The organism is Polynucleobacter sp. KF022 (assembly GCF_027924105.1).
Classification (GTDB): Bacteria; Pseudomonadota; Gammaproteobacteria; order Burkholderiales; family Burkholderiaceae; genus Polynucleobacter.
The window spans coordinates 112,170-341,940 of sequence record NZ_AP026972.1 but is presented as its reverse complement, the minus strand read 5'-3'; the positions used below and the strand labels follow the sequence as shown (position 1 = coordinate 341,940).

The 229,771-nt window shown below is 44.0% G+C and carries 237 protein-coding genes, 1 tRNA gene and 2 pseudogenes (2 of these 240 only partly in view); 79 read left to right on the top strand and 161 right to left on the bottom strand.

Features of this window, described 5'->3' with window-relative positions; all coding sequences use genetic code 11:
* The 15 genes from PKF022_RS01840 to PKF022_RS01770 all read right to left on the bottom strand — a co-directional run.
* Nucleotides 1-504, bottom strand: partial view of a glycosyltransferase family 2 protein gene (locus tag PKF022_RS01840; RefSeq protein WP_281776992.1) — the 5' portion only. Its footprint begins 414 nt before the window's first position; 504 of the gene's 918 nt are visible here — the first part of the coding sequence; the start codon lies at nucleotides 502-504; the stop codon falls past the left edge of the window.
* The gene (locus PKF022_RS01835; protein ID WP_281776991.1) at nucleotides 497-1,210 is read right to left on the bottom strand and encodes a nucleotidyltransferase family protein; all 714 of its coding nucleotides are present in this window, start codon (nucleotides 1,208-1,210) and stop codon (nucleotides 497-499) included. The genes PKF022_RS01840 and PKF022_RS01835 overlap by 8 nt, the downstream gene beginning before the upstream one ends.
* The gene (locus tag PKF022_RS01830; RefSeq protein WP_281776990.1) at nucleotides 1,210-2,193 is read right to left on the bottom strand and encodes a GHMP kinase; all 984 of its coding nucleotides are present in this window, start codon (nucleotides 2,191-2,193) and stop codon (nucleotides 1,210-1,212) included. Before PKF022_RS01830 ends, PKF022_RS01835 begins: the two co-directional genes overlap by 1 nt.
* Complete coding sequence (locus tag PKF022_RS01825; RefSeq protein ID WP_281776989.1) at nucleotides 2,177-3,187, bottom strand: Gfo/Idh/MocA family oxidoreductase; 1,011 nt, start codon at nucleotides 3,185-3,187, stop codon at nucleotides 2,177-2,179. The genes PKF022_RS01830 and PKF022_RS01825 overlap by 17 nt, the downstream gene beginning before the upstream one ends.
* Nucleotides 3,188-3,542: 355 nt before the next feature.
* Nucleotides 3,543-4,418: an SDR family oxidoreductase gene (locus tag PKF022_RS01820; protein ID WP_281776988.1), complete on the bottom strand. Its 876-nt coding sequence runs from the start codon at nucleotides 4,416-4,418 to the stop codon at nucleotides 3,543-3,545.
* Between the two features lie 7 nt (nucleotides 4,419-4,425).
* The gene (locus PKF022_RS01815) at nucleotides 4,426-5,724 is read right to left on the bottom strand and encodes a nucleotide sugar dehydrogenase (protein WP_281776987.1); all 1,299 of its coding nucleotides are present in this window, start codon (nucleotides 5,722-5,724) and stop codon (nucleotides 4,426-4,428) included.
* Complete coding sequence (locus PKF022_RS01810) at nucleotides 5,721-6,686, bottom strand: NAD-dependent epimerase/dehydratase family protein (protein ID WP_281776986.1); 966 nt, start codon at nucleotides 6,684-6,686, stop codon at nucleotides 5,721-5,723. Before PKF022_RS01810 ends, PKF022_RS01815 begins: the two co-directional genes overlap by 4 nt.
* 12 nt (nucleotides 6,687-6,698) lie before the next feature.
* Complete coding sequence (locus tag PKF022_RS01805) at nucleotides 6,699-7,466, bottom strand: glycosyltransferase (protein WP_281776985.1); 768 nt, start codon at nucleotides 7,464-7,466, stop codon at nucleotides 6,699-6,701.
* Nucleotides 7,467-7,507: 41 nt separating this feature from the next.
* Complete coding sequence (locus PKF022_RS01800; protein WP_281776984.1) at nucleotides 7,508-9,217, bottom strand: hypothetical protein; 1,710 nt, start codon at nucleotides 9,215-9,217, stop codon at nucleotides 7,508-7,510.
* A 7-nt stretch (nucleotides 9,218-9,224) separates the two neighbouring features.
* On the bottom strand, nucleotides 9,225-9,599 hold the full coding sequence (locus PKF022_RS01795; RefSeq protein WP_281776983.1) for a GtrA family protein: 375 nt from the start codon (nucleotides 9,597-9,599) through the stop codon (nucleotides 9,225-9,227).
* Between the two features lie 20 nt (nucleotides 9,600-9,619).
* A complete protein-coding gene (locus PKF022_RS01790; RefSeq protein WP_281776982.1) occupies nucleotides 9,620-10,192 on the bottom strand; it encodes an HAD family phosphatase in 573 nt (190 codons plus the stop codon).
* Nucleotides 10,179-12,089, bottom strand: coding sequence for a lysylphosphatidylglycerol synthase transmembrane domain-containing protein (locus PKF022_RS01785; protein WP_281776981.1), 1,911 nt, complete (start codon nucleotides 12,087-12,089; stop codon nucleotides 10,179-10,181). The genes PKF022_RS01790 and PKF022_RS01785 overlap by 14 nt, the downstream gene beginning before the upstream one ends.
* On the bottom strand, nucleotides 12,079-12,825 hold the full coding sequence (locus tag PKF022_RS01780; RefSeq protein WP_281776980.1) for a sugar phosphate nucleotidyltransferase: 747 nt from the start codon (nucleotides 12,823-12,825) through the stop codon (nucleotides 12,079-12,081). The genes PKF022_RS01785 and PKF022_RS01780 overlap by 11 nt, the downstream gene beginning before the upstream one ends.
* Nucleotides 12,822-13,841, bottom strand: a complete 1,020-nt coding sequence (locus tag PKF022_RS01775) for an NAD-dependent epimerase/dehydratase family protein (protein WP_281776979.1) — start codon at nucleotides 13,839-13,841, stop codon at nucleotides 12,822-12,824. The genes PKF022_RS01780 and PKF022_RS01775 overlap by 4 nt, the downstream gene beginning before the upstream one ends.
* On the bottom strand, nucleotides 13,832-14,635 hold the full coding sequence (locus PKF022_RS01770; RefSeq protein ID WP_281776978.1) for a glycosyltransferase family 2 protein: 804 nt from the start codon (nucleotides 14,633-14,635) through the stop codon (nucleotides 13,832-13,834). The genes PKF022_RS01775 and PKF022_RS01770 overlap by 10 nt, the downstream gene beginning before the upstream one ends.
* Before the next feature lie 134 nt (nucleotides 14,636-14,769).
* On the opposite strand from PKF022_RS01770, the gene PKF022_RS01765 reads away from it, so the two are divergent.
* Nucleotides 14,770-16,152, top strand: coding sequence for a hypothetical protein (locus tag PKF022_RS01765; protein ID WP_281776977.1), 1,383 nt, complete (start codon nucleotides 14,770-14,772; stop codon nucleotides 16,150-16,152).
* 141 nt (nucleotides 16,153-16,293) lie between these two features.
* On the opposite strand, the gene PKF022_RS01760 is transcribed toward PKF022_RS01765, so the two are convergent.
* The 11 genes from PKF022_RS01760 to PKF022_RS01710 all read right to left on the bottom strand — a co-directional run bounded on the left by PKF022_RS01760 (nucleotide 16,294) and on the right by PKF022_RS01710 (nucleotide 28,354).
* On the bottom strand, nucleotides 16,294-17,328 hold the full coding sequence (locus PKF022_RS01760; protein WP_281776976.1) for a class II aldolase/adducin family protein: 1,035 nt from the start codon (nucleotides 17,326-17,328) through the stop codon (nucleotides 16,294-16,296).
* 17 nt (nucleotides 17,329-17,345) lie between these two features.
* Nucleotides 17,346-18,101: an HAD family hydrolase gene (locus PKF022_RS01755; protein WP_281776975.1), complete on the bottom strand. Its 756-nt coding sequence runs from the start codon at nucleotides 18,099-18,101 to the stop codon at nucleotides 17,346-17,348.
* The gene (locus tag PKF022_RS01750; RefSeq protein WP_281776974.1) at nucleotides 18,098-20,152 is read right to left on the bottom strand and encodes a uridine kinase; all 2,055 of its coding nucleotides are present in this window, start codon (nucleotides 20,150-20,152) and stop codon (nucleotides 18,098-18,100) included. Before PKF022_RS01750 ends, PKF022_RS01755 begins: the two co-directional genes overlap by 4 nt.
* A 2-nt stretch (nucleotides 20,153-20,154) precedes the next feature.
* The gene (locus PKF022_RS01745; RefSeq protein ID WP_281776973.1) at nucleotides 20,155-20,778 is read right to left on the bottom strand and encodes a phosphatidylinositol-specific phospholipase C/glycerophosphodiester phosphodiesterase family protein; all 624 of its coding nucleotides are present in this window, start codon (nucleotides 20,776-20,778) and stop codon (nucleotides 20,155-20,157) included.
* Nucleotides 20,775-21,473, bottom strand: coding sequence for a glycosyltransferase family 2 protein (locus PKF022_RS01740; protein WP_281776972.1), 699 nt, complete (start codon nucleotides 21,471-21,473; stop codon nucleotides 20,775-20,777). Before PKF022_RS01740 ends, PKF022_RS01745 begins: the two co-directional genes overlap by 4 nt.
* Before the next feature lie 37 nt (nucleotides 21,474-21,510).
* Nucleotides 21,511-21,942, bottom strand: coding sequence for a GtrA family protein (locus PKF022_RS01735; protein ID WP_281776971.1), 432 nt, complete (start codon nucleotides 21,940-21,942; stop codon nucleotides 21,511-21,513).
* A complete protein-coding gene (locus PKF022_RS01730) occupies nucleotides 21,935-23,617 on the bottom strand; it encodes a hypothetical protein (RefSeq protein ID WP_281776970.1) in 1,683 nt (560 codons plus the stop codon). The genes PKF022_RS01735 and PKF022_RS01730 overlap by 8 nt, the downstream gene beginning before the upstream one ends.
* A 12-nt stretch (nucleotides 23,618-23,629) precedes the next feature.
* Nucleotides 23,630-25,057 carry a hypothetical protein gene (locus PKF022_RS01725; protein ID WP_281776969.1) on the bottom strand — a complete coding sequence of 476 codons (1,428 nt, stop codon included), beginning with the start codon at nucleotides 25,055-25,057 and terminating at the stop codon, nucleotides 23,630-23,632.
* Between the two features lie 129 nt (nucleotides 25,058-25,186).
* The gene (locus PKF022_RS01720) at nucleotides 25,187-26,374 is read right to left on the bottom strand and encodes a hypothetical protein (RefSeq protein WP_281776968.1); all 1,188 of its coding nucleotides are present in this window, start codon (nucleotides 26,372-26,374) and stop codon (nucleotides 25,187-25,189) included.
* Between the two features lie 7 nt (nucleotides 26,375-26,381).
* Nucleotides 26,382-27,437 (bottom strand): hypothetical protein, encoded by a 1,056-nt coding sequence (locus PKF022_RS01715; protein ID WP_281776967.1) that lies wholly within the window; start codon nucleotides 27,435-27,437, stop codon nucleotides 26,382-26,384.
* Nucleotides 27,434-28,354 (bottom strand): glycosyltransferase, encoded by a 921-nt coding sequence (locus tag PKF022_RS01710; RefSeq protein WP_281776966.1) that lies wholly within the window; start codon nucleotides 28,352-28,354, stop codon nucleotides 27,434-27,436. The genes PKF022_RS01715 and PKF022_RS01710 overlap by 4 nt, the downstream gene beginning before the upstream one ends.
* A 297-nt stretch (nucleotides 28,355-28,651) precedes the next feature.
* On the opposite strand from PKF022_RS01710, the gene PKF022_RS01705 reads away from it, so the two are divergent.
* A complete protein-coding gene (locus PKF022_RS01705) occupies nucleotides 28,652-29,470 on the top strand; it encodes a class I SAM-dependent methyltransferase (protein WP_281776965.1) in 819 nt (272 codons plus the stop codon).
* 142 nt (nucleotides 29,471-29,612) lie between these two features.
* Here PKF022_RS01705 and PKF022_RS01700 read toward each other — a convergent pair whose 3' ends face one another.
* The 14 genes from PKF022_RS01700 to PKF022_RS01635 all read right to left on the bottom strand — a co-directional run bounded on the left by PKF022_RS01700 (nucleotide 29,613) and on the right by PKF022_RS01635 (nucleotide 45,915).
* Nucleotides 29,613-29,747 carry a hypothetical protein gene (locus PKF022_RS01700; RefSeq protein ID WP_281776964.1) on the bottom strand — a complete coding sequence of 45 codons (135 nt, stop codon included), beginning with the start codon at nucleotides 29,745-29,747 and terminating at the stop codon, nucleotides 29,613-29,615.
* Between the two features lie 238 nt (nucleotides 29,748-29,985).
* The gene (locus PKF022_RS01695) at nucleotides 29,986-31,314 is read right to left on the bottom strand and encodes a flippase (RefSeq protein ID WP_281776963.1); all 1,329 of its coding nucleotides are present in this window, start codon (nucleotides 31,312-31,314) and stop codon (nucleotides 29,986-29,988) included.
* Between the two features lie 404 nt (nucleotides 31,315-31,718).
* Nucleotides 31,719-32,555: a hypothetical protein gene (locus tag PKF022_RS01690; RefSeq protein ID WP_281776962.1), complete on the bottom strand. Its 837-nt coding sequence runs from the start codon at nucleotides 32,553-32,555 to the stop codon at nucleotides 31,719-31,721.
* Nucleotides 32,556-33,908 carry a hypothetical protein gene (locus PKF022_RS01685; protein WP_281776961.1) on the bottom strand — a complete coding sequence of 451 codons (1,353 nt, stop codon included), beginning with the start codon at nucleotides 33,906-33,908 and terminating at the stop codon, nucleotides 32,556-32,558.
* Nucleotides 33,909-34,081: 173 nt separating this feature from the next.
* The gene (locus PKF022_RS01680) at nucleotides 34,082-35,170 is read right to left on the bottom strand and encodes a glycosyltransferase family 1 protein (RefSeq protein ID WP_281776960.1); all 1,089 of its coding nucleotides are present in this window, start codon (nucleotides 35,168-35,170) and stop codon (nucleotides 34,082-34,084) included.
* Complete coding sequence (locus tag PKF022_RS01675; RefSeq protein WP_281776959.1) at nucleotides 35,167-36,288, bottom strand: glycosyltransferase family 9 protein; 1,122 nt, start codon at nucleotides 36,286-36,288, stop codon at nucleotides 35,167-35,169. The genes PKF022_RS01680 and PKF022_RS01675 overlap by 4 nt, the downstream gene beginning before the upstream one ends.
* A complete protein-coding gene (locus PKF022_RS01670; protein WP_281776958.1) occupies nucleotides 36,285-37,481 on the bottom strand; it encodes a glycosyltransferase family 4 protein in 1,197 nt (398 codons plus the stop codon). Before PKF022_RS01670 ends, PKF022_RS01675 begins: the two co-directional genes overlap by 4 nt.
* Complete coding sequence (locus tag PKF022_RS01665; protein ID WP_281776957.1) at nucleotides 37,481-38,761, bottom strand: oligosaccharide flippase family protein; 1,281 nt, start codon at nucleotides 38,759-38,761, stop codon at nucleotides 37,481-37,483. Before PKF022_RS01665 ends, PKF022_RS01670 begins: the two co-directional genes overlap by 1 nt.
* Nucleotides 38,754-40,169, bottom strand: coding sequence for an O-antigen ligase family protein (locus PKF022_RS01660; RefSeq protein ID WP_281776956.1), 1,416 nt, complete (start codon nucleotides 40,167-40,169; stop codon nucleotides 38,754-38,756). Before PKF022_RS01660 ends, PKF022_RS01665 begins: the two co-directional genes overlap by 8 nt.
* Nucleotides 40,170-40,198: 29 nt before the next feature.
* Nucleotides 40,199-41,200, bottom strand: coding sequence for a UDP-glucose 4-epimerase GalE (gene galE / locus PKF022_RS01655; protein WP_281776955.1), 1,002 nt, complete (start codon nucleotides 41,198-41,200; stop codon nucleotides 40,199-40,201).
* Nucleotides 41,201-41,205: 5 nt separating this feature from the next.
* Nucleotides 41,206-42,264, bottom strand: a complete 1,059-nt coding sequence (locus PKF022_RS01650) for a hypothetical protein (RefSeq protein ID WP_281776954.1) — start codon at nucleotides 42,262-42,264, stop codon at nucleotides 41,206-41,208.
* Complete coding sequence (locus tag PKF022_RS01645) at nucleotides 42,261-43,259, bottom strand: GDP-L-fucose synthase (RefSeq protein WP_281776953.1); 999 nt, start codon at nucleotides 43,257-43,259, stop codon at nucleotides 42,261-42,263. Before PKF022_RS01645 ends, PKF022_RS01650 begins: the two co-directional genes overlap by 4 nt.
* Nucleotides 43,260-43,282: 23 nt before the next feature.
* A complete protein-coding gene (gmd, locus tag PKF022_RS01640; protein ID WP_281776952.1) occupies nucleotides 43,283-44,425 on the bottom strand; it encodes a GDP-mannose 4,6-dehydratase in 1,143 nt (380 codons plus the stop codon).
* Between the two features lie 5 nt (nucleotides 44,426-44,430).
* The gene (locus PKF022_RS01635) at nucleotides 44,431-45,915 is read right to left on the bottom strand and encodes a mannose-1-phosphate guanylyltransferase/mannose-6-phosphate isomerase (protein ID WP_281776951.1); all 1,485 of its coding nucleotides are present in this window, start codon (nucleotides 45,913-45,915) and stop codon (nucleotides 44,431-44,433) included.
* A 186-nt stretch (nucleotides 45,916-46,101) separates the two neighbouring features.
* Between PKF022_RS01635 and PKF022_RS01630 the strand changes: the two genes are divergently transcribed.
* The gene (locus PKF022_RS01630; protein ID WP_215360845.1) at nucleotides 46,102-46,242 is read left to right on the top strand and encodes a hypothetical protein; all 141 of its coding nucleotides are present in this window, start codon (nucleotides 46,102-46,104) and stop codon (nucleotides 46,240-46,242) included.
* 25 nt (nucleotides 46,243-46,267) lie between these two features.
* On the opposite strand, the gene PKF022_RS01625 is transcribed toward PKF022_RS01630, so the two are convergent.
* From PKF022_RS01625 to PKF022_RS01585, 9 genes are all read right to left on the bottom strand, one after another.
* On the bottom strand, nucleotides 46,268-46,810 hold the full coding sequence (locus tag PKF022_RS01625; protein ID WP_281776950.1) for an HPP family protein: 543 nt from the start codon (nucleotides 46,808-46,810) through the stop codon (nucleotides 46,268-46,270).
* Between the two features lie 115 nt (nucleotides 46,811-46,925).
* Nucleotides 46,926-47,234, bottom strand: a complete 309-nt coding sequence (locus tag PKF022_RS01620) for a high-potential iron-sulfur protein (RefSeq protein WP_281776949.1) — start codon at nucleotides 47,232-47,234, stop codon at nucleotides 46,926-46,928.
* A gap of 178 nt (nucleotides 47,235-47,412) precedes the next feature.
* Nucleotides 47,413-47,637: a hypothetical protein gene (locus tag PKF022_RS01615; protein WP_281776948.1), complete on the bottom strand. Its 225-nt coding sequence runs from the start codon at nucleotides 47,635-47,637 to the stop codon at nucleotides 47,413-47,415.
* Nucleotides 47,637-48,584: a hypothetical protein gene (locus tag PKF022_RS01610; protein ID WP_281776947.1), complete on the bottom strand. Its 948-nt coding sequence runs from the start codon at nucleotides 48,582-48,584 to the stop codon at nucleotides 47,637-47,639. Before PKF022_RS01610 ends, PKF022_RS01615 begins: the two co-directional genes overlap by 1 nt.
* A 4-nt stretch (nucleotides 48,585-48,588) precedes the next feature.
* Entirely contained in the window at nucleotides 48,589-49,353 is a 765-nt protein-coding gene (locus PKF022_RS01605) for a GTP cyclohydrolase I (RefSeq protein ID WP_281776946.1), read from the bottom strand.
* Nucleotides 49,354-49,419: 66 nt separating this feature from the next.
* A complete protein-coding gene (locus PKF022_RS01600; protein WP_281776945.1) occupies nucleotides 49,420-49,791 on the bottom strand; it encodes an MAPEG family protein in 372 nt (123 codons plus the stop codon).
* A gap of 21 nt (nucleotides 49,792-49,812) precedes the next feature.
* The gene (gene plsY / locus PKF022_RS01595; protein WP_281776944.1) at nucleotides 49,813-50,445 is read right to left on the bottom strand and encodes a glycerol-3-phosphate 1-O-acyltransferase PlsY; all 633 of its coding nucleotides are present in this window, start codon (nucleotides 50,443-50,445) and stop codon (nucleotides 49,813-49,815) included.
* A gap of 59 nt (nucleotides 50,446-50,504) precedes the next feature.
* Nucleotides 50,505-51,431, bottom strand: a complete 927-nt coding sequence (xerD, locus tag PKF022_RS01590; protein ID WP_281776943.1) for a site-specific tyrosine recombinase XerD — start codon at nucleotides 51,429-51,431, stop codon at nucleotides 50,505-50,507.
* Nucleotides 51,424-51,909, bottom strand: a complete 486-nt coding sequence (locus PKF022_RS01585) for a YajQ family cyclic di-GMP-binding protein (RefSeq protein WP_281776942.1) — start codon at nucleotides 51,907-51,909, stop codon at nucleotides 51,424-51,426. The genes xerD and PKF022_RS01585 overlap by 8 nt, the downstream gene beginning before the upstream one ends.
* Nucleotides 51,910-52,040: 131 nt before the next feature.
* On the opposite strand from PKF022_RS01585, the gene murB reads away from it, so the two are divergent.
* Nucleotides 52,041-53,078, top strand: a complete 1,038-nt coding sequence (gene murB, locus PKF022_RS01580; RefSeq protein WP_281776941.1) for a UDP-N-acetylmuramate dehydrogenase — start codon at nucleotides 52,041-52,043, stop codon at nucleotides 53,076-53,078.
* 4 nt (nucleotides 53,079-53,082) lie between these two features.
* Here the strand turns inward: murB and PKF022_RS01575 are convergent, their stop codons facing one another.
* From PKF022_RS01575 to xseA, 3 genes are read right to left on the bottom strand one after another with little or no spacing between them, the layout of a single operon-like run.
* A complete protein-coding gene (locus tag PKF022_RS01575; RefSeq protein WP_281776940.1) occupies nucleotides 53,083-53,346 on the bottom strand; it encodes a Txe/YoeB family addiction module toxin in 264 nt (87 codons plus the stop codon).
* On the bottom strand, nucleotides 53,343-53,585 hold the full coding sequence (locus PKF022_RS01570) for a type II toxin-antitoxin system Phd/YefM family antitoxin (protein WP_215360829.1): 243 nt from the start codon (nucleotides 53,583-53,585) through the stop codon (nucleotides 53,343-53,345). Before PKF022_RS01570 ends, PKF022_RS01575 begins: the two co-directional genes overlap by 4 nt.
* 59 nt (nucleotides 53,586-53,644) lie before the next feature.
* A complete protein-coding gene (xseA, locus tag PKF022_RS01565) occupies nucleotides 53,645-54,856 on the bottom strand; it encodes an exodeoxyribonuclease VII large subunit (RefSeq protein WP_281776939.1) in 1,212 nt (403 codons plus the stop codon).
* A gap of 313 nt (nucleotides 54,857-55,169) precedes the next feature.
* On the opposite strand from xseA, the gene PKF022_RS01560 reads away from it, so the two are divergent.
* The 8 genes from PKF022_RS01560 (at nucleotide 55,170) to PKF022_RS01525 (ending at nucleotide 60,010) form a co-directional block, all read left to right on the top strand.
* Nucleotides 55,170-55,817, top strand: a complete 648-nt coding sequence (locus PKF022_RS01560; protein WP_281776938.1) for a MotA/TolQ/ExbB proton channel family protein — start codon at nucleotides 55,170-55,172, stop codon at nucleotides 55,815-55,817.
* A complete protein-coding gene (locus PKF022_RS01555) occupies nucleotides 55,814-56,281 on the top strand; it encodes a biopolymer transporter ExbD (RefSeq protein WP_281776937.1) in 468 nt (155 codons plus the stop codon). Before PKF022_RS01560 ends, PKF022_RS01555 begins: the two co-directional genes overlap by 4 nt.
* A 24-nt stretch (nucleotides 56,282-56,305) precedes the next feature.
* The gene (gene lpxK / locus PKF022_RS01550) at nucleotides 56,306-57,397 is read left to right on the top strand and encodes a tetraacyldisaccharide 4'-kinase (protein WP_281776936.1); all 1,092 of its coding nucleotides are present in this window, start codon (nucleotides 56,306-56,308) and stop codon (nucleotides 57,395-57,397) included.
* Nucleotides 57,398-57,469: 72 nt separating this feature from the next.
* Nucleotides 57,470-57,649, top strand: a complete 180-nt coding sequence (locus PKF022_RS01545; protein WP_281776935.1) for a Trm112 family protein — start codon at nucleotides 57,470-57,472, stop codon at nucleotides 57,647-57,649.
* Between the two features lie 21 nt (nucleotides 57,650-57,670).
* Nucleotides 57,671-58,435 carry a 3-deoxy-manno-octulosonate cytidylyltransferase gene (gene kdsB, locus PKF022_RS01540; RefSeq protein WP_281776934.1) on the top strand — a complete coding sequence of 255 codons (765 nt, stop codon included), beginning with the start codon at nucleotides 57,671-57,673 and terminating at the stop codon, nucleotides 58,433-58,435.
* A 113-nt stretch (nucleotides 58,436-58,548) separates the two neighbouring features.
* The gene (gene adk, locus PKF022_RS01535; RefSeq protein WP_281776933.1) at nucleotides 58,549-59,214 is read left to right on the top strand and encodes an adenylate kinase; all 666 of its coding nucleotides are present in this window, start codon (nucleotides 58,549-58,551) and stop codon (nucleotides 59,212-59,214) included.
* A 102-nt stretch (nucleotides 59,215-59,316) separates the two neighbouring features.
* Nucleotides 59,317-59,703: a type II toxin-antitoxin system RelE/ParE family toxin gene (locus PKF022_RS01530; RefSeq protein ID WP_281776932.1), complete on the top strand. Its 387-nt coding sequence runs from the start codon at nucleotides 59,317-59,319 to the stop codon at nucleotides 59,701-59,703.
* The gene (locus tag PKF022_RS01525) at nucleotides 59,693-60,010 is read left to right on the top strand and encodes a helix-turn-helix domain-containing protein (protein ID WP_281776931.1); all 318 of its coding nucleotides are present in this window, start codon (nucleotides 59,693-59,695) and stop codon (nucleotides 60,008-60,010) included. Before PKF022_RS01530 ends, PKF022_RS01525 begins: the two co-directional genes overlap by 11 nt.
* A gap of 9 nt (nucleotides 60,011-60,019) precedes the next feature.
* Here the strand turns inward: PKF022_RS01525 and nrdR are convergent, their stop codons facing one another.
* Together nrdR and glyA are read right to left on the bottom strand one after the other, a co-directional pair.
* Nucleotides 60,020-60,466, bottom strand: coding sequence for a transcriptional regulator NrdR (gene nrdR / locus PKF022_RS01520; protein WP_068320514.1), 447 nt, complete (start codon nucleotides 60,464-60,466; stop codon nucleotides 60,020-60,022).
* Between the two features lie 27 nt (nucleotides 60,467-60,493).
* On the bottom strand, nucleotides 60,494-61,738 hold the full coding sequence (gene glyA, locus PKF022_RS01515; RefSeq protein WP_216231282.1) for a serine hydroxymethyltransferase: 1,245 nt from the start codon (nucleotides 61,736-61,738) through the stop codon (nucleotides 60,494-60,496).
* A gap of 76 nt (nucleotides 61,739-61,814) precedes the next feature.
* Here glyA and tolQ point away from each other — a divergent pair, with 76 nt between their 5' ends.
* From tolQ to queC, 7 genes are all read left to right on the top strand, one after another.
* The gene (gene tolQ / locus PKF022_RS01510) at nucleotides 61,815-62,471 is read left to right on the top strand and encodes a protein TolQ (protein WP_216231281.1); all 657 of its coding nucleotides are present in this window, start codon (nucleotides 61,815-61,817) and stop codon (nucleotides 62,469-62,471) included.
* A 13-nt stretch (nucleotides 62,472-62,484) separates the two neighbouring features.
* Nucleotides 62,485-62,904, top strand: a complete 420-nt coding sequence (gene tolR, locus PKF022_RS01505) for a protein TolR (protein ID WP_281776930.1) — start codon at nucleotides 62,485-62,487, stop codon at nucleotides 62,902-62,904.
* A gap of 26 nt (nucleotides 62,905-62,930) precedes the next feature.
* On the top strand, nucleotides 62,931-63,749 hold the full coding sequence (tolA, locus tag PKF022_RS01500) for a cell envelope integrity protein TolA (RefSeq protein ID WP_281776929.1): 819 nt from the start codon (nucleotides 62,931-62,933) through the stop codon (nucleotides 63,747-63,749).
* Between the two features lie 39 nt (nucleotides 63,750-63,788).
* On the top strand, nucleotides 63,789-65,063 hold the full coding sequence (tolB, locus tag PKF022_RS01495; protein ID WP_281776928.1) for a Tol-Pal system beta propeller repeat protein TolB: 1,275 nt from the start codon (nucleotides 63,789-63,791) through the stop codon (nucleotides 65,061-65,063).
* Between the two features lie 157 nt (nucleotides 65,064-65,220).
* Nucleotides 65,221-65,724: a peptidoglycan-associated lipoprotein Pal gene (gene pal, locus PKF022_RS01490; RefSeq protein ID WP_281776927.1), complete on the top strand. Its 504-nt coding sequence runs from the start codon at nucleotides 65,221-65,223 to the stop codon at nucleotides 65,722-65,724.
* Nucleotides 65,724-66,455: a tol-pal system protein YbgF gene (gene ybgF / locus PKF022_RS01485; protein ID WP_281776926.1), complete on the top strand. Its 732-nt coding sequence runs from the start codon at nucleotides 65,724-65,726 to the stop codon at nucleotides 66,453-66,455. Before pal ends, ybgF begins: the two co-directional genes overlap by 1 nt.
* A 14-nt stretch (nucleotides 66,456-66,469) precedes the next feature.
* Nucleotides 66,470-67,213 (top strand): 7-cyano-7-deazaguanine synthase QueC, encoded by a 744-nt coding sequence (queC, locus tag PKF022_RS01480; protein WP_281776925.1) that lies wholly within the window; start codon nucleotides 66,470-66,472, stop codon nucleotides 67,211-67,213.
* Here queC and PKF022_RS01475 read toward each other — a convergent pair whose 3' ends face one another.
* Genes PKF022_RS01475 through PKF022_RS01450 form a run of 6 tightly spaced genes read right to left on the bottom strand, consistent with a single transcriptional unit; the run spans nucleotide 67,214 to nucleotide 70,729 of the window.
* Nucleotides 67,214-67,831 (bottom strand): riboflavin synthase, encoded by a 618-nt coding sequence (locus tag PKF022_RS01475; RefSeq protein WP_281776924.1) that lies wholly within the window; start codon nucleotides 67,829-67,831, stop codon nucleotides 67,214-67,216.
* Between the two features lie 9 nt (nucleotides 67,832-67,840).
* Entirely contained in the window at nucleotides 67,841-68,956 is a 1,116-nt protein-coding gene (ribD, locus tag PKF022_RS01470) for a bifunctional diaminohydroxyphosphoribosylaminopyrimidine deaminase/5-amino-6-(5-phosphoribosylamino)uracil reductase RibD (protein ID WP_281776923.1), read from the bottom strand.
* Nucleotides 68,957-68,973: 17 nt separating this feature from the next.
* Complete coding sequence (locus PKF022_RS01465; protein ID WP_281776922.1) at nucleotides 68,974-69,576, bottom strand: GspH/FimT family pseudopilin; 603 nt, start codon at nucleotides 69,574-69,576, stop codon at nucleotides 68,974-68,976.
* Nucleotides 69,524-69,853, bottom strand: a complete 330-nt coding sequence (locus PKF022_RS01460) for a hypothetical protein (RefSeq protein ID WP_281776921.1) — start codon at nucleotides 69,851-69,853, stop codon at nucleotides 69,524-69,526. The genes PKF022_RS01465 and PKF022_RS01460 overlap by 53 nt, the downstream gene beginning before the upstream one ends.
* Nucleotides 69,850-70,398 carry a hypothetical protein gene (locus PKF022_RS01455; RefSeq protein ID WP_281776920.1) on the bottom strand — a complete coding sequence of 183 codons (549 nt, stop codon included), beginning with the start codon at nucleotides 70,396-70,398 and terminating at the stop codon, nucleotides 69,850-69,852. The genes PKF022_RS01460 and PKF022_RS01455 overlap by 4 nt, the downstream gene beginning before the upstream one ends.
* Entirely contained in the window at nucleotides 70,388-70,729 is a 342-nt protein-coding gene (locus PKF022_RS01450; protein ID WP_281776919.1) for a hypothetical protein, read from the bottom strand. Before PKF022_RS01450 ends, PKF022_RS01455 begins: the two co-directional genes overlap by 11 nt.
* A gap of 101 nt (nucleotides 70,730-70,830) precedes the next feature.
* Here PKF022_RS01450 and ribBA point away from each other — a divergent pair, with 101 nt between their 5' ends.
* From ribBA to PKF022_RS01430, 4 genes are all read left to right on the top strand, one after another.
* Nucleotides 70,831-71,979 carry a bifunctional 3,4-dihydroxy-2-butanone-4-phosphate synthase/GTP cyclohydrolase II gene (ribBA, locus tag PKF022_RS01445; RefSeq protein ID WP_281776918.1) on the top strand — a complete coding sequence of 383 codons (1,149 nt, stop codon included), beginning with the start codon at nucleotides 70,831-70,833 and terminating at the stop codon, nucleotides 71,977-71,979.
* Nucleotides 71,980-72,000: 21 nt separating this feature from the next.
* The gene (gene ribH, locus PKF022_RS01440; RefSeq protein ID WP_281776917.1) at nucleotides 72,001-72,513 is read left to right on the top strand and encodes a 6,7-dimethyl-8-ribityllumazine synthase; all 513 of its coding nucleotides are present in this window, start codon (nucleotides 72,001-72,003) and stop codon (nucleotides 72,511-72,513) included.
* An 8-nt stretch (nucleotides 72,514-72,521) separates the two neighbouring features.
* On the top strand, nucleotides 72,522-73,031 hold the full coding sequence (gene nusB, locus PKF022_RS01435) for a transcription antitermination factor NusB (protein WP_281776916.1): 510 nt from the start codon (nucleotides 72,522-72,524) through the stop codon (nucleotides 73,029-73,031).
* Between the two features lie 108 nt (nucleotides 73,032-73,139).
* Complete coding sequence (locus PKF022_RS01430; RefSeq protein WP_281776915.1) at nucleotides 73,140-74,612, top strand: NAD-dependent succinate-semialdehyde dehydrogenase; 1,473 nt, start codon at nucleotides 73,140-73,142, stop codon at nucleotides 74,610-74,612.
* Between the two features lie 9 nt (nucleotides 74,613-74,621).
* Here PKF022_RS01430 and trmB read toward each other — a convergent pair whose 3' ends face one another.
* The 4 genes from trmB to PKF022_RS01410 are packed head-to-tail and all read right to left on the bottom strand — an operon-like array spanning nucleotide 74,622 to nucleotide 77,762.
* Nucleotides 74,622-75,443 (bottom strand): tRNA (guanosine(46)-N7)-methyltransferase TrmB, encoded by an 822-nt coding sequence (gene trmB / locus PKF022_RS01425; RefSeq protein ID WP_281776914.1) that lies wholly within the window; start codon nucleotides 75,441-75,443, stop codon nucleotides 74,622-74,624.
* A 4-nt stretch (nucleotides 75,444-75,447) separates the two neighbouring features.
* Complete coding sequence (locus PKF022_RS01420; RefSeq protein ID WP_281776913.1) at nucleotides 75,448-76,383, bottom strand: UDP-glucuronic acid decarboxylase family protein; 936 nt, start codon at nucleotides 76,381-76,383, stop codon at nucleotides 75,448-75,450.
* A 47-nt stretch (nucleotides 76,384-76,430) separates the two neighbouring features.
* Nucleotides 76,431-76,883 carry a DUF2721 domain-containing protein gene (locus PKF022_RS01415; RefSeq protein WP_281776912.1) on the bottom strand — a complete coding sequence of 151 codons (453 nt, stop codon included), beginning with the start codon at nucleotides 76,881-76,883 and terminating at the stop codon, nucleotides 76,431-76,433.
* 36 nt (nucleotides 76,884-76,919) lie between these two features.
* A complete protein-coding gene (locus tag PKF022_RS01410; protein ID WP_281776911.1) occupies nucleotides 76,920-77,762 on the bottom strand; it encodes an undecaprenyl-diphosphate phosphatase in 843 nt (280 codons plus the stop codon).
* A 119-nt stretch (nucleotides 77,763-77,881) separates the two neighbouring features.
* On the opposite strand from PKF022_RS01410, the gene PKF022_RS01405 reads away from it, so the two are divergent.
* Nucleotides 77,882-79,507, top strand: a complete 1,626-nt coding sequence (locus PKF022_RS01405; protein WP_281776910.1) for a TolC family protein — start codon at nucleotides 77,882-77,884, stop codon at nucleotides 79,505-79,507.
* Nucleotides 79,508-79,524: 17 nt separating this feature from the next.
* Here PKF022_RS01405 and waaC read toward each other — a convergent pair whose 3' ends face one another.
* The 5 genes from waaC to rfbB are packed head-to-tail and all read right to left on the bottom strand — an operon-like array spanning nucleotide 79,525 to nucleotide 84,165.
* Nucleotides 79,525-80,577: a lipopolysaccharide heptosyltransferase I gene (waaC, locus tag PKF022_RS01400; protein ID WP_281776909.1), complete on the bottom strand. Its 1,053-nt coding sequence runs from the start codon at nucleotides 80,575-80,577 to the stop codon at nucleotides 79,525-79,527.
* Between the two features lie 43 nt (nucleotides 80,578-80,620).
* A complete protein-coding gene (gene rfbC / locus PKF022_RS01395; RefSeq protein WP_281776908.1) occupies nucleotides 80,621-81,187 on the bottom strand; it encodes a dTDP-4-dehydrorhamnose 3,5-epimerase in 567 nt (188 codons plus the stop codon).
* On the bottom strand, nucleotides 81,187-82,113 hold the full coding sequence (gene rfbA / locus PKF022_RS01390) for a glucose-1-phosphate thymidylyltransferase RfbA (protein WP_281776907.1): 927 nt from the start codon (nucleotides 82,111-82,113) through the stop codon (nucleotides 81,187-81,189). Before rfbA ends, rfbC begins: the two co-directional genes overlap by 1 nt.
* 26 nt (nucleotides 82,114-82,139) lie before the next feature.
* A complete protein-coding gene (gene rfbD / locus PKF022_RS01385) occupies nucleotides 82,140-83,105 on the bottom strand; it encodes a dTDP-4-dehydrorhamnose reductase (RefSeq protein WP_281776906.1) in 966 nt (321 codons plus the stop codon).
* 1 nt (nucleotide 83,106) lies between these two features.
* On the bottom strand, nucleotides 83,107-84,165 hold the full coding sequence (gene rfbB, locus PKF022_RS01380) for a dTDP-glucose 4,6-dehydratase (protein WP_281776905.1): 1,059 nt from the start codon (nucleotides 84,163-84,165) through the stop codon (nucleotides 83,107-83,109).
* A gap of 140 nt (nucleotides 84,166-84,305) precedes the next feature.
* Between rfbB and PKF022_RS01375 the strand changes: the two genes are divergently transcribed.
* The 3 genes from PKF022_RS01375 to PKF022_RS01365 are packed head-to-tail and all read left to right on the top strand — an operon-like array spanning nucleotide 84,306 to nucleotide 86,812.
* Nucleotides 84,306-85,091 (top strand): DUF6492 family protein, encoded by a 786-nt coding sequence (locus PKF022_RS01375; protein ID WP_281776904.1) that lies wholly within the window; start codon nucleotides 84,306-84,308, stop codon nucleotides 85,089-85,091.
* Nucleotides 85,078-85,839, top strand: a complete 762-nt coding sequence (locus PKF022_RS01370; protein WP_281776903.1) for a hypothetical protein — start codon at nucleotides 85,078-85,080, stop codon at nucleotides 85,837-85,839. Before PKF022_RS01375 ends, PKF022_RS01370 begins: the two co-directional genes overlap by 14 nt.
* 25 nt (nucleotides 85,840-85,864) lie before the next feature.
* Entirely contained in the window at nucleotides 85,865-86,812 is a 948-nt protein-coding gene (locus PKF022_RS01365; protein ID WP_281776902.1) for a hypothetical protein, read from the top strand.
* Here PKF022_RS01365 and PKF022_RS01360 read toward each other — a convergent pair.
* The gene (locus tag PKF022_RS01360) at nucleotides 86,809-87,303 is read right to left on the bottom strand and encodes a hypothetical protein (RefSeq protein ID WP_281776901.1); all 495 of its coding nucleotides are present in this window, start codon (nucleotides 87,301-87,303) and stop codon (nucleotides 86,809-86,811) included. The genes PKF022_RS01365 and PKF022_RS01360 overlap by 4 nt on opposite strands.
* A gap of 372 nt (nucleotides 87,304-87,675) precedes the next feature.
* On the opposite strand from PKF022_RS01360, the gene PKF022_RS01355 reads away from it, so the two are divergent.
* Entirely contained in the window at nucleotides 87,676-88,449 is a 774-nt protein-coding gene (locus PKF022_RS01355) for a glycosyltransferase family A protein (protein ID WP_281776900.1), read from the top strand.
* Between the two features lie 7 nt (nucleotides 88,450-88,456).
* Here PKF022_RS01355 and PKF022_RS01350 read toward each other — a convergent pair whose 3' ends face one another.
* From PKF022_RS01350 to PKF022_RS01315, 8 genes are all read right to left on the bottom strand, one after another.
* Nucleotides 88,457-89,188, bottom strand: a complete 732-nt coding sequence (locus PKF022_RS01350; RefSeq protein WP_281776899.1) for a glycosyltransferase family 25 protein — start codon at nucleotides 89,186-89,188, stop codon at nucleotides 88,457-88,459.
* Nucleotides 89,189-89,197: 9 nt separating this feature from the next.
* Entirely contained in the window at nucleotides 89,198-90,100 is a 903-nt protein-coding gene (locus tag PKF022_RS01345; protein WP_281776898.1) for a DUF6492 family protein, read from the bottom strand.
* Nucleotides 90,097-91,437: a hypothetical protein gene (locus PKF022_RS01340; RefSeq protein WP_281776897.1), complete on the bottom strand. Its 1,341-nt coding sequence runs from the start codon at nucleotides 91,435-91,437 to the stop codon at nucleotides 90,097-90,099. Before PKF022_RS01340 ends, PKF022_RS01345 begins: the two co-directional genes overlap by 4 nt.
* A gap of 40 nt (nucleotides 91,438-91,477) precedes the next feature.
* Nucleotides 91,478-92,425: an aspartate carbamoyltransferase catalytic subunit gene (locus tag PKF022_RS01335; protein ID WP_281776896.1), complete on the bottom strand. Its 948-nt coding sequence runs from the start codon at nucleotides 92,423-92,425 to the stop codon at nucleotides 91,478-91,480.
* Complete coding sequence (pyrR, locus tag PKF022_RS01330) at nucleotides 92,425-92,925, bottom strand: bifunctional pyr operon transcriptional regulator/uracil phosphoribosyltransferase PyrR (protein ID WP_281776895.1); 501 nt, start codon at nucleotides 92,923-92,925, stop codon at nucleotides 92,425-92,427. Before pyrR ends, PKF022_RS01335 begins: the two co-directional genes overlap by 1 nt.
* A 27-nt stretch (nucleotides 92,926-92,952) precedes the next feature.
* Nucleotides 92,953-93,369, bottom strand: coding sequence for a Holliday junction resolvase RuvX (gene ruvX / locus PKF022_RS01325; protein ID WP_281776894.1), 417 nt, complete (start codon nucleotides 93,367-93,369; stop codon nucleotides 92,953-92,955).
* Nucleotides 93,362-93,901: a YqgE/AlgH family protein gene (locus PKF022_RS01320; RefSeq protein WP_281777451.1), complete on the bottom strand. Its 540-nt coding sequence runs from the start codon at nucleotides 93,899-93,901 to the stop codon at nucleotides 93,362-93,364. The genes ruvX and PKF022_RS01320 overlap by 8 nt, the downstream gene beginning before the upstream one ends.
* A 127-nt stretch (nucleotides 93,902-94,028) precedes the next feature.
* Nucleotides 94,029-94,700, bottom strand: a complete 672-nt coding sequence (locus PKF022_RS01315) for a YdcF family protein (RefSeq protein WP_281776893.1) — start codon at nucleotides 94,698-94,700, stop codon at nucleotides 94,029-94,031.
* 214 nt (nucleotides 94,701-94,914) lie between these two features.
* Between PKF022_RS01315 and PKF022_RS01310 the strand changes: the two genes are divergently transcribed.
* The gene (locus tag PKF022_RS01310; protein ID WP_281776892.1) at nucleotides 94,915-96,387 is read left to right on the top strand and encodes a deoxyribodipyrimidine photo-lyase; all 1,473 of its coding nucleotides are present in this window, start codon (nucleotides 94,915-94,917) and stop codon (nucleotides 96,385-96,387) included.
* Nucleotides 96,388-96,425: 38 nt separating this feature from the next.
* Complete coding sequence (locus tag PKF022_RS01305) at nucleotides 96,426-97,265, top strand: symmetrical bis(5'-nucleosyl)-tetraphosphatase (RefSeq protein WP_281776891.1); 840 nt, start codon at nucleotides 96,426-96,428, stop codon at nucleotides 97,263-97,265.
* Between the two features lie 15 nt (nucleotides 97,266-97,280).
* Here the strand turns inward: PKF022_RS01305 and hemL are convergent, their stop codons facing one another.
* The 10 genes from hemL to PKF022_RS01255 form a co-directional block, all read right to left on the bottom strand.
* Nucleotides 97,281-98,582: a glutamate-1-semialdehyde 2,1-aminomutase gene (hemL, locus tag PKF022_RS01300; protein ID WP_281776890.1), complete on the bottom strand. Its 1,302-nt coding sequence runs from the start codon at nucleotides 98,580-98,582 to the stop codon at nucleotides 97,281-97,283.
* Between the two features lie 12 nt (nucleotides 98,583-98,594).
* Nucleotides 98,595-98,765 (bottom strand): rubredoxin, encoded by a 171-nt coding sequence (locus tag PKF022_RS01295; protein ID WP_071464595.1) that lies wholly within the window; start codon nucleotides 98,763-98,765, stop codon nucleotides 98,595-98,597.
* A gap of 66 nt (nucleotides 98,766-98,831) precedes the next feature.
* Nucleotides 98,832-100,274, bottom strand: a complete 1,443-nt coding sequence (locus tag PKF022_RS01290; protein ID WP_281776889.1) for a THUMP domain-containing protein — start codon at nucleotides 100,272-100,274, stop codon at nucleotides 98,832-98,834.
* 38 nt (nucleotides 100,275-100,312) lie between these two features.
* Nucleotides 100,313-100,738: a CopD family protein gene (locus tag PKF022_RS01285; protein ID WP_281776888.1), complete on the bottom strand. Its 426-nt coding sequence runs from the start codon at nucleotides 100,736-100,738 to the stop codon at nucleotides 100,313-100,315.
* A 21-nt stretch (nucleotides 100,739-100,759) separates the two neighbouring features.
* Nucleotides 100,760-102,037, bottom strand: a complete 1,278-nt coding sequence (locus PKF022_RS01280; RefSeq protein ID WP_281776887.1) for a glutamate-5-semialdehyde dehydrogenase — start codon at nucleotides 102,035-102,037, stop codon at nucleotides 100,760-100,762.
* A 64-nt stretch (nucleotides 102,038-102,101) separates the two neighbouring features.
* Nucleotides 102,102-103,163 (bottom strand): DNA polymerase III subunit delta, encoded by a 1,062-nt coding sequence (gene holA, locus PKF022_RS01275; RefSeq protein WP_281776886.1) that lies wholly within the window; start codon nucleotides 103,161-103,163, stop codon nucleotides 102,102-102,104.
* 15 nt (nucleotides 103,164-103,178) lie between these two features.
* On the bottom strand, nucleotides 103,179-103,706 hold the full coding sequence (gene lptE / locus PKF022_RS01270) for an LPS assembly lipoprotein LptE (RefSeq protein WP_281776885.1): 528 nt from the start codon (nucleotides 103,704-103,706) through the stop codon (nucleotides 103,179-103,181).
* A gap of 14 nt (nucleotides 103,707-103,720) precedes the next feature.
* On the bottom strand, nucleotides 103,721-106,393 hold the full coding sequence (gene leuS / locus PKF022_RS01265) for a leucine--tRNA ligase (RefSeq protein ID WP_281776884.1): 2,673 nt from the start codon (nucleotides 106,391-106,393) through the stop codon (nucleotides 103,721-103,723).
* A 42-nt stretch (nucleotides 106,394-106,435) separates the two neighbouring features.
* The gene (gene dapB / locus PKF022_RS01260; RefSeq protein WP_281777450.1) at nucleotides 106,436-107,236 is read right to left on the bottom strand and encodes a 4-hydroxy-tetrahydrodipicolinate reductase; all 801 of its coding nucleotides are present in this window, start codon (nucleotides 107,234-107,236) and stop codon (nucleotides 106,436-106,438) included.
* A gap of 70 nt (nucleotides 107,237-107,306) precedes the next feature.
* Nucleotides 107,307-107,939: an outer membrane protein assembly factor BamE gene (locus PKF022_RS01255; protein WP_281776883.1), complete on the bottom strand. Its 633-nt coding sequence runs from the start codon at nucleotides 107,937-107,939 to the stop codon at nucleotides 107,307-107,309.
* 145 nt (nucleotides 107,940-108,084) lie between these two features.
* Between PKF022_RS01255 and fur the strand changes: the two genes are divergently transcribed.
* The gene (gene fur / locus PKF022_RS01250; protein ID WP_216231930.1) at nucleotides 108,085-108,525 is read left to right on the top strand and encodes a ferric iron uptake transcriptional regulator; all 441 of its coding nucleotides are present in this window, start codon (nucleotides 108,085-108,087) and stop codon (nucleotides 108,523-108,525) included.
* 154 nt (nucleotides 108,526-108,679) lie between these two features.
* Here the strand turns inward: fur and gap are convergent, their stop codons facing one another.
* Nucleotides 108,680-109,708, bottom strand: coding sequence for a type I glyceraldehyde-3-phosphate dehydrogenase (gene gap / locus PKF022_RS01245; RefSeq protein ID WP_281776882.1), 1,029 nt, complete (start codon nucleotides 109,706-109,708; stop codon nucleotides 108,680-108,682).
* 35 nt (nucleotides 109,709-109,743) lie between these two features.
* Nucleotides 109,744-111,735: a transketolase gene (gene tkt / locus PKF022_RS01240; RefSeq protein ID WP_281777449.1), complete on the bottom strand. Its 1,992-nt coding sequence runs from the start codon at nucleotides 111,733-111,735 to the stop codon at nucleotides 109,744-109,746.
* 44 nt (nucleotides 111,736-111,779) lie between these two features.
* Here tkt and PKF022_RS01235 point away from each other — a divergent pair, with 44 nt between their 5' ends.
* A complete protein-coding gene (locus PKF022_RS01235; RefSeq protein WP_281776881.1) occupies nucleotides 111,780-112,541 on the top strand; it encodes a 16S rRNA (uracil(1498)-N(3))-methyltransferase in 762 nt (253 codons plus the stop codon).
* Between the two features lie 33 nt (nucleotides 112,542-112,574).
* Here the strand turns inward: PKF022_RS01235 and PKF022_RS01230 are convergent, their stop codons facing one another.
* Nucleotides 112,575-113,195 (bottom strand): barstar family protein, encoded by a 621-nt coding sequence (locus PKF022_RS01230; protein ID WP_281776880.1) that lies wholly within the window; start codon nucleotides 113,193-113,195, stop codon nucleotides 112,575-112,577.
* A gap of 137 nt (nucleotides 113,196-113,332) precedes the next feature.
* The gene (locus PKF022_RS01225; protein WP_216231238.1) at nucleotides 113,333-115,654 is read right to left on the bottom strand and encodes an NADP-dependent malic enzyme; all 2,322 of its coding nucleotides are present in this window, start codon (nucleotides 115,652-115,654) and stop codon (nucleotides 113,333-113,335) included.
* A gap of 106 nt (nucleotides 115,655-115,760) precedes the next feature.
* Here PKF022_RS01225 and thiL point away from each other — a divergent pair, with 106 nt between their 5' ends.
* Genes thiL through PKF022_RS01210 form a run of 3 tightly spaced genes read left to right on the top strand, consistent with a single transcriptional unit; the run spans nucleotide 115,761 to nucleotide 117,822 of the window.
* Nucleotides 115,761-116,786 carry a thiamine-phosphate kinase gene (thiL, locus tag PKF022_RS01220; protein ID WP_281776879.1) on the top strand — a complete coding sequence of 342 codons (1,026 nt, stop codon included), beginning with the start codon at nucleotides 115,761-115,763 and terminating at the stop codon, nucleotides 116,784-116,786.
* Nucleotides 116,783-117,343, top strand: a complete 561-nt coding sequence (locus PKF022_RS01215; RefSeq protein ID WP_281776878.1) for a phosphatidylglycerophosphatase A — start codon at nucleotides 116,783-116,785, stop codon at nucleotides 117,341-117,343. The genes thiL and PKF022_RS01215 overlap by 4 nt, the downstream gene beginning before the upstream one ends.
* The gene (locus PKF022_RS01210) at nucleotides 117,343-117,822 is read left to right on the top strand and encodes a CinA family protein (RefSeq protein WP_281776877.1); all 480 of its coding nucleotides are present in this window, start codon (nucleotides 117,343-117,345) and stop codon (nucleotides 117,820-117,822) included. The genes PKF022_RS01215 and PKF022_RS01210 overlap by 1 nt, the downstream gene beginning before the upstream one ends.
* A 17-nt stretch (nucleotides 117,823-117,839) precedes the next feature.
* Here PKF022_RS01210 and corA read toward each other — a convergent pair whose 3' ends face one another.
* Nucleotides 117,840-118,805, bottom strand: a complete 966-nt coding sequence (gene corA / locus PKF022_RS01205; RefSeq protein WP_068320396.1) for a magnesium/cobalt transporter CorA — start codon at nucleotides 118,803-118,805, stop codon at nucleotides 117,840-117,842.
* 73 nt (nucleotides 118,806-118,878) lie between these two features.
* Between corA and pyrF the strand changes: the two genes are divergently transcribed.
* On the top strand, nucleotides 118,879-119,724 hold the full coding sequence (gene pyrF, locus PKF022_RS01200) for an orotidine-5'-phosphate decarboxylase (RefSeq protein WP_281776876.1): 846 nt from the start codon (nucleotides 118,879-118,881) through the stop codon (nucleotides 119,722-119,724).
* A gap of 19 nt (nucleotides 119,725-119,743) precedes the next feature.
* Here pyrF and mtgA read toward each other — a convergent pair whose 3' ends face one another.
* The 6 genes from mtgA to mpl are packed head-to-tail and all read right to left on the bottom strand — an operon-like array spanning nucleotide 119,744 to nucleotide 126,521.
* Complete coding sequence (gene mtgA, locus PKF022_RS01195; RefSeq protein WP_281776875.1) at nucleotides 119,744-120,487, bottom strand: monofunctional biosynthetic peptidoglycan transglycosylase; 744 nt, start codon at nucleotides 120,485-120,487, stop codon at nucleotides 119,744-119,746.
* Nucleotides 120,488-120,496: 9 nt separating this feature from the next.
* The gene (gene aroE / locus PKF022_RS01190) at nucleotides 120,497-121,402 is read right to left on the bottom strand and encodes a shikimate dehydrogenase (protein WP_281776874.1); all 906 of its coding nucleotides are present in this window, start codon (nucleotides 121,400-121,402) and stop codon (nucleotides 120,497-120,499) included.
* Between the two features lie 44 nt (nucleotides 121,403-121,446).
* Nucleotides 121,447-122,334 carry a TonB family protein gene (locus PKF022_RS01185; RefSeq protein WP_281776873.1) on the bottom strand — a complete coding sequence of 296 codons (888 nt, stop codon included), beginning with the start codon at nucleotides 122,332-122,334 and terminating at the stop codon, nucleotides 121,447-121,449.
* Nucleotides 122,318-124,363 carry an RNB domain-containing ribonuclease gene (locus PKF022_RS01180; RefSeq protein WP_281776872.1) on the bottom strand — a complete coding sequence of 682 codons (2,046 nt, stop codon included), beginning with the start codon at nucleotides 124,361-124,363 and terminating at the stop codon, nucleotides 122,318-122,320. The genes PKF022_RS01185 and PKF022_RS01180 overlap by 17 nt, the downstream gene beginning before the upstream one ends.
* 2 nt (nucleotides 124,364-124,365) lie before the next feature.
* Nucleotides 124,366-125,100, bottom strand: coding sequence for a 3-oxoacyl-ACP reductase FabG (gene fabG, locus PKF022_RS01175; protein ID WP_281776871.1), 735 nt, complete (start codon nucleotides 125,098-125,100; stop codon nucleotides 124,366-124,368).
* A 20-nt stretch (nucleotides 125,101-125,120) separates the two neighbouring features.
* Entirely contained in the window at nucleotides 125,121-126,521 is a 1,401-nt protein-coding gene (mpl, locus tag PKF022_RS01170) for a UDP-N-acetylmuramate:L-alanyl-gamma-D-glutamyl-meso-diaminopimelate ligase (RefSeq protein WP_281776870.1), read from the bottom strand.
* 26 nt (nucleotides 126,522-126,547) lie between these two features.
* Between mpl and PKF022_RS01165 the strand changes: the two genes are divergently transcribed.
* The 7 genes and pseudogenes from PKF022_RS01165 to PKF022_RS01135 all read left to right on the top strand — a co-directional run bounded on the left by PKF022_RS01165 (nucleotide 126,548) and on the right by PKF022_RS01135 (nucleotide 132,250).
* Complete coding sequence (locus PKF022_RS01165; RefSeq protein WP_281776869.1) at nucleotides 126,548-127,075, top strand: TlpA disulfide reductase family protein; 528 nt, start codon at nucleotides 126,548-126,550, stop codon at nucleotides 127,073-127,075.
* A 250-nt stretch (nucleotides 127,076-127,325) separates the two neighbouring features.
* Nucleotides 127,326-127,775, top strand: a complete 450-nt coding sequence (aroQ, locus tag PKF022_RS01160; protein WP_281776868.1) for a type II 3-dehydroquinate dehydratase — start codon at nucleotides 127,326-127,328, stop codon at nucleotides 127,773-127,775.
* 36 nt (nucleotides 127,776-127,811) lie between these two features.
* On the top strand, nucleotides 127,812-128,276 hold the full coding sequence (gene accB, locus PKF022_RS01155) for an acetyl-CoA carboxylase biotin carboxyl carrier protein (RefSeq protein WP_216231225.1): 465 nt from the start codon (nucleotides 127,812-127,814) through the stop codon (nucleotides 128,274-128,276).
* Nucleotides 128,277-128,327: 51 nt separating this feature from the next.
* Nucleotides 128,328-129,692, top strand: a complete 1,365-nt coding sequence (accC, locus tag PKF022_RS01150) for an acetyl-CoA carboxylase biotin carboxylase subunit (protein WP_281776867.1) — start codon at nucleotides 128,328-128,330, stop codon at nucleotides 129,690-129,692.
* Between the two features lie 16 nt (nucleotides 129,693-129,708).
* Nucleotides 129,709-130,629, top strand: a pseudogene (prmA, locus tag PKF022_RS01145) (50S ribosomal protein L11 methyltransferase); the annotation flags it as partial.
* A 93-nt stretch (nucleotides 130,630-130,722) separates the two neighbouring features.
* On the top strand, nucleotides 130,723-131,238 hold the full coding sequence (locus PKF022_RS01140; protein ID WP_281777448.1) for a DUF3426 domain-containing protein: 516 nt from the start codon (nucleotides 130,723-130,725) through the stop codon (nucleotides 131,236-131,238).
* Between the two features lie 52 nt (nucleotides 131,239-131,290).
* Complete coding sequence (locus PKF022_RS01135) at nucleotides 131,291-132,250, top strand: carbohydrate kinase family protein (RefSeq protein ID WP_281776866.1); 960 nt, start codon at nucleotides 131,291-131,293, stop codon at nucleotides 132,248-132,250.
* Nucleotides 132,251-132,465: 215 nt separating this feature from the next.
* On the opposite strand, the gene PKF022_RS01130 is transcribed toward PKF022_RS01135, so the two are convergent.
* The 5 genes from PKF022_RS01130 to ccsA all read right to left on the bottom strand — a co-directional run bounded on the left by PKF022_RS01130 (nucleotide 132,466) and on the right by ccsA (nucleotide 139,259).
* Nucleotides 132,466-132,780 carry a hypothetical protein gene (locus tag PKF022_RS01130; RefSeq protein ID WP_255532790.1) on the bottom strand — a complete coding sequence of 105 codons (315 nt, stop codon included), beginning with the start codon at nucleotides 132,778-132,780 and terminating at the stop codon, nucleotides 132,466-132,468.
* Nucleotides 132,781-133,113: 333 nt separating this feature from the next.
* A complete protein-coding gene (locus tag PKF022_RS01125) occupies nucleotides 133,114-134,298 on the bottom strand; it encodes a ribonucleotide-diphosphate reductase subunit beta (RefSeq protein ID WP_281776865.1) in 1,185 nt (394 codons plus the stop codon).
* A gap of 44 nt (nucleotides 134,299-134,342) precedes the next feature.
* On the bottom strand, nucleotides 134,343-137,315 hold the full coding sequence (locus PKF022_RS01120) for a ribonucleoside-diphosphate reductase subunit alpha (protein WP_281776864.1): 2,973 nt from the start codon (nucleotides 137,313-137,315) through the stop codon (nucleotides 134,343-134,345).
* Nucleotides 137,316-137,588: 273 nt separating this feature from the next.
* Nucleotides 137,589-138,407: a 1,6-anhydro-N-acetylmuramyl-L-alanine amidase AmpD gene (gene ampD, locus PKF022_RS01115; RefSeq protein ID WP_281776863.1), complete on the bottom strand. Its 819-nt coding sequence runs from the start codon at nucleotides 138,405-138,407 to the stop codon at nucleotides 137,589-137,591.
* 3 nt (nucleotides 138,408-138,410) lie between these two features.
* The gene (gene ccsA, locus PKF022_RS01110) at nucleotides 138,411-139,259 is read right to left on the bottom strand and encodes a cytochrome c biogenesis protein CcsA (RefSeq protein ID WP_281776862.1); all 849 of its coding nucleotides are present in this window, start codon (nucleotides 139,257-139,259) and stop codon (nucleotides 138,411-138,413) included.
* A gap of 20 nt (nucleotides 139,260-139,279) precedes the next feature.
* On the opposite strand from ccsA, the gene ffh reads away from it, so the two are divergent.
* Entirely contained in the window at nucleotides 139,280-140,662 is a 1,383-nt protein-coding gene (gene ffh, locus PKF022_RS01105; protein ID WP_281776861.1) for a signal recognition particle protein, read from the top strand.
* Between the two features lie 19 nt (nucleotides 140,663-140,681).
* Here the strand turns inward: ffh and PKF022_RS01100 are convergent, their stop codons facing one another.
* Complete coding sequence (locus tag PKF022_RS01100; protein ID WP_281776860.1) at nucleotides 140,682-142,424, bottom strand: proline--tRNA ligase; 1,743 nt, start codon at nucleotides 142,422-142,424, stop codon at nucleotides 140,682-140,684.
* A gap of 48 nt (nucleotides 142,425-142,472) precedes the next feature.
* Here PKF022_RS01100 and PKF022_RS01095 point away from each other — a divergent pair, with 48 nt between their 5' ends.
* Together PKF022_RS01095 and PKF022_RS01090 are read left to right on the top strand one after the other, a co-directional pair.
* Nucleotides 142,473-143,072: an RNA pyrophosphohydrolase gene (locus tag PKF022_RS01095; RefSeq protein ID WP_281776859.1), complete on the top strand. Its 600-nt coding sequence runs from the start codon at nucleotides 142,473-142,475 to the stop codon at nucleotides 143,070-143,072.
* Entirely contained in the window at nucleotides 143,069-143,641 is a 573-nt protein-coding gene (locus tag PKF022_RS01090; RefSeq protein WP_216231215.1) for a CNP1-like family protein, read from the top strand. Before PKF022_RS01095 ends, PKF022_RS01090 begins: the two co-directional genes overlap by 4 nt.
* 2 nt (nucleotides 143,642-143,643) lie before the next feature.
* Here PKF022_RS01090 and proB read toward each other — a convergent pair.
* The 4 genes and pseudogenes from proB to rplU form a co-directional block, all read right to left on the bottom strand.
* Nucleotides 143,644-144,420 (bottom strand): annotated as a pseudogene (gene proB, locus PKF022_RS01085) (glutamate 5-kinase); the annotation flags it as partial.
* A gap of 21 nt (nucleotides 144,421-144,441) precedes the next feature.
* A complete protein-coding gene (gene obgE / locus PKF022_RS01080) occupies nucleotides 144,442-145,530 on the bottom strand; it encodes a GTPase ObgE (RefSeq protein WP_216231213.1) in 1,089 nt (362 codons plus the stop codon).
* A gap of 87 nt (nucleotides 145,531-145,617) precedes the next feature.
* Nucleotides 145,618-145,878, bottom strand: a complete 261-nt coding sequence (gene rpmA / locus PKF022_RS01075; RefSeq protein ID WP_011902041.1) for a 50S ribosomal protein L27 — start codon at nucleotides 145,876-145,878, stop codon at nucleotides 145,618-145,620.
* 18 nt (nucleotides 145,879-145,896) lie between these two features.
* On the bottom strand, nucleotides 145,897-146,208 hold the full coding sequence (gene rplU / locus PKF022_RS01070) for a 50S ribosomal protein L21 (protein ID WP_011902040.1): 312 nt from the start codon (nucleotides 146,206-146,208) through the stop codon (nucleotides 145,897-145,899).
* A 75-nt stretch (nucleotides 146,209-146,283) separates the two neighbouring features.
* Between rplU and PKF022_RS01065 the strand changes: the two genes are divergently transcribed.
* Entirely contained in the window at nucleotides 146,284-147,288 is a 1,005-nt protein-coding gene (locus PKF022_RS01065; protein WP_281776858.1) for a polyprenyl synthetase family protein, read from the top strand.
* Here the strand turns inward: PKF022_RS01065 and PKF022_RS01060 are convergent.
* A complete protein-coding gene (locus PKF022_RS01060) occupies nucleotides 147,285-148,220 on the bottom strand; it encodes a reductase (RefSeq protein WP_281776857.1) in 936 nt (311 codons plus the stop codon). The genes PKF022_RS01065 and PKF022_RS01060 overlap by 4 nt on opposite strands.
* A gap of 56 nt (nucleotides 148,221-148,276) precedes the next feature.
* On the opposite strand from PKF022_RS01060, the gene PKF022_RS01055 reads away from it, so the two are divergent.
* Entirely contained in the window at nucleotides 148,277-149,044 is a 768-nt protein-coding gene (locus tag PKF022_RS01055; RefSeq protein WP_216231210.1) for a fumarylacetoacetate hydrolase family protein, read from the top strand.
* A gap of 74 nt (nucleotides 149,045-149,118) precedes the next feature.
* Here PKF022_RS01055 and PKF022_RS01050 read toward each other — a convergent pair whose 3' ends face one another.
* Together PKF022_RS01050 and PKF022_RS01045 are read right to left on the bottom strand one after the other, a co-directional pair.
* On the bottom strand, nucleotides 149,119-150,138 hold the full coding sequence (locus tag PKF022_RS01050; RefSeq protein ID WP_216231209.1) for a 2-dehydropantoate 2-reductase: 1,020 nt from the start codon (nucleotides 150,136-150,138) through the stop codon (nucleotides 149,119-149,121).
* A 100-nt stretch (nucleotides 150,139-150,238) separates the two neighbouring features.
* Nucleotides 150,239-151,654, bottom strand: coding sequence for a sodium:solute symporter family protein (locus tag PKF022_RS01045; RefSeq protein WP_216231208.1), 1,416 nt, complete (start codon nucleotides 151,652-151,654; stop codon nucleotides 150,239-150,241).
* Nucleotides 151,655-151,772: 118 nt separating this feature from the next.
* Between PKF022_RS01045 and PKF022_RS01040 the strand changes: the two genes are divergently transcribed.
* A complete protein-coding gene (locus PKF022_RS01040; RefSeq protein ID WP_281776856.1) occupies nucleotides 151,773-152,747 on the top strand; it encodes a squalene/phytoene synthase family protein in 975 nt (324 codons plus the stop codon).
* A gap of 4 nt (nucleotides 152,748-152,751) precedes the next feature.
* On the opposite strand, the gene PKF022_RS01035 is transcribed toward PKF022_RS01040, so the two are convergent.
* Nucleotides 152,752-153,264, bottom strand: coding sequence for a methylated-DNA--[protein]-cysteine S-methyltransferase (locus PKF022_RS01035; protein ID WP_281776855.1), 513 nt, complete (start codon nucleotides 153,262-153,264; stop codon nucleotides 152,752-152,754).
* Nucleotides 153,265-153,381: 117 nt separating this feature from the next.
* Here PKF022_RS01035 and PKF022_RS01030 point away from each other — a divergent pair, with 117 nt between their 5' ends.
* From PKF022_RS01030 to zapD, 6 genes are read left to right on the top strand one after another with little or no spacing between them, the layout of a single operon-like run.
* Complete coding sequence (locus tag PKF022_RS01030; protein ID WP_216231205.1) at nucleotides 153,382-154,671, top strand: CNNM domain-containing protein; 1,290 nt, start codon at nucleotides 153,382-153,384, stop codon at nucleotides 154,669-154,671.
* Nucleotides 154,668-155,747 carry a GspE/PulE family protein gene (locus tag PKF022_RS01025; RefSeq protein WP_281776854.1) on the top strand — a complete coding sequence of 360 codons (1,080 nt, stop codon included), beginning with the start codon at nucleotides 154,668-154,670 and terminating at the stop codon, nucleotides 155,745-155,747. The genes PKF022_RS01030 and PKF022_RS01025 overlap by 4 nt, the downstream gene beginning before the upstream one ends.
* A complete protein-coding gene (locus PKF022_RS01020; RefSeq protein WP_281776853.1) occupies nucleotides 155,738-156,784 on the top strand; it encodes a type II secretion system F family protein in 1,047 nt (348 codons plus the stop codon). Before PKF022_RS01025 ends, PKF022_RS01020 begins: the two co-directional genes overlap by 10 nt.
* Nucleotides 156,784-157,284 carry an A24 family peptidase gene (locus PKF022_RS01015; protein WP_281776852.1) on the top strand — a complete coding sequence of 167 codons (501 nt, stop codon included), beginning with the start codon at nucleotides 156,784-156,786 and terminating at the stop codon, nucleotides 157,282-157,284. Before PKF022_RS01020 ends, PKF022_RS01015 begins: the two co-directional genes overlap by 1 nt.
* Nucleotides 157,239-157,925, top strand: a complete 687-nt coding sequence (gene coaE, locus PKF022_RS01010) for a dephospho-CoA kinase (RefSeq protein WP_281776851.1) — start codon at nucleotides 157,239-157,241, stop codon at nucleotides 157,923-157,925. Before PKF022_RS01015 ends, coaE begins: the two co-directional genes overlap by 46 nt.
* 11 nt (nucleotides 157,926-157,936) lie before the next feature.
* Nucleotides 157,937-158,689 (top strand): cell division protein ZapD, encoded by a 753-nt coding sequence (gene zapD / locus PKF022_RS01005; protein ID WP_281776850.1) that lies wholly within the window; start codon nucleotides 157,937-157,939, stop codon nucleotides 158,687-158,689.
* On the opposite strand, the gene mutT is transcribed toward zapD, so the two are convergent.
* From mutT to secA, 9 genes are all read right to left on the bottom strand, one after another.
* Complete coding sequence (gene mutT / locus PKF022_RS01000) at nucleotides 158,686-159,102, bottom strand: 8-oxo-dGTP diphosphatase MutT (protein ID WP_281776849.1); 417 nt, start codon at nucleotides 159,100-159,102, stop codon at nucleotides 158,686-158,688. The two genes, zapD and mutT, sit on opposite strands and share 4 nt — an antisense overlap.
* A 10-nt stretch (nucleotides 159,103-159,112) precedes the next feature.
* Nucleotides 159,113-159,985, bottom strand: coding sequence for an ATP-binding protein (locus tag PKF022_RS00995; RefSeq protein WP_281776848.1), 873 nt, complete (start codon nucleotides 159,983-159,985; stop codon nucleotides 159,113-159,115).
* Nucleotides 159,986-161,221, bottom strand: a complete 1,236-nt coding sequence (gene argJ / locus PKF022_RS00990) for a bifunctional glutamate N-acetyltransferase/amino-acid acetyltransferase ArgJ (protein WP_281776847.1) — start codon at nucleotides 161,219-161,221, stop codon at nucleotides 159,986-159,988.
* 38 nt (nucleotides 161,222-161,259) lie between these two features.
* Nucleotides 161,260-161,556 (bottom strand): hypothetical protein, encoded by a 297-nt coding sequence (locus PKF022_RS00985; RefSeq protein ID WP_281776846.1) that lies wholly within the window; start codon nucleotides 161,554-161,556, stop codon nucleotides 161,260-161,262.
* Between the two features lie 20 nt (nucleotides 161,557-161,576).
* Entirely contained in the window at nucleotides 161,577-161,831 is a 255-nt protein-coding gene (locus PKF022_RS00980; RefSeq protein WP_216231196.1) for a MoaD/ThiS family protein, read from the bottom strand.
* 9 nt (nucleotides 161,832-161,840) lie between these two features.
* Nucleotides 161,841-163,097: an FAD-dependent oxidoreductase gene (locus PKF022_RS00975; RefSeq protein ID WP_281776845.1), complete on the bottom strand. Its 1,257-nt coding sequence runs from the start codon at nucleotides 163,095-163,097 to the stop codon at nucleotides 161,841-161,843.
* Between the two features lie 10 nt (nucleotides 163,098-163,107).
* Nucleotides 163,108-164,955, bottom strand: coding sequence for an aldehyde ferredoxin oxidoreductase family protein (locus tag PKF022_RS00970; protein ID WP_281776844.1), 1,848 nt, complete (start codon nucleotides 164,953-164,955; stop codon nucleotides 163,108-163,110).
* Between the two features lie 20 nt (nucleotides 164,956-164,975).
* Complete coding sequence (locus PKF022_RS00965) at nucleotides 164,976-165,452, bottom strand: 4Fe-4S dicluster domain-containing protein (RefSeq protein ID WP_281776843.1); 477 nt, start codon at nucleotides 165,450-165,452, stop codon at nucleotides 164,976-164,978.
* A 166-nt stretch (nucleotides 165,453-165,618) separates the two neighbouring features.
* Nucleotides 165,619-168,384: a preprotein translocase subunit SecA gene (gene secA, locus PKF022_RS00960; RefSeq protein ID WP_216231192.1), complete on the bottom strand. Its 2,766-nt coding sequence runs from the start codon at nucleotides 168,382-168,384 to the stop codon at nucleotides 165,619-165,621.
* Between the two features lie 24 nt (nucleotides 168,385-168,408).
* On the opposite strand from secA, the gene PKF022_RS00955 reads away from it, so the two are divergent.
* Nucleotides 168,409-168,939: a hypothetical protein gene (locus tag PKF022_RS00955; protein ID WP_281776842.1), complete on the top strand. Its 531-nt coding sequence runs from the start codon at nucleotides 168,409-168,411 to the stop codon at nucleotides 168,937-168,939.
* Between the two features lie 23 nt (nucleotides 168,940-168,962).
* Here PKF022_RS00955 and lpxC read toward each other — a convergent pair whose 3' ends face one another.
* The 19 genes from lpxC to bioB form a co-directional block, all read right to left on the bottom strand.
* Nucleotides 168,963-169,877 (bottom strand): UDP-3-O-acyl-N-acetylglucosamine deacetylase, encoded by a 915-nt coding sequence (gene lpxC, locus PKF022_RS00950; protein WP_281776841.1) that lies wholly within the window; start codon nucleotides 169,875-169,877, stop codon nucleotides 168,963-168,965.
* A 44-nt stretch (nucleotides 169,878-169,921) separates the two neighbouring features.
* Entirely contained in the window at nucleotides 169,922-170,422 is a 501-nt protein-coding gene (locus PKF022_RS00945; protein WP_216231190.1) for a peroxiredoxin, read from the bottom strand.
* A 112-nt stretch (nucleotides 170,423-170,534) separates the two neighbouring features.
* Entirely contained in the window at nucleotides 170,535-171,875 is a 1,341-nt protein-coding gene (gene ftsZ, locus PKF022_RS00940; RefSeq protein WP_281776840.1) for a cell division protein FtsZ, read from the bottom strand.
* Between the two features lie 49 nt (nucleotides 171,876-171,924).
* A complete protein-coding gene (gene ftsA, locus PKF022_RS00935) occupies nucleotides 171,925-173,154 on the bottom strand; it encodes a cell division protein FtsA (protein ID WP_216231188.1) in 1,230 nt (409 codons plus the stop codon).
* Nucleotides 173,155-173,163: 9 nt separating this feature from the next.
* Nucleotides 173,164-174,021: a cell division protein FtsQ/DivIB gene (locus tag PKF022_RS00930; protein ID WP_281776839.1), complete on the bottom strand. Its 858-nt coding sequence runs from the start codon at nucleotides 174,019-174,021 to the stop codon at nucleotides 173,164-173,166.
* On the bottom strand, nucleotides 174,018-175,031 hold the full coding sequence (locus tag PKF022_RS00925) for a D-alanine--D-alanine ligase (RefSeq protein WP_281776838.1): 1,014 nt from the start codon (nucleotides 175,029-175,031) through the stop codon (nucleotides 174,018-174,020). Before PKF022_RS00925 ends, PKF022_RS00930 begins: the two co-directional genes overlap by 4 nt.
* A complete protein-coding gene (gene murC, locus PKF022_RS00920; RefSeq protein WP_281776837.1) occupies nucleotides 175,024-176,460 on the bottom strand; it encodes a UDP-N-acetylmuramate--L-alanine ligase in 1,437 nt (478 codons plus the stop codon). The genes PKF022_RS00925 and murC overlap by 8 nt, the downstream gene beginning before the upstream one ends.
* Complete coding sequence (gene murG, locus PKF022_RS00915; RefSeq protein WP_281776836.1) at nucleotides 176,457-177,530, bottom strand: undecaprenyldiphospho-muramoylpentapeptide beta-N-acetylglucosaminyltransferase; 1,074 nt, start codon at nucleotides 177,528-177,530, stop codon at nucleotides 176,457-176,459. The genes murC and murG overlap by 4 nt, the downstream gene beginning before the upstream one ends.
* On the bottom strand, nucleotides 177,527-178,798 hold the full coding sequence (ftsW, locus tag PKF022_RS00910) for a putative lipid II flippase FtsW (protein WP_281776835.1): 1,272 nt from the start codon (nucleotides 178,796-178,798) through the stop codon (nucleotides 177,527-177,529). The genes murG and ftsW overlap by 4 nt, the downstream gene beginning before the upstream one ends.
* Nucleotides 178,795-180,378 carry a UDP-N-acetylmuramoyl-L-alanine--D-glutamate ligase gene (murD, locus tag PKF022_RS00905; RefSeq protein WP_281777447.1) on the bottom strand — a complete coding sequence of 528 codons (1,584 nt, stop codon included), beginning with the start codon at nucleotides 180,376-180,378 and terminating at the stop codon, nucleotides 178,795-178,797. The genes ftsW and murD overlap by 4 nt, the downstream gene beginning before the upstream one ends.
* Before the next feature lie 52 nt (nucleotides 180,379-180,430).
* Nucleotides 180,431-181,600 (bottom strand): phospho-N-acetylmuramoyl-pentapeptide-transferase, encoded by a 1,170-nt coding sequence (gene mraY / locus PKF022_RS00900; protein ID WP_281776834.1) that lies wholly within the window; start codon nucleotides 181,598-181,600, stop codon nucleotides 180,431-180,433.
* Nucleotides 181,591-183,030, bottom strand: coding sequence for a UDP-N-acetylmuramoyl-tripeptide--D-alanyl-D-alanine ligase (gene murF / locus PKF022_RS00895; protein WP_281776833.1), 1,440 nt, complete (start codon nucleotides 183,028-183,030; stop codon nucleotides 181,591-181,593). The genes mraY and murF overlap by 10 nt, the downstream gene beginning before the upstream one ends.
* An 8-nt stretch (nucleotides 183,031-183,038) precedes the next feature.
* A complete protein-coding gene (locus PKF022_RS00890; RefSeq protein ID WP_281776832.1) occupies nucleotides 183,039-184,556 on the bottom strand; it encodes a UDP-N-acetylmuramoyl-L-alanyl-D-glutamate--2,6-diaminopimelate ligase in 1,518 nt (505 codons plus the stop codon).
* Between the two features lie 29 nt (nucleotides 184,557-184,585).
* Nucleotides 184,586-186,358, bottom strand: a complete 1,773-nt coding sequence (locus PKF022_RS00885) for a penicillin-binding protein 2 (protein WP_281776831.1) — start codon at nucleotides 186,356-186,358, stop codon at nucleotides 184,586-184,588.
* Nucleotides 186,355-186,621 carry a cell division protein FtsL gene (ftsL, locus tag PKF022_RS00880; protein WP_216184662.1) on the bottom strand — a complete coding sequence of 89 codons (267 nt, stop codon included), beginning with the start codon at nucleotides 186,619-186,621 and terminating at the stop codon, nucleotides 186,355-186,357. The genes PKF022_RS00885 and ftsL overlap by 4 nt, the downstream gene beginning before the upstream one ends.
* A complete protein-coding gene (gene rsmH, locus PKF022_RS00875) occupies nucleotides 186,618-187,568 on the bottom strand; it encodes a 16S rRNA (cytosine(1402)-N(4))-methyltransferase RsmH (RefSeq protein ID WP_281776830.1) in 951 nt (316 codons plus the stop codon). Before rsmH ends, ftsL begins: the two co-directional genes overlap by 4 nt.
* Nucleotides 187,569-187,580: 12 nt before the next feature.
* Nucleotides 187,581-188,009 carry a division/cell wall cluster transcriptional repressor MraZ gene (gene mraZ / locus PKF022_RS00870; RefSeq protein ID WP_068320686.1) on the bottom strand — a complete coding sequence of 143 codons (429 nt, stop codon included), beginning with the start codon at nucleotides 188,007-188,009 and terminating at the stop codon, nucleotides 187,581-187,583.
* Between the two features lie 302 nt (nucleotides 188,010-188,311).
* Complete coding sequence (coq7, locus tag PKF022_RS00865; RefSeq protein ID WP_281776829.1) at nucleotides 188,312-188,941, bottom strand: 2-polyprenyl-3-methyl-6-methoxy-1,4-benzoquinone monooxygenase; 630 nt, start codon at nucleotides 188,939-188,941, stop codon at nucleotides 188,312-188,314.
* A gap of 12 nt (nucleotides 188,942-188,953) precedes the next feature.
* Nucleotides 188,954-190,003 (bottom strand): biotin synthase BioB, encoded by a 1,050-nt coding sequence (gene bioB, locus PKF022_RS00860; protein ID WP_281776828.1) that lies wholly within the window; start codon nucleotides 190,001-190,003, stop codon nucleotides 188,954-188,956.
* A gap of 89 nt (nucleotides 190,004-190,092) precedes the next feature.
* Here bioB and bioA point away from each other — a divergent pair, with 89 nt between their 5' ends.
* From bioA to PKF022_RS00840, 4 genes are read left to right on the top strand one after another with little or no spacing between them, the layout of a single operon-like run.
* Nucleotides 190,093-191,439: an adenosylmethionine--8-amino-7-oxononanoate transaminase gene (bioA, locus tag PKF022_RS00855; protein ID WP_281776827.1), complete on the top strand. Its 1,347-nt coding sequence runs from the start codon at nucleotides 190,093-190,095 to the stop codon at nucleotides 191,437-191,439.
* A complete protein-coding gene (locus PKF022_RS00850; RefSeq protein WP_281776826.1) occupies nucleotides 191,436-192,674 on the top strand; it encodes an 8-amino-7-oxononanoate synthase in 1,239 nt (412 codons plus the stop codon). The genes bioA and PKF022_RS00850 overlap by 4 nt, the downstream gene beginning before the upstream one ends.
* Nucleotides 192,667-193,386, top strand: coding sequence for a dethiobiotin synthase (gene bioD / locus PKF022_RS00845; RefSeq protein WP_281776825.1), 720 nt, complete (start codon nucleotides 192,667-192,669; stop codon nucleotides 193,384-193,386). The genes PKF022_RS00850 and bioD overlap by 8 nt, the downstream gene beginning before the upstream one ends.
* Nucleotides 193,387-193,442: 56 nt before the next feature.
* Nucleotides 193,443-194,639: a M20 aminoacylase family protein gene (locus PKF022_RS00840; RefSeq protein WP_281776824.1), complete on the top strand. Its 1,197-nt coding sequence runs from the start codon at nucleotides 193,443-193,445 to the stop codon at nucleotides 194,637-194,639.
* A 10-nt stretch (nucleotides 194,640-194,649) separates the two neighbouring features.
* Here PKF022_RS00840 and PKF022_RS00835 read toward each other — a convergent pair whose 3' ends face one another.
* The 3 genes from PKF022_RS00835 to apaG form a co-directional block, all read right to left on the bottom strand.
* Nucleotides 194,650-195,426 (bottom strand): enoyl-CoA hydratase, encoded by a 777-nt coding sequence (locus PKF022_RS00835; RefSeq protein WP_216231173.1) that lies wholly within the window; start codon nucleotides 195,424-195,426, stop codon nucleotides 194,650-194,652.
* 27 nt (nucleotides 195,427-195,453) lie between these two features.
* On the bottom strand, nucleotides 195,454-196,563 hold the full coding sequence (locus PKF022_RS00830) for an MltA domain-containing protein (protein ID WP_281776823.1): 1,110 nt from the start codon (nucleotides 196,561-196,563) through the stop codon (nucleotides 195,454-195,456).
* A gap of 129 nt (nucleotides 196,564-196,692) precedes the next feature.
* Entirely contained in the window at nucleotides 196,693-197,067 is a 375-nt protein-coding gene (gene apaG, locus PKF022_RS00825; RefSeq protein ID WP_281776822.1) for a Co2+/Mg2+ efflux protein ApaG, read from the bottom strand.
* A gap of 49 nt (nucleotides 197,068-197,116) precedes the next feature.
* Here apaG and rpe point away from each other — a divergent pair, with 49 nt between their 5' ends.
* The 5 genes from rpe to trpC are packed head-to-tail and all read left to right on the top strand — an operon-like array spanning nucleotide 197,117 to nucleotide 201,757.
* A complete protein-coding gene (rpe, locus tag PKF022_RS00820) occupies nucleotides 197,117-197,842 on the top strand; it encodes a ribulose-phosphate 3-epimerase (RefSeq protein ID WP_281776821.1) in 726 nt (241 codons plus the stop codon).
* Entirely contained in the window at nucleotides 197,842-199,347 is a 1,506-nt protein-coding gene (trpE, locus tag PKF022_RS00815; RefSeq protein ID WP_281776820.1) for an anthranilate synthase component I, read from the top strand. Before rpe ends, trpE begins: the two co-directional genes overlap by 1 nt.
* The gene (locus tag PKF022_RS00810; RefSeq protein ID WP_281776819.1) at nucleotides 199,331-199,897 is read left to right on the top strand and encodes an aminodeoxychorismate/anthranilate synthase component II; all 567 of its coding nucleotides are present in this window, start codon (nucleotides 199,331-199,333) and stop codon (nucleotides 199,895-199,897) included. The genes trpE and PKF022_RS00810 overlap by 17 nt, the downstream gene beginning before the upstream one ends.
* 20 nt (nucleotides 199,898-199,917) lie before the next feature.
* Nucleotides 199,918-200,943, top strand: coding sequence for an anthranilate phosphoribosyltransferase (gene trpD, locus PKF022_RS00805; RefSeq protein ID WP_281776818.1), 1,026 nt, complete (start codon nucleotides 199,918-199,920; stop codon nucleotides 200,941-200,943).
* Nucleotides 200,944-200,953: 10 nt separating this feature from the next.
* Nucleotides 200,954-201,757 (top strand): indole-3-glycerol phosphate synthase TrpC, encoded by an 804-nt coding sequence (gene trpC / locus PKF022_RS00800; RefSeq protein ID WP_281776817.1) that lies wholly within the window; start codon nucleotides 200,954-200,956, stop codon nucleotides 201,755-201,757.
* Here the strand turns inward: trpC and PKF022_RS00795 are convergent.
* Nucleotides 201,738-202,307 carry a hypothetical protein gene (locus tag PKF022_RS00795; RefSeq protein ID WP_281776816.1) on the bottom strand — a complete coding sequence of 190 codons (570 nt, stop codon included), beginning with the start codon at nucleotides 202,305-202,307 and terminating at the stop codon, nucleotides 201,738-201,740. The two genes, trpC and PKF022_RS00795, sit on opposite strands and share 20 nt — an antisense overlap.
* 111 nt (nucleotides 202,308-202,418) lie before the next feature.
* On the opposite strand from PKF022_RS00795, the gene PKF022_RS00790 reads away from it, so the two are divergent.
* Nucleotides 202,419-202,769 (top strand): hypothetical protein, encoded by a 351-nt coding sequence (locus PKF022_RS00790; protein ID WP_281776815.1) that lies wholly within the window; start codon nucleotides 202,419-202,421, stop codon nucleotides 202,767-202,769.
* A 77-nt stretch (nucleotides 202,770-202,846) separates the two neighbouring features.
* On the opposite strand, the gene ychF is transcribed toward PKF022_RS00790, so the two are convergent.
* Entirely contained in the window at nucleotides 202,847-203,941 is a 1,095-nt protein-coding gene (gene ychF, locus PKF022_RS00785; RefSeq protein WP_281776814.1) for a redox-regulated ATPase YchF, read from the bottom strand.
* A 40-nt stretch (nucleotides 203,942-203,981) separates the two neighbouring features.
* Here ychF and PKF022_RS00780 point away from each other — a divergent pair, with 40 nt between their 5' ends.
* Genes PKF022_RS00780 through PKF022_RS00765 form a run of 4 tightly spaced genes read left to right on the top strand, consistent with a single transcriptional unit; the run spans nucleotide 203,982 to nucleotide 208,514 of the window.
* Nucleotides 203,982-205,256: an FAD-dependent monooxygenase gene (locus PKF022_RS00780; protein WP_281776813.1), complete on the top strand. Its 1,275-nt coding sequence runs from the start codon at nucleotides 203,982-203,984 to the stop codon at nucleotides 205,254-205,256.
* On the top strand, nucleotides 205,249-205,965 hold the full coding sequence (locus PKF022_RS00775; RefSeq protein ID WP_281776812.1) for a DsbC family protein: 717 nt from the start codon (nucleotides 205,249-205,251) through the stop codon (nucleotides 205,963-205,965). The genes PKF022_RS00780 and PKF022_RS00775 overlap by 8 nt, the downstream gene beginning before the upstream one ends.
* Nucleotides 205,966-205,970: 5 nt before the next feature.
* Nucleotides 205,971-207,752 carry a PDZ domain-containing protein gene (locus PKF022_RS00770; RefSeq protein WP_281776811.1) on the top strand — a complete coding sequence of 594 codons (1,782 nt, stop codon included), beginning with the start codon at nucleotides 205,971-205,973 and terminating at the stop codon, nucleotides 207,750-207,752.
* Nucleotides 207,753-207,758: 6 nt separating this feature from the next.
* Nucleotides 207,759-208,514, top strand: a complete 756-nt coding sequence (locus tag PKF022_RS00765; protein ID WP_281776810.1) for a uracil-DNA glycosylase — start codon at nucleotides 207,759-207,761, stop codon at nucleotides 208,512-208,514.
* Here the strand turns inward: PKF022_RS00765 and PKF022_RS00760 are convergent.
* The gene (locus PKF022_RS00760; RefSeq protein WP_281776809.1) at nucleotides 208,503-208,799 is read right to left on the bottom strand and encodes a hypothetical protein; all 297 of its coding nucleotides are present in this window, start codon (nucleotides 208,797-208,799) and stop codon (nucleotides 208,503-208,505) included. The genes PKF022_RS00765 and PKF022_RS00760 overlap by 12 nt on opposite strands.
* 1 nt (nucleotide 208,800) lies before the next feature.
* Between PKF022_RS00760 and hemA the strand changes: the two genes are divergently transcribed.
* From hemA to PKF022_RS00735, 5 genes are all read left to right on the top strand, one after another.
* A complete protein-coding gene (hemA, locus tag PKF022_RS00755) occupies nucleotides 208,801-210,117 on the top strand; it encodes a glutamyl-tRNA reductase (RefSeq protein WP_281776808.1) in 1,317 nt (438 codons plus the stop codon).
* Entirely contained in the window at nucleotides 210,118-211,197 is a 1,080-nt protein-coding gene (prfA, locus tag PKF022_RS00750) for a peptide chain release factor 1 (RefSeq protein WP_281776807.1), read from the top strand.
* 3 nt (nucleotides 211,198-211,200) lie between these two features.
* Nucleotides 211,201-212,043: a peptide chain release factor N(5)-glutamine methyltransferase gene (prmC, locus tag PKF022_RS00745; RefSeq protein WP_281776806.1), complete on the top strand. Its 843-nt coding sequence runs from the start codon at nucleotides 211,201-211,203 to the stop codon at nucleotides 212,041-212,043.
* A gap of 106 nt (nucleotides 212,044-212,149) precedes the next feature.
* Nucleotides 212,150-212,458 (top strand): Grx4 family monothiol glutaredoxin, encoded by a 309-nt coding sequence (gene grxD / locus PKF022_RS00740; protein ID WP_068320233.1) that lies wholly within the window; start codon nucleotides 212,150-212,152, stop codon nucleotides 212,456-212,458.
* Nucleotides 212,459-212,554: 96 nt separating this feature from the next.
* Nucleotides 212,555-213,748, top strand: a complete 1,194-nt coding sequence (locus PKF022_RS00735; RefSeq protein WP_281776805.1) for a DNA recombination protein RmuC — start codon at nucleotides 212,555-212,557, stop codon at nucleotides 213,746-213,748.
* Between the two features lie 88 nt (nucleotides 213,749-213,836).
* On the opposite strand, the gene PKF022_RS00730 is transcribed toward PKF022_RS00735, so the two are convergent.
* Nucleotides 213,837-214,421: a phasin family protein gene (locus PKF022_RS00730; protein ID WP_216231154.1), complete on the bottom strand. Its 585-nt coding sequence runs from the start codon at nucleotides 214,419-214,421 to the stop codon at nucleotides 213,837-213,839.
* Between the two features lie 187 nt (nucleotides 214,422-214,608).
* Here PKF022_RS00730 and PKF022_RS00725 point away from each other — a divergent pair, with 187 nt between their 5' ends.
* Nucleotides 214,609-215,937 carry an MFS transporter gene (locus PKF022_RS00725; protein WP_281776804.1) on the top strand — a complete coding sequence of 443 codons (1,329 nt, stop codon included), beginning with the start codon at nucleotides 214,609-214,611 and terminating at the stop codon, nucleotides 215,935-215,937.
* Nucleotides 215,938-215,947: 10 nt separating this feature from the next.
* On the opposite strand, the gene PKF022_RS00720 is transcribed toward PKF022_RS00725, so the two are convergent.
* The 8 genes from PKF022_RS00720 to petA form a co-directional block, all read right to left on the bottom strand.
* A complete protein-coding gene (locus PKF022_RS00720) occupies nucleotides 215,948-217,024 on the bottom strand; it encodes a hypothetical protein (protein WP_281776803.1) in 1,077 nt (358 codons plus the stop codon).
* An 8-nt stretch (nucleotides 217,025-217,032) separates the two neighbouring features.
* Nucleotides 217,033-217,908: a hypothetical protein gene (locus PKF022_RS00715; RefSeq protein ID WP_281776802.1), complete on the bottom strand. Its 876-nt coding sequence runs from the start codon at nucleotides 217,906-217,908 to the stop codon at nucleotides 217,033-217,035.
* Between the two features lie 100 nt (nucleotides 217,909-218,008).
* Nucleotides 218,009-218,084: transfer RNA gene (locus tag PKF022_RS00710), tRNA-Thr, on the bottom strand.
* Nucleotides 218,085-218,102: 18 nt separating this feature from the next.
* Nucleotides 218,103-218,510, bottom strand: coding sequence for a ClpXP protease specificity-enhancing factor (locus PKF022_RS00705; RefSeq protein ID WP_281776801.1), 408 nt, complete (start codon nucleotides 218,508-218,510; stop codon nucleotides 218,103-218,105).
* Nucleotides 218,511-218,539: 29 nt separating this feature from the next.
* Nucleotides 218,540-219,151 (bottom strand): glutathione S-transferase N-terminal domain-containing protein, encoded by a 612-nt coding sequence (locus PKF022_RS00700; RefSeq protein ID WP_068320223.1) that lies wholly within the window; start codon nucleotides 219,149-219,151, stop codon nucleotides 218,540-218,542.
* A gap of 99 nt (nucleotides 219,152-219,250) precedes the next feature.
* Nucleotides 219,251-220,000: a cytochrome c1 gene (locus tag PKF022_RS00695; protein ID WP_281777446.1), complete on the bottom strand. Its 750-nt coding sequence runs from the start codon at nucleotides 219,998-220,000 to the stop codon at nucleotides 219,251-219,253.
* A gap of 65 nt (nucleotides 220,001-220,065) precedes the next feature.
* Nucleotides 220,066-221,466: a cytochrome bc complex cytochrome b subunit gene (locus tag PKF022_RS00690; RefSeq protein ID WP_216231143.1), complete on the bottom strand. Its 1,401-nt coding sequence runs from the start codon at nucleotides 221,464-221,466 to the stop codon at nucleotides 220,066-220,068.
* A 10-nt stretch (nucleotides 221,467-221,476) separates the two neighbouring features.
* Entirely contained in the window at nucleotides 221,477-222,079 is a 603-nt protein-coding gene (petA, locus tag PKF022_RS00685; RefSeq protein ID WP_216231141.1) for a ubiquinol-cytochrome c reductase iron-sulfur subunit, read from the bottom strand.
* Between the two features lie 137 nt (nucleotides 222,080-222,216).
* On the opposite strand from petA, the gene mscL reads away from it, so the two are divergent.
* Nucleotides 222,217-222,639: a large conductance mechanosensitive channel protein MscL gene (mscL, locus tag PKF022_RS00680; protein ID WP_281776800.1), complete on the top strand. Its 423-nt coding sequence runs from the start codon at nucleotides 222,217-222,219 to the stop codon at nucleotides 222,637-222,639.
* A 21-nt stretch (nucleotides 222,640-222,660) separates the two neighbouring features.
* Nucleotides 222,661-223,839, top strand: coding sequence for a Do family serine endopeptidase (locus tag PKF022_RS00675; RefSeq protein ID WP_281776799.1), 1,179 nt, complete (start codon nucleotides 222,661-222,663; stop codon nucleotides 223,837-223,839).
* A gap of 23 nt (nucleotides 223,840-223,862) precedes the next feature.
* Here PKF022_RS00675 and PKF022_RS00670 read toward each other — a convergent pair whose 3' ends face one another.
* Genes PKF022_RS00670 through PKF022_RS00655 form a run of 4 tightly spaced genes read right to left on the bottom strand, consistent with a single transcriptional unit; the run spans nucleotide 223,863 to nucleotide 227,010 of the window.
* The gene (locus PKF022_RS00670; protein WP_216231138.1) at nucleotides 223,863-224,597 is read right to left on the bottom strand and encodes an amino acid ABC transporter ATP-binding protein; all 735 of its coding nucleotides are present in this window, start codon (nucleotides 224,595-224,597) and stop codon (nucleotides 223,863-223,865) included.
* A gap of 36 nt (nucleotides 224,598-224,633) precedes the next feature.
* The gene (locus PKF022_RS00665; RefSeq protein WP_216231137.1) at nucleotides 224,634-225,302 is read right to left on the bottom strand and encodes an amino acid ABC transporter permease; all 669 of its coding nucleotides are present in this window, start codon (nucleotides 225,300-225,302) and stop codon (nucleotides 224,634-224,636) included.
* An 11-nt stretch (nucleotides 225,303-225,313) separates the two neighbouring features.
* A complete protein-coding gene (locus tag PKF022_RS00660) occupies nucleotides 225,314-226,105 on the bottom strand; it encodes an amino acid ABC transporter permease (RefSeq protein WP_281776798.1) in 792 nt (263 codons plus the stop codon).
* 23 nt (nucleotides 226,106-226,128) lie between these two features.
* A complete protein-coding gene (locus PKF022_RS00655) occupies nucleotides 226,129-227,010 on the bottom strand; it encodes an amino acid ABC transporter substrate-binding protein (RefSeq protein ID WP_281777445.1) in 882 nt (293 codons plus the stop codon).
* Between the two features lie 232 nt (nucleotides 227,011-227,242).
* Between PKF022_RS00655 and PKF022_RS00650 the strand changes: the two genes are divergently transcribed.
* On the top strand, nucleotides 227,243-229,234 hold the full coding sequence (locus PKF022_RS00650; protein ID WP_281776797.1) for a tetratricopeptide repeat protein: 1,992 nt from the start codon (nucleotides 227,243-227,245) through the stop codon (nucleotides 229,232-229,234).
* On the opposite strand, the gene PKF022_RS00645 is transcribed toward PKF022_RS00650, so the two are convergent.
* On the bottom strand, nucleotides 229,231-229,771 hold the 3' portion of the coding sequence (locus PKF022_RS00645; protein ID WP_281776796.1) for a tetratricopeptide repeat protein. The gene runs 1,439 nt beyond the window's last position; 541 of the gene's 1,980 nt are visible here — the last part of the coding sequence; its start codon lies beyond the right edge, outside the window; it ends in the stop codon at nucleotides 229,231-229,233. The two genes, PKF022_RS00650 and PKF022_RS00645, sit on opposite strands and share 4 nt — an antisense overlap.

Here is a 229,771-nt window from a genome sequence, read left to right as displayed (position 1 = left end):
CTTAAAAGCATCGCGAAGCTCTGTCTTGAAGACCCTAAAAGCACTGACATGCCGAGCAGTCTGGGCTCCCATCGATTTTTGTAACGCAATTTTTGTGATTTGTGATGCTATGTTCCTAAAAAACCCATGCTGTTCCCTCTGAGGGAAGCCATAAACTACATCAAACCCTTTTTGAAGTTCTGTTAAGAGTCTGGGGATTTCTTCTGGGGGGTGCTGAAGGTCATCATCAACCGTAACTATCAAATTTCCACGTGCAGCCCTAATGCCAGCCAATAAAGCGTTATGTTGGCCATAATTTCGACTCATTCGCATTCCACAAACCCGAACGTCATCCGCAACAAGATCTTTGATGATATTCCACGAATTATCCCCGCCGCAGTCCTCAACAAAAACTATCTCAAATTCAATATAAATCTTATTTAATTGATCTACCAATCTTTGGTGAAGCTCTCTAATAGAATTTTCAGATCGGTATATAGGGATAACTATAGATAAATCAATCATTAGACGGCCTGCAATTAGAAATCAGATAGGATTGGGTGTCCTCAATACCTTGAAGAGAGCCAATTTCATAAAACCTTTCAAAAACTTCATAACCAGCTAATTCACCAGATAAGGATAGATCATTATAAACTTTCGAAAGATCAAATGACTGCAGTGTAGAATAAGCTGCAATCGTAGATCGCTGCAATAACCCCAACCCATAGTCGATGTAATGCATTTCAGGTCTAATCGTTGACTTGTTATATTCAATAATCTGACCGGCGCTAAATTCGACATTACTCTTATCCCATCGATTTTGATTCCTTAGTACAGTCATTAATCCTCTTTTGCCACTATTTTTATAGGTTTTTTCCACAGCAGAAAAATCAACAGGCAAATAGGAGTCGCCATATAGAATGAAAAAATGCTCCCCAAGCAATGGTAGTGCTTGCCTAATTGCGCCTCCCGTTCCAAGAAGAGATGGCCCATCTAGCGAGTAACTAATATTCATACCCCATCTAGATCCATCACCCACAAAATCCTCAATCATTTCACCCAAGAATCCAACACACAAAACAACTGATTTAATACCTTGCTTACGAAGATATTCCAGTTGGTGAAAGATAAATGGCTGTCCAGCCACCTCAATAAGCGACTTGGGAATCTGATTGGTTATAGGGCGTAGGCGCGTTGCCAAACCACCGGCCAATATTGCAACAGGGAACATCAGGAGGACATCATAACTTTGGCACCTTCAAAATCAAATTTGAAGCGCACTTCTTCTAGCCCGGCGGCAGCCATAGCCTTTCGCAATTGATTGCGGTCTTTTGCCATAAACATCAAAAATCCACCGCCTCCGGCACCAACCAACTTTCCACCAATCGCACCATTATTTATCGCCAATTGATACCAATCGTCTATCTGCGAATTACTCATACCACCTGATCGGCGTTTTTTATGCTCCCAATGCTCATGCATGAGCTCACCAAATAAATTAGTATCCCCATCCTCTAGCGCTGCTTTACTTCGGTGCCCCAAATCTTTTACATAATGAAGATTCGCAATCATATCCGCATCATTCTTCTGTGACCTTGCCTTTTGATCCCTTAAGATACCGCTCGCACTTCTAGAAAATCCAGTAAAAAAGAGTAGTAGATTATCTTCAAGATCAAACATAGTCTCCATGCTGATCATTAAGGGGGCAGCCGTAACTTTTCCATCTCTATGGAAAGTGAAACAAGTTAAACCTCCTACTGCCGCAATATATTGATCTTGCTTACCAATTGGCTCCCCAAGAAGTTCGATCTCAATATGACAGGCCAACTCAGCCAATTCTTCTTGATGAATATGCCGTTTTCGATGAGTGTAGAGCGCTTTAAGTAAGGCGGTAGTAAAGCTACCTGAGGAACCAAGGCCCGTTCCCGCAGGAATATCCGCAAGTGTCGTAATTTCTACTTGTGGAGTACGAAAACCCATCACACCTAAGGCCTCCCTAATAATAGGATGATGCACCTCCGCAATTTTCTCCACATGTTCTAACTGACTGTACTTAAGATAAATGCCTTCTGTAAAAGGACGTGTGACAGTTACATAAACATATTTATCAATTGCTGCCGCAATCAAGAAACCCTCATGCTCTTCATAGTAGGAAGCTAAATCGGTTCCACCACCTCCCAAAGTGATACGCAGGGGACTACGCGCGATGATCATATCCAGAATCCTTATAAATTTTCTCAATAATTTTTAGAGCATGATAAGCATCATTCAAACTTGCGGAAGGGGCGCGATCTAAGCGAATATCATCATAAAATTCAGCCATCTCAATAGCCCATGAATCATCTCCCATGGGGTACTCCCAGGATGTGGTCTCTGGCGGCCCCATTTGAGGAAGCATTTTGTAATATGTCAACCTCTCCAACCCATAGCTACCGCCCAATCCAGTTATATCTAATTTTCCACCCCTGCCATAGATCTCCATTGAAAAAAGATTTTTCCATTCAGTACAAGAGGCATGTAAAAAAGCCACTTGCTTTTTTGGCGTCTTTAACAACATAAATCCATTGTCATCAACTGGCATATCCCAATAAAAAGTATTAGCAAAACCATCAATTTCAGAAAAATCACCTAAAAACCAACGTGAGAGGTCGATTAAATGAGGGCCTTGGTCAATTAACTCTCCTCCACCCGATAACTTAGGATCGGCGCGCCACTCTTTTTCATACCCCAAACGTGCGCCATGTCCATAGCGTGCACGTATAAACATTAACTCACCCAAAGCACCAGAAAGAACAATCTCTTTGGATTTTCTTAGCGCCCGATGGTAGCGGTGATTAAATCCTACGTGAACCTTAGAATTACTTTTCTGCAATGCCAGAAGAATTGCCTCTAACTCAGCACTAGTTTTTGCGGCTGGCTTTTCCACTAATACATTTTTTCCAGCATTAACCGCTGCCAAAGTAATTTCTGCCAGAGAGTCATGCAGCGTAGAGACGATCACGATATCAATCTCATTAATAGAAATTAAATCCTTCCAATCGCTAAATGATCTGGCATCAAAACGATTAGCGAGTGCGACAGCCTTATCAATGGCAACATCGGCGCAAGCTATTAACTGACCGGCAGCACCCAATGCATTTGCTCTCTTTTGGCCTATTAGCCCACACCCAATAATGCCTACTTTAAATAAATGCGTATCTATAGTCATCTAACCCTATTCTTAAAAGGCGTTTTTATTTATATTCATGAAGCTTAAAATCTCATGCATTGCGGAATCGTAAATAGTATGTAAAGCATCTTCTAATACATCCTTATTTCGCATGTAATCTACGGCTTTGTGAAGAGTCATCATTGGAGGAATTGCTTCGAGCTAATACACGTCCCTAGGTGATATTTGCAGAATGATTCTAGGCAGACTTAGAGTTTTTAACTTCCTCAAAAATGATCCACAAGTCTTGAAAAGAAGGGGAAATTTTTCCTTAAGAATTTTCTTATATTTTTCGCTAGGCATTAATTATCTACTCCTCTTTATTATTCAATCAATTGTTGCTCATTGATATTGCTTAATTATCGCCCCAGCTTATATTTCGATCACGACCAATAATTCTTCGCAAAGTATAAACATCAGAACTTTCAAGTTCATTAATATGGTCAGGCCACTCTCTCCAATTATCCCAAGCAGCACTAATTAATTTTCCTGTAATACCATCACTGAGGGATGAACCCAGGAATAGCGCTAGCTCTGCCGCAAGATCTATTGAAGCACCTCCTGATTCTTGTTGCTTTAGAGATCTCTCATAAAAGTCTTGACCAACTACGTCTGGGCCAGCTAGTAAAATTTCTTGGAGCATACGGGTATTTAGCGCACCTGGAGCGAGTGAATTTATATCAATCCCAAATCCACTAACCTCCTCAGCAAGAGTTTCTGCAAATCGCACAATCGCTGCTTTTGATGCTGCATAAGCGCTAATTTTTGGCAATGGATTAGTTGCGCCACCGCCAGATAATTGAATTACTTTGCCATACCGCTGTTTTTTAAAGTGGGGTATCACTTTCCGGCACATTAATACAGATCCACAAATATTAATCTCAATAGCCCTCATCCAATCAACCCAATCCACTTCCTCAATGTTACCCTTAGGCCCATATATTCCTGCGTTGTTTACTAGGATATGACATGCCCCCAATTGCTTGAGTGTTGAGTCAACCACATCATTTACTTCTTTTTCACTTGAAACATCTGCCTGCCGAGCCAAAACAACTTGATCTTTTGCGGCATACTTTTTTACTTCCTCTAAAGCCTTATCTAGTAAAGCGCCATTGCGGGCACACAACATAAGATTTGATCCAGCAGCAGCATATTTCTTTGCAATTTCTAATCCAAGACCCTGGTTAGCTCCCGTAATGATAGCCACCTTATTTGTTAATATTCTTTTCATTTGAGCCTCAAATTAATTGCCGAGATCCAACCGATAAATAGGGAAAGTCGGCGTCCCCGAGACATCCCTGTAAATGGCGATTAGGGTCTATTATCAATAAATTAGATTGCGCAAACTCAGATATTATGCGCGCCTCATTTTTGAATTGGGGCCACTCTGTTCCAACTACTAATACCTGCATTTCCTCCAAATTCTCGTAAGCGCTAGCGCATTTTTTCACTCGATTAGCCCAGTTAACTGGTAATTCTTTAACGGCAGGGTCATAAACCTGCACATATACGCCTTGACCCAGCAGCCAATCGATTAGCTCAACACTAAGAGATCTTCGCAAAGTATCAGTGCCAGCTTTATAGGTGAGGCCCCACACCACAACCCGAAGGCCACTTAAATCTGGAAAACACCCAAGCAGCTTGCGCTGCACCCATTTTTTATGCGCATCATTGCTCAACCTCACAGAGGATAGCAAAGGTGTAGAGAGCAGCCTTTCTTGACTAATTTTTCCCAGGAATTCAATATCTCGAGCCAAGGTACCTCCAGCAAAAGGCCCCCCAGGTGATAAATAGGCCTTAGGCCCAATACGACTCTCTGTTTTAAGACCCAACTCAACCTCTTTAGCATCAGCTCCTACCAGCTCACAAATGGCTGCAATTTCATTCGCAAAAGTTACCGAGGTAGCGAGAAAGGAATTGATTGCATGCTTAGTCATTTCTGCAGACTCAACAGACATCCACTCTATTTGCTTAGTGACTGGAAATAGCAATTCTTCCAGGACAGTACGATCCTCAGGGGAGCGAACGCCCACGATAACTCTATCCGGATGAAGGAAAACCTTCAGAGCATTGCCAAGCCTTAGATTCTCAGGAGAGCTTGCAAATGAAATATGCTTATCAAGTATATGCTCTTTGGAAAATTTTTCTAGGGCTGCTATTGAGCCTACCGGTAGCTGCGAAGACACCAAAACTAATGCACCATCAGAAAGAAACATCACAGCAGATTTAATTTGATTTATTACAAAATCAACATCCGCAACATCATCCTCATTCACAGGGGTGTCAAAGGTAACCCAAAGAATCTCTGAACCTTCACATGCATTTTTCATATTGCCTGTAAATCGAAGTTTGCCGCTCTGTATACCCTCAGAAATAAGAGGATTCAGATCAGGCTCAAAGAGCGGAGCCTTACCTTCAATTAGAGAGGAAATTATGGCTTTATCTGGGTCAAATCCCACTACTTCATGCCCAACAGATGCTAAACATGCCGCCGTCACCGAACCTAGATGCCAAAGACCCTGCACGCACACTCTCACTCCCGGCCCCGCGCATCAAATACCCATTCATTATTCTTTAGATATTGAACAGTTCGTATTACCCCCTGCTTGATATCAAACCTTGGCTTCCAGCCTAGCGCTTGGATTTTATTTGTTTCCAAAAAAATGAATGGGTTGTCGCCTATCCAACCCCTATCCCCCCCAGAATAATCAAGCCTTGGGCTAACTCCTAATTCATTGCAAATCCAACCAATGGAATCATTAACCTCAACATAGCCGTCTACACCCAAATTGAAGATATTGACTTTTTCACCTGCTTTATCAATAGCCACCATAATGGCATCGATACAGTCCTGAACATAGAGGTAAGACTTTCGCTGTTTGCCGTTGCCCAAAACTGCCAAACAAGTCTGATCTTTTTTTAGCTTTTGGTAAAAATCGAAAATGTGTCCATGCGTATATCGCTCGCCCAAAATAGAGACAAATCTAAAAATCCAAGATTGAAATCCAAAACCCTCGCAGTAGGCAGAAATTAAACCCTCACACGCGGCCTTAGATGCCCCATAAAGGGATGTTTGGATGGGAAATGGACCATTTTCTGGAGTAGGAATCATAGGCGACTCACCATAGACTGAACCAGTTGAAGAAAAAGCAATTTTCTTAACACCATTAAAACGCATAGCCTCTAGAACATTGTATGTAGCAATAGTATTTTGCTCCAAATCCCTGCGAGGATGATTTGTCCCAAAACGTACATCAGCATTGGCAGCCAAATGAAATACAAAATCGCAACCTACAAAAGCAATCTTCAAGGCATCCAGATTCAACAAGTCGTCTTTTATTAGCCTGAATTGAGGATTTAATAAGGCGCCCTCTAAAAAATGGATTTGGCCAGTTGAAAAGTTATCCACCCCGACAACCTCATGGCCACTCTGCAGGAGCCTATCCACCAAGTTACTTCCAATAAAGCCCGCACACCCAGTAACAGCAAAAACCGACATAATTATTACTCTCTATTTATTGATGTTTTTTCTTAATTCAAGAGTTCTGGAGCCACAAAGCGGGAAAAACGCCTTAATAGAACATACTCCTAAGCTAAATAACATACCTGTTAACCTAAACAATAATGGTAGGCTTGAATTGTAAAAAGCCTTACAGCGGTATAACCAAATTTTTACCCTATCAGACCTAGTAAAGCTTGATGACTTCCCGTAAAGATTGTATTCAGCAAGGGGTGCATCAATTTTTAGGGGGCAAATTTTTTGAAAAGAATTAAGTAGATGGGCAAAATCCGCACACAGGCCATAATTTAAATCAAAGGAATCCAATATATCTCGCCTATAAACAATAGTTTGATGATTTATCATTCCGGTTAAAAGCATTCTAAGACTCAAATTTTGATCAACTTCATACCCAGAAACGGTCATAAAATTTCCGTACAGTAAATTAATGCTTTTATTGCCCGAGTCCAAGTAAGGCTTTAAACATCTTGCAGACTTTAAAGCTAAATCACCGCTGTTTAAGAACCAAATCCATTTCCCTCGAGAAAGCTTTATCCCTTTATTCATCGCATCATATATTCCGCCATCTACTTCAGAGATAGCTACATCAAATACAGTGTGGTCTATTAAGCGTGAATAGCTGTCATCATCTGACAAACCATCAATTAAAATATACTCTGCATTTAAGAAGCTAATTAGGGGAGAAATTGACTTAACAGTTTTTTCAAGATCGTCGCCAGAATTATAGTTCACAGTGATTATTGATAGATCTATATCCATATAGACTCAAATGATTTAACGAAAGTTAAAAACAGCATAAATTACTTGCCTATGTAAATTAGAATTTGACCGCCATTAGGCATAGTAGATGCACGATAAAAACACGGCTTTAGATTGCATGATGCCCCTCTTTCAAATACAACATGGTCTCTATAACCTTGCTGCTCATATAAATAGCTTTGATAAAGAGGGGAATCCACTGGAAATTTTGGACCTTGTGGCGTGCTATCACGATGCAAAAAAACCGCATCAAAAGGCTCACTCCACCTTGTATAGGGCCCCCAAAACTCTTCGGTAGTGTAATTAGCAGTTGACTCAACCCAAAATAGTGCAGGCGAATACATAACATTTATTGGGCGCCCCTTTTCGCGACTTAAATTTCCCAAAGTCTCAATGGCTTCCGCATAAGACAAGCTATCAAAAATATAGTCTTGATTCTTAGTTCTGGCACTCAAAACATAAAAGTTTTTTATAGTATTCGGCATCCAGTAAATAAAAATAATTTGCAAAAATAAACATAAAAAAATGATTGAGGCAGTAGAGCTAAGAAGTCTAATTCTATAAACCAAAAATTTATTTTCAATCGCCAATAAAACTCCAAATATTAAAATAACCATTCCGGGATATAAATAAAAGCCCCAAAGTCGATGTGAGAACAAAAAGATGCCTAAAATCGATGCGAAACCAGATAATATTATTGCAAAAGTAAATCTTGAAGTTCCCAAAAAAAGGAAAATAAATAATGATGAAATTAATGCAATGTTTATAGCAATTGGTGAAATAAACCACACATCAAGAAAGTAATTAATCCACTCGATAAAGCCAGTGCTCAATCTATCGGCGCCATGACTAGTATTGTAAAAAGTACCGTTTAACCAAGCATGAATACCATTATTATAGAAGATTAATATTAGAGCGATAGTTAATAATATTAAATATAAAAAATTTTGGGGTTTAATATCAACTTCTCTATTAATCTTTAAAGTAATAAAAAATCCGATAATAATAAATAGTATTGGCAGAATTAAAATAGGTACTGCAATTGCAAGGCCAATTAAAAAATATCCTGTAGTCACAAGATAAACTCTAAAATACCTGCTGCTAAATCTATATGTGTATAAGGAAAATACAATTATTGCAACCAATGGAAATAAGGTTGAAATTTTCGCTCCAAAAGCAAGTCCAGCAAATATGTAATGCCAACCAAAATTAAATTTATATTTAAATAAAAATAAAATAAATAAAGCCAAAAATAATGTCTGCAGGGGCTCCGGCTTTGGCATTGTTGCGTAGTAATCAACATATGGCAATGTATACAAAGAAAGCGCTAAGATTATCCTAAATAGCCAAGTCCTTAGCAGCCCAAACGAAAAAACTAGGCATGTTGATATTACCAAAAAAGTTTGAAGTATTCGCCCGGAAAATATTTGGCCTGAAGATCCAAAAATTAAATCTGGAATAAATGCAAAAAAAGCAATTGAATTCCAAAGAATCCTTCCATACCTTTGATCACCGCCGTTTAAGATTGACCATAAAAAGTTTTTAAAACTGATTGGATGGAGAATATTTTTTACGCCATCAAAGGTAATTCTTTCATCCACAAATAATTCATGTCTTCCACCCAAAAGATCGCTATTAGCTAAAATAGAAAGATAAAGAAAAATCAAGGTAATACTTAAATACAGCAAAGATAGCAATATATTTAATAAGTTGCTTTTATTTAAGTACCTTTCTTTTAAAGAATTAATCATAATTAAATTAGGCTTTATTTAAAATTAATTTCATAGCCATATAATTTAAAAGAAAACTAAAAGGTATGATAATCAGCTTTGAAATAATTGGATGTATACCTATATTAACTAAAATTGATATTATAAATGAAAATAAAATAATATTTACTAATTGATATAGTAACCAAAAAATATATTTAACCAATGTCAGTTTATTTTCTATAAAAATAAACCTCCCAGCAACTATATAAACAAAACTTACCGCCAAAGCAGAACTTAAAATATTTGCATTAAAAGGATCAAAATTTGCACTTAAAAAGAGAAAGTACGCCAATAAGTCACAAATAAAGCCTATTCCTGAAATCAAGCCAAATCTAATAAACTGTTTTATGAATAGAATCATTAACTATCGGATCTAATCCTCTAAAAGTTATAGCTGGAGAAATTTATACAGGGTATTCCAGCCGCATTAGCAGCTAAAAAACCAGTAGCACTGTCCTCAAAAGCCAGCGATCCTGACGCAGATACCCCCATTTGCTTAAGTGCAAATATGTACATATCTGGCTCGGGCTTTGGCCTACTGACATCATCTGCAGAAATTATTTGATCAAAAATATGTTCAATATCTAAATAATTGAGGATTTTCAAAATAGACTCTCGAGCGCTATTTGACACTATTGCAATTGGAATTGTTTTCTTCAATGTCTCCAGAAGACTTAATAGAGGAAGGTTTGGTGTTATTTCAGCATAAAAAGTTGGATAAATTTCTCTCTTCAATTCCGAAATATTTTTACCGATATCGATCGAATATTGCTTACCCATAATAATTGGCAAAAATTGACTCCAGTGTCTTCCAGCAATCACTCCGACAATCTCGCTAGCCCCCTTAAAAAAACCAAATTCCTCTAGTGCAGATGCGTAAGCACTGGCATTTGCCAACTCGCTATCCACCAAAGTCCCATCAAAATCCACAAGAACCGCCTCAAGTAATGGCATATGTGACCTTAAAATCTCTAATTAACTTGCATGTAACTGCAAAAAAAAGCATTCCACCTTCCTCGCTTTTTTTGAATTTATATGGAATCAATCTAAGGTAGTGAATTATTTCATGAAGCTTTGCTTCCCTCACACCGATATTGCCATATTCAAAATTTAATCGATCTAACAGAATATTGTGTAACTCATGATAAACATGTGATTTGTTGCTAATAAATTTAATAGATCGTGAATCAAAATCACAATTACTTTGTCTATTTAAAAATTCATAACCCATATTTAAGGACTGCAAAAGCTTCGCCCAATCCATCAGCGGGCTTTTGTACGAAGTAAGCGGGTTTGGATCGATCAGCATCCACGACTCATCAGGTCTCATAATAATATTTTCAATAGTGAGATCACCATGAATATCAGATTGCTGAGTATTCAAAAAAAATGTTTTTAGCCCATCAAAATCTAATAAAAAATCCCACTCTTCGAATGAATACTTATCTCCGTTGATAAAAAAACTTTCTAAATTAAAAAAGTTTTCAAGCATTGATTTTGTGTAAAAATAGTTTTTTCTTAACTTTTCATTCAAATATTCTTGCAATAAATTTTGGCTCGACTCATCCTGCTGCCTCAAATTATTTTTATGATAAGTTGATATCGAGTCAATAATTTGAATCAGAATACTCTTGCCCTTATTTATATGGGCTGTATGTAACCACTCATATAAATCTAAAGCTCCTGGCTCATATGGCATCATATATGAGGTGAAATTTTTTAAAACTTCAACTTTAAGAACATTTACTACCGGGAGATATGTTGCAGTAGATTTAAGCCACTCATATTCCGAGATAAGCTTTGGGGCCAACTCTCCTTCAGCCATTTTCATGATACTTAGATGTCCTTTAGCCTCTACAACTGCAGTTACAGCTCCGGACCCTCCGGAAAATAATCTGGTAATTGTCAAATTAGAATCAAAAGTCTTAGCCTCTCCTAATCTATTTATTGGAGTATTTTCGCCAGAGAAGTAGGCAATTAAAAACCTCTGGTAGGCCTGGGATCCCGAAAATGCCATTGGAACTCCGTCAGCAACCATTGTTGTAAAAGAAGAGGCAGCGTTAAGTAACTTCAAATTGCCAAGCCTGCGTCTTAACTCGATTCTGAGCATCAAAAATATACTCGTTAATAAAACCGGTAAAAGCAAATAAAGCATGAACAATGTGGTTACCAGGTCCCACTCCCAAAAAATGAGATTCGTCTTTAAGGTCTCACGTATTGGATCACCATGAAATAGATTCCATACTTCAATAAATGGTGAAATCTGAAGTGCCTTATAAAAATAGAAATATGAAGACACATATAAGGTCCACATTATTATTGTTAGTGAGATATATCTGATTGTCAAAAATCGAGCATGATTTATTTGATTGATAATTGTCCATAAAAAATCTAAAATTAAACTTTTAATCTGCTCATTCCAAATTGAGGAAAATAAATAGACAATTTTTCTGCAGCGTTTGCTAAAACTAATTGCAGCCCAGTAAAGCCCAAGCAAGATGGCCATTGCAATAAAAAAATCTCCGCCATTTAACACACCATTAAAAAAGATTTTATATAGGCCCACAATCACTAAAAGAGCGGCCAAATCCGTCATCCGCTCAATAAAGACGGAGGCCAAAGAGGATATGATCCGAACATTTTCAAATTTTGAAAGTAATGCTGCCCTAAGAAGATCACCAATCCGAAAGGGTAGAATTCCATTAACTAAACCACCTATTGAGCAATAGAGCACTAATCGACTTTTTATAAGGGCTCCATCTGCAGGCAGAAGTAATTGCCACCTAACCCCCCTAACGATAAGCCCCAGATAAAATAAGATTGCTCCGATGACAAAAAAATCAAGCTTCATAACTAAACCAAGCTGGCAGATTATTTGTATTATTTTCAGCAATCAGCAACTCCTCGGGAGTTCCTAATGAAACGTGTGTTAGCAGTGGGATCGTTTCAACCAACCCGCCGCGCGCTAAGATCTCGTTAAATACCCCACTCATGTATAACTCAGGGTAATGAGATTGACTGCAATACGAATTGTATGAGTCTAAAAAGCATCTAATACTTGAAAAAAAATATAGACCTGCAATTGCATACCTTGACACCACTTTTTTTTCAACCGTTCCAGTAATATTCCCCGAACCATCAAACTTAATATAGGAGTATGCAGGATTTTCGGATTCAAATACGCACAAATTTGCAGCGCAATTTTTAATTAAAGACGGGAATAGGGGTTGGAATTTTAAAAACGAAAAGGCGAGATCACAGTCAACAAATGCCACTGGGCTGTTGATGTTTTTAAAACTTTGAACAACCTGCGCCGCAGAACTTGCCGCACCATTTGTAAGTGAATCAATCACCTTAATATTGGCGCTTGGGTAGCATGCCAAGATTGCTTTATCTATCGCATGACTGATAACATGCTCGCGCAATACAGCAAAATGAAGACTTGCGAATGGGGCCCCTGTAAGCGCACTTTGGGTGGCCCACCAAAAAAGTGGCTTACCCAAAAACTTAACCATTGGCTTAGGCGTATAGATACCTCTATGCAAAAACCGGCTACCTCTACCAGCAGCCATTATTACAAGATTCATTTTGCCAAATTAGCCAAAGAGAATTCGTAAACTTTTTTAAGCCCCGCCTCTAAAGTTGTGGATGCTTTAAAACCAAAAAAATCATAAGTCTTTTGAATATCTCCAACCGAATTCTTATAAACCTCAGCTTCAATTCGTTCACTGCTTAGTTTCAAACCATCAGCAGCAAATAATGCTGGAAACTTATCCCAAAATTGATTTGCATCCTTGTAGAGTGGGATTATTTTTTTATTTGAAATTTTTGAGTACAAGGAAACAATCTGCGGCACTGAGTATGCAATTCCAGTGCAAACATTAAAAATATCACCCTTAAATTTAGAGCGCGCGCCCATCATACGCATTAGGCACTCCAAAACATCATCAACATATACATAATCTCTTGAGCTGCTTGAGTTATTAAAAAGGACTGGCTCTCTCCCAAAGTATGCCTCCTTTGCTAAATAAGATATAAAAGGTGGCATTGCTCTATGTATATCTTGATGCTCACCAAAAATATTAAAAAATCGCGCCACAATAACATCTAGACCGTAAGTTTCTGCAAAAGATTTACAGAGTTGCTCACCCGCTAATTTACTTGAAGCATAAATTAGATTTGGATTCACATGATCCATCTCGGAAAAAGGCATTTTTATATTATTTTCATAAACTGCGGAAGTTGATGAAAATATGACTCTTTTCACATTAGCTCTTCTTGAAATCTCCAATACATTTGCAAGGCCAGTAACATTGTTATCATATGCAAGGGCTGGATCAACTTGACATTGTGGTAACGATGAAGTGCCAGCAAGGTGAATTACAACGTCTGCGCCATTGATATCATCTGCTATTTCCCCACTTCTTACATCTTTTACTACCAAGGGACATATTAATCCTCTGCTATTAAGCAGATTATCAACGTGCCCATCGGCTAAGTTATCAATAATTACAACCTCATAACCACCTAAACCAACAAGCTTGGCAGCAAGCTGCGAGCCAACAAAACCAGCACCGCCGGTAATAACAATCTTTATTTGCATATCTCACCTAACATTGGAACTCTACTTGATGAATAAAACTTATTAGATGGATTCGAAAAATCAGTGCTCAACAAAAGCAATGGACTACGCAAATACAGGACGAGATATTTGAGCAATCTCAATGATTGACTCCACAACTTAGCATTCGATACCTGATCTTCTTCGCGCCAAGAAATGGGGAAAAATTTTATCTTTTGTTGGTTAGCTAAAAGCGCAAGCAGGAATGCATTATTAAACGTTAAATCATCTGGCATTTTTTTGTAGTCAAAACTAGAGATAACTTTCGAACTAAAAAAATTTAGGCCCGAGCCCATGTCATAGACCCTGGACCTTGTAACCATGGTGTATAAGATATTAAAAATAATATTCCCAATAGTTCGTATTTTTTTATATCCAGACACTCTAGAATTCGACATAAATCTTGCCCCCAATAAACACTGATCATCAGAGAATGACGGATCTAAAATATAAGGGATTATGTCCATCAATCTTCCCTGATCATCACCATGTAATATGACTATTCCATCATAGCCCATGGAAAGGCAGTAATTAAAAGCTACCTTATGAGAGCCCCCAAGACCAAAATTTTTATCATTTAAATAAATTGAGATCTTAGATTGTGCCAATCGCTCAATTGCTGCCTTTGAGACCTCAATGGTGCCATCCTCACTCCTATTGTCGATAATGATCATTTCCTTGAATACAGAGGCGCCACATAAAGCGAATTGCTCTACAACCCTAGAAATTTGTTTTTCACAATTAAAAGTTGGCACAACAAGAAGAAAATTTTCCATCGATGGTTTTATAAAAGTTTGCTTATGGCCCAGAAATCTAAGGCCCAAATGAATTCTTGCAATACAATCGCTTAAATTATTAAAAAATAGAGCATATTATATTTCAACATTCATTGATAAAATCAGTATTACAAATGATAAAAGATAAAATAAGTCTTTCAAAAAATATTTTTGATCAGTATTTTTTAATACTATTGATTATATATATCGCTTTTCAAGTATTTATTTTTGCAAATACTTTAAGTATGGTTCCAGATGAGCTTAATTATATTGGAGTCTCTCATGGATTTAGTCTTTTAGATAGGCAGCCCCCACCAATTGATTACGGCTCAATCTATTGGTTTTTACTAAAAATTTTACACTATAAAATTTTAATAAGATTAGTATTTTTATTATTCTTTATAACGCCAGTATTATTAATTCCTATATTAATTGAAGACAAAATTGGGAGATTAATATTTTTCTTACTGTATATTTCATTTCCATATGCATTTTGGACAGGAAAACTAGTTGGCCCTGAAATTTTAATTGTATTTATTTGCACGTTGTCTTTGATTTGCTTGAAATACAGAAAATTAAAATTATCTAACGTTCTTTTAGGGCTGGGTTTAGGAATTAAAATAACTATCGCCCCTTTTATTTTATTTTATTATTTATTACTCATATTGAAAGTCAAAGTTCCCGCAAAGAATTTTCCAATTTATATATTATATTTTGCCCTGGGATTATGGCTATCCAATCCATTAAATATCGATCTTTATTTAATGCACTTAACATCCTCAAGCAATGTAAGTGGTGATATTTCAAGCGGTATCCTCAATAAAATTTCCTTGGAAAAAATTGAAGCCAATTTATTTTCTTTGAACTGGGCCTGGGATAATGTAATGCTAGGCTCTTTTTCGCAAATGTTTTTAAATCCGCTGTTACTAGTAATACTTACATTTGTTTTATTTCAAAAAAACAATAGACTTAATATTATTATTTTTTATTCTTTTTTTGTTGTTTCAATAATCTTAACTTCTTCAACAAATACAATGTATGTTTGGTATTGGTTTCCCTTGATTCCAGCGCTGATAGCTTGTTTTTCTGATTATAAAATTAGCTCCATCAATTCAGGCAAGACTAGAGTTCTCATTTTTCTATTGATATTGATAGTAGGATTTAATTCATATAAAAATATTGTTTATACAAGTAGGCAAATTTCAGAGAAAATGAGTTCGATTGAATTTTATAGAGGTTTAAATGAAACTGAAGTCTGCCTGAACAAATCCATTCCAAATATTGAATCAAAAGTAATTATTAATAAACTTGATTTTGGTTATAGGGCAAAAAAATTATTTCCAACTCACACAGAAAAACTTCATTGGGGATCTGAGATTAGTGATGAACCAACGATAATATTGTTTTCAAGAAATAATATACAGAACCCATACAACTTTGAATCTTTGGGTAAAAAAGTAAAGCTTAGTTACTACGGATCCTGTGGCGATCAGGTGTTTATTTTCTACTCTGATTAATGTGGTTGAATACCAAATTCATCTATTAATAATTTTTTAATTGCTCATTAAGATGATTGGTTATCATGTAAATGAAGTTTTTAATTAAATAATCTTAACTTTGCGCTGAATATTTTTTGTGTATCTAACCTACTTTCACCCCTACTTTGACATTTTTTGCCTAAGTTTCTCAGCATCCCAAGTTAATAAAGCCTCTACTTCATTAGCATTTAATGGGCTCAAACTCGCATCGTTTTTTATATAACTCAATAGATCGTAATAGCATCGCAATTGAACTGATTTGGCCAAACTAAAGCCATTTTTTTTATTAAAAACTCCAATTTTTTTTATAAAAATCAGTTCTGGAGGCTGACGACATTCTTCTTGGGATTCCAAAAAATGATTCCAAGAAGAATATGTAAATGCTTTAGGGCCAAGAAATACAACGTGATCAGGAAAGAGCGCCCAATCTGTCTCTAATCTTTTGTAAAGATCTAAATTAATTGCGAGGGCCTGGACTTCAATATCTGCAAAAGATTCATACTCCCCTTTTAACTCATGCGGAACATTGGGTAATGTTTGCTCACTCAATTCTCTATTCTGAAACTCTTCTGGGGCGCATATTGCTAACAATGCATCAAGCAATTTTTTTATTTCACCGATTGAGTCAGCCCCAATGACAATTCCATGATTTTTTAAAAAGACGATGTTGGCATTCGGCTTGTTTATTAGCACTTCTTGTACCGCTCGCGCTAAATAGGGTCCCGGCTTGTGATACTGAACAAAAGCAATATGGAGCCTCTCATCTGTTATTTTTTCAAATAACTCACTAATAATTTTTTGACTATTTTTATGAACGAGATAAGTCAAAGCATGTATAGCATGCAGATGTATCACAATAGTATGGGGCATCAGGGCATGCAAGGTAGTCTCAATTGATGGTCGCAGAGTATGCTCGCAAATCAGCTGTGGGCATACATTAAAATCTTTAACCAATAAGGCGCAAGATAGCTCAGGTAAATTAACTGGGACAAAAATGTCGTCTTGTTCGGCGTTAGCCAACCAGGTGCCAGATCCCTTTATCCAGAGAATATCGCGCTCTTTCCATGACACATTACCGCCAGCCCCCTGAACCAGGAGAGGATCCCTACCAAGTGCTGCGCAGAATTTTTTGATATCTCGCTCAAGTATTGTCATAAACAGTCCGTCTATCTTTAAGCAGTTGCGCTAGCTATTTTGGTTAGTAAATGACGTAGATCTTTAAAATCAGTAAAGCTAGCATCAGGGGTATTAGGACCCCTACCTAACTCAACACCATCATGTATTTTTTGCAGAGTCACCGCATTAATTTTTTCTTTGGAACCCTGAATGTCATTAATTGGATTATCACCAATCATCCAAATACAACTACCTTTCGGCTGCATTTTCTCTAAAGCTATTTGAAAAGGGGCTTCATGGGGCTTATCAAACCCAGCTTCTTCACTCGTCACTATATAGTTGAAATAGCGATCTAAATCAAAATAAACCACTTTACGAAATTGTATTTGCGCAGTCAGATCAGTCACGATTGCAGTAGGAATTCCTAGTAGACGAAGATCATCCAGCACCTCTTTTACGTCATTAAAAAGAGTTGCATTGGCTAAAAAAGTGCGCCAATAGGTCTGCTCAAAATCAAGCGCCAGTAGTACTTGTGATCCTAATCCCATAATTTCTAACATACGCTGCAAATAAAGTAAGCGACTATGTGACGATGCAGTTAGACCCAGACGAGCTTTAATTTGTTTGCGTGCTTCACTAAAGGCCGTATCAAAATCTTTAGCGCTAATAGAAAAAGTATTCATTACTTTTTCCTTGATGGCTTGTTGCGCAGCTGTATGGGCTGGATCGTATGGATAAAGAGTATTGTCGGTATCAAACAAAACGGCATTAGGCAGTTGTGTAAAGCGATTTTGGGCATTGATATTAATCATATGAATCTTCTAGTAAGTGCTTGATTGATATGGGATAGAGTGATGAGCTGCATCAGGCCAAGAACCCCATTTTGCCATTGAGGCTCAAGATCTAAAAATTCGAAGATTCGAGGGCAAATAAGAGCAGCCGCCAATTTGATATCCTCCGCTGTTGATTCCCCTTCAACACTCAGTACGATCTCGGATGTTTCATGATGAGTGCTCATATCAACATGCAATCCACAAACACCTATCAACACGCGTTTTAGCGAGATCTCATTAAAGCCATGACGAGATTTAATCAAAAGCTTTAATCGCGGAGGTTTTTGCTTACTTGCCTGCAACAGAGTCGTAGAATGAATTGGGTGCAAACTAAAAACTAGATCTGCATAGGCTGCTTGTGGTTTGATGAATTTTTCAGAATCTGGTTTACGTTTGGCTAACGTCTCGAGAACACGCTCTATTGTGTAGCCACGCATGTTCACATCGCGCTGCACTTTGAAATAAGTACGTAACTCTTCATCGATATCTAAATAGATACTTAAATCATAGCATTCACGTAAAATCGGCTGATATAGGGCATGTAATCCACTGGCAATGATAATGTCGTTACTACGAACTGTGAATGGCCGACCCATCTTTCCAGTATTGTGATCATAGTGACTTGCCTGAATAGATCTGCCATCAGTCAACGAAATTAAATTTTTGGCAAAACTCTCTAGATCGTTAGCCATTGGATTAATATGTGTCATAACCTGCCACATAGGTTGATGACGATCCCATAAGTGGTAGTCATCACCAGAGATAGCAGCAACAGAATGCGAACCAAAAAGGTTGCTGATAGCATTTGAAAAGGTATCTTTGCCGGCACCCGAATCTCCCGCTATACCAATCACAAAAGGCTTGCGACTCAGTCTAAAAAAATCATTTCGACTGATAGTCTCGCGCCAAATGCGCACTGCTAAAACAATACCTGTAGCTACGAGAGCAGTATGAGTTAAGGAGGCTAGGCGAGTGTTTAGTAAAGAAAGGTTGGTTATCCCTAGTGCAGGTACGATAAAGTCAAGTTGATGTGCATCAGTAAAAAGTATTGCACTTAAAGCATAAAGAATTGAAAAAAGTGATGTGATATAAATCGCAGCTCGATCGCTAGAGACTTGATAGCCTACAAGTAACGGCAGTATCCAAATAAACCAGCCCGGTGATGCTGGTGTCAACAGGACCACCAATAAAAATGCTATCCCTAAAACGGCATTAAAGAGTTCAAAATTCATGCGCTTAACTCTCCAGGCCGCATAAAGCATAAGAAGATAAGATAGTGGCACCAAATATACTGCGGTATTGCGGACCAGGCTGATTGAAAGTTGGTAGATTTTTTCTAACTCAGGGTTACTTGCAAGCATGTATAAGCCAGCGTTAGACCATAAAAATGGTAAGAAAAAGAGGCAAAAACCTACTCCAATTCCAGAGAAAAAGCGACTAAAGATCTGACGTAAAGCACGATTGTGAAAAAGATAAATTAGAAAGAAAGGTAGACTTAAGACCATACTTAGCTTAGCGGAGATGGCAGCAAACAGTAAAAAGCCAGATAAGCCAAGGTGGCGCTCTTTAATGCAGTAAATAGCCCCCACCAATAAGAATACTGGCACGATATCGTTATAGCCAAGCCAATAGCTTGCAATCAAGCTAATGGGGGAGAGCCAGTAGATCGCTAGTAGCATTGTCTCTTTGGTATTGAGCAATTTACGCAGCAGTATGAGTAAACCAAAATCAGCAACAATTAGGCTAAGACCATAACCATAGATCACAGGAATTGATATCGCTTTGCAAAACAGACTTAAGGGGAGTAAAAATAGCCACATCGCATAGCCATATGGAAAAGCAATGGGGACTCCACCTTTAGCAAGCCATCCTTGCCATGGGTCCAAGGAAAAGTTGCCAATACTACTACTTAGAAATGGGACATACCAGTCACCAACAGGCGCAGGCAACACAAAAGCAATTAAAGAAAGCCTTAGCATCAGTCCGGCAATAAATAGCGGATTATTGAAGTAGCTCAGGATTAGTTTCATATTTACTGCCCACCTCTTACCGCTATTTTCTTAAGACACTCTTTCCATAATTCAGCTTGCTTCGTACAAATGGCATCCGCACAAATAGATCGCTCATGCAGCAAATTAACTAGTAACGGAATTTCCGTACTAAATGGTCTGCCTTGCAGCTCCGGCGAGACCAAGCAAAGCTTAAAGCCAGCGCTCTTCAATCGTCTAGCATCTTCGCTAGAAAGCGGAAAACGGGTAAAGCAGTCAACCCAAACCCAATCAATCTCGCCAGCCAATGCAAGCGCAGTTTCAATCGATTCAAATTCTGAAACGCGAACAGCGCATTGACGCTCCCCCAACTTAGACCACTTAACTAGAAAAGGGAAAGACTGATCTAAAAAGAAGTAGTCCGAAATAAGGTATTTCTGCATAAGCTCAATGAGGCGAGCTTCTAAACCCTCCTCCTTGACATTGAGGATTAGAGTTTGATGTTTATAGCATATAAGCCACTCTTCAAAATCGACCCCCTCCTTGAGTGGATCATGATGAATAATTAAGCGTCCATTATTCGAACGAATATCTACCTCAACACCAAATTCTAGTGGCGTAGCAATTAATTCCTCAATCGTGTTGCGCCGATGAGAGATAAACATCATTTGGACAGCCTCTTTTTTAACTCAAAACTGAATTCGATAGTTCTGCGAATAAATTTCATTTTTGATGCCCAATTAACATTCCAGTGGGAAACCCCATGAGCGCGCTCAACAAATTCTACGGGAAAACGATAAACTGTCAGACCTTGAGTGCGAGCTTTAAAGTAGACATATAAATCTAAAGAGAAATCATGTGGTGGATTCCGCCAGCTCTCAAAAAATTCTTTAGAGAACATATTGGGCTGAGCGTTGATGTCCCATAGCTTAGTTTGCAATAGGCAGGTTTCAAATACACTCATGCTCGCAGTAAAAAAAACATCCGCTAAAGGCCGTTTAATGCGCTGACCCTTGACATAAATATGATTGCCATGAAGCTTGAAAAATTCAAAAGCCCTCAGAACGTCTTTAGGATCTGCTTGCATATCTGCATGCGTCCAAGCCAATACGTCTCCCTTGGCGGCGTCGAGTCCCGACAAAATACCAAAACCATAGCCTTGATTCACTGGCACACGAACAGCACGGCAGTGCGGGTATATCGGCAGAAGCTTCTCAAGCACCTCAGGGCTATTATCAGTAGAGCCGTTATCTACTAAGATTACTTCAATATCAGATTTATCGGATAAAGTTGAGCAGCGCTCCAATAAGAGCGGCAAATTCTCTGCTTCGTTATAACAAGGAATGATGAGAGAAAGCTTCACAAGGGGAATTTAAAAGATTAACGAAAAAAAACAAGCATTAGGCCAGAAAAGAAGGTGAAGCCCTAGATCGACTCGAGAAGACGAAAAACTTCATTCCCAGAAAATTTAGGGCGGCAGATACCCCCGTTGCCAATACAAATGCACAGAAAATCACTCTTGAATAATCATTGTGGCTGGCGAAATGATTGAGCATGAAAATACTGAAATGATTGATTAAAACATTGGCACTCAAGCCAACGATATAAACTATGGCAAATCTAAGGATACTTCCGGAAGGAGCATCTTGGTCTTTGAACGTCCAAAAGCGATTAGCAAAATAAGCAAAAATGGAACCTCCGATAAAACCCATACCCTTGGAGATATTCACACTGTCTAATTCTAAGTAAATTAGGCTGTAATAGATCGAAAAATCAATGGCTACTGTAAGTAGCCCTACGACCAAAAAGATAGTTATCTCTCGTCTAATCATGTGATAGCGATGGCACTAGCGGTGCAAAACGCATAGCTAGCCCCTCAAGGGCAGATTGGCTTACCCTGGAATCAAGGTCAAGGCTATAGGGATGATGGGGCCATTTATGAAAACACGACTGCCAATATTCAAACGTTTTGAGATCATTGGGAGTCCCCCAAGAAATGAAGCTATCAACTTCAAACAGATAACAGCGTAGGCCCATGGCAATTGCATCATTAATGCAAGAATCTAAATAGAACTCGCCATTGATGCGTCCATCGCGGGCAATCAATCTGTTGATAGCGCCTCTTGCTTCATTCGCCTTTTTGAAGGTGAAAGTTCCAATTACAATTGGGTCCGTCGCCGGTGAAGCCAAAGGTGTTTTAACAGAGATAGCCTTGATATATCCATCTTCTTTTGCATCAATCCAACCAAACATAGTTGGCTTACGAATAGCATTGGTGTGGCCTCTAGCACCCCAAACGATGACATCAATATTTGAATTGTTAATAAGTGCCTGGTAAGCTTTGTGATTAAACAATACGCCGTTGTCGCAAGCACCAAAAGTAATGGGCGATAAATCACTAGCACCTATTTTCTCTAGAGCATCCAACCCAATGAGTGCTGTGCATGCTTGACCCTCAGTGATCTCAGGCACCATAGTTATAATTGCCTCAGGAAATTTCGCATTGAGAGATTCTTTAATGTCAGTGAGCCCCGGCATGTCAGCTCGCAATACAAGGGATTGGTATTTGGAGCGAGGTAAATCAGTGATTGCTTGTACTGCCATGGCTTTCCCAAAAACAGGGATCAGCGGTTTTGGGAGGTTGTAACCCTCATCAGCAAAACGCTTACCCATTCCTGCCATCGGAACAACCAATGAACCAGAGGGAGGAGACGCCTCTTGATGGGCTTGTAATTGCTTGAATGTAGCGGACCAAGCGTTATATTCCGAGAGATCATCTGGCGTTCCCCATTGCATGAAATGCTGCAAAGGATACACTGCGATTTTCTTGCCTTGAGCTAACATGGGCTTAAAGGCAAGGCTAACATAAAACTCGCCGCCTACACTGAGGTTTTGCGCCATAACCTCCCTAAATGACTCGCTCATGATTTTTGCGCTAGAAAAATAGTAAGTTCCACTAGAAGCAAACTCTTGCATACGATTATCAGTGAAGGGTTGCTTTTCTTGAATATCGGCGACCCACGACACAACATCCTGCCTGCCGGGCTCCTCCTTTATATATGCATAGTTTGTACTGCCTAATGTGTGCGGATGAAACCCTTTATACGCTGGGATTGCCCCAGCACAAGATGTTCGCAACACAAAAGATTTAAAATGGTTCCAATCCCAGTAGCAGGTAAAATCACAGTAATTCACCACCACGGGAAGATTTGGATCAAGCAAGTGCTCTACTTGACGCACCGCATTAATAGGCCCCAACTTATGGGAGGGAATCCCCACAATTCGACCCGAAGGGCAAAGTTTATTTAAGGTTTTAGCCATCTGATAATCATTATTATCTAGGTGCTCTTTGTTGCATATAAAAATAAAATCTGTTTCGCCCGGAAACAAATCAATTACATGCCCAATAAATGGCCTACCATCGACCTCAATAAGCGGTTTTGGAATCGTATAGCCAGCTCGGCGAAAGCGCTCGCCGAAACCAGACATGGGGATGACTATTTGCATAAAAGACAATATTTATTTTTTTATAGCAATATATAAAAAGCCAATATTACCGAACTGATGAGCCCCATCGTAAGGCTGAATAAACCATTTCTCAGAACTAAAATCTTTCACATAGGAGGCGATAAGAGATAGATCCAGCGGCAGCAGAGACCAAACAGCAATGCGATCAAGTGCCGGATCTAAAGTTTTAAAGATTTTAGGCCCACATCTATAGAGCGGATTGTATTTAACCCTAATTTCCGGATGGAGTATAGGCTCAAAATCGCATGGGGCCAATATCAACGACTGAACCCCTTGGGAGTAAAGCACACCCTCAAGAGAGTTCAATGAAGTACCTCTTGGCATTTTAATAATGTGGTCAATCTGGTATAAGGCACCAAATAAAAGAAATACAAAGGGAATTAATAAATTCATTTTATATGCACTAAAACCATCAAATATGCTTTGCAGTGCTATAGATATTAAAAGAATTATTGGCAAAAATAAAATTAATTGATGTCTAGTTGGCGATAGCGGAACAACACCGCTTAAATATAAAATATATTGGCCAATTATAAATAATATAGAAAACTTTATAATTAATTTATTTTTATTTGAAATATATGATTTTATGATTATTAATATTAAAAATATTGTGATTAATATTCCAAAAAATAAAGATAATCTTAATTCAAAAAAGTAATTAATAACATCAAAAAAACTTAAGATCAGAAAATCAAGAGCTTGGTTTACTCCAGAAATATGATTTAAAAAATTATAATCACCTTCAATTTTATCGGGGAGGGCAGCATATGCTGGTGAAGTATGTTTGCCAGAGATTACGCTACGAAGTAGTAAAAAAATCACGGAGGATAGGCAAAAAATAAAAGGCATGACCCAATTTTTATACCTCGATTTAGTAAAAAAATCTTTTGGATTTTCAATAAAATTACTAACTCCAAAAATAAAAACGATTACCAAATATTGATAATTAAACAACACAACCAATGAATTCGCTACCGATGAAAAATTGAAATACTTTCCGCATGCATTATTTTGGGTTTTTAGATAGGCATTTAAAAGTAGGCCGAAGCAAAATAAATGATAGGAATATGATGTAAAAGTTAATATCCAATGCGTAAATGGTAGTGATAATAAGATTAGGGCAACAAAGTAAAATGAGGCAGTCTTATTAGATCTAATAGACCTTTGAACAAGCACTAGACCCAAAATGGACAGCAACAGATATGGAAATAGTAAAAATACTCTTAGATATTCCCAATTAACAGCCGAGATTCTAGCAAAGTTAAGCCATGGACTTAGGCCTAGGGCATAGGTCCATCTCAGTGGAACTACGAATAAATAAAGAAAAAAATCTTTAAGCCAATCTAATTTATTCCCATTTTGAATTAAATGACTAAAGTACTCAGAATAGACTGCTTTAACTGCAGGATCATCCAATTCAATGTAAGTTATCACTGCTCCATATTCGTCATATCCCCAGTGAGGATTTATCAATAGTTTTATAAAAATTAATAGGGAAAACAATAAGATAGAAATTCTATTGTTAAGGTATGGCGATGTCCTCATTTAGAATTTATAAATCAATGGCAAGAATGGTGAATACGTGCTAAATAATCCGAAGTCACTATCTAGACTCATAAGATACCTATAATAGAATCTATATAGCATTACTAACATTACATATATTTGGACTAATAAAAAAATCATAATATAATTTTGATTGGATGCCAATTTAATTTTTTTAAAATCTATTATCGAAGCAATCAACATTGGTCCACTAAAAAAAATTATCAAATAGAGTCTTACAGCAAGGAGTGGAAAACTAAAGAGAAAAGTGTGGGATGCTGCCATCAAAATCCAAGCATGAGCAAATAATCCGCTTCTACTATACCAATAGCCTAGCAAATAAACTGGGAATGACGATAATATATCCTTACTTAAATCAATATTATCACCGTTAATATTCAACTTCAGAAAAATAGTTTTTGACTCTAATTCTTCAAGGAACTGAGGTATTAAATCTATGGATTTATATAATATTTGATTATCTAAATATATAATAATTAAAGCAGATAAACTTCCGAAAAATATTGCACGATATTTAACTGATAAAGCAATGATAAATGCCAACAAGGTGGTGGAGTGAGTAAATAAAGCAAGAGAAAATAATATTATTTTTTTATTGGCTAAAAAATAACATAGAAATAAGCATGCTAATGCGGCCCTAGTAAATTGAGTGGCCCAAAAAAAAGCCCCGCTTACTAAAAATATATTAAATAATATAAATAACAGATTTAAAGTTGTTTTATTTTCATTAATTCTAGATATAAAAATATAATATGTAGCCAAGCCAATAATTGTAGAATTAATAAATAACAACTGAATTGGCTGCAAACTCTCTGGCAGCATCCAGTATAAAAAATAAAGGATATACTCCGATCCTTTATTTTGCATACAAGCACTTAAAGTATTACTACATAATTCATAATTTTCATAATATCGAATAAAGTCATCGCCATTGGTTGCATATATTTTTCTTGAGGAATATGCCGAAATAAGAGTAGAAATCCCAAAAAATAAATAGGCAATACATGAAAATAAACCTCTCCTTAATATATAAATTAATCCAGAAATTAAAAAAGCTATATTTAAAAAAAAGGCTGGTAGCGCTAGACTGAAAATAGGTATTAACAATCCCAGTAAAGATATATTTATCCTTAGATTTTTTAATTTAATGGGATTTAGCAACAACATTCAATGATTATAAAGTCATGTAAAGTATGATTGATCTCAAACGCGTTAACTGGGCCTTTGTCCTTATTATCATTTTTTTAAAATTCCATGGAGACTCAGCCTCCTCTTCGATTGTCGCTTCCTCTTTATTAAATCGAATGTCCCGAACCAGCCTTATTGCTCTTCTCATTTCTGCAATATATGGCTTGTAGATTAATTGCTTTTGCCTGCCGCTAAGTACATAACTTGGGTTGGTTAGCTGAACCACATTTTTGCCAACCTCCCTAACCACCTTGAAAGAAAACTCTCCCTCCATCTGCAATGCATGAAAATGAAAGAAAATCAGTGGCTCATTATCAACATACACTCGGTTGATTTCATCTGCCGATACTAGGTAATCGCTTACGTTCCAGGGCGCAACATTTCCACCGAGTCTATTTAATGCTACAGCCCCTTGAAATAGCTCCGGCATACTTTCAAGATATTTCTGCTCTCCAAATTTACCGTCCTCATAAAAACGGCGACACCACTCTAGACACCGTTTTCGCCACCACAGCAAAGCCTCATGCCCTATTTTGTCATTTTTTACAGCAAGCCATCCAGCATTAAAAACTCCAGAAATCTTAGGGGTCATACCCAACCTAGTAGCTAGCTTTGAAAATCGATGCTCTGACAGTAATACAGAGCAATTATCAAGTTGATCGTATAGGTACTGGGGATCTGAAAAAAAGTACAGATCCGTATCCATATATGTCAGAAATTGAATTTCAGAGTTGCATGAGAGTAGGTAAAGCATCCAGCAAGGTCGAAGCGTGCAGTTGTATTCAAATACATCCCTATACCGCTTAACCGAATAAAGTTCAACATCAGTTTTTTCAAACTCTGTCAGTGGGACTAGTCGAACGTGCTCTAAATTTAGTTTGAATAAAAGCTGATAGACCTCGTCACCATCACACAGAACCCAAAAAACAAATGGATTTGCACTATGACGCAATAAGGACCAATAAAGAGCCAATAACTTAGGAAGGCTACTTACTCCGAGTGAAGTGCAAAAATGCAACTGAATGGGGTTATTTTTTTTCATGGAAGAGCTTTCGACGAATTACCACTAATAAAACTGGAATGATTGGGCGCTAGTCCAGATTTCTCATTAAATATATCAGACAATTGATTAATAACCGAATCAATTCTGTTATCAACAGTATGGTATTTTTTAACTTTTAACTGTCCTGATTTTGCTATTGCTTTTCGCTCATCCTCATGCTGTAGGTAATATTTTATTTTTTGACATAGGTCCTCATAAGTGTCATAAACAATGATGTCCTTTCCATCTTCAAATAAATCTAAAAGACCGTTACCAATCCGATCTGTTAAAAGTAGGGCGCCACATGCAAGCGCCTCAAAAACCCTATAATTTAAATCGCGATTCAGACTCAGATTAAAAACAATTTTGGTGGAGCTGTACTCAAAGGCCATATCATCCAAAAATAAATTATTTTTAATATTTATTTGTGGAAAATCCACTTTAAGCATATTTATGATTTCTACGCGCTTTGAATGGACTGAATCCATAGATCCGACAAAAGAAATATCATGAACTCGTGGCACATTGAAATCTAGTGCCACATCCAATGAAGCGCTCCCTGGAAGCCAGAAAGCATTTTTACCAAAGGCCTGAACATCATCCTTCATAGAAACAAAAACTCTATCGAAATATGGCGCCTTAGCAACCATTAAATCAAGAAATTGGTGACTATCGTTAACCCACCATAATTTAACAGCTGAAATTGGTGGGAAAGCTCTAATAAACTGGAACTCCTTGCTTACATGGCCGCTTTCAATCTCCCAAAATACATCCACCTTTAGCCGATTAGCTAGTTCAGCAATCTTTTTGTGCGATCTGGGCCCATCTGAAATATGAAATTCATTATTAGGCCCGCAACCAAAAACCTCAATATTTGGATAACGTTTCCGCAAAGCAATATTTACAAACTCAGCCATATGGTGTGATACACGGTTATAGCAAAGTAGTATTCGTATAGATCCATGCTTTGCCGAAACTTTATTGATAATACCCCGATATAAGAAGCGCTTTCGCCTAGATCTCTCAACCCAGGCTTTTAAGCGCATAATTACTAACCCAATTGAACGCCTGGGATTTTTAAAATGAAGTAAATAGGACATGTATTTTCTCTGGACTATGATCCACTTAATTTAATTAGCATAGATAAATGAAAGATTTAACATTCAACGTGCCCATACATTATAATCAAATGCTATTTTTAATAGAGGCAATAAATGCAATATCAGAAATGTCCAATATGTAGCTCCTCTTCCCAGTTTATTTTTAATTCCAAACATAAAAAGAGTATTTACGAATGTTCCAACATAATATGTGGCCACTTATTTACACCAATTGAAAAAGAAACTCAGGGCATTTGCGAACGCGCCACAAATATTGAGGACGAATCAGATGAGTTTCTACGTATTTATAACGAGAGAAATATTAGACTGCTTAAATTATTTAACAAGCGTTTAGCTAAAAATAGTTTACCAGTCAAACTTCTTGATTTTGGAGCTGGAAATGCTCACATCTCAAGATCTATTAAGAAAAAGTTGGGCGATAAGTGTGTTATTTACTGCATTGAATCCAACCCCATTTGCTTTGACCTTTATTCCAAATATCAATTAACTCAAATTAAAAGAATTGAAGATCTAAAGGAAAAAGTAGATCTAATTTATATGATCGAAGTCATAGAGCATCTCGAAGACCCAATAACAACACTTAAAAACTTAAGCAGCAAACTCACCCAGGGTGGCTTCATTTTTCTATCAACACCTCTTGGGAAATCCGAAGAGTCATCAACAATTGCATATGATACAAAGTCTCACTTACATTTTTTTACGGAAAGATCATTAAATCTTGCATTAAAAAAAGCCGGTCTTTTGGAAATTAAATATCAATTCTTTCCACAAATGTACCCTTTACCAGAAAAATGGCCGCTATTATTAAATTACGCAAGAATTACAAAATCATTTTTAAAGAAATTGCTGGGGAGTCTAGGCTCAAAGAATAGAGTTAGCCACCTGGTTGGATTTACAAAGAAAATTGATTAATTACTCTCTGGCAATTAATTTAATCTAAACAAACTTAAGTCAAGCTGTTATTTTTAATTTAAGCTTACTCAATGCACCTACGCACAACCTTCTTAAAGCAAGCAATCGTCTCTTTTAGGCCGTCCTCAAGATGGACCTTAGGCTACCAATCTAACTTTGCTTTTGCTAATTCGATATTTGGTTGACGCTGTTTTGGATCATCTGATGGCAGCGGCTGATGAATGATCTTGGATTTACTGCCCGAGAGCTTAAGAATCGTTTCAGCCAATTCCAGCATAGTGAACTCACCTGGATTGCCAATATTGACTGGGCTAGTAAAGACCTATTCAGAGTTCATCATTTGCTCTAAACGCGAATTGGAAAAAAATGAGTCAGTGAAGTAGTTATCCACTGCCAATAAATCATTACCATTTTAAGGGCCTTCTCAGTTAGGTGGGCGCCTAAAAAGCCTATGTCTGTGGCGATAAGTATTTTGCAAAATCAATAAACTTCGACTAATTTGATAGTCGTATTTTTTATTGCCTCTTTATCCCAAGCTGCATAAAAAATAATTCCTTTGAAAAAATAATATTCACAAGGACTGCCGAACATAATTGAGAAAATACTGCCGTAATTGCTGCTCCCTGCAACCCTAAAATTGGAATTAAAAATAAATTTCCCATGACAGATACTGCTGCACCAATAAAAGTCTGGAAAAGCATTACATGTGATTTTTTATAATTAAGTATCCAAATACCTTGAGCAAGTCCCAAGAAAATTGGAACATTGGTAAATACGTAAATACTTAAAATATTACCTGCTGCCTCAAACGAGGATCCGTAAAGAAAAACTAGTAACGGCTTTGCAATAATAGCAATCAGAATTGAAATTCCTACACTCATAGCTAAGAATAATCTGAACACCAGCAATAGAGAGGCATTAAAATATTTTTTGCCTTCGAGCTTTTTTCTCGCCATATATGGGCCGAGACTAATGCACACTAACATTGGAATTACATTCCATATACTGGATATCGGCAACATAGCAGCATAAAGACCTAAAGCAGAATCGTCCAAGATATTCTTGACCATAATTTGGTCTACTCTCATATAAACTATTATTGCTAGACTACTCAGAATGTATGGCCACGATTCATTGAGTAGAAAACCCCATCTTTGGAATTGATTTTTCCATCTATTATTCATCGGAAATCTGCGATAAGCGATAAATAAACCAAGCGCATTCAGTGCTGACTCTAAAGCAATTGCTATCGCGAAGGCAAATAATGGGGCGTCCATTAAAATCAGAAAAACTTTAAAAATATTTGAAGCCAAATATGCGCACGATTTTGTAATTACTGTTCGACGACTTTGGCTTTGACTTTGAAACCAGAGATCTACCGTATCTGATGCCTGAAAAATTAAGCTTGCGCCTAGTATCATTACGATGAGCAAGCTATTGCTAGAAAATCCATCCATCATGCCAAAGCCAAGTACAACAAAAAACCAACAAACTAAACCTGCCAGAATCCGCATACAAAACACTGTACCCAGTATTTCATTTTGGCTATCTTTATGGCTAGCCAGATCCCTTACAACTATCCCATCCAAACCAAGATTCACAATGGCCTGGAAGATAGCAATAAATGCAATGCAATACGATAAATTACCAAATTGACTTGGGCCAAGATATCTTGCGATCCATGCACCGACAATAATTCCCAAAGAAGCCCGTAACACTTTATCAAAGAACAGCCAACCAATATTGTGGATCACGGCATGTAAATTATTTCGCCCGACTAATAATTTTCGCAAAGACAGTGGCATTATTTTTAGCCACCAAGGATCCTGCGTTTTTAACATCATTCTATTTCCGCCAACAGTAATAATTTAATATTTTTTAGGAATGTCGAGAAAATCATGAAGTTAATAGACTTTATAAATTTATTAAATTATTAAATACTTTGTTGCGGCTTAAGAACTTTTGTACTTTATCGATACGGTAATGTATTGATAACTAAATACCTCTAAATATAGAACTTCTTATATTCTAGCAAGTACTCGGTCAAAATAAATTTTTAGACTTTGTACTAATGTAGGCAGTAAATTTTTTCATACAAAAGAACTCTAGCAAAAATTAGTTTCAGCGCAAGCCACCTTAACAAGCGCTTTTTAAATAGGTACTTGCAATTATTTTTAAGAATTTATTACACATGCACATTTTTGAATGCCTGCTGACTTATTACCCCTCTTCGAAGAGCCATGCGCTACTATCTAGTGCTACGCCCAGAGATACCAGCCGCTAACTGACGCGCCAAAGCAAGCAGCAAACCTAAACATAATCCACTAATTAGCCCACCTAAAAGAACCAACGACTTTTTTGGTGTAACTGGATTGTTGTCGGCATTAATCGGCGAAATCAGATAGGCTTCCTTATTTTGATAACTGGTTAAAATCTTTTTTAGCTGCTGTATTTCGTTGGTCAATACCCGCACTTGCTCTAGATTCAAACTCAAGCTAAAGATAGACGAGACATTAGACTGACTGTCTTTAGAAATTTCTGCTCGTAAATTTCTTAACAGAGCTTCCTTTTCCAACAACTCGATCTTAATAAAACCCAAATACTGATTGGCCATTTGCGATTGGCTAGACTTAATGAACTCAAAAATAGCTTGTGCACAAGAGCTGGCTAATTTAGGCGAACTGGCAGTAGCTTTAAGATCCACGATATTAGGCGTGCTCTTGATTGGCGCTATACTAAAATAAGAAAATGGGGTAACGACTTCATCTTTCTGAGCGCAAGCCTCGATTACTTCAATTGGATAGGATTTAGACATTTTTAGGCGAGCAATGAGGTTCGCTGGCTCTTCTACAGAAATTCCCTGAGGGCTATAAATATTACTTGTATTATTAGCAACTTGCGCCATGACAATAAACGCGTTTGCCTCGTACTGCTTTTGAGCTAAAACCAAATAGATGGTGGAGATAGCAAGACCAATCACACCTGCAAGAACAGCCTCTCGATACGCGCTCTTAAGAAACTGCAACACATCATTATTAGAGATTTCCATCTCATTTATTGTAGTTGTCTGAGGACCCTTGAACATTCAAAAATATAACGATTTAGTCTTAGAAGAGATAAATTCGTTGTTGCTTCCTATTTTATAGTGTAAATGTTTATGATTTACAGCGTTCGATATAAAAATTCCCATTAAAGTAATTGATAAATATTTATATGTTGTAAATTCTACCAACCCCTTGCATAAATAAAAACTTATAAAGCTAATTAATAGAATCCATACCCAAGATTTTATTTCCAGATTTTTATTGTTGATACCTACAAAAGACCAATAAATAATGCCAGCAGTCATCATAAACTGGGCAAAAATAGCGCATACACCCCCAAGAAACCCAGTAGCCAAAAACCAATTATGCGTACTACCGACATTTATCGCATTTGGGTAACTTTCAGAATATAAAGCGTAGGCCTCATTCCAGGCAGGCACACCAAAACCATACGCAAGAAGAGGTGCTTTGCTAATAAAGTAAATTCCCGGCATCCAAGTATGCTCAATTCGATCATAAATTTGTAGGCCACGGTCTATGGCCCCAGAATAGAGTTTTGGCGCTAAAAAACCTAAAATAAAATTTACGAGTAAATAAACAAATGTAATTACGATTAAAATTGAACTAGCTCGAGCAAGACCTAACTGACGACATTTAAAGTAAAAAAATATTGTTATTTGTAACAAGATTATGCCGTAAGTAGATCTTGCACCAGTTCCACCAGCTAAAAAAATGATCAGAATCAACAGTAAATAAAGCATTAATTGATAAAGCCCACCATGAGTGATCTGACTTTGATTTCTATTATCTTTTTCACTGGTAGCGTTTAATAAATGCCCCAATAAAAATGGGTATAAAAAAACATAGCCATCCCCAAACCAACGATGAGAAAAATCCTCGCCTATCTTGCTGAAATTAAGGTATTGCCAAATATAAAGTGCGATATCATTAAGCGCCAGAATGATAAGTGCTGCCAATAGGCAGTTAAAAATAAAACGTATTGATTCTTTATTTAGCGGAATTACCAGCAAAACAATTGCTGGTAAAGCTATATGAACACCATACTGCGCAAAAAAAGCAATCAGACCATTTGTTTGGGGCAATTGAAATAGAGTGGCCGTAAAAAAAAGTATGCTGATCACTAATATACTGAGGCAAATAACAATTGCACTTTTTGAGCCTGCAATAGAAGTAAAAATTAACTTAACGTTGGCACGATTAATTAAAGGAAGGCCAATAATGATTAATACTAGGGCATAAAAGTCTACTGGTTTGGCGAGAAATTCATTAAAAACGAAGATAACATAGATGCTAAAAAAATAAAGGTATAAAATTTTGCATGATCTTTCTGCAAATCCAGCTTTAGCCTGTTTCAATAATCGGTTTAAATTCATGAGCATATTCTATCAGGCGCCCTATAAGACCAAAAAAAGTTATCTAATTAGATGACTAGGATTACTTGAGCCTCAGAGTAAATTCTTTCCAATACGCCTGGAAACTTACTTTTTAGGGTTACAGGTGAATTTATTTTTTATTTTGGCCTATTTTCCTAATACAGGCGTGATTATTAATTTTGCGCCTCCTCGTCTAGTAATAGGGCGGTCTTTTCGATCGTTTTATCCCAGGTAAATTCTTTCGCCCTATCAAGACCTTTAGTATGTAACTCATTTTGCAAAAGTGGGTCAACAATTAATTGTTCAATTTTTTGAGCAACATCATTAACGCTGTAGGGATCGCAATATAGACTTGCATCGCCACATACTTCTGGCAAAGATGCTGAATGCGAAACAATAGTGGGAATACCTGCAGCCATAGCTTCAAGTGGTGGCAGTCCGAAACCCTCATAGATGGAAGGAAAAATAAATACGCTTGCGTGATCCATATATGACTTTAAGAGTGCCTCAGGCACAAAACCGGTAAAGTGAATTCGATCAGGATAAGCTTTTGCAATCTCATAAACTGTTTGATCAGGGGAATGAAAACCATCCTTTTTTCCAATGATCACTAAATCATGTGGGATTTTTAAAAGTAATTTTTGATAAGCGAGTACTAAATTACTCAGGTTTTTATTCGGCTTAACATTTCCAATAAATAAAAGGTATGGCCGCGGATGTGGATTCGGTAGGCTTGAAAGATTGAACCAGTCTTTATTAACCCCTAAAGGAATGGCGTGCACTTTATCCACATCAGAGTCAATGTATTTTGCAAACTCAGCCTTGCTAAATTCCGAGACAGTGATAATTACATCTGCCTTATGAGCAAGTCGATTAAGCATCCACTTAGCATAGGCTTTTTTATGAAGCCCTCTCACTAAATCAGGCATAGCTAAGTGAAAAAGATCGTGGACGGTGGCAACTAGCTTCCCGCGATAGCCTATAGGTGTTGGGTAGTGGGGAGAAAAATAAAGTCTGCTCTTGCTTGGAATTAACCTAGGGATTTCCCACTGTTCTTTTAGGGAATACATTTTTGATGATGCTGAGATAACCTTAATCTTGGCATCACTAGGCAACTTAAGCGAGGCAATTTCTTCAGGCTTGCCAAGCAATGCGAATTCATACTGCGGCAAACTGCGTATCACCCCCGGCACAAGCTCTTTAATGTAGGTACCAATTCCCGAAGCATTGATAAAGCGCACATCAATAGTCATCATTGTCATGATGCTTTAATACCTTCTTTTAGCGTGATATTTTTTTGATGTAGCAGCACTTCGAGGCGCTCAAAAAATAATTTTTCACTTTTTTTAGAGTCCTGTCGCATATCAATTAATTGCGTAAGGCCGCCAAGAGGTTGCCAGCGCTTAAGATTGGTTTTCCCAAAAGCAGCAATTAATGTTGGTACTTTGTAATTTGAAGCAATATGTGCGGCAACTGATTCAACGCTGATTAAAAGGCGTGCTCCAGCAATGGTTTGACAAAAGTCTTTAAACGATAATCGACCCACCCAATTTTCAACCACAATTCCATTAACCCCCTCCGCTAGAGCCTTAGCTATTTTTTGCTCACGCTCACCGTGCCCAGTAATAACTACACGCACATTTCGCATTTTTAGATGATTGAGCACCTTTTGCCACCCATCAATACTCCATTCCTTACTCGGCTCACCAGTGCCTGGGTGTAACACAACGTAGGGCATATCCCCTGTAATAGTGGGAATACCTTGTTCTAACCAAATTTGATAATCCTCTAGTGACTTAGGCTCTCCAAGAAAATCCTCCAGCACTTTCACCTGGTGTTGGACTTCATGCCAATCGAAATGCGCGGTATTAAATGATTTAGCAAGCAAAGGGCCATACCCAGCTGATGAGAATCCTACTATGGGAGCTTTCAATAGCCTATCCACTACCGGTATATAGCTAGGCTCGTAGGCATAAACGCTAGCAACTAAGTCGTAACGCTCTTTTTGTAGCTCAATTTTTAACTGTTGATACCCAAGATGATATTGGAGTTGCTTATCTTGGACTGAAATAGGACGACGATTGAGCATAGGTAAATCAAGCGTGTAAATCTTATGGACCGCTGGATGCGCCTCAAAAATTGGCGCACTCCAACTTCCGCACAGTACATCAATAATGAGATGTGGGTATTGTTTCTTGAGCTCCCTAAGTACTGCAGTGGTAATGACTGCATCACCTAAATGTGCTGGATTGGCAATTAAGATCCGCTGCAACTGCTGCGGCAGCGGTAAAGGCTGGCGCAAGACAGAGCACAATTGGCACCACCAATCAATTACCTGAAGTCGTATTTGAGCGATGGGATTACGACGAAAATATTTCATGAACGCACAGAAGGTAAAAGTTTCTGATAAAAATTGATAAAAGCCTGAGCAAATTGCTGTGCACTGCCCCTCCTGGCTCTTAGCTGGAGATGTTGACATTGATCTGGACTCATACTCAAAGCCACCTGAATTGCATTACAAATACCTTGATGATCACCCTCTTCAAAGGTTCGTAACTCGTCCCCGATGACATAAGGAATTGCCCCTGAGCGACTACCCACCACCGGAATACCGGCAGCCATTGCCTCTACCAAAACACGGCCATACTGCTCTTTCCAGAAAACTTCGGTATGCGAAGGCAAGGCCAACACATCAACCTCTTGTAGTTGTCGCGCCAAACGATCTAGCCCCATGGGAGGAAAAATTCTCACTCGGTCACTCAAGCTTAATTGAGCAGTCTTTTGTTTAATAAGCTCTTCCTCAGGCCCCGCCCCAATCAACAGCAAAATACAATGCTCTGGCAACAAAGTTAAAGCATTTAAAAGATCTAAAATTCCTTTTTCCGGAACAAAGCGCCCTACATAAGCTATTACACTTGACGTTTCAGTACTTTTTTGAGTTGTCACTTTTGAATGCGCATTAAATAAATCAACATCGACGCCGCACCACTGTTCTTGCATGGGTAATTTCCAACCGGTTTGTTCTATGACTTGAGCGCACTCTTGATAAGAAATAAGGGCTCCATGAATCAATTGAACTCTAATCGGTTGAAGCAATTTATCAACGAAGATATAGCGCAAAGTCTTTCGTATAAATGGTAAAAAGTGTTTTAATGGATCACGTAAAAACCATTTAAATGGAGGCGATTGATTGATATTTTCAAAGCCGTAACAAACAACTGGAATCCTCAAACCACTAACTTTGACAGCCAATCCAATCAGAAAGGCATTAATCGAATAAGCCTCATCTAAAACAATGACATAGTCAGGTTTTTGAGTAGCGATCACTTTTTGAAGGTCAAAGAAATTACCCCACTTGATACGTAAGCGACTGCTACGTACGCCAACCATTTCATATGCTTTTGGATACAGCAGTTCATCGGATTCACTGCTGACTGAGAAAATTGGATCTTGCCCGCGCCCTTCAGGATAGACGACGGTTAATTGACTAATACTGGAATTGTGTGCAAATGCCTTCAGTAAATACTGAGCGTGTGCCAGAGCCGCATCATGAAAGTAGATTAAGGTATGCATTAGAAGCGGTTAGTTACCAGTTTGGCAAAGTAATGCCATTCTTTGTAGCAAGTAAAAATAGCTATAACATTTTTACGGTTAAACAAAAGATCAGACAGAATTGTCAAGGCAAACATGCCTGACAAAGTAGTGGCTACCGCACCAAATAAACCATAAGCCGGTATTAATTTATACCCAATAATTAAGCTTGCTAATAAACCAAAACTGGAGCACATGGCTGGCAGCCAATAATTATTTTGCAAAATCAAAAACATGCCACGCACAGAATTGAGCATGCTAAAAAAGGGTCGGAGAAATAGCCAGGGTAATAAAACTGCTGCTTGAGCATACTGACTCCCATATGCATAGGGAAAGATAAGCGACAAGATAATCATTGCAGGTATAAGAGTTAAATACACCATTATTCCCAACAAATAGGTTCTGCGACTATATTGCAAAAGATTTTCCGCGCTTACTATCGAAGCTAATTTAGGCATCAGTACCGTTACTAATATCACGCAAACAACATCAATAACCTCAAAAATTTTCAACGCTGCAGAGTATTGCCCCAAGGACTCCCAACCCAAAAACTTCTCTACTAGAAAATATTCAATTCTTACTTGGCACATGATGATGGTGCCTGCCAAAATAATTTTCCAGGAACGTTGAATTAATGCTTTAGCATAGACTGGCTGGAATATGCCTTTAACGTAAGCTTTACCACGTACAAATAATTTGAATGCGCCAGCAGTAATGATGTATTCACTAGTCATTGCCGCTGCCAAAAAAGTAATGGGCAATCCTAAGAAAATGACTAAACACTTTAGAGCACTACCGGCTAATGAACCAAGACTCCTACTAAAAGCAATTTTTGAAAATTGATCTTCGACTCGTAAACGAAACTCATATATATCGGTTGCTTGAATTGGCAAGTAGGGCGCCAAAACCAAAGCAATCCAAAAAATTTGCGTGAACCCATACTCTTGATAAATTAAAAGCAACACTAAACTTAAAGCCAGCATACCCCCTAATAAACGCATGAGCAAAGCAGTCTTTTGCATATCTGCACGAGAAATATTTTCATGATCCAAAGCAGCCATGTCACGCGGGACAATATCATCAAAACCTAAAGATGAAAGACTGCCAAATAGGCTGGCTGTAGCTAAGACATAGTTGAGCTGACCAAATTGTTCTGGGCCATAAAAACGGGCAATAAAAATGCCGACTGCAAAACTAACTGCTAATCTCAAACCACGATCGAGCAATAAGAAAAATGAATTGGTAATAATCTTCTTATGCATGCTCTTTTTTTAGAGTTGCAGATGAAAAACCTAAGCTCGTGACAAGGGCAATCATAAATACAAGGGCATCTATGTAGACCTTGGAAGAGAGTTCGGTAGTGCAATACATTAAGAGCAAAATGCCCAAACACCAACGACTAAGGTCTCGCCAAGGTTGCGGAGTTTTTTTGGATTGGTGCCACGCCAAGAGACCAGCTCCCAATATCAATACAAGTCCTGGAATTCCCATTCCCAGAGTCCAATCTAGCCAACCACTGTGACATTGCTGAACCTTGCTCTCGGGCCACTTTTCTCTAGCTAGATGCCCAAATGATCTTTCGACTAATCCATAACCCAAGGGTCGCTCTTCAATCAATCTAATCGCCACCACTGCCCAAGCCAATCTTTCATAGTTAGAGCCAAATACCGGCTTTCCAAATTCATTGATCGGCTTTTCATTGTCGGGATCCTTCCATAAATCATAGCGATCAACATCTAGCGCTATCCGAGCATCAGAAGCCAATGAATTCCAATGATGATTGGTACGATATTGGTGAATTGCCAGAGAGAGGGGAATGGCTAAAATCATGATCGCAATAAATAGATTGCGCTTTGATACTGTTTTTGAGTTCAGTGCATGAATCAAAATAATACCTAATGAAATGAGTATTAGGATAAATCCGTAAAGCATACCATTTCGGATAACTAAGCTATAGAAGTTAAAGAAGACTGCCACAATGCTAATGCTATAAATCAGCGTTTCTATTTTCATTAACTTATCTTGTAAGGCCGCCTGAGTGATGCGCGCTATCGAAATAGCCAGAAGCGGTAAACAAAAGAATACATATGATGATTTGTGCACAAAATATCTTGCATGCTGCTGATCGTTATACAGCTTTAAAAAATCAGGGATTTGAATATCCCAATGGGTAAAGCTATAAAAAGCAAAATATTTCACTAAATAAATCAGTGTTGGTAGTGCAATACCTGCATAGACTATCCACCAAGAAATCCAGACAGCGCCAGAGCCCTCGTTGCTATTTTTATAAATAGTACTAGCCTGTTGAGACAAGCTAATGCCAAAACCAATGGCAAAAATAAACCCTATCAGGGTACGCTTCCAGATAGTCGAAAACTCATACCATTGAGCCTGATAGTCAGTGCTTAGTGTAAATAGGCGAATCACAACCCAAACAAAGAGTAGGAGCAATAATGCTAGCGGAACAGCATATTTACCAAGCAGTAAAGAGCGATTTTGATAAATGACGTAAACACTAATGAGCGCGCCTACAATTAGACAAATATGACGCACTAAAATTGTCTCGGGCAATATCCAAATCCCATTGAGAATGGCAAAAAGCGCGCACTGAAGATAAATGACCCAGTTAGGTAGAGTTTGATATCTTGATGTGCTAATAAGTGAACTCATTCTATATTTGATTAGTGATTTTCTAGGCTCTATTTACTTAAATTTTCCTGAAATTTCCAGGAGCTATCGCACATCGTTTGCAAGTCACGCTTAGCAGACCACCCTAATAATTGTTTTGCCTTATCTGCTTTAGCAAAATAGATTGGTAAGTCCCCACTACGACGAGGCTGAACTTTTTTAGCAATTGTGCGACGGGCAGATTTTTCAAAGGCTGCAATTACCTCATATACGCTGCAAGGAATACCCGTTCCTAAATTAATCACCTCAAAACCAGGACAGTGATTTACGTAATTGAGCGCTGCCAAGTGACCCTCTGCCAAATCCATCACGTGAATATAGTCGCGCTCACCAGTACCATCTTTAGTCTCGTAGTCATCTCCAAAGACATTGAGATGCGGAAGCTTGCCAATAGCAACCTGGCATACATAAGGCATTAGATTATTAGGCACGCCATTAGGCACTTCTCCGAGCAGACCAGATTCGTGAGCACCAATCGGATTGAAGTAACGCAAAGCAACTATGGACCAGGCTGGATCCGACACGACTAGATCCCGCATAATCTCTTCGGCTTGTAATTTAGTTTTGCCATAGGTATTTATAGGGGCCAGCGGATGATCTTCATCACAAGGTAAGTAATGAGGAATGCCATAGACTGTCGCACTCGAACTGAAAATCAGCTTGTTAATCTTCTGCACTTGCATTGCCTCAATTAACCCAATAGTACCGCCCACATTATTGTCGTAGTACTTCAGGGGGTCTTGCGCTGACTCGGAAACGGATTTAAGTCCCGCAAAATGAATCACGACCTCAATTTGATTTTCTGAAAGCACCTTACAGAGCATTTGGGTATCCCGTACATCTGCCTCGTAGAACGGTAATTTTTGGTTGGTAATTTTTTCCAGATTAGCTAGAACACCAATTTGGCTGTTACACAAATTATCTAGAATCGTGACTTGATGACCTTGCTGACTAAGCACTACAGCAGTATGGCTTCCAATAAATCCTAGACCACCCGTTAGAAGAATATTCATATGCTTTAGAGGTAAAGTTTCTTAGATAAATTTCTTAACTTACGGCTAAAGCGATAGCCCTCTAGCGCCAACTTATCTAAGGGGACTATTAATTTAGGATCAAAATCTGGTTCTTTAATGAAAATGCTATCAAACTTGGGCATGATCGCTTGAGGAGAGAATTCTTTGCTATAGGCATCCCAGTTTTTCTCATTCTGGATTTTTTGGTTAAAGCTTAGCAATAATTCTTCCAGATCTCTTCTGCCCTTGTAGAGGAGCGCCTTATCTCCCAAGATCTCAATGTGGCTTCGCTGAGGTGACATAGCATAGGTCATCACTGGCTTATTCTTAATAGAAAACTCGCCACAAGCCAACCCAAAACTCTCACCAATACCGCGCGCATGAATCATGCCATCAGCAGTATTAATAAACTGCATCTTGTAGTTAATATCGGAATTGCCTGGTAAAAAGATTAATCTCTCATGCTGCGCAAAGAGAGCAAAGTTCATAAAGATAAAATATAAATCCTTACGCTTTGAGAGCGCCTTGAGAATAGTCTCGTGCACAAAAGGAAGGTTGAAGCTATCGCCTCCTCCATAGCTTGCCAACACAGCGGCATCTTTAGGAATATTGAGTTCTGCACGCAGGTCACCACGCACCTCAGGCAAATCAATCATGTGGGGTACAAACGGAACTTTACAGTTGGAATACTCCTTTGCTAACCACTGAGATACAAAAGCTAACTTATCACCATAAAACTGCTCTACTTTAGTTGGAAAGACTGCGTGTACTGCACAAGGCACGTTACCAATAATATCGCCGTCACGCTCTCCAGATTTAATGAAGTATAGTAAATCGAGTTTTTTTTGATCTGCTAGGCGTGCTAGATGATCAGCATCCTGGTAGGCAAAGCTGTTGAAGTTTTTTTCAAACTTACTAACTACTGTGGGCTCGCTAGGTAATTTACTTTTGTAAAAAATGAAAGATTCATTGTGAAGTAATGGTTGATTGTGCAATGCGTTATCAAATACGGCAATTTCTGCGCCGCGGAATGAGAGATTATTGGTATGAAAGCCAATTCTCAAGATAAATTTCCTGTTTTAGCTTCTGAGTGTATTTTTAAAAAATCTTCATATGCTTTTTTGAGACCAGACTCCAAATCTACCTTAGCTTGCCATCCCAATCGATTTAAGCGGGATGAGTCCATCCATTTTCGAGGAGCACCATCAGGTTTAGAGGAATCAAAACTAATCTTTCCAGAATAATCAGTTGCTTTTGCAACTGCTGTTGCTAGCTCAGCAATCGTGACATCAGACCCAAAGCCTACATTAATATGACTTTGCATCGGTAAAGTATGTTGTTCATATGCACTCTTGGCCAAATCCATCACAAAGACCGAGGCAGCAGCCATATCATCCACATAAAGAAACTCACGCTTTGGAGTACCGGTTCCCCAAATCAATACTTCAGGAGCATTGACCGCCTTAGCCTCATGAAAGCGCCTAATTAATGCTGGGATAACGTGACTGTTCTCGGGATGATAGTTATCGCCTGGCCCATATAAATTAGTTGGCATGACTGAGCGATAGTCAATGCCATGGCTTTGTCCATATTGACGGTTGTAACTCTCGCATAATTTAATGCCAGCAATCTTGGCAATAGCATAAGGCTCATTAGTAGGCTCTAGCAGTCCAGTTAGCAAGGCATTTTCAGACATAGGCTGAGGAGCGAGCTTAGGGTAAATACAACTCGAACCTAAAAATAGCAGCTTCTTAACGCCACTCTCAAAAGCTTGATGAATGACGTTAGCCTCCATCATTAAGTTTTGATAAATGAAGTCCGCTGGAAAAGTATTGTTTGCATGAATACCACCCACCTTTGCAGCGGCTAAATAAACTTGAGCTGGTTTTTCTTGTTCAAAGAAAGTTCTTACAGCAGCTTGATTCGTTAGCTCCAATTCTGCGTGGGTTCTGGTCACAATATTGCTATAGCCTTGGATCTTAAGAATTCTCACAATAGCCGAACCCACCATACCGCGGTGACCAGCCACGTAAATCTTTTGATTAAACTCTTTGCTCATGTTTTTACTTTTGCCTGAATGATTTAATTTTCTTTACCCACTGAAACGCTATGCCCATGCTTTAGCAGTAAGGCATGCTGCTTGGCTTTATCGAGGTCATTGGCAACCATTTCAACAATCATTTGGTCCAGTGTGATTTCTGGAACCCAACCTAATTTTGCTTTCGCCTTAGCTGGATCACCCAATAGCGTCTCCACTTCAGTTGGACGGTAATAGCGCGGATCAATCTGCACAATCACATCGCCTACCTTTAAGGCGGGGGCTTTATCGCCCTCGATAGCAGCTACGATAGCCTTCTCATTTTCAGCAACACCTTCAAACTTAAGGGTAATGCCAAGTTGCTGGGCACTGCGGGTAATAAATTCGCGAACAGTAAACTGCACACCCGTTGCAATCACAAAATCTTCTGGAACTTCTTGCTGCAACATTAGCCATTGCATACGAACATAGTCCTTAGCATGACCCCAGTCTCTAAGGGCATCGATATTACCCATGAACAGGCACTTCTCTAAGCCTTGAGCAATGTTTGCCAAGCCACGGGTCACCTTGCGTGTAACAAAAGTTTCGCCACGGCGCTTAGACTCATGATTAAACAAAATGCCATTACAGGCATAAATACCATACGCTTCGCGATAGTTTACGGTGATCCAGTAGGCATACATCTTGGCTACGGCATATGGACTTCTTGGATAGAAAGGTGTAGTTTCTTTTTGAGGAATTTCCTGAACCAAGCCATAGAGCTCAGAAGTCGAGGCTTGATAAAAACGGGTTTTCTTTTCTAAACCCAAGATCCGAATCGCCTCTAACATACGTAACGGCCCAATTGCATCGACATCAGCCGTGTATTCCGGTGACTCAAAAGAAACAGCGACGTGAGACTGCGCGCCTAGATTATAAATCTCATCAGGCTGACACTCTTGAATAATGCGCACTAAGTTACTGGTATCGGTTAGGTCGCCGTAATGCAGAATCAAATCTTGATGATCGATATGTGGATCTTGATAAATATGATCAATACGCTCGGTGTTAAAAGAAGATGAGCGGCGCTTGATACCGTGAACGATATAACCCTTCTCCAATAGGAATTCAGCAAGGTAGGAGCCATCTTGCCCTGTAATGCCTGTAATGAGCGCTACTTTTTGTTTGCTATTGATTTGATTGGTCATATTGATTAACTTCTTCCGTATGTATCTTCGAAACGAACAATGTCGTCTTCACCTAAGTAACTACCTGACTGCACTTCAATAATCTCTAGGGGCTCAGTACCGCGATTAGCCAATCGATGTGTTTGCCCCTGCGGAATATAAGTGCTTTGATTTTCTTTGAGCGTGATGACTTGATCCCCATTCGTAATCTCTGCCACACCTTTGACAACAATCCAGTGCTCCGCGCGGTGATGATGCATTTGCAAAGATAGACTGGCGCCCGGCTTGACCTGAATACGCTTTACCTTGAAGCGCTCGCCTTCATCCACACTGTCATACCAGCCCCAAGGTCTAGCAACCTTGCGATGCAGACTTTTCTCTTCCCGCTTTTGTGACTCCAACTGGTTCACAATATTTTTGACATCTTGGCTATTTTTACGATCAGCTACCAATACTGCGTCTGCCGTTTCTACGATGATGAGATTTTCAACCCCAACCGCACTTACCAAACGACTATTAGCATGCACTAAAGAATTTTTCGAATTCGTCAGCAAAGTATCGCCACTAGTGACGTTGCCATCTTGATCTTGTTTGCCAACTTGCCACACTGCATCCCAAGCACCGAGATCATTCCAGCCGGCATCCAATTCCACCATCTTGATGTTGTATTGACTGCCTTGACTATTCGGGCACTTTTCAATCACCGCATAGTCGATGGATTCACTTGGAATCGCCATGAACTCGTCTTTGCCTGGGCGAATGAATTGCACTCCGTCCGCCTTGTCTTCAGATTTCGCTTGCCATGCTTTTTGTGAAGCCTCAAAAATATCGCCACGATACTCCTTGAGGGCTGCAAGCCATGTGCTAGCTTTGAGCACGAACATACCGCTGTTCCAAAGATAGCTGCCATTAGCCAAATAACTTTGTGCGGTCTGGCTGTCGGGCTTTTCTACAAAGCGATCGACTGCAAATGCGTTGTGCTGATCCTTTGCGCCAGAGCGCTGAATATATCCATAGCCTGTTTCAGGTGCAGTTGGTGTAATACCCAAGATAGCAATACTTGGTTCATTTACCTCAACTACTGAAATGCAATCTTGCAACGCTTTAGTAAAAGCTGCAGGATTTTGAATCGTTTGATCTGCTGGCGTAATCACCAAAATCGGGTCTTGATCTTGCGCTAACTGTTGCGCACAAAAGGCTGCCATACTGAGTGCAGGTGCCGTGTTACGACCTACTGGCTCTAGCAACAAAGTGGCGTGAACTGATTTCATTTCACGCAATTGATCCAACACTAAGAATCGATGGTCTTCATTAGTGACTACTAATGTATTGCCGAGTGTAATTTTTGCACTAGCGACAGAATTGATGCGCTCTACTGCTTGTTGAAAAAGGCTTTGAGATGATCCGTCCCCAGAGAGAACCAAAAATTGCTTTGGAAAGCCCGAGCGGGACAAAGGCCAAAGCCGAGTACCGGAGCCGCCGCAAAGAATGACTGGAATCACTAAAGCCATGAAATTGAAAGCAATGGATATGCTTTTTATAAATAAAAGTAGATTTTAAAGGGTTTATAGGCCCTCTTTAGCAAAGCTTAGGAATTTATTAAAATCCCAATAAGCGCCAGGCAAGAGCACAATGGCGCTGTATTACATATTGAATTTCAAACAATAACTAGAGAAATCACTACAGGAGCTATCACTATGAGCAATATCCCCAAAATTAATTTACGTAATTCCTTAACTGAATGCGGTCAATCCATCCGCAAGGAGAATGCCGGCAAGTTCCAAAACTACGCTATTTTGGACTGCAAAGCCTCTATTGCTGCAGGCAAAATCAAGTAAAAAAACAAAACCGCCGTCTAGAGCCTTATCTAGGCGGCCTATTGGGGTAAGGTTTACCGGTCAGATTGCTGTAAACCGCCCCAGCTAGAATCAACAGAACCGAGTCCACCATCACTGGGAAAAAAGCATAGCGATAGCTGCCAATATGCCCAAGCACCACAATTAAAGAGACAGCTGCAGCTGGTGGGTGTAGACACCGCAATACAAACATCCCGAGAATAGATAGTGCGGCTGCCGCAGGTAGCGCCAATAATGGTTCCTCAATGAGATGAAAACAGCTAATTCCGACCAGAGCTGATAAGGTATTTCCGGCAATCACAGCCCAGGGCTGAGCCATAGGGCTGCCCGGCAAAGCAAATACCAATAAAGCGCTTGCGCCCAGGGAAGCCATCAGCCATTCATCAATACCACCAAGTTCACCAAGGTATTTAGCGGTAGTGAACACTAACATAAGGCCAATAAAAGCCCCCAACACCGAACGAATTCTCTCTAACCAGCTCACAGGAGGTTGATCGCCACCCAAATAAAACAGAAGGTGCTTTAAAAATCGCTTATCGGAATGCTTCATTTAAATTCCTTGCTGTGCCCGGTAGTCGAGTGTAATAAAAAAGGCCGCAAAAGCAGCCTTTTAGGTAAGCCGAGCCTTTTAAAGACTCAGTATTCATGCGCTAGCAAAAGTTAAATTAAGCCTTCTTAGCGTAAGCAGAGCACCAGCCTGGACCAGCCACTTGCTTGCCAGCAAATAATGAGCAACCACCAGCTGGAGAGCCTGGTTTACCTTGATATAAAGCACAGTTATCGCACTTTTGACCAGCAGCATACTTTGGATATTTTGCTTTATCTACCTTAGATGCATCAGCCTTGTAACCCAATGCGGAAGCTTGGGGATCAGTTTCAGCAACCATTGCTTGCGCTTGAACTTTACCGTTCAATGCCAATGTACAGGCACCAGCAGCAGACAAAATCATAAATTGGCGACGACTATTTTTCATGGATTCTCCAAAAATAAATCAGTAATGAGTATGTAAACGCACTGAGCTGCAATGCGTAACTTTGAAAACTGAATTGATCATAGTGGAGAAGATTTAATCCAGCTACCAGTCACGTAAGTCTATGATTTATATAAGATTTTAGATGAGAATTGTTCTCAGAAAGAGATCAAATGAAAATCTACTTCCAACCCTTGAGTTTCATGCAACCAATCCACTGACGATAGTGAACACCAGACCCCTGCTCTGGATAATCCTCCTGGCATTCTTTTAAATCTTTGTTATAAGTTGCCTTGTTGTTTTTGATTGGGTCAGTATTCTCGTCAGGAAAGCCTGCGCAAGCAACTACAACAGCCCCAATCAGTATTGAGAACAAAAGGTGCTTATATCGAGATTGCTTACACATCAGTTAGCGCTCCGAGTTGTCGTTTTCATATACGCACCGTGATTACCACAGGCGCGATTAAATGCTACTGCAGATAATGAATCTTTTGCACCAATAGCGCCATTAGTAGCGCTCAATTTCTGAGCTGCCCCAGCAGCAGTCATTGCATATGAGTTATCTGAGCAGTTAGCCGTAAAAATATAGTCTGCTTGTTTGGATAAATTTTTATCTAGGTAATAAGCGTTTATTCGTAGCTGGCGAATCTCTTTTTTACTATCTAGGATAGTCACTTCATTGTTGATGACTTCGAAAAATATAGGTGGCTTAGCGTTACTGGGTTCAGTGACCTCTTCTTGCGCAAGAGTCACGATCTGCTTACCTTGTTTTTCCTCAAACACTTCTACTGGCGCTTTCTTGGCAATCGGAGCTGGCAAGGTGCCATCTTGGAATAAGAAATAATTGACGTTTTGATCATCAATAAATTTGCGCCCACACAAACGAGAGCGCACATAAGCCATCGCCGTGTTAGGTTTAATTTTGACCCAGCCAGAACCATTCACCGGCTTTGCATCGCCGACTAGCGGTCTTTGCGCAAGCAAGTCTTTGGTGTAGAGGGTTTCTGACCATTGATTATTGCTAAAGCAGTCTAGCTTCTGTAGATAGGGGCCAACGATTGTGGCATTAAATGCGGGCAGATTATTTTTTTCTCTCAGCGCAATATAAGCAGCAAAAGAAAGGACGCCATCCTCGTCTTCAATCAAAGTATAGGGATCATAGAACCAAAGCTTTGTCTTGGATTCAGCCAATAAAATCCAAGTGCGATCTTTGAAGTCTTTTTGATTTAAAGGCGGGATATAAAAAAATGGGGACTCCATTTTTTCACTCGCCAATGTCTGATAGTCCTGTCTATTGGGCCCAATAGTACAACCCACGGCAAACAAAACAACCAGGATGAGAAGCTTTTTCATCTTCCTATTTTCTATCGATCAGCGCCAGAAATTCCCTACGCAGATTGGAGTCTTTCAAGAAAGCACCACGCATCACACTATTGATCATCTTCGAGTCGCGATCTTTTACACCACGCCACTGCATACAGAAGTGGTCAGCATCCATTACTACCGCAACACCAATCGGCTTGATTTTTTTCTCCAACATATCCGCCAATTCCACTACAGCCTCTTCCTGAATCTGCGGACGGCACATAACCCACTCTGTTAAACGTGAATACTTAGAGAGGCCGATCAAGGCAGATTCTTTGCTAGGCAGCACGCCGATCCAAATACGACCCATAATTGGGCAGAGATGGTGAGAGCAGGCGCTACGCACGGTAATAGGCCCAATAATCATCAATTCATTAAGGCGACTCACATTAGGGAACTTAGTCAAGGTGGGTTGGCCTACATAACGGCCATTAAACACTTCCTGGACATACATTTTGGCAACACGACGACTAGTATTTTTTGTGTTGTGATCATTTTCGGTATCAATGACCAAACTCTCCAGCACCGCTTGCATCTTCTCCGCAACCTCATCTACCAAACCCTCTAGTTCACCAGGCTGTATGAATGCTGAGATATTGTCGTTTGCATGAAAGCGCGCTTTTTGCGCTTCAATACGGCGACGTATCACAACCGACAAAGGTAAGCCAACGTCATCTTTTTCTGATGCAGTCTTTTTGACGCTCACTACTTTCTTAACAGGCTGTTTTTTTGCTACGGCTGGTTTTTTAATTGGCATAAGAAATAGTCTGTCTCGAGTTTTTATTGATTGTTAGGTTTTAAATGGAATTTAATATTGACATTCTTAAATCTGAAAAAACATACTGACGACGCAGATAATGCCAATCGTCCAAACTATCGATCGCGTAGTAGGCCAATTGGCTACGTAGCAAATTAAGTAGGCGATTCTTGCTGCAACAAAACCCAATGCAAGGATATCAATTCTAGCTTGCGGGGCATTAGCAATGGAGGCAATGATTACGGCTGCAAAAAATAGCGGCAGGGACTCAAACAGGTTGGCTTGTGCAGCATTCGCCCTCGCCCTAAAGCCTGTCTGTTTGGCAAGCCACTGCCTAGGCAAAGCATTGTCATAGCCCTCAAAGCCCTTTTTTGCTATACCCGCCGCAACATAAGGCAAAAGACCCATAAAGAGAACGCAAGCATAAGCAATAGTCATATTTTGAGTGTTTTGATTAAATTATTGAGGAGTTTTTTTGGAGCCAATGCGGCTCTCAGTGCCATTGAGTAAATTTTGAATATTGCTGCGGTGACGCCAAATCAATAAGAGGCAGACAACAAGTAAGGCAATACCCATAGGTTGAAAGCCGAATAAAAAAATAAAATAGATGGGGCCAAAGATTGCAGCTGCTAATGCAGCCAATGACGAGTAGCGCATAAACATTGCCACAATGATCCAAGTGCTTAGTGTCGCCAATCCTAAGACCCAATTAATCCCAAACAAAATACCGCAGGCTGTAGCGACACCTTTACCACCCTTAAAACCATGGAATATTGGAAAGAGGTGACCCAGAAAAACAGCGATCACTACTCCGCACAGCAACCAAGAATTTAATGTTGAGGTTAACGACTCATCTCCCAACAAAACACGTGCGAGCATGACTGCCAAATATCCTTTGAGTGCATCACCGATTAAGGTCAACACTGCAGCTAATTTATTGCCTGTACGTAACACATTGGTTGCGCCTGGATTACCAGAACCATAGGAGTGAGGGTCAGGCAAGCGCATGCACTTACTCACCACTACCGCAAAAGAAATGGAGCCAATGAGATAGGCAATGGGGATGAGTAATAAATCGAGCGTTAATTCCATACCGCTATCTTAAACACTTATGGGCTCAGGCAGACTCCAAACCTTAGCCGGAAATGAGCTCACGAACCGCGGGGATGGTGCTGCTGATGAATGGATTTGAGTCTTTCCCTGGCCACATGGGTATAGATTTGGGTGGTAGAGATATCAGCATGCCCCAAAAGTAACTGCACCACCCTTAAATCAGCCCCGTGATTGAGTAAATGGGTGGCAAAAGCATGGCGCAAGGTATGGGGTGAGAGTGCCACTGAGATATTGGCCACTGTTGCATAGCGCTTAATCAAAGCCCAAAATGCCTGTCTAGTTAAACCGGTCCCCGTATGGCGACCGACAAAAACTGCATCGGTTGTTTTACCTTCTAACAATGGCGTACGCCCCTCGGCCAAGTACTTTCTTAGCCACCGCCCTGCTTCACCACCAAATGGCACCAGGCGCTCTTTACCACCTTTACCATTCACTACCCGCACTACACCTTCGTTTAAACCAAGTGCGACTGTTTTGAGTGAAACGATTTCTGATACACGTAAGCCACTGGCATACATCAGCTCTAACATGGTGCGATCACGTAAACCTAAAGGCGTTTCGATATCAGGTGCATTGAGTAGTGCCGTTACTTGATCTTCGCTTAATGTTTTAGGAAAGCGTAGTGCTTGCTTAGCAGCTCGCAATCCCATACAAGGATCACTCTTCACCAAATTGATACGCAAAGCATGACGGTAGAAACGCTTAAAAACTGTAAGACGTCGATTGGCAGTAGTGGCTTTATCCGCTCTGCGATATGCGATGTAAGCAGTGAGATCTTTTTCCGTCACACCATACAGATCACCGCCAGACTCCTTATAGAGCCATTGAGCCAAAAGGAGCAAGTCCCTGCGGTATGCAGCTAGACTATTTTGAGCAAGACCGTCTTCTAACCAGCAAGCATCGCAGAAGCGCTCAATGGCTTCTTGGCTTGCTGGAGCTATTGCAGAAGACGCAACATTAGTCACGGAAATTATTAAAGCCCAATGGAGCTTCTGTTACTTCTTTTTTAAGTAATGCCATTGTTTCTTGCAAGTCATCGCGCTTAGCACCAGTAACACGCACTGCATCACCCTGAATACTTGCTTGCACTTTGAGCTTGCTGTCTTTAATGATGCGCACCACTTTTTTAGATAACTCCGAAGTAATACCTTTTTGAATCTTCATGGTTTGTTTGCGTTTATCACCACCAATCGTTTCTGTTTTGTCATCTTTGAGATAACGCACATCCACATTACGCTTCGCCATTTTGCCAATCAGAACATCGCGTACTTGACCCAACTTAAAGTCATCGTCGCCAAACAAAATGAGAGCTTCGTCTTTTTGCTCTACACGACTATCGGAGCCCTTAAAGTCAAAACGATTGCTAATTTCTTTATTAGATTGCTCAATCGCATTTTTGAGCTCAACCATGTCTGGTTCGCAAACAACGTCAAATGATGGCATCTCTACTCCTTCAATAATTTTGCTTATTTGGTTTAAGTTCTATTTTTGCGAATTTCTAGAGCTTATGGCCATAATTTTTGCTTTACACACAAAAAAATGGCTCTAGATTCGTTTACGAATAAGATTGTGGCATGACTCGCGCCCCAAATGCGTCCACTCTCGCTAAATTGACCCCAAATTTAGGGCTCAAGCACCGCAATACCTTTGGTCTTGATGCTGTAGCCGAGCTCGCTTATGAAATTAGCTCTCCCGAGCAAATTTTGGCTGCCATGTCAGAGATTGCTGAACAAAAACTAAAGTGGAGGGTATTGGGTGGCGGCAGTAATGTCATTTTGCCAAGCGTGCTTCCTGGCGCGACCCTCTTGATTAATATTCTGGGTCAAGAAATTCTTGCTAGCGATGAAGACGCCACCTATTTATCGGTTGGCGCTGGAGTGGGCTGGCACGAGCTAGTTGCCTGGACCCTAGAGAACAACCTCCCTGGTTTTGAAAACCTGGCTTTAATTCCGGGAACGGTTGGCGCTGCCCCCATACAAAATATTGGCGCTTATGGTGTTGAGATCGGCGAATACATTGATCGCATCGAAGCGTTTGATGCCAAAGATCATGCCTTTGTCACTCTTCCAAAAGAGGCATGCCACTTTGCGTATCGCGATAGCCACTTTAAGCAAAATCCCGGGCGTTTTATCGTGACAAAGGTCGTTTTTAAGATGCCTAAAGCTTGGCAAGCTCGCATTCATTACGCAGACCTTGCTAAGCAATTTCCTTTAAATGCCAATCCCAGCCCGGAAGACATCTTCCTCGCGGTATGCAAAATTCGCACACAGAAACTGCCCGATCCAAAAGTGATTGGCAATGCCGGCAGCTTTTTTCAAAATCCAGTTATTCCGAACGAGCAATACGAGACCCTTCTCAAAACCTATCCCGGCTTAGTTTCTTATCCTGACCTGCCCGGTAAGCGAAAGTTAGCGGCAGGCTGGCTGATAGATCAATGTGGTTTTAAAGGTAAACGTATGGGTGCTGTTGGCGTATATGAAAACCAAGCATTAGTCCTAGTCAATCATGGCGGCGGTACAGCTCAAGATATTTTAGGCCTTGCTAAATGCATTAAAGATAAAGTGCACGACCAATTTGGTGTGACTTTGCAGATAGAGCCCAATATTTTTTGAGCGTTTAATCGTAGTGAGTCCACATTCTCAATATTCGAACTGTTTTTTCTTTACGAAAAACTTCATAAACCATGCGATGTTGAATATTAATTCTTCGAGAATACGCGCCCTTTAAATCTCCCACTAATTTCTCGTAAGGCGGTGGATTTTGCAGTGGATCTGCTTCTAATACTTTAAGCAAAGACTGTGCTTTTTCTTTTAATCCAGCGGCAGATAATTTTTTGGCATCTTTTATTGCATACTTGGAAAATACTAAATTCCAAGTCACCACTTTAATACCCTTTTACTCTTTGATAAGGGCTCTGCCATCGCATCTTTAATAGACTCACGCATTCCAGGTATCGCCATAAGATATAGCGTCTCCTGAATTGCACTCCAGTCCTCCTCAGAAATCAGCACAGCGTTAGCTCGCTTTCCGGAAATCGTCACAGGCTTATGAGACTCTGCCGCCTGATCAATCAAGCGATAAAGCCCTGCTCTAGCTTCACTTGCGGTAATAGTTGTCATGATGGCCTCCAGACCAAATAGTACGTAAAAACGTACGCTTTGTCAAGACCACAACATGACTATTTTCTGAGCACTTCTGAGAATTGGACCTCTGCTTGGCCCTCAGCTAGCTTTATCTTAAATACGTGCTCTATATTGAGCTCACTTGGATCACGCACTGCATGCAGTTGGTCTTTTTCTTTACTCAATATCACCGCATATCCCCGCTCCAGAGTTCGCTGAGGATTTAACATCTCCAACTGTGAGTGGTAATGCGTTTGATTGCGATTCCAGTTTTCCATGCGCACAGACCAGGCTTGGTTTAGGCGTTGTTGCCAACCTTGTATTTGCTCACGCATGCGATCCGGATTAGGCAAGGCATGACTAAGTCGCAGGGCTAATTGATCTAAGGTTTGTGCTTCACGTTCAACGCGTTGATGAATACGCTGTAACAAAGCTTGCATGATGGCATCTAACTCTTGCAACATTTGATCTCTTCTTGGTGCCGCCAACTCTGCCGCTCCAGTTGGAGTGGCTGCACGTACATCAGCAACAAAATCTGCAATCGTGAAATCAGTCTCATGACCAACACCACTCACTACTGGTATCGCTGATTCTGCAATTGCATACGCCAGTTGCTCGTCATTAAATGCCCATAGATCTTCAATACTGCCGCCGCCACGTACTAGCAAAATCACATCTACTGCATTTTCTTTTTGGGCGGCTTTTAGTGCATTCATCATTCCAGCGGGTGCATCTGGTCCTTGCACAAGCGTTGGATAAATCACAACCGGAATATGTGGCGCTCTTCTTGCTAATGTACTCAAGACATCTTTTAGCGCTGCAGCTTGAGGAGATGTGATGATGCCAATTGATCTAGGGTGTGCTGGTATATCTCGTTTACGCTCTTCATCAAATAAGCCCTCTTTGGCAAGTTTGGCTTTGAGCTTTAAGAAGGCTTCGTATAAACCACCCATACCTGCACGACGCAGGGTTTGAATGGTTAACTGTATATCTCCGCGTGGGACATACATGCCGAGATTAGCGCTGACCTCAACCAAATCTCCTGATTGCGGCATAAACCCAACCTGGCCATTACGGCCTCGGAACATCACACAGCGAATTTGACCTTCTTCGTCTTTTAAGGAGAAATACCAATGGCCGCTGTCATAAGCCTTGAAGTTCGAAATCTCCCCGCTTACCCAGACCGTATCAAAGCGCTCCTCCAAAGAGGCCGCAATGGCGCGGTTGAGATCGCCAACACTCAGAATTTCCCTTGATATTTCCGACATTTTTTCTCTTCAACCTTGCGCCCATCAGGCTTAGGCGCCAATAAATATCCACAGACCCCAATACGCCCTAGGTTGAATGCCTATAAGTAAGCAATTACTGACCCAAAACGTCTCATAAATCCAACACTGATAAACTAAGTTATTGATTTATATGAGAATTAATCATCTCCAAAAATTCAATACCAGCCTATTTATTACACAGCTCACGATCAATCAAGGACTTACAGCACAAATCCAAAAAAGTTTTGCACAGAGTTATCCACAGGTACGCTTTCTGAAACAGGCTTTTTAATTCAGCTAAAGTACTGAGCTTATGTACTCCATCTTACTATCCGCTGGCTGGCCCATTTGGCCCCTCCTTGTTATCTCTATTTTGGGCCTAGCAATTGCCTTAGAGCGCTCCTGGTATCTGCGTCAGATCCATATTTTCCCCAAAAATTGCCTAGAAACAGCTTTTTCTCTTACCAATCAAATGGTTAACTCCAAGGCAGGCACTGCTGTAAGTGAATTACAGCTTGCTGAGTTAGCTCAACTTTCTCCAGTAAGTCCATTGCTGGCATGCACCCTCAAAGAGAAGCTCAGCGGCAGCAGTGCTGAGAGCGCCTTAGAAGAACTTCAAGCAACCGCTCACAGCACTTGGCTCAAGTTAGATCGCTATCTTGGAGCGCTGGCTACGATCGCCACCATTGCGCCATTACTTGGTTTATTTGGCACCGTAGTCGGCATGATTGAGATCTTCGGCAGTCAAGGTGCGATCAATGGTGCAGCAGGCAGCCCTCAGCAATTAGCGCACGGGATTTCAGTTGCTTTGTATAACACCGCCTTTGGATTGCTGATTGCGATTCCTGCATTGGCAGCGTGGCGTGGATTACGCGCCATGGCAAATCAGCGTCAACGTGAGTGCGAAGAATTTACTCGCCAAATATTTAAAAAACTGTATCCAACTGATAGCGCTTCATGAGTTGGCTAGAAACCCATGAGTATGCGCGCAAGCGTTTTTCTCTAGGGAGTACTTTCGCACCTGTAGAGCCTGAGATTAATCTCATTCCCTTTATTGATGTGTTGTTGGTGGTATTGATCTTTTTAATGATCTCCACCACTTTCACCCGCTATCAAGAACTCGCAATTACATTACCAACTGCGAATGGCAATGAGAGCCAAGTAGAGGTAAAGCAGATTCATATAGCCGTTAGTCGTGATGGGCGCTTTGCAATTAATGGCAAAGTGACTGATCGCTCTCAACTAAGCGGTGCGCTGATGCAATTCAGCGGGCAGACTGATAATAAGAAAGATTCGGCAAATGGCTTGCAAGTCAACATTGATGCTGATGCCAAAGCACCACATCAAGCTGTGATGAGCGCCCTCGAAGCAGCCCGAGATGCTAACCTCTCTAATATTGTGTTTAGTAGTCAAACCAAAAAGTAAGCTACAAACTCAGAAACCTATTCCATGTCCTTTTCTTTTTTCCGTAAAGCGCCTCAGTTCTGGGAAAGACGCGGCCCCACTAGCTTGATCTTGTGGCCCCTATCTTGGCTATATGGCCTAGTACTCCGCGTTCGCAAATTAGTTTTAGATACGGGCTTCATCAAACAACATCCGGCTCCAGTGCCCATCATCATTGTGGGCAATATTCGAGTGGGCGGTACCGGCAAGACACCCATCGTGATTGCTTTAGCAGAACGTTTACAGCAACTAGGCTGGATTCCAGGAATTATCAGCAGAGGTTATGGCTCTTCATCACAGCTGACTCCACTGCAAGTCAATAGTGATTCTGATCCTGCATTAGTTGGTGATGAGCCTGTATTAATCGCTAAACGCACACACAACCAATTTCCTATCTGGGTTTTTCCTAAACGTCGGCAAAGTATTAGAGCTTTACTAAAGCATTCGCCTAATGTGAATGTCATCATCAGCGATGATGGTCTACAACATGCTGGCCTGGCTCGTTGGCCGGCCCGTGAAGGTGGTCGCGATATCGAGCTAGTAGTTCGTGATGGACGCGGGGAAGGTAATCGCTTCTTATTGCCGGCAGGCCCCTTGCGCGAGCCCGCCACACGTGAACGTGATGCAACCCTTTTTACCGGGAAAGCAAAGGATGGCGTCCACAAAATAGGTCAGCAAGATGAATACTTTCTGGGTCGTCGCGCATTCTCGCTGTTAAGTCATTTAGAAAACGTCTATCAACTCATCAATCCAAACAATCGTCAGACACTGCCTCAAATTGCGGATAGTTACCTACCTAACAAGATTACTGCTGTTGCAGCTCTTGGTAATCCACAGCGCTTTTTTGATGACCTCCTCAATCAAGGCATTGCTGCTAAATGCATTCCTTTACCAGATCACGCTACCTATAACCCTGAGTTCTTTGAAAAGCTCAATGCCCAATGCATTCTCATAACGGAAAAAGATGCTGTCAAATGCGCAGGCATTCATGATGAGCGTATTTGGGTAGTTCCCATGACGCTCACCCTTCCCGATAGCCTGAGCGAATGGCTGCAATCCATTCTGCAAAGACCTGACCCTTATCGCTATACCCTTTAGTTCATACTTGTAGCCAGCGTATAGTTAGCACTACACTGTTTCATCAATTACATAGAACCACTTCAATACATCATGGATAAACGACTGCTCGATATTTTGGTTTGCCCTTTATGCAAAAGCCAATTGCATTTGGACACCAATAAACATGAATTAATTTGCAAGGCAGATCGCTTGGCCTACCCAATTCGTGATGATGTGCCAGTAATGTTGGTAGATGAAGCTCGCAGCATGACTGCTGATGAAATCGTTTGATAGCGTAAACATAACTTCTTAATGACTGCCTCCATCAAATCTCCAGATTTTTTAGTAGTGATTCCGGCAAGACTAGGATCAACCCGCTTACCTCGTAAACCGTTAGCCGATATTGGCGGCAAGCCAATGGTGATCCGAGTGGCGGAACGTGCCAAGCTTTCTCTTGCGCAAAGTGTTGTAGTCGCCACTGACTCCCCAGAAATTCAAGCAGTTTGCGATGAACATCGCATAGATTGCTTACTCACTAGCGAAAATCATCCAACCGGTACCGATCGCATTGCAGAAGTTGCGCAATTACTGAAGCTGCCTAATGATGCATTAATTGTGAATGTTCAAGGTGATGAACCACTCATACCGCCAGAACTGATTAACCAAGTTGCCAGCACTCTAGCTGAGAAGGCACGCTGCGCCATCTCTACTGTTGCCGTACCGATTACTGAAGTTGCAGAAATTAACAATCCCAATGTAGTGAAAGTTGTGCTCAATCGCTCAGGTGAAGCGCTGTACTTTTCAAGAGCGCCCATTCCTTTTGTCAGGGATGCTCAAGCGCAGCAAACTACCACACATTTACGCCACCTTGGAATTTATGGTTACCGGGCTGACTTCTTGCAAGCTTATAGCCGCCTAGAGCCAGCACCCCCAGAGCAGGCGGAGGCCTTGGAACAGCTGCGCGCCCTCTGGAATGGATACCGTATTGCGGTGCATATTGCTCCAGAGGCACCTCCAGCAGGGGTTGATACCCCCGAAGACCTCGAGCGCATCAGACAATTGCTAGGCAATACCTAGAAAAATTGCTTTTCAGAGCCTATGGCCACCCTTCTCGGGGATAATCCTAGGCATTACATATTCATGAGCCCAACAAAATACGGGACAATGACAGCTCTTCTAAGGGGAAAACAATGCGGTTGATTCTGCTCGGTGCACCAGGTGCTGGAAAAGGCACACAAGCTCAATTTATTTGCGAAAAGTTCGCTATTCCACAAATCTCAACAGGCGACATGTTGCGCGCTGCTGTAAAAGCCGGAACTGAATTGGGTATTGCTGCCAAAAAAATTATGGATGCTGGTGGCTTAGTTTCCGATGACATCATTATTGGCCTTGTAAAAGATCGCCTGACTCAACCAGATTGCAGTAAAGGTTATTTGTTTGATGGTTTCCCAAGAACTATTCCACAAGCACAAGCAATGAAAGATGCTGGCGTACCAATTGATTATGTTTTAGAAATCGACGTGCCATTTGATGCCATCATCGATCGCATGGGGGGTCGTCGTGTTCACCCAGCGTCTGGACGTACCTATCACATCAAATACAATCCACCAAAAGTGGCTGGTAAGGATGATGTCACTGGTGAAGATTTGATTCAGCGTGACGATGACAAAGAGGAAACTGTACGCAAGCGTTTACAGGTGTATGACGATCAGACCCGTCCACTGGTGGAGTACTACTCCTCATGGGCCGCACAAGCCAACGCGGCAGACAAAGTGAAGGCGCCAGCGTATTGCAAGGTAAGCGGCACTGGCAGCGTTGAAGATATTACTGCTTCGATTTTTGCTGTCTTGAAATAAGACTTCATTTGTTGCCTTCCAAAAGGGGTTGCTACGGCAACCCCTTTTTCATTATCAAGATATAGGTTAATATAGCTATACCACTGAGTGGTATAGTTTTGAATGACCAAAAAACGCATCTTCAAAACGAAAACTTTTTCTCGGTGGCTAAGTAAAAATGATTTGAATAATCGTTATTTATTGGAGGCAGTTGAAGAGATGGAAAAAGGGCTTGTAGATGCTGACCTTGGATGCAATGTTTATAAAAAGCGGGTAAAGCGTCCCGGCATTGGCAAAAGAAGTGGCGCCAGAGTCATTGTGGCAACAAAACTTTTGAAACGTTGGTATCTCATGTTTGGCTTTACTAAAAATGAAAAATTGAATATCAGTAATGATGAGTTACTTTCCCTACAAGAAACTGCAAAAAGATTGCTGAATCTATCCGACCAAGAAATAGAGGCTGCCATTTCTGCCAATCAATTAGAGGAAATAAAGATCGATGAAAAATAATAAGCAAAGTCGAATCATTCAAGAGATGCAAGAAACCGTTCTGGGCTTGCATCAAGCGGGAGTTATCACAAAGAAGAGTTTGGATGAATTTGAGGCTCTTCATAACCTTGAAGTCAAACCCATGAGTCCTAATCGCATTAAACGCTTGCGGGCAAAAACCCACCTTAGTCAGGCAGTATTTGCAGTGACAATTAATGCCAGTCTTTCGACAGTACAAAAATGGGAGGCTGGAGACAAAAGTCCAAGTGGTCCATCTTTAAAGCTTTTATCCCTGATCGAAAGAAAAGGGTTGGATGTAGTGCTGTAAACGCCTGGATTACTTCAGCTCTTTTAGAGCGCTCTCAAATGATTCAATATCTGCAAAGCTTCTATAGACTGATGCAAAGCGGATATAGGCGACTTTGTCTAAGCGCTTGAGTTCGCGCATCACCAACTCACCAACGCGCTCACTAGGAATCTCTTTTTCACCGAGACTGAGGAGCTTTTCTTCAATACGGGCAATCGACTCATCAACCGAGTCTGATGAGACTGGGCGTTTACGTAAAGCCAGCTTCAGTGAGCTTGCTAACTTGTCGTGGCTATATTCCACACGGCTACCATTTTTCTTCACAATCGCTGGTAGCGCGAGTTCAACACGCTCGTAGGTAGTAAAACGTTTGTCGCATTTGGCACAACGGCGGCGGCGGCGAATGGTATCGCCTTCGTCCGATACCCGAGTGTCTAACACCTGGGTATCGTCGTTATGGCAAAAAGGGCAGCGCAAAGAGTATTCTCGCTTTAGCTAAATTGCTTAACCGTATACCGGAAAGCGTTTGGTTAATTCAGCCACTTGTGCGCGCACCTTAGCAATGTTGTCTGCATCATTTGGATTGTCCAAAACATCAGCAATAAAGTTACCAACTTGTCTTGCCTCAGCCTCTTTAAATCCACGCGTTGTCATCGCCGGTGAACCCAAACGAATACCACTCGTCACCATTGGTTTTTCTGGATCATTCGGAATGCCGTTCTTGTTACATGTAATGTGAGCTTCACCCAAAACACGCTCCGCTTCCTTACCTGTCATTTTCTTGGCACGTAAGTCAACTAACATCACATGAGAATCAGTGCCGCCAGAAACAATACGTAAGCCACGAGCAATTAATGTTTCAGCTAATGCTTTGGCATTGGCTACTACTTGCTTTTGATAATCTTTAAAGCCTGGGTCTGCTGCCTCTTTGAATGCAACCGCTTTAGCAGCAATCACATGCATCAAAGGACCGCCCTGTAAGCCTGGGAATACCGCAGAGTTAATCGCTTTCTCGTGCTCAGCCTTCATCAAGATGATGCCGCCACGTGGACCGCGCAAACTCTTGTGAGTAGTTGAGGTAACGATGTCTGCGTGTGGCACTGGATTTGGATAAACACCCGCAGCTACCAGGCCTGCGTAGTGAGCCATGTCGACCATAAAAATCGCGCCCACTTCTTTTGCTAATTTACCAATGCGCTCAAAATCAATTTTCTTTGAGTAAGCTGATGCACCAGCAATAATTAATTTAGGCTTGTGCTCACGAGCCAAACGCTCCATTTGTTCGTAATCAATTTCTTCATTTTTATCTAAGCCGTAAGCAATTGGATTAAACCATTTACCGCTCATGTTCAAAGCCATACCGTGAGTCAAGTGACCACCTTCGGCAAGACTCATACCCATAAACGTATCACCGGGTTTTAAGAACGCCAAAAATACTGCTTGGTTGGCAGACGCGCCGCAATGCGGTTGCACGTTTGCCGCTTCAGCACCAAACAAAGCCTTCACGCGATCAATCGCCAATTGCTCAGCAACGTCGACAAATTCGCAGCCACCGTAGTAACGCTTGCCCGGATAGCCTTCAGCGTATTTATTGGTCAACTGGGAACCCTGGGCTGCCATCACCGCTGGAGAGGTGTAGTTCTCAGAGGCAATAAGCTCAATATGGTCTTCCTGACGCTTGTTTTCGTTCTGAATGGCTTCCCATAGCTGGGGATCTGTTTTGGCTAAGGTGTTTTGACGGTCAAACATGGTGATAATCCTGATGAAGTTGGATTGCTGAGTAAATTAACTTAGTAAAATCAACCTACATCATACAAAATCCATCATGACCTCCACACAAGACCTCTCATTCCTCTCCCTAGTCCTCAATGCCAGCCTATTAGTACAGTTGGTAATGTTGTTATTACTCAGCATGTCGATTGCCTCTTGGACCATTATTTTCAAGAAAACGGCGGTTTTACGGGGGGTTAGACAAGATACCGAGCGCTTTGAGCGGGATTTTTGGTCCGGCGGGGACCTGAATACCCTTCTAGAGGCGGCCCAGCGCAATACCCGTAGCGATGCCGTCTTGGAACATATTTTTGAAGCTGGCATGCAGGAGTTCACCAAGGGTCGGGAGATCGATGCCGCCCGCCGCGCTATGAAAGCCACCTACCAACGGGAAATGGATGCTCTTGAGGCGAATTTGCCGTTCTTGGCATCCGTGGGTTCAGTATCTCCTTACATCGGCCTCTTTGGCACCGTCTGGGGGATCATGCACGCGTTTCGTGGTTTAGCGAACGTTCAAAATGCAACCTTAGCAGCCGTTGCCCCAGGAATTGCTGAAGCACTCGTTGCCACTGCAATTGGTTTGTTTGCTGCAATCCCAGCAGTCGTTGCTTATAACCGCGCAGCTACCGATGTGGATCGTCTCTCTATTCGCTTTGAAACTTTCATCGAAGAATTCACCAACATTTTGCAACGTCAAACTGCTGGTCGCTAAGGAGTAATTCACCATGGCCGGTACTTCCCTGCGCAAAAACAAACGTCGGGCAATGTCCGACATTAACGTCGTTCCGTATATCGATGTGATGTTGGTACTGCTGGTGATCTTTATGGTCACCGCACCTATGGTCAATCCTGGGGTTGTGAACTTGCCTACTGTTGGTGGCGCGAAAGTGCAATCTTTACCACCTGTCTTTTTGACTATCGATGCAAATGAAAATGTCATCGTAAAAAAAGATGGTGACCCAACACAAACACTCAATAAATTTGAACTTGGTGCTTTTGCGAGATCGCAAGCAGAAAAATCTGCAGATCAGCCCATTGTGATTGCTGCGGATAAATCCATTAAATATGAAACAGTGATGGAAGTGATGTCCAAGCTCAAAGAGAATGGTGTGAAGCGCGTCGGCCTTGCGGTCAAGACTCAATAAGGCTTAGAGGCTTGTTTTAATCGCCCATGAATAGCACCCCTACTTTTCAGTCATCCTTCTCGCCCTCCAAGCGAGGTCGCTTTACTAAGCAAGAGAGCACTAAACGTGCCTTTACTTTTTCCTTAGTAGCGCATCTAGGCTTGCTAGCATTTTTAATGATTGGTATCAGCTGGAATAACAGCACATCTTCAGGCGTAGAAGTAGAGCTCTGGGACTCCACTCCACAAGTTCAAGCACCACCCGAGCCAGAACTTAAAACGGAAATGAAAGAAGAAGCTGCTGACATTGCCATAAAGAAAAAGAAGGTAGAAAAAGAGCCTCCTAAAAAAGAAGTGAAAGAAACACCAAAAGTAGCTAAGCCTCCTCCACCAAAAGAGAAGGCTAAAGAAAAAGAGCCAGAAAAACCGAAGAAGGCTGAAGCGCCTAAAGCGCTCTCACCCGCTGAAACTAAAGCGAATGCTGCTGCAGAAAAAGCGCGCGCTGATCAGTTAGCACGTTTACGTGCAGCAGCTGGCGCTGAGGGTGGCAGTGGCGGTACTGTTGGTAGCGGCGTAGGTGGCGGTGGTAATGCCCCTCCAGGCTGGACGGATAAAGTCATTAAAAAGGTGAAGCCATTGATTGTCTTTAACCCAGAATCCGTAAGCGGGAATCCTGCAGCAGTGATTTTGGTAACGCTCGCTCCGGATGGTGCGATTTTGAGCACCAGCATTCAGTCATCTAGCGGCAATGCCGGCTGGGATCGGGCTGTATTACTCGCTCTTTCACGTGCAGAGAGTCTGCCAAAAGACGACAATGGCAAAATTCCGCAACGCGAAGTAAAACTGATCTTTAAACCCAAGGACTAAAGCATGCTGCATTTGGCGATTCAATTGAAATCCAGAGTAATGTCTTACAAAATGGCAATCGTCGCATTGCTACTCAGCATTGCAACACCCGTATTCGCGCAAATGAATATTGAAATCACTGGTGTTGGTCAATCGCTTTATCCAATTGCAGTGATGCGCTTTAAAGATGAGAACAAATTACCAACTAGCGTTACTGAAATCATTCGTCAAGATTTAGCCCGCAGTGGTTACTTTAAAAATACTGAAAACGGCAATGCCGTTGAAAGCGATGAAGGTACACCTAATTACAAATCTTGGGCAGCACGTGGCGCCGACGCATTGGTAGTGGGCTCTGTAGTGCAAACCGGTAACGCACAATTTGAAATCCACTATAAGTTATTTGATGTTCGTAAGAGCTTAAGTCTTGGTGGGCTAAACCTGAATTCCAGCGCAGACAATTTACGTTCTGCGGCACATAAGATTGCTGATGACATCATCTTTAAATTACTAGGCGAGCGTGGCGTGTTTTCTACCCGCCTTTCTTATGTCATCAAGGATGGCAAGCGCTATCGCTTAGTCATTTCAGATGCTGATGGTCAAAATATTCGCAATGCAATGAATAGTGGCGAACCCATCATCTCCCCATCGTGGTCTCCTGATGGTAAAAAAGTAGCCTACGTTTCTTTCGAAGATCGTAAGCCTGTGATTTACGTTCATGAGCTTGCAACTGGTCGTCGTATTTCTCTTTCCAATCAAAAGGGAAATAACAGCGCACCAGCTTGGTCACCGGATGGCAAAAAATTGGCGATCTCATTATCTAAAGATGGCAACACACAGATTTATGGCATCAATGCGGACGGAACTGGTTTACATCGCTTAACTCGTGGTAACACAATTGATACTGAACCACAGTATTCAGCTGATGGTCGCTATATCTACTTCACAAGTGATCGCGGTGGTAACCCACAAATTTATCGCATGAGTGCTGATGGCGAACAAGCTGAAGGCGTCAAACGCGTGACATTCAAACAAGGATTTGTCACCTCACCTCGCATCTCACCAGACGGAAAGTATTTGGCTTACATTGCCAACATTGGCGGCGCATATCGTCTCTATATTCTGAATTTGGCTACAGGTGACGCTCAAGCCCTTACCGACGGCAGTAGCGATGAATCCCCATCCTTTGCCGCCAATGGCCGCTATGTTCTCTACTCCACCAAAGTGGGTGGCAAGCGAGTCCTAGCCGCTGTTTCGGTAGATGGAAACTCCAAACAGGTGCTCAGCATTCCAGGGTCTGATGTACGTCAGCCATCCTGGGGTCCATTTATGGACTGATGAGAAGAGACAAAGCGCACCAAACTCAAGCAAACCCTTTTTCAGGGCTTAAATAGTCACTTTTGATGTTCTTGGGGGCATAATATTAACTATCAGCTCCTTTGGAGCGGCTTTATTAGTTAATTTGTCATTCAGCTTGTAGGAAAAAGGAAAATTCATGAAGATTTCTATCGCACGTCGTGCAGCGACATTGGCCATCGTCGGCGCTGCCGCTTTTCTCATGGCAGCATGCTCTAGCGTAAAGCTAGATGATGTTGACGGCGCCAATGGAAGTGGTGGCAGTGGAAAATTCGGCTCACAGCCATGGAACGATCCTAATAGCCCTCTTTTTGACAAGAGCGTTTACTTTGGCTTTGATGAATACACCGTTCAGACTAAATATCAAAAAATGTTGTCTGCACACGCAAGCTACTTAAAAGCCAATCCAAAACAAAAAGTCATTATTCAAGGTAACACTGATGAACGTGGCACAGCCGAATACAACTTGGCACTAGGCCAACGTCGTTCAGATGCAGTACGTAAATCATTAAACCTGATGGGTGTGTCTGACGATCAAATGGAAGCAGTAAGCTTTGGTAAAGAAAAACCAAAAGCGGAAGGCGATAACGAAGCAGCATGGGCACAAAATCGCCGCGCTGATATTGTTTACATCACCAACTAATGATGATGCTTTCTCACTCAGTAAAACAAACGCTCTCACGAGCGTTTTGTTTAAGTGCCGCCCTCATTTGCTTAGGTGCATCGAATAGTGCTTGGGCCCTTTTTTCCGACGATGAAGCTCGTAAGGCCATTCTGGATCTTCGAAAGTCTCTTGCCACTACTCAGCTTGAGTTGCAAGGACAAATCGACAAACTCAAGACTGAGAATGCGGAGCTACGTGGCAAAGTAGAGGAGCTCGAGAAGCAAGGCGAAGACATTAACACCAGCCAGAAAACTTACTACCAAGATCTCGATACGCGCTTAGGTAATTTTGAGCCCCGTACAGCGACGATTGAAGGCGTAAGTGGCACAGTTCAGCCTGGCGAGAAAAAAGCTTACGACGATGCATTGAAAGCATTTCAGGCAGGCAATCTGAAAAAGGCAGATGAAGGTTTTTCTGCATTTGCAGCCAAGTATCCAAAAAGCCCTTACTTACCTCTGGCGCTTTACTGGAGTGGTAACAGCAAATACGCCAATAAAGATTACACAGGCGCAATCAATCAATTACAAAGCTTAGTTAAGCGTTATCCAAATCACCCGCGCATACCCGCTGCGATGGTGACATTAGGTAACGCGCAATTAGAGAGTGGCAATAAGGCAGCAGCCAAAAAAACTTTCAGTGAAATTATTGCCAAGTATCCAGATACAGATGCTGCTAAAGATGCACAGCAATTGATCGCCGGAACGAAGTAAGGCCTTTAATATTCATGTCTAAGCTGTCAGCTGCATTTGAATCACTTGCACCTCGTAAAGCGGGCGCTCCAGCTGTCATTCTATTTTCTGGCGGCCTAGACTCTACGACCGTACTCGCGTTAGCCAAAGACTTAGGCTACACACCATATGCTCTTTCAGTGGGCTATGGGCAACGCCATTCTTCAGAACTTGCTGCTGCAAAGCATATCGCCAAACAAATTGGTGTTGCACGTCATGAGGTAGTGAATTTAGACCTCACGCGTTTTGGTGGCTCAGCCCTCACCGACTCTTCAATCGCTGTGCCTATTACGCCTGGCAAAGATCAAGAGATTCCAGTGACCTATGTGCCCGCACGCAATACGATCTTGTTGTCACTTGCATTAGGCTGGGCTGAATCTCTCGGTGGATTAGATGTTTTTTACGGCGCCAATGCCGTTGACTACTCGGGGTATCCAGACTGCAGGCCAGAATACGTGGCATCTTTTGAACACATGGCCAACCTTGCCACCAAGGCTGGTGTTGAAGCCATCAATGATGCAAACCGCTTTCGGGTTCATGCTCCCATCATTGACCTTACCAAGGCGCAAATCATTCAATTGGGTAGCACTATGGGTGTGGACTACTCACAAACAGTATCTTGCTATCAAGCAAACGACTTGGGCGAAGCCTGTGGTGAATGTGAGTCTTGCCGCCTAAGACAAGCAGGCTTTAAACAGGCTGGTGTGAGCGACCCGACTCGCTATCAAAAAACCAGATAGTTATTTTGCTTGGGTCTCAAGCATGCGCGCGACATACCGCGCAATCAGATCTATCTCTAGATTAACTGCATCCCCCTTTACAAGCTTACCCAAGGTAGTATTTTGCAAGGTGTGAGGGATGATATTGATATCTACTACACAAGCGCTTGCACTATCTTCTGTTTTATTGACAGTGAGTGAAACACCATTCACGACAATAGAGCCCTTGTAGGCAAGAAACGGTGCAAGCTCTTTGGGTGCCTCAATTTGCAAAAGCCAAGAGCCATAAGCATCATTGGCCACTTGTGAAAAGTGGACTACTTTGCCAACACCATCAACGTGACCACTAACCAAATGTCCGCCTAGACGATCATTTAAACGTAAGGCTTTCTCCAGATTAACTGGGCCCACTTTATCTAGGCCTACTGTTTTATTGAGAGACTCGCGAGAAATATCCAAAGCAAAAGAATTGCCAGTTAACTGAGTTGCTGTCATACAAGCACCTTGGATCGCAATACTGTCACCCAAGGCAACGTCATCCAAATAACCCTCTGGCACCTCTACAACGAGATGAAGGCCGTCGCCCTTTGCTTGAGCGCTTTTAATCTGGCCGACTGCGGTGATGATTCCTGTAAACATGTAGTAATTTTAGTTCTTAATTAAACGTAAACGCAGGTCAGGGCCAAAAAGTGCTTGATCAATGACCTGCCAGTTCTGACGATTACTTAAGGAATTCATCAGACCTACATTGGCCATGCCAATACCCTCGCCCATTAAAAATGGGGCGTAATAAAGTAAAAGTTCATCAACACAATCTTCTCTGAGCATGGAGCCATTGAGCTTAAAGCCAGCCTCAATATGAATTTCATTCATCTCACGCTCTTTGGCGAGATAGGAAAATAATGCTGGGAGATCTACTTTGCCGAATACATTTGCCATCGCAATCACCTGGATGCCACGCAATTCGAACGACTTCGCCTTTGATTGCATCTCGGCACTATCCAAGTGAGCGCACACAATCATGACTCCAGATAACTCTGGGTTTTGCAAAATCTTGGCTGTTGGTGGAGTTTCTAATTTGGAATCAATAATGATGCGCACTGGCTGTCTGTGGGTCTCCACCTCTCTCACATTGAGGCTAGGATCGTCTTCTTTCACCGTTCCAACACCGGTCACAATGGCGCAAGCTTGTGCGCGCCAGTGATGCCCATCTGCCCTTGCAAGTGGTCCAGTAATCCATTGACTTTGACCATCTGGCAACGCAGTCTTGCCATCTAAACTAGCGGCAATCTTCATGCGTACCCACGGTAAACCGCGAGTCATCCTTGAAATAAATCCACGATTGAGCGCCTGCGCTTCAGACTTTAGCAACCCGCACTGCACCTCAATACCAGCCACTCTTAATTTTTCTAGGCCTTGACCAGCGACAAGAGGATTGGGATCAGACATACCCACGATGACTTTAGCGGGCTTAGCAGCAATGAGAGCATCAACACATGGTGGTGTTCTACCTGTGTGACTACATGGCTCAAGGGTGACATAAATGGTGGAGCCGGTGACATCATTGCCTTGCGCCCTGGCATCTGCCAGCGCCTGCACTTCTGCGTGCGCTTTACCAACTGCTTGAGTGAAGCCTTTTCCAATGACTTGACCATCTTTGACAATGACGCATCCCACCCGCGGGTTCGGATTGGAAAGATAAAGGGCTTTTTGAGCTTGGACTAAAGCCTCGCCCATCCATTGGTGGTCAACTGCGCTGTACATAGGGTCTATTAAACCATTCAATGGCAGCGCTTTGCATCTCTGGAGGGATCGCAGATTCTCCATCGCCCGCCACTACCCAAAATCATTTGCCTTTCAAGGTGAGGCGCCTGCTGATGACCCAGAATCAAGCGGTTGGCTACAAACCCACCTTGCGCTGTCTTTGCTGCTCCTGCAGGATTAAATAGAATTCCTCTCCTGCCGGAATGTAGGTCGGTAAATTGCTTGCCTCCACCCTTAAAGTAAACAGGTTCGATATTTGCTTGGGAAAACCAGTTTTTGGCCTGGCAATTGTTATTGACCCGCCTGTCAACACACCCACTTTGCACTACCCATCCAGCCTCCCAAGTGCCGCCATTGACTGGAGTCATTTGCACAGGCTGCCCAATATGCAAAGCTTGCCCGCGCGCGAAGTGCGCATGGGCAATAAAACGGCGCGCGATGGTATCAATCTCACGAGCAGCAATTTGCTCTTGCAACAAAGGTGTGCTCATCGTTACAGTGATGGCGATAATCAACACAACCGCCATCAACTCCAACAAGGTAGATCCGCATTGGCAACCGGATTGTTTATTCAAATACTTGACGCCAATTAATGCGAGTAACTGAGCCGGTTTTTTCATCAACCAGAACGCCAATCTCAATGCCTGGCTTTTCTTTACTTGATATAAGCCAGCGCTGGTTTCCGGCAGGTTTAATGAAACACGGGTTACTTTGTAATATTGATAGTGCAGTAATGTGTTGCGCACATTCTTGTACTGCTTTTTCGGCGGCAATAAATTGTTTCTGAGCTACCTCTATCGTGTTTACCTCAATCATGCGCAATGTACTTAGTCTTTCTATGTGAGTAATTAAAGATGAACACAGCAATAACAAAGAGGCGATCCAAGCCAGAATCATCGCAAGTTCCTTGTGGCAAAGGTTCTTTCTAAATCGACCTGAATGAAAGCCCCATCTGTCATTTGCAAACTCAACTTATAAAGCTTTTGACTCTCGCTGCCATTGGCCTGGAGGTCGGCGACCTCTTCAATAAGCAGACGATTTACGCCATTCATCAAAGTGGTGTTTTGGATTCTTCCCTGGCGATCAAGTGACTGGCAAATGAGTGAGCCGCCAGCCACTTTTTTGCCTTTGGCAATACCGGCTGGTCGATCGACAGTGAATCCTTGAAATGCCAAATCTTTTCTAGTTCGCTCTTTATTGAGAACATTGCCGATGCAATCAAAATCTACACCATCAGATAAGCCATGCTGAATACTCAATGAATCCGATCCTTGATAACCCACTTTTTTATTTACTTGAATAAATGACTGCGATGAATCTGCTTTTCTTATTGTTCGAACATTCTTAATATTTTGATAACCGGCCATTCGAATAGCTCTACCCATTAACTCAAATGCACGCTCTGCTTCGGAAATGAATGCTTGGGTTTTTTCATATTCCATTTGTTTGGCTGCTAAATGTGCGCTGACCTTTAATAGCGGGTTTAGTAGAAATGCGCAAAGTGTGATTCCGACCAGACACTCGAGTAGCGTCATTTTTTACACTCGCAATTTCATATGCATCTAATTCGCTCCTCAATTGAGATCGTTTCTTTTCTTGCTGCAGCAAAATCAGGGCCAACTTCTGATAGCTATGAGTGGCCGTCATCCAAGAGCCCATGATCAAGCTCATCGCTACCAAAACCTCGAGCAAAATGAAGCCATTTGGTCTGGCACTGCCATTAGTTGAGGGTTCATGGTCCTGAATGGTCACAGACCATTTTCTAGGGGGCATAGGCCAGATAAAACCATCTTGTTGGGCTCTTGCCGTCTGAAAGGCGGGATATTGCTGTGAGACCTCACGGATGCCCTCTCCTGAGCTTAAAATAGAGGGCTATGCCAAATACCCTAGCCTCCACCGAAGAAATCATTGCCGACCTCAGCACCGGCAAAATGGTGATCCTTGTCGACGAAGAAGATCGTGAGAATGAGGGGGATTTGGTGCTGGCCGCTGATCACGTCACTGCAGAAGCAGTTAATTTCATGGCCAAGCATGGACGTGGACTCATTTGCCTCACGCTGACTCGCGAGCGTTGCCAACAACTCAACCTGCCGCTAATGGTGAGAGACAACGGCACCTCGATGGGCACCAATTTCACAGTCTCAATTGAGGCAGCTACTGGCGTAACCACTGGTATCTCTGCAGCAGATCGCGCGCTCACGATCAAAACTGCAGTGGCGCCAAATGCCAAACCCAGTAATTTAGTACAACCTGGTCATATTTTTCCTTTAATGGCGCAACCTGGTGGTGTATTGATTCGCTCTGGCCACACAGAAGCAGGTTGTGACCTAGCAGCAATGGCTGGTTGCTCACCAACATCTGTTATTTGCGAAATTATGAAAGACGATGGCAGCATGGCCCGTCTTCCCGATTTACTTGAGTTTGCTAAAGAACATCAACTTAAGATTGGCAGCATTGCCGATCTCATCAAATACCGTAGCCAACATGAAAGTATTGTAGTGCGTGAAGGTGCCCGAGAATTTGTGACCCCCTGGGGAAAATTTCAAGGCATCATTTATCGCGATACACCTAGCTCATGTATTCATATTGCATTAGTGCATGGCAAGCCATCTGAAGCACAAGAAACCCTCGTTCGTGTTCATGAGCCTGTGACTGTTTTAGACTTCTTGGACTCTAATGTCAGTACCCACTCTTGGCCACTAGCTCAAGCACTTCAAAAAATTGCGGCCTCACCTGCGGGTGTGGCGGTTTTATTAAATGCTTCTGGCATTGCCGCTCCTGGCGACAGTGATTGGCTAGCGCAGTTTCAAAAGTTAAACCACTCTCAGGATGCTGAGCAAAAACCGTTGGCCCGTAAAACGGATTTCAGAAGCTATGGTATTGGTGCACAAATTCTGAAAGATATTGGCGTTGGCAAAATGCGTTTGCTAGCGAACCCAAGTCCGGTGCCAAGCCTATCTGGTTACAAGCTTGAAGTAACAGGCTACACCCCATTCAAGCCTAGCGATTCTCACAACTCTTAATCCTCACTTTAGAAAAGCACTATGACCGATTCCACCAATGATTTTGTAGGTGTATTAGAAGCTGATTTAAATGGTCAAGATCTACGTATTGGCGTTGTACAAGCGCGCTTTAACGAAGATCATTGCGTAGCGCTAACAAACTCTTGTATTAATGAACTCATCTCCTTGGGCGTTCATCAATCAGATATCAAACTAGTTACCGTTCCCGGTGCGCTGGAGATTCCATTTGCTCTACAAAAGCTTGCTGAGACTGGTGAGTTCGATGGTTTAATTGCGCTTGGCGCAGTCATTCGCGGTGAAACCTATCACTTTGAATTGGTCTCCAACGAATCTGCAGCTGGAATTACACGCATCTCGATTGACTCTGGCTTGCCAATTGCAAACGGCGTATTAACTTGTGACACAGATGAACAGGCACTTGCACGTGTCGAAGTCAAAGGTGCTGAGTGCGCTCAAGCAGTAGTTGAAATGGCTAATTTAGCGCTAGCGCTGACGCCGGACATTGATATCGAAATTAACTCGAGCCAAGAATAAACAAATATATGCCCAAATCTATTCCTAATCCAGAAAACTTGGTTGCTGCTAAGGATGCCAAGGCTCCTGTTAAGCGCTCTTTAACGCCGCGACGCCGTGCTCGTGAATATGCCCTTCAAGGCGTATATCAAAGCCTCGTGATGCGCCGTGCTGGCAGCATTCCGAACGGGGCAGCAATCGCTAAACAGCTATCTGAGGATCCTGCGTTTCGTCGTTGCCAGCTTGATCTCTTCCAAGGTATCTTTGATGGCGTTTTAACTAAAACAGATGAGCTAGAGGCAATCATTACTCCAGCATTAGATCGCCCTATCAATGAACTCTCTCCGGTTGAACATGCCGCGTTACTCATTGGCGCTTATGAGCTAGCAGCTGATCTCTCCGTACCTTACAAGGTCGCTATCAATGAGGCGGTTGAACTCGCTAAGACCTTTGGCGGCACTGATGGGCACAAATACGTTAATGGTGTGCTTGACCTGCTTGCCCAAAAACTGCGGAGTGTTGAGATACAGGCAGGCTAATACCGCTATCCACATTCTCCATCCCCCAGCCTCCAGGCATGCACGCCCGGAGGCTTTTTTATTTATAAGGGGATAAAATGATTTGCATCCATACCAAGGTTAGACATCATGCAAAAAATAGATATCCGCACTCAATTAAAAGATTCAAGCCTATTCAAAGAAGAGGCTTTTATTGATGGCAACTGGGTTAGCTCCAAAAAGACCTTTATAGTCAACAACCCTGCTACCGATGAAATCATTGCTAACGTTGCGAATCTAGAAACTGTAGATGCTGACAGTGCTATTGCCGCTGCAGAGAGGGCATTGCCAGAATGGCGCAACAAACTTGCGAAAGAGCGCGCCTCCATTATGCGTAAGTGGTTTGATCTCATTATTGCGAACACCCAAGATCTAGCCACTCTCATGACGCTTGAACAAGGTAAGCCGCTGACCGAGGCAGCGGGTGAAGTTGTTTATGGCGCTTCTTTTGTGGAGTGGTTTTCCGAAGAGGCAAAAAGAGTTGAAGGCTCTATTCTGAGTACGACCTGGAGCGATAAGCGACTGATGGTTCTCAAGCAGCCGATCGGTGTTTGTGTAGCTATTACCCCTTGGAACTTTCCGATTGCAATGATTACCCGCAAGATTGCTCCAGCGCTGGCTGCTGGTTGCACAATTGTGATTAAGCCTGCTGAGCTCACACCATTATCTGCATTGGCGCTAGCAGAGCTTGGTAAGCGTGCCGGCATTCCGAATGGTGTTATTAATATTGTGACTGCCGATGCCCATCAATCCATTGAAATTGGTAAAACCCTTTGCTCTTCACCTACAGTTCGCCACCTCTCATTCACAGGCTCTACAGAGGTTGGCCGCATTCTCATGGAGCAATGTGCCCCGACGGTGAAAAAGCTGGCGCTAGAGTTAGGGGGTCATGCTCCCTTTATTGTTTTTGAAGATGCCGATATCGATGCTGCCGTGACCGGCGCTATGGCTTCTAAATTTAGAAATTCGGGTCAAACTTGTGTGTGTGCCAATCGCTTTTATGTTCACAAAAAAGTACAGGATAGTTTTGTGGAGAAGTTTGCAAAAGCACTTGAAATTATCAAGGTGGGTAATGGTATGCATGCTGGCATTACTCAAGGTCCTTTGATTGAAACTGCCGCACTCGAAAAAGTCAAAAAACATGTCGCCGATGCGTTGAGTAAAGGAGCCAAACTTGTGACTGGTGGCAAACCATCGGTTGAGGGTAAAAATTTCTACGAGCCAACCATACTATCTAATGTAAATAGCCAAATGCTCATAACCTACGAAGAAACCTTTGGCCCTATAGCGCCAATCATCCCCTTCGAGAGCGATGAGGAAGTCATCAAGCTTGCTAATAGCAGTCAATTTGGTTTGGCTTCATATTTCTACAGCCGTGATATTGGTCGCATCTGGAAAGTTGCTGAAGCCCTAGAGTACGGCATGGTAGGCGTCAACACAGGTCTTATCTCTAATGAAGTAGCACCCTTTGGTGGCATCAAGCAATCAGGCTTAGGTCGCGAGGGTAGCGTTTACGGCATGGACGAGTATTTGGAGATGAAATACGTCTGCCTAGGCTTATAAATAACTGGATTACTTTTGGTTGACTTCGTTTTTCTTGTAAACCAAGTCCCATACGCCGTGGCCTAGCTTGATGCCGCGGTTTTCAAACTTGGTCACTGGTCGATAGGCAGGTCTTTGAACATACCCAGCATGCTGAGCGGTTAATTGCACTAGCGTAGGCTTAAATTCATTTCGAACTTCATCTGCTCTAGCAATATCTGAAACATCGAAAGTTTCAATTTTTACCAAATCATTGGAAGTATTTTGAAGAGTGGGCTCTGCATTTAATACCAAAAGCATCTGCTCTGCATAGTTGTGCCAATCCGTTGCTAAATGCAAGTAAGCGCCAGGCTTTAAGCGAGAAACTAATAAACGAACAAACTCAGCTTGAATCAAACGACGCTTGTGATGGCGCTTCTTATGCCATGGATCTGCAAAATAAATATGAATACCGTCCAAGCTATTGGGGGCAATCATTCTTTCAAGAACTTCAACTGCATCATGTCGAATGACTCGTATATTAGTGAGTTGGTTTTCGCCAATGAGTTTGAGTAAAGCACCAACCCCCGGTGGATGAACTTCAATTCCCAAGAAATCATCATCTGAGCGTAATGCAGCGATCTTGGCAGTAGTCTCCCCCATACCAAAACCAATCTCTAAAATCTTGGGTTTAGTTGAGCCACCAAAAGCGCCTACTAAATCAAGGGGAGCTTCTTTAAAAGAGATTAAAAATTGAGGGCCTAAATCTTCGATAGCTCGCTGTTGTCCAGCAGTTGTTCTCCCAGCCCTGAGGACAAATGAACGGATACGATCAAAATGTTTTTCTGGAGTCGCGCTATCCACTTTACTCAACGACTTACCCCACAACCTTCTTAAAGTAAGTAATAGTCTCTTTTAGACCATCTTCAAGATTAACCTTAGGCTGCCAGTCAAGCTTCGCTTTGGCTAATTCGATATTAGGCTGACGCTGCTTAGGATCATCAGATGGTAGTGGTTGATGAATGATCTTCGATTTACTACCAGATAGCTTAAGTACTGTCTCAGCCAATTGCAACATGGTGAACTCGCCTGGGTTGCCAATATTGACTGGCCCAGTAAAACCTTGTTCAGAGTTCATCATTTTGACCATAGCATCGATTAAGTCGTCGACATAGCAAAAACTTCTGGTTTGCTGACCGTCTCCATAGATGGTGATGTCTTTACCTTGCAGCGCTTGCACAATGAAGTTACTCACTACGCGGCCATCGTTAGGATGCATACGTGGGCCATAGGTATTAAAAATACGTACGACCTTAATATCTAAATTGTGCTGACGGTTGTAGTCAAAAAAGAGGGTTTCAGCGCAGCGCTTACCTTCATCATAGCAAGAGCGAATACCAATGGGATTGACTTTGCCCCAATACTCTTCTGGCTGAGGGTGCACTTCGGGGTCGCCATAGACCTCACTAGTAGAAGCTTGCAAGATCCGCGCCCGAGTTCTTTTAGCCAATCCCAGCATATTAATAGCGCCATGCACACTAGTCTTGGTAGTTTGCACAGGATCATATTGATAATGCACAGGAGAAGCGGGGCAAGCTAAGTTGTAAATTTGATTAGTTTCTACATAAAGCGGAAAAGTCACATCGTGACGCATGAGCTCTAAGCGTGGATTAGGTAGTAAATGGGCCAAGTTCTCTTTGGAGCCAGTGAAGTAGTTATCCACTACCAAAACATCATTGCCCTCTTTAAGAAGCTTTTCGGTCAAGTGGGAGCCTAAAAAGCCTGCGCCGCCGGTGATGAGGATTTTGTTCATAGTTAGACTTTTATAGAAGTAATATTTTAAAGAAATAAGTCTTTTACTTATTTTGGATTATTCCAGCCGGCTGATCGATAGGCATAGACCACTTCAGTCAATACGATGGATAAAGAGGTCATGAAAAAAACGAGGCCCAGCACAAATGTCCAAATCACATACGTTGTTTGTAGTGATCGTACCGCACCCGCTTGAAAGAAAAACAACTCCAATACAGTTAATGAGATAAATACCCCGCTGAGCACATCAAAAAAGATGGCAGCCGTACAAAGACGGCCTCGGGCTTTAGCCTCATCCGCCTCTTTATTCATATGCGCTAGGAGTGCTGTATCTGTTACCTCACCGCGATCAATAGCATGTCGAATTGCACGCATACGATCCACTGATCGAGCTAAACGTCCAGAAATCGCGTTAATCAAAGTAGCAACCGCGGTCAATAAAAATACCGGGGCTAACGCCAGCTGAATATTATTGGTAATAGCGTCTATTGATACATCCATTTTGATCTTGTACTTTAATTAAGAGAGTTAATAAGGTTAATGGGACCAAGCAATGAGTCCGCTATATGCGGTAAATAAAACTAGCAACCCAAAGGCGATGCGATACCAAGCAAATGGGATGAAATTATGGTGCGCTACATAATGAATCAACCAGCGGACACACACGAAAGCAGAGATAAAAGCAGATACAAAGCCTACTGCAATCGCTAAGGAGAATTCTCCAGAAAATGCTACAGGTGCCTTCCAGAGCTTTAGTAACTCATAAGCAGTCGCACCACCAATCACTGGAATTGCCAAAAAGAAGGAGAACTCTGTTGCTACTGCACGTGGCAAACCAAACAACATGCCGCCGATAATAGTTGCACCAGAACGAGATGTCCCCGGAATTAAGGCGGCACACTGTGCCAAGCCAACCTTGAGTGCGTCCAGGGGGCTTAAGTCATCCACTGTTTTGATGTGACTAGTAGTGGTTATTTTTTTCTGACGACCCTCCGCCCAAAAAATAATGAGGGCACCTACGATAAAAGCACTTGCTACCGGAATGGGTGCAAACAGTACTGCTTTAATGTACTTACCAAACAAAAAGGCTAAGCCCATAGCCGGGATAGAAGCAATCAGTAAATTGAGCACAAAACGGCGAGACTGAGCGCTTTCGGAAAAAGAAGCAACAACTTTGAGAAGCTTTTCTCGAAACTCCCAACATACAGCCAAAATGGCGCCAAACTGAATGATGACTTCGAAGGCTTTGCCGCGTTCATCATTAAAGTCCAGTAAGTCACCAACCAAAATGAGGTGCCCTGTACTGGAGATCGGCAAAAACTCCGTTAATCCCTCCACAACTCCTAGAATGACTGCTTTTAGTAACAAAATTAGATCCATAAGCCAAATTTTATAGGCATACAGGGCTAATCGAGAGGTTTTGGCAAAATAGTGCCTAAATAAGCATTTTGAATAATTTGGCCTTAAACTGCATGGCACATTGAAATTACCTGAATTACATGACCCTAAGCCGCTTTAGACTTTCTAGACTTACCGCCCTTGGTTTGATCCTAAGTCAAGCAATGGGCTGGAATGCTTGGTATGACAATGCGATGGCACAGAGCCCGAACGCAGCTGCAAGGCCAGCGCTACCGACTCCAATGAGTGCCTCCACCCTTATTGGCCTCGAGCAGCCACCCCAAATAGCGCCACCACCCACTAAGCCCGCATTACCATCTGCCTCAGCTCCATCCAATTTAAATGGAAACAGAGCGAGCGATAATCAGGGGCAATTAAATGATTTGATTCAGCTTTATCAAGAGGCCGCTTTTAGTGATCCAGTCTTAACTGCAGCACGCTTTAATTACCAAGCAAGTAAAGAGTTGTACTGGCAAGGATTTTCATTGCTAATGCCACAAGCCAATGCGACGCCAGGTGGCACACGTTACTACCAACATGGTGCTGGCAGCACTTTGGTTTCGAATAACGCAGGCAACTCTCGAGTATTCGATCAAAAAAGTTATACGGTCACCTTAACGCAGCCCGTATTTAATGTGGGTGCAATTGAGTTATTTAAACAAGGGGATCTCAATACCAAGCTTGCAGATATGCGCTTCTTCTTGGCACAACAAGACCTCATCTTGCGAGTGTCTCAAGCCTACTTTGATGCGCTGACAAGTCAAGATAACGTGGCACTGTATAAGAATAAAAAAGATTTAATCAAGCAACAACTCGAGGTAGCTCAAGCCAAGTTTGATGCAGGGTTAGCAACCATTGTGGATGTCAACACTGCTCAAGCAGCTATGGATTTAGCCATCTCCCAAGAAATTGCTGCTCAAGCTGACCTTATCGTAAAACGTGGTGTATTGGAGCAGATTGTTGGCAGGCCCGTTGGCGCGTTAAAGCCATTAATTAAAGACGCTAAGATTGAAGGGGTACTCAAAGACCCTCGCAGTAAATCAAAAGATGAAAAAGGTAACCCAATTGCAGAGAGCGTGAATCCCCATTTGCCACCTGGTCAAACCTTGGATGACTGGATTAGACAAGCAGAAGCATCGAACTTTAATGTTTTAGCTGGCCAACTCTCTGTCAGCCTTGCAGAAAGCACCTATCGCGGCGCACAGGCGTTAAATTACCCCACCATTAATTTTGTTGGCACGTCCGGTTACAACACTTCAAACGGCACGCCCAATAGCTATACGCCAGCAAATACTAATGTATACAACAATACGGTTGCTCTACAAATGACCATTCCACTAGTATCAGGCGGATACAACAGCTCGGTCATTCGTCAAAACGCTGCTTTAGTCGATGCTGCGAAAGCTAACTACGATAACTATCGACGCACAGCAGCTCAAAATACACGTGCAGCTTTTACTGGTTTTTATGGTGGCTTAGCGAGTGTTAAGGCTTATGAAGCTGCAGAGCGCTCATCATCATCTGCCCTTGAATCCAGTAAGCTTGGCTTTCAAGTAGGCACCTTAATCAATATTGATGTATTGATTGCCCTAGACTCTTTAATCAATACGCGGTCTTTATTGCAACAAGCACGCTACAGCACGATTCTGAACGCGATTAAGTTAAAGGCGCATGCAGCCGCTTTAACTGATGAAGACTTACTCGCGATCAATACGCTGCTACGCTAAACTCAAGCCAACAAAAACTAGTGCAGTAATTCAGTGGCGGCCTGCCGAACCTCGGCTACTGTTGGAGGTTTTTGAATATCCCCCACATTACGAATATTGCTAGACCAATATCCTTCTGTTTTCCATAGCGGGGAATCACAATAAATCTCAACAGTAGGTTTATTTAGGACTGCCGCTAAGTGCGTTAGGCCCGTATCCACTCCGATCGTCAAAGCAGCGCCAGCAATCACAGCAAAAGCATCTTCAATCGAAAATGCTGGCGGCACCAAGGCATTTGGAATTTGCGAGGCAATTGCTTCACTCACTGCACGCTCAGCTAAATTACCCCAAGGCAAAACCACTTGATAGCCGTGGCTAGAGAGTTCCTGACCTAGAGCAATCCAATGGCTATTAGGCCAGCGCTTTGCTTCACGTGCAGTGGAGTGAAAACAGAGCACATAAGGTGCCATTAATTGCTGAGCAAGAGCCTGCGTAGGAGCGGGCAATGATTGAATATATTGATTGGGATAAAACTGTGGGACGCTCGTACGCTCAAGTAGCGGCCAATCCAATGCCGAGCACATCACCCAGCGCGAGCGATCCACTGCATGGCATTGTGTAGGAACTTGAACTGACTGACTATAAAAAGATCTCGCGATCGGCTCATAACCAGAAAACTCGGTTGCATTAGCCAATCCCGCAATCACTGTACTAGGATTCTTATTAGCTAATGTGCAAACAATAGCTGACTTAAGTAAGCCTTGAGTTTCAATAATGACATCATAGGAAACTTGCTGGAGCGCTTTCTTAAATGCAAAAAACTCTTTCCAGGTAGACAGCTTGAGAAGATTCTTTTTCCAGCGACGCAAACCAAAAGGAATAATGCGATCAATACCTTGAAAACCATCCCTAGAAAGAAGTGGTGTCAGTAAGTGAATATACCCCACCTCAACCACCCAATCAATCTGAGCATTAGGCAAACGTGCCCGCAGATCCCAAACAATTGGCAGGTTATGCAATACATCCCCTAATGAGGATAGTTTGACCAATAAGATCTTGGGGTTAGCTGACTGTACCAATGTATTGCTCATAAGGGGATTATCTTATTTTTTATAGAAAACCCCTTTCGGCACTCTAAAACTTGGGTGCAAGGTCCCAAATCAGACCCGCAGTATCTTTGGCATTCATATTGGGAGAGATGCCGGCCGGCAAGGGCCATTCGATACCAATAAACGGATCGTTCCAAGCAAGGCAAGCCTCGCTTTGTGGGTGGTAGTAATCCGTGGTTTTATAGAGAAATTCAGCAGTTTCAGAAAGCACCAGAAATCCATGCGCCAACTGCGGAGGAATCCAAAGCTGCTTATGATTTTGAGCACTTAATTCGACTCCAACCCACTTGCCGTAAGTGGGGGAGTCTTTACGAATATCTACCACTACATCAAATACACTTCCAGAAACTACACGCACCAATTTACCTTGGGTCTTTTCTAATTGATAATGCAGACCACGTAAAGTCCATTGACGAGAAAAGGAATGATTATCTTGAACAAACTCGACATCAAGACCAGTTGCATTGGCAAAGTCTTGCGCATTGAATGACTCCATAAACCAACCACGCTCATCCCCAAACACCTGAGGCTCTATAACGAGCAGACCATGAATTGCTGTAGGCGTTACTTTTAGCTTAGATGGCACACTCATTAGTTCGACTTCTTTGTAGTTAAGGAGATCGGCTGAGCAGAGCTATTAAGCTCTTTTAAAATCTTGCCCAAATACTGGCCGTAGCTATTTTTGCTCAATTGAGCGGCTACCTTTTGCACTGTTTCAGCACTGATCCAACCTTGGCGATAAGCAATCTCTTCGGGACAAGCCACCATTAGGCCTTGGCGCTTTTGCAAAGTTGCAATAAAGCCCGCTGCATCTAACAATGAATCATGAGTACCGGTATCGAGCCAAGCAAAACCTCGGCCCATGATTTCAACACTGAGTTCATTCTTATCCAAGTAGGCACGATTCACATCAGTAATCTCGAGCTCGCCTCTGGCGCTTGGCTTAATAGAAGCAGCTATATCGCAAACTTGATTATCGTAAAAATATAGGCCTGTTACCGCATAGTTGCTTCTTGGGCTTAATGGCTTTTCTTCAATAGAAAGGGCTTTATAGTCTTTATCAAACTCGACTACGCCATAACGCTCTGGATCATTCACGTGATAAGCAAACACGGTTGCGCCAGATTTTCGTTCATCCGCACTATTAAGTTGATCAACGAGCTCGTGACCATAAAAAATATTGTCGCCTAACACTAATGCGCTAGGATTATTACCAACAAAGTTTTTACCTAGAGTAAATGCCTGCGCCAAACCATCTGGTGATGGCTGCACACAATACTCAATATTGAGACCCCATTGTGAACCATCGCCAAGCAACTCTGTAAAGCGCGGCGTGTCATGAGGTGTAGATATTAATAATATGTCCCGAATGCCCGCCAGCATCAAAGTGCTGAGTGGGTAATACACCATGGGCTTGTCATACACCGGCATCAATTGCTTGGAAACCGCTTGAGTGACTGGGTACAGACGAGTTCCAGACCCACCAGCCAAAATAATTCCCTTACGATTAGTTGTCATACAGCCCCACTGTTGTTTCAGAACGCCTAAATAAGCCCACCAGAAGCAAGCTTGCGAATGTAATCATGAACCATTAGCTCCCAGCCTATAAAGCCTGGGAACTGGATAGACTCATTATAAGTATCTGATGCTGCCAAAGCAGTCTTGAGCTTATCGGTGGACATCCTTGAATTCATCGGGCGAGGAGCCGGCAAAGGGTATTCATCTGTTGAAATTGCCCGAACCCCATCTGGGCGCACCGTCAATTGAACGCCAGCCTCAAGGGCAGCATTGACAACATAAGAGGCTAAACCATGCCAAGTGGTCTCTCCAGAGGGTACGGCATGATAAATACCTGATCGAAATGCTTTAATCTCGCCACACTCATTCAAGACCAGACTCAAGCTCGCTTTGGCCAGCCACTCAGCACTTGTAGGCGCCCCATACTGATCCGCAATAATATTGAGCTGATCTCGTTCTTTCGCTAAACGCAAAATTGTGCGAATGAAGTTTGCACCATCGCCGTAGACCCAGCTGGTTCTAAAAATGGCGTATTGCCCTTGAGTAGAAGTCGCAAATATTTTTGCGATAGCCTCTTCGCCTGCAGCCTTACTTTTGCCATAGACTCCAAGGGGATTACGTAAATCATCCTCTAAATAAAAGCCATACTTCTCACCATCAAATACATAATCCGTTGAGTAATGCAAAAGACAGGCATTATTACTAGCAGCAAACTGCGCCATCAGCTCAGGCGCCCTTGCATTAATTGCACATGCAAGGTCAGATTCAGACTCAGCCTTATCTACTGCCGTATAGGCAGAGGCATTAATAATCAGATTTGGCTGATAACTTTCAAGCAAATGAAGAAGATTCGCTGAATTTGCGAGATCGCACTCAGATCGACCCACAAATTGGATGCCTGGTTTTTCAGAAAAGATGGGGATCTCTTCGTTCAGTAAAGTCTTGAAGGCTTTGCCCAGCTGTCCATCTTTGCCAAAAACAAGAATTCTCATATTAGCTATATTGCTTCTCAACCCAGTCGCGATAGGAGCCGCTAACCACCCCGTCAATCCAGGCGGGGTTATCTAAATACCACTGTACCGTCTTGAGAATACCCGTATCAAAGGTTTCTGCTGGACGCCAGCCAAGATCACGCTCTACCTTGCTGGCATCAATGGCGTAGCGACGATCGTGACCTGGGCGGTCTTTCACGTAAGTGATTTGCTCTGTATAGCTCCTACCGTCAGCACGAGGCTTAAGCTCATCCAAAATAGCGCAGATGGTTTTCACAACATCAATATTGGCTTTTTCATTCCACCCACCAATGTTGTAGGTCTCGCCCAATTTACCTTTAGCCAATACTTCACGAATTGCCGAGCAGTGGTCGCCCACATAGAGCCAATCCCGAATCTGTTGACCATCACCATAAATTGGCAATGGCTTGCTATTGAGGGCATTCAAAATCACTAACGGAATTAATTTTTCCGGGAAGTGATAAGGGCCATAGTTATTAGAGCAGTTTGTAGTTACCACTGGGAAACCATAGGTATGAAACCAAGCCCGCACCAGATGGTCTGAGGCCGCCTTAGAAGCAGAGTAAGGACTATTAGGTTCGTAAGGATTTTTTTCCGTAAAAGCAGGCTCAGTCAAAGAAAGTGAACCATACACTTCATCAGTTGATACATGATGGAAACGAAACTCTTCCTTGGCTTTTCCTTCGAGAGTATTCCAAAATTCACGCGCGCACTCTAATAAATTAAATGTACCAACAATATTTGTCTCAACGAAATCTGCAGGCCCATGAATAGATCGATCCACATGACTCTCTGCCGCAAAATTCACAATCGCATGCGGTTTATGTTCTTTTAATAATTTAGTGACTAGCTCCTTGTCGCCAATATCGCCGCGGATAAATATATGGCGAGCATCATCCTTTAATGGTTCCAGGGTAGCAAGATTACCAGCGTAAGTTAATTTATCAAGATTTACAATGCCCTCGGCACCTGGATTAGCCAGCCAATCCAAGACGAAATTGCCCCCAATAAAACCCGCACCGCCAGTTACTAAAATCATAGTTAATTACCTAAACATTAAGGTTTATCATTCAAATTATGCCTTATAAACCCACCTCAATTAACAAGCTGATTTCAGTTTGCTGCCTAAAAGATATTGAGGCATGGGAAATCACTTCGGGCTTCATGATTCAGAATATTTTGGCCAATGAGTATCACGTCATCGTCCCTGACCATGAAATCTCAGAATTTGTAAAAAAGTCGCCGCAGCAATTTCAAGTAATCGGCGAGTCTCGTTATACAGAACAATTTCGAGATCAATTATTAAAACTACTTCCGGATGATAAAAAAAGTCAATTTGGCTGGTATCTACAACAATTTATTAAGTTACTTGCCATTAAAGATAACAATGCTGATTCGATTGTGTTGATATGGGATGCAGATACGGCCCCAATTAAAAAATTAGAGTTTATTAGCGTCGATGGAAAACTCATCTATTACAAGAGTAGCGAAAATCACAGCCCCTATTTCGACACGATTTTGAAGCTTACAGGCTTGATAAAAATTGTTTCCTTCTCCTTTATTGCGCAGTGCTTCCCTATTAAGGTTGCATGGTTGAATGAATTTTGCTCAACTTTAGAAGAGAAATTTAAACTACCCTGGGTTGACGCTATTTTGAGTCAGATTGACTTTCATGCTCCAAATAGTTTTAGTGAATATGAAACTTTGGGCACATATATCTCCCATCATCATGCTAATGAGATTAGCTTTTCAGACAGACCATGGTGGCGGCTGGGCAATACACTGCTTAATCATGTTGCTTTCTTGAGCCCTAAAAAGGCAAAAGACCTATCCAAACAATATGACTTTATTAGCTTTGAGAAGTGGGAAAGAGCGAAACCTTACTTCTTCAAGGTAAGCTTGCCGTACTTCTTTAAAATCTACTTACCCTCCCTATTTAAAAAGAATCATCATGGCAATCTTTAACGCCTTTCACCAATCTAATATCAAGCGGGCTCTAAAAAATTTATTTACTCCCCGAAAAAAAAATGTCGTCTTAATAGAGGCGCATTTTGGATTGGGTGACAACTTAATCTGTCTAGGCCTGATTCGCACTATTGCTGAAGGAAACCCAGATACACGCTATCACCTAGCTTGTCTACCGCAATACTTTCATTCCATTTCCTGGATGTTGCAAAGCTCGAAAAACGTTTTTCCAACTGTCGTAACAAGTGGTCGTGAAGCAAGGCAATTAGCAAATTTTCTCAATGCGACTTATCAAACAGTTGGTATCAACAATATTGATATCAAACGATTCGATGAATCATTCTATGAAGAATATGAAGTGCCCTTTGAATATCGCTGGAGCAAGTCTTCTGCCCCAGCTGGGCCGCTTTCTGAAGAGTTATTTAAAAAACTCAATCCCCAGAATGATCCATACATGCTGGTCTGTAGAACGGAGTCTGGAAACAATACATACCCATTGAAAATTGATAACCCAACCAATTTAAAAGTTATCGAAATTTTCCCAGCTACCCATAATATTTACGATTGGACTAAATTGGTTGAGGATGCCAATGAAATTCATTCTATTGATACTTCATTTCTCCATTTCGTAGAAAATGTTTTAAATGGGAAAATGGATAAGCCTTTGTACTACCATCTTGCTAAGAAAAAACTGAAAAGCGCATTCACAAGAAAATTACCATGGGTGCTTGTTGAATATGAAGACTAAATCAATATCTCATTAAATTGATTAAATGAAATCTATTAAGATCGCCACGAATGGCGTACCTCACGACTACCAATCGAGCTTACTACCCCATGTCATTAACAGCATGGGGTACCCAATAGAATGGGTAAAACCTGAAGCAGCAGAGCTATTGATCATCGGACCCTTTGCAGATAAAAATAATAAAGTCCATCGCTGGTGCCCAAAGCCTCTACGACCTCTGGTTGACAAAGCCATAGAGTCCACCAAGAGCAAAAGAAAAAACCAAGCCTTGACACTTTTTCATACGCAAGAAAATGAGAGGCATGACTACCTCCCAGCTGATTACGCCATCTCTTTTGATTTAGGCGTTCAGTCAATCAATCATTTCAGACTCCCCTACTGGATGGAAATGTTGGATTGGTCTCATGAGGGGGTAACGGGGAATACCAACCCAAGATACGGCGAGCTTCTCAAAATATCGACCTTAATGTTGCCGCTGGGAGATCGCTTTCTACAGCGGGGTGGATCCTGTGCCCTACTATCGTCTCATCTGAGGGAGCCTAGAGGCACACTATTCTCGGCGCTAGGGAAGATCGCACCAACCCAGGGCTTTGGTGCTTTTTTTAACAAGGATATTAAAAACCATCATTCCAGTGGCTTTCTTAAGCGAGATATTCTGAATGATTTTTCTTATAACCTGTGTCCTGAAAATGGCTTGTATCCAGGCTATTACACCGAGAAAATTCCAGAGGCGTTTCACTCTGGATGCCTGCCAATCACTTGGGCTGATGAAAATATTCGAGCTGATTTCAATCCAGATGCTTTCTTAAATTTGCTACCCCACTTTAAGAATAACTTTCGGGATTTTTCCGATATCTTTTCAAGTAAAGAAAAAATGGAGTCTTTTCAATCGCAGTCTTTACTCACAAAAATGCCTAGCATTGAGCGCCTGAAGCAATTCCTTAGCCATATTTTGAGTGATGCTAAGAGCTAAACTGATGGTGATCGAGCCTTCGTCAGTTGGTCATTAAAAGCTGACCAGTCAAAGCCTGGGGCTAAGGCAGTATCAACATGTGTTGTTAATCCTGGCACCGGCGACCAAAGCCGTATTTTCTTTTTGTATAGCTTTCTAAATAGCTTCCGATCCAGCAACATAAACTTTCTTGCAAATGGCTCCACTTTTGGCCGCATAGCCTCACTGATAGCAAAGGTGCAAGTAGTAGATTCCGCAGTGCGCCAATGGCGGTTACTAGCCTTATCAAAAATAATCATTTCTTTGCCAAAACTCAGATCGTCATCCCGCACATAACGATCTTCATGGTCATAACCCGTAACCAATCCCAGGCTGGGAAGCGCAAGTGCTATTAACTTAATGGATGCAGGCAAATGCAGGTAATCATCCTCCACAAAGTAGATGTCGCCAGTAATTTCTTTTGCTGCTTCATACGTAGCTAATAAGCTACCTTCATTACTGCATGCATTCACCTTGATAATCTTAAATTGGTCGGGTATAGCCCTAATGAGCTGCCCCTCCGGGCCATCATGAATAAAGGTTACACTGTTGATATAGTTTTTAGAAAGCTCTATAGAATCTAAAAATGATTTCAGGCAATTTAATTTTGAGAACCAAGGCAATCGCTTAGATCTAAATGGGGGCGCCATTTCAGCTTCGCAAAGTCTGTAGACTATATTAATCATTTGAATTTACCCAGAACCAGTTCAGAATAGCCTCATTCTACCCTCCTTAGCTAGCCCCATCAGAATATGTCTTCACCCTATCAGATTTTAAAAAAGCTCCACCGAAAACTCAGGACAAGCATTAAAGACAGATTGAGACCAGAGGTTTCTCAAAGAAAAGTGCGGTCATTTATCAGAAGTAAGCGGGGATTCTCTGCGCCTAATTTTTCTTTAGGCGCCAACCCATCTTTAGCAGTAGTCATACCTTGCTATGGACATGCGCCATTTTTAAAGGAGATGTTCGAGAGCATTCGCTTGCAAACCACCTCCCCTAATCAAGTTATATTTGTGGTTGATGACTCTCCAGACGACACTCTTCAGATTCTTGAAGGTTTGGTTGGGCATTATGCAAATGAAATGACGGCACAATTAATTATTCTTGAGAATGAGAAAAATTTAGGCCAGGCAGCCAGCCTCAATAAGGCAATTGAATATTCAAATACTGATCTCATCATGATTCTCAATGATGATGACTATTTAATGCATGACAGCATTGAAGTTGCTTTCACAATATTTAAAAAATATCCGGGCGCTGCTCTACTTGGTGGGCATGCCCTGCATTTTGGTGGCGATGATTTGAAATCGCTACCAAAATTTATTCAATCCATTTGTCCAGTCGGTAATATTGAAATCGACTTAAGAACACCCGAGCTAGTAGCGGCGTATCAAAAATATAATGACATTAATATGACGCACTCTGGAAGCTGCTTTTTTAAGTCAGCTTGGGAAGTCATTGGCGGATACTACCCCGATAAATCCCAGAGACTGGTTCACTTCTCAGATAGGGATTTCCAGCTAAGAATGAATGCTTTGTTTCCAGTAGCACTGAGTAACATTACTCCATTAAGCTGCTGGAGAAATGATAGCAGCGTTGATCAAGGTGTCAATTCATAATTGACAATTACTTTGGAAACCAAGGCCTTGAGCTAATAAGACGATCGATAGCGCGGGCAACAGAGCGTAAACGTTTCCTAAGGCCTTTAATAGGCGCTCGCTCCGACCTATCATCAATGGTGGACTTCACTCTGGATATATCCACTGGATAAGGGCGAATAGCCAAAAATTCGAGTCCATGCTTACTCTGATGCTCTAAAAAATGGTCAGCTGGCTCGTAGATATCTCTTGATGACTCAATCAGAGTCTTGGCTACCTCAGGCTTCAACAAGTAAGCGGTTGCGCCAACTGCATCGCCTAAGTTCTTCACTAAATGGACTCCATCAAGAATCAGCAACTCTTGATAAGGCACTTCATAGAGGCCTTGTAGCCTCACAAAATCCCAGGCATTGGTATTGTGGAGAAGGCTATGTATGACGCTCTCAAATTCAGGCAAGAGAACAAAGTCATCTTCAAATACGAGTGTTGGAATATTTTCGGCGACACATTGCTTCCAAGCCTTTTTATGGGATAGATAGCAACCAATTTCATTAAGGGTAAGCGGATAGCCCTGAAGCAGCTTGACCATGAGTGGGCGATACTCTTCAGGCGGCTCAGTCAATGCAGAGCCATCAACAGCATCTAAAAAAGTCCATGGAAACGAAATCTTTTGCAACTCTTCTTTAACTTTTGCCCGTCTATCAGTTGAACGACTTAGTGAAATAACTAATATCTGCAAGGGTAATGCATTGAGTGACATTGTTTTACCCTAGCAATAACTTTGCAAATAACGCATAAATCGCTTTAGGCGTTTATTGGCGCGAGATAGTAATGACTTTTCTGGTGCACCAAAATCCATAGAAGAATCCCAATTGGACTGGTAAATAACGCCTAGATAATTTTTAGCCAAACTTGACTGTGACTCACCCATTCTTTGCAGCAGATAAAAATGCCAATCGTAGTAATAGATACGAAACATTTGCTCTATAGGATAAAGAGGTATGGCCTGAAACTTTAAGAGCGCTTCAAGATACAGCAACGTCTCAGGATGATCATTGGTAGAAATATCCCAAAAGGTAAGCCCTTGAGGAATCAAAAATTGCTCATCTAACGAGCGCCAGACTTTGGCAGACCAGATAAATGGCGGGCACGGACAATAGTAGTTGGGGCCCTTTCTTCCAAATAAATCTTTTAGGCGATTGCCCTCTCTCACTAAATTCTCTACGACTTTGGAATGCTTTCGATTGCTGGCTAATTGAAAAAATTCTTTATTTTGGTAGATCACCGTGTAAGGAATTTGGTCCTGCGCAAGAAAGTCATCGCGGCCAAAATTTTTAATAAAGACACAATCCGAATCAAGGCATACATAATTTTCTGAAATTCCTAACCTCCAAAACTCAGACTTAATTGCTTGCTGCGCCAATGAACCCGATCTGGTTTTCTCAATTCCTGGGCTAACTCTTGGGTTTGCCGAGACAATAGACTCATCAGAAACCCACTGATACTTAGCATCTGAACCAAGGAGGTCTTTTAATTCCTGAAACTGATCTGCAGGCGTAGAGATATAAAAAGGAATTTGATCTACGTTATATTTCTCTACCGACTTAAGCAAGCGCTTTAGGCGCAAAAAGTCTCTTCGGTAGGATTTACAGTAGAGAACGATATCCTTCAAATGCTTTCCTTATCTTTTTGGACTTCAGAAAGTATTTTAAACACTGCCTGATCAACTCCTAGCGGAAGCCATTTTGGCTCAATTAGCCGGCGCTCCCGCCAGTCTAACCAGATTCTTTCAAGCGCCATCGCAATTCCTGCCTCATCACCCTCATGACTCAGGTAGGCGCCACGCCCCGATAACATCTCGTCTAATTGTGGGTTGCGGTGGGTAATTCCCCAGATTGGACGTCCAGTCCAAAGGTATTCATAAAACTTAGAAGGAATATATTCAGCGCACCACTCATCATTACCATGAAGCAAAATTAAGACATCGGCTTCTTGCATTTTTTCAACGACACGCTCCCGACCAGACTTTCCAGTGGCAGGATCTTTTTCTAAGCGTCCATGGGCAATAACTACATCTTGATAATTAAACTGCTTTATTGCATCTTGGGTTAACTCATCTAGTGCCGCACCATATGCATGAACTCGAATCTTCTCGCGAGCCTGTGGATACTTCTGGAATAAAGCATGGAGTGCATTCAAAATAGTAGAAAGTGATCGATCTTTCGCTAAAGAGCCGGAGTGAGATAAATTCAATTTATCCGTATAAAGGTGCGTCTTGGCTGCATTCAAACCACCCGGAGGTTCTGCGCCTGGTAACACCATAAAACCATGTGCATTGCCTGGAGTATTTAAATTGGTATTACGTACCTTTGCATAGTGGACGGCGCCTTCGGTAAACCACCAGACAAAATCTGAAAACCGACTAATTTGTTTTTCAAGATATTGTCGAAACTGCGCATCACGATTTTTCGGTTTAGCAAGACCATCATCTACCGGGCTTTTACGAATTACCATTGGATCATGTATCTCAGCAATCCATTTGATGCCTGTTGATTTCTTAAGCCACAAACCCACAAGATGAGCAGACCATGCGCCCCCAGTGCTGTAAACAAGATCGATCTGACCAGCCCGTATTAACTTACGACCATGAATAAATGCGGGTAAGGCCCAAGACCATTGACTGGAATACCCAAGAATCAGCTTCTCTAGGCCAATTAATGGCGCCAGCAAAATTGACACTACTCCAGTCAATACTTTGTATAAAAGTCCACGACCATATTGATTTGCAACCCAATGGCGAAAATCAAACCGAAACGCAGCTGGGCCCCAAGCCAAAAACTGGCGATGCGGGAAACGGTGATCTTTGATTCCGGTAATGGCACTAAATACAATTGGCTTAATCCCCGCATCTAGTAGATAGGGAACTTTGTCTGTAATCGTCTGGCTGGCTGCGCGGCCATCCATATTGAAGCCATGCGACAGAATCAGCCAACGTTTTTCTGTCGTCATGGTATTTGATTAAACCCCATACAATTTAATCAGGCTGTAATTAATTGCCAGCAACAATCGACATCACAGCCATCCGCACTGCAATACCAAAGGTGACTTGATTCAAGATAACTGATTGTGGGCCGTCTGCTACAGCCGAATCAATCTCTACACCACGATTCATTGGGCCTGGATGCATCACAATTGCATCAGACTTTGCTAAGGCCAGCCGACCTGGCGTTAAACCATATTGCCTAAAGAAAGCATCGCCCTCAGGAACTTGACCGGCCTCCATACGCTCCTTCTGAATGCGCAGGGTCATCACCACATCAACATCCTTCAGGCCCTCTTCCATGGAATGGAATACTTTGACCCCTAACATATCCAAATCACTGGGCAACAAACTTTCAGGGCCGATCGCACGAATATCTTCGCAGCCTAAGGTTGTAAGAGCATGAATATTCGACTTGGCAACACGACTATGCACAATATCACCCACAATTGCCACCTTTAAGCCTTTGAAATTTTGCTTAAAGTGGCGCATCGTATACATGTCCAACAAGCCTTGGGTTGGATGCTGATGACTTCCATCGCCCGCATTCACAACGTGAACATGTGAAGGCACATGATTGGCTATTTCAATGGGTGCCTTAGAAACACTATGGCGTACTACAAAAATATCTGCCTGCATCGCAACTAAGTTGTCGATGGTGTCCAACAGACTTTCGCCTTTAGCGGTCGAAGAGGTAGAAATGTCTAAGTTAATAACATCGGCAGACAATCTCTTAGCGGCAATCTCAAAAGTTGTTCTCGTACGCGTAGAGTTTTCAAAGAATAAGTTAAATACACTTTTGCCGCGCAGTAAAGGAACCTTCTTAACCTCGCGCGCTGGATCGGTGACGCTGACGAACTGTTGAGCAGTATCGAGAATATGCAGAATTTGCTCTTTTGGTAGGCCTTCTAAAGTCAGAAGGTGAGTTAATTCACCAGCAGCATTAAATTGGTTCATCAAACTCGCTCCTCTAGCTGAAAGCTGAACTTACCGGCGTCATCTTTTTCTAATACCAAAATTTGTTGTTCAGGAACCTGTGCTTGCTCTGCCGCAAAATCGGCGCTCACTGGCAGCTCTCGCTTCCCACGATCTGCAAGCACCATTAATTCAACTTGAGCTGGTCGACCAAAATCGAATAACTCATTGAGAGCCGCTCTAACGGTTCTACCCGTTAACAAAACATCATCAATCAAAATCACATTTGCGCCATTGACATCAAATGGCAGATGGGTTGTCATAGTGCCAGCAGTGCGTAATGCAGTCATACCTTTTTCTGCGTAATCATCACGATGAAAGGCAACATTAATCACGCCATAGTGTGGTAAACCCAAATCTTTTGCCAAGCGTTCTGCAATCCATGCTCCGCCCATCGCCAGGCCAGCCAACTCAAAAGAACCGGTCTGCGATCTGTTGCGCAGATTGGCTAACAGCTTTTCATATAGCAGTTCAGCATTCATAATTTAGTTCCAACACCATTATTTCGTTTACTCAGCAAAATATTGCTCCAAAATTAGCACGGCAGAGTGCGCATCTAGATTGTCCCGCATCTGAGCATTGCCCTCTAAAACTGCTGATGTATATCTCTCGTCTACCCAGCTTACGGGCAAACCAAAGCGGCCATAAAGTTGATTGCCAAAGCGCTTAGCTTTAGAGGTCATTTCATGCTCAGCACCATCTGGATGCATGGGAAGTCCAACCACCAGCCGATTGGGGGCCCACTCCCCCAAAAGAAACTCTATTTCACGAAATAAGCCATCCGCATTGGGGGCGGCAATAGTCTTGAGGGGCTGGCCCAGTTTGGTCACGGTATTTCCAACCGCAACCCCTACCCGACGGAGGCCGTAATCAAAAGCCATCACAGTTCCTGGAACTGCAGCTGAATTAGCGCTCGACTTAAGCATGACCCGCCTCACCAGAAAGATGCGATAAATCAAAGCCCAGATGGCTCATAGTTTTTTCGTAGCGCTGACTGGGAGGTGTATTAAAAATAATTTCACTCATTTGCTCGCGCGAAAGCGGAACATTCATCCAACCATTTAAAGTAATTTCTTCCTCTAGTTGACCAGCACCCCAACCTGCGTAACCAAGAGTCATTAAAAATTTTCTGGGGCCATTACCTATAGCCACTGCCTCAAGCACATCCTTGGAAGTAGTCATGGTTAAGCCGCCAGGAATGATTAAAGAAGAGCTGTATGCAAGATTGGGGTTTGACTCGTGCAAAACAAAGCCACGTTCTACCTGGACTGGCCCCCCGAAATATACCGGCTGCTCCTGTAAGGGGACGATTTCTAATTTGAGTTCTATTTTGTCAAAAAGAGTAGCTAAATCAACTTCGGTAGGTCTATTCACTACCAGCCCCATCGCCCCTCTTTGGGTATGCTCAAAAAGATAGATTACAGAACCCGCAAAATTAGGATCCACCATGCCTGGCATTGCAATCAGAAATTGATTAGCCAAATGATCTGCGGAAAAAGCAATTATTGACTCTGGCGAAGGTGCTGTATCTGAAGCAGGGGGTGCTTTTTTAGCCGAGGTCATATGAGTCTATTTTACCGAATATCTAGATCTTTCCAGTAACCCAGTAACCCACAAGACCAATGACTTCATGCGCTAATTTATTCCAATTTTGAGCCCCATCCTCCAAATCAAACCTCCACCAATGGAGGGTATTGGCCGTTTGGTAATCCACCGGTACGGGAATGACTTGAATTCCCTGTTTCTGAAAAATTTTGACCGATCGGTACATATGGCTTGCTGAGGTTATTAAAAGCCAAGGCTTTGGTTGATCAGAATCGCTCTTAGAGCCATGTTCAGCAATCATAGGCTTCATGAAAAGGACGTTCTCATAAGTATTGCGGGACTGATTCTCATAGTGCGCCATAGCCTCATTAAGACTCTGCTCTTGAACAAGCTGTTTAAATGCCTCCGCTTCAGATAGGCCCTGAGGCAACAGACGTGCTGAGTAACCACTAAATATATAAGGAAGATCAGGGTATTTTCGGATGAGCTCGAATGCCTTAGTAACACGCTCAGCTGAAGAGTGGATGGAAATCTCCCCTCTATCGATTGAGATCTGCCCACCCTCAATTGCGCCGCCCAAAATAATGATCCCACCAATATCCTTTTCAGAAAACTGTGAAAGGGGCTTTTTGGGTACCGCATCTTCCATCGCCCTTAAAAAAACCTCCGCGCTCGGTATCCAGCCAACAAGTACCAGGTCGAGTAGTGCCAATAAAAGAAACCGCTTACAAAGCGCTGGCTTTCTGAGGTGTAAAAAAAGTAAGCTTAGGGGCAATAAGATCAAAAGCCAATTTAATGGCTCAATACAAAACTGCACCACATTCGCAAGAATAAAAAAGGTTGTATCCATCATCACCGTCGATATTAACCCGTCCTAGACTTTAGGCCTTCAGCACTTTGCCCCAATAAGCCCTAATATAGGGGCTATGCAAAAAGCTCTTGTTTGGCTCCGCCGCGACCTCCGCCTTTATGACAATGCCGCCCTTCACCACGCTCTCAAGGAATGTGGCCAGGTATGGCTTACTTTTATTTTTGATTCCGATATTCTTCAACCCCTATTGAAGGGCGAACTAGATACCAATGGGCTAAAGCACGACCGCCGGGTAGACTTTATTTGGCAGGGCATCAAGCAAATTGATGATGAGCTAAGAAAACAAGGCGGAGGGCTGATTGTCCGCTTTGGAAAGCCAACTCAATGTATTCCAGAAATTGCTAAAGAATTAGGTGTAAATACTGTCTTTACCAATCATGACTATGAACCCTCGGCTATTGAACGCGACGAAACTGTTAAAACAGCATTAGAAAAACAAGGAATTGGTTTTGAGACTTTTAAAGATCAAGTGATCTTTGAGAAGAAAGAAATTCTCACTAATTCGAATACTGTCTTTTCCATCTTTACACCTTACAAAAATAATTGGCTCAAAACGCTGCAAGAAAAAGATCTGGCAGCTTATTCATGCAAGGCAAAACCAGATCAATTTGCAGCCATTCCCAAAAAACTGAATGAGCCACTCCCCTCACTTAAGTCAATGGGCTTTTGCTCCACTGGTATTGAGAGCTATTTGCCACCTGGTTCAGAAGGTGGTCAAGCCTTTTTAAAGGATTTTCTATCCCGTATTGATCAATACCAAATTGGCAGAGACTTTCCTGCAATTAAAGGAGTGAGTTACCTCTCTACACACTTACGTTTTGGCATGCTCTCTATCCGCGGATTGGTGCGTGAAGCGCATCGCCGTATGCTAGCAGGTAGCATGGGCGCCACCATTTGGCTAAGCGAATTAATCTGGCGCGATTTCTATTTCATGATTCTGGCCAATCACCCTCGCCTTGCAAAAGGTGCGTCATTTAAACCCGACTACGATAATATTGCTTGGGAGAGTGGAGCTACAGCCAAAAAATTATTTACCGCTTGGTGTGAGGGCAAAACGGGTTACCCACTAGTTGACGCAGCCATGCATCAACTCAATCAAAGTGGCTATATGCACAATCGTCTGCGTATGGTCGTAGCCAGTTTTTTAACAAAAGATTTGGGCGTTGATTGGCGCTGGGGTGAGGCTTATTTTGCAGAACACCTCAATGACTTTGAACTATCTTCCAATAATGGTGGCTGGCAATGGGCTTCCTCGTCAGGCTGCGATGCTCAACCTTATTTTCGGATCTTTAATCCGATCACCCAATCAGAAAAATTTGATCCTGAGGGTAAGTTCATCAAACGCTATCTTCCTCAGCTAAGCAAGCTTTCCAAGAAGTCAATTCATGCCCCATGGAAGGCCGGCCATATTGAGCTAGAGGCTGCAGGCATTCTCATTGGAAGAGATTACCCCCTACCGATAGTGGATCACGATGAAGCACGCAAAAAGACTTTAGTGCGATATAGCGTTGTCAAAAAAATCGTCTAGCCCCTGCAATATCTTTGGATTCGGCTTTAAGATAAGATATGAGCAAGATATATGCCGTAGGTGATGTGCAAGGCTGCGCACCCTCATTAAAAGCCTTAGTCAAAAAGCTTCCACCAAAATCTAAAATGATTTTTCTGGGAGACTTAGTTAATCGCGGGCCTGATTCATTAGGGGCGTTGCGGCACTTAAAAACATTACAAGAATCTGGCCGCGCTGAATGCATCCTAGGTAATCATGACTTACACCTTCTTGCTATTGATGCCGGTCTTCGCAAAACAAAAGGCCTCGATACCGTTGAGCCGATCCTACATGCACCCGATCGTGAAGAGCTTATTGACTGGATGCGGCATCGCCCTATGGCACTCAGCAATGGGAATGTTCTGACAGTGCATGCAGGCGTACTGCCGCAATGGGACTTACAGCAGACGATTGAATGCGCTCAAGAAGTTGAAAAAGCATTGCGTAGCAAGTCTTATAAAACTTTTCTATCCAATATGTATGGCAACACACCCAATAAGTGGAGCAACTCCCTAAAAGGATATGAACGCTTACGCGTGATTACCAATGCACTAACCAGAATGCGTTTTTGCAGCCCGACTGGTCAGATGGAGTTTGAGAGCAAAGAAGGCCTGGAAGACGGTCCGAAGGGCTATACCCCTTGGTTTATGGCACCTAATAGAAAAACCACTGATACTTTAATTTACTTCGGACACTGGTCTACGTTGGGCTTACTCCGCAAGCACAACGTTATTGGCCTAGATACCGGCTGCGTTTGGGGCGGCAAGCTCACTGCCCTAGAAATCGCAGACTCGAATAAAGACAGTAAAAAATTAGATGTCGCCCAAGTAGAAGGCTACGACCATCCATTGCGGATGTAGTTTAGAAATACTACTTTAGAGCTTCTTAAATGCTGTCTCAGCAGCAGCAATAATCTCATCTAGCACAGCATTGTCATGCGCAATAGAAGTGAATCCTGCCTCATAAGCTGATGGTGCTAAGTACACTCCTTCATCCAACATCAGATGAAAGAATTTCTTAAAAGCATCAATATTAGTTTTGGTTACTGCTTCATAAGAATTCGGAACATGATCAGCAAAGTAAAAACCAAACATGCCGCCTTCACTATCGACTGCAAAAGGAATCTTATTTTTGTCTGCAGCCGCCTTAAGACCAGTCATGAGTTTTTCAGTCTGACCTGTCAGGCATTCATAGAAACCTTCTCTAGAAATAATCTCTAATGTCTTTAAACCCGCAGCAACAGCCACTGGGTTACCAGAGAGCGTTCCAGCCTGGTAAACATTGCCCAAAGGGGCAAGCTTAGACATGATTTCTTTCTTGCCACCAAAAGCTGCCATCGGCATACCACCGCCCATTACCTTGCCCAAGCATGTCAAATCTGGAGTAATACCTTGTAAGGACTGGGCGCCACCCAAAGCCACCCTAAAACCGGTCATCACTTCGTCATAGATAAGTACGGCACCATGCTTACTAGTGAGAGATCTAATCGCAGCCAAAAATGCTTTCGATGGCTTAATTAAATTCATATTGCCAGCAATTGGCTCAATAATGACAGCAGCAATTTGATCACCCTGTTTTTTAAACACCTCTTCAATTGCCGCCACATCGTTGTATGGCAGAACTAAAGTATGTTTCACCAAATCCTGTGGAACACCACCTGAAGATGGTGCATTCTGAGTAGAGTCCGCAAAGGTTAGTAAGCCCGAACCTGCCTTTACCAAAAGACTATCAGCATGACCGTGATAGCAACCCTCAAACTTAATAATCAAATCACGGCCGGTATAACCACGAGCTAAACGCAAGGCACTCATTGTTGCCTCTGTGCCACTTGAAACCATGCGCACTTGCTCAACGCTTGGCATCAAAGCGCAAATGCGTTCTGCCAACTCAATCTCACCTTCAGTTGGAGCGCCGTAACTAAAGCTAGTTTCTGCGGCCTTCTGCACTGCAGCTACTACTTCAGGATTTGCGTGGCCCACAATCATAGGGCCCCAAGACATAATCAAATCGATAAAGCGCTTATCGTTGGCATCCCAAAAATAAGGGCCCTTAGCTTTAGCAACAAAACGAGGTGTGCCGCCCACCTGACGGAAAGCCCTCACCGGAGAGTTCACTCCCCCAGGAATTGTCTTTTGCGCACGCTCAAATAGCGCTTCGTTTTGATCTACTTTTGCCATTATTGTTTTTAATTAAATTGCCATCATTTCAAAATCTTCTTTGCGGGCACCGCACTCCGGACATGTCCAATTCATCGGCACATCCTTCCAAAGCGTGCCTGGCGCAATGCCTTCATCAGGCAAACCAGCAGCTTCGTCATAAACCCAACCGCAGATTAAACACATATATGTTTTAAATTCCATTACTTTGCTCTCCGCCTATCTTTACTTCTTCTAACTTGTTGTCTTATTTTACGGTTTTATGCCCACTTAAGTAGGTCGCTTTGCATGCATCTCAAACTTAAATAGACGACACTCAAGAGGGCCGTTAAATAAAGGGGTACGCTTGGATTCTTTAATACGCAATTGACCCGGTAGGGCCATATCTGCAGTTAAAACGAATATATTCCAGCCACCAAAGTCATCTTTCAAATGCTGGCCAAACTGACGCAAAAACTCCACAAATTTTGGATCTTGCTCTTCTTGGGCCTGTAGTTTTTTTAATGATTCACGGCTAGAACGTTTAGCACTTTGACGACCAGTCTCTAAATTCAGTTCAAAGCGGTTATCTGGTTCATCCACGTCGTCGTATCGAGCATCTTGATTGGCAGCGCGATCTTGTCCGCGACCACCTTTAATCACTAGACGCTCACCATAAGGTGGATTTAACAACATCACTCCTTCACCAACTCCACCTGGAGGCTTAGCAGCAAGGGCATCAATTTGACGGACTACCGGCTGGTCAGGTAACTGCGCTCTTTGCCAGTTGCCCTTAAACATCGACACTAATTTTTCATTAATATCGCCACCGGTAATTTGTAAAGCATCAACTCCAGGGAACTGTTTACGCTTTTCTAACATTTGCGCTAGAGCGCCCTCTTTTAAATCTACCCAACGCTTTTGTTCAGCAGACTCATTAAATGGCTTAAGCCTCTGAAATCCAAAGCCATGTGCAGAGGTAATCAGGGGGCGATAAGCCAGCCTGCTAGGCTTAGCATCATCGCCATACATTCCTGCGCGAATCGCCCCAGGCGGAATAGACAAAGCTATCTGAGCAGCCTCAATTAAAAAAGTGCCACTACCGCACATTGGGTCAAATAAAGTTTGCCCAGGCTTCCAGGCAGTGAACGACAAGATGCCGGCTGCTAAATTTTCTTTTAGGGGTGCATCCCCTTTTTCATCACGCCAGCCACGCTTAAATAGAGCCTCTCCAGAAGTATCCAAATAAATCGCAACTTGGGTTGCTGTTAAATGGGCCTGTACGCGCACATCTGGGAAAGCGGTATCAATACTAGGCCGGTCACCGGTGACATCACGCAAGCGATCCACAATCGCATCTTTAATTTTGAGCGTTGCAAAATTTAAACTTTTTAAAGGAGACCGATGTGCCGTCACATCCACACGCAAAGTTTGCTTGGAGGTAAACCACTCCTCCCACGCTAAACCGCTAGCCAACTTATACAAATCTTCTTCTTGCCTATAGGGTGCTTGAGTCATTTGCAATAGAACACGGCTTGCAATTCTGGAGTGTAGATTTAGCGCCATTGCTGCAGATAATGGCGCAGCAAGACCAACGCCACCAGTCGGACTTGTAGGTGTCGGATCTATTACCCAAGCCCCTAAAGCCTTGCATTCTGGGCGTCCAGCAATCTCTGCGAGCTCCTGGGCAAGCGGCACTTCTAAACCGCCTGGACATACAACAAAAAATCTCATGGGGCTAACAGTCTAAAAAAATTAAAAATGAGGCAGCTTTATGGTTTGAAAAGCACTAAAGCAACAATGACGACTAGCAAAATGACCGGTACTTCATTAAACCAACGAAACCAAACACCTGAACGCTTATTCACACCGGTACGGAACTTCTTTAGCAAGCTTAAACATGCATGGTGATAACCAATCACTAGAATCACAAATAATAATTTAGCGTGCATCCAGGTATCACCGCGACCAATGCCAAAGTGTAGCCAGAGAGTCAGGCCCAACAAGATTGCCGGCACCGCCAAAATAGTCATAAACCGAAATAGACGGTCAGCCATACCTAACAAACGAGCATAAGATTCAGCATTTTTCTCTTCAGCCAGATTGACAAAAATTCTGGGTAGGTAAAACAAGCCAGCGAACCACGAGGTAATAAATACGATGTGAAAGGTTTTGACCCAGAGATAGGCATTACTCATATTGAATCTTTTCTATTAAATTTAAGTGCGGATCTCGCCATGACCCATGACGACATACTTCAGAGAAGTCAAACCATCCAGACCAACAGGGCCACGAGCATGTAGTTTGTCATTTGAGATCCCAATTTCAGCGCCCAGGCCATACTCAAAACCATCTGCAAAACGCGTACTAGCATTGACCATCACGCTGGCGCTATCAACTTCACGCAAGAAACGATCGGCTTTGGATTTGTCATTAGTAATGATGGCATCCGTGTGCTTACTGCCATATTGTTCAATGTGATTCATCGCCTCATCAATATTGGCGACAGTCTTAATTGACAGAATTGGTGCTAAATACTCGGTTTGCCAATCTTCTTCTTTGGCATCGACTAAATTCTGGAAGCCATTGGACTCTAGTGTTTTACGAGTTAATGAATCAACGCGTAGCTCTACGCCCTTATCTTGGTAAATCTTACAAAGGGTTGGTAGTACTTTATTTGCAATCTCTTGATTCACCAACAAAGTCTCCATTGCATTACATGGAGCATAGCGTTGAGTCTTGGCGTTATCACATACCTTTACGGCCATTGCTACATCAGCATCGGAATCTATATAGGTATGACAGATACCATCTAAGTGCTTGATCATTGGAACCCGTGCTTCAGCCATCAACCGTGCGATCAAGCTCTTTCCGCCCCGTGGCACGATGACATCAATATATTGAGTCATGGTGATCATTTCACCAACGGCACTGCGATCAGTTGTTGTCACTACTTGCACTGCATCCTTAGGCAAGCCAGCAGCTGCCAAACCTTCTTGAATAATCTGGGCCAATAAAGTATTGGAATCAATCGCCTCAGAGCCACCACGCAGAATCACGGCATTGCCGGACTTTAAGCACAAAGCAGCTGCATCAATAGTGACATTGGGACGTGACTCATAAATAATGCCGATGACACCCAATGGTACGCGCATTTGTCCAAGCTCAATACCTGAAGCCTGTTTTTGTAAGGGTGTAATTTTGCCAATAGGATCTTCTAACGAAACAATTTGCTCTAAACCTAAAGCCATCGTTTCAATGGTTTTTGGTGTCATCGTTAAGCGATCTACAAAAGCTGCATCTTGACCATTTGCCTTGGCACGCTCCACGTCCACTTGATTCACTCGCTGAATCTCATCTGTCTTTTGACGAACCACTTTAGCAATGTGCAATAAAGCTTGATTCTTTTGCTCACTTGATGCACGCGCCATTGCACGCGATGCCGCTCGCGCTCGCATTCCAATATCTTGCATCATTACTTGAATCGCTGAACTCATTTTGTATTCTCTTGTTGCTCTCTTGTTACTTTATAAACTGTTATGTATTTACTAAATAATTCTCTTAGCGTAATAAATTTCCAACTAAACGCAAACCATCCCAGGGATCAGCTGGTAACTCCGCAGCATGCAACCCCTTTACCTGTCGATCTAAACCGGCAGCTACCTGCATAGCTCTTCGTAATTTCAGAGGCTGAACTCTTCTAATTGCCGCTGGGTATAAGCGCTCCTTATTTCCCCATATCCGGTTAGCACGCATCAGGTTTTGCAAAGACTCGCCGGCATCACTTGCCGCCTTTAGCTTAGATAGTATCCGAAGCTCCTCCGTTACGCTCCATAGAATCAACACGAGCGGCTCACCCTCACCCTTTAAGCCATCAAGCATGCGATTTAATCGTGCTAAATCACCAGCCAACATTGCCTCAGTTAATTCGAAGACGTTATAGCGCGCCACCTTCAGAATGGAAGAACGAATTTGCTCTTCAGTTAATTTTCCCGTGGGGTATAGCAGACCTAGTTTCAGAATTTCTTGATGGGCAGCGATTAAATTACCCTCCACCTGATCAGCGATAAATTGAAGTGCACGTTGACCTTCAGGACCCGGCTCAACCTCTTGATCTTGACGCTTAAGACGTCCTGCAATCCACTGCGGCAAATGACTGCGATCCAAGGAATCAATCTGAATTGCCATACCCGCATCATCCAAAGCACTAAACCATGCTGAGGTTTTAGTCTTGCCATCCAAGCGAGGCAAAACGATACAAACCACAGTATCGGGACCTTCGGAACCCGCTGACTGCGCAGCAATTTGAGTTGCAAACTGTTTTAAGGCATCCGCTCCATCGCGCCCAGGCTTGCCAGTTGGGATGCGTAACTCTACCCATCGCTTATCACCAAACAAGGACATAGTCTGGCCTGCACTTAATAGCGCACTCCAGTCAAATCCACGCTCCTGCAGCAACACCTCACGCTCAGTAAAGTTCTGTTTTTTTGCGACAGCCCTCAGTTGGTCCATCGCCTCCATCATTAATAGCGGCTCATCGCCACTAAAAATATATAGCGGCAACATTACGCCGCCTGAACTTAGGGACTTAAGGTGCACTTGCAAGGCATCGACTTTAACCATGCGAGCTCTGTTTACCTAAAAAGAACGGGCTTGCGGTGCCTTAGCGGCTGCCGCTACACGACGCAATATTTGAATAGCCAAGTCTTTACGCATCAGCGTTATGAACTGCTGCATTTGTACGTCTGTTGCCAGAACTGTAGACACCGTAAAGTCCATATCGCGTGTCATATAAATCTCAGCCTCTGGAATCACTTCAGCCCCACTCAAATCAAATGCTCTAAAGCCAACGCGAATGTTTAAGCGATAGGCTGACACCTGACCACTAGCGTTATAAGCCAATATCTCGCGACCCTGAATGTCATTGGTAATTTCTAGAATGAGATCAGCATCTTTGGGGTAGATAGCGACCTTGGCATCGGTACCAGTCAAAATTGCTGTCTGCAAATCTGCCCGTAAAGGTGGCGATGGATTACCAGTAATGGCAATGACTTTGAAAGGTACATCGACCATGCCGCGCAAACGATAGCCACAAGCAAGCAATCCACCTAGAGGTGCAGTAGCAATCAAACCAAGCATTGCGCGACGCAGGGAATTTACATTCATGTCTCTATCTTTGATTAAGCAACAATATTCACAAGACGGCCAGGCACCACAATGACCTTCTTAGGTGCGCTGCCATTTAATGCTTTTTGTGCGGGGTCACTCTTTAAGGCTAAGACTTCAATTTGCTCTTTATTAGCATCTGCTGGGACTTTAATATCGCCACGTAGCTTGCCATTAATTTGCAGCATCAACGTAATTTCTGTTTGAACCAAAGCTGCTTCGTCTACGGCTGGCCAAGGAGCATCAAGCAAAGGTCCAAAGGTTTTTGCATAGCCCAAATCCTTCCAGAGCACGTGGGTGAGGTGCGGAACCACTGGATACAAAACACGCAACAAAATACTGAGACATTCGCGTAATACAGGCGCGGTAATGTTAGAACCCTGGTCTAATTTAATAGGCTCTAGGACATTAAGCATTTTCATCGCAGCAGAAACTACAGTGTTGTATTGACGGCGTTGATAGTCAAAGTTAGCTTGCTTCAGAATGCCATGCACCTCGCGACGCAATTCTTTTTCAGCATCGTTTAAGTTACTTGGTAATACATCTGATGCATTACGCAATGCCGCTGCCTGACTGTTGGAATACATCCATACACGTCGCAAGAAACGCGAAGCTCCATCTACCCCAGCACCAGACCACTCAAGCTGTTGCTCAGGAGGTGCAGCAAACATCACAAACAAACGAGCAGTATCAGCGCCATATTGATCAATTAAAGCCTGAGGATCAACACCGTTATTCTTACTCTTCGACATCTTCTCAACACCACCCACAACAACTGGGGTATTTGATGTGTCACCAATTAACTTAGCGCCTATAGGGCGACCTTTCTCATCCAAATCTAACTCAACGTCTAATGGATTGAGCCAAGTCTTTTTGCCAGAGGCATCTTCAGAATAATAGGTTTCATTCAGAACCATGCCCTGAGTGAGTAAGTTTTGGAAAGGCTCATCAAAGGTAATCAACTTGAGATCACGCATGACCTTAGTCCAGAAACGCGCATACAGTAAATGCAAGATCGCATGCTCAATACCGCCAATGTATTGGTCCATTGGCATCCAATATTCATTACGCTCGTCAACCATGGTCTTTGCATTCGGGCCGGTGTAGCGCATGAAATACCAGGAAGAATCTACAAAGGTGTCCATGGTGTCAGTTTCGCGACGCGCAGGCTTACCGCATTTCGGACACTTCACATTCAAAAAGTCAGCGCGTTTATTTAATGGGTTACCGCTGCCATCTGGTACACAATCTTCAGGTAACACTACAGGTAAATCTGCTTCGGGCACTGGGACTGCGCCACAACCTGGATTCGCTTCATCACCACAGTGAATGATCGGAATTGGCGTTCCCCAATAGCGCTGGCGAGAGATGCCCCAATCACGTAAGCGATAGGTCGTCTTGATTTCTCCTATGCCAAGCTGCTCTAATTCTTTAGCAACAGCACTCACTGCCTCATCATGGGATAAACCATCAAATTGAGCGCTGTTCAAGCAAACTACGCCATCCTTTTGGGCATACCAATCTTCCCAACGCGTAGCATTAAACATCGGCGACTCACTATTGAGTGCAATGACTTGTTTAATGGGTAATTGATACTTCAGTGCAAAAGCAAAGTCGCGTTCATCATGTGCAGGTACACCCATCACAGCGCCATCACCATATGACATTAATACATAGTTACCAACCCAAACTGGCACCTGTTCTTTAGTCAATGGATGTGTGACGTATAGACCGGTAAACATGCCTTCTTTTTCTTGGGTCGCTAAGTCAGCTTCAATTACGCTACCTGTTTTACATTTCTCAATAAATGCAGTTAAAGCCGGATTATTAGCGGCAGCCTTCGTAGCTAGTGGATGCTCAGCAGCAACCGCGCAAAAGGTAACACCCATAATGGTGTCCGCGCGCGTAGTAAAAACATACAAGAGACCGTCTTGAATAAAGTTGCCATGGTCGTCGGTAATTTCATGCTTAAACGCAAAGCGCACGCCACGACTTTTACCAATCCAGTTTTGCTGCATCGTTTTGACGCGCTCTGGCCAACCTAATCCGTCCAATCCAGAGAGCAGCGGCTCAGCATAGGCAGTGATATTGAAGTAGTAGCCCGGGATCTCGCGCTTTTCAACTAAAGCGCCAGAACGCCAACCGCGACCATCAATTACTTGTTCGTTTGCTAAAACTGTTTGATCGATTGGATCCCAATTCACTACCTGCGTCTTACGATACGCGATACCCTTTTCTAGCATCTTCAAAAAGAGCCACTGGTTCCAGCGATAGTAATCAGGACTACAGGTTGCTACTTCACGTGACCAATCAATCGCTAAACCCATCGCCGCCATTTGCTTTTTCATATAAGCAATGTTGTCGTAGGTCCATTTAGCTGGAGGCACTTTATTCTGAATCGCTGCATTTTCAGCGGGCATACCAAAAGCATCCCAGCCCATTGGCATCAATACGTTATAGCCTTGCATGCGAAGCTGACGAGCCATCACATCATTAATGGTGTAGTTACGCACATGACCCATATGCAATTTGCCAGAAGGGTAAGGCAACATAGAGCAGGCGTAGTACTTAGGCTTTTTCTTGCCTTGCGCATCAACTGCATCTTCTGCCACTTGATAGACTTGCGCACCTTCCCAATCAGCTTGCGCTGCCGCTTCAATGCTGCGGTAGTCGTAATCCTTACTCATTCTTAAACAACTCTTTTCTTCTATTTTTAATTAAGTGACTTTTTATTTACGCAAGCCAAGAACATCTTGCATATCGAATAAACCACTGCTTTGGTTTTGCAAAAAGCGCGCTGCGCGCAAAGATCCTTGTGCATAGGATTGACGGCTTGACGACTTGTGACTAATTTCAATACGCTCGCCATCGCCAGCAAATAACACGGTATGGTCACCTACGATATCGCCACCACGAATCGTTGCAAAACCAATCGAACCTTCCTTGCGTTCGCCGGTATGACCTTCTCTCGCATAGACTGCAACATCATCTAATTTCTCGCCCAACGCATCCGCAATTACTTCACCCATCTTGAGTGCTGTGCCCGAAGGCGCATCTACCTTATGCTTATGATGAGCCTCAATAATTTCGATGTCATAACCTTGATTGAGCATCTTGGCAGCGATCTCTAAGAGCTTAAAAGTTGCATTCACACCCACACTCATATTGGGCGCAAAAACAATAGCTAACTTTGCAGAGGCCTTTTTCAAGCTAGCAATTTGATCTGCAGTTAAGCCAGTAGTACCAACAATCATCTTGGTGCCAGTCTTTTCTGCAATCGCTAAATGGCTCATCGTACCTTCAGGTCTAGTGAAGTCGATCAAGAATTGTGCGCCGGATAACACCTGTGCAACATCAGAAGAAATCAACACGCCAGTCTTTTTACCCAAGAATGACCCTGCATCCTCTCCCAATTGTGGGCAAGAGGCATGTTCTAGTGCGCCAACCAATTGAGCATCTGGAGTATTGAGTACGGCCTCAATCAACATCTTTCCCATACGACCAGTTGCGCCAGCAATTGCAATCTTCATCATGTGTTTCTTCGCTTCTTATTCAAGTGAACCAATACGGTTCTTATTGGCATCAATACAAAAGAGATTTCTACTGCTTAGGCTCTACTGCCTTTGGCACATCATTTAGAGCGCCAGGACCTAGGGCGGGAGCTTGTGCATCCGACTTCTTATCAGAAGAGCCAAAGAAATCCCAGAATGAACTGGTATTTACTGGGGGCACAGGCACACCTGCCGCTAAGTTGTCAGTCTTGCTTGGAACCAATACTTCAGGGCTTTGTAATTTAGGTGTTACTGGCGGCTTATTAGCACCAGTCATCACATCCCAGAATGAACGTTTTGATTTTGCATAGTTATCAATTTCAGCAACCAATTCAATCTCGGTTGGCAATGCATCACCTTCAAACTTCACTACCTTGTCGCCATCAAAAAAAACCGTGACATGACGTTCTTTACCTATCGGCTGACCAGAGCGCTTGAATTCAAAAATATAATCCCAGCGGTTTGCATGAAAGTAACTTGCTAATAATGGAGTACCTAAAATTTGTCGCACCTGTTCACGAGTCATGCCCAATTGCAACTTCGCATACTGCTCGCTAGAAATAAAGTTACCTTGCACAACATCTGGCACATATGGTCTGAAAATCTTGTTTACCCAGTTACGCTGAGTTTCATCAACCGCACTTGTGCACCCAGTCACTCCCAAGAGGCTAGAAACGGCCATTGCCACAAATCCCAATCTAAGTGGGAAATAAGCACCCTTCAAAATTGGGCTAAAAAAGCGGGAAAAAAGTTCGAGGCAATTTTGCATGGCTGGCCGTATCATTAAGACATTGATTTTAGCTCCCAATGCCATAAATATGACCCAAATCCCTACCCCTGAAAATTTACGTGATATTGGCCTTAAAGCTACTGGGCCACGAATGAAAATTCTGGATTTTTTCCACCAAAATGGTGGCACCCATTTCAGCGCTGAAGATGTCTTTATGGCCCTGGCGAAAGATGACAAGGAAATTGGCTTAGCCACGGTTTATCGAGTTCTCACCCAGTTTGAACAGGCTGGCCTGCTGTTGAGGAGTCACTTTGAATCCAGCAAGGGCGATAGCCGAGCAATTTATGAGTTAAATGAAGGTCAGCACCACGACCACCTGGTATGTATAGATTGCGGCCATGTTGAAGAGTTTGTAGATGAGGCCATTGAAAAAAGGCAGCAAGATATCGCTAAAAACCTGGGATTCAAGCTCCAGGAGCACTCATTAGCTATGTATGGCCATTGCCAAAAGAAAAACTGTCGAAATAAACAAAAATAAGAACTTTTAACTACAAATAATCGTTTTTAGCGATTATTAAAATAAAAAAGACCTCAAATCGAGGTCTTTTTTTACATTCAGAGTATTTCGGCTCTTCATCAAAATACTTTTTAATAACTTTTAAAGAATTTTAACGACTTTTAGATACTTTTTATTACTTTACTGCCATTAATGCTTCAGCAGCATTGAGCATTTGTACTGAATAACCCCATTCGTTGTCATACCAAGCCAATACTTTGACCAACTTGCCATCTGCAGAAACACGAGTTTGAGAGGCGTCGTAAATACTTGGGCGCGGATCATGGTTAAAGTCGATTGAAACCAGGGGCAAAGTATTAAAGCCCAAAATGCCTTTGAGCTCACCCTCACTTGCCACTTTGAGAATTGAATTCACTTCATCCACGCTAGTGGCTCGACTTGCTGCAAACGTTAAATCCACAACGGAAACGTTGATCACTGGAACACGCATTGCAAACCCATCGAAACGACCTGCCAATGCTGGCAAAACTAAACCAACTGCCTTAGCTGCACCAGTCTTGGTTGGGATCATGCTAGTAACTGCAGAGCGTGCCCGACGCATATCTTTGTGATACACATCAGTCAATACTTGATCATTTGTAAACGCATGAATCGTAGTCATCAAACCAGATTCAATGCCAATTTTCTCTAAGAGCGGCTTAACCAATGGAGCCAAACAGTTTGTAGTGCAGCTTGCATTAGATACAACGACATCACTTGGCTTCAATACGTTTTGATTAACGCCATACACAATTGTTGCATCGACATCTTTTTCACCCGGAGCAGAAATCAATACTTTTTTCGCGCCCTGTTGAATGTGGATCATGGCTTTTTCTTTAGAGGTGAACTTGCCAGTACACTCTAAAACTAAATCCACACCCAACTCACCCCATGGTGTTTCAGCTGGGTTACGTGTACAAAACATTTTGATGCGATCGCCATTAACTACCATGCAGTCACCATCTACTGAAACTTCAGCCGGGAAGCGGCCGTGCGCTGAATCGTACTGCGTCAAATGGGCATTAATAGCAATATCACCCATCGCATTAATTGCAACAATCTTAATATCGCGGCGTGGTTTGCCGTTCACTTGATCTTCATATAAAGCACGCAATACCATGCGGCCGATACGCCCATAACCATTAATTGCGACACGAATTGTCATTTATTTCCCCTTACTAATTTTGAATTTATTTCAATTTACTTCTTCGAGATACATTGCTTAACAGTCTTGGCAATTTGATCCACTGTTAAACCAAAATATTCATATAACACTGGTGCTGGCGCAGACTCACCAAAAGTGTCAACACCGTGCACTGCTGCACAGCCATACTTCCACCAGAAATCGCTTACGCCAGCTTCTACTGCAATACGTGGAATATTAGCTGGCAATACTTTTGCTTTATACGCAGCATCTTGCTGATCGAAAACAGTAGTCGAAGGAATGGAAACAACTCGTACGCCCAAGCCTTCTTTTTCAAGACGCTCTGCAGTTTGCAATGCGAGAGCAATTTCAGAACCAGTCGCAATAATTACCGCATCAATCTTTCCAGATGGATCGCGCAATACATATCCACCACGAGCAATCTCTTTAATTTGTGCAGAAGTACGAGATACAAATGGGCAATTTTGACGACTAAAGATCAATGCGCTAGGGCCATTTTTGCGCTCAATGGCTGAGCCCCAAGCGACGGCGCTCTCGGTGGTATCGCAAGGACGCCAAACCATGAGGTTTGGAATGAGGCGTAGGCTAGCTACATGCTCTACAGACTGATGGGTTGGGCCATCCTCGCCCAAACCAATCGAATCATGGGTAAAGACAAAAATACTGCGTAATTTCATCAGGGCGGCCATACGCAAAGCGTTGCGACTGTAGTCTGAGAAAGTTAAGAATGTACCGCCGAATGGAATGTACCCGCCATGCAAGGCAATGCCGTTCATGATGGCGCTCATGCCGAATTCGCGCACACCATAATTGATGTGATTACCCCATTGATCGCCACGGACTGCTTTACATGTAGACCAATTGGTTAAGTTAGAGCCCGTTAAGTCGGCAGAGCCGCCCATAAATTCTGGCAAGGCAGGTGCCAATGCTTCAATCGCGTTTTGACTAGCCTTACGAGTAGCAATCGTTTCTGCTTTAGTTTGGCAAGTTTTTAAATACGCATCTAAGGTAGATGAAAAGTCTTTTGATAACTCACCTTCCATGCGACGCTGCAATTCAGAAGCAAGCTCTGGGAATTTGTTTTTGTATTTCTGAAATTCTTTATTCCATTCATGCTCAGCAGCTTGACCACGCTTTTTAAAATCCCATGCCGCATAAATATCTTTCGGAATTTCAAATGGCGCATAAGGCCAATTCAAGGCTACACGTGTAGCTGCAATTTCGGCAGCGCCTAATGGTGAGCCGTGAACTTTATCGCTACCGGCCATATTCGGCGAGCCTTGGCCAATCGCGGTCTTACAGCAGATAAGGGTTGGCTTATCACTCTTTTTAGCCTTAGAAATTGCTGCGGATACTGCCTCAGCATCATGTCCATCGACATCACGAATCACGCTCCAACCATAGGCCTCAAAGCGCTTCGGCGTATCTTCGTTAAACCAAGAAACTACTTTGCCATCGATCGAGATGCCGTTGTCATCCCACAATCCAATTAACTTATTGAGCTTGAGTGTGCCAGCTAATGAACAGACTTCATGGCTAATACCCTCCATCAAACAACCGTCACCTAAAAATACATAGGTGTAGTGATCAACAATGTTGTGACCAGGACGATTAAATTCTTCAGCGAGTAATTTTTCAGCCAATGCCATTCCCACAGCGTTAGAAATTCCCTGTCCCAATGGTCCAGTAGTTGTTTCTACTCCAGGAGTAATTCTATATTCAGGATGTCCCGGAGTCTTGCTATGCAATTGACGGAAATTTTTCAACTCTTCGATCGGTAAGTCGTAACCAGAAAGATGTAAAAGCGAATACAACAACATAGAGCCGTGACCATTGGATAAAACAAAACGGTCGCGATCCATCCAATGTGGATCGGTTGGGTTATGTTTTAAATGTTCATTCCAAAGACCTACAGCAATATCTGCCATACCCATCGGCATACCAGGGTGACCAGAATTTGCCTGCTGTACTGCATCCATGGATAAAGCGCGAATGGCATTGGCCATGCGAATTTGAAGGTTTGACATCGTAAAAGTGGTCTCGAGGAAAATAAATTGGCTATATTTCAGTAATGCCTCAATTTTATCTTCCCAGGCCATGGGAATCCCAAAAGCCAACTACCCTCACACCTGAGGTTGCCCACCATTTGCGTGTTCGACGCATTCAGACCGGGGAATTCTTCCCAGTATTTGATGGAAAAGGCCTTGTTGCTAAGGGAGAACTCCTTGCTTTAAGCGGAAAAACAGGCCAAGTTCAATTAACCGACATCCGCGAAGATACCCACCGCGAGACCTCATATGCCATTACCTTGGCCCAGGGACTAGCTGGCGGCGACAAAATGGACTGGATTGTCGAAAAAGCGGTAGAGACTGGCGCCCAAAATATTGCGCCGATGCAATGTGAACGCTCTATCTTGAAACTGACACGCTCAAGCGATGCTGAGCGCGCCCAAAAACGCCTTGCTCACTGGGAAGGCATTATTCAGGCGGCCTGTGAACAATGTGACCGCACTGTCTTTGCGAACCTAGAGCCCATCCAAACGTTTGAGGGTTATTTAAAGGCAACTCCAAAACCAGCCTTAAAGCTACTACTGAGTCCTGATGCCACCAAAAGCCTGTATTCCGTGCTCATAAAGAATGAACCCCAAGATGTTGTATTAATGATTGGACCTGAAGGTGGCCATTCTCCCGAAGAAGAGGCTCAGGCAGAGGCTGCAGGCTATCAATTAGTTTCCCTAGGTGAGCGAGTACTGAGAACAGAAACCGCTGGCGTGGTGGCGATTACAGCCGTTCATAGCGTATGGAACCCTGAAATGCAAAATCGCCTCAAATAGAGGCGATTTATGGAACTTCTGAGGCCTTAGCGATTAAGCGAAAGAGTAGAAGACGCGATATGGAGTGCGGCGCTCAGCCCAGAAATCAACAGCATCACGGAAAACGTCTAACAACGTTTCACGAGCTTCTTTGTCAAACTTCTGAGTGCATGGCAAACCTTCGAGTACGACAACGAAGCCAGGCTGCGGGCCAGACTTGTCAACTGTAGTAGTCAAAGCATCTAATAAAGGATCGTAGTTTTTTGCCTGCTGCTTAGTAAATGAATAAGCAATCGCAATAGACTCCAAAACCTCACCCTTAGTCATTGCATTAGCGCAATTGGCATAAATGAAGTGTTGGCCTAATTCTGTTGCCGCTTCCTGCAAATCCGGAGTACGGAAGGCACGAATTGATTGCACAATATTAGGGCGCACACTGCGCAACATTGCCGGCGGTCCGGCATCGCGAACGGCCAAAGCGGCACGCCAAGAAGCTGTCACTTTTTTCCCCGAAACTTGATTTGCTGCATAGGTTTGTAAACGAGATAAACCGCCTTCAGCATAAATATTGGCAGCGGATGATTCGGTTTCCAGTCGATCTTTGCTATCCCAACTTTCAGCGCGGCTATGTTCTTCGAAGCTGGCTGTATTGCTGTTTTCAGAGCGATTATTCATGATGGGTGCTAGGTTACCCGTAACACGCCATCAAATCAAGCCCAAATACAGTGCATTTTATGTAACACACTGATTTATATAGAAATAAATTATGTAAGTTATCACTAACTTACATAATTTAATAGTACTTATACAGCTTAAGAAATACCTCTTGCGTTGCTTGCAGCTTCCACAACCGCCAAAGTTGTCACATTCACAATACGGCGAACTGTAGCTGCCGGAGTCAAAATATGAATCGGCTTAGCAACACCTAAAAGTAATGGGCCAATTGCAATCCCATTACCTGCTGCTGTTTTAAGCAAGTTGTAAGAAATATTCGCCGCATCAATATTTGGCAGAACTAAAAGATTCGCATCACCCTTCAATGGTGATGAAGTTACCGCACCCGCCCGAATCGTTGCATCCAAAGCGCTATCGCCGTGCATTTCACCATCAACTTCCAAGGTTGGATCTGCTTTTTGAATCATTGCCAATACTTCGCGCATTTTGACTGCGGATGGCGCGTTGCTTGAACCAAAGTTGGAATGGGAAAGTAGCGCTACTTTTGGTACGAGACCCAGCTTACGCATTTCACTTGCAGCCATCAAAGTGAGCTCAGTTAATTCACAAGCAGTTGGATCAATGTTGATATGGGTATCAAGCAAAAATACTTGGCGGCCAGGCAAAATCAAACCAGACATCGCACCATAAACATTCGCACCAGCTTCACGACCAACCACCTCATCTACATATTTCAGATGCGTTGCAGAATTACCTACCGTTCCACAAATCATGCCATCAGCCATGCCTTTAATGATCATGATGGAACCAATCAAACTATTACGGCGGCGCATCTCTAGCTTGGCGAAAGACTCTGTGACGCCCTTACGTTCTGTAAGGCCAAGGTAGGTTTGCCAGAAATCACGGTAACGTGGATCGTTTTCTGGATTTACTATCTCAAAGTCATCGCCAGCCTTCATGCGAAGACCAAACTTCCCAATGCGATGTTCAATAACCGCAGGACGACCAATCAAAATTGGAGTTGCCAAGTGTTCATCAATAATGATCTGTACAGCACGTAATACGCGCTCATCTTCGCCCTCTGCAAAGACAATCCGTTTTTGATTTGCAGGTACACGTTTAGCGATGCTAAAGAGTGGTTTCATCAAAGTACCAGAGTGGTACACAAATTGTTGCAACTGATTGCGATAGGCATCGAAATCTTTGATCGGACGCGAAGCTACGCCATCATCCATTGCAGCTTTAGCAACGGCTGGTGCAATTACAGTAATCAAACGCGGATCAAATGGTTTTGGAATCAAATACTCCGCGCCAAAAGAAAGGTTCTCAATGCCGTAAACGGAAGCAACCACTTCACTCTGCTCAGCCTGGGCCAACTCAGCTACAGCCTTTACTGCTGCGACTTCCATGCCGCGGGTAATGGTCGTTGCACCAACATCTAACGCCCCGCGGAAGATGAATGGAAAACACAGTACGTTATTCACTTGGTTAGGATAGTCAGTGCGACCAGTCGCCATCACCGCATCCGGACGAACTGCTTTGACTTCTTCAGGCAAGATTTCTGGGGTTGGATTAGCCAAGGCATATACCAATGGCTTAGGCGCCATCTTCTTCACCATGTCTTGTTTCAGAACACCGCCAGCAGAAAGGCCCAAGAAAATATCGGCACCTTCAATTGCTTGATCGAGTGTGCGTAAATCAGTGTCTTGGCAGAATGGCTCCTTCTCTGGATCCATCAGCTCTTTTCGACCTTTGTAAGCAACGCCAGCCAAGTCCGTTACCCAGATATTTTTGCGTTGAATACCAAGATCAACTAGTAAATCTAAACAAGCTAATGCTGCTGCACCTGCTCCAGAGGTAACGAGTTTTACATCCTCTACTTTTTTGCCAACCACCTTCAAGCCATTGAGAATAGCGGCTGCAACCACAATCGCCGTACCATGCTGGTCGTCATGGAAGACCGGGATCTTCATGCGCGCTTGCAACTTTCGCTCTACTACGAAACAGTCAGGCGCTTTAATATCTTCTAAATTAATGCCGCCAAATGTTGGCTCTAATGCCGCAATAATTTCCACTAATTTGTCTGGATCGTTTTCATTGACTTCGATATCGAAAACATCAATGCCAGCAAATTTCTTAAAGAGAACTGCTTTACCTTCCATCACTGGCTTACTTGCTAATGGTCCAATATTGCCTAAACCCAAAACAGCAGTACCGTTCGTGATCACACCCACTAAATTTCCACGTGCTGTGTACTTGAATGCATTCGCAGGGTCTTTAACGATCTCTTCGCAAGGAGCGGCAACACCTGGCGTGTATGCCAAGGCTAGATCTCGTTGGTTGGTTAGTTGTTTTGTGGGGGCAATTTCAATTTTGCCCGGAGTAGGAAACTCGTGGTACTGGAGGGCCGCCTCTCTTAAGGCCGCAATTTGTTGCTCTTTATTATTTTCTTTGCTCATTCACTAGCTCGCTAAATTTCGTCTTATCTTTGTTTTATCTAAGACTGTTAAGAGCTTAATTCTATTCCTCCCGGGCGCAGACCACATAACCACCATAAAATGGGGTATGTCCTCTCATTCCAAACCCTTTGGGGAATTTGATCTGATCGAACGTTTTTTTAAAACGGGTTCGGACTCATTGCGCACAAATGTAGACCAGGCAGTCATCCTAGGAATCGGCGATGACTGCGCGCTGATCCAACCGCGAGGGGACGAGGAAATTGCCATTACTAGCGACATGCTCGTTGAAGGTAGGCATTTTTTTGTAGGCGCCACTCCCGAGCAATTAGGCCGCAAAGCCCTAGCAGTCAACCTCTCAGACCTCGCCGCCATGGGCGCAAAGCCTACTGGGTTTACGCTGGCCATTGCCCTCCCAACAGTAGACCACGCATGGCTGGAGGCATTTTCTAAGGGTCTTTTTGCCATCGCTAAAGAGTATTCCTGCCCCCTTATTGGCGGGGACACTACTGCTGGACCACTTACGATCTCTATTACCGCCTTTGGCTCAATTCCCACTGGAAAAGCCATTCGCAGATCAGGTGCAAAAGCTGGTGATGACATCTGGGTTTCTGGAACTGTTGGCGATGCCAGACTCACTCTTGCTGCACTGCGTCATGAAATTATCCTGCCTGCCGAGGATTTACAGAAAATAGAGTGCCGCATGCACAACCCCACACCCAGAATTGAATTGGGTATGCAACTCAGAAATATTGCAAGCGCCGCTTTGGATGTATCCGATGGTCTTCTTGGCGACTTACGTCACATTTTGAAGCAGTCACAAGTTGATGCAGAAATTCAGTTGGATCAATTACCAAAATCGGCCACACTACAAAAACAAAATGTGAGTATTCAAAATCAATTCGCCGCATGCGGTGGTGATGATTATGAAATCTGCTTCACTGCTCCATCAAGTCAGCGCGAGAATATTCAAGCCATCAGTAAATCGATCGGATTACCTCTCACTATCATTGGCAAAATAGTTTCAAAAAAAGATGTCGAGGTAAAAGTAGATTTATTAGATGATTCCTGCACCCTTTTGAGTGACGTTGAAGCTGCGCCATTTTTAAATTCATTTGATCACTTTGCATCATGACGAATATTCATCATTCCTCAGAAGTAAAGCCAACGTTTAAGTGGGTATTTCAAACTGCTAGTCGAACCATTGCATTTGGCTTTGGCAGCGGGCTCAGCCCGGTAGCACCAGGCACTGCCGGTACGCTTTGGGCCTGGGCAGCCTTTCTAGTCGGAGAATATTTTCTAAGCACTGAAGACTTTCTCTGGATTATTGGTGGCGGCATCTTGCTTGGCTGCTGGATCTGCGGACATGTCAGCGAAGAGCTTGGTAAAAAAGATTTTGGCGGAATTGTATGGGATGAGATTGTTGCCTTTTGGCTAGTCCTCATTTTCATCATGCCAACGAATATTTGGATGCAGATTCTTGCATTTGCACTATTCCGTTATTTCGATGCAATGAAACCTGGCCCCATTGGAATAATTGATCGTCACTTCAAACATTCGGCAGGTGATAGTAGTCAATCCTCCAGCTTCTTACAAATTACTTGGCGTGGTTTTGGTATTGTGATTGATGATCTTGCGGCTGCCTTTTGTACGCTACTTGTCATTGCTTTGCTACAGTTTTTAATTCAATAATGAACACTGCTGACCTCACCAAAACATTAGCTGAAATTTTGCTTTCCAGAAACTGGACGGTATCGCTAGCCGAGTCATGTACTGGCGGACTAGTCTGTGCCACCTTAACTGAATTGGCGGGATCAAGCGAATGGTTTGAACGTGGCTACATTACCTATAGCAACGAAGCTAAAACTGAATGCCTTGGGGTGCCAGCAGAGGTCATAGAGGCACATGGGGCAGTCAGTGAAGCCGTAGCCAAGGCCATGGCAGAGGGCGCCAGAATTAATTCGGGGAGCAATGTGGCGATCTCCATCACCGGAGTAGCAGGGCCATCTGGTGGCACGCTCGAAAAACCAGTTGGAACGGTTTGGTTTGGCTGGGCTACAGCAAATCAAACTCTGACCAAAACCATGCGCTTTGACGGTGATCGTCAAATGGTGAGAGAGCAAGCATCCGAGTTTGCACTGGCTGAGTTAATCGCCTTACTCAGAAGTTAAAACCCCCAAACTGCTGATTACTTCATCCAGCCTTTACTGTGGAAATACCACAGAGGAATGATTGCCGAAACTAGCATCGCACCAATTGCCATTGGGTAACCCCAAGTTGCATCTAATTCCGGCATGTGCTTGTAGTTCATACCCCAGATACTGGCAAGTAAGGTTGGCGGCATTAAGGCTACAGATACCACCGAGAAGATCTTGATAATTTTGGATTGGTTCAAATTAATGAAACCGACGGTTGCATCCATCAAGAAGTTAATCTTGTCGAACAAGAAAGCAGTATGGTTTTCTAGGGAGTCAATGTCGCGCAAAATTTGACGCGCTTCCTCTTGCTGCTCATCAGAGAGTAGCTTGCTGCGCATCAGGAAAGATAAGGCTCTGCGGGTATCCATCACGTTACGACGAATACGTCCGTTGGTATCTTCCTCTTTTGCAATTGTCTCGAGAACTTGTTCTGCATCCGCATCATTAATGTCGTCTTGCAATACTCGTTTACCTGCTTGCTCTAGATTTTCATAAACTTCTTCCAAAGCATCAGCAGAATACTCGGCATCAGTTGAATATAAATCTAGCAATACATCTTTTGCATTACTCACTGATCCAGGACGCAAACGTGCACGCAGGCGAACCAAGCGGAATACTGGCAAATCTTCATCATGAATCGAGAACAATACTTGCTTGGTAAGAACGAAGGCGACTCGAACGTTGCGAGAAGTTTCTTCTTCATCCAATAAGAAATCAGTCCGAATATGGAGGTGGCCATCATCTGCTTCAAAGTAACGTGCAGAGGCTTCTAAGTCACCCAAGTCATCCAACTCGGGCAAGAGTACGCCAAACGCCTCTTTAATCCAGATTAATTCCTCTTCTTCTGGATCAACCACGTCAATCCAGATAGGATTGGCATATTGCAACAATTCATTGCGATCTTCGACTTGCTCTTGAGAGAGGCGGCCATTTTGCAGGACGAACAAGTTGATCATGGTGAACTCCTAAGGAATGTGCGCTAGTTTATCCTATAGAACATGACAGTTTCACTAAAATAAGCTAAATCCAATGAACTCTCGCTCAAATACCTTTAACCAGCAACTCCAGTCTGCATGGGCTTCCCAAGGCAGCATGCTGTGCGTTGGTTTTGACCCAGATCCTAAGCGCTTACCCCCATCCCTACAAGGGAATCCAGAAGCCATCTATGAGTTCTGCCGTGAAATCGCCGATGCGACTGCAGATTTAGCCTGTGCCTTTAAACCCCAGTTTGCCTACTTTGCCTCCCAAAGAGCTGAGGCACAACTAGAAAAACTCGTTAAACACCTCAAAGATAAATATCCTCATATCCCTGTAATCCTAGACTCCAAGCGTGGGGATATCGGCAGTACAGCAGATCATTACGCACTAGAGGCCTTTGATCGCTATGGCGCAGATGCGGTAACTGTGAACCCCTATATGGGCTTTGACACGATCGAGCCCTACCTGAAGCATGCCGGCAAAGGAGTCATCGTCTTGTGCCGGACCTCAAATCCTGGCGGGTCAGATTTGCAGTTTCTGAATATTGCCCCTAATGGTGAACCGCTGTATTTGCATGTAGCTAAACTCGCTGCACAGCAATGGAATTCGTCCGGTCAGATTAGCCTAGTCGTCGGAGCCACCTTCCCAGAGGAAATTGCCAAAGTACGAGCCATTGTTGGTGAGATGCCTTTGTTGATCCCAGGTATAGGTGCACAAGGCGGCGATATAGACGCTACAGTCGGCGCCGGAAGGATTGTAGGCAAGCCAGGAACTGGCATGATCATCAACTCTTCCCGAGCCATTCTGTACGCCAGCTCTGGAAGTGATTTTGCAGAAGCTGCCAGGGCAGTTGCCCTGAGTACGCGCGATGCTCTCAGAGCTGCAGCAAATAAATAGCCAAGAAAACTAAGCGCCCTTATTTCTTTGGATAAGGCGCCAGAGCTACTCGGTCCATATTCTCCAAGATAAATTCTTGGCGAGCAGAGTAGTTAATACTTCCTCGACGGCAATACTGCTGTTTATCAAAACACTTTGGCGCAGGCAAGGCAGAAGCTAGAGCCGCGGCCTGCTCTCGGTCTAAAACTGCTGGCGAAATAGCAAAATAGTGTTTAGAGGCAGCACCAACTCCAAAAACACCCTCACCCCACTCAACAGAATTGAGATAAATCTCAAACAATCTCTGTTTAGAGAGTATTAACTCTAAAAGCCCCGTAATGATGAGCTCTTGTCCTTTGCGTAAATAGTTTTGCTCCGAGGAAAGGAATAAATTCTTTGCCAACTGCTGCGTAATGGTTGAACCACCTCGCAAAGCTGTTTTTGATTTATTACCTGCTTGGGTTTTTTGCTGATTTTGCTGTTGATTCTTCTGCCAAGCTTTTTGCATATCCTCTACCCGCACTCCTTTATGCTGAAAGAAGATATCGTCTTCACTGACTAGTACTGCGCGCTTGAGATTATTGGAGATCTTGTCATAAGGCGCCCACTGGGATTGCACTGAGCAACTCCAATGCCATGAACATAGGCGCCAACGCTCTGCCCTCTGGAATGCAGTGCTACTCGGATCTAAAACAGTCCACAAAGTAATCTGCAGGGCAAAAAAGATTTGCATAGCAATAAGCCCCGCTAGCAAACACTTCACTGGATAAAGAAGCCAGCGCATCAGAATAATTTAACTACGTAACTCTGCCAACACTACGCGAGGATCAATAGAGGCTGCCAACTGCGCACCTCGCCATAGCAAGAATGCATCAGCCGCCTGCTCGACTAACATCCCAAGCCCATCACTGACTCGGGCACCACGTTGAAGAGCTTGCTGCATAAAGACAGTGGTTTTGCCATAGACCATGTCATAAGCAAAAGAACTGGGTACAAAAATATTGCTCACTGCCATTGAACTTAAGGGGGACTCATCCGTGAGGCCAGCAGCAGTGGCATTAATTACCAAATCAAATGGATACTGTGTTTTTGCAGGATCCTCTAAATCAGCCAATGTTCGCGACTCTAAAGCCACTTCCTTAGAGGCGGCTAGATCAGCAAATAACTTAACCAATTCATCTGCTTTAGCACTGGAGCGGTTTGCAATGATGACAGCTTTAGGAGCTTGCTCCAACAAAGGACCAATCACGCCGCGCGCAGCTCCACCAGCGCCAATCAACAAAATGCGGGCGCTATGTAATGCAATGCCTTGCGCTAAAAGATCGCGCACGAGACCGGCGCCATCAGTATTGTCACCAAAAATTTTGCCCTCTGTTTTCCACAAGGTATTGACCGCGCCTGCCAATTGCGCGCGGGGCGTCAATACATCAGCTAAATTTTGTGCATCAAGTTTGAATGGTACGGTGACGTTCATTCCCTTGCCACCCGCAGAAAAAAACGCTTTGGCTACTTCTGCAAAAGCCTCCAACTCGGGTTGTAGACGCCCATAGTGCATTCGTTGTTTTGCTTGCTCCGCAAAACGTTGATGGATTACTGGAGACTTGCTATGAACAATCGGATTACCAGCTACAGCATAGACATCTACGCCAGCAAAGAGGCTTGGGTCTGTATGCAAAGGGGTGGTATTTACGGAACTCATAATGATTACAGAATAAGCGAATTTATAAAGTTAGTTAAATTGCTTTAATGGCGTAGCTCTAAACGATCTACCCCATCCCGCGTGAACTCAAAAGTCGAGATCCAATCCAATACATCGATTTGATTACGCATTTCTGAAGGAAAAGGGCCAAATGGGGCAGAAGCTCTGACGATGGCGAGGGCTTGGCGATCTAACTCAGGATTACCGGAGCTGCGGCCAATTGAGAGCCCATCTTTACCCTGAGCATTTGAAGTGATCCTTCCCTGGTTATCCACACTCACCACGATCACTAGGCTGCCATATAAGGGGCGCCCATTCGCCCTGGGGAAAAAAGCACTGCCATAGGCTTCAATTTTTTGGCGCATGGCATCGTAATAATGCGCAAAGCTCACTGCCTTTGTATTGGCACCAGTTAAGACTTTGCGCCTTGGTTCCCTGCCGTCTGACTGGAGTCGCTTGGCTAGCTCAGCCTCTAAAGAATTTAGTTGGGGAGTAATTTTTTGCTCATCCCCACTCTTGCGACCGCCAGATCGATTGCGCTGTTCATCTAACTTTGCCAGCATTTGCTTTTGCTGTTTCTCCAAAACTTCAAGTCTTGCTTCAGCGCCCAATCGAGCGCGATGTAGCGCTGTTGCTTCTTGACTCTCTGTTTTGCCACCGCCCTGTAAATCAGCTTGAGCTAATTTGCTAGCTTTTGGAGGAGGCGTTTTATTGCTGGCATTAACCAAAACCACGCTCAGGGGAGTATTGAGTCGGCGATTCTGAATTTCCCCAACACCCCAGCGAAAGGATAAGAACACAATGTGAATCAGAAGCGAGGCACATAAGGCAAAACGAAACGGGTAGCGATTCCACGTGCGGCCAAGGTAATGCAAGACTTTGCCCAGTTTCTCAGGGCATGGAATCTCAAAGGATTTAATTTGGGCTAGCATCTTCTTCTAAATTGTCTGATGCTCCTGACCCAGAATCTGCGGCCTGGTCAGCCGATTCCTTTTCAGGGGATTCTGCCTTTGCTTCAATCTCTAAAACACGAACGCCTGCGCTCAGTTGCAATAAATCTACGTCAGCAATGACCACTTCTGCTCGAATCATGCGGGGGTGGGTTGCTAATTCAGGAATAGGCAAGTGCAGTGGCACCAACTCCAGGCGAGACATACCCTCCTTCAAATGACGAACATGCACTGTCTTTGATTCGCCGTCTTGCACAACCCAACGCAAACACCAATATTTCTCTAGTCGGTCCTGGAACTCACCATAAGCCTGGTAACAAGATTCGAAGTCAGCCGCAATTCCCATCAGGGTTGCATCACGCGGCGGAAATGGCGCAACCATTTTGGCGGCGACGCCATGCTTCGCAAGTGCAATTAATTGCCATTGATTGACTAAATCAGAATACCGGCGCAAAGGCGAAGTACACCAAGCGTAATAGTCCAGGCCCAATCCTTCATGCGGTCCAGGAGTGGTCTGCATGCGAGTACGCAATGGACCCCAACCCTTCTGGGTTCTAAATAAGCCAGGAAGACCGTGATCTGCCAGAAGCTGACCAGAAGCGCTGTTACAGAAAATCATCCATTCAGCAACAATAGTGTCCAAAATAGACCCACGTTGACGCGGTAGGATATCTACACGCTGAACTCCATCCACTTCTTGGATTAGGAAATGAAAATCTCTAGCTAAAGCATTGGGGTCAATAAGCCCTAATTGTTCAGCCCGCAAACCATTTGCTACTCGCTTTTCTTGGCGTCCAGCATGAAGATGCTTAGCAGCCCGCCACAAGATAGCTAATTCTTTGCGATAAGGATAGCTTGCAGACTCATCCGCCAAACTTTCTTCACTCACAAGATGCTCGATATCCTCTAAGCGTAAATTAGCTGCCATTGGGACCATTTCAGATCGCATCTGCAAGGTCTCGCGATTCACCACTCCTTGAGCATCAATATCTACATAGATTGATAAAGCAGGTCTTGGCATGCCCTCATCCAATGAGAATTGCTCAATGACCGAATCAGGCAACATCGTAATTTTGTCGCCAGGGAAATACACTGTTGACATTCGATTGCGAGCGACTTGATCCAATGGGTCATCTTTAGTAATCGCTAATCCTGGAGCCGCAATATGAATGCCCACCCTATGACCGCCCTCAATTGGCGTGACTGATAGAGCATCATCAATCTCAGTGGTACCGGAATCATCGATTGAAAATGCCTGCACTTGAGCGACTGGCAGCTCAGCTATAGCAGATGCATATGCTGCTTGATCAACCCCAATAGCTGGATTGTGATTCGCACCATTTGGAAAATGCGCTTTAAGAAACATTCCCTGGTGATAAGCCAAGGGTGAATCAATTGCGCCACAACGAATCATCAATTGAGCTGGAGATTCACCGGTCTCGGTACAAGCAGCAATAAGCGCCTTGTACGCAGACGTATTTTTATCGGGAGAAAAAAGTAATTGCTTGGCTGAAGACTTGAGCGTTTCAGGGAAAGTTCCATCAACCAGTTCCCGCTGCCAGACCGATTGCTGCTCAAGCTCTTTTTGCTTACGCTCTAAAGCGGCCAGTCCAGCCTGCAGCTGCTCTAGTGGCGCCCTCTGAAAGCGGCCACGTCCTTTGCGACGAAAGAAAACGGGGGCTCCCTGCAAAGCAATGGCTAATGCCACTTGCTGCGGCACACTAACTTGTGATCCAAAGTACTCCTGAGCCACATCTACCAAACCAAACTCTTCATCAGGCGCACAATCCCAAAGTAACTGCAAATCAATATCGGCACTGAGTGTGTTGGCCTCATCTATAGCAGCTTGTGCTTCTGGCTTTTCAAAGCGCAGCCATACCTCTTTGGCTTTGAGTTTGATTTTTTTACCTGAAAGGCTGGTAGCCTGCCAAGACTCTGCATCTCCCGCACCAGATGCAGACTGAACTGTAGCGATCTTAATATCGCCACCCTCTTCATATAAAAGATTCATGCTTAGAGCGAGATCCCGCCGCTAGCCTCTAATGCCACACCATTGACATAGCTTGCCTCATCGCTAGCTAGGAACAAATACACATTCGCCATTTCTGTAGGAGTGCCTAGACGGCCCAACCAGCTGCGCCTCTCAATATCCTGCAAAATATTTTCTGGCATAGCTTTCACCATTTCGGTGGCGATAAAACCAGGACATACTGCATTGACTCGAATACCTTTAGAGCCTAATTCGCGCGCCCAAGTTTTTGTAAAACCAATGACGCCAAATTTTGTAGCCGAGTAATTGGTTTGGCCAAAATTACCGCAGAGACCCACGACACTAGATGCATTCACTACTGCGCCGGAGCCAGCCTCGAGCATGTGCGGAACAATCAGCTGAGTGCAATTAAATACACCCTTTAAATTGACATCAATTACCGTATCAAACTGTGCCTCGGTCATCTTAATTAAGCGCGCATCTTGAGTGATGCCAGCGTTATTAATCAAGATATCAATACGCCCATGTTTTTGCATTACCTGATCCACTACCGCCTGAATGCTTGCGCGATCAGTCACATTCATTGCGTAGCCTTCAGCATTGGCCACTTGTTTGGCCGCACCATTGACAGCCTCTTGGTTGATATCGGTGATGATGACTTTTGCACCCTCGTCCGAAAAACGCTGGGCAGTAGCGAACCCAATGCCTTTAGCGGCACCGGTGATGATGGCTACTTTGTCTTTTAATCTATCGCCCATTTTTTGCTTTCTGTATTTTCTTACTGTGCCAAAATGGCTTTTAATATTTTTTGATGCACGCCGCCAAATCCGCCATTACTCATAACCAAAATATGATCCCCTGGCCTTGCTACTTGGGCAACTGCTTTCACTAAAGCCTCAAGATCATCGAAAGCCTGTGCTTTACCCTGTTCCTGTTGGTTCAGCGGGGATAAGACCTCGGATAAATCCCAACCTAATGATTCTTTCCCTGAGTGTGCGCCATAAGCAAAAACTTTATCTGCAGCCACAAGACTGCCAGGAAGTTGAGCTTTCATCACACCAAGCTTCATCGTATTGGAGCGTGGTTCCAATACCGCTAGTATGCGAGATATGCCAACGCGCCGACGAAGACCATCCACAGTTGTGGTGATTGCTGTTGGATGATGTGCAAAATCGTCGTAGACCGTAACGTTATTTGCAACGCCAATTGTTTCTAGGCGGCGCTTCACATTCTTAAACTCAGACAAGGCGCGCGCAGAACCCGCTGGAGTAATTCCAATGTGATTAGCGGAAGCAATCGCAGCAAGCGCATTCAGTTGATTGTGTCGACCCATCACCCCAGAATCAGGCGCCCACTTTACTGTAGCTACTTCCTTACCGGACTTGCGAACAATAAATCCGTCAGCCTCCTGAGAAATTAAGGACCATTCATTTGTAAGTTCTTGGCCAAAGAGCTCTACAGGGGCCCAAGCACCCCGTGTAATCACACTTGCTAATGCTGGCTCTTCACCATTTACTACCAATAAACCATCGCCAGGTACGGTACGTACTAAATGGTGAAACTGGGTTTCGATTGCAGCAAGGTCAGCAAAAATATCAGCGTGATCAAATTCCAAATTATTTAATAGGGCGGTGCGTGGGCGGTAGTGAACAAACTTACTGCGCTTATCAAAGAATGCAGTGTCATATTCATCTGCCTCGATTACAAAATATTTACTTTCACCCAAACGCGCAGATACCGTGAAGTTCAAAGGCACGCCGCCAATGAGATATCCAGGTTTATAGCCGTTAAATTCTAAAATCCAAGTCAGCATCGCCGAAGTAGTCGTCTTGCCATGTGTGCCAGCAACAGCTAAAACATGTCTGCCATATAAAACTTGCTCACCCAACCACTGCGGACCAGAAATATAGGGCAGACCTTGATTCAGAATTGCCTCCATTAACGGATTGCCGCGTGAAACCACATTGCCAATCACGAATAAATCAGGCATGGTCTCAAACTGAGATAATTGCTCGGGTGAGAATCCCTCAATCAGTTCGATGCCTTGTGCTTCAAGCTGCGTACTCATTGGTGGATATACGTTGGCATCGCAGCCTGTAACGCGGTGTCCAGCCTGCCTGGCGATTGCGGCAATGCCGCCCATGAAAGTACCGCAAATGCCCAAGATATGTATATGCATTAACGAATTTTAGCGAAGGAGTTGCAGTGAACCGCAGACAATGGATCATGATTGCCCTAACAGGCCTCATAGCGCTTACTGGAGGGGTGCTGACCTCACAATGGATTTATAAAACTGGGTTGGCTAGCGATCCAGCCGTAAAAGCTTTTTTTGAAAACCCCTGGCAAACTCCGAATGGAAAATCTGCCAATACCCAAGAATGGCAAGGAAAAGTTCTGGTAGTGAACTTTTGGGCCTCCTGGTGCCCTCCTTGCGTTGAAGAAATGCCCACTTTAGACAAGCTTCAGCAAGAATTCTTGCAGCAAAATGTCTTATTTGTCGGCATCGGTATCGATTCTCCCTCTAACATTCGTGAATTTCTCGAAAAAACCCCAGTTAGCTACCCCATCATGATTGGTGGCTTGCAAGGCAGCACCCTTTCAAAGCAAATGGGCAATTCTCAAGGCGCCCTTCCCTACACCATCATCATTAATGCCAAAGGCAAGTCAAGTTACAGTAAATTAGGGAAAATAAGCGAAGATGAGCTCAGAAGTGCAATTAAAACAGCTTTATGATGAATTTTAGGTAATTTTAACGATTCATTTTTGATCTGCCTTCGCCTAAATTTTAGGCAATGTATTCATTATTTTTCAATATCTGCATTTAAAAGTTTAGAAAATTCCTATTTTTGAAGCAATTTTTTGGCCTTCCATCTATCTTATGAAGGTATACTTCTTGTCATAAGCAATCGAGCATGAAGTTGCCTACAGGCATCAAAGCCTAAACCGTCAATTAACGCTTAACTGCCTCTAAAAACAGGGATCTATGTCGAAAAAAGCTTCAATTCTCGTAATTCAGGGCCCAAACCTAAACCTATTAGGCACCCGTGAACCCGATGTTTACGGCAAAACAACTCTGGAAGACATTCATCAAAAGCTGGGAGAGTTAGCCAAAGCTCAGTCTGTTGATTTGGAGACCTATCAAAGCAATCATGAAGGTGAGTTAATTGATCGCATTCAAAAAGCAAAGGTAGATGGGGTTGATTTCATCATCATCAACCCAGGTGCATTTACCCACACTAGCGTTGCTCTTCGGGATGTTCTAGCGGGTGTAGCCATCCCATTTATCGAAATTCATTTATCCAATATTCACCAACGTGAAGAATTCCGTAAGCACTCCTACCTATCCGATATCGCGACGGGAGTGATTTGTGGACTTGGCGCGATTGGTTATGAATTGGCGCTCCAAGCAGCTATTACACGTCTAAAGAAGTAAATCTATTTAAAGAATTACAAGAGAGGAAGCACTCGTATGGATCTGAGAAAACTAAAAACCTTGATCGACTTAGTCTCTGAATCAGGTATTTCTGAGTTAGAAGTAAATGAAGGCGAAGATCGCGTTCGCATCGTCAACGCCGGATCTCCAGCTCCTGCTGGCCAAATGGTTTATGCCAATCCGGCACCAGCACCCTCTCTTCAGGCTGCCCCAGTTCCTAATTCTCCTGCCCCAGTAGCGGCTGTTGAAGCTCCCGCTACTGAAACTGGTTTTGTTGCGAAGTCTCCAATGGTGGGTACTTTCTATCGAGCACCAAATCCAGAGTCTCCAAACTTCGTCAGCATTGGCGATACCGTCAAAGTAGGTCAAACCCTTTGCATTATTGAAGCAATGAAGTTGCTCAATGAAATTGAGTCTGAAAAAGCAGGTGTGATCAAAGAAATTCTGTGTGAAAACGGTCAAGGTGTTGAATTTGACCAACCTCTTTTCATCATCGCCTAATAGATCAACTTAGATCCATTCCAATTCACCGTTACTTAACTCAGAGCCGACATGTTCGATAAGATTCTGATTGCCAATCGGGGAGAAATTGCTCTCCGCATCCAACGCGCATGCCGCGAGTTGGGAATTAAAACTGTGGTGGTGTATTCAACCGCAGATAAAGAAGCCAAATATGTGAGGCTCGCTGATGAAGCGGTGTGCATTGGACCAGCGCCGTCTCCGCTAAGCTATCTCAATATGCCAGCGATTATTTCTGCAGCAGAGGTAACCGATGCAGAGGCAATTCACCCTGGATATGGCTTCCTTTCCGAAAACGCTGACTTTGCAGAACGTGTTGAGAAATCTGGCTTTGCCTTTATCGGACCTACGGCAGCATCTATTCGTTTAATGGGCGACAAGGTTTCTGCTAAACGCGCCATGATTAAAGCGGGTGTGCCTTGCGTTCCCGGATCTGAAGGTGCTCTTCCTGATAATCCAAAAGAGATCGTTGCAGCAGCAAAAAAAGTAGGTTACCCAGTCATTATTAAAGCGGCTGGTGGTGGTGGTGGACGCGGTATGCGCGTGGTTCACACTGAAGCGCACTTAATCAATGCGGTGAATATGACTCGCGAAGAAGCTGGTCGCGCCTTTGGCAACCCAGAAGTCTATATGGAGAAGTTTTTAGAAAAACCTCGACACGTAGAGATTCAAATTCTGGCTGATACCCATGGCAACGCGATTTGGCTGGGTGAACGCGATTGCTCCATGCAGCGTCGTCACCAAAAAGTGATTGAGGAAGCTCCGGCACCCGGCATTGATCGCCGTCTAATCGCCAAAATTGGTGAGCGTTGCGCAGAAGCTTGTCGCAAGATTGGTTACCGCGGCGCAGGCACATTCGAATTTCTTTATGAAAACGGTGAGTTCTTCTTCATTGAGATGAATACCCGTGTTCAAGTAGAGCACCCGGTTACTGAAATGATTACGGGCGTGGACATTGTTCAAGAGCAGATTCGTATTGCTGCTGGCCTAAAACTCAGTTATCGCCAGAAAGATATCGTTTTCCGTGGACATGCCATTGAGTGCCGCTTAAATGCTGAAGATCCATTCAAATTCACTCCAAGCCCAGGCAAGATTGGTTCTTTCCATATGCCGGGCGGTCCTGGCATTCGCGTCGACTCACATGCTTATAGCGGTTATGTGGTGCCCTCCAATTACGACTCCATGATTGGCAAACTCATTTCTTACGGCAATACTCGCGAGCAAGCCATTCGTCGTATGCAAATTGCTTTGTCCGAAATGGTGATCGATGGAATTACAACCAACGTGCCACTTCATCGTGAACTGATGCTTGATCCCAACTTCATTGAAGGCGGCACCAGCATTCATTACTTGGAGCATCGCTTAGAAGAGCAAGCTGCAAGTCGCGGTAAATCTTAATTAATGCAGGCGCCTGATGTCTTATCGTGAGCTGGTATTCACGGTAGCAGCTGAAATCGCAGAACCTCTGGGTGATGCGCTTTTGGAATTGGGCGCCCTATCAGTCACTGTTGAAGACGACGCCGCTGGCGGATACGATGAAAATCCTCTCTATGGTGAGCCGGGACTTTCTCCAGAAGTACAAGCCTGGGATCGATCCGCTGTAACCGCTCTCTTTAATCCCGATATTGATGCATCGGGTTCCGCAATTTTTATTCCTGAGTTGCTGGAATCCCTTAAAGAGGCCGGCTTCCAGTTAGCGCCTCCTCAAGAAAAAACGGTTGAAGAACAAGACTGGGTCAGACTCACGCAAAGTCAATTTGCCCCCATTCAGATTGGTGAACGCATTTGGGTAGTACCTTCATGGCACGATGCACCAAGTGATCCGAATGCGATTTGTCTCGCCGTTGATCCCGGACTTGCCTTTGGCACAGGCAGTCATCCCACTACGCATTTATGCCTACTTTGGCTTGAACAACAAGGTAATTTACAAAACCAAAGCCTCTTGGATTACGGTTGTGGCTCTGGAATTTTGGCAATTGCTGCGGCAAAGCTGGGTTGCAATCCCGTCATCGGTACTGATATCGACCCCCAAGCTATGGTTGCGGCTCGCAGCAATGCTGAGATTAATCACACCACTATTCGCTTTGTGCTGCCAAACGAAGGTGCGGTTGAACTCGCCGCTGAGACCAAATACGACATCGTGATGGCTAATATTTTGGCCAACCCTCTTCAAGTTCTTGCGCCCGCACTCGTTAATAAGATGAAAGTGGGCGGCAGCATAGTTTTATCGGGAGTTCTTGCCCGCCAAGCTGAGGAGGTAATTGCCACATACAGTCAATGGCTCAAACTCTCAGTCTGGAAAGAGAGTGAAGGTTGGGTTTGCCTACATGGCACCCTAAACAAAGATAAACAGAGCGGCACAGATACTGCTTTTGTTGCACCTGCTCAAAAAAAAAGTTTTAAGTTAGCCCTTTACGCTGTTTTCTTGGTGCTCTTACTTGTTTTTGGAGAGCATCTCTCAAGAAATGCATTACTTCCTGCAATCGCTCCACGCGTGGATGGAACATCTAATGCGATTTCTGTAAACGCATTCCAAGTTTTACAGCGCATTGATGCAAAACTTTGTAGCGCACTAGGATGTCTAGATCGCGCTGTAAGCGATTTTGCAGCCTGGAAAATAACTTCGGCTGCACTTTTACCAGAAAACGTGCGAGAAGGCCTTAAAAGCCCCGCAAATCAATCTCTATTGCAAGTTGAAATACAAAATCGTCTTGCGATTGCTGCTTTACCGCCAAATTTAGAAATTACTCTGACAGATGCAGAAGAATCTGAAATCAAATCACTGCAATTTTCTCCGCAAGAGTGGATTCCTCAAACTTGGCAAGACACGCACCCAGACGTTTTGAAAAAAGGTATTCCCTCAGGTGAGCTATTACAGATTGAATTACCAATCAACTTGCCACCCAATGCTGCAGGCTATCGCGTGCGGGTGCTTTACCCTTAAATCCATTGATTAACATCACCTTTACCTCCTATTTCTATAAAGAAAGTAATTTATGGCTAGCTTGATCTGTGGCTCTATTGCCTACGACACCATCATGAACTTTGTAGGCAAATTTGCCGATCAGATTCTGCCTGAGCAAATTCACATCCTGAACGTAGCCTTCCTGGTTCCAACAATGCGTCGAGAATTTGGTGGTTGTGCTGGCAATATTGCCTATAACCTGAACCTTTTGGGTGGCGACCCCATCATCATGGCGACCGTTGGAGGAGATGCTGCTCCATATATGACACGTCTTGAACAGCTGCAAATTGATGCCAGCCATATTCGCCAGATCCAGAATGCTTTTACCGCACAAGCAATGATCACAACCGATCAGGCCAATAATCAGATTACGGCTTTTCATCCAGGAGCAATGGGCGAGTCACACCTCAACCAAGTGTCTGCTGTAATAGCTGAGCGCAGTAAGAACGCTAAAGGTGAGGCTAAATTAGGAATTGTTGCCCCCGATGGTCGCCAAGGTATGTGGGAGCATTGCCATCAGTTGGCTGATGCCAATATTCCATTTATTTTTGATCCAGGCCAAGGCTTACCAATGTTTAATGGTCCAGAGCTTCTAGAGCTCGTTGACATCGCGAGCTACCTTGCCGTAAACGACTATGAGGGGGAAATGCTTTCTCAAAGAACGGGTTTAAGTTTGGCAAAAGTAGCTGAACGCGTTAAAGCGCTCATCGTTACCAAGGGTGCTGAAGGTGCCGACATCTACTTTGAAGGCAAATGCATTGCCATTCCACCTGTACCAGCAGCGAAAGTGGTTGATCCAACTGGTTGTGGTGACGCATTCCGGGGTGGTTTACTGTTTGGATTGGAAAATGGCATGGATTGGGAAACTACCGGTCGCCTAGCCAGCCTCATGGGTTCAATCAAAATTACCCATCAAGGACCACAAAATCACCAACTCAGCAAAGATCAGATCGCCGAGCAATTTAAAACGGCTTTTGGGTTCAGCTTCTAAGGACCTCTCCGACTCCAGCCCGAGTCATCCAAATTTAGGAAATAAAAAAAGGGGTCTCGTGAGAGACCCCTTCTAGTAACACCCGTCCAATTAAGGACGTGTGCCAGTTGGGAAGGGCCAAGCAGCGGCAGGATTCAACGCACTAGTCGCTGGTGCAGCTTTCTTAGCCGCGGGCTTTTTTACAGCAGAGCCCGCTTTCTTCGCAGCAGGCTTACTTACTTTTTTTTTGCTACGCGCTTTTTAGCAACCTTTTTTGCAGCTTTTTTAGCAGCAGGCTTTTTAGCCGCAGCTTTTTTCTTAGCAGCAGGACGCTTTTTAGCTACTTTTTTAGCAGCTGGCTTTTTAGCAGCAGCTTTTTTAGCAGCAGGACGCTTTTTAGCTACTTTTTTAGCAGCAGGCTTCTTAGCAGCTACTTTTTTCTTAGCAGCAGGCTTCTTTTTAGCTACTTTTTTAGCAGCTGGTTTCTTTGCAGCTACTTTTTTCTTAGCAGCTGGTTTCTTTGCAGCAGGTTTTTTCTTGGCAGTTGCCATAGTATTGCTCCTTCACGTGAGGATTAGTACAAACTACATTAAGAAGACCCGACCACTCATTTCCGCCTGGTTTTGCAACCTTTTGGATCTGACGAGCGAGCCATTCATCGGCGCGCGGCTTGATGCTAAGTGCTGCACGCTAATGAATCCTGGAAAAAAAGCCGTGGCCCCGAAGGACAACGGCTTCTTAAATGTGCTGGAAAAAATAGAGAGAGTAGCCCAGGCACCCTTGAGCAAGGGTTTTCGGATTTGAGTCTGGTTTTGCTGACTTCTAAAACTATCCAACCGTCTAATCTCCTATTTAGCCAGTTGTGCGCTTTAATGCTTGCCCAACTACTCCCAACTAAGCGCACCACCGGTTTGATACTCAATAACGCGTGTCTCAAAAAAGTTTCGTTCTTTTTTCAGATCAATCATTTCTGACATCCATGGAAATGGATTCTCTTCATTTGGGAACATCGCGTCAAGTCCTATTTGCAAACATCTGCGATTACAAATGTATCTTAGGTACCCTTTGAACATCGGAGCATTCAATCCGAGCACTCCGCGAGGCATAGTATCTTCGGCATAACGGTACTCTAATTCGACCGCTTTTTCGAAGATCGATTTGATCTCGTCTTTGAACGCGGAAGTCCATAACTGCGGGTTCTCCAGCTTGATTTGGTTAATCAAATCGATACCAAAATTGCAGTGCATAGACTCATCGCGAAGGATGTATTGATACTGCTCAGCAGCACCCGTCATTTTGTTTTGACGACCCATTGCAAGTATTTGCGTAAAACCAACATAAAAGAACAAACCTTCCATCACACAAGCAAAAACAATTAGTGATCGGAGCAAAGTTTGGTCAGCTTCAAGCGTGCCAGTCTTGAAATTTGGGTTGGTAAGCACATCAATATAAGGAATCAAGAACTCATCTTTGGCACGAATTGACTCAATCTCGTTGTACGCATTAAAGATTTCAGACTGATCTAAGCCCAAAGATTCCACAATATATTGGTACGCGTGGGTATGAATTGCCTCTTCAAAAGCCTGGCGCAATAGGTATTGGCGGCATTCTGGGGCAGTAATGTGGCGATATGTACCCAAAACAATGTTGTTTGCAGCCAAAGAATCAGCAGTCGTAAAGAAACCAAGGTTGCGCTTAATAATGCGACGCTCATCTTCGGTCAGACCATTTGGATCTTTCCAAAGCGCAATATCGCGGTTCATATTGATCTCTTGTGGCATCCAGTGGTTTGCACAACCTGCCAAATACTTCTCCCAAGCCCATTTGTACTTAAATGGAACTAACTGATTTACGTCAGTCTTAGCATTAATCACGCGCTTATCGGCAGCATTTACACGCAAGGCTGCGCCGCCAGATGTATTAGCGGCCGCTACTGGCGCAGGTGCTGCAGCTTGTGGTGCCATTGCCACTTGATCTGGCTGTGGACGTTGTGGCTCCACTGCAACCGGCTGCGGTGCAAGACCAGCTTTCGCTAGTGCTGGAGCAACTTCCTCTTCCCAATTCAACATAACTTTCTCCTAATTCTTCTATTTATGACCAATAAGCGAATGGCTTATTGGCATGCTTCACATTCTTCGAAACCAGCGTCGCCTGGGCGCATTGTGCAAACTGGACCATCAGCTTCGACTCCACCGGCAGCAGCTGCATCAGTACCGTTGACACCGCCGCCACTAGAAACTGAGTTCAACTGGCCACTAGCAACAGTTGATTTCTCAACGTGGGTTGCAGCCATAGTGCGGAGGTAATAAGTAGTCTTCAAGCCGCGCAACCAAGCCAACTTATAGGTGTCGTCCAGTTTCTTGCCAGAAGCACCGGCCATGTAGATATTCAATGACTGCGCTTGGTCAATCCATTTTTGACGACGTGAAGCCGCTTCAACCAACCAAGTTGGCTCAACTTCAAACGCTGTTGCATATAAATCGCGTAAATCCTGAGGAATACGATCGATCTTAGACAAAGTGCCATCAAAGTACTTCAAATCGGCAATCATGACTTCATCCCAGAGGCCGCGATCCTTCAAATCACGCACCAAGTACTCGTTAACCACTGTGAATTCGCCAGAAAGATTAGATTTCACAAACAAGTTCTGGAATGTAGGCTCGATACAAGCGGAAACACCAATGATGTTTGAAATCGTTGCAGTTGGCGCAATTGCCACGCAATTCGAGTTACGCATACCGTGTTGCTTAATACGTGCACGCAAACCACTCCAGTCCATAGTGGAGGAGTTGTCTACTTCTACGTAGCCGCCGCGCTCAGCCGCCAACATTGCTACTGAATCCTGCGGGAGGATGCCGCGATCCCATAAGGAGCCTTTGTAGGTGCTGTAAACGCCACGTTCTTCAGCCAACTCATTGGATGCTTGATAAGCGTAGTAGCAAACCGCTTCCATAGAAGAATCTGCAAACTTCACAGCCTCATCGCTAGCGTAAGGAATGCGCTGCATATGCAAGCAATCCTGGAAACCCATGATGCCCATACCAACTGGACGGTGCTTTAAGTTTGAGTTACGAGCCTTAGCAACTGCGTAGTAGTTGATATCAATCACGTTATCCAGCATACGCATTGCAGTGCGTACGGTTCTTTGGAGCTTCTCGTGATCCAAAATCATCTTGCCATTGGCATCGGTAGTCATGTGAGCAGTTAAGTTCACAGAACCCAAGTTACAAACCGCAATCTCAGTCTCGTTGGTATTGAGGGTGATCTCAGTACAGAGGTTAGAAGAGTGCACCACACCAATATGCTGCTGTGGGCTACGGATGTTGCAAGGGTCTTTGAAAGTGATCCATGGGTGGCCAGTTTCAAACAACATGCCAAGCATCTTGCGCCACAATTGCTGCGCCGGAATACGGCGGAATGGCTTCAATTCGCCACGGTCTGCTTTTTGCTCATAAGCAACATAAGCTTCTTCAAAGGCTCTACCAAATTTGTCATGTAAGTCAGGGGTATTGGATGGTGAGAACAATGTCCAATCGCCACCTTCCATCACACGCTTCATGAACAAGTCTGGAATCCAGTTAGAGGTGTTCATATCATGTGTACGACGACGATCATCACCGGTGTTCTTGCGCAACTCCAAGAACTCTTCAATATCTAAATGCCATGTTTCCAAGTAGGCGCAAACCGCGCCCTTACGCTTACCACCTTGGTTGACAGCAACAGCAGTGTCATTCACCACTTTCAAGAATGGCACGACACCTTGTGACTTACCGTTAGTGCCCTTGATATGACTACCCAATGCACGAACATTGGTCCAGTCGTTACCCAAGCCGCCAGCAAACTTAGATAACAAAGCATTTTCTTTCAATGCTTCGTAGATGCCATCAAGGTCATCATCCACAGTCGTCAAGTAGCAGCTTGAGAGCTGTGGACGGGTTGTGGCTGAATTGAACAATGTTGGCGTGCTGGACATGAAATCAAAAGTAGAGAGGATTTCATAGAACTCGATAGCACGACGTTCACGATCCATCTCATTCAAAGCCAAGCCCATTGCAACGCGCATAAAGAATGCCTGTGGCATTTCAATGCGACGCTCTTCAATATGCAAGAAATAGCGGTCATACAAAGTTTGCAAACCAAGGTAATTGAACTGCAAGTCACGACTCGCATTCAAGGCTGCAGCCAAGCGTGGCAAGTCGAACTCACGCATGCGTGGGTCCAATAACTCCGCAGAAATACCTTCGTTGATGTACTTAGCGAAATAGGTGCCGTACTCAGCTTGAGTATCACCTTGTAATACTTCCTTGCCAAAAATTTCTTTACGAATCACATGCATCAAGATGCGCGCTGTTACTTGGCTATACGCAGGATCTTTTTCAATCAAAGTACGTGAAGCCAAAATCGCAGAGTCATACACCTGCGCCATTGGCACGCCATCGTACAAATTCTTAATGGTTTCAGTAATGATTGGGGTGGCATCAATATGCGTGCCTAACCCCTCACAGGCAGCTTCGATGACGGTACGCAAAGCAGCCATATCCAGCCACTTCTCAACACCGTTATCAGTCACTTTAATGCCGGACTCACCAGCCTGATTAGCTGTTTGTGCTTCTTGCGAAACTTCTTGCTGAGCAGCACGTTCTTGGTTGCGCTTTTCACGATAAAGAACATACGCGCGAGCAACGTTGTGCTCGCCGCTACGCATCAAAGCCAATTCAACTTGGTCTTGAATATCTTCAATGTGGAAAGTGCCGCCATTTGGACGACTACGCAACAATGCACGCACAACAGAGTGAGTCAATTGCTCTACTTGTTCACGCACACGTGCAGAAGCGGCGCCCTGGCCGCCATTAACTGCTAAAAACGCCTTAGTTACAGCAATGGCAATTTTGGATGGTTCAAACGCAACAACTGATCCGTTGCGGCGAATAATTTTGTAATCAGACAATTGGGTTGCCTGAGTACCACCAACACCACCGGCAACAAAACCGGCAGAAGGAGCTTGGTTAATAGCTCCTGCAGGACTCATTCCTGGATTATTAGCACCAGTTGGTTGGCCTGCTGTTTGTGGATTAGCGTATGTCATGTTGCTCCTGCGTCTATATATAGTTATTTGGACAAAATATCGTTAAAAAACAATGGGGTATTGCTGGATTCAAACACTACATCTAGTGTCTTGAAGTGCATTAGGCACTAAGTATAGGGAAATATTTAGTATTTGGTAAGCTATTTATTACAAATATTTACTAGTACTTTTACTAGGTTTTCCCCTAATTTTGAGGTCATTTTGGTGCGGATTTTTTTGCCCTTTTTAGACAAAGGCTGTAAAAGTAAGCGTACGCTCACATACAAAAAAAGCTTACCGAGGGTCTAGCCCGTATGGCAGTTTTTTGGCGGAAATTCCTGTCTCTTTTTGGAACTTTTTCCAATCAAAAAATATTCCAGGATCTGTTTTTCGCTCCGGGGCGATGTCGCTATGTCCAGCAAATTGCAAATCAGGATAAGTGCCTGTCAATTTCTGAATAAGGTTAGCCAATACTTGATATTGAGTGGGCTCAAATGGCGTATCACCATCACCCTCTAATTCAATACCAATAGAGAAGTCATTGCATTTTTCCCTGCCCAGAAATTCAGAGACCCCGGCATGCCATGCCTTTTTTTGAGTGGACACAAACTGTACCAAAGCGCCAGAGCGTGTAATCAAAAAATGACTGGAGACCTTTTGAGCAGCAATCTCCGCAAAATAGGCATGTTCATTTGGGTTTAGCTTGTTTTGAAAAAAATCCACGATGTACTGACTGGATTCTCGCTGCCTGAATTCCCCGGGTGGAAGGCTAATGTGATGAATCACCGCTAAGTCGGGCTGAATATTTTCAGGCCTGACATCTTGGTTGGGTGACATACGCCACTGCGCATCACCAATCCAACCTTCTGAATCCAACTCATGAAAATCATCTTTCGAACAATAAAAACGTCCGTCATGACTAATTGCCTCTGATTGTGGAAGATGTACTTTGCAATACTGACACTGCACCATAGCCTCAGGACCAACAGCCTTCTCAGCCTTATTTTTATTGGGTTTTGGAGGATTTTCTGCATTGCGCTTAGCCTGCTTTTTACCTTTAATCCAAAGATAAACAAGGCCAGCGCCTGCAAATAATAAAAGCCACTTAAACAAGAATTATGTTCTCTGCAAAATAACTTCAAGCACAAAGCGACTGCCTACATAAGCAAGCAGTAAAGCCGTATAAGCACTTAATACCCAGCGAATGGCTGCTCTGCCGCGCAAGCCCACTCGCCAGCGAGCCAGAAGTAAGCCAGCAAATAAAAACCACGATATCAAAGCAAAAATGGTTTTGTGATCAAACACCAGTGGCTTACCAAAGAGCGTTTGGGAAAAGAGTAAACCGGAGAAGACTGTCAAACTCAATAATGCAAAACCAACGTAGAGCAAGTTAAACAGGAGGCTTTCCATGGTCATTAGTGGTGGAAGGTCTTCGAGCCAATGCGCAAAACGGCTATTAGGAACAATGGCTAGCTGACGATGTAAAGCGCGATCTTGCACACTCATGAGTATGGCATGCATGGCTGCCAAACTTAATAGACCCACTGCGACTGTTGCCACAACAAAATGACCTTTAAACCAGGGATCCGAAACAGCCTTAGGCGATATCAAAACGCCGGGAAATACGTTAGGAAGAAATGCGCAAACAAGCGCAAACATTAAGGCCATCCAACGCAAACTGGAAATAGGCAAAAACCAAGATTGGAACCAGTAAAAAGCTAGGCCAACCCAAGCAATCAAAGACAAATCTTGCGCAAAACCAAATACGAAGCCTTGAGGGGTGAATACGGAGTCATGCAGTTGTACCCCATGAATCACCAAAATCACAAAAATGGCAGCCTGCACGAGGGCGCTTGAGAGCCGAGACTCCACGCCGCTCTTGGCTTTGAAGCTCAAAACAAGCAAAAGCGCTAAATAAAGTGCGGAAGGGAGCCAACCGGAACTTGAGTAACCTAAAATATCCATCTGGAAAGTCTAATCGATAAATGCTAGAAAACCTCACCGACCGCCTATCTCGCGTTGTTAAAACAATGCGGGGTCAAGCCCGCCTCACTGAAGCCAATACCGCTGAAATGCTGCGGGAAATCCGTTTAGCCCTATTAGAGGCTGACGTAGCACTGCCTGTAGTGAAGTCTTTGCTTGAGCAAATTAAATTTAAAGCCCTTGGCGAGGAAGTGGTTGGCAGCCTGAGTCCTGGTCAAGCATTGGTTGGCGTAGTCCAACGCGAGCTAGCCCAAGTAATGAGGGGCGATACCAATCAAAGAGGCGAACTCAATTTAGCAACCCAGCCACCTGCAGTGATATTGATGGCGGGTTTACAAGGTGCGGGCAAAACGACCTCTGTAGGGAAACTGGCAAAGTGGTTGCAAGAGAAAAAGAAGAAGAAAGTTCTCACGGTTTCTTGTGACGTCTATCGTCCAGCAGCGATTGAGCAATTAGAAACCGTTACCAAACAAGTTGGCGCTGAGTTTTTCCCAAGCAACATTAGTCAAAAACCAAATGACATCGCGCTTGCCGCACTTGACTGGGCAAGGCGCCATTACTTCGACGTAGTGCTGGTGGATACCGCAGGTCGCCTTGGTATTGATGAGGCGCTGATGCAAGAAATCAAAACCTTGCATGCCAGCCTCAACCCAATTGAAACCTTATTTGTAGTAGATGCAATGCTCGGCCAAGATGCGGTCAATACTGCCAAGGCCTTCCACGAAGCGCTGCCATTAACCGGCGTGATTCTCACGAAGTTAGATGGTGACTCTCGTGGCGGCGCAGCACTCTCCGTTCGCCAAGTAACCGGTGTACCGCTCAAATTTATTGGTGTCGCCGAAAAGATGGATGGCCTAGAGGCGTTTGATGCAGAACGCATGGCTAACCGAATCTTGGGTATGGGCGATATTCTGGCCCTGGTCGAGCAAGCTCAACAGCACGTTGACGTTGCTAAAGCAGAAAAATTAGCCAGCAAGATTTCTAAAGGTGGTTTTGATCTTGAAGACTTCCGCGATCAGTTAATGCAAATGCAAAAGATGGGTGGCATGGCCAGCCTGATGGATAAATTGCCAAGTCAGATGGCGCAAGCCGCCTCTAAAACTAATTTAAGTAATGCCGATAAACAAACCACGCGCATGCGTGGAATTATTGACAGCATGACCCCTCAAGAACGCAGAAAGCCAGAACTGCTCAAAGCTAGTCGCAAACGTCGTATTGCTGCAGGCTCCGGTGTGGAAGTTCAAGAAATTAATCGCCTGCTTGCTCAGTTTGAGCAAATGCAAACCATGATGAAGCAATTTAAAGGTGGAAAAATGGCGCGCACCATGGCAAGCATGGCTGCAAAAGGAGCCGCCAAGGGTATTAGCGGACTCTTCAAAAAATAATTAAATCCGAAAATAAAACTTAAGAGATAGATTGTTTGGCTGCTTGAACTGCGGCAATCACTTTATCTTTAATTTGCGCTAATGGAATATTTTGAGACTCAGCATCAGTGCGTCCTTTGAATTCCACTTGAGCATCTGCCAAACCACGATCACCAACCACTACTCGGAATGGTGCCCCGATTAACTCCCAGTCTGCAAACATCGCCCCTGGACGCTCATTGCGGTCATCTAGAATGACATCGACACCTGCTGCCAATAGCTCGTCATGCAATTGGTCGCATGCAGCCTTCACCGCTTTTGACTTTTCGTAACCCATTGGGCAGATGACCACCTCAAATGGTGCCATTGAGATAGGCCAGATAATGCCCTTTTCATCATGTCCTTGCTCGATAGCGGCACCAAGCAAGCGCGTTACACCAATACCATAGCAACCCATCACCATGGGCTGAGCTTTACCTTGCTGATCTAAGTAGGTGCATCCCATCGCTTCTGAATAGCGTGTGCCCAATTGGAATACGTGACCCACTTCAATGCCGCGGCATATATCAACTACACCTTTGCCATCTGGAGAAGGATCACCAATGACGGCATTACGAATATCCAATACCAAAGGCTCCGGTAAATCGCGACCCCAATTGACACCAGTTAAATGATGCCCGGCATCATTTGCGCCGCAAACAAAATCTGCCATATTAGCAACGGTGCGATCAGCAACTACGGTCACATCAGCACTCACTCCAACCGGGCCTAAGTAACCTGCAGGCGCATTACAAGCTTGCTTGATTTCCGCTTCGGTAGCAAAACGAGATTCGGCCATGCCAGGAATCTTGCTTGCCTTTACCTCATTGAGCTCGTGATCACCGCGCACCAATAACAGAAAGAGTTTTGCGGGGCCGCTTTCTTGATCTGCAGCAAACAACAATGATTTAACGGTAGACTCAATCGGAATATTTAAGAACTTTGCTACATCGGCACAGTTTGTTTTATCCGGTGTTGGTACCTTACTTATTGCCGCAGATGCTGCAGCACGACTAGCGATCAACGCCAATGATTCTGCCGCTTCCAAGTTCGCGGCGTAGCCTGAATCAGGGCAATAGACAATCGCATCCTCACCAGTATCGGCAATCACATGGAACTCTTGACTACCGGATCCACCAATCGCACCATTATCTGCAGTTACTGCGCGGAACTGTAAACCCATACGTTTGAAGATGCGGGTGTATGCATCAAACATGATTTGATAAGACTTTTTTAAGCCTTCAGTATCGCGATCAAATGAGTAAGCATCTTTCATGCTGAACTCACGACCACGCATGATGCCAAAACGAGGACGACGCTCATCACGGAACTTGGTTTGAATTTGATAGAAGTTCACTGGCAGCTGTTTATAACTCTTAATCTCATTTCGAGCCAAATCAGTAATCACCTCTTCAGAGGTTGGCTGAATTAAGAAATCACGATCGTGGCGATCTTTGATGCGCAGCAACTCAGGACCCATCTTTTCCCAGCGGCCCGTCTCTTGCCATAATTCAGCTGGCTGAATCATTGGCATTAGCAATTCGATGGAGCCAGCACGGTTCATTTCTTCGCGAATGATGTTTTCCACCTTGCGAATCACTTTCAAACCCAGAGGCAAATAGTTGTAGACGCCAGCGCTTAACTTGCGAATTAAACCTGCTCGCACCATGAGTTTGTGCGAAACCACCTCAGCATCAGAGGGGGCTTCTTTGAGCGTGGCAAGAAATGATTGTGAGGCTTTCATGTATGGATATAATCAAATCATTGATTTTAAAGGATTTGAGGCACGATCATGCTTGACCGTGAAGGGTATCGCCCGAATGTCGGCATTGTCCTCCTCAACAGCCGCAACGAGGTTTTCTGGGGAAAACGCGTTGGGCAGCATTCGTGGCAGTTCCCGCAGGGCGGGATTCAGCATGGTGAAAGCCCTGAACAGGCTATGTACCGCGAATTGCACGAGGAGGTGGGCTTACTGCCGGAACATGTCCAGATTATTGGACGGACCAGGGATTGGCTTCGTTACGACGTCCCTGAGGAATATTTGCGCCGCCAAAACTCCACCCGCGTTCATAGAGCCGCTTATCGTGGTCAAAAACAAATTTGGTTTCTCTTGCGTTTAGTAGGTCTAGATAGCGATATTCAATTACGCGCATCAGAACACCCCGAGTTTGATGCTTGGCGTTGGGTACCATTCTGGATTCAACTTGATGCAGTCATTGGCTTTAAGCGCGAAGTCTATCAACTAGCATTATCAGAATTGGCGCGTTATCTTTCTCGGGGTCTGCGCATGCAGCAACTAGCCTGGGGCACGCCGTTAGATATCTTCCAGTCTTTATATGCCGACAATGAAGATCAACCTAAATCTTCAGAAAAATCAGACAAACAAAAATGAAAAAGCTATTTTCCAGACTGGCTGTGTACCTGCAATGCCTCATCTTAGCTGTGGGTTTAGCAGCCTGCGCTGGAGATCCACTACAAAGTGGCTTGGATCCTTTTGCACCCATGGTGTTTAAAGAGGGCACAACAACCATGCCACTGAATCCACCGAACCCAAAAACCCTGTTGCCGTTCTATGTCTCCCAACGCACCATTTTCAAGTTTGCAGTAGATACGGATTCCATATTGATTGGTGCGGATGGTATTACACGCTACATCGTAGTGATTACCAATCCAAGTGGTGGTCAGCAGACCCAGTACGAAGGTATTCGTTGCGATTCATATCAGTGGCGCCTTTATGGCACCTTTGAAAGTAGTGGCTGGAAAGAAAATCCTCTGAGTAGCTGGCAAAAAATTCATAGTGATATTCCAAATCGCTATCAGGCTGCTTTAGCTCAAGGCGCTTTTTGCGACTTCAATAATCAAGAAAAAAATATCAAGACGATCTTGAATTCTCTCAACCCAAATGGATTTACTGGCGGCACAAAACCCAGCAATTCAATGGGTCAAATCATTGGTTATTAACGCGCGTTAAGGTGGGTTCCAATCTTCTCGCCTTTGACTAGGCGAGTCAGCACATTAGGCTCACGTCCTGAGGCAATGACGGTGGCTGCACCCGTTTTGACCGCGATCTTGGCAGCCAAGACCTTGGTCAACATGCCGCCCTTACTCAATTCGCTAGCAGCTCCACCAGCCATTTTTTCTAAGACGGGATCACCAGCAACAGCATCCGTCAATAATGTAGCGTCAGGATTTTGACGTGGATCAGCGGTAAAAAGACCGCCCTGGTCAGTCAAAATAATCAAAAGATCTGCATGAATTAAATTAGTTACTAATGCCGCAAGGCTATCGTTGTCGCCAAATTTAATTTCATCAGTTACTACTGTGTCATTCTCATTAATAATCGGAACGACACCCAATTTCAGAAGAGTATCTAAGGTGCCCCTAGCATTTGCGTTTCGTTCAGCATCTGCCAAGTCTGCATTAGTCAGGAGAATCTGAGCGCTACGCAAATTAAATCGCGCAAAACAACTTTCATATACCTGTACCAAACCCATTTGGCCAACTGCAGCAGCTGCTTGTAATTGGTGTATTTCTTGTGGACGCTTAGTCCAGCCTAAGCGTTGCATTCCTTCAGCAATAGCGCCAGAGCTCACCATCAATACTTCGTGGCCATCCTTTAGCAGGCCAGCCATTTGCTCAGCCCACATGGCAATCGCAGCATGATCTAAGCCCTCACCATTATTGGTGACGAGACTAGAGCCTACTTTGACAACAATTCGTTGGGATTTTTTAGCATTCATAACAAAGAACAAATGAAATATTTAATCTGGTTTTTTATCTTCTAACTGATCTTTATACCGAGGATCTTGCGCACGCTCATCAGCATCATCACGATCACGGCGTACGGAATCCAAATAATCCTGCAAAGAGTAACAAAGCTTATCGCAACCCATGCCAGTCAAAGCGGAAATCTCAAAAACAGGACCTTTCCACTTAAACTTTTTCACAAAGTCTGCAACAACCTTTTTGCGATCCTCTTCCGGAATCATATCGACCTTGTTGAGCACCAACCAACGTGGCTTCTCAACTAAAGCTTCATCGTACTTACGTAACTCATTCACAATGGCTACAGCATCTGCTACTGGATCAACATTCGCATCAAATGGAGCAATGTCCACCAAATGTAAAAGCACACCAGTGCGCTGCAAGTGCCTTAAGAAACGATGGCCAAGGCCAGCACCCTCTGCGGCACCCTCAATTAATCCAGGAATATCGGCAATCACAAAGCTTCGTTCGGCACCCACACGCACCACACCCAGGTTTGGATGCAAAGTGGTAAATGGATAATCGGCAATCTTTGGACGCGCATTTGAAACTGCAGTAATCAATGTTGACTTGCCGGCATTAGGCATACCCAACAAACCAACGTCGGCTAACACCTTAAGCTCCAACTTCAACTTACGGCGCTCGCCAGGTTTGCCGTTCGTCTTTTGACGTGGCGCTCTGTTCGTGCTGCTCTTAAAGTGAATATTGCCCCAACCACCAACACCACCTTGCGCCAAGCAAAGGCGCTCACCATGGGTTGTTAAGTCAGCAATGGGTTCACCTGTTTCGTAATCAGAAATAATGGTACCAACTGGCATACGCAGTTCAATATCATCTCCAGCACGACCATAACAATCGGCACCACGGCCAGGCTCACCATTTTTTGCAGTGTGCGTTTTTGCGTAGCGGTAATCAATCAAAGTGTTGATATTGCGATCGGCAGTTGCCCACACGCTACCACCCTTACCGCCATCTCCACCGTCAGGACCGCCAAATTCAATGAACTTTTCACGGCGCATAGAGGCGCTTCCGGCACCGCCTTGCCCGGCAATCACTTCGATACGTGCTTCGTCTATAAATTTCATGAATAAAAAAGGCCTCGCTTAGCGAGGCCTGTTCCTAAGAGTTAAATTCGGAATAAATCTGAATCAAACGTGTCTCAGTCAGGCGCCTTATGAACGAGGCAAGACTGAAACTTGGGCCTTCTTCAAAGCACCCTTAACGCCAAATTCCACTTGGCCGTCAATTAAGGCGAACAAAGTGTGATCTTTACCAATACCAACGTTTGCACCTGGATGAACACGTGTGCCACGTTGACGAATGATGATGCTGCCAGCATTGATATGCTCGCCGCCAAATACCTTAACGCCTAGACGTTTCGATTCTGAGTCGCGACCATTTCGTGTTGAGCCGCCGCCTTTTTTCTGTGCCATATCTTTCTCCTACCTGAATTAGGCTTTAATCGTGTTGATCAAAATTTCAGTGAAATTCTGACGATGGCCTTGGTGCTTTTGATAATGCTTGCGACGGCGCATCTTAAAGATTGTCACTTTATCGTGACGTCCTTGGGAGACGACAGTGGCCATCACAGCTGCACCATTAACCAATGGATCACCTAATTTCAGTGAAGCGCCTTCGCCAACGGCGAGGACTTGGTCAAGAGTGATTTCGCTGCCGATTTCCGCTGGTATCTGTTCTATTTTCAATTTTTCGCCTGCAGCAACTTTATACTGTTTGCCACCGGTTTTTATGACCGCGTACATGGTTTGAAACCTCAATTAATATCTACATTTAAGCTAATCCACCCTGGACCAGCTAAGCCCATTATTATATCTTGCATGCCCAGCACTGTCAAAATCAATGACTTAAGCCAAATCCTGGCCCCAATTGCCTTAGATTTCAAGGCCTTAGATGAGGTTATTCGTCAGCGTTTAGCCTCAAAAGTGGCCTTAATTGACCAGATTTCGACCTATATCATCCAGGCCGGCGGTAAACGAGTCCGACCTGCCCTCCTGATGCTGGTAGCCAAGGCCCTGGCTAATGGTAAAGAAACGCCCCACATTCTAGAAATGTCGGCCGTTGTGGAATTTATCCACACAGCCACCCTCCTTCATGATGATGTCGTGGATGAATCCACCCTCAGAAGAGGTCGCGAAACCGCCAACGCCGCTTTTGGTAATGCGGCCAGTGTTTTGGTGGGGGATTTCTTATATTCACGAGCTTTCCAAATGATGGTGGGCCCAAATGATTTAAGAGTGATGCAAATCCTGTCTGATGCAACTAATACGATTGCTGAAGGCGAAGTTCTGCAACTCCTCAACATGAATGACCCGGAAGTAGATGAAGCCAGCTATTTGCAAGTCATTCGTTATAAAACAGCCAAACTATTTGAAGCCTCTACTGAGTTAGGCGCTATTTTGGCCAATGCTACCGATGTGCAACGCGAACAAGCTGCTGCATTTGGGCGTCACATTGGCACTGCTTTTCAGTTAATGGATGATTTACTAGACTACACCGCCAATGCTGCACAGATGGGGAAAAATGCGGGTGATGATTTACGTGAGGGCAAGCCTACGCTGCCTCTCATCTACTTGCTAGAAAATGGCAGCCACGAAGAGCAACTCTTAGTACGCGCAGCGATTGAGCAAAATCAAGACTTACCAGATGATGTTTTTACACAAATACTCGCTGCCGTACAAAACTCGGGTGCACTCGATTACACGCAAGCTGCAGCTAAACGTGAAGCTGATCTAGCTCAGTCATACCTCAAAGACTTCCCTGTAAATGAAGCCAGTAAAGCGCTAGAAGCCCTGTGCGCTTACTCTCTTACAAGACAAACTTAAGTTCCTAGGCTACTGACTCTGAGCTCACGCGCAGTAATCCGGACCTGCTCGGCCTCTTCACGTAATCGCACAATTTCTTGCGAAGACAATTTATCTAGATTGGAATAATCCAATTTCCAAGATGGGTCAGCTGACCATATCAACGGCGATTGAACTGTTGTGCGCGGCGCGGGAGCCGATTCCAAAAGACGTAGTGCTAATTGAAAATTGAAATCCTGCGAAACAATATCATTTGGTTTAGCAGCTGCGTTACCTAATGGAAAATCGCTAAACAACAATCGCGGCACCCCGCAATACTCAACAATATCTTTTGCTGCAGCCATCACTACCGTTGAAATTCCAGCAGCCTCTAAATAGCGCGCCAATAAACTTTGGCTCTGATGACAGATTGGGCAATTCGGGATCAATACTGCTACATCAACCCCATCCGCCAGAAGCATTTCTAAAACACGAGGAGCATCAATTTCCAATGTGTGGCGCTGACTCCGATTGGTGGGTAAGCCATAAAAATTCTGCGAGATTGCCTTCACCCCTCCAGCAGTAACTACTCTCTTGGCAGCTTCGAGCGGAAACCAACAATTAACATCCTCCATATTCGCGTTTTTGCGATCAATTCCCACGTGGGCGATACGCAAATCAATTTTTTTCTCAATCGCTTGCTGGTATGGCTGATAAAACTTGGCTGCAGCGTTGTAAGGCGCGCCCTGACCTTGTGGACCCTTATCCGAGTCATATGGGACGGCCGTTGTAATGAGCCCCAATACTGATTGAGCCATCGGTTTTTTTAAGGTGCTAAAGGGAACATCAATATAGTGCGCCCAAACATAAGGGTTCTCGTAACCCAAACCCAAGTAATAACTGCGGGTGCGCTCCATGTAACGAACCGGTTGATCCTGTTCTGGTGCAAAAGTAAGCTCAGAAGTCCTAGACATCAATTCATCCCTGTAAGATATTGCATATCAAATATTTAACTTCATAGGAACTTATTATGGCTCAGTGGCTTAGATTTCAACATCAAGGAAAAAGTGGTTTGGGACAGGTGCAGGGCGACCAAATCGCCGTGTATGAAGGGGATTTATTCAACGGCCCCAAGGCGACCGGTGAAACCATCAAATTATCCGATGTCACTATCGATATCCCATGCACCCCTTCAAAAATGGTTGCCATGGTGGATAACTTTCATGCTCTGGTCACCAAGCTTGAGCATGCTGTTCCAGCTGAGCCCCTCTACTTTCTTAAAGGCAACAACTCTTTCTTGGCAGCAAACCAAGTGATTCGTACGCCGAAGTCCTACACAGGAAAAGTAGTTTACGAAGGCGAGCTTGGCATTGTGATTGGCAAGCGCTGTCATGAGGTGGATGAAGCAGAAGCTGCAAAAGCGATCTTTGGATACACCTGCATCAATGATGTAACTGCTATTGAAATTCTCAATCGCGACCCTGGTTATGCGCAGTGGACTCGTGCAAAAAGCTTTAATACCTTTGGTGTGTTTGGCCCCTATATCACCACAGATGTTGACCCAAGCAAACTAAGCATCAAGACGATCCTCAATGATCAAGAGCGTCAAAACTATCCTATCGCCGACATGATTTTCCAACCCGCGAAATTAGTTAGTCTGATCTCGCAAGACGTTCCACTCGAAGCGGGCGACATCATTGCTTGCGGAACTTCGGTTGGCGTTGGCTCAATGAAGCCCGGTAGCAATGTCAGCATCATCATTGATGGCGTAGGACAACTCGATAATCGCTTCGAATAATTGAGGCGCACATAAAACAAAAACCCTTGCTATGTTCAGTAGCAAGGGTTTTTTATTTGCGAAAGCTTTGCTTTTTAGTAACCCGATACTGAAGGTAACGCTAAGCTGCCTTTAGAAGCTTGGACATTTTCATCTAGATACTTCGTCAAAGCAAAAACGGTATTCAAGCAAGGGGTTGGAGTTTGCGTGATCTTGCCAAGCTCAATAACTGAACCCAACAATGCATCAATTTCCAAGCTACGGCCAGCCTCTAAGTCTTGCAACATGGAGGTTTTGTGCTTACCAACTTTTTCAGCGCCTGCGATACGACGCTCAATATCAACACGGAAAGTAACGCCCAACTTCTCAGCAATGGTCTGTGCTTCTGCCATCATGTTGCGCGCTAACTCTTTGGTTAATGGGTATTGGCAGATACCTTCCAAGGTGCCATGAGTCAGTGAGCTAATTGGGTTGAAAGTCATATTGCCCCAAAGCTTGAGCCAGATCTCAGAACGAATATCGTCCAAGATAGGTGACTTGAATCCAGCTGCGCCCATCATCTCGGACATCTTCTGAATGCGCTCTGTAGTCTTGCCATCCAGCTCGCCCAATGGGAAGCGGTTGCCTTCCACGTGACGAATCACGCCGGGCGCTTGTGTAAAGGTTGCCGGATACACTACGCAACCAATAATGTTGTTTGGATTAATCGCATTCTTAGCAACGCCACCAGCATCCACCGTTTCCACGGAGTGGTCTTGATACTCGCCACCCAGCTTTTGGAAATACCACCAGGGAATACCGTTTTGCATCGGAATCAAAATGGTTTCCGGCCCCATGATCGCAGCCAAGTCATCAATGATCGGCTCCACTTGATGCGCCTTCACTGCCAGAATGACTACATCTGGAGTTTCAGCATCGCGAATTTTTTCAACAGCTTTTACTTGGGCAACCAAAGGCTCTGGTTGGTCATCCATAATGAGAGCAAGGCCTCGCTCTTTAATCGCCGCTAAAGTTGCGCCACGAGCAACAACAGTGACATCGTTGCCTGCTCGCGCCAACATGACAGCCAGGTAACCGCCAATAGCGCCACCCCCACCGATCACACAGATTTTCATAGGAACTCCATAAGAACTAAAAATTTTGAATTACTGACATTTTAATTGGCTTTTTGCGCTGCAGCAATTATGGTTGCCTATTTTTTAAGCAACTATTGTCCTAAATCGCCTTTAATTGATCTCTGGGGACCAGGCTACCTAAAAGCATGCCTGCAATACTGGCCATGAGACCGGCCAATTGTGGCGGCATGATGGCATCCGGCGCCAAAGTTTCGCAGCTGATCCAGACCGTAAGGCCCCCAACTACCGCCAACAATCCCCCTAAAGAATTCGCTCTTGACCAATACACGCCAAAAGCCAAAGGAACAAATGCGGCTACTAAAGTCACCTTGTATGCGTTCTCGACCATCTTGAAAATAGATAGGTTTGAATTAATGGCAAAAAATGTTACGACCACAGCAAAACAAAGAACGGTAATTCGCATCACCTTCAATAAATCCTGGTCGGATAAATGCTTGAAAAAACCGCGCACAATGTTTTCAGCAAAGGTGACTGAGGGCGCCAATAAAGTTGCACTCGCACAACTCTTGATGGCCGATAAGAGGGCGCCAAAGAACATGACCTGCGCAATGAGTGGCGCATGATTCAGAATCAGTTTCGGCAAGATCATTTGTGGATCGGTATTTAAATATTGCTTCACCAAATCCGGACTAATCAAGATTGCTGAGTAAGCCAAGTACATCGGCACAAAAGCAAATATGAAATACAGCACACCACCCAGTAAAGCAGCCTGAACGGCAATATTGACATTCTTAGATGAAGTAATCCGCTGGAATACATCTTGTTGCGGGATAGAGCCCAACATCATGGTGCACAAAGCAGCAACAAAACCCAAGATGGATGCCAAATTCATATCCGGCCAGAAGTTACTGAATTGACCAGCTGCGGCCGCATGCTCAATGACCACACCAATACCACCAGTCTGTGATGTCATTTCACCGCCGATATAGAGCATGCCAATTACGATGATGATCATTTGAATAAAGTCCGTAATGGCAACTGACCACATCCCACCAAATAAGGTGTAAATCAAAACGCTACCCGCACCAATCAACATGCCACCCGTCTGAGAAATGCTGCCCTCAGAAACGACGTTAAATACGAGGCCCAAGGCTTTAATTTGTGCAGCCACCCAACCTAAATAAGAAACCACAATGCAGAGGGTCACTAAAACCTCCACCGTACGGCCATACTTTTCACGAAAGAAATCACCAATGGTCAGCATGCGACGGTTATACAAATGTCGTGCAAAAAAGAGACCGACCAAAATTAGACATAGTGATGATCCGAATGGATCAGAAACTACGCCTCCTAAACCCTCTTTTAGAAAAGTAGCGGGAATGCCTAAAACAGTTTCAGATCCAAACCAGGTAGCAAATACTGTAGCGGTGACAATCGGCAACGGCAGACTATGTCCAGCCGCAGCAAAGTCAGCGGTATTTTTGACTCGCAGGGCAGCCCACAAACCAATTCCTACCGAGACAACCCAGTAAATAATGACGAACCAAATTAGCACGCCTATATGCTCCTTCTGAAATTTGATGAAATTATATGGCCATGTCACTTTTGACAGTTAGCAAAAAACACCCCCTTGTAACACCCCATGAAAGACGCCGGTCTGACATAATTCAAGAGTGAGAGCACCCAAGCAAATCCCAATATCAAGCCCGTCCGCTGATCTGGCATACCAAAAGGCCATTCTGAACTCCGTATCGCGCACTTTTGCTCTCACCATACCGCTTCTCCCCCCAAGTATTGAAAAGGTAGTTGGCAATACCTACCTACTTTGCCGCATTGTTGACACCATTGAGGATGCTGCAGAATTAAGCGCTCAAACCAAGCAGGCACTATCGGCACTTTTTTTAGATGCCGTACTTGAAAAGGTCTCCGTTGAAATTTTTGTTAAGTCTTGTCTTGAGGCGTTAAAGAATTACAGCAATCCAGATGAGCTCGATTTAATTACAAATACACCGACTGTTTTAAGAATTCTGCATACCTGCTCTAGTGACGACCAAAAGGCTGTGAGTCGATGTGTTTCCATCATGTCAGAAGGAATGTCTTTTTTTCATGGAAAACAAAATCAAGCTGGCCTTCAAGACCTCGCTGAGTTTGAGAAATACTGCTATGTGGTTGCTGGCGTAGTTGGCGAGTTACTCACCACCATATTTAGCAATCACTCACACGCTTTTAAAAAAGAGCTCGTAGGGCATGAGAATTTAGCCATTGCATTTGGTCAAGCACTGCAAATGACCAATATTCTTAAGGATTCCCCTGAAGACAGGGCGCGCGGAGTCTCCTGGAAGCCAATCGATATGAGTCAGGCAGAGCTATTGAAGATCGCCCATCAAAAATTACAAGACTCTTTAAAGTACATCCTGCTGATTCCCAAGCAAGAACAGGGCATGAGGCGTTTCTGTTTTTTAGCTTTTGGCTTGGCAGTAATGACGCTTACAAAAATTGCTAATCGCACAGAATTTAATAGCAAAGATGAAGTAAAACTCTCCAAAAGTACGGTAATGCAGTTTTATAGCTTTACCAAGCTTGCCGTAAAAAGCGATATGCTGATGAAAGCTTTTTTCTATCTCAACAGCAGAACCCTGGCCAAGTAAAAACCTATAAAGCACCCTCATGCTTTAAAAGCCAAAGCTTTATTTGGCGATACAAACCGGGAGAATTTTCTTTCATAAACCCGCCAATTCCTTGGGCTGAAACCACCCTATGACAAGGTGCAATAAGAGGATAGGGATTCGCACCACATGCCGTACCTACTGCGCGTGGCCCGCTTTTGATTTTCTTAGCTAACTCGCCATAGGTCTTCGTTTTACCGGCAGGAATATCTTGAATGCTAGACCATACTTTTTTCTGATGCTCAGTACCTGCTGGTTTTATTGGTAAATCGAATTGCCAATGAGGATCTTTAAAGTATTCCTTGCACTGACGCGCTACCTCTTTTGCCAATGCGTTCTTAGGTGGAATCAATGCCGCATCTGTTGGCAAGTAGTCGATTTTGGATAACATCAAACTCCCCTCCACCAACTCCGTCGTAACTCCCAGACGCCCGAAAGGCGCTGCAATCACGCAGTAACTGGGGGAATTAGCGATTTTTGGCATTCGAGATGCTGTCATAGGGATTTATTCTTACACAATTAAACACAGTAGCTGACTACCCTTTACTCTATAGCTATAGCTCCCTAAATAGCACTTTGCTATATTGACTCATACTTACTTTTTTAGGCAAAACTCATGGACACCTTTTTTGACGATTGGCCGTTTTATAGCCAAGTTGCTCTAGTCCTATTCTTACTTGCGTTATCTGGCTTCTTCTCAATGGCAGAAACCAGCATGCTGTCCTCTAACCGTCATCGCCTCCGTGCAATGGCCAATAGTGGCAATGCGGGTGCAGCACTGGCTGAAAGACTCTTAAAGCGCATTGATTCATTGCTATCAGTACTACTCATCTCCAATAACCTTATTAATACTGTTTTACCAATTCTGGTAACGGGCATTGCCCTGCATATTTTTGGTGATAGCGGTCTTGTGCTCTCTATTGCAACTCTAGTGGTTGCATTGCTCATCATTATCTTTAGCGAAATTACCCCCAAGGTGATTGGAGCAGCATTTCCAGAAAAAATTGCGTCCAATGTTGGCTGGTTTATTTTGCCACTCACTTTTTTACTCAAGCCTTTACTCTGGTTTATTAATAGCTTTGTCTCAGGCTTGATGAAAGTATCCGGCTTGCAGTCATCTTCCGATAGCAGAGCCATGAGCAAAGAGGAGTTACGCAGCCTAGTTTTGGAATCAAACCGCTTTGTCTCCAATCATCATCGCAATATTTTGCTCAACTTGTTTAACCTCGAAAACATCACTGTTGATGATGTGATGACCCCTAGGTCGAAGATTGAGGTTTTGGACTTATCAAGACCAATTGATGAAGTTGTTCAGCAATTAGAAACCTGCTATCACAACAAATTACCAGTATGCGACCAGGATTCGGAACGCATTGTTGGCATCCTCTCAGTGAAAAAAGCTTTGTCATTATTGGGTGATACCGATTTAAAACATGAGGACTTTAGAGTCCTGTTGAATGAGCCCTACTTTATTCCTAGCGGCACGCCAGTACTGCAACAAATGCAGTTCTTTCAAGACAACCAGCAGCGCTTGAGCTTAGTGGTAAATGAATATGGCGAAGTATTAGGTCTAGTAACTTTTGAGGATATTGTTGAGGAACTGATTGGAGAGTTCACCACCTCGTTCTCAAACCTTTCAACCGATCCTCATTGGCTTGCTGATGGCACTTACCTCGCCAGCGGCAGCGCCTCTCTAAGAGACCTCAATCGTCTGCTCAATCTCAATCTTCCGCTAGACGGGCCGCGCACATTAAATGGCCTCATTCTTGAGAAGCTTGAAGCCATTCCCGATCATGATGTCAGCATTCGAATTGCTGGCATCGTTATGGAAATTGTTCAATTTGATGAACACGGCGTAAAAACTGTAAAACTCTACCGGCCAAGCCAAGCTCAAGAACAAGATTGAGCGTTGCCAAAGATGATTCGCTAATTATTCGTACATGGTATGAAATTGCTGCTCATGCCATTAATGCTAGAGCGAGTGATATTCATATTGAGGCTGGGTCACAAGCAACCCTCGTTCGCTTTCGCATAGACGGTTTACTTCAAGTCCACTCACACTTTCCTATTGAATTACATGAGCGCCTGATTGCTCGCATCAAGGTCCTAGCTCGCCTTGATCTTGCAGAGAAACGTCTTCCGCAGGATGGCCGTCTTTGTATTGGTCTCAATTTCTCTAAACCCAATATGGATTGCCGCGTTTCAATCCTACCCACTCTTTATGGAGAAAAAGCGGTTATCCGTATATTGCCAAGCCGTATTGAAGATCTTGATCTTACGGAAATTGGTCTCCTGCCAGATCAATTCACTTTATTTCAACAAGCACTTTCTCAACCGAATGGACTCATTCTGGTAAGTGGTCCAACAGGTAGTGGTAAAACACGTACGCTTTATAGTTGCTTGCGATATCTTAATCAATCTCATCGTAATCTTTGTTCTATAGAGGATCCGATTGAAATTCGACTAGCGGGAATTAATCAAGTTGCATATCACCCGCGGGCAGGACTCGACTTTCCAACGATCATTCGCGCCCTGTTACGCCAAGATCCCGACGTCATCATGATTGGAGAAATTCGCGATGCTGCCACATCACAATTAGCGATTCAGGCGGCACAAACTGGGCACCTGGTTTTGAGCACATTACACACCCGCAATGCTCGTGGAGTATTGCCTCGACTAAAGAGTCTTGGAATTGATCAAGAGTCACTTGAATCCTGCTTGTTAAGTGTCAGTTCACAGCGCTTAATCAGAATGGCTTGCCGCCAATGCCAAAAACTCAAGTCAACTGAAAAAGTCCAATGCTCTAGCTGTGGTGGCAGCGGCTACTTTGGCCGTATTGGAGTTCATGAGGTGCTCAACAGCAGCAAAATTTTTGACTCATCCATTTCATACACTCGAATGCGGGATGCCGGATTGACTCATGTACATGCAGGTCTTATTACTCAGGCAGACCTAGAGTCAGAAGTCGGCTTATGGCGCTAAGCAAGCAAAATCAATTACATTTTGCTGACCAGCTCTTGACACTCCTAAAGTCTGGTCTGCCACTTCTTAATGCGGTTGCACTCATTTACTCTACTGCACCAAAGTCTTGGCTTCCCTGGATCAGTATCATTTATGCGGAGTTAAAAAAGGGAGAGAGTTTTTCTCAATGCTTGGGAAAGCAAAATAATCAATTCTCCATGGAGTTTATTAACCTAATACGAGTAAGCGAGCGTACAGGCGACCTTGATCTAGCACTTCAAACAATCTGCAAACAGCTAGAGGCTCAAATTGAACTGCGTCAAAAAATTCAACAGGCAATGAGTTACCCCACCATCACCCTGACAAGCTCGTTTCTTTTGGTGATTGTGATGATGATTTGGGTTGTGCCTGTCTTTAAGGATGTTTTCACTCATTTTCAAGCGGAGTTACCAACCCCAACCAAGGTATTGATCGATATATCAGCATGGTTCGAAGCGTTTTACATTAATCTGCTGATTACTTTAGTAGTCATTGCCGGATTCTTTAGCATCGCATGGGCCAAGTTGCCTAAGTTACAAAAATATTGTGATCGACTTGGCTTCTACCTACCCTTAGTTGGCCGACTACTCCAGCTAGCCACTCTGACTTATTGGTGTCGCACACTAGGTCATCTACTGCAATCTGGATTACCCTTGCCAGATGCCCTCAGGGTGACCGCCCAATCATCCAACCATTGGCTTAGCCATGATTTCAGCGCAGAAATATTCAAACACCTAACCCGTGGCTGGTCACTTGGAGATGCCATCATTAAAGCGGATCCAAGACACATACTATTTGATCAGGAAACACTACAGCTCTTAACAATTGCATCTGAAAGTGGTGCGCTGGCTGATATGCTACAGAGGCGCGCAACAATATTGAGCTCTCGGTTAAGTAATCGCTTGAACACTCTAAGTCATAGCCTAGAGCCTTTATTAATTATTATTGTTGGACTCATTATTGGAAGTCTAGTCATCATTTTGTATCTCCCTATCTTTAACCTTGGGCAAATTGTTTAATGGGTAATATTGCTTTTGCGGGTTGGATTCAAATATTCCTAATATTGGTCTTGGGCTATTTGGCGTACTTTGATGTCCGCACTTTCCAACTACCAGATGCCATCACACTGCCACTCACCCTGGCGGGCCTCTTGTTTAACGGACTCTCAAAACAGGGTTTCGTTTCTTTTCAGGATTCGATCATTGGCGCCTTTCTTGGTTATGCCGGCCTATGGCTCTTAAATGCACTCTATCGGGCACTCAAAAAACAGGATGGTATTGGTATGGGAGATGCAAAACTATTAGCAGCCCTAGGGGCCTGGCTTGGCTGGTTGGCCTTACCGAATATCTTGCTAGTAGCATCTTTAACTGGGCTGATTGGTGGCATTGCTTGGCTGCAATGGAATAAGCAAAATCGCATGTCAGCTTTTCCATTTGGACCATTTCTGGCTATTGCTGGCATCATTGAGTTGTTATGGCCACAGACTATACAAATCTTCCTTCTGAGCAATCTAGCTTAGGCATACTAAAAGGGCAGTTACCCCTTGTAGGTCTTACAGGCGGCATTGGCTCAGGCAAAACCGCTGTTAGTGACGGACTGGCTAAATTGGGAGCGGGCATAGTGGATACTGATTTGATTGCCCATCAGATTACCGCCCCCCAGGGATCGGCAATTCCTTTAATTCAAAAACAGTTTGGCGCAGAATTTATTGACCCTAGTGGGGCACTTGATAGAGTCAAGATGCGTAGCTTAGTGTTTGCCGACCCTGCAGCCAGAAAATTATTAGAAACCATCACGCATCCCCTCATTCAACAGGAAACAATAAGACAGGCGCAACTTCTTCAGCAAGAAGGTGCCCCTTATCTTGTTTTTGTAGTCCCCCTTCTGGTTGAGTCAGGCAACTGGGAGCACCTGCTAGATTACTTAGTTGTGGTGGATTGCCCAGAAGAAACTCAGATTGAGCGGGTGATGCACCGCAGCAAATTACCTCGAAATGAAGTTGAAAGAATCCTGAAGGCCCAAGCCAGCAGAGCAGAGCGTCTTGCCTGCGCAGATATAGTCATTGAAAATCAGGGCACCCTAGCTGAGTTAGGGGCAGAGGTTTTGAACTTGCACCAAAAAATCCTACAAATTCAGAAAGATCGCTCAAGTTCGTCATAGAATATGGGCTTGTGATTGTCTACGAATACCCCTTCAATGAATTAGTTCGAAGCATGCTTCGACTGGAGTATTTGTTCGCCCGCTTTAATCACTTTGTCCGCTCCGATGACCCAGAGTTACATCACAACGCTATCTCTATTTTGTTTGATCTTGGTGACATTGGTGCACGCGGAGATATCAAGTCATTACTACTGAAAGAATTTGAGCGCCAAAAATATGCTCTCAATGGATTAAAGTCATCGCAAAAAGTAGATCAAGAGGCGCTATCACAAACACTTTCTGAAATTGATGCGGTTGCAACCAGCATCAACCAATCTGCTGGGCGCCCTAATTCAGTTATTACCGAAAGCGAATGGTTAAACGCTATTCGTACTCGCTTAAATATTCCAGGCGGCACAAGTCCAATTGATTTGCCAAGTTACCATGCCTGGAAAAATAGCCCTACATCTGAGCGTCGTGAGTTACTAGAGAAATATATTGGCCCCCTCTTGCCTTGGCAAGAAGCATGTCAATTATTTTTAAGGCTTCTTCGCCAATCAGGTGAAGCTAAAGATGTTGTTGCGCATAATGGGTCTTTTCAGCAAGCCCCATCTGGCAAGGTGTATCAACTAATGCGTATCGCCATTGAAGATGATTCGTTATTTTCAGAGATAAGCGCGAATAAATATTTACTCTCGGTACGCTTTTTACAGTCTGAGCGTGATAAAAAAGCGCAGCTGGTAAATGCCGATGTGCCCTTTAAGCTAACACTCTGTCAGTTTTAAGCTAAAGCCCTTTTAAGGCACTCCAGCATTGGCCAAGCAGCCGGCAGCAAAGGTTCAACGCTCGGTGATTCTGCGGCAACTGACTCCCAAGATAATGCCTGTCCTTCACACCCCTTGGGTGTGCCAGACCAATTCCGAATAATGCTCACATATAAACGAACATAGGCATGTGGATAATCATGTTCGAGAACTGTCAGCTCTTCACTTGCATGAATATCGATGCCAAGCTCTTCTTGAAGCTCGCGTTGCAGCGCCTGAAAAACGGTCTCCCCTTTCTCAACCTTTCCACCAGGAACTTCCCAATAACCTGCGTAAGGTTTTCCTGCAGGCCTCTGACCTAAAAGATAGCGCCCCTCAGAATCTATCAATATTCCCGCAGCAACAACAGTAATGGGGCGTTGGATTTCAGACATGAAAAGTAGCTTAGGCTTTTGAGCCAGCCCAATGCTTGGCAAATTGCCAAGCAACACGCCCCGAACGTGATCCACGCTCTAGCGCCCACACCAAAGCCTCAGACCGAGCAGCTTCAATTTCTTTAGAACTCAATCCAAAATGCTTCAACCAATGTGCCACGATTGCCAAATACTCATCTTGCTTAGGTGGATAAAAAGATAGCCAGAGACCGAAGCGTTCAGATAAAGAAATTTTTTCTTCTACCACTTCACCAGGATGAATTTCGCCATCATCGTTATGAACATAACTCTCGTTATCTTTCATGTACTCGGGCAACAAATGACGTCGATTTGAGGTGGCGTAAATCAAAATATTGTCGACTTGGGCAGAAACAGAGCCGTCTAAGGCTGATTTCATAGCCTTATATCCAGACTCTCCATCCTCAAAGGATAGGTCATCACAGAAAATAATGAAACGCTCCGGACGCTCTGCCAGAAGCTCGGTAATGTCTGCCAAATCCGCCAGATGCTCTTTTTCAACCTCAACTAGACGCAGACCCTGGCTAGCAAATTCGTGCAAGCTCGCCTTAATGAGAGAAGACTTTCCAGTCCCTCTCGCGCCTGTCAATAAAATATTGTTAGCCGGTTTTTTCTGAATAAAGTTTTTAGTGTTGTCACGAATAGCGTCTCGTTGACGATCAATATTCTGCAGATCATCGAAAGTGATATCGGATACATGCTTTACTGGCTGTAAAAATCCAATGCTGCCAAAAATACTATCGCGACGACGCCATCTAAATGCAGTTGACGATTTCCACTGCTCTTCAGTTAAAGGCTTGGGTAAAAAAGTATCTAGGTGGTCTAAAAGACGGTCTAATTTTTCATTCATATTTGAGGCGGTCATTTATGAGCGGTAGTCTGCATTAATCGATACGTAGTCATGAGATAAATCACATGTCCACATAGTTTGCGTAGCTGTGCCACGACCCAAATCAATCTTCACGGTAATTTCTGGGGCCTGCATTACTCGCTGACCATCTGCCTCTTGATAATCAGGATTACGACCACCATTTTTAGCGACCCAAACGTCGCCTAACCACATTTGTACACGGTTAACATCTAAGTCTGTAATGCTGGCATAACCAATAGCGGCAAGGATGCGGCCTAAATTAGGATCACTAGCAAAGAAGGCTGTTTTAACCAAGGGTGAATGCGCAACCGCTTTGGCAACTAAACGACACTCTTCAGGAGTTTTTCCGCCAACTACTTCAATAGTCATGAATTTAGTGGCGCCCTCACCATCACGCACGATCATTTGCGCCAGCTTGCGAGCTAAAGCAATTAACGCATCGCGCAAGATTGCATAACTAGCATCATTGATTGATTTGATTTGCACCGCCGACTGACCCGTCGCCATGATGATGAATGAGTCATTGGTCGAAGTATCACCATCAATCGTGATGGCATTAAAAGAAAGGTCTGCAACTTCACGTGTCAGGTTACCCAATAGGCCTGGTGCAAATCCTGCATCAGTCGCAATAAATCCAAGCATCGTCGCCATATTAGGATGAATCATTCCCGCACCCTTACAGATGCCTGTAATGGTAACTAAGCCAGCAGGCGTCTCCACGGTGACTGATGTGGCTTTAGGCTGAGTATCGGTGGTCATGATGGCTTCAGCCGCATCAAACCAGTTGTCCTCACCTAAATTGGATACTGCTTTTGGCAGGGCGGTGATAATTTTTTCAATCGGTAGCGGCTCAAGAATTACGCCTGTTGAAAAAGGCAAAATTTGCTGAGGATTAATCTGCAGATCTTTTGCCAATGCTGTGCAGGTTTCCAGGGCATGCTTCATGCCTGACTCACCCGTACCGGCATTCGCATTACCCGTATTCACCACTAGAGCTCTGATCTCACCATGACGACCCTCTTGTGCCAAGTGCTCGCGACAGACTTGTACGGGGGCAGCGCAAAATCGATTTAAGGTAAAAACACCTGCTACCTGTGAACCAGGCGCTAAAGTCATCACCAAAAGATCTTTACGGTTCGCCTTTTTAATGCCGGCTTCGGCAATACCCATTTGAAAGCCTTTAACAGGCTTGAGTTCGGATTTTTGCGGGAGGGGTAAATTAACAGCCATAAGAACACTCGATCATTTGAAGTAAATAAGAGGGAGGCCTAACCTCCACCCCTCCGAGTATAAAGATCAAATCGGTTTAAGGCCTGCTCAACCTGAGAAGGACTGAGGCTTTGAGCAAAAACAAGTTTCAATTCTAGAACTGGGATATTGAGAAGCGCAATTTTGCGGCTGGGACGGCTAAAGCCAGAGATCTCTACGAGGGGATTCTGAGCCTGAAGCAATACTTTTCCATTGAGATCCAAAGATGCTGACGAATAGAGTTCGCCCAATGCTTGAGGCAGCCAGCGAGTCAAATCCTCGATGGAGCAACCCATCTCTCTTTTAATCTGATACATGCCGCGAACAGCCCAAAGCCTTAACCACCGGCCACTGGTGGGCAAATAGCAAGGGCGTCTTTCTCGCTGAGAACGTATTGGTCGCGTTGATCAGGCTTGATATAAACACCATTGACCATCACTAAGTGGGCCGATTTACCAGGAATATTGAAGAGCTTGATGATGTCGCCGATCGTACTACCAGCGGCAACCTCGATATCAGCTTCAATGCCATTCTTTTTATTGGGCGGTAAATAGCTTGCCAAGCTGGCAAACAACTTCAAAGTAATTTGCATTCCTGAAGCTTAATTCATCCAAGCCGATTGTGCTTGACCTGCTGCTAAATAAGCTTTCATTGCTTGGGTGGGGTCTGACATTAAGACTTCTTTCCATTCGCCTAATGGAATTTTTCCTTGGATTAAGCCCCGAAGTACGCCGATATGTTCAGTGCTGCCAACGCATGTTGCACCAACCAAAACATCGCCAAGAAACTCTAGGCGCAAGTATTTGTATTGTTGCAAATCTACCCACTCCACATGGTCTCCACCTTTGGCGCCAGACCACAAACCAAAAGAAGAGGAAATTAAGCCTAAGGTATCAAGAACGTTAATTTGAAGTGCGCCCAAACTTTCAACATCACCACCAGTCATGGCTATAGCAGCGATTCTGGCCTGCTCAGCAGCATTGGGCTGGATCGCGTTAACAATACGTTCTCCAGTGGAAAAATCAATGCTTTCTGTTACATCCCCTGCCGCATAAATATCCAGATCAGAAGTTTGCATTCTCTCGTTGACTAAAATTCCTCTTTGAGTTTCAAGTCCAGATGATTTCAGATAAGCGATATTAGGCTGAACGCCTGTTGCTGAGATAACCAAATCCACATCTAAAGACTCTCCATTGGACAGTTTTACCGTCAAACCTGAGTTGGCTTTTGTAATAGCTTCCACCTTAGTGTTGGTATGGACCTGCACGCCTTTACCTTCAACCCATTTTTTGATCATGCCCCCGGCTACAGAAGTCATCATTCTCGGAACCATACGATCACCCATTTCTACGACCGTTAGCTCTACTTTTCTACTAGCTAACGCCTCAAGAATGATGCATCCGATAAAGCCCGCACCCATCTGCAACACACGCGACCCTGGTTTCGCTAACTTCGTAATCGCACGCGCATCATCCAGAGTCCAGCATGGATGAACTCCAGGCAAATCAATTCCCGGAATTGGCGGCTGAACAGGAACAGAACCCGTAGCAATCAGCAATTTATCAAATTGAATAGACTGGCCATTTTCTAACTCTAATTTTTTTGCTTTTGAATCAACTGAAATAACTTTTGCGCGCACCTGCTCAATATTGAGTTTTTGATAATGATCAGCATCCTTGCGCAAATAAGTGCCCGACTCCTGAATGTTGCCCATCAGCAAGTAAGGAATAGCCATTCGAGAATATGGTGGCGCATCCTCAGATCCAATCATCACGATTTGATCGCTAGGCGAACGTTTTCGAATTGTTTCTGCCGCAATGACGCCGGCAGGGCCATTGCCTAAGATGACATGCTTCATAGATGCAAGCTCAAAGACCTAGACGCTTCAATGTTTCAGCACTTGGACGACCTTCAGCATCCCAACCACGAACTTGGTAATACTCGGGAAGCATCTTATCTAGACCACTGACTACGCCCTTGCCTGGGCCAGTTTTAGCAGCCTCTTCCATCAAACGTTTAGGCAATTTATCGTCCTTGTTTGTAAAACCAGCACGATTATTAAAGTCACGCTCCATATTCCAGATACGCTCACCGATCGTAGTTAAATTCTCAACCGTGAATTCATCACCGCATGCAGCCTGTAGTTGTGGAGCCACATCAGCCAAGGTCCATGCAAAGCTGGTAAAAATACAAATACCAGCGGCATCAAATGCTGCAGTAGCATCCTGGAAAGCCTTCACTAGCTCAGGTTTGCCCTGAGTATCAGCCGGCTCTGTTTTAACTGGAATACCTAGTACTTCAGAAGCAATGGTGTATCCACGCAAATGGCAAGCACCACGATTTGATGTGGCATAGGCTAAACCAATCCCCTGAATAACGCGACCGTCATAAGCAGGAAACTCTTGACCCTTCACACTCATAGACAAATCTGGATGGCCATATTTTTTGGTGAGGCGTGCGGATCCCTGACCAAGCTCTTTACCAAAGCCTGTTCCATTAGCAGTAATTTCTGCAAAATAACTTAAAGCTTTTGCTGAACCAAACGGCGCCTCAATCCCTAACTGCTCTTTTGTCAGAACACCCATCTCATAGAGTTCCATGACAGCACCTACGGTAGCCCCAAAGGAGATCGGGTCAAAGCCATCTTCATTACAGAGCATATTGGCATACTGCAATGCTTCGAGATCATTCACGCCATTGGCTGCACCTAGCGCCCAAGCTGCCTCATACTCCAATCCACCGCTCGCTCCAAAATACTGCGGCTTGTTTTCAACTGTAAAGTGGGTTTCATCAATCTTTGAAATTCGTCCACAGGCAATCGTGCATCCAAAACAAGCTTGATTAGTAACTAGGTGTGCTTTGCCATCCGAGGGTCGTGGAGTAGCCATAGCTTCAGCAGAAATATCCTTAGCCCCATCGAACTGCACATCTTGATGATTACGCGTTGGCAGACCTCCAATTTCATTGATGACGTTCATCAACACTTGGGTGCCATATGTTGGTAGGCCCTGTCCAGTAACAGCATTACCAGCCAGCACTGCTTTTGCAGCAGCGGTTGCTGCCATAAAGCCTTTTGGATCTTTTAGATTGCCAACCCCCTTAGTACCTCTAACAGCAATAGCCTTAAGATTTTTGCTGCCCATCACCGCGCCAACGCCAGAGCGCCCAGCAGCGCGATGCAGATCATTTACAACTGCAGCGTAAAGAACTTGATTCTCACCAGCACGTCCAATGCAAGAGACTCTAATTTGCGGATCTTGATGCTTCGCTTTAATCGCCGGCTCAGTTTCCCAAACTGTCTTACCCCAAAGATCAGAAGCTTCTATTAATTTGGCGTTGTCATTTTCAATGAAGAGGTACACGGGCTTAGGGGACTTGCCCTCAAATATCACCATGTCCCACCCAGCCATCTTGAGCTCAGCACCCCAATAACCACCAGAGTTTGAACAGGCTATAGCTCCTGTTAAAGGACCTTTAGTAACCACGGTGTAACGACCGCCAGTGGATGCCATCGTTCCTGTCAAAGGGCCTGTTGCCCAAATAATTTTGTTATCTACAGAAAGGGGGTCAGTTTTTGGATCCAACTCCTCCACTAAATATTTAGAAGCTAAACCACGAGAGCCTAAATATTCTTTAGCCCACTTCATATTGAGCGGTTCAGATTGGCAAGTGCCCTTGCTTAAGTTAACGCGGAGTAGTTTTCCAGCCCATGACATGATATTTTTCCTATACTTTTTTAGTTAGCGTTATCTTGATTGCCGAGCTTATCGGCCCATTCACGCATTTTGTCTAAACCAGTCCAATCTGCATCCACGTATGTAATAGCTTGGGTTGGACATGCTGTGGCGCACGCAGGATCACCACCGCATAAATCGCACTTTTGAACTTTACCGGTATCTTGCACATAGTTGATAGTGCCAAAAGGGCAAGAAATTGTGCAAACCTTGCAACCCACACAAGTATCTTCTGAAACTACTTTGGCGCCAGTAACCAAGTCCACTCGAATGGCGTCTACAGGACAAGCCTGCAAACACCAAGCCTCCGAGCATTGCGTACAGGTATAGGGGACTTTTTTGCCGGTCAGGTGAAACTCAAATACCTTGATACGAGATTTGGAGGTATTAAACACTCCGTAATTCTCATAACTGCAGGCCATCTCGCATTGAAGACACCCAGTACATTTGTCTGCGTTAATAAGCAGTGACTTTTGCATGTCGATTCCTTTTAGCAATAAATGCAATTTGTTGCATATTAGAACCAATAATCATCGAAATTAGCACTCCTAGATAGCTAGGGAAAGCCCTGAAGGTAAAAGCTTGTAGATAAAAGAAAGGGGGCTTTAAGCCCCCTTGGATAACACTTTTTAAAACCCTTATTAGTTAAGCTAGTGCGCCGCAGCAGTTTTTGTATTTCTTACCACTACCGCAGGTGCAGGGATCATTACGCCCTACCTTTGGCCCTACTCGAAGTGGCGCTGGCTGAATATCAATTGCAGCACCACGATCACCTGTTGAGCCTGCTACCTCTTTATCTGGATCGGCATGCTGGTATTGAACGTCGGATAGTCTTGCTAAGTCGTCATTCATTGATTCAGAAGCTTGATCTAGCTCGCTTGCACTTCGAATCTGGACTGTCATGATGTTCTTCACAACATCATTCTTAATGACATTAAGTAATTCACCGTACAACTCGAATGCTTCACGGCGATATTCTTGCTTAGGATCCTTTTGAGCGTAACCACGCAAATGAATGCCTTGACGCAAATGATCCAAGGCAGCTAAGTGCTCGCGCCAGTGGCTATCGAGGCTGTATAAAAGCACTGAGCGCTCAAAACCGGCAAAGGATTCGCGACCAGAGAGATTTACTTTTGAATCGTATGCGTCTTTAGCAGCCTGCAATACACGCTCAACGATTTCAGAATCATCTACGGTATCGGCGCCCTCAACCCAATTCTTCAAGTCAACAGTCAGGCCCCACTCGCTGGCCAAAACATTTTCCAAGCCAGTGAGATCCCATTGCTCTTCCATGGACTCATGAGGTACGTAAAGTGAGCATACTGAACGCAATACATCTTCACGTAAATTAGCAATTAAGTCGCCAATATCATCACTCTCAAGCACTTCATTTCTGAGGCGGTAAGTTTCTTTGCGCTGATCATTGGCAACGTTGTCATACTCGAGCAACTGCTTACGAATATCAAAGTTACGGCCTTCAACTTTGCGCTGAGCTGACTCAATAGAACGAGTCACCATGCCTGCTTCAATCGGCTCGCCATCCGGCATCTTCAGTCGATCCATCACGGCGCGCAGACGATCGCCCGCAAAAATACGAAGAAGTGCATCATCTAATGAAAGATAGAAACGGGAAGAGCCAGGATCACCTTGGCGACCGGAACGACCTCTTAACTGATTATCAATACGGCGGCTCTCATGGCGCTCAGTGCCGATGATATGCAATCCACCTGATGCAAGAACCTGGTCATGAATACTTTGCCATTCATCTTGCAATTGCTTAATCTTGGCTGCTTTTTCAGCTTCAGAAAGAGCGCTATCAGCCTCAATCAATGAAGACTGCTTGCCCACATTACCGCCCAACACAATGTCAGTACCACGACCTGCCATATTGGTAGCAATCGTGATCATTTTTGGACGGCCTGCTTGGGCAATAATTTCTGCTTCACGAGCATGCTGTTTAGCATTCAAAACTTGGTGCGGCAACTTACGCTGATCAAGTAGCTTTGCGATCAACTCGGAGTTTTCAATCGAGGTAGTACCCACCAATACTGGCTGCCCACGCTCATAACAGTCTTGAATATCTTTAATCACCGCATCATAGCGTTCGCTAGAGGACTTGTAGATCTGATCTTGCTTATCTTTTCTTTGGCTAATACGGTTTGGAGGAATGACAACTGTTTCTAGGTTGTAAATTTCCTTAAACTCATAAGCCTCTGTGTCAGCGGTACCAGTCATACCAGCCAACTTGCCATACATGCGGAAATAATTTTGGAAAGTGATCGTAGCTAAAGTTTGATTCTCATTTTGAATCTGCACGCCTTCTTTAGCTTCCACAGCTTGATGCAATCCATCAGACCAACGACGACCTTGCATCAAACGGCCAGTAAATTCATCAACAATGATTACTTCATTATTTTGAACAACATAATGTTGGTCGCGGTGATACAAAGAGTGTGCGCGCAAGGCTGCATACACGTGATGCATCAAAGTAATATTTTGTGGCGCGTATAGGGAGTCGCCATCATTTAGCGCACCTAACTGAACCAATACAGCCTCAGCCTTATCATGACCTTGCTCTGTCAGATAAACCTGTTGAGACTTCTCGTCTACCCAGTAGTCACCCGGCTTCTCAACACCAGTGCCGTCAGCCTTCTCTTCACCAATCTGACGCTCTAAATAAGATGGCAGTGCATTGATCTTGATATACAGATCGGTATGATCTTCTGCCTGGCCAGAAATAATTAATGGGGTACGAGCCTCATCAATCAAAATGGAGTCAACTTCGTCAACAATTGCGTATGCTAAGCCACGCTGTACTCGCTGACCCAAATCTTGAACCATGTTGTCACGCAAGTAGTCAAAGCCAAACTCATTATTTGTGCCGTAAGTAATGTCTGCCGCATAAGCTTCTTGCTTAGTGGTGTGATCCATCTGAGATAGATTGACACCCACTTTCATACCTAAGAAGTTGTAGAGCTTAGACATCCATTCAGCATCACGCTGTGCTAAATAATCATTCACAGTTACAACGTGGACGCCCTTACCAGTTAGTGCATTTAAGTAAACTGGAAGGGTCGCAGTTAATGTTTTTCCTTCGCCCGTGCCCATCTCGGCAATCTTGCCCTGATGCAAGGCTAAGCCACCCAAAATCTGAGCATCGAAGTGACGCATCTTCATCACGCGAACGCTTGCTTCACGGACTACCGCAAAAGCTTCCGCTGCAATGTCGTCCAATGATTCGCCAGATGCAAGGCGTGACTTGAATTCTGCAGTCTTTGCAGCAAGTGCAGCATCATCCAAAGATTGCAGGCTCGCTTCAAAAGCGCCGACCTTGGCAACGACTTTGCGATACTGTTTTAAGAGGCGGTCGTTACGACTGCCGACCAGGGTTTTAAGAAGACCGATTACCATGGGATATTGAAGAAAATTAAGTCCTTGAGTTTATCACCCGCAACCCCATTTTTTATGAACTTCACCCCTAAATCCTCCCGCAAGCACACAGCTCATGACTGGATGGATTACCTACGAGAATCCAATGGTCTTGGGAGTATTTTGGCCAAAACGGAAGACCTAGCCAAGCTCAAGGCGAATATCCACGCCGCCCTGAAAGCTCTGGATTTAGGGCATTTCAGCCCCAAAATTGATGCGGGGTGGCGTTCCGGCCCCCAAGAAGAGCTTTTTTTGCTGGTTAATAGCGCCAGTATTGCCAGTCGCCTTCAGCAGATTTTACCTAGCTTAATCAAAGAGTTAGAGAAAAAAGGGGTCTCTTGCAAGGCAATCATGGTACGGGTTAAGCCTGCACCACCAGCCTGGGAAGTAAAACCTCGCCCTGATGCTCAACGTGAAAAGCCAAAGGGGTTAAATGATGTAGCCAGGAAATCCTGGGAGTCACTTTTAGAAAGACTAGAGCCAGAGTCAAGCTTGCGCTCAGCTATCGAGAAGCTCCTTAAAAACAAGTCGAAATAACTTAAAAGACTGTCTCAGATCTCTTAGAAAAAGAGTGGCTGACTTGCTTGAGAATAGGCACCAGGCGCCTTATTTTCAGCAAAAGAGCTGATTTCATAAGAGCTTGGATCTTCCAGAAGCTTACGTAAAAGCGCATTATTGAGAGCGTGGCCTGATTTCTCAGCAACATAAGCCCCCACAATCGGATGCCCTATGAGATAGAGATCACCAATCGCATCCAAGATTTTGTGACGCACAAATTCATCTTCATAACGAAGTTCTTCGTTATTTAAAATTCGATGCTCATCCAAAACTATTGCGTTATCTAAACTGCCTCCACGCGCTAAACCCATCTCACGTAGCGCCTCAACTTCGTGAGCAAATCCAAAAGTACGTGCACGACCAATTTCGCTGCGATAAGCATGTTCTGCAAAATCCACTACAAAACGTTGACCTGTTTTATCTACAGCAGGATGCTTGAAGTCAATCGTGAAATCTAACTTAAATCCAAAGAATGGTTCTAGACGTGCAAGCTTGTCGCCTTCACGAACCTCTACCGGTTTTTTAATAACGACAAATTGGCGCGGTGCCTCTTGTTCAGCAATACCTGCTGATTCAATTAAAAATAAAAAAGAGGCAGCGCTACCATCCATGATAGGCACTTCCTCACCATCGAGCTCAATGAATAAATTATCAAGACCGAGTCCAGCGCAGGCTGATAACAAATGCTCAACCGTAGAGACGCGTATGCCATCTTTCTGGATCACAGAGGCCAGCCTGGTATCACATACTGCTAAAGCGGTTGCGGGAACAACAGACTGCTCAGGTGTATCTACCCTAACAAACTGAACCCCTGAATTTACCGGCGCAGGTTTAATAGAAATCGTGACCTTACGACCAGAATGCAAGCCAATCCCCACGGTTTTCACCGGAGTTGCGATAGTGCGTTGCTTCATCATATTTAGCTATTTAAATTCAGGGGATATTTGTTAAGAAATTCTAATTACAGCTTTTTCAAAATAGAAGCGGCGTCACTTACTTCAAACTTACCTGGCGCTTCACGATCCAGTGACTTTACAACACCATCTTCAATAATCATTGCATAGCGATCAGAGCGCACGCCCAATCCGCGAGCTGTTAAATCTAACTCTAAACCAAGTTTTTTAGTGAACTCAGCGCTACCATCGCCCAACATGCGAATCTTTTTGCCCACCTTCTGATCACGACCCCATGCACCCATCACAAATGGGTCATTCACAGAGATACACCAAATCTCGTCAACACCCTTTGCTTTAATCGCATCACAATGCTCGACATAACCAGGTACGTGTTTTGCAGAACAAGTAGGTGTAAATGCACCAGGCAATGCAAAGATAACAATCTTTTTTCCTGCTACCAACTTCTCAACTTCAAAGGCATTTGGCCCCAAGGAGCAGCCTTCAGTCTCTTCATTCATAAATTCATAAAGAGTAGCGTTTGGTAATTTTTGTCCAACAGCAATCATGACATCTCCAATAAATAATTGTTAGTAAGCATGCCAACGCAAGCGCGGGATTCGTCGTCCGGAGGGGCGCCGCGCTGGCATTTTGCAATTACCTATTTTATTAAGCAGTCAATTAATCTGCTTGCTTACGCAAAAAGGCTGGGATTTCATAGTAATCAGCCCCTTTGTCCAACATGGATTTGGCCTGTGGAGAACTATCTGCACCTAATGTAGGCGCAGGAGTCGCTTCACGAGAGCTACGAAAAACACGTGGCAAATCATATTGGCTGTAATCAACTCCAGAAGTTGCTGGCTGAGCTGCCATTGCTGGAGCACTACCAGCACCAGTCAAAGCCAAACCTGCGCTAGTTCCCAAAGCAGAGTCCATGCTTACTTTGCTCATTGCAGCGGATGGGCTTGCAGGCGCAAAACTATTGAGATCTGCCATTGTTGGCATTGCATCGTGTGTACCAGTAGCCTGCCTCCAAACTACTTCTGGCTGGTTATTTTTACGAGCTTGAGGATTATTCAAACCAGTAGCAACTACAGTCACACGTAAGGCGTCGCCTAAGCTCTCGTCGTATACAGTACCGAAGATAACTGTTGCGTCATCTGCAGCGTAGCCGCGAATCGCAGCCATTACTTCACGAGTCTCAGACAACTTCAATGAACGGCTAGCAGTAATGTTGACCAATACACCGCGTGCACCAGATAGATCAACACCTTCGAGCAATGGTGATGCCACCGCAGCTTCAGCAGCCAAGCGTGCACGATCCATACCAGAAACAGTGGCAGTTCCCATCATGGCTTTACCTTGCTCACCCATCACAGTCTTAACGTCTTCAAAGTCAACGTTGATCAAACCTTGAACATTAATAATTTCTGCAATGCCAGAAACCGCGTTATGCAAGACGTCATCAGCACAAGCAAATGCTTTATCGAACTCAGCATCTTCTCCCATTACTTCAAAGAGTTTTTCATTGAGTACAACGATAAGTGAGTCTACATATGACTCAAGTTCTGTAGCGCCGTTTTCAGCAACTTTCAAGCGCTTTACACCCTCGAAATCAAATGGCTTACTAATCACGCCAACAGTGAGAATGCCCATTTCTTTTGCCACTTGAGCAACAATCGGAGCTGCACCAGTTCCAGTGCCGCCACCCATACCAGCAGTAATGAACACCATATGCGCGCCTTGCAAGGTATCGGCAATACGAGCTCGCGCCTCTTCAGCAGATGCTGCACCGATTTCTGGTTTAGCCCCTGCACCCAATCCGCTAGAGCCCAGTTGCAAATTCACAGATGCCTCAGAGCGCTGTAAAGCGCCAGCATCGGTGTTCATGCAAATGAACTCTACGCCGTTAACACCACGACGGATCATGTGCTGGACAGCATTACCACCAGCGCCACCAACTCCAACCACTTTAATAATGGTCTTGCCAGCTGTTTCTTGATCTAACATTTCAAATTCCATATACCCTCCTAGGTAAAAAACGTACTACATTGACGACGACGAAAAAAACTTAAAAATTTCCTGCGAACCATTCCTTCATGCGCGAGATCACTCCCTGTAGTGCGCCTGATTGAGAAACACGGCGGCCACGCAACAACTGCGCTTGACCTTCCATCAGCAAACCAATGCTGGTGGCATATCTGGGACTACGTAAAACTTCATGTAAATGACCACGGTATTCCGGAGTACCTATGCGAGCCGGTCTTAAAAAGACTTGCTCAGCTAATTCCACCATGCCAGGCATCAGTGCTGTACCCCCAGTTAAAACAATTCCGGAAGAAACCATATCTTCGTAACCGGAGTCACGAACTACGCCGCGCACGAGCGTAAATAGCTCTTCAACACGCGGTTCAATTACTGCTGCCAAAGCTTGTTTAGACATCGGGCGTGGCTCACGATCACCCACTCCTGGAACGTCAATCATCGCAGTAGGATCAGCCATATCTTGACGAGCAATGCCATGCGCAATCTTCAAATCTTCAGCATCAATCGTTGGCGTACGTAATGCCATTGCTATGTCATTGGTAATTTGATCACCTGCAATTGGAATCACTGCAGTATGGCGAATTGATCCTTGACAATAAATTGCAATATCAGTGGTTCCACCACCAATATCTACCAAGACCACGCCAAGCTCTTTCTCATCCTCAGTTAAGACCGCCAAACTGGAGGCTAATGGCTGCAGAATTAAGTCATTCACTTCAAGTCCACAACGACGTACGCACTTCACAATATTTTGTGCAGCACTCACAGCGCCAGTAACGATATGAACCTTCACCTCCAAACGAAGACCGCTCATACCAATTGGCTCACGCACGTCTTCCTGTCCGTCAATAATGAATTCTTGAACGAGGATGTGCAAAATTTGCTGATCCGTTGGAATATTGATTGCTTTGGCAGTCTCGAGTACGCGCTCCACATCACCAGCACCAACCTCTTTATCGCGTATCGCAACCATGCCGCTCGAGTTAAAACTCACAATATGGTTACCGGCAATACCCGTAAACACTTGAACAATCTGACGATCCGCCATGACTTCGGCTTCTTCAAGCGCTTTTTGAATCGATTGAACAGTCGCCTCAATATTGACTACAACACCCTTCTTGAGCCCCTTAGATGCAGTTTGACCAACACCGACTACATTAAATTGACCATCAGGAGACAGTTCAGCAACTAAGGCGACGACCTTAGATGTACCAATATCTAACCCAACCAAAACATCGCGATTGTCTTTACTCATCACCATTCCTCATTGCTTCATCTCGCTTTTTTTGCCATCTACATCACTCTTTTTCAAACTTGCAGAGGCAAGATGAACTGCAAAACCATTCGCATATCGCAAATCAATTGCATCAATTCGATTTGCCCACTTTTCCTGTACTTGGGGCCAATATTTAAACAATCGTGCCACACGCTCTTCGGTCAAATTTTTATCGGAGCTTTCTTCATCACGCCCAAACTCAACCTTCATACCGTTAGATAGCCTGACGTGCCATGCATAACGCTCTGTGAGAGCAAGGCTGGTAACTTCTGCACCCCATGGCTTAAACCAGTTATTCGCTTTTTCATAAAGACTCATCACCTCTTTACCGGAATCTGGGGGACCAGAGAAATCTACCAAACGGATTTCGTCACCTATCTCAGAGACGCGTCCAGCAAACAGCTCGCCGTGTGTATTCATCAAAGTGTGGCTTTCAGCGCCACCCCATGTACCAAAGGGCTTTTGTTCTTCGATACTCACCACTAATCCATTTGGCCAAACCCGACGGACATTCGCGTGTCGTACCCAAGGCATGCTTTCAAATCCACGCTTTACATCCTCAAGGCGAACACTAAAGAAATTACCCTGAACCGTTTCTAAGACCTGTTGTTTCACAATAGGTTTCTTAATATGCTTGAGTGTTTGCCCTGCAACCGGCTCAATTTGAATTTGCTTTAAGGCAAACACTGGACGCTGACTAAGCCATACCAAAATGCCTATGACGAGCATCACTACAAAGCAACGAATCAAGAAACGACTCAGCTTTTCCATGCGATCTGAATGATTCCAGAGCGGGGCCATCAACATGGAGAAAATTTCACCGAAGCGGTCCATGAAGTTACTCATGCAAGAGCGCCCTCTTTTTGCTGCAGCGTTTGACTCAGTAACCAAAGTACCAAATCCGCATACTCAATACCTGCGGCCTTAGCAGCCATTGGCACCAATGAATGAGAGGTCATGCCTGGAGAGGTATTCATTTCCAGCAAATAAGGTTTGCCAGTTTTTTGCTCTAGCATCACATCAGCGCGGCCCCAAGTCCGGCAACCCAAAGCCTTGTAAGCCGCCAAGGCTAATTCCTGCACGGCTGCATTCACCTCTGGCGCAAGTCCTGTTGGGCATAGGTACTGAGTTTCATCAGAGAAATACTTATTGTGGAAATCGTAATTTGCTTGCGGGGGAATAATTTTGATCACAGGCAATGCTTCAGCCGTTTTACCGTAACCAACCAATGGGCAAGTTAATTCATCGCCAACGATACAGGTCTCTGCAATCACTTTTTTATCCAACCCGGCCGCAAGTTTGTAGGCAGCTGGTAGCTCCTCTACTGATTTCACCTTGGTTAAGCCCAAAGAAGAGCCTTCATGTGCGGGCTTCACAATTAATGGCAAACCTAAGTGCTGAACAACCGCATTCCAATCGCTTGTTGCAGTTAATTCTTCATACTCAGGAGTTGCGAGTCCATTACTAATCCAGACTTGCTTAGTAACGATCTTGTCTATTGCTAAAGCAGAGGCTAAAACGCCACTTCCGGTATAGGGCAGACCCAGTAATTCAAGCAGGCCTTGAATCGTGCCATCCTCACCAAAGCGACCGTGTAGCGAAATGAAAATACGATCAAATTTTTCTTTAGCTAGTTCAGTGGGGCAACGCAAACCGGTATCAAAGGCATGGGCATCCACACCTTTAGAACGCAAGGCTTCCAGCACACCATTGCCTGACATCAGTGAGATTTCTCTCTCGCCAGATTTACCACCAAACAATACACCCACGCGGCCGAAAGACTTGATATCCAAACTAGCCAGGGTCGACTTAACGCGATCACCCCAAGAACTCAAGTTAGCAACTACCTTAGACATGCTTTGCCTCCGCTAACGTATGCGGCAAAGCAGAAATTGATCCTGCACCCATCGTAATTAAAACATCCCCATCTTTTAAAACTTGACTCAATTTTTCTGGCATCTCAGCAATGCTTGCAGCGTAAGCAACAGCGCTTGAATTTAATAATGCTTTTGAATTCTTATCTTCAGCAATAGCGGCTTTCATCAAGCTCTTACCATCTGCCCCCGGAATTTTTGCCTCACCAGCTGGATAGACATCAGTCAACACCAAAGCATCAAAGCTTCTAAGGACTTGTACAAATTCACCAAAACAATCACGTGTTCTAGTAAAGCGATGTGGCTGGAACGCCAGAACCAAACGGCGATCTGGATAAGCGCCGCGTGCGGCAGCTAAGGTTGCTGCCATCTCTACTGGGTGATGACCGTAATCATCAATCAAAGTAAAGCTGCCGCCAGAAGCTAATGGAATCTCTCCATAACGCTGGAAGCGACGACCAACCCCGCTAAATTCAGAAAGCGCTTTCGTGATTGCTTCATCCCCCACACCCAGCTCTGTAGCGATACCAATTGCAGCCAAGGCATTACGCACGTTGTGTAATCCAGGCAAGTTCAGCGTGACATTGAGTGGACCAGGCTTATTGCCATGTCTACGTACCGTGCGACGATCAACTGTGAAATGCATCTGTGTGCCATCTGCGCGCACATTACTTGCGCGGATATCGGCATCCTCAGATAGGCCGTAGCGCAATATCGGCTGGGATACAAATGGAATGATGTCGCGCACATTTGCATCATCAATACAAAGCACTGCCACACCATAAAACGGCATACGCTGAATAAACTGCACAAATGCTTGCTTTAAGCGAGCCATATCGTGCTGATAGGTATCCATATGATCTGCATCGATATTGGTGACGACTTCCATTGCTGGAAATAATTGCAAGAAAGAAGCATCAGATTCATCAGCTTCTACAACAATAAAATCTCCGCGCCCTAAACGCGCATTGGCGTTTGCAGAATTGAGTTTTCCACCAATCACAAACGTAGGATCTAGACCACCCTCAGCCAAAACTGATGCGACCAAACTAGTGGTCGTTGTTTTTCCATGGGTGCCAGCAATCGCAATACCCTGCTTTAAGCGCATTAACTCACCCAACATCACAGCACGCTGAATGACTGGAATTTTTGCAGCTCGCGCAGCCAAAACTTCCGGATTATTGCCAGCGACTGCCGTTGAAATGACTACTGCCTCAGCAGTGCCAATATTTTTAGGGTCATGCCCAATATGAATCACGGCGCCCAATTCCTTCAGGCGCTTAGTAACAGCGCCCTCAGCAAGATCTGATCCTGAAACTTGGTACCCTAAGTTCAGAAGCACTTCAGCAATGCCGCTCATACCAGCACCACCTATACCGATGAAGTGAATTTGCTGAACGATATGCTTCATTTGCCCACTCCTGCACAGTCTGCACACACTTCAGCCACTCGCTGCGTCGCATGTGGCTTTGCTAAGGCATGCGCACGCAATGCCATCTCTTTTAAGCCTGTGCGATTCAGGTTTTGAATCATCATTGCCAAGTCTTGTGGATTAAGCAGCGGCTGCGGCAATAAAACTGCTGCATCTGCACTAGATAAAAACTGTGCATTGGCAGTTTGATGATCATCAATTGCAAATGGAAAAGGTATGAGGCAAGAGGCAACGCCACAGGCCGCAATTTCAGAAACAGTCATCGCACCAGAACGACAAATCACTAAATCTGCCTGCGAGTACGCAGCTGGCATGTCATCAATAAATGGGCGGATATCTGCTGCGACACCCAGATCGGCATAACGCTTTACTAGATCCGCCAAATGCCTATCGCCTGCTTGATGAATAACCTTGGGACGAGACTCTACTGGAATCAACGCCAAAGCAGCTGGAATATTTTCATTTAAGGCTGCAGCTCCCAAGCTACCGCCGACAACCAAAATAGATAAAGGCCCTTGACGCTGCTCATAACGCTCTGCTGGCGCGAGCATATGGTCAAATTCTTCACGAATCGGATTGCCAACCCATTCTGCATTTGGCATTGTATTGGGGAATCCAGTCAAAGTTCGCATGGCGATTTTGCTTAGCGCAATATTGGCGCTACCAGCAACTGAATTTGCCTCATGCAAAACCAATGGACGCTTTAATAATTTAGTTACTAAGCCGCCTGGGAAAGTAATGTAACCACCCATACCTAAAACAACGTTCGGCTTAACTCGACGCATGATTTTCCAACTCTGAATACATGCACGCATCAAATTAATTGGCAACATGAGTTTTGTCTTTAAACCTTTGCCACGCAAGCCACCAAAATCAACTGCCTCAAATGGAAAGTCACAAGACTTCACGAGGCGATACTCCATGCCTGCTTGATTTCCTAACCAAGAGACATTCCAACCACAAATCCGCAAGTATTCAGCGACAGCTAGGCCTGGGAAGATATGCCCACCAGTTCCACCAGCCATCACCAGAATTGAGGGTTTTGTCAAAGCTTCCCTCCACGCATCAGCACGCGATTTTCAAAATCAATGCGCAATAGCATTGCCATTGCAACAGCATTCATCAAAATGCCAGAACCGCCATAACTCACCAATGGCAAAGTCAAACCTTTAGTTGGCAATAGCCCAAGGTTCACACCCATATTAATAAAGGCCTGCCAACCAATCCAAATAGCCACACCCTTAGCAGCGAGTCCTGCGAAGCTGCGATCTAATTGCAAAGCAGTGCGTCCAATTAAGAATGCGCGACGTACGATCCAATAGAACAAGAAGATCATCACGACTACACCAACAAAACCAAGCTCTTCACCGATCACTGCCATGATGAAATCGGTATGGGCTTCAGGCAAGTAATGTAATTTTTCTACGCTACCGCCAAGACCTGTACCAAACCACTCGCCACGTCCAAAAGCCATGAGTGAATGGGTTAATTGATACCCCTTATTGGCTGCGTTATCTACTTGCCATGGATCCATAAATGCCAACATACGTCCACGACGGAATGGTGAGAGCGCAATCATCGTTGCACCGCTCATCAAGCCAACTGCAATCAAACCACCGAATAATTTAGCGTTGATACCGCCCAAAAAGAGAATGCCAAATGCAATCAATGCAACCACTACGAATGCACCCATATCCGGCTCAGCCATCAGCAAGCCACCAACCAAGGCAACTGCAATACCCATAGGTAGCATGCCCTTCACAAAGGAATGGAGATACTCTTGACGTTGCACTGTATAGCTTGCCGCAAAGATCACTGCAGCAAATTTCATTAACTCGGAAGGCTGAAAGTTCATCAAGCCAAGGGGAATCCAACGCTTAGCTCCATTCACGCCTTTGCCGACACCAGGAATGAGTACCGCGATAAGCAGTAAAACGGTAAATCCAAAAATGACTGGCGAATAGCGATCCCACACCTTTGTAGGAATCTTGAAAGCCCAAATCCCCACTCCAATAGCAATCGCCAAAGAAATCATATGGCGGATCAAGAAAAAGTTGCTACTGTAGTTTGCATACTTAGGTCCATCAGCCAAAGTAATAGAAGCTGAATACACCATCACTAGACCAATCAACATGAGGGATAAAATTGCCCAAACAAGCAACTGGTCATACTCCATCATGCGTGAACGAGTTTGCTCTACGCCAGATACTGCATCTCGCAAGCCAGTACGGAAGTTATCGATTCCGCCCCTAGAAAAATTCCAGAAACGATTTAATCCAAGACGGTTTTCAGGAAAGAATTTCTCTTTTAAGTTCATGCCTGGACTCCCTCAAAGCGCATTCCCAACTCTTCGACTTCTGCGGCAAATACTTGAGCACGTTCTTTATAGTCACGGAACTGATCCAAGCTAGCACAAGCTGGAGATAACAACACTATGTCACCAGAGATTGCCTGTGCAGCCGCAGCCTGAACAGCAGTCACTAAGTCACCGCAATTAGTAATGGGTATTCCAGCGCCTAATGATTCGCCAATGGCAACACCATCTTTGCCAATTACGAAGGCGCCCTTTACAAAACGCAAAGCTGGTTCACGAAGTGGGCTGAAATCTTGCCCTTTACCATCTCCACCAGCAATTAACCAAATACGTTTACCTAATTCGTTATTACCCAAACCATTTAATGCGGCAACTGTGGCGCCTACATTAGTACCTTTACTGTCATCCACATACTCAACATCACGAACAATCGCTATGCTTTGCACCCGATGAGGCTCGCCATGATAATCACGTAAACCATGCAAGAGCACGTTCATCGGTAGTTTCGCTGCACGCGCCAAGGCAAGCGCAGCTAAGGCATTTAACGCATTGTGTCGACCACGAATTCTTAATGCATCAGCCGGAATTAAACGCTTAAGGCGTAACGGCTCATCATCCTCTACAACTGCGGACTTACGACGACGCTTAGGCTTGGGCTCTACATCCTCATCAACTTCAGCCCAGACTAACCAATCAATGCCGCCAGCACGCAAGTCATGCTCTATACCAAAGGCACCTTGCTCATCTGGACGATTAGAGCCAAAAGTCACAATAGACTTCTCCGCTTTCTGCTCTTCAGAAAGTAATCCCATCACCAATGAATCATCGCGATTCAGAATGCACACTGTATCGGGGCCAAATATTCTTGACTTGGCTTCTGCATAAGCCGACATATCTACGTGCCAATCTAAATGGTCCTGAGTAATATTGAGAACCGTTGCTGCAGTAGCATTTAATGTGTGGGTGTAGACCAACTGAAAGCTAGATAACTCGAGGACCCATACGTCTGGCATATCCACAATTTGATCTGCCAAATCTAAGCAACTCATGAGCTTTTCTAACGCGGCTGGACTGATGTTGCCCGCAACAGCTACTTTCTTGCCAGCACGCTCACAGAGTTGCCCTGTTAATGCGGTAGTGGTTGTTTTGCCATTGGTGCCAGTGATTGCCAATACTGCAGTCTCATAACTGGACTCTTGTGCCTGCACCATACGGCTTAAAGCTGAAATTGCACGAGCAAAAAATTCAATTTCGCTCCAAACGTCGATTTCAGCTTCTTCAGCTTTTACCAAGAAAGAATAAGTTGGATCTTGTAGTGGCGATAAACCAGGGCTAATACCAATTACATCAACGCCTTTGAGCAAGTCGTCGACTAAAGCTCCAAAACAAATATCTGTAAGGCCTGCAATACGAAGTTCTTCTAGCCAAGCATTCTGACGATCACTGAATGATGATGGGTCACGAGTATCTGCAAGGCGCACCTCGGCCCCGTTTCGCAAGCACCACTTAGCCATGGCGACACCAGATTCACCCAAACCTAAAATGAGGAATCGGCTTGGTGCTTGATAGCCTTCATCAGTCATGAAAGCTGAATTAGCGAAGGGATTTTCTAAGATCAACATATTTACTTTTGGATCACCGTAACTTCAAGCTAGATAAGCCAATTAAGACTAAAAGAATGGTGATAATCCAGAAACGCACAACTACTTGTGTTTCTTTCCAACCGCCCAATTCAAAATGATGATGTAGTGGCGCCATTCGGAAAATGCGACGGCCCTCGCCAAAATGTTTTTTAGTTACTTTGAACCAAAATACTTGGAGCATGACTGAAACTGTTTCAGCAACAAAAATGCCGCCCATCACAAATAAGACAATTTCTTGTCGAACAATGACAGCAATAGTGCCGAGTGCACCACCCAAAGCTAACGCACCCACATCCCCCATAAATACTTGGGCTGGATGAGTGTTGTACCAAAGGAAAGCTAAGCCTGCGCCACCCATAGCACCACAGAAAATCATTAATTCGCCAGCGCCAGGAATATAAGGGAAGAGGAGGTACTTCGCATAAATCGCATTACCCATCACATAGGCAAAAGCACCTAAAGCCGCGCCCACCAGAATCACCGGCATGATGACCAAACCATCAAGACCATCAGTTAGATTCACAGCGTTACTACTGCCAACAATTACTAAGTAACTCAAAATAATGAAGCCCATAATTCCCAATGGGTAGCTTACTTCCTTCATAAACGGTAATAGCAAGTTCGTTTTTGCTGGTAGGTCTAAAGCAAAGCCGCTTCTGAGCCACTCATAGAACAATTGCAGCACCTTGAGGTTGTTAACTTCAGAAACAGAGAATGCGAGATAGATTGCAGCAAATAAACCAATCAAGGTTTGCCAAAAGAATTTCTCTTTCGAGGCCATACCCTTAGGATCTTTGTAGACCACTTTACGGTAATCATCTACCCAACCTACCAAGCCAAAGCCAAAGGTAACAATCATCACAATCCAAATAAATCGATTGCTAAGATCTGCCCACAATATGCATGAAATAAAGATACCAATCAAAATCAAAACACCACCCATTGTTGGAGTGCCTGATTTCACTAAATGCGTTTGCGGTCCATCTGTTCTTACTGCTTGACCCATTTTTAAGGCAGTGAGCTTGCGAATAACCCAAGGTCCCGCAGCCAAACCAATTAACAATGCAGTCACCGTTGCCATCACCGCTCTAAAAGTGATGTAGCTAAACACCCGGAAAAATCCGAAGTCATCCTGCAACCATTGCGCCAACATTAAGAGCATGTTTTAGCCTCCTCTAACAAGGCCTGCACTACACGCTCCATGCGCATAAACCGTGAACCTTTAACCAAAATATTTAAATGCTGATTACTGCCGCTGGACTGAGCATGAAGTGCATCTTTTAATTGCACAATCAAACTATCCATATCTGCGAAATGTTTTGCATGCAATGAAGTTGCATTATTGTTAGCGGACTCGTTAAATCCCTGCAGTGCAAATTGGCACTGCTCACCTAGAGCAAACAGCTTACTGACTCCCTGCTCAGCCGCGTATGCACCTACCTCACGATGGAACTCAGGGCCTTGATTACCAACCTCACCCATATCACCCAAAATCAACCAAGATAAATTGCCTGATTGCTTTAAGGCATCGATCGCTGCTCGCACAGAATCGGGATTAGCGTTGTAGCTATCATCAATGAGGGTTCGATTTGAATCGATCGCCTTAGCTTGCATACGTCCATTGACCGGCGAGAAGGATTCGAGTCCCTGCTTAATTTTTTCAAGACTTACGCCAGCAGCAATTCCTACCGCACTTGCCGCTAAAGCATTGCGAACATTATGGCTTCCTAGGGTATTCAACTGAACCTCGATGCTGCCTTGTTCAGTTTTAATCTGTACTAACCCATTGCTTAATAGGGTGCCAGTTACTGCGGCTGACACCTTGTTCTGCGCAGATGAAAGAACGAAATCCATTACTTTACGACCGGCAGCAGCTTGTCGCCACACATTTGAAAATTCTGAATCCGCTGGAAATACAGCAACACCGTCACCTGGCAACGCACGAATTGCATCCGAGTGCTCTTCAGCTACGGCCGCTACCGTTGCCATAAACTCCTGATGCTCACGTTGGGCATTATTGATTAACGCAATATTGGGCTGTGCAATTGCAGCTAACTGTGCAGTCTCGCCTGGATGATTCATTCCCAGCTCAACAACTGCCAGGCGATCAGTGGAGCGTAACTTTAATAGTGTTAAAGGTAAGCCAATATCGTTATTTAAGTTACCCTTAGTTACCAAGGTATGTTGTTCGCCAACCGCAGCCTTAAAAATCGATGCGATCATTTCTTTAACAGTAGTCTTACCATTGCTACCAGTAACTAATGCCAAAGGAACTGGATGATTGACGCGCCATGCTTTGGCTAAGTTTCCTAAACCAACACGAGTATTGGAAACACAAATGGCTGGTAAGTCTGCCGGACATTTATCCTGGCTACTAATTAACGCAGCCCCTGCACCTGCTTTCGCTACATCAGATAAAAAGTCATGCGCGTCAAAACGCTCGCCCACTAGAGCCACAAATAACTCATTACGCTCAATTTGGCGACTATCAGTACCTACTCGAGAAATAATTAATTCTTTGGCAGTGTCAGTGGAAGCATTAATTAATGTGCTTCCAGGCAGCATAGCCTGTGCTTGCGCAAGCATTGTCATGATGGGCATTAGATTCCGCCCCCAGCAGCTAAGCGAATATGTTCTTGGTCCGAGAAATCAAATTTCTTACCATTGATTTCTTGGGTAGTCTCATGACCCTTACCAGCAACCAATACAATATCGCGAGGACCTGCATGACGAATGGCAGCCATAATGGCAGCCGCACGATCAGCAATCATCTGAACATTTTGTGCTTCAGATCTCATACCATCACGAATCATCTGCATGATGACCTGTGGATCTTCTGACCGCGGATTGTCGCTTGTAATCAAAACCTGATCGGCGTAACGCTCAGCAACAGCGCCCATCAACGATCGCTTGCCGACATCTCTATCACCACCACAACCAAATACACACCAAATATTTCCGCCACGTTGATCCGCGATAGGGCGTAAGGCGCGCAAAGTTTTCTCTAAAGCATCCGGGGTGTGTGCATAGTCCACAACTGCCAACAAACCTTCTGTTTTTTGAGGTTTGCCAAGTTGAATTAACTCCATGCGACCGAGCACTGGATTTAATTGACTAACCTTTTGTGACGCAAGCTCACAGCTCATACCTTGCGAAAGCAATACCGTCCATACTGCAAGGGCATTGCTTAAATTAAATTCACCTAACAAAGGAAGATGAAGCTGGACACTTCCCAGGCCATCACAAATAAAAGTGGAGAGATAACCCGCCCCGCTCAGGACTGAATCTTTTGCATAACTACGTTGTAGGCGCTGACCAAACTTCTCAAAACCCGAAAATGCTGCTGGAGACAATGCATATGCCCATACCTTCAGGCCATCTTTCGCCAATAAGTTCATGGCTAACTCACGGCCAAATACATCATCCAAATTGATCACCGCGTGCTTAAGCCCAGACTGCTGAAATAGCTTTGCTTTTGCTTCAGCATAATCGGCCATATTGCCGTGGTAATCCAAATGATCTTGCGTGAGATTACTGAAGACTGCACAATTAATTTCGGTTCCAGCAATTCGCTCTTGATGAAGCGCATGTGAAGACACTTCCATAGCAACTTGCTTTGCTCCAGCAGTACGCAACTCTGCTAGTTGAGTTTGTAACTTTGGAGCATCTGGAGTGGTGTAGCCAGTTTGAACTAAAGATCCCGGAAAGCCAGTACCTAAGGTGCCTAAAACCGCAGCGCGGTGATTGCTAGTATCTAAAGCTTGGGCGAGCCACTGAGTAATGCTCGTTTTCCCATTAGTACCAGTCACACCGATGATGCTTAATTCCTTGCTAGGGTGCTCATACCACTGCGAGCACAATTGGCCTGCGTGTGCAGCAAGATTTGCAACTGCGAAACATTGTGGATGATCAACAAATTGATTACCCATACCCTCCGGATCAAACACTACGGCTGCTGCACCAGCTTCCAAAGCAGCATTGATAAATTGACGGCCATCGCGCAATGCATTGCCATGACCCACAGGATATGCAAAAAAGATATCGCCAGACTGAATCTGGCGACTATCCGCACACACTTTTGCGGAAGAGTTCGCTAAAGTGTGTAAGTGGTCAATCAAGTGATTGGTGTCTATTTTCAAGTCCACCCTCATCGCTTCAAAACCACATGTTGAACTTGGGTATTTGCAGCTTGAATCTCCTGTGGACTCTTATCCTGCAATACCATTTGCTTGACTTTGTTGTCTGGCAAAACGTTTAAGGTATGGAGTGTTTCGCTCACAATTGTTGAAAACACAGGAGCTGCTACGTCGCCACCGTAGTGACTTCCACCAGTAGGCTCATCAATCATCACTGCAACCACAATCCGCGGCGCACTAATGGGAGCTAAACCAGCAAAGTAAGCGCGATATTTATTGCCGTACCCCTTACCAACTAACTTATGCGCTGTTCCAGTCTTGCCACCAACACGGAATCCTTCAGCCTGCGCCTTAATAGCAGTACCACCGGGCTCGGTAACAGACTCCATCATGCTGCGCATTTCAATTGCAGTTTTTGGAGAAAGGACTTTAGTGCCTGGCTTGAACTCTGGACTACGTTCAATTGTCAAAGGCACTAATTCACCATCCCGAGCAAATACTGTGTATGCGCGTGCAACCTGAAATAAAGAGGCGGAAATACCATAACCAAATGCAATGCGCGCCTGATCTGTCGGCATCCACTTTTTAAACGGGTGAACCGTTCCGGCAACGGCGCCAGGGAAACCAATTTTGGGGGCCTGACCAAACCCAACTGCCGTATAGAAATCCCACATCTCTTCAGCGGAAAGACTATTCATTGCAATCTTTGCTGTACCAATATTGCTAGACTTTTGAATAATTTGAGAGACCGTTAGATTTCCATAGGGGTGCGTATCCGTAATTGGCTTAGGCCCAATTAAATATTTCGCACCAATCACCATATTGGTGTCCGGCTTAACGGCCCCCTTTTCTAAAGCAATTGCAATAGTCAAAGGTTTCATAGTTGAACCAGGCTCAAAAGTATCCGTCAATACACGATTGCGTAATTGCTCGCCTGTTAGCACTCTTCGATCATTCGGGTTATAACTCGGGTAATTTGCCAAAGCCAAGATCTCGCCCGTTTGCGTATCAAGCACTACCGCACCACCTGCTTTAGCGTGATGCTTTTCAACTGCATCTTTCACAGCGTTATAGGCTAAGAACTGAATCTTGCTATCAATCGAAAGATTCAAGTCCTTGCCATTTTGTGGCAATTGCAAAACAGCCATTTCATCGACAACGCGCCCGAGACGATCAACCACTACACGCCTCTGTCCTGGGTGTCCGGCAAGATCTTTCTCTCTCGAAAGCTCCATACCCTCTTGGCCTTTATCGTTAACGTTTGTAAAGCCAACCACGTGCGCCATCGCCTCGCCCTCTGGGTAGAAGCGACGATATTCATTATTCAAACCAATGCCTGGGATTTCTAATTGCTTAATTTGTTGCGCAATTGCTGGATCAACCTGGCGTTTTAAGAAGATCTGCTTACGCTCTTCCTTTAATTTTTTACGCAACTCTGCTTCACTGATCTGCAAAAGGCTAGCTAACTTTTGTACTTTGTCAGCGGCCAAATCATCTGGAACTGTATCGTTATAGGCAATAACTGACTTGGCCTCTAAGCTGGTTGCAATCACCTGGCCATTACGATCCAAAATTTTTCCACGACTTGCAGGTAGCTCCAGCTCCCGCTGAGTACCACGCACACCTTTGGCTTCATAAAATGCATTGCCCGGTCCCTGAATCCAAAATGCGCGCAGTAATAGCATCATGAAAACAAAGAATAAGAGGAATAGCATTAAACGAGACCGCCACATTGGCAGACGCAATACTAAATTTGGTGTAGTAGAAAAACCAACTGGTCTCATTTGGTCTCCCTCAAGTACAAAGTACGCTCTGGGGAGATTGGGGACATGCGCAATTGATTGCGAGCAACATCACGAATGCGTGCTGACTTTGAAAGATTGCGTTGCTCATACTCGAGTCGCAACCATTCTTGATTTAACTTGCGCTCTTCAATTTGCGCACGTTCCTGCAGAATAAATAACTTACGTGCGCGCTGCTGGGCTGCCACTAGTGATAGCGCACAAATTAATAGCAGCGCAAGCAATGTCAATGTTGCGCGATTCATGCAACTGCTCCCATACGCTTTTCAGCAACACGCATAATTGCTGAACGTGCACGCGGATTCTCAGAAACCTCGGTATTACTTGGCTTAATACGACCAATAATTTCCAGTGCACTTTGCGGCAGATCTCTATCACGCACAGGTAGGCCACGTGGGACCTCTACTTTTGCATGTGCCTGCATAAACTGCTTCACAATTCGATCTTCAAGAGAGTGAAAACTAATCACCGCTAGTCTGGCGCCAGGCTTTAATAATTTCAATGCCGCTTTTAAACCGAGCTCTAAATCTTCTAGCTCGCGATTAATAAAAATGCGCAGAGCTTGAAATGTTCTGGTTGCAGGATCTTGCCCTGCTTCACGTGTGCGTACAACACTAGCAACTAGACTTGCTAATTCTGTCGTAGTTTTTGGTGACAATCCTTCTTCACGCTTGGCCACAATGGCTTTAGCGATCTGATATGCAAAGCGCTCTTCTCCGTAAGTCTTAATCACGTGCGTGATTTCCTCCACCGGTGCTTGCGCCAACCACTCTGCTGCCGTCAAACCATGATCGGTATTCATGCGCATATCGAGCGGACCTTCGCGACGAAATGAAAATCCCCGATGTGCTTCGTCCACTTGCGGCGAGCTGATTCCTAAATCCAACAAAATTCCATCGACCGATTCTGTTTCTGCGTACTGATCCATCTGCGCAAAACTGTCGTGCACAATCTTTAAACGTGGATCGTTGATCTGCTGCGCTACTGCAATCGCATCCAGATCCTTGTCGAAAGAAATCATGCGTGCTGATGGATTCAATTCTTTGAGCAGTGCTTGAGTATGACCGCCACGCCCAAAGGTTCCATCGATTACCAGAATTTGTTTTGCTGCATTTTGATTTTGAATCAGTGGGCCACCAACTAGCGCCGTCACCGCCTCGGCCAGTAACACTGGGCGATGAGTTATGTTCATAGCACCCTGTCATCAAAAATTAAATTGCTTGAGTGCTTCAGGCATGCCTTGCGCAATCGCAGCCTGTTCTTTTGCAGCGTATGTAGCTGCGTCCCACAATTCCAAGTGACTTCCCATGCCAAGCAATATCACTTCTTTTTCTATGCCAGCTGCTGCGCGCAATTCTGGACTGACCAATACGCGACCAGCACTATCCAAATCCATTTCCGCTGCGTTACCCAAGAAGATTCGACGCCACCAATGAGCATCCATTGGAAGTTGTGCAACTCTCGCTCTGAAGGTTTCCCACTCAGGCCTTGGGAACAGAAGTAGGCAGCCATCGGGGTGTTTTGTGAGCGTGATTCGGCCCTCGCCCTGAACCAACAGGGCGTCACGATGCTTTGCCGGCACAGACATGCGGCCTTTTGCATCTAAATTGAGAGCTGACGCACCTTGAAACACCATTTACCCCACTTTTTCACACTTCCTCCCACTTTAGAGGATCGCACTAAGAGGGTCAAGTGTTTTTAGGAGTTTTTTTAGGAATTTCTCTAGTGTTTACAAACACTTAGCGTCGTGTGTTCAGAAAATGGTGTTAGTAAAATAGCTACTTGAAACAATGGCTTGGAAAATATACTTAAGAATAGATCTTAGCTATTGGGCTAGATAATCCCAAAATATACTGTATTTATAAACAGTAATATCAAAAAAATATATCAAAATTAATCAGAAATTAATTTTTAAGAATTAATCGTATTTCAGTTTTAAATTTTGTAAGCAGTAGTGGTCATTATCTTAGACATTGCCTGCATTATTTTCTGAACAGGTTCTGGCAAATGTGCACCGCCTGCATTTTTTGCAGCTTGTCCGTGAGCAATTTCATCAACGCGCATTTGATCAACAATTGCGCGTGAGCGTTGATCATCTTTTGGCAATTTTTGGAGATGACTTTCTAAGTGATTCTCAACTTGTTTTTCTGTTTCAGCCACAAAACCTAAGCTCCACTTATCACCCGCTAAGCCTGCTGCCATGCCGATTGCAAAGGATCCTGCATACCACAACGGGTTAAGATAACTCGTATGCGAACCAAGTTCTTGGAGGCGAGTTTCACACCACGCAAGATGATCCATCTCTTCTTGACCTGAGTGATTCAGCATCTCCTGAATTTCTGGATTTCGTGCAACTAATTTTTGTGATTGATATAGCGCTTGAGCACAAACTTCGCCAACGTGATTTACTCGCATGAGACCTGCAGCATGTTTTCGTTCAGCGGCATTTAACCCTGAGTTACTCGCTAAATTTGACCCTGGAATAGGCCTTTGAGCATTGGCGCCCCCAACAACCGACCGAAGGGCGGTGTCAAACTCCAGAATAAGACGATCTATTGGGGACATTCTGGAGAAAAGTTAGATCAAAACCTCTGCTTTACTGCTTTGCTTAGTCTTTAGACCCAGCTCAGCCAAGAGCTCACGGTCTTGTTCGGCCTCTGGATTGCCAGTAGTGAGTAATTGCTCACCATAGAAAATCGAATTAGCGCCAGCCAAGAAGCACATGGCCTGAACAGCTCTGCCCAGCTCCTGACGGCCTGCTGAAAGGCGTACACGGGCTTTAGGCATGGTGATTCTCGCAACTGCAATGGTTCTCACAAACTCAAGTGGATCAAGGGGTTTTTGGTCCGCCAATGGTGTACCAGCAACCGGCACCAAATGGTTAATAGGTACCGACTCTGGGTAAGGGCTCAAATTAGCCAAGCGCGCAAGAAAAGCAGCTCGCTGCTCTCTAGACTCACCCATACCCACGATGCCGCCACAACACACTGACATACCAGCAGCACGGACGTTTGAAATCGTATCTAAACGATCCTGGTAGCCCCGAGTAGAAATTACTGAGCGGTAAAAGTCTTCACTGGTATCTAGATTATGGTTGTAGAAGTCCAAACCAGCCTCTTGAAGCGCCTGAGCTTGATCGGCCTCCAGCATGCCCAAGGTGGCACAGGTTTCAAGTCCTAAGGCCTTTACGCCCTTGATCATGGCAGTGACTTTTTCGATATCGCGGTCTTTAGGTTCGCGCCAAGCAGCACCCATACAGAAACGGTTAGAGCCAGCCGCTTTGGCTGCTTTGGCAGCCTCTAAAACCTCGTCCAAGCCCATCAACTTCTCGGCCTTAACGTCGGTGTCATAACGCGCAGCTTGAGGGCAATAGCCGCAATCCTCAGGACAACCACCTGTCTTGATTGACAACAAGGTAGCCAATTCCACATCACCCTCAGGGAAATAAGCCTTATGAGTCTCTTGGGCCTTGAGCATCAATTCATTAAAGGAAAGCGCAAATAAGGCCTCAATTTGAGCCACGGACCACTCTCCAGCTGCCACGATCTCTGTATTTGCACCCTGGTGCAATTCAGCCTTCGATTTGAACTGGGTTAAAGGTTTTTCAACGGTTTGAGTGTCCTGCATGGGCAAATTCCAGAAATTAGGTAGATTCAAGGCATAAACATAACAGATACAGGCCTGAAATTGGGAAAACTAGTGGTCAAATATCAAACATGAAGGTTATTTCTGACTTAAATCAAGCTCCCCTTGTTGACCGCAGCCTAGCCGCAGTTTGGCACCCATGCACTCAGATGAAACAGCATGAGTCATTTCCGCTGGTTGCCATTACAAAAGGTAGGGGCGCTTGGTTATATGACGAAAACGGCAATGCCCTGCTCGACGCTATTAGCTCTTGGTGGACCAATTTATTTGGCCACTCCAATCCACGTATCAATCAAGCAATTACAGAGCAGCTAGAAAAAATTGAGCATGTGATGCTCGCAGGATTCACGCATCCACCAGTAGTGGAGTTATCCGAAAAACTGTCGGCACTTACCAATCATCATTTAGGCCACGTCTTTTACGCATCTGATGGCGCTTCTGCTGTGGAGATTGCGCTGAAGATGAGTCATCACTATTGGCAGCTCAATGGCAAACCACAAAAGAAAAAGTTTGTTTGTGTAGAAAATGGTTATCACGGAGAAACGCTAGGTGCATTAGCGGTAACTGACGTAGCCATTTTCAGAGAAGCTTACGGGTCGCTGCTTCAAGATGTCTACACAGTCACCTCCCCCGATGCACGCAAAGCAAAAGTTGGTGAGACCGCAGAAGATGTGGCAAAACACGCAGCCAAACAGCTTGAAGAGTTATTTGCAAAAGAGCATCAACAGATAGCCGCCTTTATTGTCGAACCTTTAGTGCAATGCGCCGGACAAATGGCTATGCACTCTCCCGAATATCTGTGCCTAGTCAGAGAGCTATGCAATCGCTATGAAGTGCATCTGATTGCAGATGAGATTGCCGTTGGCTGTGGGCGGAGCGGTAAGTTTTTCGCCTGTGAGCACGCTGGTATCTGGCCAGACTTCTTAACCCTTTCCAAGGGAATTAGTGGCGGCTACTTGCCACTATCTCTATGTCTTACTACCAAGCAGATTTACCAAGCATTTTATGGTGACCAAACATCGCAAGGGTTTTTACACTCCCACTCATATACCGGCAATCCACTAGCATGCGCTGCTGCTCTGGCTTGCCTTGAGATTTTTGAAGCTGAAAATGTATTGGAAAGAAATATTGAGCGCTCAAAGGATTTAGCTAAAGCTTTTGCGTGGGCAAAGACCGATGAACGTATCGAGCATTGGCGGCAGCAGGGAATGATTTTGGCATTCGATATTAAAAATGATTGTCTCAAGGACGCAAAAACTTTTGCACGAACTATGTTTGCTCATAGTTTAGAAAAGGGAATATTAATTAGACCTATCGGCAACACGATTTATGTGATGCCCCCATATATTTTGTCATCCGAAGAAGCGATGCAATTGGGTAGCGCAGTAAAGCTTGCCCTAGAAAAGACATTAGCATGACGAACTCATTTAATGCCCTTCGTTTAGCTCAAGATCAAATTGCGGATTTAGATCTGCAACTACTAAAGCGAAAACTCAAAGCGACTCAATCCCCATGCGACACCAAAGCCGTAGTTAATGGGCGTGAGTTAAAGGCCTTCTGTAGCAATGACTATCTAGGGCTCGCAAACCATCCCGATTTAATTCAAGCCATTGCAGAAGGTGCCAAGATATATGGTGTTGGTAGCGGCGCTTCCCATCTCATTAGCGGTCACAGTGTTGCTCATGAGATTCTTGAAGCCAAGTTAGCTGCTTTCCAAAAGCAACATATCCCAGATGCACGCGCGCTCTTTTTTAGCACCGGCTATCTTACTAACCTGACAGCTATTACAGCCTTTGCAAGGCTTGCACCACAAGGGTATATCAGCATTTACTCTGCAAAGCTAAATCATGCTTCACTAATTGATGGTGTTCGTCTCGCAAGCGCACAGTCAAATGCACGCGTGAGCTTATTTGATCATGAGGAAGTAAATACTTTAAGCGAATTACTAAAGGCGGATCAAAGTGATCTCAAGATGATCGTTACCGATGGCGTCTTTAGCATGGATGGCGACCTCGCTCCCGTGAAGAAACTATTGGAGCTCGCAGAGCAACATGATGCGCTCCTATTGGTAGATGACGCGCACGGCTTTGGCGTGCTCGGAAAACAAGGGCATGGCATTTTGGAACAGGAAAATATCTGCTCAGAACGCATTGTTTATATCGGTACACTTGGCAAGGCTGCTGGTGTTAGTGGCGCCTTTGTTTGTGCACACAAAACCTTGATTGAATGGCTAATTCAAAAAGGCCGTCCGTTTATTTACAGTACTGCTACGCCACCAGCAATAGCGCACACACTCACAAAGAGTTTAGACATTATTGAGGGGGATGAGGGAGGCAATCGTCGCGCCCAACTGAATCAACTCATTCGTATTTGGCAAGATGAAATGCATTTTTCTCAATGGGAAAAAGTCTCCTCTTGCACTGCCATTCAGCCTGTCATTTTGGGTAGTAACGCCAATGCTTTATTAGCCGCCAAATTATTAGACGAAGCAGGTTACTGGATTCCAGCCATTCGCCCACCCACCGTTCCTATTGGGAGTGCAAGATTACGGATTACCTTTTCTGCCAATCATAGCGAAGCAGATTTACGTCAGCTAATCACCACTTTGAAGACCATAGAACAAGCAGCAATCCAAAAGGCATCTGATGAATAAGCAGTTTGGATTCTTTGTTACCGGCACAGATACCGAGGTTGGCAAAACATTGGTAAGTGGCGCTCTCATCCTGAAGTTGCGTGAGCAAGGCATTAAAACCATTGGCTTTAAACCTGTTGTCGCCGGCACCTACAAAGATGCACAGGGAATAACCCTCAACGAGGATTTGGAAACGCTGCGCATTGCATCAAACCTTGGCTCTAATGAATTCAATCTTTGCCCTTATGTGCTGGATCAAGCCGCCGCTCCCCACCTCGTAGCAGAAAAGCAGGGAATTCAACTGGAAATGAGTTTGATGCATCAAGCTTTTCAGAATATTCACCAACATGCAGATTGCATTGTGGTTGAAGGTGCTGGCGGTTTGCTCATTCCACTGAATGCAGATGAAGACCTTGGAGAGTTTGCAAAAATCATTGATATGCCACTTATTCTCGTGGTGGGTATGAAATTAGGCTGCATCAATCACGCTATCCTGACTTATGAAGCAATCAAGGCACGTAATTTAAAGATTTCTGGATGGGTAGCCAATGCTCTTAGCGAAGAAATGCCGCTACTGCAAGAAAACCTACAAACCTTGCAAGCCAGAATTGGAGCGCCATTTTTAGGTCTTATTCCACCCCTCCCAAAAGAGCTTTGGAAAGCTGCTAATAGCCCTTATTCAATTGATGCTTTGAAATTTGCTGCACAGCACATTCAATTACCCAAGCAATAATCAGCATCCGTCAGCATTCAAAGGCATCGCAAAAGACTTTCGGATAAGATGAAGGGATGCATTTAATCCCAGAAATTACTGACTCCGCAGAAGCTATTCAAGAAATTAGACGCAATATTCATGCGCATCCTGAATTGCGTTTTGAAGAGAATCGCACAGCCGACTTGGTAGCAGAAGCACTCTCCAGCTGGGGAATTGCCGTTTACCGCGGTATGGGAAAAACTGGCGTAGTGGGTCGCCTAGATGGTGACTTAGGCCCAGGCAAGATGATTGGTCTACGTGCCGATATGGACGCACTGCCACTTCAAGAACACAATAACTTTGCACATGCCTCAAAAAATCCAGGAAAAATGCATGCCTGTGGTCATGATGGTCACACCGCTATGCTTCTTGGTGCTGCACAGTATTTATCAAATCACCGCGATTTCAAAGGCACGGTAATTTTTATTTTTCAGCCTGCTGAAGAAGGTGGTGCCGGTGCAAATGAAATGATCAAAGATGGACTCTTTAAAGAGTTTCCATGTGATGCCGTATTTGGTTTACACAATTGGCCTGGTTTAGCAGAAGGTCACTTTGGCGTAACGCCTGGACCTATGATGGCCTCTAGTAATACGTTTGAAATTACTATCAAAGGTAAAGGTGGTCACGCAGCCTTACCCCACAATAGCGCTGACCCAGTTTTTGCTGGTGCACAAGTAGTACTTGCATTACAAAGCATCATTACACGCAATAAACGCCCTGTGGATGCGGCTGTTTTATCGATCACCCAATTTCATGCGGGTGAAACTAGCAACGTTATTCCTGATAGCGCCTTTATCGGCGGCACAGTCCGCACCTTCACTTTAGATGTGTTGGACCTCATTGAGCAACGCTTACGAGAAATTGCTCACAGCGTTTCGAGCGCTTTCGATTGCCAAGCGGAAATTACATTTGCACGAAATTACCCGCCACTTATTAATCATGCGAATGAAGTGGAATTTGCTACTGAAGTCATGAGCGAATTGGTGGGCAAGCAAAATGTTAATGCTTCAATCGATCCTACGATGGGCGCTGAAGATTTTGCATTTATGTTGCTGGAGAAGCCAGGTTGCTATGTATTCCTGGGCAATGGCGATGGCGATCATCGCTCCGTAGGTCACGGCATGGGTCCATGCCACCTACATAATCCCTCCTACGACTTCAATGACTCTTTGATTCCAGTGGGCGTGAGCTATTGGGTCAAATTAGCTCAACGCTTCCTAGAGAAAATCTAAATTCTTTTAATTAAGAATTAGTAAATTTGGCTGGGCGTTTTTCCATAAACGCAGCCATACCTTCCTTCTGATCGTTTGTACCAAAACAGGCATGAAACAGACGGCGCTCAAAATGAATTCCTTCGGACAAGGTCGTTTCGTATGCAGTATTGATACTCTCTTTGACCATCATGGCAGTCAATAAAGGCATATCCGCGATTCCCTTAGCAATTGCTTTCACTTCTTTTAGCAAGTCTGCTTGAGGAAATATTCTGGCAACCAATCCAGAACGCTCAGCTTCTGCAGCATCCATCATGCGCCCTGTTAATGCTAAGTCCATTGCCTTGGCTTTTGATACAGCGCGGGGCAAACGTTGTGTACCACCCGCACCAGGAATGATGCCCAACTTCACCTCGGGTTGAGCAAACTTCGCATTATCAGCAGCCATAATGGTGTCGCACATCATCGCTAACTCGCACCCACCACCTAGAGCATAGCCAGAGACTGCAGCAATGACTGGCTTACGGACTTTTTTAATCTCTTCCCAATTACGGGTAATAAAGTCTTCGCGATAAACGTCTTTCAAACCATACTTCGCCATTGAAGCAATATCTGCACCGGCTGCAAATGCCTTTTCACTACCAGTAATGATCATGCAGCCAATGTTATCGTCCGCGTCAAATGCCAACAACGCAGCACCAAGCTCATCCATCAGTTGATCATTCAACGCATTGAGCACCTCAGGACGATTCAAAGTAATCGTGGCAACTCTACCGTCTACTTCAGTCAAAATTGTTTTGTAGCTCATGAATTTCTTTCAATAATAAGTACACTATTAACGCGGAAGCAACAACCACATCCTACCGTTTTGTTTCATGCGACCCGCCATCTCTCCAGCAGAATCTCCTGATCCCCAATAGTAGTCTGCTCTGACGCCGCCCACAATCGCTTTACCCGTATCTTGGGCCATTACCAGTTTTTGTAAAGACTGGTTGCTCAGCGGTTTAGTGGTTGCAAGAAACACTGGAGCCCCCAAAGGCATTGCTTGGGGATCAACCGCGATACTGCGCTCGCTAGTTAATGACACACCCAGAGCACCAACAGTGCCAAAGGTTTCTTTAAAAAAGACAAAACGGGGATTAGCATTGAGCATTTCATTCACACGCTCAGGATTTCGCTTAGCCCATTGCGAGATACCCTGCATGGTTGCTTCGCTACGAGTGATTTCTTTTCGATCAAGCAACCATTGTGCCGATGATTTAAAGGGCTGTTCATTTGTTCCAGCAAACCCAAGTTGCATAATTTTGCCGTCCTCGAGACGAATTTTTCCCGAGCCCTGAATTTGCATGGAGGCAGCTTCAACTGGGTCTTGTACCCAAGCAATTTCCGAGCCCTTTAAAACCCCTGAATTTATTAGCTCTGCACGGGTTGGGCCGGGATTAGGTTTTGATTTGCGCCAAGCACTTGGGTAACTATAAAGAGGAACAGTGTAAGTACTGGTGCGAGTTAACGAACCACTGATCACCGGCTCATAATAGCCGGTGATCAAACCGGTATCACTTCCAGAGCTAGTGCGAATTTCATAGGCCTGAAAATTACTTTCAAAATATTTCCGAATCGATTGCGCATCACGACTTGAAACATTACTTGCTTGAGCGCATACCGGACGCCAATTGATTTCACTATTTTTTTTGCGTAGGGCATCGCAACTTTTTAACCATGCAGGCCATGCTTGAGACAAGTCATCTTCTTGCCATCCCGGCAAGGCCTGCCAAGATACTGCGCTGAAACTGGCAATGGAAGAGCTGTAGCTCGATGGTGACGCACCCGAGCTACTGGAGCGAAATCCCGCACCGCGAGTAGGGGGAGTAGAACATCCTGCAATCAAGCTCGTGAGCAGAATTGCGAATACACTTAATACAACAAATTTAAATTTACAAATCATGATCGCCAATTTACTCGATGAATATCCAATGCTACTGTTTGTCTTTGAGGGCGCTCTTGCCTTAGGACTTCTGCTATTTATTGTCCTCTGGACAGGCAAAGGTAAAAAATAGCATTTTTGCGACCCTTTTTAGTGCAGGGTGCGCGGCATTACCAAGACAAACTCAGGAATGGGGGCCTGAAAAAACTGGGCGTCCTCAGTAACGCAGAAATACTCCCCGCGCATGGTTCCTGCGGGCGTAGGCAGGGTTGCCCAGCTGGTGTACTCAAAATGTTCCCCAGTCCTCAATAGTGGCTGCTGGCCTACCACCCCCAAGCCCCGTACTTCCTGAACATCGTTATCCCCATCAGTAATAAACCAATGGCGGGCAATGAGCTGAATGCTGGCCGTACCAGTATTTCGAATGGTGACGGTATAGGCAAAGGCAAATTGGCGGTTATCGGGGTCAGATTGCTCTGGAAGATACTGGGCTTTGACCGTAATGCTCATTTCGTGGGGATTCATGCTCGAATTCTGCTCCATCCTAAGGCCAACTGCAAGCTAGAATCTAGGGATGGAAAGCCAAAAAATATCCTCAAATAGTCAATTTGTCATTGCTCCGTCGATTTTGTCCGCTGACTTCGCCTGTCTAGGTAAGGAAGTACAGGACGTTTTAGTGGCGGGCGCTGATTGGATTCACTTTGATGTGATGGATAACCACTACGTACCCAATCTCACTATTGGCCCCTTGGTTTGTGAGGCTATTCGCCCTTACGCAATAAAAGATGGCAAGCCTGCAGTGATTGATGTGCACCTCATGATCGAACCTGTGGATCGCATCGTGCCCGACTTTGCTAAAGCGGGTGCAAATTTAATTAGCTTTCATCCCGAGGCAAGTCCTCATGTCAATCGCACATTGAATCTCATTCGAGACCAGGGTTGTCAAGCAGGTCTTGTATTTAATCCAGCAACTCCGCTAGATCATCTCGATCACACTCTTGAATTAATTGATCTCGTATTACTGATGTCAGTCAATCCAGGATTCGGCGGTCAATCATTTATTCCAAGCACTCTGAATAAAATTGCTCAGATGCGCGCACGTCTAGATCGTTATCAAGCAGAAACTGGTCGACATATTCGTCTTGAAGTGGATGGCGGCATTAAAGTGGACAACATTGCCGAAGTAGCAAAAGCAGGTGCTGATACTTTTGTTGCAGGCTCAGCGATTTATGGCAAAGAAAATTATGCAGATGTAATCACAGCAATGCGTGCTGAATTAGGAAAGTCTGGAAGATCCTAATGCAACGTGAAGAATTTAATGCTTTAGCTAAACAGGGTTTCAATCGCATTCCTCTCATTAAAGAGGTTTTGGCTGATCTTGAAACTCCATTGTCACTTTACGTCAAACTGAGCCAAGCATTCGGCAAGAAAAATACCTACCTATTAGAGTCCGTTTTAGGTGGCGAACGTTTTGGGCGCTTCTCCTTTATTGGTCTGCCTGCCAGGACGATCATCAAAACTGTTGGCACACCTAGTGCACCGATGAATGAAGTCGTGACCGATGGAAAAATCGTTGAGACGAATCATGAGAATCCACTCGATTTTGTTGATACTTATTTCAAACGCTTCAAGGTAGCACTGCAGCCTGACATGCCACGTTTTTGTGGTGGCCTAGCGGGCTACTTTGGCTATGACACTGTCCGTTATATCGAGTCACGATTAGCGCATCATCAACTTCCAGATGAATTAGGTGTGCCCGATATTCAACTTATGTTGACTGAAGAGTTGGCAGTGATTGATAACGTCGCCGGAAAAATTTACTTCATTGTTTATGCAGATCCCAGTGTTGCAGACAGTTTTGAAAAAGCACAAGAGCGTTTGAAAGAATTAATGACTTGTCTTGGTAAGCCAGCAAATATGCCAGCATCTTTACCAAGCAGCAAAACAGATCTCATTCGTAAATTTAAGGCCGCAGATTTTGAAACTGCGGTCCTGAAAACCAAAGAATATATTTTGGCTGGCGACTGTATGCAGGTAGTGATTGGTCAACGCATCAGCAAACCATTCACCGATTCTCCTTTAGCGCTCTACAGAGCATTACGCTCACTCAACCCGTCCCCATATATGTACTTTTATGACTTTGGGGATATGCAAATTGTGGGCTCATCCCCTGAGATTCTGGTTCGCCAAGAAAAACGGGCTGCCGAGAAGATTGTGACCATACGTCCGCTGGCCGGCACCCGCCCTCGCGGAGCTAATCCTGAGGAAGATGAACGCTTGGCTAAAGAGCTATTGGCAGACCCTAAGGAAATCGCTGAACACGTCATGCTGATTGATTTGGCACGCAATGACGTAGGTCGGATAGCAAAAACTGGCTCAGTAAAAGTAACTGACTCGATGTCTATTGAGAAGTACTCTCACGTTCAGCACATTGTGAGCTCAGTAGAGGGTAATCTTTTAGACAATATGAGCAATATGGATGTATTGCGAGCTACCTTCCCAGCAGGCACTTTGTCTGGCGCGCCAAAAATCCGGGCAATGGAAATCATCGATGAGATGGAAATTGTGAAGCGCGGTGTGTATGGTGGTGCAGTAGGCTACCTCTCCTTTTCAGGTGATATGGATGTCGCCATTGCTATTCGTACGGGCGTTATTCGCGATGGCATGTTGCACTCTCAGGCCGGCGCAGGCGTTGTCGCTGATTCTGATCCCACTGCCGAGTGGAAAGAAACAGAAGCCAAAGCACGTGCAGTACTTACTGCCGCAGATTTAGTACAAGGAGGACTTGATGCTCCTAATGATTGATAACTACGATTCATTTACCTACAACCTCGTTCAATACTTTGCAGAACTCGGTGAAGAGGTAAAAGTATTTCGTAATGATGAAATTGCTGTTGAGGATATTGCTCAGCTTAATCCTGCGCGCATCTGCATCTCACCTGGACCATGTAGCCCAGCTGAAGCCGGAATCTCTATAGAAACTATTAAACGTTATGCCGGACAGATTCCAATTCTCGGGGTGTGCTTAGGGCACCAGGCAATTGGCGAAGCATTTGGGGGTAAAGTCATTCGCGCCCAAAAAGTGATGCATGGGAAAACCGACAGCATTCACCATACCGGAGTGGGTGTATTTAAAAATCTACCCGATCCATTTAAGGTCACACGCTATCACTCTCTTGCCATAGAAAAAAGTTCTTTGCCTGCCATGCTAGAGGTAACTGCAACTTCCTCTGATGGTGAAATCATGGGTGTAAGGCATCGTGAGCTAGCTGTTGAAGGCGTACAGTTCCACCCAGAATCTATTCTTTCTGAACATGGTCATGCCTTGCTCAAGAATTTTTTACAAAACAAGTAATCCACCCTAATCACAGCGCTATGTCAATCACTCCGCAAGAAGCCCTACAACGCTGCATAGAACATCGCGAATTGTTTCATGATGAGATGACAGCGATGATGCGCCTCATCATGAGCGGAGAGATGTCACAAGAGTTGGTGGCTGGCTTGTTAGTAGCTTTACGCACTAAAAAAGAGACTGTTGGCGAAATCGCGGCTGCCGCACAGGTGATGCGTGAATTTGCAACTTCAGTACAGGTAGCAGACCGCAGTCATTTAGTAGATGTGGTTGGCACAGGCGGTGATGGCGCACACACATTTAACATTTCTACTGCAGCAATGTTTGTGGCCGCAGGTGCAGGAGCAAAGATTGCTAAACACGGCAATCGTAGTGTGAGCAGCAAATCAGGTAGCGCTGACGTATTGGAAGCGCTTGGCGTGAATCTCGCGCTGTCTGCCGAACAAGTGGCTACATGCATTTCAACGGTAGGCGCAGGATTTATGTTTGCCCCAAATCATCATCCAGCAATGAAAAATGTGGTGCCAATCCGAAAGCAACTTGGTGTACGAACCATTTTTAACATCTTAGGCCCACTTACCAACCCCGCAGATGCCAAACGTATTCTGATGGGCGTATTTCATGCAGACCTCGTGGGTATTCAAGCTCGCGTACTGCAAGCCCTGGGAATGGAACATGCGCTGGTAGTCTATGGTCGCGATGGTCTAGATGAGATTTCCCTTGAGGGCTCCACCTTGGTGGGAGAACTCAAAGATGGCGCGGTACGTGAATATGAAATTCATCCAAAAGACTTTGGATTAACTACTGCTCCGACCACTAGCTTCAAGGTAGCTAATGCCCAAGAATCTAAACAGATCGTATTAGATGTGATTGATGGCAAGTTGGGCCCTGCAAGCGATATTGTTTGCCTTAATGCTGGCGCAACACTATATGTAGCTGGGGTAGCAAAAGATATTGCTAGTGGTATATCACTAGCTAGAGCCGCCATTGCATCAGGGGCCGCTCGTCAAAAGTTAGATGCCTTTGTTGCGGCAACTCAATCTAAATAAGTCATCATTCATGAGCGATATTCTCGACAAAATTGTTGCAACCAAAAAGATTGAGGTTACTAACTGCCTTCAAAAAGTATCACTTGCTAACCAACGTGAACAGGCAGAGGCGAATAATCAGGATGCACTTCTGAAGCCAAGAGGCTTTATTCAAGCGATTGAACAAAAGCTTACTGCCGGCAATGCTGGAGTCATTACTGAGATTAAAAAAGCAAGTCCAAGTAAAGGCATCTTGCGTGAGAACTTCGCGCCAGCCGAGATTGCGCAGTCTTATGAAAAACATGGTGCCGCCTGTTTATCCGTCCTAACGGATGTAGATTACTTTCAAGGCAGCAACGCTTATCTTCAGCAGGCTCGAGCAGCGTGCAGTATTCCCGTGCTACGCAAAGATTTCACCATAGACCCCTATCAAGTTTATGAAGCTCGTGCGATTGGTGCAGACGCAATTCTGTTAATCGTGGCCTGCCTTGAATTAAATCAAATGAAAGATTTAGAAGCTTGCGCTCATGAGCTAGGCCTAGATGTTCTAGTTGAAGTTCACAATGCCCCAGAGTTAGAGCAAGCCTTAGAGCTTAAGACGCCTTTGCTTGGCATCAACAACCGCAACCTCAAAACTTTTGAGGTCACGCTGCAAACTACGCTATCACTGCTGTCAATGGTTCCAAGCCATAAAACTTTGGTAACTGAGTCTGGAATATTGGGCCGCAATGATGTTCAGCTCATGCGTGAACACCAAGTAAACGCATTCTTAGTAGGCGAAGCCTTTATGCGTGCCGCGGACCCCGGCGCCGCTCTTAGTGAGCTGTTTTCCTAACTTTTCTCAATAGATCCAAGCAGTATTTGATCAAAGTGATTAGCAGCAGTGAACCCAATACATCACCAATAAACATCACCGCAAAGTGATTGATGCTTCCCGTATCCTCTAGAGTCATGGTAGAAAACCACCATTGATGTAAGCCTGCTGAGAGTAAGGAATAGATCAAAATACAAGCAATGATTTTTGGGAAATTCAGATTACTTAAATCTGATTCCAGCCGAAGATTACTAAATACAAAATATCTGGCTAAGTACGGTGCAAATCCTGAAATCAATCCAACGCCAATGCAAAGCGTTAATTCATGCGGGAAGTCGCCGTAGTAGCTAATTAGGAAAGAGGCGATTGCGATTCCGAGAGCGCCAGGTAAACCAAAAATCAAGGTAAGAAATAAACGCAATCCGGCGGGCAAATAAATCCAATTTACGCCCAAGCCAAAAACTAAACTTTCCGTTAACCATCCATTGAAGTAAAAAAGAAATGTGTACGCCATCGCACTAATAGCGCATCCAATTAACCATTCTGAAGAAACTGTGAAGAATTTAGACATTGCAATCAGTATGGATTATTTTTAATTGATATGCGTCAATTGCTAAGATTGGTAACTAGGAATAAACTCATGTTAGCTCAAAAGCTAATACACAATAATTACTCTCTAAAAATGCCAATTCCAAAAACCTCGTCTTATATTAAATTTCTCAACCTGATTGATGCTATCGATCGTATTAACCCAGGCAAGAAGCTTGATTGCATTGAGGAAAGCTTGCTCGATAAGATCGTCGCATGCGCTCATACAAAACAGGCAATTTTGGTTGGTGACTTAATTTCACTCGCTGATTTAGGCTCGCAAGCCACATTGCATGGGCGCCTCAAAAATCTGAGCGTAATGGGTTATATCAAAATGGCAGCCAATGCAGATGGTCGTAAAAAAGAAGTGCTGCCTACCAAGATGGCGCTAAAACGTTATGAGGAAATTTCTAAGTGTCTAGAAAAGGCTGCTAAAGCTGGCTGATAAGCACCCTAGCCTCTCTTGGCCGCATAAGCAAAAAGCCCTTTTCAGGGCTTTTTTATTTATTGGATCAGAATAATTTAGACATTAAATAAGAAGTTCAATACGTCCCCGTCCTTCACAACATACTCCTTACCTTCGGCGCGCATCTTGCCTGCTTCCTTGGCACCTGATTCACCTTTAAACTGAACAAAGTCATCATAAGAAATGGTTTGGGCGCGAATAAATCCACGCTCAAAGTCGGTGTGAATAACGCCGGCAGCTTGAGGCGCTGTGTCGCCCACATGAATAGTCCAAGCACGAACTTCTTTAACACCAGCGGTAAAGTAAGTCTGTAAGCCCAGCAATGAATAACCTGCACGGATCACGCGATCCAAGCCGGGCTCTTCCATACCTAGGTCAGCCAAGAACTCAGTCTTGTCTGCTTCATCTAAGTCTGCAATTTCAGCCTCAATCGCAGCACAAACTGCTACGACTGGAGCATTTTCTTTTGCGGCATGTTGCTTGACAGCCTCAAGGTGTGGATTATTTGAGAAGCCATCTTCTTTTACGTTAGCAACATACATTGCGGGCTTAGCAGTAATTAAACATAAAGGTTTAATTAGTAATTTTTCGTCATCGCTAAGATTTAAGCTGCGAACTGGCGAAGCAGAATCTAGGTGAGCCTGTACTTTAGTGAGCACGGCAACTAAAGCTGCTGCCTCTTTATCGTTACCAGACTTTGCAGCCTTACTGGAGCGATTCAGGGTTTTTTCAACCGTAGCCAAATCAGATAGAGCCAATTCAGTATCAATCACCCCAATATCAGCAATGGGATCGATTTTTCCAGCAACGTGAATGACGTTTGGATCCTCGAAACACCTCACCACATGGGTGATGGCGTCCGTCTCTCGAATATTTGCTAAGAACTGATTGCCAAGACCCTCACCTTTTGAGGCGCCAGCCACTAGACCAGCAATATCGACAAATTCGACTGCTGCCGGCAGGATGCGCTCAGGCTTCACGATCTCAGCCAGTGCGGCCAAACGGGGGTCAGGAACCTCAACAACGCCCACATTAGGCTCGATCGTGCAGAAAGGATAGTTTTCCGCTGCGATTCCAGCCTTGGTAAGCGCATTAAAGAGGGTAGATTTGCCGACGTTAGGCAGGCCGACGATGCCACATTTCAAAGACATAGCGTTATTGTAAAGGGGCTTGTTTCGATATCATCGAGTTATGTCAGAAGTGCAGCCAAATTACCCATCCAAATCCCCCAACCACTCCGCCCCAATGCGTGCGGCGGATGTTGTCGTGGTCGGCGGAGGCATTGCTGGTAAGGCCTGTGCGCTGGGCTTAGCTCAGCTTGGCCTTCAAACCATTGAAATAGCACCCGATTTAGGGCAAAACGTCCCTAATCCGCAAGGCGTCCAGTGGGGACAAAGAATCTATGCCTTTTCTCCCGGCACCCAAAAATTACTAGCCCATTTGCAAATTTGGGACGCCATTGATCACAGCCGTCTTCAGCCTGTTCGAGATATGCGAATTTATGGTGATCGAGGCGAAAAAGATGACCAACTTCATCTTTCGGCATTCGAAGCTGGTACACCACAACTTGCTTGGATTGGAGAATCCAATTTAATTGAGCACACACTTGATCAAGCATCCCGCTTTCAGAACAAGTTAGAACGTATCAGTGATGTAGTGGAAAAGATTGATGTAGATGCAGACGGAAGTACTCTGCATTTAAAAAATGGTGACCGTATTCGCGCACAACTAGTCATAGCAGCAGATGGTGCTAACTCACCCATTCGCAATGAGCTTGGTATTGATGTTAGCGAAGAGAGTTATTCGCAAAGTGCGGTAGTTGCCAATTGGACTTGCACCTACCCGCATTTAGAAACAGCATTCCAGTGGTTTTTGCCAGGCGGTGATATTGTGGCCATGCTCCCCTTACCAGGAAAACAAGTTTCCATGGTTTGGTCTACATCCCCTGAGCACGCAGCCTATTTATTAAACTTAAATCAAGATCAATGGCGAGATCAATTCAGCACCATTGTGAATGGTGTTATCGCGAAACAACTTGGTGAACTCACTCTAAACTCCACACCAGCTGCTTATCCTTTGCGAAAAATTCGAGCCAAACGCTTTATTGGCCCAGAAGCCTCTCCGAAGGTTGTCCTTATCGGTGATGCGGCCCACGTGATGCACCCACTGGCAGGACAAGGCCTCAATTTAGGCTTACGGGATGTTGCTGTGTTACTGAATATTTTAGGCAAGAGAGAATCCTTTCGCTCACCAAGTGACATCGTGTTGCTACGTCGCTATGAACGACAACGCCAAGGCGACACCAGCGCTCTGTTATGGGTTACCGATAAACTCAAAAAATTATTTTCTGCTAGCAGTAATACAGAACGACAACTTCGTAACTGGGGTCTAGGTCTTGTCAACAAAAGTCACTTTATAAAACAGCGCCTCATTGAACGCGCTTTAGGGGAAATTGATTTTGAATAAATTCTTATCTACGTTTGTCGTGATTGGTGCCATGCTATTTTGTGCTGGAATAGCTCATGCGCAACCAGAGCAACAAATAAAAACAGAAATCCAGAAGAAACTGGGTACGAACGCCAAAGTAAAAAGTGTTTCACCCGCGCCGGTATCAGGTTTATATGAAGTATTGGTTGGCAATGATATTTTTTATACGGATAACTCTGGAAAGTACTTGATTCAAGGCGAAATTATTGAGCTTGCAACTGGCAAAAATATTACAGAGCAAAGACAGGCTGATTTAAATCGAATTAAATGGAGTGACTTAAGTCCTGCCAATGCGATCAAAAATGTTCGCGGAAATGGAAGTCGTCAGCTAGCTGTATTTTCTGATCCCAACTGCGGCTACTGTAAGCGTCTAGAAAAATCACTGCAGCAATTGGATAACGTGACCATCTATACCTATCTAATCCCAATCCTATCTGCGGACTCTGCACAGAAATCAAAACAAATTTGGTGCTCTCCAGATGCGAATAGGGCCTATATGGATTGGATGATTAACGGTATTGCGCCAAGCGGCAAGGGGGAATGCAGTACACCGCTAGATAAGAATATGGCCTTTGCAAAGACTTATGGAGTTACGGGTACACCAACATTATTCTTTACTGATGGCAGCCGCTTCCCTGGTGCTGTACAAATTACCGATATCGAAAAGAAATTTAACTCACTAAAATAAGCACTATGAATATCGCCGACTTACCTGCAATCCAATATACGGTCTGGCCGGCCGACCTTCATGGTCATCGCTTTCGAGTCAAGTTACATATTGCTAATCCCGATCCCAGCGGCCAGGTGTTGCAAATGCCTACTTGGATTCCGGGAAGCTATTTAATACGTGATTTCAGTAAACATATAGAGTCGATTGAAGCAGTCTCTGCAATTGGCGCGAAGAAAAAAATCGCACTAGAACGAATCGATAATGACCATTGGCGCCTACCGCCAGTGAATGACCCTATTGAGATATTGACAACTGTCTACGCGTTTGATTCCTCAGTGCGCGCAGCCTATTTGGATTCTGAACGCGCATTCTTTAACGCAACTAGTCTTTGTTTGGCAGTCAAAGGGCAAGAGCATTTACCTTGTTCGCTTGCCATTACCGCACCTGAAGCAGCTTTTGCTGATCATTGGACAGTTCAAACTACTTTAAGAGCGGCCAAGACTGATGGGCGTGGATTTGGTTTTTATCTGGCAAGAAATTATGATGATCTACTTGATCATCCTGTTGCGATGGGCGAATTTCAGCTGGTGCATTGGAAATCAAATGGTACGGCTCACCGCATGGCCATTCAAGGATGCAATCATATAGTCGACTCTAAGCGTCTTGCGAATGATCTACATGCAATTTGCAGCAGCACCATTGAGTTATTTGAACCAAAAACTAAACGTGCGCCTTTTGGTGAATACCTGTTTTTAGTGAATGCCGTCTTAAATGGGTATGGCGGTCTTGAGCATCGCAATAGCACTGCATTACTGTGTCGGCGAGATCAAATTCCCCAAGAAAATATTCTCTTTGAAGAATCTTCTTACAGAGAATTTTTAGGTTTATGCAGCCACGAGTATTTCCATGCATGGTTGGTCAAACGTATTCAGCCAAAAGTATTTCAACCTTACGATCTAGCTAAGAGAAATCACACTCGCCTGCTCTGGGTGTTTGAAGGATTCACCAGCTATTACGATGATCTTCAACTGTTGCGCAGTAAGCGGATTGACCTAAAAACTTACCTCAGACTTGTTTCTGATAACTGGAACGGTATCTTGCGTGGCCCCGGGCGTCAAAAGCAAAGTCTAGCTGACAGCTCATTTGATGCTTGGACCAAGTATTACCAGGCAGATGAAAATACTCCAAATTCAGTTGTTAGCTACTATGGCAAGGGAGCATTACTAGCCCTCGGTCTTGATTTACAGATCCGCGCATTTTCCAAGAATAAACAATCTCTAGATGACCTCATGCGCCTCATTTGGCAAAAGCATGGCATCACTCTTGAGGGCATTACAGAAAATGGTTTAGATAATTTGCTCTTGGAATTACTAGGTGACGGCTTTAGCAAAACCTGGAACGACATAAAAGTACGTTATGTGTTTGGGGTGGAGGATATTCCAATCCAAAAATGGATTGACTCCAATTTAGTTGCGGTAAAACTTAAACCTCAAACAACACTTGAAAAACTCAAGTTGAAATTTGGCATGCGACATACAGATGCCAATGGTTGGCTTAAGGTAACTCATGTACTCGATGGCGGCATTGCTCAAGCTGCAGGCTTATCAGCTGGTGACTTACTGGCCAGCGTTGATGGGCAACGCATTACCAGTGCACGCTGGGACAGAGTCTTGGGTAGCCTTGCTGAAAATTCTAATGCTCGCATGACCTTCTATCGCGATGATCTAGAGCATGAGCGTATGGTATCTCTGCAATCAGTTCCGGTGCCTGCACAATATGAATTGATACCTAAAAAAGATGCTTAGTCGAAATTGAAAGCGCTATTTTCAAAAGACGATATTCCCAGTGATTGGCGCGCATTACTGGGAGACTATTTCGAGTCGATAGATTGGCAATCACTAGAAAAGAATTTGCAAGCTGAACTAGATCTTGACTCGAGCGTTGTAAGGCCGGAGCCTCACAACTTTTTTAAAGCCCTCGAACTCACGCCAGTAAATTCAGTAAAAGTAGTTATTCTGGGACAAGACCCCTACCACTCACCAGGATTAGCCCAAGGATTGGCATTCTCCATCCCCCCTGAAATTGGCATCAATTCGCGCGCTTTTCCGAGCTCACTGCGCAATATCAGCAAAGCACTTGCACTGGAAGGTTACGGCCATTTGCCAAATGGGGATCTGCACGGCTGGGCCAAACAAGGAGTACTTCTCCTGAATACCGCTTTGAGCGTGAAATTGGGTGAGGCAGGCAGTCATACAAATTTGGGATGGAGAAGTTTGATTGATTCTTTAATCAGCGCCCTTACCAAGAAAAAACAAAACTTAGTTTGGATGCTTTGGGGTGGTCACGCCCAGTCCAAACTCCCACTGATTGAAAACGGTCAGAAGCAATTGATTTTGCAATCCTCGCATCCATCAGGTCTTGGCGTATATAAGACTAATAAGCCATTTTTAGAGCCTGGCGCCAAAGCAAGTTGCCGACACTTCACTCAGGCCAATCAATGGCTCAAAGATTGCCAGCTCTCGCCCATACAGTGGGTGGAGGGTGTACAAACTGACTTATTTAGCTAGAGCGGTAAATAGGCATCCTGCCGCGCAAGAGATAAAAATAGCACTAGCCCACTCCAGAATTTGCCCTGACTGAAAAATACCCCAGTATTGCCCTAAAAATGAGCTAGCAGCGGCTGCCGCAAAGCCGAGGAAGAAGACTACAAGGATCTTCCATGGCCTAAAGCCGTGAGAGGGTCCGGGATAAAAAATCCAGGCTGATACCCCGGAAATACCCCCAATCACTAGAAAAGCTAAAAACCCCATTGATACCCCCATTAATGCTGCCATCAAATCTATAATCGCCATTATGAAGTTGTTGACACTCGGCATCAATCATCACACAGCGCCGGTCGCCATTCGGGAAAAGGTCGCCTTTGACCCCGAATTTCTCCAAGAAGCGTTGCACGATCTTCGCCATCATTTAGTTGGCGCGAATCATGCTGGGCTGCCCGAAGCCACAATCTTGTCGACTTGCAACCGCACGGAAGTGTATTGCGCTGCCAATGATGACAGTGCCGCAGGTATCTTGCATGAGGCGACTTTTGATTGGTTAGCAAAAACCCAACAACTCGCGCCAAGTAGTCTTGAGCCGCATATTTATTCCTTGCCACAATCCGATGCAGTTCGACATGCATTCAGAGTGGCATGCGGCTTAGACTCGATGGTGATCGGCGAGACTCAAATCTTAGGTCAAATGAAAGATGCGGTTCGCACTGCAAATGACGCTGGCGTTTTAGGAACCTATCTCAACCAACTCTTTCAAAAAACATTTGCAGTCGCCAAAGAGGTACGTGGTTCAACTGAAATCGGCGCCCACTCTATTTCCATGGCTGCAGCATCTGTTCGGCTATCCGAACGCATCTTTGAAAAAATTGCTGATCAGAAAATTTTGTTTATTGGTGCAGGTGAGATGATTACTTTATGTGCAACTCATTTTGTTGCGCGTAAACCAAAAAATGTAGCGATTGCAAATCGCACTATTGAGCGTGGCCAAGAATTGGCAGACTCTATTTCTGCACAGGATGTAGAAGCTGAATCCTTTAAGCTCTCAGAGTTGCCCGGACGACTCCACGAGTTCGACATTATTGTGTCTAGCACCGCCTCATCACTGCCAATTATTGGTCTTGGTATGGTGGAGAGCGCTCTTAAACAGCGCCGCCACAAGCCAATGGTAATGATTGACTTAGCGGTACCTCGTGACTTTGAGCCAGAGATCTCACGCTTGGATGACGTTTATCTCTACACAGTCGATGACTTGGGAGTCATGATTCAGACTGGCGCCAACTTACGTCAAGCAGCAGTAAGTCAGGCAGAAGCAATCATCGAAGATCGTGTTGGTAACTTTATGCATTGGATGCAAGGCCGCAATGCTGTCCCACTCATTCAAGATATTCAGCAACAAGGTGAACGTTTGCGCCAGCTTGAACTTGAGCGCGCAATGAAACGTTTAATGCGCGGCGACGATCCACAAGAAGTTCTGAATGCGATGGCTCAAGGTCTCACCAATAAATTTTTGCATGGCTCACTCCATGCACTGCAACACTCCAATGGCGCTGAGCGTGACGCCTTGATAAAGTTGTTACCAAAACTATTTGCCTCGCACTCCAAACCAGAAGATCATTAGATGAAGCCCAGCATGCGGGCTAAGCTAGACCATCTAGACACACGCTTAGCCGAACTTAATTCCTTATTAACTTCCGAAGAAGCAACCAAAGATATGGATGCCTATCGGAAGCTCACGCGCGAACATTCCGATATCGCTACTGTAGTAGAGCAGTTTGGCCTGTATAAGCAAGCAGAGGCAGACGCTCAAGCAGCAGAAGACATGCGCAAAGATCCTGAGATGAAAGACTTTGCCGACGAAGAACAAAAGCAGGCTTTGGCTACCATGGAAGCGCTTGAGGACACATTACAAAAGCTCCTGCTTCCTAAAGATGAAAATGATGAACGCAATGTCTTTTTAGAAATTCGTGCTGGCACTGGCGGTGATGAAAGCGCATTATTCGCCGGTGATCTTCTGCGCATGTATACCCGCTTTGCTGAACGTCAAGGTTGGAAAGTGGAAGTAGTGAGCGCTGCCGAATCAGATTTAGGTGGATATAAAGAGGTGGTGTTACGTCTTGTAGGCCAAGCAGTTTATTCTCGTCTGAAATTTGAGTCTGGTGGCCATCGTGTTCAACGAGTTCCACAAACAGAGACACAAGGTCGCATCCATACATCTGCTTGCACTGTTGCTGTAATGCCAGAGGCAGACGAGCTTGAGGCAGTCAAAATTAATCCCGCAGAATTACGCATTGATACCTTCCGCGCTTCCGGCGCTGGTGGTCAGCACATCAATAAAACAGATTCCGCAGTACGCATTACTCACCTGCCCACTGGTACGGTAGTTGAATGTCAAGATGATCGTAGCCAACATCGCAATCGCGAGCAGGCCATGAAAGTATTAGTCTCACGCATCATGGATGCCCGCGAGCGCGAGAAACACCAATTAGAAGCGCAGACTCGAAAATCTCTGATTGGCTCAGGCGACCGTAGTGATCGCATTCGTACTTATAACTTTCCACAAGGTCGTATCACAGACCATCGCATCAACCTTACTCTTTACAAGATTGATGCGATGATGGATGGGGACATTGATGATTTATGCAATGCTCTTGCCTCAGAGCATCAAGCGGAGTTACTGGCTGCACTAGGTGATAACTAATCTGTGAGTAAAGACTTTAGTCTGCGAACATTATTAAGTGCCACGGCACTTAATCCTGCTGAAGCAAAAATACTGATGGCTTACATTCTTGAGAAGTACTACAAGCTTCCACGCTCCGCCCTGCTATCACAAGATGAACTAGAGCTTAACGAGCAAGCACTAAATGAATGGAAATCGCTCGAATCCAAGAGACTTCTGGGTGAACCCATTGCGTATCTCATCGGTAAAAGAGGTTTTTACAATATCGCGCTTTACATTGCCCCCGGTGTTTTGATCCCACGGCCTGAAACCGAGTTATTGGTTGAAGTTGGTTTAGAGGAAATCAATCGATTAAATGCTCCAGCAAAAATATTGGATTTGGGCACGGGCTCTGGAGCAATCGCCCTTGCAATCGCGCATGAAGCCCCACAAGCAATTGTTACTGCGACAGATCAATCTCATGAGGCTTTAGAAATTGCTAAAGCGAATGCGAAGCAACTAAAGGTTGCTGATCAAGTGCAATTTTTCCAGGGCAGCTGGTATACGGCTTTACAAGCTGGCACCACCTTTGACGTCATCCTTAGCAATCCTCCATATATAGACTCTCAAGATCCACACTTAAAACAAGGCGACCTCCGTTTCGAGCCTCTCTCGGCGCTTACCGACCATCAAAATGGACTTAGTTGCCTAGAGATGATTATTTCTGAGGCTAAACAGCACCTCAATCCAAACGGTTTGATTGCGGTCGAGCATGGGTTTGACCAATCGGATGCCGTAGTGGCCCTAATGAAGCTAGCTGGGTTAAGTAATATTCAGACCCATTTAGACTTGGCCGGACATTACCGAGTCGCATCTGGCAGAAAATAAGGTGAAATAACCCTTTTTCATATTAAGTCTTAAAATCAACCAAACCCTATTTTTAAACTGTCTTTGCAACAAGACCGCTGCAGTAGAAACTTAGTAGAAAGAATATATGGACACACAAGCACAAATTAAAGAAATCGTTACTAGCCATCCTGTAGTCTTGTTCATGAAGGGGACTGCACAGTTTCCCCAATGCGGCTTTTCTGGGAATGCCGTGAATATCTTGCGTGCTAGCGGAGTTGAAAAGCTACATACAGTGAATGTTTTGGAAGATGCAGGAATTCGTCAAGGTATTAAGGAATATGCAAATTGGCCAACAATTCCTCAGCTTTATATCAACGGTGAATTCATTGGCGGATCTGACATTATGACGGAAATGTTTCAATCCGGTGAACTACAAAAACTCGTTAAAGCCTAATCAATCTTTTTTGTTTTGACCTTTGACCTAAGCTCTCTCTTACTATTTGGCCTGCCCCTAGGATTATGTGCAGGCCTTTTAGTTTATGCGCTCAATTTGCGCTCTGCTCTTACTCGTACTGAGCTACAGATCCAAACAGAGCTTGCACTTAGCCAAAGTCTTCGTGCTGAACGTGATCAGGCACTCCAAAATGCTATCCGACTAGAGGCAGAGTTGGATTCTGAACGCAAGCAAGGCTTGGGAAGAATTGAATCTCTAAATGAAGCTAAAGAAGCACTAACGAATCAGTTTAAAAATTTAGCTAATGAAATCTTGGAAGATAAATCCAAGCGTTTTACCGAACAAAACGCAGCTAGCTTAGATGCCCTTCTTAAGCCCTTGCAAACTAAGCTCACCGAATTTAAGGAGCAAGTTAGTAGCTCTTACGGCAATGAAGCGCGCGAACGCCATGCACTCAAAAGTGAAATTGAGCGCCTAGCCAATCTCAATCTGCGCATGTCAGATGAGACCCGCTCCCTCACCCAGGCATTAAAAGGCGACTCCAAGGTCCAGGGTAACTGGGGAGAGCTGGTACTGGAATCTATTTTGGAATCCTCCGGCCTGCGAAAGGGTGAGGAGTATTTAGTTCAGGATAGTCATACCCAAACTGATGGTTCACGCCTTCAACCAGACGTTGTTATTAAACTGCCGGAAGGTAGGAGTCTGGTCGTTGATAGCAAAGTGTCGATTACGGCTTACGCAAGACATGCCGAAACCACAGATCCCGATACTGCAGACCAAGAGTTAGCTGCACACATACAATCTCTGCGCCAACATATCCAAGGCCTCTCTGGAAAGAACTACAGCTCTCTTTATGGAGTGGGCTCTGTGGACTTCGTTTTAATGTTCGTACCGATTGAACCAGCATTCTTGCTCGCACTTAAGACTGCACCCAATCTATACCAAGAAGCACTAGCAAAAAATATTGTTTTAGTTTGTCCAAGTACTTTAATGGCAACACTCAGAACGGTTGCCCATCTCTGGCGACAGGACCACCAAAATCGCAATGCATTAGAGATTGCAAAACAGTGTGGCAATCTCTACGATAAATTTGTTGGCTTTGTTGATGATCTTGAGAAGCTTGGACAAAGACTGGATCAAGCACAAACCAGTTATCACAATGCATTCAATAAACTAAAGACTGGTAAGGGCAACCTGATACGCTCTGCTGAGAAAGTGCGGGAGCTTGGAGTCAAGCCCAGTAAGAACCTGGCCCCACCCTTAATTGAGTCCTCTTCGGACTTTGAATAACATCCAAATAAAAACCCCGCCTAGTTTGCACTAAGCGGGGTTTCTTTTTTAGGCTTACTAATAAATCTAAATCTGAAGTAGTGCTAAATTAAGCAGCTTTACGGCTACGTGACGCAGGTGTAGCAGCTTTCTTCACTTGAGCAATTTGACCTTGTACTGTTTCGATTGCTTGATCAGCTGTTTTCTCTGCAGTAGCAAATGCCTCTTTGCTAGCAGCACGGAACTGCTCAAAACCTTGCAATGCACTACCGTATACAGTCTTAAATGAAGATAAGAAAGCATCAGAACCGGCTGGTGCGTTAGCAGCAACAGTGTTGATCCAATCTTGGAAGCCATCTTGCAACTGGTCGATGCTGGCATCAACAACATTTACAAATTCTTTATTGCTATCGCGCAATACTTTGCTTACTTTCTTTTGATAAGCAACGGCTTGATTGCCAGCAGCTTGCAATGCATCAGCAGTGAAGATCTCGGTAACTTGCTTAGGATCTTTAGCTGTCAATACTTGCTGAATGCCGTCTTGTGTATTTACCAATGCATCCTTAGAGGCTGCATAGTTCAATTCAGCTAATTTTTGAGCATTTTCCAAAGCAGCTTCGCTCAAAGAAAATGTAGCTTCGAGGCCCTTGCTGTTAATTTGGGACAATTTTGCGGTGATTTGATCTTGGTTCATGTATTTCTCCAGAAATTAAGTGGTACAACTGTTCATTAAGTGCATTTAAGGGAATTGCAGACTGCCTTAAATATTGCACTGCACCATAGAACTGTAACTGAACGAAAATGACAAATCAAGAATTATTTGATGCTGTGCAACAAATATATTCAGTTAAACTTAAAAACCCATTTAAATCAATAACTTAATGTCTAAAAAAGATTCCCCCTCTTATCGAAAAGTGGCAATTGCAGCCTGCTTTGGCACCTTTTTAGAGTGGTATGACTTTCTCACTTTTGCCACTCTTGCCGTGGTTTTTGCCCCGCTCTTCTTTCCCTCCAGCGATCCCAACACAGCCTTATTGGCCAGCCTAGCGACGTTTGGGGTTGGGATGGTAGTGAGGCCTATGGGGGCAGCTCTTTTTGGCTCTATGGGCGATCGTATCGGCCGAAAGCCTGTATTTATGATCACCATCGCATTAATGGGTTTTGCAACTGTTTGCGTTGGGTTTTTGCCAACTTATGCTCAAGCTGGAATTTGGGCGCCAATCCTACTTGTCAGCTTAAGGCTACTCCAAGGACTCTCAGCAGGCGGTGAAATCGGCGGAAGCGCTGTTTACCTTACAGAGCATGCTGGAAATGATTACAGAGGATTCAAAACCAGCTTTCTGCAACTCATGGGCCCACTTGGGATTTTGTTTTCCACCCTGCAAATTGCATTTCTTAGAGGCTACCTCTCCCCAGAAGAATTTCAATCTTGGGGATGGCGGGTGCCTTTTTGGATCTCCATCATTTTGTTATTGATTGCATTCAAAGCGCGCATGGCTTTAGAAGAAACACCGGTTTTTTTAGAGCTGAGTAAGACCCAACAAAAACCTGCGAGCCCCCTACTCAATAATTTTCGCGACCCGCACACTCGCAAGCGAATGTTTCTGCTTTTCTTCTGTATTTCGGCAGGCGGTGCAGTACTTTTCTTTTGCGTACAAGTCTATACAGCGATTTTTCTCAAAACCTCCGTAAAGCTTGCGCCGGAATTAGTTGACCAGCTCAGTATTTATGCAACGCTTACGCTATTTCCTCTGACAATTTTTGCAGGCTGGCTATCCGACAAAATTGGTCGCAAGCCAGTTGTCGTTAGCGGCCTTCTTTTGGGGTCAATCTTTATTTTGCCGGCATTTCATTTGCTCAAAACGGTTGGCATGCAATATTTATTAAATCCAAGTAATGGCCTCGGTTTTATCCTGATTGCCATGCTGCTTAGTGGTCTTTCTCTAGCGCTTGCTTTAGTTGTTGGACCGCAAACGGCAATGCTGGCAGAACTCTTTCCTGCAAAGACTAGAAATAGTGCAGCAACGCTACCTCACAACCTAGCGGCGGGATGGATTGGTGGTTTACTACCCTTCATTGTTACCTGGCTTAACCAGCGATGGCAAAGTGATAGTGCAGGTCTTTGGTATCCAACGATCTTCTTGGCAACTGCAGCCATTGTTGCCATTCTCTACTTACCGGAAACAAAAAAGGTGTCTTTATTGGACTAGTCCCTGCGGACTATAAATAAAGCTTGCGAGATAGGCTACGAAGTTTTTTTCTAAAACGCTTTCCCTGGATTGCTGCCTTATCAAAAATGCTAATAGCAATTTCTGCGCGCTTTAACGAATCATCACTCAAGAAAACCGACTCAAATTTATTCATCACGGCAGAATGCGAAAAAGCCTGGGAATAACAGTCCCAATTTTGTTTTTGAGCTGCGGCTTTATCAAAACTCAAGAAGATCTCTCGCAGATCATTGGGGCCTTTATACAAAATTGCCTTGGACCCCAAAACATCAATGTGGTTTCTCTGGGGCGAGAGTGCATAAGTAATTACCGGCTTATTGTGCATTGAAAATTCACCGCAGGCGAGACCAAAGCTCTCTCCAATACCCCTTGCATGAATCATGGCATCGCAGGTATTAATAAAGCTGGATTTAAATATCGGGTCTGAGTTCCCTGGAAGAAATTTCACCTGGGGATGGTCAATAAATTGATCAATATTCATGAATAGAAAATAAATCTGTGAATTTTTATCAACGAGATCGGCAATTACCCTCTTCACAAAATCAAGATTAAAACTATCACTACCGCCATAACATCCAAAGACAACCGCCTCCTTAGGAATACCAAGACTCGTTCTTTGTGAGTCTCCCTGAATTGGCAAATCGATAATATGAGGTACAAATGGAATCTTTCCATCCGAACATTCTTCGCTTAACCACTTAGATACATAGGCATAAATATCGCCATGAATCTCACTAACCTTTTGCGGGAAGACTGCATGAATCAAATTAGGAACTCCTGGCAACATATAGTCATCTCGCTCACCGGATTTAATCAAATATATTGCATCGATTACCCCGCGATCAGCAATGGTTTTTAAATCCGAAAAATGATCGTATGGAACTAATTCGAGTTCTTTTTTAAACTTCTCAAAGACAGCTGGCTGAATGCTTTCTGAACGGCGATCATAAAAAACAATGGACTCATTTCCTAATATTTTTTGATTTTGGATTGCATAATCAAAAATTGCCACATGGGTGCCTCTGAGAGACATTAGGCCCGCATCAAATCCAATTTTTTTATAGCTCATTAGTGGGCCTACTTCCCCTGTAATTGATGAGCATCAATACTTAGTAAAGCTTGCTTTATTAGCGATGGCATATCAATATTTTTAATAGCCATATAACCTCGGTTTGATCGTTCTTTAAGTCCGGACTCATCCTGTAATGCCGATATACAGTATTCGGCAAGATCCTTATAGCTCGCATATCCAACCGCCCCTTGATAAGGGTCATGATCAGAAGCCTCTGAAATAACTACAGCATGATTGGATAGCAGATAAGAAATTCTGACTGTTTCAAGAACATCAAGGTCATCGAAGCAATGTACATTGACGATGATTTTTGAATTCGCAACTACTTGATCTCGATTTTCACCAAACGCACCATTATTTTGGGTGATGGCGCCCACACGATATCCCCTGTTGATGAGAGTCTGCAGAAACTCTGAGCGCCGGGAGCTTAATGAACCGATAAACAAAAAGTCAAACTCGTGTGGCGACTCCTGCCAAGAAAACTTTTCACAAACAGGGTGATAACCTGGGGGAACATAAGCTAAATTTTTAAGCCCTTTTGATTTAAGGTATTCAAAATTCTTAGGTGAGTAGTCCCAAACAGATAGCGCTCTAGATAAGAAATCTAAGTACTTTGGGTAATTTTTTAGATGACCCTGATGGTCATCTAAAATTTCCATTTGATAAACGATATAAGGCTGCGTTAGATGGCTAGAGATGAGAGTGTCGTTGAACATTATGGAGCCAATCAAAAGATTGATTGCATCTGCTCGCATTTCATTCACAGTCATGCTGCACTCGTACCCTAGATCCCTCAATGAAGCAGCCACAGATAACGCTACATCATCAAATAAATGATGAAAATCGTTTATCGCAATTTTGCATACATTGAAAGTTGGCATATTTTTATACTACTTTAGAAAATATTCGATGAAAAGCGAATGTGCCTTTCTAAAGATTAATAAAAAAGCTCACTGTTTGTAGCAGTGAGCTTTGTATTTATGGTGCCCCTTGTCCGACTCGAACAGACCACCTACTGATTACAAATCAGTTGCTCTACCAGATGAGCTAAAGGGGCAACGGGATATATTTTAGCCTATTTCACAACCTTCAAGGCTGGTCTTGAAGATTTAGGTTTTTCTGGGGCTCCATCCGAGGCATCGGCAATATGCAAATCACGGGCCTGCGCTGGGTCAAATGGAAAAGACATACCCTGACCATTCTCCCGGGCGTAAATGGCCAGGACATGGCTTACTGGCACCATAATTTTTCGAGGAATCCCACCAAATCTGGCCTGAAAGCTAATCCAATCATTTTCCATCTGGAGCTGATGGCAAGCCTCAAGTGACAGGTTAAGGACAATTTCATCGTTCTTAACAAACTCCATAGGAACCTCCACCCGAGCATCAACAAATACAGCAATGAAGGGTGTAAAACCAAAATCCGTGCACCACTGATGTAGAGCACGGATTAGATAGGGTTTGTTACTTGGAATGTCAGACATGCCGACTAGTAATGAACCGCTAGCAAAACTTAGCGGCGCATTACCTTCTCAGAAGGAGTCAATGCCTCAATGTATGCAGGTCTACTAAAAATACGCTCAGCGTATTTCAGTAAGGCAGCAGCATTGCGAGAGAGATCAATGCCATAGTGCTCAAGACGCCATAACAATGGAGCAATGGCAACATCTAGCATTGAGAACTCGTCACCCAACATATATTTGTTTTTGACAAATATTGGCGCCAACTGAGTCAGGCGATCGCGAATCGCTAAGCGCGCTTTTTCATGAACCTTCTCAGCAGCCTTACCCTTTTCGTTCTCCAAAGCTGCTACGTGTACAAACAACTCTTTCTCAAAATTAAAAAGGAAGAGTCGTGCACGTGCGCGCGCCACTGGATCAGGCGGCATCAATTGTGGATGAGGGAAACGCTCATCAATATATTCATTGATGATGTTAGATTCATACAAAATTAAGTCGCGCTCAACCAAGATAGGCACTTGGCCATAAGGGTTCATTACGGAGATGTCTTCTGGCTTATTAAACAAGTCAACATCGCGGATTTCAAAATCCATGCCTTTTTCAAAAAGCACCAAACGGCAGCGTTGCGAGAATGGGCAATTAGTACCCGAGTACAACACCATCATAAATTTATTTCCTTAAATTTCTACTTCAATACAACAAACGCACATCAGCGTTAAATCTCATCACGAATGAGCTCTACTTGTAGAGCTCATTTCATTTAATTAGTGAATATCTTTCCAGTAGGCCTTGTTCAAACGCCAAGCCAAGATGGTGAAGATTGCCAAGAACAAGAGGACTACTACGCCAAGGCGTTTACGCTCTAATTGCACTGGCTCAGCCATCCATGACATGAAAGCAACTAAGTCGGCGATATTGTCGTCGTACTCTTGTGACTTCATTGTGCCTGGGGTTAATTGCTCAAAGCCTACAAATACTTTTTCAACCCTGCTGTCGTCATGAGGATCTTTGCGCTCGTCGAACTTCGCAGCACGCTCACCCTGCAACTGCCATAAAACATGCGGCATACCCACGTTTGGATATACCAAGTTGTTCCATCCAGTTTGAGTGTTGTCATCTTTATAGAAAGTGCGGAAGTAGGTATAGAGCCAGTCGATACCACGGGCACGAGCCTCAACAGATAAATCTGGCGGAGTCTTACCAAACCATGCCTTACCTTCTTTAGGTGTCATGGAAATCGTCATCAGATCGCCAACCTTGGCATCAGTCAAAATCAAATTGTCTTTAATTTGCTGATCTGTCAAACCGATATCGCGTAAGCGGTTGTAACGCATGCTTGTTGCTGAGTGGCAATTTAAGCAATAGTTCACAAAAATCTTTGCGCCATTTTGTAATGAGGCATTGCTACTTACACGATCAGGGGCTTTATCTAAAGGAAAGCCACCTTCATTTGCATTGGCATTAACACCAAAGCCGAGGGCCGCAACCAATACTGTTGCTTGGCAGACGCCCATCAAAGTTTGCAGAATTCGTTTCATGCTAGTTCCTAGTTTCTCTTTGCTGATATCTCAGGCGTGAATTAATGGGGCTTAAAAGTAACGCGCGTTGGAACTGGCTTGAACGTACCAAGCTTGCTCCAGAAAGGCATTGCCAAGAAAAAGCCCAGATAATAAATCGTACAAATCTGAGAAATCTTTTCGAATACTGGTGATGGTGGCTCAATACCTAAGTAGCCCAAGATAATGAAACTCACAACGAACACACCATAAATATATTTATGGAACTGTGGACGATAGCGAATTGATTTCACTGGTGACTTATCAAGCCAAGGCAAGAAGAACATGATGACAACAGAACCGCCCATGATCACAACGCCCCAAAACTTAGCATCAAACAGGTAGAAGCCAGCGGCCAATATCACTGCGATTGCGGCACATGCGCCCTTCACTTTTTTATCGCTTGAACTTCTCGCAAACATTCCAAGAATGACTGCCAAGAAGATCCACAAAGGCAATAAGAAGTTAGTGGTCGTTGCCCGCAACATGGAGTAGAACGGCGTGAAATACCAGACCGGAGCAATATGTGTTGGCGTTACAAATGGATTAGCCGGAATAAAGTTATTTGCTTCCAAGAAGTATCCGCCCATCTCTGGCGCAAAGAATACGACACAAGCAAATACCATTAAGAATCCGCCCAAGTACATGACGTCGTGAACGCTGTAATAAGGATGGAACGGAATGCCATCAACTGGATGACCGTTTGCATCTAAATTCTCTTTAATTTCTACGCCATCTGGATTGTTTGAGCCCACTTCATGCAACGCAAGAATATGAGCAGCAACTAGTCCAATCAATACCAATGGAATAGCGATCACATGGAATGCAAAGAAACGATTGAGGGTAGCATCACCAACAACATAGTCGCCACGCAACCACAAAGATAGGTCTGGGCCAATAAATGGGATCGCTGAGAACAAGTTCACAATTACTTGTGCACCCCAATAGGACATTTGACCCCATGGGAGCAAGTAACCAAAGAACGCCTCACCCATCAAGCACAAGAAAATTGCGCAACCGAAAATCCAAATCAATTCACGTGGCTTGCGATAGGAGCCGTAGATCAAGCCACGGAACATATGTAGATAAACCACTACGAAGAACATTGAGGCACCAGTTGAATGCATGTAGCGAATCAACCAACCCCATGGCACTTCGCGCATGATGTATTCGACAGACTCAAATGCCTTAGCTGCGTCTGGCTTGTAGTTCATCACTAGGAAAATTCCAGTAATGATCTGAATTGCCAAAACCACAATAGCTAATGCACCAAAGATATAGAAAAAATTCAGGTTCTTAGGAGCGTAGTACTCACTCATATGACGCTTGAATGCGTCTGTAACAGGCAAACGTGAGTCAACCCATGCCATTAACTTTACGGCGGCTGAAGCGTCTGCAGGAACTTCTTTTTCGTGAAATGCCATTTATCTCTCCTTAGGCCTTCTTATCTTCGCCAACCAGAATCTTGGTATCGCTCAAATACATATGCGGCGGTACTTCCATATTGTCTGGGGCTGGTTTGTTCTTAAATACACGGCCGGCCATATCAAATGTCGAACCATGGCATGGGCAAAGGAAGCCGCCTGGCCAATTATTAGGCAAAGAAGGTTGTGCACCTGATTCAAACTTAGCGGTAGGAGAGCAGCCCAAATGGGTGCAAATGCCCACAACTACAAGGTACTCAGGCTTAATGGAGCGCCACTGATTTTGGGCGTAAGGAGGCGTAAATTGAGCTGGGTCACGCAAAGAATCTGGATCAGCCAATTCGCTATCAATCTTTGATAACTCAGCAACTTGCTCAGGGGTACGACGAACCACCCAAACAGGCTTGCCGCGCCATTCAACCATCCTCATTTCGTCCGGCTGCATGCCAGCGATATCGATTTCAACAGCGGCTCCGGCGGCTTTAGCACGCTCAGAAGGCTCAAAACTGTCCACAAAAGGGTAAAGGGCTGCAGCTGCGCCTACACCGCCAACCGCCGAAGTGGCGATCAACCAATTACGGCGATCCTTGTCCATACAGGGCTTGTCACTCATTTACAAAATTCCTAAAAAGGGTATTTATGGGTGGAAATTGCTTAAAGATAGGATTTTAAAGTAAAAAGTGGGGTAAGCAAGAAAGTTATGGGGTTAATTTCGGGTTAATCTGGATCCATGTTCAAAGGAAAGCATTTATGGGCGTTTTAAAGGAGTTTCGGGACTTTGCTGTAAAGGGCAATGTGATTGATTTGGCAGTCGGCGTCATTATTGGCGGCGCTTTCGGGAAAATTGTCGATTCCCTGGTAAATGACATCGTTATGCCCGTGATTTCGACCCTTTTAGGGGGTCATATCGACTTTACGAACCTTTTTCTTGTCCTTGGCCATATCCCAGAGGGTGTCCCAAGAACCTTTGATGCCCTTAAAAAGGCTGGGGTACCCATTTTTGCCTATGGCAACTTCATCACCATTTCGATCAATTTCATTCTTTTGGCCTTCGTCATCTTCCAAATGGTCAAAGTGGTGAATAGAATTCGTTTAATGGATGCGCCTCCTCCTCCGCCAGTTCCAGAGGATGTGATTTTGCTTCGCGAGATTCGTGACAGCCTCAAAAAATAATCTGCGTACGCTCAATCCAAAATGTTGAATCGAATCTGGTTGCTATTTGCACAATCAGTAACCATTTTGATGGCTGCATTGTTCATTGTTGCCACTCTTAAACCAAGTTGGCTATCGAATGGACAAATGGGCTCGATGGTGGAGAGCGTCACCCTTAAGGAAGGCACTTACGACAACTCCGCAGTCAGTCCTGGCTCGTATCATGAGGCTGTCAAAAAATCGATGCCTGCAGTAGTCAATATTTTTACAAGCAAGGCAAATGTAACACCCAAAACCCGCAAAGGTAATGGTAATAATTCGGCCGATCCTTTTTTTAAATTCTTTTTTGGCGATCAACCACCAGACGCGGAGCCCAGCTCCAGTCTTGGTTCTGGGGTACTAGTAAGCCCCGAAGGCATTATTCTCACCAATCACCATGTCATTAGTGATGCAGATGAAATTGATGTAGCGCTTGCCGATGGAAGAAAAGTAAAAGCCAAAATAATTGGTAGCGACCCAGAAACTGACATTGCTGTTTTAAAGATTGATGCCAAACAATTACCAACACCAATCACACTAGGAAAAGTGGAATCCATTCATGTGGGTGATGTAGTGCTCGCCATTGGAAATCCATTTGGAGTTGGTCAAACAGTGACCTCAGGAATTATTTCTGCCCTAGGTCGTGATCATGTAGGCATCAATACTTTTGAAAACTTTATTCAAACGGATGCTGCAATTAATCCCGGAAATTCTGGCGGCGCATTAGTAGACACACGTGGTCATTTAATTGGAATTAACACTGCCATTTATTCCAAAAATGGAGGCTCTATGGGGATTGGTTTTGCCATCCCAGTTAACCTTGCAAAGCAGGTCATGGAATCGATCCTCAGTAACGGCAGTGTGACAAGGGGCTGGATTGGGGTGGAACCTCAAAACCTCTCAAAGGAGCTTTCTGAATCGCTAGGATTGCCTAAAAATACCACTGGTGTTCTTTTATCTGGAGTTCTGGAGGGTGGGCCCGCAGCCAAGGGTGGCGTCAAGCCTGGGGATGTTTTAGTTGCTGTCAATGGCAATAGCACCAAAGATGTCAGGCAGCTACTCAATCAGATTGCACAAATTAGCCCCGGCAATGAGGCTACTCTCAAAATCTTACGCAAAGATAAAGAATTAGAGCTTAAGGTTCAAGCCGGCAAAAGGCCCAAACCAAAAACAATGAATTAACGGCGGAGACTATTCCGCTAGATTTATCCAGCCAGTATTTTGGATAAAAAGTCTTTTGCTCTCGGCGAGCGCGCGTCTGGATTGCCGAAGAATTCATCTTTGCTGCAATCTTCAATAATGCGCCCCTGATCCATGAAGATCACTCGATGACTAACCTTGCGTGCAAAACCCATTTCATGAGTAACGCAACACATCGTCATACCCTCATTGGCAAGCTTTACCATCACATCCAACACTTCACCAACCATTTCAGGGTCAAGGGCAGAGGTAGGCTCATCAAACAGCATCACAATTGGATCCATACTTAAAGCACGTGCGATGGCAACACGTTGTTGCTGACCGCCAGATAGCTGACCTGGAAACTTATCTTTCTGCGCAATTAATCCAACTCGCTCGAGATACTTAAGGCCATGAGTTTTTGCTTCATCGGCCGTGCGTCCCAATACTTTAATTTGGGCAAGCGTGAGATTCTCGGTGATAGAAAGGTGCGGGAAAAGTTCAAAGTGTTGAAATACCATACCTACCCGAGCACGCAGTTTAGGTAGATTGGTTTTAGGGTCATGCAGATTAATGCCATCAACTGAAATTTGGCCCGACTGAAATGGCTCCAACGCATTGATGGTTTTAATTAAAGTCGACTTCCCAGAACCAGAAGGGCCGCAAATAACCACCACCTCACCTTTTTTAATTGACGTAGTGCAGTCCGTCAGAACCTGAAAGGAGCCATACCATTTAGAAACGTTTTGAAGTTCAATCATGATGGTCTATATAGTGTGTAGCGATCAAAAAAATAATTAACGAATAATGGCAACTTTTGCCTGTATGGCGCGTACCGCTTTAGATAGAGAGAAGCAGATGATGAAATAGGTAGCGGCAGCCAAAATATAGGTTTCAATTGGACGGCCATAATTTTTACCTGCAATCTCAAAACCTTTTAATAAATCATAGGCTCCAATCGCGTAGACCAAAGAGGTATCTTGAAACAAAATGATGGTCTGCGTCATAAAAACAGGGATCATGTTTCTAAATGCTTGCGGTAAAACTACCAAACGCATATTTTGTCCATAGGTCATTCCTAAGGCTTCGCCTGCATACATCTGACCCTTAGGCACCGACTGAATACCCGCTCTGACAATCTCTGAAAAGAAAGCTGCTTCAAATGCAATGAAGGTAATCGTTGCAGATAAATCTGCTCCAATGGGCCTACCGATCAACATCGGAATCAACAAGAAGAACCAAAGGATCACCATGACCAATGGAATGGAGCGCATTGTGTTGATGTAAAAAGTAGCGGGATAAACTAAAAACGGCTTACCGGAAAGCCTCATCAGCGCTAAAAAAGTACCCACTACGATGCCACCAATAGTGGCAATGACTGTCAGCTGTACGCTAAATAACAAACCTTTCAGAATGTAATTTGTAAACAGCTCCCAATTGTAAAAACTTAGATCTAAGCTCAACATATCATCACCATTTAATGAGCCAGACTTGCATCATTAGATGCGGCAGAGAACCCAGGAATTCGGCTTCTTTTTTCAATCAACGTCATCACTCGATTGACTGCAAAAGCAGATAAGGCATACAGCGCAGTCACTGCTAAATAAATCTCAACGCCATGAGAGGTCTCCTCTTGGGCTTGCATAGCAAATAAAGTAAGCTCGGGAACGGACACCGCAAATGCAACGGATGAGTTTTTAATCACGTTCATACTCTCCGAGGTCAGCGGAGGAATAACGATACGCAATGCCATAGGCAAGATGACATACCGATAAGCTTGGGGCGTTGTTAGTCCAAGTGCGGTTGCCGCAGCTCTTTGACCACTTGGTAAAGACTGAATACCAGCACGCACTTGCTCTGCAATTCGTGCAGATGTAAAAAACCCTAAAGCAATGCTGACGAGCCAATACGAGGGAAGCGCTTTTAAGGGAAGAACAAAAGCGGGAATAACGTGGTACCAAAGAAATACCTGAACCAAAACAGGAATGTTTCTGAACAGTTCAACCCAGGCGGTTGAGAGTCTGACCAATACCCTACTCACTCTTCCGTTATCAGGTAGCGTTCTCAGCGTACCCATAACGGCACCCAAAATCAAAGCAATCGCAAGTCCTAGGCCTGCAACAGCCAGCGTCCAGCCCCAGGCCTTCATCAGCCAGTCCAGATAACTGGGATCCGCATTTTGAGCAAGTCCAAAGATAGAGGAGAAGCAGTGTTCAACTACTTCTCCATCTAAGGTGCTTTTACAAAAAACACCTAAATCTAATGCCATATAAGAAACTTATTTTTATTAAATTACTTCTTGTTGTAGTCTTCCGCAGGCTTGTCGTTGAGGTTGGCCCAAGCATTTTTAGTGGCTGGGGATAGCTCAAGACCTACTACGATATTTTTTGGTGGAATTGGTGACAAGAACCACTTATTCCAAAGTCCAGGCATCTTGCCATTAGCAACAATCTTCGCAATAGCAGCATTCACGGCAGCCTTGAACTCAGGGTCATTCTTCGGAACCATGATGGCGATTGGTTCAGTAGCAAGCACTTCGCCAACAATTTTGAAATCTTTTGGATTCTTCGAGTTAGCAATATTACCCGCCAAAATTGAGCCATCCATTACGAAAGCGTCTGCACGGCCTGACTCCAATAACAAGAAGCTATCTGCATGATCTTTACCAAACACTTCATCAAAGTTCACGCCGTTTGCTTTTTCATGCTTACGCAATAGCTGAACAGAGGTAGTTCCAGTGGTAGTGGCAACTTTTTTACCTGCCAGCTGAGAAATAGAAGTAATGCCTGAATTAGCTTTAACTGCTATGCGTACTTCTTCAACGTAAAGAGTGTTAGCAAAACCAACATCTTTTGCACGGGCAGTATTGTTGGTAGTTGTGCCGCACTCAATATCCACCGTGCCATTTTGCACCAATGGCACACGATTTTGCGAAGTCACTGGCTGATAATTGATGCGCAATGTGCTCATGCCTAGCTTGTCTTTAATATCGCCCAAAATCATGCGGCAGATCTCTACATGGTAGCCATCAAATCGGCTATCGCCAGTGGTATAGGACATAGGAATAGAAGATTCACGTACGCCCATAGTGACAGCGCCGCTAGACTTAATCTTATCCATAGTGGCACTTGCAGCATTTGCGCTGGAGGATGCCATCATTAATGGTGCAGCCATCACAAAGAGTGCTGAATAGAGGAAAGATTTGGATTTCACATTTTGCATAATAAATTGCCTCTTTAAAAAGGGTCCCAGTGTTGTTGAGTTATGTTTATTTAGATACGCTAATAGATATTATTTTTATCTCGAGGTTCATTTTTAGCAGACTTTTTCAATTTAATCCACCCAAACCATACTTTCCAAGGGAGGGCCACCAAAAACTATCAGTCTTACCCCCTAAAATAAGACCATGAATCAGCCCTCAATCTCAAGTAGCTATCAAAAAGCCTTGGACTTGCTGAATTCTGGCCAATTAATGGCTGGCATTCAGCAATTACTAGAGATATTAAAGATCCAAACTGGACATCCAGATTCCACCCAATTACTCACGCAGATCGCCAACTCCTTTCCCGACAAGAATCAGTCAGTTCAACTTCTGAGCGACTGTATTAATCAGGGGGTGAGCTCCCCCATCATTTTTTATGAATTAGGCTCGAGTTATCTTGCCTTAGGGAAATACCCTGAGTCACTTGTTTCCCTTAAAAAAGCTTTAGCCCTTGATCCCCATAGCTTTGAAGTTCTTCACGATATGGGTGCCACCTATGCGCTGATGGGTCAAAAGATTGAAGCTCAAAAATATTTTCTAAAAGCTGCTTCTATTAATGACCAATCTGCAGATTTGCTATACAACATCGGTAGACTTTATGACGATCAATATGAATTAGATAAGGCTATTCACTTTTATCAAAAGGCTGTTAGCGCCGATCCTTCACACTCAGAAGCATGGGTTAATCTCGGTATTGATTTAAGTGCATTTAAAAAATATCCCGAAGCATTGGTTTGCTTTGAAAAGGCCTATGCCCTCAATCCTGGGATTGAATTTTTGTATGGGGACTGTATCTATACCCGCATGCGAATGTGTATGTGGGAGGGAATACAAGAAATAGAACATCGATTAATCAATGGCATTGATCATGGTGAAAAAATTATTTCTCCACTACCCATATCGGCACTTATTGACTCACCAGCCCTAAGTCAAAAGGCAGCGACGCTGTTTGCACAAAGCAACTACCCCAGCGATCCTAGGTTAGGTCCAATACCAAAACATACGAATCAGAGAATTCGTATCGCTTACTTTTCGCCGGACTTTCATGAACACCCAGTTTCGTATTTAATGGCAGAAGTCTTTGAACTGCATGATCGAAGCCAGTTTGAGGTCTATGCATTTTCTTTTGGCAAAGAGACCACAGATTTAATGCGCCAAAGGCTACGCGCCTCATTTGACCAATTCATTGATGTTGCCAATAAAACCCCCGAAGAAATTGCCCTCTTATCCAGAGAGATGCAGATTGATATTGCAATTGATTTGTGTGGCTATACAGAGAACGCTAGATCCGAAATCTTTGCACTACGAGCAGCCCCTATTCAAATGAGCTACATTGGATTTCTAGGGACGATGGGTGCTGAGTATATGGATTACCTCATCGCTGATGAAGTCATTATTCCCAATGAGCTCAGAAATTTTTATACCGAAAAAATTATTTACCTGCCGAGCTATCAGGCAAATGACTCTAAACGAGCCCCCGGAACCAAAGTATTCACAAAAGAAGATTTTGGAATTGCAGCGGATCAATTTGTTTATTGCAATCTCAATAATGTTTTTAAAATTACAAAGCCTATTTTTGACTCTTGGCTAAGAATATTAAAAAGCACGGACAATACTGTTTTATTGCTTTTTGCAGAAAATTCACAGGCTGTTGCCAACCTCAAAGCCCATGCAATCAGTAAAGGCCTAGATACCAAACGACTCATTTTTATGGAGCGCCAGCCAAGGGCCGACTACCTTGCCTGCTATGGGATCGTTGATTTATTTCTGGATACCAACCCCTACAATGCTGGCGCAACTGCTAGTGATGCCCTCTGGATGGATGTCCCAGTACTCACTTTGCAGGGGTCATCCTTCCCAAGTCGGGTTGCCTCAAGCCTACTTACAAGCCTCAATCTACCCGAATTAATTCACCAATCTATTGCGAGCTATGAGGAGCAGGCAATTGAATTGGGGTCACAAAGTAGCAAGCTAGATGAAATAAAAAAGAAATTAATCGCCAATAAGAATACTAGACCCCTTTTTAATAGCAAACTATTTGTACAGAATCTTGAACAAGCTCTGATAAAAGCACAGATACTTTCAGCGAATAATCAACCACCTCAAGATATAACCGTCGCAAAAATACCAACTTAAGAAATATAAATATGTTCTGGTGGGACGCCTTGTTGATGACGTTTGTATATTTCCATATAAGCACTCTCTAAATTTTTAGTAAAGAGTGGTGTATCAAACAATGGTGCTGTTAATAAATTTTGCTTAAGACGGTTCTTTATTACCTGTAATTTCTCAGGATGAGTCGCTAACTCGATAGCTAAAGATTCATACTCTTGCTGGGAGTTGACTACCAAATCAGGTAGCCCTATAGCATTCAATAAGCTCGCAGCCACCCTGGCAGCAAAGGATTTTCCTGCTAATGTCAGCACCGGTAGTCCAGCCCATAGGGCGTCACTAGCTGTAGTGTGTGCGTTACAAGGAAATGTGTCTAAAAATAAATCTGCTAACTGATATCTGCCTATATGTTCTGCTGAAGGAATGCGCCCCGCAAAAATAATCCTATCTGGATTTAACCCTCTTATCGCGACTTCCTTTTTCAAATGAGCTACTGCAAAGGGATTATCAGCAAAAAGCCAAAGCACACTCTCATCTACTGCATTGAGTATTCGAATCCAA

Bases quoted from the DNA above. Each gene is read 5' to 3' on its own strand.
- PKF022_RS01625 (WP_281776950.1), bottom strand. From the start codon at position 46,810: ATGAAGCATTCCGATAAGCGATTTTTAAAGCACCTTCTGTTTTATTTG.
- PKF022_RS01210 (WP_281776877.1), top strand. From the start codon at position 117,343: ATGAACACTGCTGACCTCACCAAAACATTAGCTGAAATTTTGCTTTCC.
- mscL (WP_281776800.1), top strand. From the start codon at position 222,217: ATGGGCGTTTTAAAGGAGTTTCGGGACTTTGCTGTAAAGGGCAATGTG.
- PKF022_RS00795 (WP_281776816.1), bottom strand. From the start codon at position 202,307: ATGTCTAAATTCTTCACAGTTTCTTCAGAATGGTTAATTGGATGCGCT.
- PKF022_RS01135 (WP_281776866.1), top strand. From the start codon at position 131,291: ATGGCTAGCTTGATCTGTGGCTCTATTGCCTACGACACCATCATGAAC.
- secA (WP_216231192.1), bottom strand. From the start codon at position 168,384: ATGGTAATCGGTCTTCTTAAAACCCTGGTCGGCAGTCGTAACGACCGC.
- PKF022_RS01100 (WP_281776860.1), bottom strand. From the start codon at position 142,424: ATGAAAGCCTCACAATCATTTCTTGCCACGCTCAAAGAAGCCCCCTCT.
- murB (WP_281776941.1), top strand. From the start codon at position 52,041: ATGACTCGCGCCCCAAATGCGTCCACTCTCGCTAAATTGACCCCAAAT.
- PKF022_RS01615 (WP_281776948.1), bottom strand. From the start codon at position 47,637: ATGTGTAAGCAATCTCGATATAAGCACCTTTTGTTCTCAATACTGATT.
- PKF022_RS00985 (WP_281776846.1), bottom strand. From the start codon at position 161,556: ATGTATCAGATTAAAAGAGAGATGGGTTGCTCCATCGAGGATTTGACT.
- PKF022_RS01350 (WP_281776899.1), bottom strand. From the start codon at position 89,188: ATGTCACTCAATGCATTACCCTTGCAGATATTAGTTATTTCACTAAGT.
- rfbA (WP_281776907.1), bottom strand. From the start codon at position 82,113: ATGACAACTAATCGTAAGGGAATTATTTTGGCTGGTGGGTCTGGAACT.
- PKF022_RS01730 (WP_281776970.1), bottom strand. From the start codon at position 23,617: ATGCAAATAGTCATCCCCATGTCTGGTTTCGGCGAGCGCTTTCGCCGA.
- adk (WP_281776933.1), top strand. From the start codon at position 58,549: ATGCGGTTGATTCTGCTCGGTGCACCAGGTGCTGGAAAAGGCACACAA.
- rpe (WP_281776821.1), top strand. From the start codon at position 197,117: ATGGAAAGCCAAAAAATATCCTCAAATAGTCAATTTGTCATTGCTCCG.
- ribD (WP_281776923.1), bottom strand. From the start codon at position 68,956: ATGTACAGCGCAGTTGACCACCAATGGATGGGCGAGGCTTTAGTCCAA.
- PKF022_RS00770 (WP_281776811.1), top strand. From the start codon at position 205,971: ATGAATATCGCCGACTTACCTGCAATCCAATATACGGTCTGGCCGGCC.
- leuS (WP_281776884.1), bottom strand. From the start codon at position 106,393: ATGAGTAAGGATTACGACTACCGCAGCATTGAAGCGGCAGCGCAAGCT.
- coq7 (WP_281776829.1), bottom strand. From the start codon at position 188,941: ATGTCCCCAATAGATCGTCTTATTCTGGAGTTTGACACCGCCCTTCGG.
- PKF022_RS01365 (WP_281776902.1), top strand. From the start codon at position 85,865: ATGAAATCTATTAAGATCGCCACGAATGGCGTACCTCACGACTACCAA.
- PKF022_RS01790 (WP_281776982.1), bottom strand. From the start codon at position 10,192: ATGCCATTACTTGAGGCGGTTCTTGTGGATTTTGATGGGACTTTGGTG.
- PKF022_RS01405 (WP_281776910.1), top strand. From the start codon at position 77,882: ATGACCCTAAGCCGCTTTAGACTTTCTAGACTTACCGCCCTTGGTTTG.
- PKF022_RS01285 (WP_281776888.1), bottom strand. From the start codon at position 100,738: ATGAGTAATGCCTATCTCTGGGTCAAAACCTTTCACATCGTATTTATT.
- PKF022_RS01295 (WP_071464595.1), bottom strand. From the start codon at position 98,765: ATGGAATTTAAAACATATATGTGTTTAATCTGCGGTTGGGTTTATGAC.
- prfA (WP_281776807.1), top strand. From the start codon at position 210,118: ATGAAGCCCAGCATGCGGGCTAAGCTAGACCATCTAGACACACGCTTA.
- ybgF (WP_281776926.1), top strand. From the start codon at position 65,724: ATGATGATGCTTTCTCACTCAGTAAAACAAACGCTCTCACGAGCGTTT.
- tolR (WP_281776930.1), top strand. From the start codon at position 62,485: ATGGCCGGTACTTCCCTGCGCAAAAACAAACGTCGGGCAATGTCCGAC.
- PKF022_RS01765 (WP_281776977.1), top strand. From the start codon at position 14,770: ATGATAAAAGATAAAATAAGTCTTTCAAAAAATATTTTTGATCAGTAT.
- PKF022_RS01825 (WP_281776989.1), bottom strand. From the start codon at position 3,187: ATGACTATAGATACGCATTTATTTAAAGTAGGCATTATTGGGTGTGGG.
- murF (WP_281776833.1), bottom strand. From the start codon at position 183,030: ATGACAATGCTTGCGCAAGCACAGGCTATGCTGCCTGGAAGCACATTA.
- ccsA (WP_281776862.1), bottom strand. From the start codon at position 139,259: ATGGATATTTTAGGTTACTCAAGTTCCGGTTGGCTCCCTTCCGCACTT.
- PKF022_RS00705 (WP_281776801.1), bottom strand. From the start codon at position 218,510: ATGTCTGACATTCCAAGTAACAAACCCTATCTAATCCGTGCTCTACAT.
- PKF022_RS00675 (WP_281776799.1), top strand. From the start codon at position 222,661: ATGTTGAATCGAATCTGGTTGCTATTTGCACAATCAGTAACCATTTTG.
- ftsL (WP_216184662.1), bottom strand. From the start codon at position 186,621: ATGAATCGCGCAACATTGACATTGCTTGCGCTGCTATTAATTTGTGCG.
- PKF022_RS00660 (WP_281776798.1), bottom strand. From the start codon at position 226,105: ATGGCATTAGATTTAGGTGTTTTTTGTAAAAGCACCTTAGATGGAGAA.
- PKF022_RS00655 (WP_281777445.1), bottom strand. From the start codon at position 227,010: ATGGCTGCACCATTAATGATGGCATCCTCCAGCGCAAATGCTGCAAGT.
- PKF022_RS01335 (WP_281776896.1), bottom strand. From the start codon at position 92,425: ATGAACCAATTTAATGCTGCTGGTGAATTAACTCACCTTCTGACTTTA.
- PKF022_RS01455 (WP_281776920.1), bottom strand. From the start codon at position 70,398: ATGGAATATGAAAAAACCCAAGCATTCATTTCCGAAGCAGAGCGTGCA.
- fabG (WP_281776871.1), bottom strand. From the start codon at position 125,100: ATGGGCGATAGATTAAAAGACAAAGTAGCCATCATCACCGGTGCCGCT.
- PKF022_RS01645 (WP_281776953.1), bottom strand. From the start codon at position 43,259: ATGAGCAAAGAGTTTAATCAAAAGATTTACGTGGCTGGTCACCGCGGT.
- PKF022_RS01600 (WP_281776945.1), bottom strand. From the start codon at position 49,791: ATGACTATTGCTTATGCTTGCGTTCTCTTTATGGGTCTTTTGCCTTAT.
- PKF022_RS01635 (WP_281776951.1), bottom strand. From the start codon at position 45,915: ATGGCTTTAGTGATTCCAGTCATTCTTTGCGGCGGCTCCGGTACTCGG.
- xseA (WP_281776939.1), bottom strand. From the start codon at position 54,856: ATGTCGGAAATATCAAGGGAAATTCTGAGTGTTGGCGATCTCAACCGC.
- PKF022_RS00790 (WP_281776815.1), top strand. From the start codon at position 202,419: ATGCCAATTCCAAAAACCTCGTCTTATATTAAATTTCTCAACCTGATT.
- PKF022_RS01675 (WP_281776959.1), bottom strand. From the start codon at position 36,288: ATGAAATATTTTCGTCGTAATCCCATCGCTCAAATACGACTTCAGGTA.
- obgE (WP_216231213.1), bottom strand. From the start codon at position 145,530: ATGAAATTTATAGACGAAGCACGTATCGAAGTGATTGCCGGGCAAGGC.
- PKF022_RS01755 (WP_281776975.1), bottom strand. From the start codon at position 18,101: ATGATTAATATCAATGCCCAAAATCGCTTTACACAACTGCCTAATGCC.
- PKF022_RS01065 (WP_281776858.1), top strand. From the start codon at position 146,284: ATGCCCAGCACTGTCAAAATCAATGACTTAAGCCAAATCCTGGCCCCA.
- PKF022_RS00945 (WP_216231190.1), bottom strand. From the start codon at position 170,422: ATGATTGCTGTTGGACAAAAATTACCAAACGCTACTCTTTATGAATTT.
- PKF022_RS00885 (WP_281776831.1), bottom strand. From the start codon at position 186,358: ATGAGACCAGTTGGTTTTTCTACTACACCAAATTTAGTATTGCGTCTG.
- trpE (WP_281776820.1), top strand. From the start codon at position 197,842: ATGCAACGTGAAGAATTTAATGCTTTAGCTAAACAGGGTTTCAATCGC.
- PKF022_RS01720 (WP_281776968.1), bottom strand. From the start codon at position 26,374: ATGTTGTTGCTAAATCCCATTAAATTAAAAAATCTAAGGATAAATATA.
- PKF022_RS01630 (WP_215360845.1), top strand. From the start codon at position 46,102: ATGAGCAATATCCCCAAAATTAATTTACGTAATTCCTTAACTGAATGC.
- PKF022_RS01125 (WP_281776865.1), bottom strand. From the start codon at position 134,298: ATGTTGAATTGGGAAGAGGAAGTTGCTCCAGCACTAGCGAAAGCTGGT.
- rplU (WP_011902040.1), bottom strand. From the start codon at position 146,208: ATGTACGCGGTCATAAAAACCGGTGGCAAACAGTATAAAGTTGCTGCA.
- thiL (WP_281776879.1), top strand. From the start codon at position 115,761: ATGTCCTCTCATTCCAAACCCTTTGGGGAATTTGATCTGATCGAACGT.
- PKF022_RS01605 (WP_281776946.1), bottom strand. From the start codon at position 49,353: ATGCCAATTAAAAAACCAGCCGTAGCAAAAAAACAGCCTGTTAAGAAA.
- mpl (WP_281776870.1), bottom strand. From the start codon at position 126,521: ATGCATATACATATCTTGGGCATTTGCGGTACTTTCATGGGCGGCATT.
- PKF022_RS00840 (WP_281776824.1), top strand. From the start codon at position 193,443: ATGCATTTAATCCCAGAAATTACTGACTCCGCAGAAGCTATTCAAGAA.
- queC (WP_281776925.1), top strand. From the start codon at position 66,470: ATGTCTAAGCTGTCAGCTGCATTTGAATCACTTGCACCTCGTAAAGCG.
- accC (WP_281776867.1), top strand. From the start codon at position 128,328: ATGTTCGATAAGATTCTGATTGCCAATCGGGGAGAAATTGCTCTCCGC.
- PKF022_RS01665 (WP_281776957.1), bottom strand. From the start codon at position 38,761: ATGCATAAGAAGATTATTACCAATTCATTTTTCTTATTGCTCGATCGT.
- PKF022_RS01255 (WP_281776883.1), bottom strand. From the start codon at position 107,939: ATGGCCGTTTCTAGCCTCTTGGGAGTGACTGGGTGCACAAGTGCGGTT.
- PKF022_RS01795 (WP_281776983.1), bottom strand. From the start codon at position 9,599: ATGATTCTATTCATAAAACAGTTTATTAGATTTGGCTTGATTTCAGGA.
- PKF022_RS01695 (WP_281776963.1), bottom strand. From the start codon at position 31,314: ATGATGTTAAAAACGCAGGATCCTTGGTGGCTAAAAATAATGCCACTG.
- PKF022_RS01320 (WP_281777451.1), bottom strand. From the start codon at position 93,901: ATGCCAGGCATGGTGGATCCTAATTTTGCGGGTTCTGTAATCTATCTT.
- PKF022_RS01670 (WP_281776958.1), bottom strand. From the start codon at position 37,481: ATGCATACCTTAATCTACTTTCATGATGCGGCTCTGGCACACGCTCAG.
- ychF (WP_281776814.1), bottom strand. From the start codon at position 203,941: ATGTCTTTGAAATGTGGCATCGTCGGCCTGCCTAACGTCGGCAAATCT.
- PKF022_RS01705 (WP_281776965.1), top strand. From the start codon at position 28,652: ATGCAATATCAGAAATGTCCAATATGTAGCTCCTCTTCCCAGTTTATT.
- PKF022_RS01290 (WP_281776889.1), bottom strand. From the start codon at position 100,274: ATGAGATTTTTTGTTGTATGTCCAGGCGGTTTAGAAGTGCCGCTTGCC.
- PKF022_RS01030 (WP_216231205.1), top strand. From the start codon at position 153,382: ATGGACACCTTTTTTGACGATTGGCCGTTTTATAGCCAAGTTGCTCTA.
- rfbC (WP_281776908.1), bottom strand. From the start codon at position 81,187: ATGAGTGTGCCATCTAAGCTAAAAGTAACGCCTACAGCAATTCATGGT.
- PKF022_RS00930 (WP_281776839.1), bottom strand. From the start codon at position 174,021: ATGAGTAACTTCATGGACCGCTTCGGTGAAATTTTCTCCATGTTGATG.
- PKF022_RS01760 (WP_281776976.1), bottom strand. From the start codon at position 17,328: ATGACAATACTTGAGCGAGATATCAAAAAATTCTGCGCAGCACTTGGT.
- PKF022_RS00665 (WP_216231137.1), bottom strand. From the start codon at position 225,302: ATGTTGAGCTTAGATCTAAGTTTTTACAATTGGGAGCTGTTTACAAAT.
- rsmH (WP_281776830.1), bottom strand. From the start codon at position 187,568: ATGAACATAACTCATCGCCCAGTGTTACTGGCCGAGGCGGTGACGGCG.
- PKF022_RS01750 (WP_281776974.1), bottom strand. From the start codon at position 20,152: ATGAAACTAATCCTGAGCTACTTCAATAATCCGCTATTTATTGCCGGA.
- PKF022_RS01700 (WP_281776964.1), bottom strand. From the start codon at position 29,747: ATGCTGGAATTGGCTGAAACGATTCTTAAGCTCTCGGGCAGTAAATCC.
- pyrR (WP_281776895.1), bottom strand. From the start codon at position 92,925: ATGAATGCTGAACTGCTATATGAAAAGCTGTTAGCCAATCTGCGCAAC.
- PKF022_RS00830 (WP_281776823.1), bottom strand. From the start codon at position 196,563: ATGATTTGTAAATTTAAATTTGTTGTATTAAGTGTATTCGCAATTCTG.
- PKF022_RS00995 (WP_281776848.1), bottom strand. From the start codon at position 159,985: ATGACCGCCTCAAATATGAATGAAAAATTAGACCGTCTTTTAGACCAC.
- PKF022_RS01120 (WP_281776864.1), bottom strand. From the start codon at position 137,315: ATGACATACGCTAATCCACAAACAGCAGGCCAACCAACTGGTGCTAAT.
- PKF022_RS01230 (WP_281776880.1), bottom strand. From the start codon at position 113,195: ATGAATAATCGCTCTGAAAACAGCAATACAGCCAGCTTCGAAGAACAT.
- grxD (WP_068320233.1), top strand. From the start codon at position 212,150: ATGGACACACAAGCACAAATTAAAGAAATCGTTACTAGCCATCCTGTA.
- PKF022_RS01180 (WP_281776872.1), bottom strand. From the start codon at position 124,363: ATGAATCTTTTATATGAAGAGGGTGGCGATATTAAGATCGCTACAGTT.
- rfbB (WP_281776905.1), bottom strand. From the start codon at position 84,165: ATGATTTTAGTAACTGGCGGTGCGGGTTTTATTGGGGGCAATTTCGTC.
- PKF022_RS01305 (WP_281776891.1), top strand. From the start codon at position 96,426: ATGAGCAAGATATATGCCGTAGGTGATGTGCAAGGCTGCGCACCCTCA.
- PKF022_RS01410 (WP_281776911.1), bottom strand. From the start codon at position 77,762: ATGGATCTAATTTTGTTACTAAAAGCAGTCATTCTAGGAGTTGTGGAG.
- aroQ (WP_281776868.1), top strand. From the start codon at position 127,326: ATGTCGAAAAAAGCTTCAATTCTCGTAATTCAGGGCCCAAACCTAAAC.
- PKF022_RS01450 (WP_281776919.1), bottom strand. From the start codon at position 70,729: ATGCCCCCTAGAAAATGGTCTGTGACCATTCAGGACCATGAACCCTCA.
- PKF022_RS00690 (WP_216231143.1), bottom strand. From the start codon at position 221,466: ATGGCATTTCACGAAAAAGAAGTTCCTGCAGACGCTTCAGCCGCCGTA.
- PKF022_RS00700 (WP_068320223.1), bottom strand. From the start codon at position 219,151: ATGATGGTGTTGTACTCGGGTACTAATTGCCCATTCTCGCAACGCTGC.
- gmd (WP_281776952.1), bottom strand. From the start codon at position 44,425: ATGACCAATCAAATCAATAGCAAACAAAAAGTAGCGCTCATTACAGGC.
- PKF022_RS01035 (WP_281776855.1), bottom strand. From the start codon at position 153,264: ATGACAGCATCTCGAATGCCAAAAATCGCTAATTCCCCCAGTTACTGC.
- mraY (WP_281776834.1), bottom strand. From the start codon at position 181,600: ATGCTCTTAATGTTGGCGCAATGGTTGCAGGATGACTTCGGATTTTTC.
- rpmA (WP_011902041.1), bottom strand. From the start codon at position 145,878: ATGGCACAGAAAAAAGGCGGCGGCTCAACACGAAATGGTCGCGACTCA.
- PKF022_RS00975 (WP_281776845.1), bottom strand. From the start codon at position 163,097: ATGAAGCATGTCATCTTAGGCAATGGCCCTGCCGGCGTCATTGCGGCA.
- PKF022_RS00965 (WP_281776843.1), bottom strand. From the start codon at position 165,452: ATGCAAAAGTCACTGCTTATTAACGCAGACAAATGTACTGGGTGTCTT.
- accB (WP_216231225.1), top strand. From the start codon at position 127,812: ATGGATCTGAGAAAACTAAAAACCTTGATCGACTTAGTCTCTGAATCA.
- PKF022_RS01715 (WP_281776967.1), bottom strand. From the start codon at position 27,437: ATGAAAAAAAATAACCCCATTCAGTTGCATTTTTGCACTTCACTCGGA.
- ribH (WP_281776917.1), top strand. From the start codon at position 72,001: ATGACCGATTCCACCAATGATTTTGTAGGTGTATTAGAAGCTGATTTA.
- plsY (WP_281776944.1), bottom strand. From the start codon at position 50,445: ATGGAATTAACGCTCGATTTATTACTCATCCCCATTGCCTATCTCATT.
- PKF022_RS00850 (WP_281776826.1), top strand. From the start codon at position 191,436: ATGACGAACTCATTTAATGCCCTTCGTTTAGCTCAAGATCAAATTGCG.
- PKF022_RS00720 (WP_281776803.1), bottom strand. From the start codon at position 217,024: ATGAGCTATAAAAAAATTGGATTTGATGCGGGCCTAATGTCTCTCAGA.
- PKF022_RS01685 (WP_281776961.1), bottom strand. From the start codon at position 33,908: ATGAATTTAAACCGATTATTGAAACAGGCTAAAGCTGGATTTGCAGAA.
- PKF022_RS01810 (WP_281776986.1), bottom strand. From the start codon at position 6,686: ATGTCGGTTTTTGCTGTTACTGGGTGTGCGGGCTTTATTGGAAGTAAC.
- PKF022_RS01680 (WP_281776960.1), bottom strand. From the start codon at position 35,170: ATGACAATGATGACTATTGATGTGCGCTTTATCAATGCTTCGGGAATT.
- PKF022_RS01185 (WP_281776873.1), bottom strand. From the start codon at position 122,334: ATGCTAGCCCAAATTAAATCCTTTGAGATTCCATGCCCTGAGAAACTG.
- PKF022_RS01530 (WP_281776932.1), top strand. From the start codon at position 59,317: ATGACCAAAAAACGCATCTTCAAAACGAAAACTTTTTCTCGGTGGCTA.
- PKF022_RS01050 (WP_216231209.1), bottom strand. From the start codon at position 150,138: ATGAAAATCTGTGTGATCGGTGGGGGTGGCGCTATTGGCGGTTACCTG.
- lpxC (WP_281776841.1), bottom strand. From the start codon at position 169,877: ATGATGAAGCAACGCACTATCGCAACTCCGGTGAAAACCGTGGGGATT.
- coaE (WP_281776851.1), top strand. From the start codon at position 157,239: ATGGCCACAGACTATACAAATCTTCCTTCTGAGCAATCTAGCTTAGGC.
- pal (WP_281776927.1), top strand. From the start codon at position 65,221: ATGAAGATTTCTATCGCACGTCGTGCAGCGACATTGGCCATCGTCGGC.
- ftsW (WP_281776835.1), bottom strand. From the start codon at position 178,798: ATGAACTTAAAAGAGAAATTCTTTCCTGAAAACCGTCTTGGATTAAAT.
- mtgA (WP_281776875.1), bottom strand. From the start codon at position 120,487: ATGCGCTGGCTTCTTTATCCAGTGAAGTGTTTGCTAGCGGGGCTTATT.
- PKF022_RS00970 (WP_281776844.1), bottom strand. From the start codon at position 164,955: ATGTCATGGGCTGGAAAACTACTCCGCGTTAACTTAAGCAAGGGCACT.
- PKF022_RS01460 (WP_281776921.1), bottom strand. From the start codon at position 69,853: ATGATTCTGGCTTGGATCGCCTCTTTGTTATTGCTGTGTTCATCTTTA.
- glyA (WP_216231282.1), bottom strand. From the start codon at position 61,738: ATGTTTGACCGTCAAAACACCTTAGCCAAAACAGATCCCCAGCTATGG.
- PKF022_RS01555 (WP_281776937.1), top strand. From the start codon at position 55,814: ATGAGTTGGCTAGAAACCCATGAGTATGCGCGCAAGCGTTTTTCTCTA.
- PKF022_RS01430 (WP_281776915.1), top strand. From the start codon at position 73,140: ATGCAAAAAATAGATATCCGCACTCAATTAAAAGATTCAAGCCTATTC.
- PKF022_RS01465 (WP_281776922.1), bottom strand. From the start codon at position 69,576: ATGAAAAAACCGGCTCAGTTACTCGCATTAATTGGCGTCAAGTATTTG.
- PKF022_RS01710 (WP_281776966.1), bottom strand. From the start codon at position 28,354: ATGGCTGAGTTTGTAAATATTGCTTTGCGGAAACGTTATCCAAATATT.
- waaC (WP_281776909.1), bottom strand. From the start codon at position 80,577: ATGAGCAATACATTGGTACAGTCAGCTAACCCCAAGATCTTATTGGTC.
- PKF022_RS00715 (WP_281776802.1), bottom strand. From the start codon at position 217,908: ATGCCAACTTTCAATGTATGCAAAATTGCGATAAACGATTTTCATCAT.
- PKF022_RS01415 (WP_281776912.1), bottom strand. From the start codon at position 76,883: ATGGATGTATCAATAGACGCTATTACCAATAATATTCAGCTGGCGTTA.
- PKF022_RS01310 (WP_281776892.1), top strand. From the start codon at position 94,915: ATGCAAAAAGCTCTTGTTTGGCTCCGCCGCGACCTCCGCCTTTATGAC.
- PKF022_RS00980 (WP_216231196.1), bottom strand. From the start codon at position 161,831: ATGCAAATTACTTTGAAGTTGTTTGCCAGCTTGGCAAGCTATTTACCG.
- PKF022_RS01745 (WP_281776973.1), bottom strand. From the start codon at position 20,778: ATGATGTTTATCTCTCATCGGCGCAACACGATTGAGGAATTAATTGCT.
- lptE (WP_281776885.1), bottom strand. From the start codon at position 103,706: ATGAATGTAAATTCCCTGCGTCGCGCAATGCTTGGTTTGATTGCTACT.
- PKF022_RS01780 (WP_281776980.1), bottom strand. From the start codon at position 12,825: ATGAATCTTGTAATAATGGCTGCTGGTAGAGGTAGCCGGTTTTTGCAT.
- PKF022_RS01130 (WP_255532790.1), bottom strand. From the start codon at position 132,780: ATGGCAACTGCCAAGAAAAAACCTGCTGCAAAGAAACCAGCTGCTAAG.
- PKF022_RS00695 (WP_281777446.1), bottom strand. From the start codon at position 220,000: ATGGGCGTCTGCCAAGCAACAGTATTGGTTGCGGCCCTCGGCTTTGGT.
- holA (WP_281776886.1), bottom strand. From the start codon at position 103,163: ATGGTTAAAGTCGATGCCTTGCAAGTGCACCTTAAGTCCCTAAGTTCA.
- corA (WP_068320396.1), bottom strand. From the start codon at position 118,805: ATGATCAACTTGTTCGTCCTGCAAAATGGCCGCCTCTCTCAAGAGCAA.
- PKF022_RS01570 (WP_215360829.1), bottom strand. From the start codon at position 53,585: ATGACAACTATTACCGCAAGTGAAGCTAGAGCAGGGCTTTATCGCTTG.
- PKF022_RS00925 (WP_281776838.1), bottom strand. From the start codon at position 175,031: ATGTCTAAGGTAGTTGCTAACTTGAGTTCTTGGGGTGATCGCGTTAAG.
- PKF022_RS01820 (WP_281776988.1), bottom strand. From the start codon at position 4,418: ATGAAAAGAATATTAACAAATAAGGTGGCTATCATTACGGGAGCTAAC.
- tolQ (WP_216231281.1), top strand. From the start codon at position 61,815: ATGACCTCCACACAAGACCTCTCATTCCTCTCCCTAGTCCTCAATGCC.
- PKF022_RS01015 (WP_281776852.1), top strand. From the start codon at position 156,784: ATGGGTAATATTGCTTTTGCGGGTTGGATTCAAATATTCCTAATATTG.
- ftsZ (WP_281776840.1), bottom strand. From the start codon at position 171,875: ATGGAATTTGAAATGTTAGATCAAGAAACAGCTGGCAAGACCATTATT.
- PKF022_RS01770 (WP_281776978.1), bottom strand. From the start codon at position 14,635: ATGGAAAATTTTCTTCTTGTTGTGCCAACTTTTAATTGTGAAAAACAA.
- PKF022_RS01610 (WP_281776947.1), bottom strand. From the start codon at position 48,584: ATGAAAAAGCTTCTCATCCTGGTTGTTTTGTTTGCCGTGGGTTGTACT.
- galE (WP_281776955.1), bottom strand. From the start codon at position 41,200: ATGAATATTCTTCTAACGGGTGGTCTAGGATTTATTGGAAGCCATACT.
- PKF022_RS01020 (WP_281776853.1), top strand. From the start codon at position 155,738: ATGGCGCTAAGCAAGCAAAATCAATTACATTTTGCTGACCAGCTCTTG.
- PKF022_RS01800 (WP_281776984.1), bottom strand. From the start codon at position 9,217: ATGATTAATTCTTTAAAAGAAAGGTACTTAAATAAAAGCAACTTATTA.
- PKF022_RS01805 (WP_281776985.1), bottom strand. From the start codon at position 7,466: ATGGATATAGATCTATCAATAATCACTGTGAACTATAATTCTGGCGAC.
- PKF022_RS01560 (WP_281776938.1), top strand. From the start codon at position 55,170: ATGTACTCCATCTTACTATCCGCTGGCTGGCCCATTTGGCCCCTCCTT.
- petA (WP_216231141.1), bottom strand. From the start codon at position 222,079: ATGAGTGACAAGCCCTGTATGGACAAGGATCGCCGTAATTGGTTGATC.
- PKF022_RS01585 (WP_281776942.1), bottom strand. From the start codon at position 51,909: ATGCCATCATTTGACGTTGTTTGCGAACCAGACATGGTTGAGCTCAAA.
- gap (WP_281776882.1), bottom strand. From the start codon at position 109,708: ATGACAATTCGTGTCGCAATTAATGGTTATGGGCGTATCGGCCGCATG.
- PKF022_RS00760 (WP_281776809.1), bottom strand. From the start codon at position 208,799: ATGGCGATTATAGATTTGATGGCAGCATTAATGGGGGTATCAATGGGG.
- PKF022_RS01090 (WP_216231215.1), top strand. From the start codon at position 143,069: ATGAAAAAGCTATTTTCCAGACTGGCTGTGTACCTGCAATGCCTCATC.
- PKF022_RS01055 (WP_216231210.1), top strand. From the start codon at position 148,277: ATGGCTCAGTGGCTTAGATTTCAACATCAAGGAAAAAGTGGTTTGGGA.
- PKF022_RS01775 (WP_281776979.1), bottom strand. From the start codon at position 13,841: ATGCAAATAAAGATTGTTATTACCGGCGGTGCTGGTTTTGTTGGCTCG.
- PKF022_RS01660 (WP_281776956.1), bottom strand. From the start codon at position 40,169: ATGAGTTCACTTATTAGCACATCAAGATATCAAACTCTACCTAACTGG.
- nusB (WP_281776916.1), top strand. From the start codon at position 72,522: ATGCCCAAATCTATTCCTAATCCAGAAAACTTGGTTGCTGCTAAGGAT.
- PKF022_RS01830 (WP_281776990.1), bottom strand. From the start codon at position 2,193: ATGATCATCGCGCGTAGTCCCCTGCGTATCACTTTGGGAGGTGGTGGA.
- PKF022_RS01475 (WP_281776924.1), bottom strand. From the start codon at position 67,831: ATGTTTACAGGAATCATCACCGCAGTCGGCCAGATTAAAAGCGCTCAA.
- ruvX (WP_281776894.1), bottom strand. From the start codon at position 93,369: ATGCTTAAGTCGAGCGCTAATTCAGCTGCAGTTCCAGGAACTGTGATG.
- murD (WP_281777447.1), bottom strand. From the start codon at position 180,378: ATGACTGATGAAGGCTATCAAGCACCAAGCCGATTCCTCATTTTAGGT.
- ribBA (WP_281776918.1), top strand. From the start codon at position 70,831: ATGCCAAATACCCTAGCCTCCACCGAAGAAATCATTGCCGACCTCAGC.
- PKF022_RS01735 (WP_281776971.1), bottom strand. From the start codon at position 21,942: ATGATTAGACGAGAGATAACTATCTTTTTGGTCGTAGGGCTACTTACA.
- PKF022_RS00650 (WP_281776797.1), top strand. From the start codon at position 227,243: ATGAATCAGCCCTCAATCTCAAGTAGCTATCAAAAAGCCTTGGACTTG.
- bioD (WP_281776825.1), top strand. From the start codon at position 192,667: ATGAATAAGCAGTTTGGATTCTTTGTTACCGGCACAGATACCGAGGTT.
- PKF022_RS01340 (WP_281776897.1), bottom strand. From the start codon at position 91,437: ATGACGACAGAAAAACGTTGGCTGATTCTGTCGCATGGCTTCAATATG.
- PKF022_RS01280 (WP_281776887.1), bottom strand. From the start codon at position 102,037: ATGAGTTCAGCGATTCAAGTAATGATGCAAGATATTGGAATGCGAGCG.
- bioA (WP_281776827.1), top strand. From the start codon at position 190,093: ATGAAGGTTATTTCTGACTTAAATCAAGCTCCCCTTGTTGACCGCAGC.
- tolA (WP_281776929.1), top strand. From the start codon at position 62,931: ATGAATAGCACCCCTACTTTTCAGTCATCCTTCTCGCCCTCCAAGCGA.
- lpxK (WP_281776936.1), top strand. From the start codon at position 56,306: ATGTCCTTTTCTTTTTTCCGTAAAGCGCCTCAGTTCTGGGAAAGACGC.
- PKF022_RS01690 (WP_281776962.1), bottom strand. From the start codon at position 32,555: ATGTTCAAGGGTCCTCAGACAACTACAATAAATGAGATGGAAATCTCT.
- PKF022_RS00810 (WP_281776819.1), top strand. From the start codon at position 199,331: ATGCTCCTAATGATTGATAACTACGATTCATTTACCTACAACCTCGTT.
- PKF022_RS01235 (WP_281776881.1), top strand. From the start codon at position 111,780: ATGCCTCAATTTTATCTTCCCAGGCCATGGGAATCCCAAAAGCCAACT.
- ffh (WP_281776861.1), top strand. From the start codon at position 139,280: ATGCTAGAAAACCTCACCGACCGCCTATCTCGCGTTGTTAAAACAATG.
- pyrF (WP_281776876.1), top strand. From the start codon at position 118,879: ATGAACTCTCGCTCAAATACCTTTAACCAGCAACTCCAGTCTGCATGG.
- PKF022_RS01215 (WP_281776878.1), top strand. From the start codon at position 116,783: ATGACGAATATTCATCATTCCTCAGAAGTAAAGCCAACGTTTAAGTGG.
- PKF022_RS00730 (WP_216231154.1), bottom strand. From the start codon at position 214,421: ATGAACCAAGATCAAATCACCGCAAAATTGTCCCAAATTAACAGCAAG.
- PKF022_RS01060 (WP_281776857.1), bottom strand. From the start codon at position 148,220: ATGTCTAGGACTTCTGAGCTTACTTTTGCACCAGAACAGGATCAACCG.
- bioB (WP_281776828.1), bottom strand. From the start codon at position 190,003: ATGCAGGACACTCAAACCGTTGAAAAACCTTTAACCCAGTTCAAATCG.
- PKF022_RS01620 (WP_281776949.1), bottom strand. From the start codon at position 47,234: ATGAAAAATAGTCGTCGCCAATTTATGATTTTGTCTGCTGCTGGTGCC.
- trpC (WP_281776817.1), top strand. From the start codon at position 200,954: ATGAGCGATATTCTCGACAAAATTGTTGCAACCAAAAAGATTGAGGTT.
- apaG (WP_281776822.1), bottom strand. From the start codon at position 197,067: ATGAATCCCCACGAAATGAGCATTACGGTCAAAGCCCAGTATCTTCCA.
- rfbD (WP_281776906.1), bottom strand. From the start codon at position 83,105: ATGAGAATTCTTGTTTTTGGCAAAGATGGACAGCTGGGCAAAGCCTTC.
- aroE (WP_281776874.1), bottom strand. From the start codon at position 121,402: ATGAGTTCCGTAAATACCACCCCTTTGCATACAGACCCAAGCCTCTTT.
- tolB (WP_281776928.1), top strand. From the start codon at position 63,789: ATGTCTTACAAAATGGCAATCGTCGCATTGCTACTCAGCATTGCAACA.
- murC (WP_281776837.1), bottom strand. From the start codon at position 176,460: ATGAAGCATATCGTTCAGCAAATTCACTTCATCGGTATAGGTGGTGCT.
- PKF022_RS00780 (WP_281776813.1), top strand. From the start codon at position 203,982: ATGTCAGAAGTGCAGCCAAATTACCCATCCAAATCCCCCAACCACTCC.
- PKF022_RS01095 (WP_281776859.1), top strand. From the start codon at position 142,473: ATGCTTGACCGTGAAGGGTATCGCCCGAATGTCGGCATTGTCCTCCTC.
- hemL (WP_281776890.1), bottom strand. From the start codon at position 98,582: ATGGCAAAAGTAGATCAAAACGAAGCGCTATTTGAGCGTGCGCAAAAG.
- PKF022_RS00835 (WP_216231173.1), bottom strand. From the start codon at position 195,426: ATGAGCTACAAAACAATTTTGACTGAAGTAGACGGTAGAGTTGCCACG.
- tkt (WP_281777449.1), bottom strand. From the start codon at position 111,735: ATGTCAAACCTTCAAATTCGCATGGCCAATGCCATTCGCGCTTTATCC.
- dapB (WP_281777450.1), bottom strand. From the start codon at position 107,236: ATGAAGATTGCAATTGCTGGCGCAACTGGTCGTATGGGAAAGATGTTG.
- PKF022_RS01420 (WP_281776913.1), bottom strand. From the start codon at position 76,383: ATGAACAAAATCCTCATCACCGGCGGCGCAGGCTTTTTAGGCTCCCAC.
- PKF022_RS01835 (WP_281776991.1), bottom strand. From the start codon at position 1,210: ATGTTCCCTGTTGCAATATTGGCCGGTGGTTTGGCAACGCGCCTACGC.
- PKF022_RS01525 (WP_281776931.1), top strand. From the start codon at position 59,693: ATGAAAAATAATAAGCAAAGTCGAATCATTCAAGAGATGCAAGAAACC.
- PKF022_RS01370 (WP_281776903.1), top strand. From the start codon at position 85,078: ATGGCAATCTTTAACGCCTTTCACCAATCTAATATCAAGCGGGCTCTA.
- hemA (WP_281776808.1), top strand. From the start codon at position 208,801: ATGAAGTTGTTGACACTCGGCATCAATCATCACACAGCGCCGGTCGCC.
- PKF022_RS01545 (WP_281776935.1), top strand. From the start codon at position 57,470: ATGGATAAACGACTGCTCGATATTTTGGTTTGCCCTTTATGCAAAAGC.
- PKF022_RS01225 (WP_216231238.1), bottom strand. From the start codon at position 115,654: ATGAGCAAAGAAAATAATAAAGAGCAACAAATTGCGGCCTTAAGAGAG.
- PKF022_RS01785 (WP_281776981.1), bottom strand. From the start codon at position 12,089: ATGAAGCTTGATTTTTTTGTCATCGGAGCAATCTTATTTTATCTGGGG.
- PKF022_RS00725 (WP_281776804.1), top strand. From the start codon at position 214,609: ATGTCTAAAAAAGATTCCCCCTCTTATCGAAAAGTGGCAATTGCAGCC.
- trpD (WP_281776818.1), top strand. From the start codon at position 199,918: ATGTCAATCACTCCGCAAGAAGCCCTACAACGCTGCATAGAACATCGC.
- argJ (WP_281776847.1), bottom strand. From the start codon at position 161,221: ATGGCTGTTAATTTACCCCTCCCGCAAAAATCCGAACTCAAGCCTGTT.
- kdsB (WP_281776934.1), top strand. From the start codon at position 57,671: ATGACTGCCTCCATCAAATCTCCAGATTTTTTAGTAGTGATTCCGGCA.
- ftsA (WP_216231188.1), bottom strand. From the start codon at position 173,154: ATGAGTAAAGACAATCGCGATGTTTTGGTTGGGTTAGATATTGGTACA.
- mutT (WP_281776849.1), bottom strand. From the start codon at position 159,102: ATGTCTGAAATCCAACGCCCCATTACTGTTGTTGCTGCGGGAATATTG.
- PKF022_RS00670 (WP_216231138.1), bottom strand. From the start codon at position 224,597: ATGATTGAACTTCAAAACGTTTCTAAATGGTATGGCTCCTTTCAGGTT.